General features: G+C 42.9%; 230 protein-coding genes, 5 tRNA genes, 1 pseudogene and 1 riboswitch (2 of these 237 only partly in view). Of the genes and pseudogenes, 81 read left to right on the plus strand and 155 right to left on the minus strand.

All coding sequences use genetic code 11. The features are described 5' to 3' along the window. Positions 1–327, plus strand: the 3' portion of a protein-coding gene (gene fae / locus PSU72_RS12510; RefSeq protein WP_300432924.1) for a formaldehyde-activating enzyme. It extends 210 nt beyond the left edge of the window; 327 of the gene's 537 nt are visible here — the last part of the coding sequence; its start codon lies beyond the left edge, outside the window; the stop codon is at positions 325–327. A gap of 6 nt (positions 328–333) precedes the next feature. Here the strand turns inward: fae and PSU72_RS12515 are convergent, their stop codons facing one another. Continuing rightward, a complete protein-coding gene (locus PSU72_RS12515; RefSeq protein WP_300432925.1) occupies positions 334–2,259 on the minus strand; it encodes an ATP-dependent DNA helicase in 1,926 nt (641 codons plus the stop codon). Between the two features lie 149 nt (positions 2,260–2,408). Here PSU72_RS12515 and PSU72_RS12520 point away from each other — a divergent pair, with 149 nt between their 5' ends. After that, on the plus strand, positions 2,409–2,981 hold the full coding sequence (locus tag PSU72_RS12520; RefSeq protein ID WP_300432927.1) for a C40 family peptidase: 573 nt from the start codon (positions 2,409–2,411) through the stop codon (positions 2,979–2,981). 23 nt (positions 2,982–3,004) lie between these two features. Here PSU72_RS12520 and PSU72_RS12525 read toward each other — a convergent pair whose 3' ends face one another. Next, positions 3,005–3,304 (minus strand): SelT/SelW/SelH family protein, encoded by a 300-nt coding sequence (locus PSU72_RS12525; protein ID WP_300432929.1) that lies wholly within the window; start codon positions 3,302–3,304, stop codon positions 3,005–3,007. Positions 3,305–3,451: 147 nt separating this feature from the next. Between PSU72_RS12525 and PSU72_RS12530 the strand changes: the two genes are divergently transcribed. The 4 genes from PSU72_RS12530 to PSU72_RS12545 all read left to right on the plus strand — a co-directional run bounded on the left by PSU72_RS12530 (position 3,452) and on the right by PSU72_RS12545 (position 7,279). Further along, positions 3,452–4,981, plus strand: a complete 1,530-nt coding sequence (locus PSU72_RS12530) for a S41 family peptidase (RefSeq protein ID WP_300432930.1) — start codon at positions 3,452–3,454, stop codon at positions 4,979–4,981. A 139-nt stretch (positions 4,982–5,120) separates the two neighbouring features. Then, positions 5,121–6,302 (plus strand): (Fe-S)-binding protein, encoded by a 1,182-nt coding sequence (locus PSU72_RS12535; protein WP_300432932.1) that lies wholly within the window; start codon positions 5,121–5,123, stop codon positions 6,300–6,302. 15 nt (positions 6,303–6,317) lie between these two features. After that, a complete protein-coding gene (gene coq7 / locus PSU72_RS12540) occupies positions 6,318–6,947 on the plus strand; it encodes a 2-polyprenyl-3-methyl-6-methoxy-1,4-benzoquinone monooxygenase (RefSeq protein ID WP_300432933.1) in 630 nt (209 codons plus the stop codon). Between the two features lie 14 nt (positions 6,948–6,961). Further along, the gene (locus PSU72_RS12545; protein WP_300432934.1) at positions 6,962–7,279 is read left to right on the plus strand and encodes a DUF2322 family protein; all 318 of its coding nucleotides are present in this window, start codon (positions 6,962–6,964) and stop codon (positions 7,277–7,279) included. A 21-nt stretch (positions 7,280–7,300) separates the two neighbouring features. Here PSU72_RS12545 and PSU72_RS12550 read toward each other — a convergent pair whose 3' ends face one another. The 5 genes from PSU72_RS12550 to bioA form a co-directional block, all read right to left on the minus strand. Continuing rightward, positions 7,301–7,714, minus strand: coding sequence for a VOC family protein (locus PSU72_RS12550; protein WP_300432935.1), 414 nt, complete (start codon positions 7,712–7,714; stop codon positions 7,301–7,303). Further along, on the minus strand, positions 7,701–8,132 hold the full coding sequence (locus PSU72_RS12555; protein WP_300432936.1) for an OsmC family protein: 432 nt from the start codon (positions 8,130–8,132) through the stop codon (positions 7,701–7,703). Before PSU72_RS12555 ends, PSU72_RS12550 begins: the two co-directional genes overlap by 14 nt. Before the next feature lie 56 nt (positions 8,133–8,188). Next, positions 8,189–8,683, minus strand: coding sequence for an FKBP-type peptidyl-prolyl cis-trans isomerase (locus PSU72_RS12560; RefSeq protein ID WP_300432937.1), 495 nt, complete (start codon positions 8,681–8,683; stop codon positions 8,189–8,191). A 109-nt stretch (positions 8,684–8,792) separates the two neighbouring features. Then, positions 8,793–10,178 carry a D-alanyl-D-alanine carboxypeptidase/D-alanyl-D-alanine-endopeptidase gene (gene dacB, locus PSU72_RS12565; RefSeq protein WP_300432938.1) on the minus strand — a complete coding sequence of 462 codons (1,386 nt, stop codon included), beginning with the start codon at positions 10,176–10,178 and terminating at the stop codon, positions 8,793–8,795. 71 nt (positions 10,179–10,249) lie between these two features. Further along, on the minus strand, positions 10,250–11,581 hold the full coding sequence (gene bioA / locus PSU72_RS12570; RefSeq protein WP_300432939.1) for an adenosylmethionine--8-amino-7-oxononanoate transaminase: 1,332 nt from the start codon (positions 11,579–11,581) through the stop codon (positions 10,250–10,252). Between the two features lie 104 nt (positions 11,582–11,685). Here bioA and PSU72_RS12575 point away from each other — a divergent pair, with 104 nt between their 5' ends. Together PSU72_RS12575 and yjjJ are read left to right on the plus strand one after the other, a co-directional pair. Beyond that, positions 11,686–13,599 carry a U32 family peptidase gene (locus PSU72_RS12575; RefSeq protein ID WP_300432940.1) on the plus strand — a complete coding sequence of 638 codons (1,914 nt, stop codon included), beginning with the start codon at positions 11,686–11,688 and terminating at the stop codon, positions 13,597–13,599. A 168-nt stretch (positions 13,600–13,767) separates the two neighbouring features. Next, a complete protein-coding gene (yjjJ, locus tag PSU72_RS12580) occupies positions 13,768–15,135 on the plus strand; it encodes a type II toxin-antitoxin system HipA family toxin YjjJ (RefSeq protein WP_300432941.1) in 1,368 nt (455 codons plus the stop codon). 31 nt (positions 15,136–15,166) lie between these two features. On the opposite strand, the gene PSU72_RS12585 is transcribed toward yjjJ, so the two are convergent. The 6 genes from PSU72_RS12585 to PSU72_RS12610 form a co-directional block, all read right to left on the minus strand. Beyond that, positions 15,167–15,565 carry a nuclear transport factor 2 family protein gene (locus PSU72_RS12585; RefSeq protein WP_300432942.1) on the minus strand — a complete coding sequence of 133 codons (399 nt, stop codon included), beginning with the start codon at positions 15,563–15,565 and terminating at the stop codon, positions 15,167–15,169. Positions 15,566–15,634: 69 nt separating this feature from the next. Beyond that, the gene (locus tag PSU72_RS12590) at positions 15,635–16,036 is read right to left on the minus strand and encodes a DoxX family protein (RefSeq protein ID WP_300432944.1); all 402 of its coding nucleotides are present in this window, start codon (positions 16,034–16,036) and stop codon (positions 15,635–15,637) included. A 121-nt stretch (positions 16,037–16,157) separates the two neighbouring features. After that, on the minus strand, positions 16,158–17,288 hold the full coding sequence (locus PSU72_RS12595) for a phospholipase A (protein ID WP_300432945.1): 1,131 nt from the start codon (positions 17,286–17,288) through the stop codon (positions 16,158–16,160). A 146-nt stretch (positions 17,289–17,434) separates the two neighbouring features. Continuing rightward, positions 17,435–17,776, minus strand: a complete 342-nt coding sequence (locus PSU72_RS12600) for a zinc ribbon domain-containing protein YjdM (RefSeq protein ID WP_300432946.1) — start codon at positions 17,774–17,776, stop codon at positions 17,435–17,437. A 71-nt stretch (positions 17,777–17,847) separates the two neighbouring features. Then, a complete protein-coding gene (locus tag PSU72_RS12605) occupies positions 17,848–18,906 on the minus strand; it encodes an aldo/keto reductase (RefSeq protein WP_300432947.1) in 1,059 nt (352 codons plus the stop codon). Between the two features lie 11 nt (positions 18,907–18,917). Continuing rightward, the gene (locus PSU72_RS12610; protein ID WP_300432948.1) at positions 18,918–19,478 is read right to left on the minus strand and encodes a hypothetical protein; all 561 of its coding nucleotides are present in this window, start codon (positions 19,476–19,478) and stop codon (positions 18,918–18,920) included. 207 nt (positions 19,479–19,685) lie between these two features. Between PSU72_RS12610 and PSU72_RS12615 the strand changes: the two genes are divergently transcribed. After that, positions 19,686–19,973 (plus strand): co-chaperone GroES, encoded by a 288-nt coding sequence (locus PSU72_RS12615; protein ID WP_013147113.1) that lies wholly within the window; start codon positions 19,686–19,688, stop codon positions 19,971–19,973. A gap of 132 nt (positions 19,974–20,105) precedes the next feature. Further along, positions 20,106–21,746, plus strand: coding sequence for a chaperonin GroEL (gene groL / locus PSU72_RS12620; RefSeq protein WP_300432950.1), 1,641 nt, complete (start codon positions 20,106–20,108; stop codon positions 21,744–21,746). Positions 21,747–21,883: 137 nt separating this feature from the next. Here groL and PSU72_RS12625 read toward each other — a convergent pair whose 3' ends face one another. The 3 genes from PSU72_RS12625 to PSU72_RS12635 all read right to left on the minus strand — a co-directional run bounded on the left by PSU72_RS12625 (position 21,884) and on the right by PSU72_RS12635 (position 27,817). Continuing rightward, the gene (locus PSU72_RS12625; RefSeq protein ID WP_300432951.1) at positions 21,884–22,477 is read right to left on the minus strand and encodes an FMN-binding protein; all 594 of its coding nucleotides are present in this window, start codon (positions 22,475–22,477) and stop codon (positions 21,884–21,886) included. Then, entirely contained in the window at positions 22,478–23,692 is a 1,215-nt protein-coding gene (locus tag PSU72_RS12630; RefSeq protein WP_300432953.1) for a porin, read from the minus strand. Between the two features lie 216 nt (positions 23,693–23,908). Further along, complete coding sequence (locus PSU72_RS12635) at positions 23,909–27,817, minus strand: EAL domain-containing protein (RefSeq protein ID WP_300432954.1); 3,909 nt, start codon at positions 27,815–27,817, stop codon at positions 23,909–23,911. A gap of 384 nt (positions 27,818–28,201) precedes the next feature. Here PSU72_RS12635 and uvrD point away from each other — a divergent pair, with 384 nt between their 5' ends. After that, positions 28,202–30,400, plus strand: coding sequence for a DNA helicase II (gene uvrD, locus PSU72_RS12640; protein ID WP_300432956.1), 2,199 nt, complete (start codon positions 28,202–28,204; stop codon positions 30,398–30,400). A gap of 60 nt (positions 30,401–30,460) precedes the next feature. Here the strand turns inward: uvrD and PSU72_RS12645 are convergent, their stop codons facing one another. The 4 genes from PSU72_RS12645 to PSU72_RS12660 form a co-directional block, all read right to left on the minus strand. Beyond that, positions 30,461–31,198, minus strand: coding sequence for a BPSS1780 family membrane protein (locus PSU72_RS12645; RefSeq protein ID WP_300432957.1), 738 nt, complete (start codon positions 31,196–31,198; stop codon positions 30,461–30,463). A gap of 12 nt (positions 31,199–31,210) precedes the next feature. Further along, positions 31,211–32,173, minus strand: coding sequence for a homoserine kinase (gene thrB / locus PSU72_RS12650; RefSeq protein WP_300432959.1), 963 nt, complete (start codon positions 32,171–32,173; stop codon positions 31,211–31,213). Positions 32,174–32,288: 115 nt separating this feature from the next. Further along, the gene (locus tag PSU72_RS12655; RefSeq protein WP_300432960.1) at positions 32,289–32,669 is read right to left on the minus strand and encodes a DUF2782 domain-containing protein; all 381 of its coding nucleotides are present in this window, start codon (positions 32,667–32,669) and stop codon (positions 32,289–32,291) included. An 81-nt stretch (positions 32,670–32,750) separates the two neighbouring features. After that, positions 32,751–33,479: a TIGR00730 family Rossman fold protein gene (locus tag PSU72_RS12660; RefSeq protein ID WP_300432962.1), complete on the minus strand. Its 729-nt coding sequence runs from the start codon at positions 33,477–33,479 to the stop codon at positions 32,751–32,753. Positions 33,480–33,650: 171 nt separating this feature from the next. On the opposite strand from PSU72_RS12660, the gene polA reads away from it, so the two are divergent. After that, positions 33,651–36,437, plus strand: coding sequence for a DNA polymerase I (polA, locus tag PSU72_RS12665; RefSeq protein ID WP_300432964.1), 2,787 nt, complete (start codon positions 33,651–33,653; stop codon positions 36,435–36,437). A gap of 109 nt (positions 36,438–36,546) precedes the next feature. Here polA and PSU72_RS12670 read toward each other — a convergent pair whose 3' ends face one another. Together PSU72_RS12670 and PSU72_RS12675 are read right to left on the minus strand one after the other, a co-directional pair. Next, positions 36,547–37,281, minus strand: a complete 735-nt coding sequence (locus PSU72_RS12670; RefSeq protein ID WP_300432965.1) for a PEP-CTERM sorting domain-containing protein — start codon at positions 37,279–37,281, stop codon at positions 36,547–36,549. 278 nt (positions 37,282–37,559) lie between these two features. Then, a pseudogene (locus PSU72_RS12675) lies at positions 37,560–37,655 on the minus strand (PEP-CTERM sorting domain-containing protein); the annotation flags it as partial. A gap of 362 nt (positions 37,656–38,017) precedes the next feature. Between PSU72_RS12675 and PSU72_RS12680 the strand changes: the two are divergent. The 3 genes from PSU72_RS12680 to PSU72_RS12690 all read left to right on the plus strand — a co-directional run bounded on the left by PSU72_RS12680 (position 38,018) and on the right by PSU72_RS12690 (position 41,275). Further along, a complete protein-coding gene (locus tag PSU72_RS12680; RefSeq protein WP_300432966.1) occupies positions 38,018–38,788 on the plus strand; it encodes an FxDxF family PEP-CTERM protein in 771 nt (256 codons plus the stop codon). Between the two features lie 34 nt (positions 38,789–38,822). Continuing rightward, positions 38,823–40,361: an alkaline phosphatase gene (locus PSU72_RS12685; protein WP_300432967.1), complete on the plus strand. Its 1,539-nt coding sequence runs from the start codon at positions 38,823–38,825 to the stop codon at positions 40,359–40,361. A gap of 122 nt (positions 40,362–40,483) precedes the next feature. Continuing rightward, on the plus strand, positions 40,484–41,275 hold the full coding sequence (locus tag PSU72_RS12690) for a hypothetical protein (RefSeq protein ID WP_300432968.1): 792 nt from the start codon (positions 40,484–40,486) through the stop codon (positions 41,273–41,275). Between the two features lie 97 nt (positions 41,276–41,372). On the opposite strand, the gene PSU72_RS12695 is transcribed toward PSU72_RS12690, so the two are convergent. After that, entirely contained in the window at positions 41,373–42,560 is a 1,188-nt protein-coding gene (locus PSU72_RS12695; protein WP_300432970.1) for a GGDEF domain-containing protein, read from the minus strand. Positions 42,561–42,767: 207 nt separating this feature from the next. Between PSU72_RS12695 and PSU72_RS12700 the strand changes: the two genes are divergently transcribed. Beyond that, on the plus strand, positions 42,768–43,511 hold the full coding sequence (locus PSU72_RS12700; RefSeq protein ID WP_300432972.1) for a molybdopterin-binding protein: 744 nt from the start codon (positions 42,768–42,770) through the stop codon (positions 43,509–43,511). Beyond that, complete coding sequence (locus PSU72_RS12705; protein WP_300432974.1) at positions 43,512–43,769, plus strand: YkgJ family cysteine cluster protein; 258 nt, start codon at positions 43,512–43,514, stop codon at positions 43,767–43,769. It begins immediately after the preceding gene. Between the two features lie 32 nt (positions 43,770–43,801). On the opposite strand, the gene PSU72_RS12710 is transcribed toward PSU72_RS12705, so the two are convergent. After that, positions 43,802–45,142, minus strand: a complete 1,341-nt coding sequence (locus tag PSU72_RS12710) for an MFS transporter (protein WP_300432976.1) — start codon at positions 45,140–45,142, stop codon at positions 43,802–43,804. Positions 45,143–45,252: 110 nt separating this feature from the next. Between PSU72_RS12710 and dusB the strand changes: the two genes are divergently transcribed. From dusB to PSU72_RS12750, 8 genes are all read left to right on the plus strand, one after another. Next, complete coding sequence (gene dusB / locus PSU72_RS12715) at positions 45,253–46,293, plus strand: tRNA dihydrouridine synthase DusB (RefSeq protein WP_300432978.1); 1,041 nt, start codon at positions 45,253–45,255, stop codon at positions 46,291–46,293. Beyond that, positions 46,293–46,526 carry a helix-turn-helix domain-containing protein gene (locus PSU72_RS12720; protein WP_300386733.1) on the plus strand — a complete coding sequence of 78 codons (234 nt, stop codon included), beginning with the start codon at positions 46,293–46,295 and terminating at the stop codon, positions 46,524–46,526. The genes dusB and PSU72_RS12720 overlap by 1 nt, the downstream gene beginning before the upstream one ends. Positions 46,527–46,579: 53 nt before the next feature. Next, positions 46,580–48,187, plus strand: a complete 1,608-nt coding sequence (gene purH / locus PSU72_RS12725) for a bifunctional phosphoribosylaminoimidazolecarboxamide formyltransferase/IMP cyclohydrolase (RefSeq protein ID WP_300432980.1) — start codon at positions 46,580–46,582, stop codon at positions 48,185–48,187. 33 nt (positions 48,188–48,220) lie between these two features. Beyond that, positions 48,221–49,489: a phosphoribosylamine--glycine ligase gene (purD, locus tag PSU72_RS12730; protein ID WP_300432982.1), complete on the plus strand. Its 1,269-nt coding sequence runs from the start codon at positions 48,221–48,223 to the stop codon at positions 49,487–49,489. Positions 49,490–49,491: 2 nt separating this feature from the next. Further along, positions 49,492–50,427 carry an oxygen-dependent coproporphyrinogen oxidase gene (hemF, locus tag PSU72_RS12735; RefSeq protein ID WP_300433302.1) on the plus strand — a complete coding sequence of 312 codons (936 nt, stop codon included), beginning with the start codon at positions 49,492–49,494 and terminating at the stop codon, positions 50,425–50,427. A gap of 25 nt (positions 50,428–50,452) precedes the next feature. Further along, entirely contained in the window at positions 50,453–51,784 is a 1,332-nt protein-coding gene (locus tag PSU72_RS12740; RefSeq protein ID WP_300432984.1) for a M18 family aminopeptidase, read from the plus strand. A gap of 99 nt (positions 51,785–51,883) precedes the next feature. Continuing rightward, positions 51,884–53,212, plus strand: coding sequence for a sodium:alanine symporter family protein (locus tag PSU72_RS12745; protein ID WP_300432987.1), 1,329 nt, complete (start codon positions 51,884–51,886; stop codon positions 53,210–53,212). Between the two features lie 32 nt (positions 53,213–53,244). After that, complete coding sequence (locus PSU72_RS12750) at positions 53,245–54,603, plus strand: sodium-dependent transporter (protein ID WP_300432989.1); 1,359 nt, start codon at positions 53,245–53,247, stop codon at positions 54,601–54,603. Positions 54,604–54,677: 74 nt separating this feature from the next. Here PSU72_RS12750 and PSU72_RS12755 read toward each other — a convergent pair whose 3' ends face one another. From PSU72_RS12755 to PSU72_RS12770, 4 genes are all read right to left on the minus strand, one after another. Continuing rightward, positions 54,678–54,995, minus strand: a complete 318-nt coding sequence (locus PSU72_RS12755) for a c-type cytochrome (protein ID WP_300432991.1) — start codon at positions 54,993–54,995, stop codon at positions 54,678–54,680. Positions 54,996–55,211: 216 nt separating this feature from the next. Then, positions 55,212–56,156, minus strand: coding sequence for a D-hexose-6-phosphate mutarotase (locus tag PSU72_RS12760; RefSeq protein WP_300432993.1), 945 nt, complete (start codon positions 56,154–56,156; stop codon positions 55,212–55,214). A gap of 84 nt (positions 56,157–56,240) precedes the next feature. Continuing rightward, positions 56,241–58,091: a dihydroxy-acid dehydratase gene (gene ilvD / locus PSU72_RS12765; RefSeq protein WP_300432995.1), complete on the minus strand. Its 1,851-nt coding sequence runs from the start codon at positions 58,089–58,091 to the stop codon at positions 56,241–56,243. Positions 58,092–58,174: 83 nt separating this feature from the next. Then, a complete protein-coding gene (locus PSU72_RS12770) occupies positions 58,175–60,673 on the minus strand; it encodes an EAL domain-containing protein (protein ID WP_300432997.1) in 2,499 nt (832 codons plus the stop codon). A gap of 274 nt (positions 60,674–60,947) precedes the next feature. Here PSU72_RS12770 and lgt point away from each other — a divergent pair, with 274 nt between their 5' ends. Together lgt and PSU72_RS12780 are read left to right on the plus strand one after the other, a co-directional pair. Then, entirely contained in the window at positions 60,948–61,733 is a 786-nt protein-coding gene (gene lgt / locus PSU72_RS12775; RefSeq protein WP_300432999.1) for a prolipoprotein diacylglyceryl transferase, read from the plus strand. A 222-nt stretch (positions 61,734–61,955) separates the two neighbouring features. Next, positions 61,956–62,156 (plus strand): hypothetical protein, encoded by a 201-nt coding sequence (locus PSU72_RS12780; protein ID WP_013147082.1) that lies wholly within the window; start codon positions 61,956–61,958, stop codon positions 62,154–62,156. Positions 62,157–62,185: 29 nt separating this feature from the next. Here PSU72_RS12780 and PSU72_RS12785 read toward each other — a convergent pair whose 3' ends face one another. The 3 genes from PSU72_RS12785 to PSU72_RS12795 are packed head-to-tail and all read right to left on the minus strand — an operon-like array spanning position 62,186 to position 64,717. After that, on the minus strand, positions 62,186–62,452 hold the full coding sequence (locus PSU72_RS12785; protein ID WP_300433002.1) for a TIGR03643 family protein: 267 nt from the start codon (positions 62,450–62,452) through the stop codon (positions 62,186–62,188). Continuing rightward, complete coding sequence (locus PSU72_RS12790) at positions 62,443–62,646, minus strand: YbdD/YjiX family protein (protein ID WP_300433004.1); 204 nt, start codon at positions 62,644–62,646, stop codon at positions 62,443–62,445. Before PSU72_RS12790 ends, PSU72_RS12785 begins: the two co-directional genes overlap by 10 nt. A gap of 13 nt (positions 62,647–62,659) precedes the next feature. Continuing rightward, entirely contained in the window at positions 62,660–64,717 is a 2,058-nt protein-coding gene (locus PSU72_RS12795) for a carbon starvation CstA family protein (protein ID WP_300433006.1), read from the minus strand. Between the two features lie 179 nt (positions 64,718–64,896). Between PSU72_RS12795 and PSU72_RS12800 the strand changes: the two genes are divergently transcribed. Further along, positions 64,897–66,726 carry an ABC transporter transmembrane domain-containing protein gene (locus tag PSU72_RS12800; RefSeq protein ID WP_300433008.1) on the plus strand — a complete coding sequence of 610 codons (1,830 nt, stop codon included), beginning with the start codon at positions 64,897–64,899 and terminating at the stop codon, positions 66,724–66,726. A gap of 20 nt (positions 66,727–66,746) precedes the next feature. Here PSU72_RS12800 and PSU72_RS12805 read toward each other — a convergent pair whose 3' ends face one another. The 5 genes from PSU72_RS12805 to PSU72_RS12825 form a co-directional block, all read right to left on the minus strand. Beyond that, positions 66,747–67,982 (minus strand): MgtC/SapB family protein, encoded by a 1,236-nt coding sequence (locus tag PSU72_RS12805; RefSeq protein ID WP_300433010.1) that lies wholly within the window; start codon positions 67,980–67,982, stop codon positions 66,747–66,749. A 21-nt stretch (positions 67,983–68,003) separates the two neighbouring features. Further along, positions 68,004–68,678, minus strand: a complete 675-nt coding sequence (gene radC, locus PSU72_RS12810) for a DNA repair protein RadC (protein WP_300433012.1) — start codon at positions 68,676–68,678, stop codon at positions 68,004–68,006. A 13-nt stretch (positions 68,679–68,691) separates the two neighbouring features. Beyond that, positions 68,692–69,456 carry a hypothetical protein gene (locus tag PSU72_RS12815; RefSeq protein ID WP_300433014.1) on the minus strand — a complete coding sequence of 255 codons (765 nt, stop codon included), beginning with the start codon at positions 69,454–69,456 and terminating at the stop codon, positions 68,692–68,694. A 30-nt stretch (positions 69,457–69,486) separates the two neighbouring features. Further along, the gene (locus PSU72_RS12820) at positions 69,487–70,461 is read right to left on the minus strand and encodes a PEP/pyruvate-binding domain-containing protein (RefSeq protein WP_300433016.1); all 975 of its coding nucleotides are present in this window, start codon (positions 70,459–70,461) and stop codon (positions 69,487–69,489) included. 69 nt (positions 70,462–70,530) lie between these two features. Further along, positions 70,531–71,592 carry a hypothetical protein gene (locus PSU72_RS12825; RefSeq protein WP_300433018.1) on the minus strand — a complete coding sequence of 354 codons (1,062 nt, stop codon included), beginning with the start codon at positions 71,590–71,592 and terminating at the stop codon, positions 70,531–70,533. A 14-nt stretch (positions 71,593–71,606) separates the two neighbouring features. Here PSU72_RS12825 and coaBC point away from each other — a divergent pair, with 14 nt between their 5' ends. The 5 genes from coaBC to rpmG all read left to right on the plus strand — a co-directional run bounded on the left by coaBC (position 71,607) and on the right by rpmG (position 76,245). Continuing rightward, the gene (gene coaBC, locus PSU72_RS12830; protein WP_300433020.1) at positions 71,607–72,803 is read left to right on the plus strand and encodes a bifunctional phosphopantothenoylcysteine decarboxylase/phosphopantothenate--cysteine ligase CoaBC; all 1,197 of its coding nucleotides are present in this window, start codon (positions 71,607–71,609) and stop codon (positions 72,801–72,803) included. Positions 72,804–72,895: 92 nt separating this feature from the next. Then, positions 72,896–75,067, plus strand: a complete 2,172-nt coding sequence (locus PSU72_RS12835) for a TonB-dependent receptor (RefSeq protein ID WP_300433022.1) — start codon at positions 72,896–72,898, stop codon at positions 75,065–75,067. Between the two features lie 155 nt (positions 75,068–75,222). After that, positions 75,223–75,675: a dUTP diphosphatase gene (dut, locus tag PSU72_RS12840; RefSeq protein ID WP_300433024.1), complete on the plus strand. Its 453-nt coding sequence runs from the start codon at positions 75,223–75,225 to the stop codon at positions 75,673–75,675. 165 nt (positions 75,676–75,840) lie between these two features. Continuing rightward, a complete protein-coding gene (gene rpmB, locus PSU72_RS12845; protein WP_013147070.1) occupies positions 75,841–76,077 on the plus strand; it encodes a 50S ribosomal protein L28 in 237 nt (78 codons plus the stop codon). Positions 76,078–76,089: 12 nt separating this feature from the next. Then, a complete protein-coding gene (gene rpmG / locus PSU72_RS12850; protein WP_013147069.1) occupies positions 76,090–76,245 on the plus strand; it encodes a 50S ribosomal protein L33 in 156 nt (51 codons plus the stop codon). A 92-nt stretch (positions 76,246–76,337) separates the two neighbouring features. Here rpmG and PSU72_RS12855 read toward each other — a convergent pair whose 3' ends face one another. Both PSU72_RS12855 and PSU72_RS12860 read right to left on the minus strand, forming a co-directional pair. Continuing rightward, positions 76,338–77,606 carry a mechanosensitive ion channel domain-containing protein gene (locus PSU72_RS12855; protein ID WP_300433026.1) on the minus strand — a complete coding sequence of 423 codons (1,269 nt, stop codon included), beginning with the start codon at positions 77,604–77,606 and terminating at the stop codon, positions 76,338–76,340. Positions 77,607–77,672: 66 nt separating this feature from the next. After that, a complete protein-coding gene (locus PSU72_RS12860) occupies positions 77,673–79,007 on the minus strand; it encodes a CorA family divalent cation transporter (protein ID WP_300433028.1) in 1,335 nt (444 codons plus the stop codon). A gap of 214 nt (positions 79,008–79,221) precedes the next feature. Here PSU72_RS12860 and PSU72_RS12865 point away from each other — a divergent pair, with 214 nt between their 5' ends. After that, positions 79,222–79,479, plus strand: a complete 258-nt coding sequence (locus tag PSU72_RS12865; RefSeq protein WP_300433029.1) for a glutaredoxin family protein — start codon at positions 79,222–79,224, stop codon at positions 79,477–79,479. 76 nt (positions 79,480–79,555) lie between these two features. Here the strand turns inward: PSU72_RS12865 and rplQ are convergent, their stop codons facing one another. The 52 genes from rplQ to PSU72_RS13125 all read right to left on the minus strand — a co-directional run bounded on the left by rplQ (position 79,556) and on the right by PSU72_RS13125 (position 116,954). Further along, positions 79,556–79,945: a 50S ribosomal protein L17 gene (gene rplQ / locus PSU72_RS12870; RefSeq protein WP_300386852.1), complete on the minus strand. Its 390-nt coding sequence runs from the start codon at positions 79,943–79,945 to the stop codon at positions 79,556–79,558. A gap of 35 nt (positions 79,946–79,980) precedes the next feature. Continuing rightward, a complete protein-coding gene (rpoA, locus tag PSU72_RS12875; RefSeq protein WP_013147064.1) occupies positions 79,981–80,967 on the minus strand; it encodes a DNA-directed RNA polymerase subunit alpha in 987 nt (328 codons plus the stop codon). 115 nt (positions 80,968–81,082) lie between these two features. Further along, the gene (gene rpsD / locus PSU72_RS12880) at positions 81,083–81,712 is read right to left on the minus strand and encodes a 30S ribosomal protein S4 (RefSeq protein WP_013147063.1); all 630 of its coding nucleotides are present in this window, start codon (positions 81,710–81,712) and stop codon (positions 81,083–81,085) included. 43 nt (positions 81,713–81,755) lie between these two features. Beyond that, positions 81,756–82,145, minus strand: a complete 390-nt coding sequence (rpsK, locus tag PSU72_RS12885; protein ID WP_013147062.1) for a 30S ribosomal protein S11 — start codon at positions 82,143–82,145, stop codon at positions 81,756–81,758. A 68-nt stretch (positions 82,146–82,213) separates the two neighbouring features. Then, positions 82,214–82,576 carry a 30S ribosomal protein S13 gene (rpsM, locus tag PSU72_RS12890; protein ID WP_300433030.1) on the minus strand — a complete coding sequence of 121 codons (363 nt, stop codon included), beginning with the start codon at positions 82,574–82,576 and terminating at the stop codon, positions 82,214–82,216. 171 nt (positions 82,577–82,747) lie between these two features. Continuing rightward, complete coding sequence (gene rpmJ, locus PSU72_RS12895; RefSeq protein ID WP_013147060.1) at positions 82,748–82,861, minus strand: 50S ribosomal protein L36; 114 nt, start codon at positions 82,859–82,861, stop codon at positions 82,748–82,750. A 50-nt stretch (positions 82,862–82,911) separates the two neighbouring features. Then, a complete protein-coding gene (gene secY / locus PSU72_RS12900) occupies positions 82,912–84,237 on the minus strand; it encodes a preprotein translocase subunit SecY (RefSeq protein ID WP_300433031.1) in 1,326 nt (441 codons plus the stop codon). Positions 84,238–84,247: 10 nt separating this feature from the next. Then, positions 84,248–84,688 carry a 50S ribosomal protein L15 gene (gene rplO / locus PSU72_RS12905; protein ID WP_300386860.1) on the minus strand — a complete coding sequence of 147 codons (441 nt, stop codon included), beginning with the start codon at positions 84,686–84,688 and terminating at the stop codon, positions 84,248–84,250. Then, positions 84,688–84,885: a 50S ribosomal protein L30 gene (rpmD, locus tag PSU72_RS12910; protein ID WP_300433032.1), complete on the minus strand. Its 198-nt coding sequence runs from the start codon at positions 84,883–84,885 to the stop codon at positions 84,688–84,690. The genes rplO and rpmD overlap by 1 nt, the downstream gene beginning before the upstream one ends. Positions 84,886–84,887: 2 nt before the next feature. Continuing rightward, positions 84,888–85,400, minus strand: a complete 513-nt coding sequence (gene rpsE / locus PSU72_RS12915) for a 30S ribosomal protein S5 (protein ID WP_013147056.1) — start codon at positions 85,398–85,400, stop codon at positions 84,888–84,890. A gap of 27 nt (positions 85,401–85,427) precedes the next feature. Then, complete coding sequence (gene rplR / locus PSU72_RS12920; protein ID WP_300433033.1) at positions 85,428–85,781, minus strand: 50S ribosomal protein L18; 354 nt, start codon at positions 85,779–85,781, stop codon at positions 85,428–85,430. A 10-nt stretch (positions 85,782–85,791) separates the two neighbouring features. Further along, a complete protein-coding gene (gene rplF / locus PSU72_RS12925) occupies positions 85,792–86,325 on the minus strand; it encodes a 50S ribosomal protein L6 (RefSeq protein WP_300433035.1) in 534 nt (177 codons plus the stop codon). A gap of 10 nt (positions 86,326–86,335) precedes the next feature. Continuing rightward, complete coding sequence (gene rpsH / locus PSU72_RS12930) at positions 86,336–86,731, minus strand: 30S ribosomal protein S8 (RefSeq protein WP_013147053.1); 396 nt, start codon at positions 86,729–86,731, stop codon at positions 86,336–86,338. A 14-nt stretch (positions 86,732–86,745) separates the two neighbouring features. Then, on the minus strand, positions 86,746–87,051 hold the full coding sequence (gene rpsN, locus PSU72_RS12935) for a 30S ribosomal protein S14 (protein ID WP_013147052.1): 306 nt from the start codon (positions 87,049–87,051) through the stop codon (positions 86,746–86,748). A 3-nt stretch (positions 87,052–87,054) separates the two neighbouring features. Continuing rightward, complete coding sequence (gene rplE, locus PSU72_RS12940) at positions 87,055–87,594, minus strand: 50S ribosomal protein L5 (protein ID WP_013147051.1); 540 nt, start codon at positions 87,592–87,594, stop codon at positions 87,055–87,057. An 8-nt stretch (positions 87,595–87,602) separates the two neighbouring features. Beyond that, positions 87,603–87,920, minus strand: a complete 318-nt coding sequence (rplX, locus tag PSU72_RS12945; protein WP_013147050.1) for a 50S ribosomal protein L24 — start codon at positions 87,918–87,920, stop codon at positions 87,603–87,605. Between the two features lie 8 nt (positions 87,921–87,928). Then, positions 87,929–88,297, minus strand: a complete 369-nt coding sequence (gene rplN, locus PSU72_RS12950; RefSeq protein WP_013147049.1) for a 50S ribosomal protein L14 — start codon at positions 88,295–88,297, stop codon at positions 87,929–87,931. 225 nt (positions 88,298–88,522) lie between these two features. Then, a complete protein-coding gene (gene rpsQ, locus PSU72_RS12955; protein ID WP_300433037.1) occupies positions 88,523–88,768 on the minus strand; it encodes a 30S ribosomal protein S17 in 246 nt (81 codons plus the stop codon). A 2-nt stretch (positions 88,769–88,770) separates the two neighbouring features. After that, positions 88,771–88,965, minus strand: a complete 195-nt coding sequence (gene rpmC, locus PSU72_RS12960; protein WP_013147047.1) for a 50S ribosomal protein L29 — start codon at positions 88,963–88,965, stop codon at positions 88,771–88,773. Positions 88,966–88,981: 16 nt separating this feature from the next. Beyond that, positions 88,982–89,398 carry a 50S ribosomal protein L16 gene (gene rplP / locus PSU72_RS12965; protein ID WP_013147046.1) on the minus strand — a complete coding sequence of 139 codons (417 nt, stop codon included), beginning with the start codon at positions 89,396–89,398 and terminating at the stop codon, positions 88,982–88,984. Next, entirely contained in the window at positions 89,382–90,107 is a 726-nt protein-coding gene (gene rpsC / locus PSU72_RS12970; protein WP_300433039.1) for a 30S ribosomal protein S3, read from the minus strand. The genes rplP and rpsC overlap by 17 nt, the downstream gene beginning before the upstream one ends. Before the next feature lie 9 nt (positions 90,108–90,116). Beyond that, positions 90,117–90,446, minus strand: a complete 330-nt coding sequence (rplV, locus tag PSU72_RS12975) for a 50S ribosomal protein L22 (RefSeq protein ID WP_013147044.1) — start codon at positions 90,444–90,446, stop codon at positions 90,117–90,119. 9 nt (positions 90,447–90,455) lie between these two features. Continuing rightward, on the minus strand, positions 90,456–90,731 hold the full coding sequence (gene rpsS, locus PSU72_RS12980) for a 30S ribosomal protein S19 (RefSeq protein ID WP_013147043.1): 276 nt from the start codon (positions 90,729–90,731) through the stop codon (positions 90,456–90,458). A gap of 3 nt (positions 90,732–90,734) precedes the next feature. Further along, positions 90,735–91,568, minus strand: a complete 834-nt coding sequence (gene rplB / locus PSU72_RS12985) for a 50S ribosomal protein L2 (RefSeq protein ID WP_013147042.1) — start codon at positions 91,566–91,568, stop codon at positions 90,735–90,737. Between the two features lie 11 nt (positions 91,569–91,579). Further along, complete coding sequence (gene rplW / locus PSU72_RS12990; protein ID WP_300433040.1) at positions 91,580–91,894, minus strand: 50S ribosomal protein L23; 315 nt, start codon at positions 91,892–91,894, stop codon at positions 91,580–91,582. Then, a complete protein-coding gene (gene rplD / locus PSU72_RS12995) occupies positions 91,891–92,517 on the minus strand; it encodes a 50S ribosomal protein L4 (RefSeq protein ID WP_013147040.1) in 627 nt (208 codons plus the stop codon). Before rplD ends, rplW begins: the two co-directional genes overlap by 4 nt. Beyond that, positions 92,517–93,176, minus strand: a complete 660-nt coding sequence (rplC, locus tag PSU72_RS13000) for a 50S ribosomal protein L3 (RefSeq protein ID WP_300433041.1) — start codon at positions 93,174–93,176, stop codon at positions 92,517–92,519. Before rplC ends, rplD begins: the two co-directional genes overlap by 1 nt. Positions 93,177–93,307: 131 nt before the next feature. Further along, positions 93,308–93,616 carry a 30S ribosomal protein S10 gene (rpsJ, locus tag PSU72_RS13005; RefSeq protein ID WP_013147038.1) on the minus strand — a complete coding sequence of 103 codons (309 nt, stop codon included), beginning with the start codon at positions 93,614–93,616 and terminating at the stop codon, positions 93,308–93,310. 89 nt (positions 93,617–93,705) lie between these two features. Further along, positions 93,706–94,896, minus strand: a complete 1,191-nt coding sequence (tuf, locus tag PSU72_RS13010; protein WP_013147026.1) for an elongation factor Tu — start codon at positions 94,894–94,896, stop codon at positions 93,706–93,708. A 42-nt stretch (positions 94,897–94,938) separates the two neighbouring features. After that, entirely contained in the window at positions 94,939–97,029 is a 2,091-nt protein-coding gene (fusA, locus tag PSU72_RS13015) for an elongation factor G (protein WP_300433042.1), read from the minus strand. A gap of 97 nt (positions 97,030–97,126) precedes the next feature. Then, complete coding sequence (gene rpsG / locus PSU72_RS13020) at positions 97,127–97,597, minus strand: 30S ribosomal protein S7 (RefSeq protein ID WP_292841752.1); 471 nt, start codon at positions 97,595–97,597, stop codon at positions 97,127–97,129. A gap of 115 nt (positions 97,598–97,712) precedes the next feature. Continuing rightward, positions 97,713–98,099 (minus strand): 30S ribosomal protein S12, encoded by a 387-nt coding sequence (rpsL, locus tag PSU72_RS13025; protein ID WP_013147035.1) that lies wholly within the window; start codon positions 98,097–98,099, stop codon positions 97,713–97,715. Positions 98,100–98,256: 157 nt separating this feature from the next. Then, positions 98,257–102,501: a DNA-directed RNA polymerase subunit beta' gene (rpoC, locus tag PSU72_RS13030; RefSeq protein WP_300433043.1), complete on the minus strand. Its 4,245-nt coding sequence runs from the start codon at positions 102,499–102,501 to the stop codon at positions 98,257–98,259. 11 nt (positions 102,502–102,512) lie between these two features. Further along, positions 102,513–106,685: a DNA-directed RNA polymerase subunit beta gene (rpoB, locus tag PSU72_RS13035; RefSeq protein WP_300433046.1), complete on the minus strand. Its 4,173-nt coding sequence runs from the start codon at positions 106,683–106,685 to the stop codon at positions 102,513–102,515. A 194-nt stretch (positions 106,686–106,879) separates the two neighbouring features. Continuing rightward, positions 106,880–107,257: a 50S ribosomal protein L7/L12 gene (gene rplL / locus PSU72_RS13040; RefSeq protein WP_300433048.1), complete on the minus strand. Its 378-nt coding sequence runs from the start codon at positions 107,255–107,257 to the stop codon at positions 106,880–106,882. A 55-nt stretch (positions 107,258–107,312) separates the two neighbouring features. Then, the gene (gene rplJ / locus PSU72_RS13045; RefSeq protein ID WP_300433049.1) at positions 107,313–107,804 is read right to left on the minus strand and encodes a 50S ribosomal protein L10; all 492 of its coding nucleotides are present in this window, start codon (positions 107,802–107,804) and stop codon (positions 107,313–107,315) included. A gap of 345 nt (positions 107,805–108,149) precedes the next feature. After that, positions 108,150–108,836, minus strand: coding sequence for a 50S ribosomal protein L1 (gene rplA / locus PSU72_RS13050; protein WP_300433050.1), 687 nt, complete (start codon positions 108,834–108,836; stop codon positions 108,150–108,152). 1 nt (position 108,837) lies between these two features. Then, the gene (gene rplK / locus PSU72_RS13055) at positions 108,838–109,269 is read right to left on the minus strand and encodes a 50S ribosomal protein L11 (RefSeq protein ID WP_300433051.1); all 432 of its coding nucleotides are present in this window, start codon (positions 109,267–109,269) and stop codon (positions 108,838–108,840) included. A gap of 80 nt (positions 109,270–109,349) precedes the next feature. Next, positions 109,350–109,886, minus strand: coding sequence for a transcription termination/antitermination protein NusG (nusG, locus tag PSU72_RS13060; protein WP_013147028.1), 537 nt, complete (start codon positions 109,884–109,886; stop codon positions 109,350–109,352). After that, positions 109,886–110,233, minus strand: coding sequence for a preprotein translocase subunit SecE (secE, locus tag PSU72_RS13065; RefSeq protein WP_300433052.1), 348 nt, complete (start codon positions 110,231–110,233; stop codon positions 109,886–109,888). The genes nusG and secE overlap by 1 nt, the downstream gene beginning before the upstream one ends. A gap of 52 nt (positions 110,234–110,285) precedes the next feature. After that, a tRNA-Trp gene (locus PSU72_RS13070) sits at positions 110,286–110,361 on the minus strand. Positions 110,362–110,438: 77 nt separating this feature from the next. After that, entirely contained in the window at positions 110,439–111,629 is a 1,191-nt protein-coding gene (gene tuf, locus PSU72_RS13075) for an elongation factor Tu (protein ID WP_013147026.1), read from the minus strand. A 119-nt stretch (positions 111,630–111,748) separates the two neighbouring features. Continuing rightward, positions 111,749–111,823 (minus strand) — tRNA-Thr (locus PSU72_RS13080). Positions 111,824–111,846: 23 nt separating this feature from the next. Next, positions 111,847–111,922 (minus strand) — tRNA-Gly (locus tag PSU72_RS13085). An 80-nt stretch (positions 111,923–112,002) separates the two neighbouring features. After that, positions 112,003–112,087 (minus strand) — tRNA-Tyr (locus PSU72_RS13090). A 73-nt stretch (positions 112,088–112,160) separates the two neighbouring features. Beyond that, positions 112,161–112,236, minus strand: a tRNA-Thr gene (locus PSU72_RS13095). 45 nt (positions 112,237–112,281) lie between these two features. Then, positions 112,282–112,704, minus strand: coding sequence for a ClpXP protease specificity-enhancing factor (locus PSU72_RS13100; RefSeq protein WP_300433053.1), 423 nt, complete (start codon positions 112,702–112,704; stop codon positions 112,282–112,284). Between the two features lie 16 nt (positions 112,705–112,720). Further along, on the minus strand, positions 112,721–113,320 hold the full coding sequence (locus PSU72_RS13105) for a glutathione S-transferase N-terminal domain-containing protein (RefSeq protein ID WP_013147024.1): 600 nt from the start codon (positions 113,318–113,320) through the stop codon (positions 112,721–112,723). Positions 113,321–113,322: 2 nt separating this feature from the next. After that, positions 113,323–114,048 (minus strand): cytochrome c1, encoded by a 726-nt coding sequence (locus PSU72_RS13110; protein WP_300433054.1) that lies wholly within the window; start codon positions 114,046–114,048, stop codon positions 113,323–113,325. A gap of 4 nt (positions 114,049–114,052) precedes the next feature. Further along, a complete protein-coding gene (locus tag PSU72_RS13115) occupies positions 114,053–115,393 on the minus strand; it encodes a cytochrome b N-terminal domain-containing protein (protein ID WP_300433056.1) in 1,341 nt (446 codons plus the stop codon). A gap of 3 nt (positions 115,394–115,396) precedes the next feature. After that, complete coding sequence (petA, locus tag PSU72_RS13120) at positions 115,397–116,020, minus strand: ubiquinol-cytochrome c reductase iron-sulfur subunit (RefSeq protein ID WP_300433057.1); 624 nt, start codon at positions 116,018–116,020, stop codon at positions 115,397–115,399. A 184-nt stretch (positions 116,021–116,204) separates the two neighbouring features. Continuing rightward, positions 116,205–116,954: a Nif3-like dinuclear metal center hexameric protein gene (locus PSU72_RS13125; protein ID WP_300433058.1), complete on the minus strand. Its 750-nt coding sequence runs from the start codon at positions 116,952–116,954 to the stop codon at positions 116,205–116,207. A gap of 176 nt (positions 116,955–117,130) precedes the next feature. Here PSU72_RS13125 and PSU72_RS13130 point away from each other — a divergent pair, with 176 nt between their 5' ends. Then, positions 117,131–118,315 (plus strand): Do family serine endopeptidase, encoded by a 1,185-nt coding sequence (locus PSU72_RS13130; protein WP_300433059.1) that lies wholly within the window; start codon positions 117,131–117,133, stop codon positions 118,313–118,315. A 12-nt stretch (positions 118,316–118,327) separates the two neighbouring features. On the opposite strand, the gene tatC is transcribed toward PSU72_RS13130, so the two are convergent. From tatC to PSU72_RS13255, 25 genes are all read right to left on the minus strand, one after another. Then, positions 118,328–119,071, minus strand: coding sequence for a twin-arginine translocase subunit TatC (gene tatC / locus PSU72_RS13135; protein ID WP_300433060.1), 744 nt, complete (start codon positions 119,069–119,071; stop codon positions 118,328–118,330). Between the two features lie 6 nt (positions 119,072–119,077). Continuing rightward, positions 119,078–119,494, minus strand: a complete 417-nt coding sequence (gene tatB, locus PSU72_RS13140) for a Sec-independent protein translocase protein TatB (protein ID WP_300433061.1) — start codon at positions 119,492–119,494, stop codon at positions 119,078–119,080. Positions 119,495–119,499: 5 nt separating this feature from the next. After that, a complete protein-coding gene (gene tatA / locus PSU72_RS13145; RefSeq protein ID WP_300433062.1) occupies positions 119,500–119,706 on the minus strand; it encodes a Sec-independent protein translocase subunit TatA in 207 nt (68 codons plus the stop codon). Between the two features lie 21 nt (positions 119,707–119,727). Then, the gene (locus tag PSU72_RS13150) at positions 119,728–120,066 is read right to left on the minus strand and encodes a histidine triad nucleotide-binding protein (protein WP_300433303.1); all 339 of its coding nucleotides are present in this window, start codon (positions 120,064–120,066) and stop codon (positions 119,728–119,730) included. Further along, entirely contained in the window at positions 120,066–120,395 is a 330-nt protein-coding gene (locus tag PSU72_RS13155; RefSeq protein WP_300433063.1) for a phosphoribosyl-ATP diphosphatase, read from the minus strand. Before PSU72_RS13155 ends, PSU72_RS13150 begins: the two co-directional genes overlap by 1 nt. Continuing rightward, positions 120,388–120,786, minus strand: a complete 399-nt coding sequence (gene hisI, locus PSU72_RS13160; RefSeq protein WP_300433064.1) for a phosphoribosyl-AMP cyclohydrolase — start codon at positions 120,784–120,786, stop codon at positions 120,388–120,390. Before hisI ends, PSU72_RS13155 begins: the two co-directional genes overlap by 8 nt. After that, positions 120,783–121,547 (minus strand): imidazole glycerol phosphate synthase subunit HisF, encoded by a 765-nt coding sequence (gene hisF / locus PSU72_RS13165; RefSeq protein WP_300433065.1) that lies wholly within the window; start codon positions 121,545–121,547, stop codon positions 120,783–120,785. The genes hisI and hisF overlap by 4 nt, the downstream gene beginning before the upstream one ends. After that, complete coding sequence (gene hisA, locus PSU72_RS13170) at positions 121,537–122,280, minus strand: 1-(5-phosphoribosyl)-5-[(5-phosphoribosylamino)methylideneamino]imidazole-4-carboxamide isomerase (protein WP_300433066.1); 744 nt, start codon at positions 122,278–122,280, stop codon at positions 121,537–121,539. Before hisA ends, hisF begins: the two co-directional genes overlap by 11 nt. Before the next feature lie 85 nt (positions 122,281–122,365). After that, positions 122,366–123,025: an imidazole glycerol phosphate synthase subunit HisH gene (hisH, locus tag PSU72_RS13175; RefSeq protein WP_300433067.1), complete on the minus strand. Its 660-nt coding sequence runs from the start codon at positions 123,023–123,025 to the stop codon at positions 122,366–122,368. A 49-nt stretch (positions 123,026–123,074) separates the two neighbouring features. Further along, positions 123,075–123,662 (minus strand): imidazoleglycerol-phosphate dehydratase HisB, encoded by a 588-nt coding sequence (hisB, locus tag PSU72_RS13180; RefSeq protein WP_300433068.1) that lies wholly within the window; start codon positions 123,660–123,662, stop codon positions 123,075–123,077. 265 nt (positions 123,663–123,927) lie between these two features. Further along, positions 123,928–124,803: a 3-hexulose-6-phosphate synthase gene (gene hxlA / locus PSU72_RS13185; protein WP_300433069.1), complete on the minus strand. Its 876-nt coding sequence runs from the start codon at positions 124,801–124,803 to the stop codon at positions 123,928–123,930. Positions 124,804–125,028: 225 nt separating this feature from the next. Beyond that, the gene (hisC, locus tag PSU72_RS13190; protein WP_300433070.1) at positions 125,029–126,096 is read right to left on the minus strand and encodes a histidinol-phosphate transaminase; all 1,068 of its coding nucleotides are present in this window, start codon (positions 126,094–126,096) and stop codon (positions 125,029–125,031) included. A 6-nt stretch (positions 126,097–126,102) separates the two neighbouring features. Further along, entirely contained in the window at positions 126,103–127,401 is a 1,299-nt protein-coding gene (hisD, locus tag PSU72_RS13195) for a histidinol dehydrogenase (protein ID WP_300433071.1), read from the minus strand. 40 nt (positions 127,402–127,441) lie between these two features. After that, positions 127,442–128,086, minus strand: coding sequence for an ATP phosphoribosyltransferase (gene hisG / locus PSU72_RS13200; RefSeq protein ID WP_300433072.1), 645 nt, complete (start codon positions 128,084–128,086; stop codon positions 127,442–127,444). 2 nt (positions 128,087–128,088) lie between these two features. After that, positions 128,089–129,351, minus strand: coding sequence for a UDP-N-acetylglucosamine 1-carboxyvinyltransferase (gene murA / locus PSU72_RS13205; protein WP_300433073.1), 1,263 nt, complete (start codon positions 129,349–129,351; stop codon positions 128,089–128,091). Next, positions 129,352–129,663: a Grx4 family monothiol glutaredoxin gene (grxD, locus tag PSU72_RS13210; RefSeq protein ID WP_300433074.1), complete on the minus strand. Its 312-nt coding sequence runs from the start codon at positions 129,661–129,663 to the stop codon at positions 129,352–129,354. Positions 129,664–129,740: 77 nt separating this feature from the next. Beyond that, on the minus strand, positions 129,741–129,986 hold the full coding sequence (locus PSU72_RS13215; RefSeq protein ID WP_300433075.1) for a BolA/IbaG family iron-sulfur metabolism protein: 246 nt from the start codon (positions 129,984–129,986) through the stop codon (positions 129,741–129,743). Positions 129,987–130,019: 33 nt separating this feature from the next. Next, positions 130,020–130,802 carry an ABC transporter permease gene (locus PSU72_RS13220; protein WP_013147001.1) on the minus strand — a complete coding sequence of 261 codons (783 nt, stop codon included), beginning with the start codon at positions 130,800–130,802 and terminating at the stop codon, positions 130,020–130,022. Further along, the gene (locus PSU72_RS13225; protein ID WP_300433076.1) at positions 130,799–131,716 is read right to left on the minus strand and encodes an ABC transporter ATP-binding protein; all 918 of its coding nucleotides are present in this window, start codon (positions 131,714–131,716) and stop codon (positions 130,799–130,801) included. Before PSU72_RS13225 ends, PSU72_RS13220 begins: the two co-directional genes overlap by 4 nt. Before the next feature lie 183 nt (positions 131,717–131,899). Further along, complete coding sequence (locus PSU72_RS13230) at positions 131,900–132,220, minus strand: STAS domain-containing protein (RefSeq protein WP_300433077.1); 321 nt, start codon at positions 132,218–132,220, stop codon at positions 131,900–131,902. Positions 132,221–132,235: 15 nt separating this feature from the next. After that, positions 132,236–132,853, minus strand: a complete 618-nt coding sequence (locus tag PSU72_RS13235; protein ID WP_300433078.1) for an ABC transporter substrate-binding protein — start codon at positions 132,851–132,853, stop codon at positions 132,236–132,238. Positions 132,854–132,931: 78 nt separating this feature from the next. Continuing rightward, complete coding sequence (gene mlaD / locus PSU72_RS13240) at positions 132,932–133,477, minus strand: outer membrane lipid asymmetry maintenance protein MlaD (RefSeq protein ID WP_300433080.1); 546 nt, start codon at positions 133,475–133,477, stop codon at positions 132,932–132,934. 75 nt (positions 133,478–133,552) lie between these two features. Then, entirely contained in the window at positions 133,553–134,359 is an 807-nt protein-coding gene (mlaE, locus tag PSU72_RS13245) for a lipid asymmetry maintenance ABC transporter permease subunit MlaE (protein WP_300433081.1), read from the minus strand. A 35-nt stretch (positions 134,360–134,394) separates the two neighbouring features. Beyond that, on the minus strand, positions 134,395–135,195 hold the full coding sequence (locus PSU72_RS13250) for an ABC transporter ATP-binding protein (protein WP_300433082.1): 801 nt from the start codon (positions 135,193–135,195) through the stop codon (positions 134,395–134,397). Positions 135,196–135,366: 171 nt separating this feature from the next. Further along, a complete protein-coding gene (locus tag PSU72_RS13255; protein ID WP_300433084.1) occupies positions 135,367–136,023 on the minus strand; it encodes a prepilin-type N-terminal cleavage/methylation domain-containing protein in 657 nt (218 codons plus the stop codon). 280 nt (positions 136,024–136,303) lie between these two features. Here PSU72_RS13255 and PSU72_RS13260 point away from each other — a divergent pair, with 280 nt between their 5' ends. Next, positions 136,304–138,037 carry an ATP-binding protein gene (locus tag PSU72_RS13260; RefSeq protein WP_300433085.1) on the plus strand — a complete coding sequence of 578 codons (1,734 nt, stop codon included), beginning with the start codon at positions 136,304–136,306 and terminating at the stop codon, positions 138,035–138,037. An 86-nt stretch (positions 138,038–138,123) separates the two neighbouring features. Here the strand turns inward: PSU72_RS13260 and PSU72_RS13265 are convergent, their stop codons facing one another. Further along, the gene (locus PSU72_RS13265) at positions 138,124–138,789 is read right to left on the minus strand and encodes a c-type cytochrome (RefSeq protein ID WP_300433086.1); all 666 of its coding nucleotides are present in this window, start codon (positions 138,787–138,789) and stop codon (positions 138,124–138,126) included. A gap of 273 nt (positions 138,790–139,062) precedes the next feature. Between PSU72_RS13265 and yihA the strand changes: the two genes are divergently transcribed. Further along, the gene (gene yihA, locus PSU72_RS13270) at positions 139,063–139,731 is read left to right on the plus strand and encodes a ribosome biogenesis GTP-binding protein YihA/YsxC (RefSeq protein WP_300433087.1); all 669 of its coding nucleotides are present in this window, start codon (positions 139,063–139,065) and stop codon (positions 139,729–139,731) included. A 70-nt stretch (positions 139,732–139,801) separates the two neighbouring features. Here the strand turns inward: yihA and trmB are convergent, their stop codons facing one another. After that, positions 139,802–140,542, minus strand: coding sequence for a tRNA (guanosine(46)-N7)-methyltransferase TrmB (gene trmB / locus PSU72_RS13275; RefSeq protein ID WP_300433088.1), 741 nt, complete (start codon positions 140,540–140,542; stop codon positions 139,802–139,804). A 118-nt stretch (positions 140,543–140,660) separates the two neighbouring features. Further along, complete coding sequence (locus PSU72_RS13280) at positions 140,661–141,827, minus strand: SAM-dependent methyltransferase (protein WP_300433090.1); 1,167 nt, start codon at positions 141,825–141,827, stop codon at positions 140,661–140,663. Between the two features lie 43 nt (positions 141,828–141,870). Here PSU72_RS13280 and PSU72_RS13285 point away from each other — a divergent pair, with 43 nt between their 5' ends. The 3 genes from PSU72_RS13285 (at position 141,871) to topA (ending at position 146,316) form a co-directional block, all read left to right on the plus strand. Continuing rightward, on the plus strand, positions 141,871–142,623 hold the full coding sequence (locus PSU72_RS13285) for a pteridine reductase (protein WP_300433091.1): 753 nt from the start codon (positions 141,871–141,873) through the stop codon (positions 142,621–142,623). Positions 142,624–142,663: 40 nt separating this feature from the next. After that, positions 142,664–143,569, plus strand: coding sequence for a tRNA 2-thiocytidine(32) synthetase TtcA (gene ttcA, locus PSU72_RS13290; RefSeq protein ID WP_300433093.1), 906 nt, complete (start codon positions 142,664–142,666; stop codon positions 143,567–143,569). Between the two features lie 140 nt (positions 143,570–143,709). Then, positions 143,710–146,316 (plus strand): type I DNA topoisomerase, encoded by a 2,607-nt coding sequence (gene topA / locus PSU72_RS13295; RefSeq protein ID WP_300433095.1) that lies wholly within the window; start codon positions 143,710–143,712, stop codon positions 146,314–146,316. A 147-nt stretch (positions 146,317–146,463) separates the two neighbouring features. Here the strand turns inward: topA and pbpG are convergent, their stop codons facing one another. Then, complete coding sequence (pbpG, locus tag PSU72_RS13300; protein ID WP_300433101.1) at positions 146,464–147,495, minus strand: D-alanyl-D-alanine endopeptidase; 1,032 nt, start codon at positions 147,493–147,495, stop codon at positions 146,464–146,466. Between the two features lie 203 nt (positions 147,496–147,698). Between pbpG and gcvH the strand changes: the two genes are divergently transcribed. Further along, positions 147,699–148,085, plus strand: a complete 387-nt coding sequence (gene gcvH, locus PSU72_RS13305; protein WP_300433102.1) for a glycine cleavage system protein GcvH — start codon at positions 147,699–147,701, stop codon at positions 148,083–148,085. A 30-nt stretch (positions 148,086–148,115) separates the two neighbouring features. On the opposite strand, the gene PSU72_RS13310 is transcribed toward gcvH, so the two are convergent. The 3 genes from PSU72_RS13310 to PSU72_RS13320 are packed head-to-tail and all read right to left on the minus strand — an operon-like array spanning position 148,116 to position 151,675. After that, entirely contained in the window at positions 148,116–149,690 is a 1,575-nt protein-coding gene (locus PSU72_RS13310; protein WP_300433103.1) for a hypothetical protein, read from the minus strand. 57 nt (positions 149,691–149,747) lie between these two features. Then, positions 149,748–150,170 carry a DNA polymerase III subunit chi gene (locus tag PSU72_RS13315; RefSeq protein ID WP_300433104.1) on the minus strand — a complete coding sequence of 141 codons (423 nt, stop codon included), beginning with the start codon at positions 150,168–150,170 and terminating at the stop codon, positions 149,748–149,750. A gap of 8 nt (positions 150,171–150,178) precedes the next feature. Beyond that, the gene (locus PSU72_RS13320; RefSeq protein ID WP_300433304.1) at positions 150,179–151,675 is read right to left on the minus strand and encodes a leucyl aminopeptidase; all 1,497 of its coding nucleotides are present in this window, start codon (positions 151,673–151,675) and stop codon (positions 150,179–150,181) included. Positions 151,676–151,778: 103 nt separating this feature from the next. On the opposite strand from PSU72_RS13320, the gene lptF reads away from it, so the two are divergent. Further along, positions 151,779–152,897: an LPS export ABC transporter permease LptF gene (gene lptF, locus PSU72_RS13325; RefSeq protein WP_300433106.1), complete on the plus strand. Its 1,119-nt coding sequence runs from the start codon at positions 151,779–151,781 to the stop codon at positions 152,895–152,897. A 27-nt stretch (positions 152,898–152,924) separates the two neighbouring features. Beyond that, positions 152,925–153,995, plus strand: coding sequence for an LPS export ABC transporter permease LptG (lptG, locus tag PSU72_RS13330; protein ID WP_300433107.1), 1,071 nt, complete (start codon positions 152,925–152,927; stop codon positions 153,993–153,995). On the opposite strand, the gene PSU72_RS13335 is transcribed toward lptG, so the two are convergent. Genes PSU72_RS13335 through PSU72_RS13350 form a run of 4 tightly spaced genes read right to left on the minus strand, consistent with a single transcriptional unit; the run spans position 153,943 to position 155,951 of the window. Next, positions 153,943–154,410: an RDD family protein gene (locus PSU72_RS13335; RefSeq protein WP_300433108.1), complete on the minus strand. Its 468-nt coding sequence runs from the start codon at positions 154,408–154,410 to the stop codon at positions 153,943–153,945. The genes lptG and PSU72_RS13335 overlap by 53 nt on opposite strands. Positions 154,411–154,433: 23 nt before the next feature. Beyond that, positions 154,434–154,895: a DUF3106 domain-containing protein gene (locus PSU72_RS13340; protein WP_300433109.1), complete on the minus strand. Its 462-nt coding sequence runs from the start codon at positions 154,893–154,895 to the stop codon at positions 154,434–154,436. Further along, positions 154,871–155,314 carry a DUF3619 family protein gene (locus tag PSU72_RS13345; protein WP_300433110.1) on the minus strand — a complete coding sequence of 148 codons (444 nt, stop codon included), beginning with the start codon at positions 155,312–155,314 and terminating at the stop codon, positions 154,871–154,873. Before PSU72_RS13345 ends, PSU72_RS13340 begins: the two co-directional genes overlap by 25 nt. Before the next feature lie 10 nt (positions 155,315–155,324). After that, positions 155,325–155,951, minus strand: a complete 627-nt coding sequence (locus tag PSU72_RS13350) for an RNA polymerase sigma factor (protein ID WP_300433305.1) — start codon at positions 155,949–155,951, stop codon at positions 155,325–155,327. A gap of 107 nt (positions 155,952–156,058) precedes the next feature. Between PSU72_RS13350 and PSU72_RS13355 the strand changes: the two genes are divergently transcribed. The 3 genes from PSU72_RS13355 to PSU72_RS13365 are packed head-to-tail and all read left to right on the plus strand — an operon-like array spanning position 156,059 to position 159,374. After that, entirely contained in the window at positions 156,059–156,292 is a 234-nt protein-coding gene (locus tag PSU72_RS13355; protein ID WP_300433111.1) for a PP0621 family protein, read from the plus strand. Between the two features lie 25 nt (positions 156,293–156,317). Continuing rightward, positions 156,318–157,961: an ATP-binding protein gene (locus tag PSU72_RS13360; RefSeq protein ID WP_367186094.1), complete on the plus strand. Its 1,644-nt coding sequence runs from the start codon at positions 156,318–156,320 to the stop codon at positions 157,959–157,961. A 6-nt stretch (positions 157,962–157,967) separates the two neighbouring features. Further along, entirely contained in the window at positions 157,968–159,374 is a 1,407-nt protein-coding gene (locus PSU72_RS13365) for a sigma-54 dependent transcriptional regulator (RefSeq protein ID WP_300433114.1), read from the plus strand. Between the two features lie 54 nt (positions 159,375–159,428). Here the strand turns inward: PSU72_RS13365 and PSU72_RS13370 are convergent, their stop codons facing one another. Further along, positions 159,429–160,430: a sodium:calcium antiporter gene (locus tag PSU72_RS13370; protein WP_300433115.1), complete on the minus strand. Its 1,002-nt coding sequence runs from the start codon at positions 160,428–160,430 to the stop codon at positions 159,429–159,431. A gap of 106 nt (positions 160,431–160,536) precedes the next feature. On the opposite strand from PSU72_RS13370, the gene ampD reads away from it, so the two are divergent. The 6 genes from ampD to PSU72_RS13400 all read left to right on the plus strand — a co-directional run bounded on the left by ampD (position 160,537) and on the right by PSU72_RS13400 (position 168,814). Next, positions 160,537–161,082, plus strand: coding sequence for a 1,6-anhydro-N-acetylmuramyl-L-alanine amidase AmpD (gene ampD / locus PSU72_RS13375; protein WP_300433116.1), 546 nt, complete (start codon positions 160,537–160,539; stop codon positions 161,080–161,082). Positions 161,083–161,117: 35 nt separating this feature from the next. Continuing rightward, positions 161,118–162,263: an efflux RND transporter periplasmic adaptor subunit gene (locus PSU72_RS13380; protein WP_300433117.1), complete on the plus strand. Its 1,146-nt coding sequence runs from the start codon at positions 161,118–161,120 to the stop codon at positions 162,261–162,263. A 25-nt stretch (positions 162,264–162,288) separates the two neighbouring features. Beyond that, positions 162,289–165,390 carry an efflux RND transporter permease subunit gene (locus tag PSU72_RS13385; protein ID WP_300433119.1) on the plus strand — a complete coding sequence of 1,034 codons (3,102 nt, stop codon included), beginning with the start codon at positions 162,289–162,291 and terminating at the stop codon, positions 165,388–165,390. 256 nt (positions 165,391–165,646) lie between these two features. Beyond that, entirely contained in the window at positions 165,647–166,999 is a 1,353-nt protein-coding gene (locus PSU72_RS13390) for a DUF898 family protein (protein ID WP_300433121.1), read from the plus strand. Between the two features lie 8 nt (positions 167,000–167,007). Then, positions 167,008–168,057 (plus strand): M48 family metallopeptidase, encoded by a 1,050-nt coding sequence (locus PSU72_RS13395; protein ID WP_300433123.1) that lies wholly within the window; start codon positions 167,008–167,010, stop codon positions 168,055–168,057. 220 nt (positions 168,058–168,277) lie between these two features. Then, the gene (locus PSU72_RS13400; protein ID WP_300433308.1) at positions 168,278–168,814 is read left to right on the plus strand and encodes a phosphatase PAP2 family protein; all 537 of its coding nucleotides are present in this window, start codon (positions 168,278–168,280) and stop codon (positions 168,812–168,814) included. Between the two features lie 28 nt (positions 168,815–168,842). Here the strand turns inward: PSU72_RS13400 and PSU72_RS13405 are convergent, their stop codons facing one another. Next, entirely contained in the window at positions 168,843–169,703 is an 861-nt protein-coding gene (locus PSU72_RS13405; RefSeq protein WP_300433125.1) for a zinc dependent phospholipase C family protein, read from the minus strand. 163 nt (positions 169,704–169,866) lie between these two features. On the opposite strand from PSU72_RS13405, the gene PSU72_RS13410 reads away from it, so the two are divergent. Continuing rightward, complete coding sequence (locus PSU72_RS13410) at positions 169,867–171,075, plus strand: glycosyltransferase (protein WP_300433127.1); 1,209 nt, start codon at positions 169,867–169,869, stop codon at positions 171,073–171,075. 24 nt (positions 171,076–171,099) lie between these two features. Here the strand turns inward: PSU72_RS13410 and PSU72_RS13415 are convergent, their stop codons facing one another. From PSU72_RS13415 to purM, 5 genes are all read right to left on the minus strand, one after another. Continuing rightward, positions 171,100–172,341 carry a dicarboxylate/amino acid:cation symporter gene (locus PSU72_RS13415; RefSeq protein ID WP_300433129.1) on the minus strand — a complete coding sequence of 414 codons (1,242 nt, stop codon included), beginning with the start codon at positions 172,339–172,341 and terminating at the stop codon, positions 171,100–171,102. A 5-nt stretch (positions 172,342–172,346) separates the two neighbouring features. Beyond that, entirely contained in the window at positions 172,347–173,942 is a 1,596-nt protein-coding gene (locus PSU72_RS13420; RefSeq protein WP_300433131.1) for an RsmB/NOP family class I SAM-dependent RNA methyltransferase, read from the minus strand. Positions 173,943–173,993: 51 nt separating this feature from the next. Next, the gene (locus PSU72_RS13425) at positions 173,994–175,091 is read right to left on the minus strand and encodes a DUF3108 domain-containing protein (protein WP_300433133.1); all 1,098 of its coding nucleotides are present in this window, start codon (positions 175,089–175,091) and stop codon (positions 173,994–173,996) included. Continuing rightward, on the minus strand, positions 175,081–175,818 hold the full coding sequence (locus tag PSU72_RS13430) for a DUF3108 domain-containing protein (RefSeq protein ID WP_300433135.1): 738 nt from the start codon (positions 175,816–175,818) through the stop codon (positions 175,081–175,083). Before PSU72_RS13430 ends, PSU72_RS13425 begins: the two co-directional genes overlap by 11 nt. Positions 175,819–175,905: 87 nt before the next feature. Then, positions 175,906–176,955 (minus strand): phosphoribosylformylglycinamidine cyclo-ligase, encoded by a 1,050-nt coding sequence (gene purM, locus PSU72_RS13435; protein WP_300433137.1) that lies wholly within the window; start codon positions 176,953–176,955, stop codon positions 175,906–175,908. Between the two features lie 95 nt (positions 176,956–177,050). Here purM and PSU72_RS13440 point away from each other — a divergent pair, with 95 nt between their 5' ends. The 3 genes from PSU72_RS13440 to PSU72_RS13450 are packed head-to-tail and all read left to right on the plus strand — an operon-like array spanning position 177,051 to position 180,117. Next, positions 177,051–178,145, plus strand: coding sequence for an AI-2E family transporter (locus tag PSU72_RS13440; RefSeq protein WP_300433139.1), 1,095 nt, complete (start codon positions 177,051–177,053; stop codon positions 178,143–178,145). Positions 178,146–178,182: 37 nt separating this feature from the next. Continuing rightward, positions 178,183–178,788, plus strand: coding sequence for a DnaA/Hda family protein (locus tag PSU72_RS13445; RefSeq protein ID WP_300433140.1), 606 nt, complete (start codon positions 178,183–178,185; stop codon positions 178,786–178,788). 6 nt (positions 178,789–178,794) lie between these two features. Beyond that, entirely contained in the window at positions 178,795–180,117 is a 1,323-nt protein-coding gene (locus tag PSU72_RS13450; protein ID WP_300433141.1) for a hemolysin family protein, read from the plus strand. 6 nt (positions 180,118–180,123) lie between these two features. On the opposite strand, the gene nhaA is transcribed toward PSU72_RS13450, so the two are convergent. After that, positions 180,124–181,296 (minus strand): Na+/H+ antiporter NhaA, encoded by a 1,173-nt coding sequence (gene nhaA, locus PSU72_RS13455; RefSeq protein WP_300433142.1) that lies wholly within the window; start codon positions 181,294–181,296, stop codon positions 180,124–180,126. A gap of 154 nt (positions 181,297–181,450) precedes the next feature. Here nhaA and PSU72_RS13460 point away from each other — a divergent pair, with 154 nt between their 5' ends. Together PSU72_RS13460 and PSU72_RS13465 are read left to right on the plus strand one after the other, a co-directional pair. Beyond that, positions 181,451–183,058: an NAD(P)/FAD-dependent oxidoreductase gene (locus PSU72_RS13460; RefSeq protein ID WP_300433143.1), complete on the plus strand. Its 1,608-nt coding sequence runs from the start codon at positions 181,451–181,453 to the stop codon at positions 183,056–183,058. A gap of 39 nt (positions 183,059–183,097) precedes the next feature. Continuing rightward, positions 183,098–184,594 carry a phospholipase D family protein gene (locus PSU72_RS13465; RefSeq protein WP_300433144.1) on the plus strand — a complete coding sequence of 499 codons (1,497 nt, stop codon included), beginning with the start codon at positions 183,098–183,100 and terminating at the stop codon, positions 184,592–184,594. 77 nt (positions 184,595–184,671) lie between these two features. Here PSU72_RS13465 and ahpF read toward each other — a convergent pair whose 3' ends face one another. From ahpF to PSU72_RS13490, 5 genes are all read right to left on the minus strand, one after another. After that, on the minus strand, positions 184,672–186,255 hold the full coding sequence (ahpF, locus tag PSU72_RS13470) for an alkyl hydroperoxide reductase subunit F (protein WP_300433146.1): 1,584 nt from the start codon (positions 186,253–186,255) through the stop codon (positions 184,672–184,674). A gap of 204 nt (positions 186,256–186,459) precedes the next feature. Then, positions 186,460–187,023 (minus strand): alkyl hydroperoxide reductase subunit C, encoded by a 564-nt coding sequence (gene ahpC, locus PSU72_RS13475; RefSeq protein ID WP_300433147.1) that lies wholly within the window; start codon positions 187,021–187,023, stop codon positions 186,460–186,462. A gap of 209 nt (positions 187,024–187,232) precedes the next feature. Beyond that, the gene (soxZ, locus tag PSU72_RS13480; protein WP_300433148.1) at positions 187,233–187,562 is read right to left on the minus strand and encodes a thiosulfate oxidation carrier complex protein SoxZ; all 330 of its coding nucleotides are present in this window, start codon (positions 187,560–187,562) and stop codon (positions 187,233–187,235) included. Positions 187,563–187,570: 8 nt separating this feature from the next. Beyond that, positions 187,571–188,014, minus strand: a complete 444-nt coding sequence (soxY, locus tag PSU72_RS13485; RefSeq protein ID WP_300433149.1) for a thiosulfate oxidation carrier protein SoxY — start codon at positions 188,012–188,014, stop codon at positions 187,571–187,573. Positions 188,015–188,026: 12 nt separating this feature from the next. Next, on the minus strand, positions 188,027–189,526 hold the full coding sequence (locus tag PSU72_RS13490; RefSeq protein ID WP_300433151.1) for a M48 family metalloprotease: 1,500 nt from the start codon (positions 189,524–189,526) through the stop codon (positions 188,027–188,029). Positions 189,527–189,615: 89 nt separating this feature from the next. Here PSU72_RS13490 and moaC point away from each other — a divergent pair, with 89 nt between their 5' ends. Continuing rightward, on the plus strand, positions 189,616–190,104 hold the full coding sequence (moaC, locus tag PSU72_RS13495; protein ID WP_300433152.1) for a cyclic pyranopterin monophosphate synthase MoaC: 489 nt from the start codon (positions 189,616–189,618) through the stop codon (positions 190,102–190,104). A gap of 42 nt (positions 190,105–190,146) precedes the next feature. Beyond that, positions 190,147–191,466: a hypothetical protein gene (locus PSU72_RS13500; RefSeq protein WP_300433154.1), complete on the plus strand. Its 1,320-nt coding sequence runs from the start codon at positions 190,147–190,149 to the stop codon at positions 191,464–191,466. A 494-nt stretch (positions 191,467–191,960) separates the two neighbouring features. Here PSU72_RS13500 and thiO read toward each other — a convergent pair whose 3' ends face one another. Next, positions 191,961–193,040, minus strand: a complete 1,080-nt coding sequence (thiO, locus tag PSU72_RS13505; RefSeq protein WP_300433156.1) for a glycine oxidase ThiO — start codon at positions 193,038–193,040, stop codon at positions 191,961–191,963. Between the two features lie 11 nt (positions 193,041–193,051). Next, positions 193,052–195,037: a monovalent cation:proton antiporter-2 (CPA2) family protein gene (locus PSU72_RS13510; protein WP_300433157.1), complete on the minus strand. Its 1,986-nt coding sequence runs from the start codon at positions 195,035–195,037 to the stop codon at positions 193,052–193,054. Positions 195,038–195,276: 239 nt separating this feature from the next. Between PSU72_RS13510 and PSU72_RS13515 the strand changes: the two genes are divergently transcribed. The 15 genes from PSU72_RS13515 (at position 195,277) to tmpT (ending at position 209,417) form a co-directional block, all read left to right on the plus strand. Then, complete coding sequence (locus tag PSU72_RS13515) at positions 195,277–196,281, plus strand: KpsF/GutQ family sugar-phosphate isomerase (RefSeq protein WP_300433158.1); 1,005 nt, start codon at positions 195,277–195,279, stop codon at positions 196,279–196,281. A gap of 5 nt (positions 196,282–196,286) precedes the next feature. Further along, on the plus strand, positions 196,287–196,847 hold the full coding sequence (locus tag PSU72_RS13520) for an HAD family hydrolase (RefSeq protein WP_300433160.1): 561 nt from the start codon (positions 196,287–196,289) through the stop codon (positions 196,845–196,847). Next, positions 196,847–197,617, plus strand: a complete 771-nt coding sequence (lptC, locus tag PSU72_RS13525; RefSeq protein WP_300433162.1) for an LPS export ABC transporter periplasmic protein LptC — start codon at positions 196,847–196,849, stop codon at positions 197,615–197,617. Before PSU72_RS13520 ends, lptC begins: the two co-directional genes overlap by 1 nt. A gap of 31 nt (positions 197,618–197,648) precedes the next feature. After that, entirely contained in the window at positions 197,649–198,275 is a 627-nt protein-coding gene (lptA, locus tag PSU72_RS13530; protein ID WP_367186095.1) for a lipopolysaccharide transport periplasmic protein LptA, read from the plus strand. Positions 198,276–198,316: 41 nt separating this feature from the next. Next, complete coding sequence (gene lptB / locus PSU72_RS13535; protein WP_300433165.1) at positions 198,317–199,039, plus strand: LPS export ABC transporter ATP-binding protein; 723 nt, start codon at positions 198,317–198,319, stop codon at positions 199,037–199,039. Then, on the plus strand, positions 199,036–200,619 hold the full coding sequence (locus tag PSU72_RS13540; RefSeq protein WP_300433167.1) for an RNA polymerase factor sigma-54: 1,584 nt from the start codon (positions 199,036–199,038) through the stop codon (positions 200,617–200,619). The genes lptB and PSU72_RS13540 overlap by 4 nt, the downstream gene beginning before the upstream one ends. Positions 200,620–200,836: 217 nt before the next feature. After that, positions 200,837–201,163, plus strand: coding sequence for a ribosome-associated translation inhibitor RaiA (gene raiA, locus PSU72_RS13545; RefSeq protein ID WP_013146933.1), 327 nt, complete (start codon positions 200,837–200,839; stop codon positions 201,161–201,163). 22 nt (positions 201,164–201,185) lie between these two features. Next, on the plus strand, positions 201,186–202,136 hold the full coding sequence (gene hprK, locus PSU72_RS13550) for an HPr(Ser) kinase/phosphatase (RefSeq protein ID WP_300433168.1): 951 nt from the start codon (positions 201,186–201,188) through the stop codon (positions 202,134–202,136). A gap of 4 nt (positions 202,137–202,140) precedes the next feature. Then, complete coding sequence (rapZ, locus tag PSU72_RS13555) at positions 202,141–203,007, plus strand: RNase adapter RapZ (RefSeq protein ID WP_300433170.1); 867 nt, start codon at positions 202,141–202,143, stop codon at positions 203,005–203,007. Positions 203,008–203,129: 122 nt separating this feature from the next. Next, positions 203,130–203,540 (plus strand): PTS fructose transporter subunit IIA, encoded by a 411-nt coding sequence (locus tag PSU72_RS13560; RefSeq protein WP_300433172.1) that lies wholly within the window; start codon positions 203,130–203,132, stop codon positions 203,538–203,540. A gap of 75 nt (positions 203,541–203,615) precedes the next feature. Then, positions 203,616–203,885, plus strand: coding sequence for an HPr family phosphocarrier protein (locus tag PSU72_RS13565; RefSeq protein WP_300433174.1), 270 nt, complete (start codon positions 203,616–203,618; stop codon positions 203,883–203,885). Between the two features lie 69 nt (positions 203,886–203,954). Further along, positions 203,955–205,730, plus strand: coding sequence for a phosphoenolpyruvate--protein phosphotransferase (gene ptsP, locus PSU72_RS13570; protein WP_300433175.1), 1,776 nt, complete (start codon positions 203,955–203,957; stop codon positions 205,728–205,730). 41 nt (positions 205,731–205,771) lie between these two features. Next, positions 205,772–206,158: a DUF4870 domain-containing protein gene (locus PSU72_RS13575; protein ID WP_300433176.1), complete on the plus strand. Its 387-nt coding sequence runs from the start codon at positions 205,772–205,774 to the stop codon at positions 206,156–206,158. Positions 206,159–206,178: 20 nt separating this feature from the next. Continuing rightward, positions 206,179–208,221, plus strand: a complete 2,043-nt coding sequence (locus PSU72_RS13580; protein ID WP_300433177.1) for a M3 family metallopeptidase — start codon at positions 206,179–206,181, stop codon at positions 208,219–208,221. Positions 208,222–208,757: 536 nt separating this feature from the next. Further along, positions 208,758–209,417 (plus strand): thiopurine S-methyltransferase, encoded by a 660-nt coding sequence (tmpT, locus tag PSU72_RS13585; RefSeq protein WP_300433179.1) that lies wholly within the window; start codon positions 208,758–208,760, stop codon positions 209,415–209,417. Positions 209,418–209,450: 33 nt separating this feature from the next. Here tmpT and PSU72_RS13590 read toward each other — a convergent pair whose 3' ends face one another. Next, positions 209,451–210,602, minus strand: coding sequence for an HPP family protein (locus tag PSU72_RS13590; protein WP_300433180.1), 1,152 nt, complete (start codon positions 210,600–210,602; stop codon positions 209,451–209,453). After that, positions 210,602–211,303: an HAD family phosphatase gene (locus PSU72_RS13595; RefSeq protein ID WP_300433181.1), complete on the minus strand. Its 702-nt coding sequence runs from the start codon at positions 211,301–211,303 to the stop codon at positions 210,602–210,604. The genes PSU72_RS13590 and PSU72_RS13595 overlap by 1 nt, the downstream gene beginning before the upstream one ends. Positions 211,304–211,864: 561 nt before the next feature. Between PSU72_RS13595 and xth the strand changes: the two genes are divergently transcribed. Then, on the plus strand, positions 211,865–212,647 hold the full coding sequence (gene xth, locus PSU72_RS13600) for an exodeoxyribonuclease III (protein WP_300433182.1): 783 nt from the start codon (positions 211,865–211,867) through the stop codon (positions 212,645–212,647). 16 nt (positions 212,648–212,663) lie between these two features. On the opposite strand, the gene PSU72_RS13605 is transcribed toward xth, so the two are convergent. From PSU72_RS13605 to def, 7 genes are all read right to left on the minus strand, one after another. Beyond that, positions 212,664–213,983 carry a response regulator gene (locus PSU72_RS13605; protein WP_300433184.1) on the minus strand — a complete coding sequence of 440 codons (1,320 nt, stop codon included), beginning with the start codon at positions 213,981–213,983 and terminating at the stop codon, positions 212,664–212,666. 12 nt (positions 213,984–213,995) lie between these two features. After that, entirely contained in the window at positions 213,996–216,152 is a 2,157-nt protein-coding gene (locus tag PSU72_RS13610; RefSeq protein WP_300433185.1) for an ATP-binding protein, read from the minus strand. Between the two features lie 13 nt (positions 216,153–216,165). After that, positions 216,166–216,735: a DUF4390 domain-containing protein gene (locus tag PSU72_RS13615; RefSeq protein WP_300433186.1), complete on the minus strand. Its 570-nt coding sequence runs from the start codon at positions 216,733–216,735 to the stop codon at positions 216,166–216,168. Further along, on the minus strand, positions 216,713–218,032 hold the full coding sequence (gene rsmB / locus PSU72_RS13620; RefSeq protein ID WP_300433188.1) for a 16S rRNA (cytosine(967)-C(5))-methyltransferase RsmB: 1,320 nt from the start codon (positions 218,030–218,032) through the stop codon (positions 216,713–216,715). Before rsmB ends, PSU72_RS13615 begins: the two co-directional genes overlap by 23 nt. A 401-nt stretch (positions 218,033–218,433) precedes the next feature. Next, positions 218,434–219,306, minus strand: a complete 873-nt coding sequence (gene htpX, locus PSU72_RS13625) for a zinc metalloprotease HtpX (RefSeq protein WP_300433190.1) — start codon at positions 219,304–219,306, stop codon at positions 218,434–218,436. 82 nt (positions 219,307–219,388) lie between these two features. After that, positions 219,389–220,312, minus strand: a complete 924-nt coding sequence (fmt, locus tag PSU72_RS13630) for a methionyl-tRNA formyltransferase (protein ID WP_300433192.1) — start codon at positions 220,310–220,312, stop codon at positions 219,389–219,391. Between the two features lie 47 nt (positions 220,313–220,359). After that, positions 220,360–220,860, minus strand: a complete 501-nt coding sequence (gene def / locus PSU72_RS13635) for a peptide deformylase (RefSeq protein WP_300433193.1) — start codon at positions 220,858–220,860, stop codon at positions 220,360–220,362. A gap of 172 nt (positions 220,861–221,032) precedes the next feature. Here def and PSU72_RS13640 point away from each other — a divergent pair, with 172 nt between their 5' ends. The 3 genes from PSU72_RS13640 (at position 221,033) to PSU72_RS13650 (ending at position 223,797) form a co-directional block, all read left to right on the plus strand. Further along, positions 221,033–222,097 carry a LysM peptidoglycan-binding domain-containing protein gene (locus PSU72_RS13640; protein WP_300433194.1) on the plus strand — a complete coding sequence of 355 codons (1,065 nt, stop codon included), beginning with the start codon at positions 221,033–221,035 and terminating at the stop codon, positions 222,095–222,097. Between the two features lie 15 nt (positions 222,098–222,112). Continuing rightward, positions 222,113–223,228: a DNA-processing protein DprA gene (gene dprA / locus PSU72_RS13645; RefSeq protein ID WP_300433195.1), complete on the plus strand. Its 1,116-nt coding sequence runs from the start codon at positions 222,113–222,115 to the stop codon at positions 223,226–223,228. A 95-nt stretch (positions 223,229–223,323) separates the two neighbouring features. Next, positions 223,324–223,797, plus strand: coding sequence for a DUF494 domain-containing protein (locus PSU72_RS13650; protein WP_300433197.1), 474 nt, complete (start codon positions 223,324–223,326; stop codon positions 223,795–223,797). 42 nt (positions 223,798–223,839) lie between these two features. Here PSU72_RS13650 and metF read toward each other — a convergent pair whose 3' ends face one another. From metF to metK, 5 genes are all read right to left on the minus strand, one after another. Then, positions 223,840–224,673, minus strand: a complete 834-nt coding sequence (metF, locus tag PSU72_RS13655; protein WP_300433198.1) for a methylenetetrahydrofolate reductase [NAD(P)H] — start codon at positions 224,671–224,673, stop codon at positions 223,840–223,842. A 16-nt stretch (positions 224,674–224,689) separates the two neighbouring features. Next, positions 224,690–225,040 carry a phage holin family protein gene (locus PSU72_RS13660; RefSeq protein ID WP_300433199.1) on the minus strand — a complete coding sequence of 117 codons (351 nt, stop codon included), beginning with the start codon at positions 225,038–225,040 and terminating at the stop codon, positions 224,690–224,692. Positions 225,041–225,070: 30 nt separating this feature from the next. Continuing rightward, a complete protein-coding gene (gene ahcY, locus PSU72_RS13665) occupies positions 225,071–226,495 on the minus strand; it encodes an adenosylhomocysteinase (RefSeq protein ID WP_300433200.1) in 1,425 nt (474 codons plus the stop codon). A 92-nt stretch (positions 226,496–226,587) separates the two neighbouring features. Beyond that, positions 226,588–226,669: riboswitch (S-adenosyl-L-homocysteine riboswitch) on the minus strand. Between the two features lie 80 nt (positions 226,670–226,749). Then, positions 226,750–227,967 (minus strand): HD-GYP domain-containing protein, encoded by a 1,218-nt coding sequence (locus tag PSU72_RS13670; protein WP_300433201.1) that lies wholly within the window; start codon positions 227,965–227,967, stop codon positions 226,750–226,752. Positions 227,968–228,038: 71 nt separating this feature from the next. After that, positions 228,039–229,196: a methionine adenosyltransferase gene (metK, locus tag PSU72_RS13675; RefSeq protein ID WP_300433203.1), complete on the minus strand. Its 1,158-nt coding sequence runs from the start codon at positions 229,194–229,196 to the stop codon at positions 228,039–228,041. Positions 229,197–229,374: 178 nt separating this feature from the next. Here metK and dapF point away from each other — a divergent pair, with 178 nt between their 5' ends. Both dapF and PSU72_RS13685 read left to right on the plus strand, forming a co-directional pair. After that, on the plus strand, positions 229,375–230,199 hold the full coding sequence (gene dapF, locus PSU72_RS13680) for a diaminopimelate epimerase (protein ID WP_300433309.1): 825 nt from the start codon (positions 229,375–229,377) through the stop codon (positions 230,197–230,199). A 56-nt stretch (positions 230,200–230,255) separates the two neighbouring features. Continuing rightward, a protein-coding gene (locus tag PSU72_RS13685; RefSeq protein WP_300433204.1) for a DUF484 family protein crosses the window boundary here: on the plus strand, positions 230,256–230,686 show its 5' portion. The gene runs 247 nt beyond the window's last position; only the first 431 of its 678 coding nucleotides appear in the window; its start codon is at positions 230,256–230,258; the stop codon falls past the right edge of the window.

Raw genomic sequence — 230,686 nt, forward strand, 5'->3', positions numbered from 1 at the left:
TTCAACAAAGTCGACATTAAGAATGCCAAACAAGCTGTACAAATGTTTGGTCCTGCGCAGTGCGGCGTTGCGGCTGCGGTTGCTGATAGCGTTAGGGAAGGCGTAATTCCTTTAGAAGAAGCAAACGATCTATTTATATGTGTGGGTGTTTTCATACATTGGGACGCTGAAGACAATGCGAAAATTCAAGATTGGAATTATGCGGCCACTAAATTAGCCCTTAAACGAGCCGTTTTAGGGGAGCCACTTCCATCTGAAGTTATTGCTCAAGAGCAGGTTGTACATCATCCTCTCGCAGCGCATGACTATAAAAAAGGTGGTTTCTAAATCTAATTAGGCAAAAAACGCTTGCACATCCGTCAGCGCCCTAGTGCGTTTGAACGGAGGCAAGCTTTGCCATATCCTTTTACCATAAGATTTTGTGATTAATCGCGGATCGCAAATCATTAATACGCCGCGGTCATTTTCATCGCGAATCAAACGTCCTGCACCCTGCTTCAAGGTGATGACGGAGTAAGGTAACTGATATTCCATAAAGGCATTTTTACCTTCCGCATTCAATTTATCTACGCGCGCAGACAATACGGGGTCATCTGGCGGTGCGAACGGCAACTTATCAATAATGACCACACTTAACGCTTCACCACGTACATCTACGCCTTCCCAAAAGCTTTGTGAACCAACCAGCACAGCGTTACCCAGCTTGCGAAAGCGGTCTAATAATTCAGTGCGAGAGCTTTCACCTTGCAGTAATAACGGGCTTTCTATGCCATTTTCAATAAACTCTTCTTTTAATAAAGCATGAATCTCTCGCATGGCGCGCAAGCTCGTAGACAGTACAAAAGCACGACCACCACTGGCTTGCAAGACAGGCAGCGCTGCAGCAACTACGCTAGCGGTGTAAGAAGGGCTATTGGGGTCAGGCATCTCCGCTGGCACATAGAACAGAGCTTGCTCTTGATAATTGAACGGGCTTTCCCAGTAGCCTGTTTTGGCATCCTGCAAACCCATGCGCTCCAAATAGTGACTAAAGTCACTTTTCACAGCTAGCGTCGCAGAGGTGAATATCCAAGCGCGAGGTTGTGCATTCAGTTGTTTGCCAAAGCCTTCCGCCACACTTAACGGCGTAGCGTGTAGTTGCACAGAATGTGTAAATACTTCAACCCAACGTACTAAATTATTATTTTCTGCAGTCTGCCAACGGCGAAATAAATCATATAAAGCCTCACTCCGCTGCCAACACTTTTCTAGCAAAGGGTCGCGTGCCGCCTGAGTTTCAAGCACTGTCGCTAAAGCTCGCAATTGACTTTTCATATGGTCAAAGGCTTCTTCAAAGCCTTTTAGTGCTAAGACTTTTTGTACAGGCAAGCGCGAACCTTCATAAGCGAAAACCAACCTGAAATCTTTAGCTGACTTTTCAAGCGCAGGAATCGCGTTACCCAGCGCCACGCAGTCTTTAGCCAGTGTTAAATGTGCAGTAGTGCAATCTCGCGCCAACTCAAGCAACTGACTGGTGGAAACGTCTTCGCCAAAGAATAACCCTGCAACCTCTGGCAATTGATGCGCCTCATCAAAAATCACCGTGTTTGCAGTTGGTAGTAATTCAGCAATACCCTCGTCACGCAGCATTACATCGGCAAAAAACAGATGGTGATTCACCACCACCACATCCGCCTCTAGCGCCTTCTTGCGGGCCTCCATCACAAAGCATTCTTTATAATAAGCGCAATCACCGCCCAAACAATTGTCGCGCGTGGAGGTCACGCTCGCCCAAATCATGGCGTTTTCTGGCACAGAGTTAAGCTCGCTTTTATCGCCAGTTTTGGTGTTTTCAGCAAAGGTCTTAATCACATGCACGTATTTGGCATCTTCACGCGAGGCAAAGCGCCCTTCTTGCTCAGCGCGTTCAAGATGATAATGACACACATAGTTGGCGCGCCCTTTGAGCATCGCCACGGTAACAGGCACTTTGAGTGCATCACGCACATTAGGCAAATCACGGCTATACAGCTGATCTTGCAGGTTCTTCGTACCGGTAGAAATAATGACCTTGCCGCCCGTGAGCAGCGCAGGTACTAAATAGGCAAAAGTTTTTCCTGTACCAGTACCCGCTTCAGCAACTAGCTGGGTGTTATTTTCAATAGCATCGCCAATCGCCAGCGCCATTTCTAGCTGCTGCGTACGTTCACTATAGCCATCGATATGCTTAGCTAAGGTGCCGTCTTTCTCAAAAACTTGGCGTATGGATTGTTCACTCATAAGAGCTTTGATTATCCCACGACTTAGCGTTTTTTATGGGATGTTTTATGCTTAAACTTGATGCTTAACGGTGAGTTTTATTTTAACGAAAATTCTTTTAAATCAGCCGTCATTTGCTTTTTTTGTTTATATTCTTATAATTAGCGCACATGCAAAAATTTATCAGTCATTTTATGTTGTGCTTAATGTTGGTTTTAGCCACCTCTTCGTGTGCCACAGCTGACACAATTGCAGGCAATGAAGCTATGCCGACTGACGAGCAAGCCGCCTTATCCGCGCGTTCAGAAGGTGAAGTTCCGGAAAAATGGTCTGCTCGCGCAAGTGAAGTGCTGATGAACGCGCTAAGTTTAAGTGGAATTCGCTATCAATACGGTGGCAATTCGCCAGATACCGGTTTTGATTGCAGCGGCTTTGTGCGTTATGTGTTTAAGCAGGCCACCAGTTTAAGCCTCCCTCGCTCAGCGCTGGCTATGAGTCAGCTAGGTAAGTCTGTACGCAAAAATGATCTCCAACCAGGCGACTTGGTATTTTTCAATACGCTTAAATCAGCTTTTTCACATGTTGGCATTTATGTGGGAAATAACCGCTTTATTCATTCGCCTCGCAGTGGTGGTGTAGTGAGAGTCGAAAACTTAGAAGCCGATTACTGGGCTAAACGCTACAATGGCGCTCAACGTATTGATGCAGACAAAGACGCTACGACCATTAAAGCCGCTAATTAATATAGCACTGGTTAACTCTATATCTATTGGTTTAGATCTGTGGGTTTAGGCTTATCGCTGTGACCCAAATCCCGCTCTGGGTCTATGCAATCTCTCACCAATTGTTTGACTTCTTTAGCCTCAGGAAAGCGACCCGCTTCTTTGCGAGAAAAAAGCAGTTTTTGATTCAAACTAATCTCAAAAATACCATTACTGCCTGGCTTTAAAGTCACTCCAGCCAAATCCTGCTCAAACGTTGTCAATAGCTCTTGTGCCAACCAAGCAGCACGCAAAAGCCAACGGCATTGTGTGCAATAAGTAATTTCAATGTTGTACGTAGTCAATTTAGCTGTCCTTACTGTTATACTTTAATTTGGGTTTGGTTATTGAAGTTAAGTTTAATTATTATTGTAGTTGCTTGATAAACTTGGAACTATTAAAGCTCAGTTTGTCATATAACTCGTTGCGTCATTAATTTGTGGGAATTTTAAATGCAAGCTAAAAATAAACATCGGGGGTTTACTAAAGTTGCTTTAGTAGGCTCTGGCTTAATCCTTGGTCTGATGCTTAGTCTAACATATTCAGCCGTTGCTGAAAAAATGACTAAACAACAATTTCCAATAGATGACTTACGTGCGTTTGCAGAAGTATTCGGCAAAATTAAAAGTGACTATGTAGAACCTGTTGAAGATAAAAAATTAATTTCTGAAGCTATCAGCGGCATGCTGACAGGCTTAGATCCGCATTCCACTTATATGGATCCTGACGCATTTAAAGATATGCAAGCGGCAACGCAAGGTGAATTTGGTGGCTTGGGTATTGAAGTGGGCATGGAAGATGGCCTTGTTAAAGTAGTGTCACCTATTGAAGATTCCCCTGCTTTTGCTGCTGGCATCAAAAGTGGCGACTTAATCATGAAGCTAGATGACACGCCAGTAAAAGGTTTGAGCTTAAATGATGCGGTAAAACGTATGCGTGGCAAACCAGATACATCGATTGTGTTAACCGTTTTACGTAAAAATGAGCCTAAACCACTTACATTTACGCTAGTTCGCGCCATTATCAAAAATAAAAGCGTTAAATACAAAATGACTGAGCCTGGTTATGCTTACGCTCGCGTTACACAATTCCAAGAACATACTGGTGAAGATTTAGCCAAAGCCATTAAAACCATGCATGACGAAAACAAAGGTCCATTTAAAGGCTTTGTTTTAGATTTACGTAACGATCCAGGCGGTTTATTAAATGGTGCTGTTGGTGTATCTGCAGCATTCTTACCAAAAGATACTTTGGTGGTGTACACAGAGGGCCGTGCTGCAGATTCTAAAATGAAGTTAACAGTGAATGCTGAAAACTACGTCAGTAGCAGCACTACTAATGACTATATGAGGAAAAATAATCTCAATCCGAATAATCCATTAAGTTATGCACGTGCAATCGCTGATAACGACTACATTAACGACTTGCCTGCTGACCTTAAGACCGTGCCTATGGTGGTGCTGATTAATGCGGGATCTGCTTCAGCTTCTGAGATCGTAGCTGGCGCCTTGCAAGATCATAAACGTGCAACATTAATTGGCATCAGAAGCTTCGGTAAAGGTTCTGTGCAAACCATTATGCCGATGAACAATGGCGCGGCTATCAAGCTAACAACTGCGCGTTACTTCACGCCAAAAGGTCGTTCGATTCAAGCTAAAGGCATCGATCCTGACTACATCGTTGATGATGGTACCGATCAGTCATATAACATTCATGAAGCTGATTTAACGGGTCATTTGTCTAACCCTAAAGATCCGCAAGCTGGTGTAAAAAAATCTGAAACAACAACACCTGCAAAAGACGTTGCTAAAGATAAGCTGAACGAGAAAAAATATGCCGAGCCTACTGGCCCAATTGAACCAGCGAGCAAAGAAGATTTACAATTTGCTCAGGCTATGAATTTTCTTAAAGGCAAACCAGTTGTAGTGGCTGAGCCAGCTAAAGTTGAGGCCGCTAAAGTGGATGTGCCCGCCACTAAATAGCGCTCTTTAGTACTAAACTAATCCGCCTTTATAATGAGGGCGGATTTTTTACGCCTACTAGCTTTTTAATTAGCTTTCCAGATACATTTTCTAATGCTTGCTTACACCAAGTATACATTGCAAGGCTTATAATAAGAGCATGACTTTATCTATAAAAGAATTGATTGTAGAAGCAGACCGTTGCGTGGCCTGCGGCTTATGTTTGCCGCATTGCCCAACCTACAGAAAAACTGGCTCGGAGGCTGATTCTCCACGCGGTCGTATTCAATTGATGCGTGCCGTGGCGCAAGAAATTTTACCGAACAATGTCCGCTTTAATGAACATATCGATTTATGTTTAAGTTGCCGCAGCTGTGAATCTGCTTGCCCAAATAACGTGAATTACGGTGCGCTAGTCGACACTACCCGCGCACTATATATTCCGAAAAAAAGTCCATTTTCAGCACTGGTGAAAGCATTCATACGAAACCGTTTTCTCGCCAATGCGTTCGTTTGGCTGATTTGGTTCATTCAAAAATTCGGCCTTTTCAGCTTACTGAAACGTATCAATCCTGCGGCTAAAGTATTACCAGTGGTTGAAAAACCAGTGACATGGAAAAGTCTTTATCCAGCCAATAGCGAGAAAAAAGGTGCAGTTAGTCTATTTTTAGGCTGTGCAGGTAATGCGCTTGATACACATACATTGCAAGCCAGCATTCAAGTACTAAACCAACTGGGCTATGACGTACATATTCCAGCGCAGCAAACCTGCTGCGGCGGCATAGCCAGACAAATGGGCGACGCTGAAGAATCCAGTAAATTAGTCGCACTGAATCAAAACAGCTTCGATGCAAACTTGCCAATATTAACGACTGCTAGCGGCTGTGGCGCAGGGCTCAATGACTATTTACCCACCCATAAAATTCAAGACATCAGCGCCTTCTTAATGGCATGTGACTGGACTAATGTTGACGTTAATCCGCTTAATGAACAAATTTATGTGCAAGACCCATGCACATTAAGAAACGTACAAAAAAGTCACCAAGCGGTTTACAGCTTGCTTAAAAAAATCCCCAATGCCACGGTGACTGCACTTGCAGGTAATGGTCAATGCTGTGGCGGCGCAGGCGCTTACATGCTGACCCAAAGTGAGATGGCTAATAACTTATTGGATGATAAATTAAACGCGATTAGCGCTAATAATGTTGCGATACTCGCGACGTCAAACATTGGCTGCAGCTTGCATATAGCCAATGGATTGCGTGAGAAAAATCTAACCGTTTCTGTGATGCACCCTATTCAAATAATTGCCAAACAAATGAGGCCTGTGCGCCAAGTTTGAGCGTAAACTATCATTATGCTAAATAGATTCGATACACTGATTACTGAGTTTGATACGGGTTTACGCACCTTGCTTGCGAAACCTCACAGCGTACGGACTCATCCAGATGCAAATATTGCCGAAGCGGATTTAACCGAGACTGAAAAGAAGCAAGCTGGTGCATTAATGCGAGTGAACCATACTGGTGAAGTCTGCGCACAAGCCTTGTACAGCGGGCAATCATTAACCTCAAAAAGTGCAGAAACTACCGCTGCTCTAAAACAGGCTGCGCATGAAGAAACTGAGCATTTAGCTTGGTGTGAATCGCGGATCACTCAACTAGGTAGCCACACTAGCCTGCTCAATCCTTTGTTTTATTTGGGCTCGTTTAGCTTAGGCGCAATTGCTGGTGCAGTAGGCGACAAATGGAGTTTAGGATTTGTAGAAGAAACTGAAAAACAAGTAGGCGCGCACTTAGCCGGCCATCTTGAAAAACTGCCGCAAACCGACCAGAAAACGCGTAAAATCATTGAGCAAATGCAAGAAGATGAAGCCAAACATGCGAGTGAGGCTAAGCAGCACGGCGCGGCAGAGCTTCCCGCTCCAGTAAAGTTTTTAATGAAACAAGTTTCAAAATTGATGACAACATCAAGTTATTATTTATAAAAGGTAAGTATTCAATGCAAAAATTCAGTGACGTTTTACAAACTCTAGACGATGCCTCGCATGTGCAACGTATTGAGCTTTTTAATAGCGATGGTAGCTCGGCAGGGACGATTGAAAATAAGCCAGGCAGCCAAGGTTCAGTAAAGGTGTATTACCACCTGTTTCGTATGTATGGAGAAATTTCTCTAGATGCGGCTGTAGAAGGCTTAAGTTTATTTGCTGAGCACAGTGCAGATGCTGAAAACTGCCCAGGCAAACATCCCAACGTAGATAGATTACTTAATCTTTTAGAAGACGAACAACCGTTGACTGTTAAAGTAACTGAGAAATAAAGTTAGTTTTAAGGTAAGGTTTTAATTAAGACTCTTAGTAATGGGTGGATGGTAAATAAGTTCTAGCAAATGCCCCACCGCATCTAGGCAGTAAAAACCTCGAGACCCATCTCGATGCGTTTTAGGCGACTCAGTAATTTTGACGCCGCTTTTCACAAAATAATCGTACCAACCATCTACATCTTCAATAGAATTTAGCACAAAGCCTATATGGTCCAGCCGCTGTTGTGCTTGCGGTACATAATCAACACGATGCAAAGCAAGTACATCACCTTGATTAGTCAGATACACATTATCTGCGTCTGGCTGCCATTCAATTTGCATGCCCATCATGTCGACATAAAAACTGACGCAAACTTCGAGTTCTTTAACAAACAAAGCCACATGCCTGATGCCGAGCATGCCTCCCGGCATTTTAGCTTCAGGCTTGAGCATGTGCTGTAGGTCTTATTTCAAAATCATGTGTAATTTCTACGCTTTTGCTGAGCATAATAGAAGCTGAGCAGTATTTTTCAGCCGATAGTTTTACAGCGCGTTCCACTTGAGTTTCGTTCAGGTTATCGCCAGTCACCACGAAATGCACGTGAATTTTGGTAAACACTTTCGGAATTTCATCAGCGCGAGTTGCGTCAATTTCGGCCACGCATGCCGCAATCGGTTGGCGCGCTTTTTTAAGAATGGCGACCACATCAAACGATGTGCAAGCACCCATGCCAATTAACAACATTTCCATAGGACGCATGCCAATATTGCGCCCACCATTTTCAGGTGCGCCATCCAGCACAACCGCATGGCCAGTTTCAGACTCGCCGACAAAACTAACGCCATCTATCCATTTAATTGTTACGTGCATTTTTTCTCCTGTAGGGGTGCAATTTAATCACCCCTACAATATTATTTAACGGCTAATTACTTAACGTCTAATAATTCAACATCAAAGATTAAGTCTGCATTTGGAGGAATCGCGCCACCAGCTCCACGCGCACCATAACCCATTTCTGACGGAATCACTAAAGTACGTTTGCCACCGATTTTCATACCCGCAAAACCTTCATCCCAACCTTGAATCACTTGACCACCACCTAAGAAAAATACGAAAGGTTGTTTGCGATCTAAGCTGCTATCAAACTTTTTGCCTTTGTGGCCTTCTGCCGCTGCGTCATATAACCAGCCTGTGTAATGCACGGTAACGTTAAAGCCTGGCTCAGCTTCGCGGCCTGTACCAACTTGTGTATCAATTTTTTGTAATTCTGTAATTTTCGCAGTCATTTCTGGGGTTCCTTTTGTCGAAGCTACTTGAGTTGAAGCTTCCTGAGTTGATGTTTTAGGTGCTGTTGATTCAGCTTTACAGGCGCCAAGTGAAAGCACACATACGCTTGCAAGCAAAAAGTTGAATAATTTCATTATGTAACCTTAAAGTTAAAAATTAGCTTAAATAAACTTAGCGATATGATACCGCAAACTTAAGCAAGTTCCTTCATTACTAAGCTCCCACCTTGACCAAGCGCAGTCATTAAGGCTGCTGATACACCCATTCAATCAGGGCGTCTTGTGCATTTTTACTTGCTGCCGCTTTAGGATGATTGACCAACATCACTAGCACATGGCGATGATTATTCGCATCTAATACATAGCCTGCGATGCTACTCACACCGTCTAGCGACCCAGTTTTAAGGTGAGCCCGACCGTTTGATGCGCTATCATTGAGACGTTTTTTTACAGTACCATCGATTGCCAATATGGGTAATGAAGCGATGAACTCTGGCATGACCGGGCTATTGTAAGTACTGACTAACATTTTGCCTAAATGTTCTGCACTAATGCGTTCAATGCGCGATAATCCTGAGCCATTTTCAATGACCAACTCATCGAACTTGGTACCTTTATCAGCCAGCCAGGTTTTAAGTGCAGTTGCGCCTTTTACTTCATTCGCAGGAACACCCACTTTTTCAGCCGCCAATGTTAGCAACAACTGACGCGCCATTAAGTTATTGCTCCATTTATTAATATCGCGCACCACATAAGCCAATGGGTCAGAAAACTGTTCCAGCACCTTTACCGCACTACTTGGTACTTCTTGTACTTTTAGCTGACCAGTAAAGCTTCCGCCTAATTCACACCACAGTTTTTTGAAGGTATAAAAAGCATACTTTTCGTCATCAAATACACTTAACTCCAAATAACGCTCCCCGCAATCTGGCGAGAAAGTCCCATTAAAAGTCACTGTCGTGCCACTTGCGTTAGGTTTAATGACATAGCCAAATCGGCTACGCCAATCTCCACAAGCGCCTTGCACCAGCTTCATATTATTCACAATTTGAATTTCGTTTAATTCAAACTCTTGGTCAATGCTTACGCTGGAGTCAGTCGCGATAAACTTAAAGCTGGTGTTACGCCCATTCACTAAAAATGCGCTGGGTTCAGCGTTATAGGCGCGCCAAGTTTCGTCATCAAACGTTTTTTTATTGGCGACATCCTTAGCAAAATAGCTTTTATCAATCACTAAATCACCTTTGATTTCTTTGATACCAGCCTGCTGCAAACTCATCAACATGCGCCAAAAGTCTTGCGCTTTAAAACCAGGGTCACCATAAGCTTTAATCATTAAGTTGCCCTGGAGCACGCCGTTAACTACATCGCTGTCGCGATACACTTCAGTTTTCCAACGGTACGCGGGAGTTAGCAAATCAAGTGCTGCATTGGTGGTGACTAACTTCATCACAGATGCTGGGTTCATGCTTTTATCGGCATTATGGCTAAGCGTTGCGTTATTGCTTTCGACAGACTGCACATAAACCGCTACATTTTTTGCTGGTATCCCTGCAGCTTTAAGCGCACTTGCAACAGAGGCAGGGAGTTCAGCGTGGGCTGAAAAACTAAGTAATAGTAATAGCGCCATTACTGTAGATCGGATTTCAAGCCGACAACTCGACTTAAAAGCCGACCTACACAAATTCTTTAACAAGCTCATTACAACGAACATTTAACAGCCTCTAAAGTCGCATTCACCATAAAATCAATTTCATCTTCGCCAATTGTGTAAGGTGGCATCCAATACACGGTATGTCCAATTGGGCGCAGTAATAGATCGTGCTTTATGGCAGCTTGATAGCATTGTTTAGCGAATTGCGCATTTTGTGTATCGACATCAAACGCGAATATCATGCCAGTGTTTTGTAGGCCTGGCGTACGCAGATGCTTGATTGGCAGGTCAGTAAGCACTTGCATTTTAGCTTGTATCAACTTAGATTTTTCTTGGTTATTTTGTAAAATACTGTCTGTTTCAAATATCGCCAGAGTCGCCAATGCGGCACTGCATGCGAGCGGATTACCGGTGTAGCTATGGCTATGTAAAAAGCCACGCACTGTGCTGTTATCATAAAAAGCTTGATAGACTTTATCTGTGGTGAGCACGGCGGATAAAGGCAAATAACCACCTGTGATGCCTTTGGATAAACAAATAAAATCGGCAATATCACTGACTGAATTAGCCGCCTGTTCACAAGCAAACATGGTGCCTGTTCGGCCAAAACCCACGGCAATTTCATCTGCAATTAAATGTACTTCATATTCACTACAAATTTCGCGCACACGACGCAAATAGGCTGGATGATACACCCCCATACCTGCGGCACATTGGACTAAAGGTTCAATTATAAAAGCTGCCAAATCGGCATGATGTGCCGCCACATAGTTTTCTAAAGCTTGCGCACAACGTAATGCAAACGCTTCCGCATCCTCCCCCGCTTCTGCTAAGCGAAAATCCGGGCTAGGCATTTGAGCAGATTGCATTAATAGCGGCGCATAAGTATCTTTAAAAATCGCCACATCGGTGACTGATAAAGCGCCAAGGGTCTCACCGTGATAACTATTTTGTAAGCTGATAAATTTGGTTTTATTAACCTTACCAATATTGCGCCAATAATGAAAACTCATCTTCAACGCAATCTCAGTCGCACTAGCGCCATCACTACCGTAAAAAGCATGCCCCAAACCCGTCAGCTTAGCCAGCTTCTCTGACAACTCCACCACAGGCTCATGGGTAAACCCAGCCAGCATCACATGCTCAAGCGTATCAAGCTGCAATTTAATCGCATCTTTAATACGTGGATTATTATGCCCAAACAAATTTACCCACCACGAACTGACAGAATCTAAATATCGTTTACCGTCCGCATCGTAGAGCCACACGCCATCTCCACGCTGAATAGGAATAAGCGGGTAAGTCTCGTGTTGCTTCATTTGCGTGCAGGGGTGCCAAACGGATTTCAGACTTCTGTTCAATAAATTTTGATTGTTCATGTCAGAATTGTACGATGTTTTTCATGCACTTATAAATCAAATGTCGTCATTCGTGGCTGTTTCGTCTAAAATTCGGTATTCGCTAATATCATTGCTTACATGACATGCAAAAAACCCGTCGCCATCTTGAATTACTCGCCCCTGCACGCAACGCTGATTTCGGTATTGAAGCCATTAATCATGGTGCGGATGCGGTATATATTGGCGGCCCAGCATTTGGTGCGCGTGCGAAAGCGCCCAATACGGTTGCGGATATTGCGCGTTTGGTGAAACATGCGCATCGGTATCATGCCGAAGTATTTGTAGCGTTGAATACGATTTTTCATGACAACGAATTAGCAGGCGCTCGCGAATTGGTTCAGCAACTTTACGATGCCGAGGTAGATGCGCTGATTGTGCAAGACATGGGTTTACTTGAAATGGATTTACCGCCGATTCAGCTTCATGCAAGTACGCAAACTGATATTCGCACCGTTGATAAAGCCGTGTTTTTAGATCAGGTTGGTTTTTCGCAAATTGTGTTAGCGCGCGAATTAGATTTACGCACTATCAAACAAATTGCTGATGCAACCAGCTGCAACTTAGAGTTTTTTATTCACGGTGCGCTTTGCGTGGCGTTTAGCGGGCAATGTTTTATTAGCCATGCGCATACTGGCCGCAGTGCTAACCGTGGCGAATGTTCACAAGAGTGTCGTTTACCGTTTACGTTAGAAGACCAAAAAGGTCGCATTATTGGTAAAGATAAACATTACCTTTCAATGAAAGATAATGATCAAAGCTCTAATCTGCGGGCTTTGATAGATGCGGGCGTGAGTTCATTTAAAATTGAAGGCCGTTATAAAGATTTACCCTACGTAAAGAACGCCACCGCGCATTACCGCCAAATGTTGGATGAAATTCTTAACGAATCACCAGAGTTGGCAAAATCATCTGCGGGTGACAGCACTTATACATTCACACCGCAACCTGAAAAAACCTTTAACCGTAGTGCGACGGATTATTTTGTAAACGGTCGCAAAGGTGACATTGGTGCGTTTGATACACCTAAGTTTTCGGGCGAAATTTTAGGTAAAGTCAGCAAAGTCGGTAAAGACTTTTTTGAAGTTGAAACGGACACTCAACTGCACAATGGCGATGGCGTATGCTTTTTTGATGTGCATAAAGAATTAGTCGGCTTGCGTGTGAATACCGTCGATGGCAAAAAGTTATACCCAAATGAGATGCCAATCGATATTAGAAACAATATGATGGTGTATCGCAATCGCGACCATGCATTCATGCGCCTGCTAGAAAAAAGCTCTGCTACTCGAAAAATCGCGCTGCAAATGATTTTTGCTGAAACTAGCAATGGCTTTACACTAAGCGTGACGGATGAGACCGGCCTTAGCGTAACGGTAGAATGTCCAGCCGATAAATTACCTGCTGGCAACCAAGAGAAAGCCGAAGCCAGCTTACGCGATAATTTAAGCAAACTAGGCAATACCGATTTTACTGCAACTGAAGTCTACATACAAACAACTCAAACATGGTTTGTACCCGCATCAGTAGTAAACAATTTACGGCGTGATGCCATTGAGCAATTACAGAAAGCACGTCAAGCAGCCTATGTGCGACCGCCGCGTAAACCAGCCGCAGTGCCAGCAGCTATTTTTCCAGAAGACACACTTAGTTATTTAGCCAATGTTTACAACCAAAAAGCGCGCACCTTTTACGAGAAACACGGCGTAAAACTCATTGCATCAGCCTATGAAGCCAACAAAGAGTTAGGCGAAGTACCGCTGATGATTACCAAGCACTGCCTACGCTTTAGCCACGGACTTTGCCCAAAAGAAGCTAAAGGTGTGATTGGTGTGCAAGGCACTGTGACCGCCGAACCAATGACGCTTATCAACGGCAACGACAGGTTCACGCTAAAATTTGATTGCAAACCCTGTGAAATGCACGTAATGGGTAGCATTCGTAAACCTGTGATAAAAATGGGCCCACCGCAAACGGTGATGTTTCACCCGAAAAGATAGAATAGATTTTTCATATAAACTAGCACAATACACCCTATTTTATCTATTCACGAGCAATAGATAACTCTCGCCTAATAAAAAATAATATCATTACAAATCAATGCATAAGTGATATTATGTTTTTATAAAAACATAATAGTATCTATTCAATATATATTCAAAAATATAATGACAACTGATAATGAACTCATGCAATATTTATTTTCTGGCTCGCAAACCGCCAGCGAGCTAAGTACGCGTGCGCAAGTTAGTCAGCCAACCTTATCGCGACGTATTGCGGCGATGGGCGATGCAGTTGTGCGAATTGGCAATGCTCGACAATCTCGTTACGCACTGGCGCGTTCACTAGCAGGGCAGGGGCAGTTTTCAGTATATCGCATTAGTCCGCAAGGGCAGGTTCAGCCACTGGCACACATTACCCCCATTCAGCCTGAAGGTTACGTTGTAAATATACCAACGGAAAATACGCCAACCAACAGCACGTATCACCAAAGCTTGCCTTGGTGGCTAACTGACAACCGCCCACAAGGTTTTATTGGTCGCAGTTTTGTGCATCAATGGGCATCAATACTAGGCTTGCCCACCGAGCTTAATTTATGGAATGATGACCACGCCTTAATTGCCCTGAGTCAGCACGGAGTTGATTGTTCTGGCAACTTAATTATTGGCGATACCTCACTCAATATTTACCTGAACCAAGCGCCAACAAATTTCATTGCCTATCAATTACGGCCAACGCGCTATACCGAATCAGCAATTGCAGCATCAGCAGGCGAGCTTGTGGGGTCATCCGCTGGCGGCGAACAACCAAAATTCAACACACACATACAAGGCGAAAATGCGCCATACACCGCCTTAGTAAAATTTAGCAGCCCACAAAACAACCCAGCCACTCGCCGCTGGCGTGATTTACTCATTGCAGAACACTTAGCCTTAAATACACTCGGCGCAGCAGGCATTGTCTGTGCGCAAAGTGAGTTACTAGAAACCGACACACAAACATTTTTAGAAACAGTCCGTTTTGACCGCATTGTTAATGCTAACGGCAATATAGGCAGGCTAGGCGTAGTGTCATTAGGGGCGTTAGATGATGAATTTACTGGTCTAGCACTAGCATGGCCGCAAGTAACCCTTGCGCTTACACAAAAAAATATTATTACGCCAATCGCGCATCAAACTACCGCAAAGGTTCATGCATTTGGGCAACTAATCGCCAATGCAGACATGCATCGTGGAAATTTATCATTCATGCACACAAGCGGCTTACCCCTAAACCAATCGCTCGAACTAGCGCCAATTTACGACATGCTCCCCATGCACTACGCGCCACGTAGCAGCGGCATGATTCCTACCGAGCCACCAACATTCAGCATTCACCACGCAGATAGCCTGCCCTACCTGCGTGAAATGCTGCCAATAGCACAAAGTTATTGGCAAACAATAGTAGGTGACGCGCGGATTAGCGATGACTTTAAATTGATAGCCGCGCTGCAAATAAGTGTTCTGAATGGCTTACAAGCAAAAATTAGTGAATAGATTCAACTCTATTTACTTTTAAGTCACCAACCTAAAACATCGTATTACGATTAGCTGACTTACTTGGTACGGCTTGCAATACATCCCAATGCTCTACAATAAGTTTGTTTTCTACACGAAATATATCAACCACCGCGCTGCCAATATCGTTGGCTGATTCTTTGCAGTGACTATGCACCGCCACGATGTCGGCATCGGCAATGACTCTTTTGATTTCACAACGATAATCAGTACTCTCAACATACGCAGCAAAACCCTTAATGAAGGCCTCTCGGCCATCTGGAGCTTCTGGGTTGTGCTGAATATATTGCGTTACAGAGATATATTTTTTCGCTGCGGCAATTGGGTGTTTTTGCACAAAAGCTAAATCAAAAAATTGTGTGACAATCTTTTTTGGAGAGCTAGTTTCTTTCGCGTTCACATTAGACATGCAAACTAAAGATATGCAAACCAGCAAAAGGAATGCGCACAATACACTTAGCGATTGGCGCATCATCATTTAAGATTTTTTGAGCAAGGAATCTAAGCTAAATGCACCAGCACCTGCAGCACTAAAGTACAAGAATACGAAGCTAAACATTACAGCCAACTCACCTTGATTCAAGATTGGTAAGAATCCACCTGGCGCATGTGCCATAAAATAAGCCACAGCCATTTGACCCGATAAAATGAATGCAGCTGGTCGAGTAAACAAACCTATCATCACCAGAGTGCCTCCAACCAGCTCAAGCACGCCAGCAAGCCCCATTAAAGACATTAATTGCAAACCATCAAACATTGCAACATGCGGCATACCTAACAATTTTGCACTGCCATGTTGAAGGAAGAGAAAGCCAGTAACGATGCGAAGTAAACCTAGGATACAAGGTGCCCATTTACTGCAAAATTGACTATTAAACATATAAACCTTTCTTAATTAACAGAACGTGAAACGTAACTTTAAACTTAATTGATATACAAATCATTCATTTAAAAATATTTAAAATAAAGAATGCTGGGCTTTGTTTATTAGGATTGGTCGCCTACTCACCAAGTGAAATGCCAATGCCGAAAATCGTTTGGTCATAGTTGTAATCTAGCAAGCTTGCACCATAACCAGTTGAGGCCATCAGATGTAACTTCAAATATGGGTTATTGAGCACTTGCCTTTGCAAATCTAGCTGAGCATACCCTTTGTTATCGCCGCGTAAGTTATTCCTTAGTGTTAAGGTTGCCGCATTTTTACGATTATCATCTTCCCATCTAATTGCCATGTCTCCATAACCTAGATACTTTTCAATATCAGAATTATCATCTTCGCTTTCAGGTATCCTCCACCAAGGACGTACCATGAGAGAAACATTATCGGTTAACTCCCACCCACTTTCGAGATACAAGCGATTCCAACTTCTAGAGGTAGGATTAGAGCGCCCGTTTGACTGATGTACTAAGCCTAGATTTAGCATTCTTGGAATATAGTGCTTCTTTTCTCCGTTTACCTGATTATCTATGCCTAGAGACAACATGATTTCAGGCTCATAATTATTCTCACGTAGCGGTCTTGATGCTTTTGAATCAAACACCTGCCAATTTGATTGCTGTGAATAAGCCGCCCATATTCTTGAGCTGGTGACATAAGGTAAATTACGAATAAGCGGGATGTTATTCATTACCTCTGTTTTCAAGCTGATTTGAAACTTTAAGTCTTTGTCATCTAAGTTTCTATCAACATTATTCAATTGACTAGGTGATTGAGGCACATCATTCGTGTTATTGGTTTTGGTGATCAATAAGTAATTAGACTTATAGGTTTCAAAATCACTTATATTCCAGTCACCTTGTGAGGTCAGCCGCCATTTTCTTTCCAAATAACTTAGCTGTGGACTTGGTTTTTCAATCGCGATAGCTGGAGTAATTACTGGAGCTGAGTTTACCGAATGCGCTTGTTCTGGGCTATTGGTTAATGTGTTAGCAGCTTCTTCTAAAAGCTCTTTAGGGGTATTAATACTATCAAAGCAAGATAAGCGTTTTTTTGCCTCGAAATCATTAGGATAAAGTTTCTTACACTTGATTAAAGCCTGTTCCACAGTCACTGTTTCTTGCGCCAATAAAGCTGTAGGCATCCATAAAACTAAGAAAAACGCTCGCATAGCTTTACTTTTAAAATTGTTCATCTAAGTTATCCGTTGCGTGTATAAATTGTTGCGCTGTTTATTATTGAATAACTAAGAGAATAAAAAAACTCTGTTGATACTTGTTAATGCCGCACTAGGAATCTGCATTCTGTAGCCACCTTCATCTTACAGGCAACGTCAGTACTTTAGGCTTTTTTAACGAACTCGGACTTCAATTTCATCGCACCGATGCCATCAATTTTGCAATCAATGTCATGGTCGCCATCAACAAGACGAATGTTTTTAACTTTGGTACCCACTTTAACCACCAATGATGAACCTTTTACTTTCAGGTCTTTAATCACGGTGATGGTATCGCCATCTTGCAGCACGTTGCCATTAGAATCACGCACGACTTTTGTATCCTCAGCGCCATCTGCCGCGGCACTTTTTGACCATTCGTGCGCACATTCTGGGCAAACGTAATTATCGCCATCTTCGTAGGTGTATTCTGAGTGACATTTTGGACATGCTGGTAAAGCGCTCATGGTGACTTTCTTTTCAATTTAAACGTTTCAAAAACTCTAATTTAGCTGCTGTAGATTTGTTTACTACAAATTTAAGGTGCTGGATTCGTCATCGCAAGATGCAACTTATCAATTTCCTGCAATACTTCTGGTGACAGCGTTGTATTCCAAGCACCTATATTTTCCTGCAATTGCGCCATACTGGTCGCGCCAACAATGGTGCTTGTGACGCTCCAGCGGTGCATCACAAAACTCAATGCCAGTTGTGTTGGCGTTAAACCGTTATCACGAGCTAATTTGGCATAGGCGGCGCTGGCATTAGCTACATTCGGTTTGGTGTAGCGCTGCGCATAACCTCTAAATAAAGTCACACGACCTTTTGCGGTAACGTCGTCAATGTACTTACCGGTTAAATGTCCAAAAGCCAGCGGAGAATAGGCTAGCAAACTAACATTCTCACGATACAAAATCTCGCTAATGCCAAAATCAATGGTGCGATTCATCAAGTGATAACTATTTTGCAAAGTGGCTACACGCGGCAAGTTGTATTCTTTGCTGATCCGCAAAAACTCCATCATGCCCCACGGTTGCTCGTTGCTTAGACCAATGGCGCGTATCTTCCCTTCATTGACAAGCTCTGCTAGCGTTTCTAATTGCGTATGTATGCTCACCCAAGCCTTTTGGGTGCCTTGCGCATCAAGTTCTAATTTAGGGTCAAACTGGTATTGCCCAAACAACGGCACATTGCGCTCTGGCCAATGTAATTGGTAAAGGTCGATATAGTCGGTTTGTAAACGCTTTAAAGAGTCGTGAATGGCGCTGCGAATATTGTCACGCGTTAAAGAATCATCGCCACCACGAATGTAATTGAGCCCTCGGTTACGTCCTGCGACTTTGCTACCTAAAACAATCTTATCGCGCGCTTGGTTTTTAAGCCAATGACCAATCATAGTTTCGGTACGCGTAAAGGTTTCTGCCTTAGGCGGAACGGGATACATCTCAGCAGTATCAATAAAATTAATACCCTGCGCTAAAGCATAATCCAACTGTTCGTGCGCCTCAGCTTGTGTGTTTTGGTCGCCATAAGTCATGGTGCCCAAACAAACTGAAGATACCTTAAGATCGGAGTTTCCTAATTGACGATATTGCATAGTTAATACGCCTAATGCACCGTTTGGTGCGATGAAATAATACTTACTTCTCTACTGTCGACAGTCATCAACAAATCCCAACCAGCCTCGCGAGTGGCTAGCTGCATCATATTCGTGACGGCATGAACAAGTTGAGGAGTAAGTGCGATTTTAACGGATTGTCCATTAGTGCATTGCAGCTCTAATTGTGGCGGCAAGTTCACCACACCAACAATCAGACATTGAGCAGCTAGCATGGGCGCTTCAAAGCGTGATTCACGGTCAACGAGATATTCGGATTTGAAATCTAGATTTTCGATTTGTTTCAACTCAGTGGCTTCGCGCGAAAAGCTTTCGATGGCTTCGTTTTTAGCTTCAGGCGTCGCTATTGCAGGGAGTGCAAATTGTGTTGCAGTGGGCATAGTGCTATTCGCCACGCCATTAAGCAAATTCCACATACTCTTGCATAAACGGCGCGTAATCCACACCGCCACTTCGGTTTTATCAGCAAGACCTACTTTAAGTAAGAGTCGATCTTCTTGCTCATTAAAACCTAAGTTAATTTGCTCAATCGCGGATTCGTTTTGTGACATTTGCTTACTTTGAATATTAAATACAGTACACAGCATAAGGTTTTTATCACAATTTTTCTATATTTAATCTTGAAATATCTCAATCTAACCCAATTAACAATACACCATCTAGCACTCTCATTGTTTGAGTGCTAAAATCGCACTCGCTTTGCATGGCATGCAAGCCATGTGCAATATATTTTAGTAATTTAATTTTTGGAGAACCTTATGAAAATTCGTCCTTTACACGATCGCGTCATTGTTAAACGCTCAGAAGAAGAACGTACAACCGCTTCTGGCATTGTGATTCCTGATAGTGCTACAGAAAAACCTGATCAAGGTATTGTGCAAGCCATTGGTTCTGGCAAACGTGATGACAGCGGTAAAGTAATCGCTTTAGACGTTAAAGTTGGCGATAAAGTGTTGTTCGGTAAATACGCAGGCCAAACTGTAAAAGTAGATGGCGAAGAGCTATTGGTAATGCGTGAAGAAGACATTATGGCGATTGTTGAGTAATTTTCTTGTCATTCCGTACTCGATACGGAATCCAGTGGCTTAACGACGCTGGACACCGACTTCCGTCGGTGCGACGAATATCAGAAAGTAACTTAGGCATTTAATTCGAATTAAGAACTTAGGAGCAATAACATGGCAGCAAAAGACGTAAGATTCGGCGATGAAGTTCGCCAAAAAATGACAAACGGCGTTAACATTTTAGCTAACGCAGTTAAAGTAACGCTAGGTCCTAAAGGCCGTAACGTAGTATTAGAGCGCTCATACGGCGCTCCAACCATCACTAAAGATGGTGTTTCAGTCGCTAAAGAAATCGAATTAAAAGACAAATTCGAAAACATGGGCGCGCAAATGGTAAAAGAAGTGGCTTCAAAAACTTCTGATATCGCTGGTGACGGTACAACAACTGCTACAGTTTTAGCTCAAGCGATCATCCGTGAAGGTATGAAATCTGTTGCTGCTGGTATGAACCCAATGGATTTAAAACGTGGTATCGATAAAGCAGTTGCTGCTGCGATTGCAAACTTAAAAGAACAATCAAAACCATGTACAACGAGCAAAGAAATTGCACAAGTTGGTTCTATTTCTGCAAACTCTGATGAAACTATCGGTAAAATCATTGCTGATGCAATGGACAAAGTAGGTAAAGAAGGCGTGATTACTGTTGAAGACGGTTCAGGCCTTGAAAGCGAATTAGACGTAGTTGAAGGTATGCAGTTTGACCGTGGCTACTTGTCACCCTACTTCATCAACAACCAAGAGCGTCAAATTGCGTTGTTAGATAATCCATTCGTATTGTTACACGACAAAAAAATCTCAAACATCCGTGATTTACTTCCAACTTTAGAGCAAGTTGCTAAATCTGGTCGTCCATTATTGATCATTGCTGAAGACGTTGATGGCGAAGCATTGGCTACTTTAGTAGTTAACAACATTCGCGGTATCTTGAAAACAACTGCTGTTAAAGCGCCTGGTTTCGGTGATCGTCGTAAAGCAATGTTGGAAGATATTGCCATGTTAACTGGCGGTACTGTGATTGCTGAAGAAGTTGGCTTGAAACTTGAAAACGTAACGCTTGAGAATTTAGGTCAAGCTAAACGTATTGAAGTAGGTAAAGAAAACACGATCATCATTGATGGTCACGGTGTTGAAGCTAATATCAAAGCACGTATCGCTCAAATCAAAACACAAATCGAAGAAGCTTCTAGCGACTACGATCGTGAAAAATTGCAAGAACGCGTAGCTAAATTAGCTGGTGGTGTTGCAGTGATTAAAGTTGGTGCTACGACTGAAATCGAAATGAAAGAGAAAAAAGCCCGCGTTGAAGATGCATTACACGCAACACGTGCAGCGGTTGAAGAAGGTATTGTTGCTGGTGGTGGTGTTGCATTGATTCGTGCACGTGCAGCGATTGCATTGGTTAAAGGCGATAACTTAGACCAAGATGCTGGTATCAAAATCGTATTGCGCGCTGTTGAAGAGCCATTGCGTCAAATCACTCAAAACGCTGGTGTTGAGCCTTCAGTAGTTGTTAACAACGTTGCTGCTGGTAAAGGCAACTACGGTTATAACGCTGCTAACGAAACATACGGCGATATGATTGAAATGGGTATTTTAGATCCAACTAAAGTAACGCGCTCTGCATTGCAAAATGCGGCTTCAGTAGCTGGCTTAATGTTGACTACTGATTGTATGGTTGCTGAACTACCTAAAGATGACGCACCAGCTGGTGGCGGTGATATGGGCGGTATGGGTGGCATGGGCGGTATGATGTAGTTTTAGATTTGTATCATCTTGCCGCCCATCCAAAAGATGGCGCTGGATGATGCAAACTAGCTTAGCAACAAAAAAACCTCGCTTAGGCGAGGTTTTTTACTAATCAAGTCAAGTAATAGCATTAACTTATGGTTGGTTTAATGTGAGTCAATCTGAACAGGCTCTGCGCGGCTGATATGGTCAAAATACAAGGCTAACCTCACCATGCGCCCCATTGCACGCACAGACAAAGTCGCACCAGAGATGCCATCAATACTTTTATCTAACTGATAGTCTTTTTGCAAATCCGCACCCTGGTATTGTTTTAAGAAGTTGGGATGACGCACTTCACCCCCACGACTTTCTCTATAGTCGAGCACCATGACTTGATTTAATTTACCTGACTGAATAACAATCCCTGCGGTTATTGGCTCTTCTTTGCCAATTTCCTCAAGTATCCATGCAGTTTTTAGGTTACTTTTCCAATAACGTATTCTCAATTGCTTAGGGGTATGACCTAAAATATTTTCCACCTGAACTGCAACATCTTTTGTTACCCAAAGCGTTTCCATTTTAGGCTGGCTAGCGCCAAAGGCAGTTTCCAAAAACTGTGTCGTCGTCAAATAAGGCTCGGCAGATAAGGCCATTGGCATTATCAAAAAGCTGGCGAATGCCAACCATTGATAACACCAACGCTTATTAGATAAGCGACCCAGGCCTAAGCGAACAAAATATTGAGCGTTATATTTCAATTAAAACATGTATCCCATACCAAGGTTAAGGCGCTTATTGCCACGATCTTCATCTTTCTTGTCGTAAGATTGGAAGTCAGCTTTTAATACCACTTGCGGTGTTGGCCAGAAGTTTGCACCAACAGTCCAAACTTTATTCTCACTACCATCAACACGTACACTGTTAAACGGCAAGCTTGCTTGTGTGTCATATGATTCATAACGTACAAATGGTGCAAAATCCATATCGCCAGATTTCCATACATGATATGCAGCTTCTGTAAACCAACCATAGAATGCGCTTGGTGCGCTCACTCCAGTAGCAGCTGTGATATCAGCAGCATCATTCAAATGACCACGCGCATACAGCGCACGTAAATCCCAGTTACCGGTTTGGTAGCGCGTATGAAGATCCCACAGAGTAAGACGTGCGTCACCTATACCTGGTTCATTTTGCCCTGTGTTACCAGTAAATACTGAACCACCGACTAATAATCCATTAATACCCGTATAGTTTAGCGCCGCTGAAAATGCTAAGTCCTCAGCGTCTGCAAGTTGACCTTCTTGATGTGCTGACTTGATACCAACAAGTGGATCATCAAATTTTCTAGCGCTAAATCCAGTAGTAATGCCTACTTGGTATTTTAGGCCGGGCAATGTTTCACCATACAGCGCCACACCAGCTTCACGCCATGTGGTTGGAATAATACGTGACTCAATTTGATTACGTTCTACGCCAAAAAAGGTAGGCGGTTCGTGTGTTTCATTAAGCAATCCTGCAGGGATTAAAAACAAGCCAACTTTTGCATTTACTTTATCGTTAAAGTGAAAATCAAGATAAGCCTGCTCTACTTCCGCTTCTCCGCTGTCATCTGCACTCGATACAGCATGCTCAATCTCGAATTCAGATTTAAAGCTCACCATATCGTTAAATTTATGACCAAAGAATAGTACGAATCGTTGCAAATCAATTTGGTCTTTAGCCGTTGCACCACCACTAAAGTTATTGTAGTTCAAATTACCATAGCCACCAATTGTAGTGTTATCTACAAAGCTTTGAATACCAGTCGATGCTTTGTTGGTTTTAGTTGCCGCAACCTGATCTTTAAGTGCTTCAATTTCCTGTTGTAACAACTCTATTTTATCTTCAATGCTGGTTGCTGCTGCGTTGCCTGCAAATAATGCTAATGCAATCGCTACACTCAACCTTTTATGATTCAATGATGCCAACATCATAATCTCCTTTAATTTAACGGATTAATCTTTCATTTAAACTTAACATTCTTGACAATATCAAAAATCATAATGATTCGCATTATATATTACCAGCTTTATTACAGCTAAATTTATAGGCGTAGTCACTTTTTTGTGTTCTGGGGTGGTAGTTAGCAGCGCAGCATGCGTGCAAAATGAGCCGCCATTTAGCGGTGGTTGCAAATTTTTTAGCGAGTGCTAAATATTATTTGTTTGTAAGGATTTTCTATAAACTTCAAAATCTTCAATAGGTAGTGGGCGGCTAAAGAAATAGCCCTGATATTCATAGCAACCATTATTTTCCAAGAAGTCTCGTTGCCCTTCAACTTCCACACCTTCGGCAATAACAGATAAACCTAAACTACTCGCTAGCGCAACGATAGTACGCACAATGACCGCATCGTTTTGATCACTCAACACATCACGCACAAAAGATTTATCAATTTTTAATTGATAAAGCGGCAATTGCTTTAAATAACTTAATGATGAGAATCCTGTGCCAAAGTCATCTAATGAGAATCGAATACCCGCAGCTTGCAGCAAGGTCATCTTGGCAATTACGTCATCCATATCATCCACCAGCATACTTTCTGTAAGCTCTAATTTTAATCTTTGCGGATTTACGTTTGTAACGCTTAACACGTCTAACACTTGCGCCACAAAATCTGGTTGATGAAACTGCCTGGCGCTGACGTTAATTGATAAATTTAGGTGCTCAGTTTCTGTGGATTCAGCCCAAGAAACAAGTTGTTTGCAGCCAGTTTCTAGCACCCATTTACCTAGCGGCAAGATAAGCCCTATTTCTTCAGCTAAGGGGATAAATTCTAGTGGAGAAACCATGCCTTGCAGCGGATGATTCCAGCGCACCAAAGCTTCGGCACCGGTGACTACGCCAGCCCGATCTACTTGGGGCTGGAAATGCAATACAAATTGATGACTGCCAATAGCATGGCGTAACGTTTCAACTAAGCTCGCCTTAATATCCACATTAGCTTGTATTTCTGGGTCAAAAAATCGTAAGCAATTTCTACCAGCAGATTTTGCTTGGTACATGGCAATGTCTGCACGCTTTAGCGCTTCGTCTGCCGTGTCATTTTTGCCGATAAATACCGCGGCACCTAGGCTAGGCGTGCTGTAATAGCCCTGCGGTACGATGTCGTATGGTTGATTAAGTGCTTGAATTATTTTAGCACCCACTACTTCCACTTGGTTTTTAGCTTCAAATGGAGCTGTATCAAGGTTTTCTAGCATCACTACAAACTCATCACCACCAAACCTTGCTACTGTATCGCATTCTCTTAAACAGCCCTGCAAGCGTAATGCCACATGTTTTAACAGAGCATCACCCATATCATGTCCCAGCGTGTCATTTAAGGTTTTAAAGTTATCTAAATCAATAAATATTAATGCGCCGTAGCATTCACTTCTGGCACTACTGAGTAAAGCGCGTTCTAGGCGATCTAGCAGTAATCTTCGATTTGGCAACTGTGTTAATACATCATAAAAAGCCAGTTGTTTAATGGCATCTTCAGCAGTTTTTTGTTGAGTAATATCTTGAAATGCGCCCACTAAGCGCACAATTTTACCGTTTTCATAAATGGCATTACCCTGCGCCCGCACCCATTTATGATTATTTTTGGCGGTAATGATTTCCAACTCTACATCCCAAGGCACTCCATTTTCAATTGCATTATTAACCACTGTAGTAATAATTGGCCTAGATTCCGGCGTATAAAAATTAATGGCTTTAGTAATTTCTGGCACATAATCATCGGCCACTTCATGAATGCGTTTGATACCTTCTGACCAGTAAATACCCATGGTGGCTAGGTTAAGCTCCCAGCCGCCCACTTTCGCCATATTATTGGTTCTACGCAGTAATTCCGCATTAGAGTTCGCTAATAACTCCGTTGCCTTGCGCTTAGAAATATCCATGTGTGTGCCCAGCACCCTGATTGGCGTACCATCAGCATTGCGCTCCATCACTCGACCATGATCGTAAACCCAAACCCAGCTACCATCTTGATGCTGCATTCTAAATTCTAATGACAATTCAGCGGTTTCACCTTTGAAATGTGCCTCTATGCTAGCTAATACCTCATCTTTTTCATCAGGATGCAACAACTTCACAAAAGCATCCACGGACTGCTCAATATCAGATAATTCATAACCTAGCATTTCAGCCCAACGTGCATTATAAAAAACTTTACCTGTTGGTACATCTAAATCCCATAAGCCAAGATTGGCGCCTTTAAGCGCTAAGTCAAATCGTTCATTACCCTTAGTAATTTGCTCAGAAAGGTTATGGCGTCGGACAAGACTCACAACCCAACGAGAAAGCAAATGTAAAAAATCAATCTCGGTCTTATCAAACCCATTAAAGTGCGCCTGATAAGACTGGAACAGCAAGCCATAGCGCTCATCATCCACCAAAAGTGGCAGACCAATAAATGATTCAAATCCCATAAGCGAGTAGCATCGATGGTTAGCGTATTGAGAGTTTTTCATCTGCTCAACAAACATAATGTCGTCTGTGCGAAATAGTAATGAACAATAAGTATCGACAAATGGATACTCTAGTCCGTCGTATATAGTATCGGCTGGCGAGCTTTGCACATCAATCTTACAGCTATCGTCTTGAACCTTGCATAATATGCCAAACTCCATGCCTAAATACTTGGCTGCTACGGCAAGCGCCTCCCTTAACTGCTCTTTATAATGCGCATATATTGTTTGAGATGAAATATCATTAAGCGCTTGCATGGCCTCACGCTGGCGCCGCAGCTTTGACTCAATATTCTTACGTTCAGTAATGTCATGCGCCATGCCTAGCGTACCAATAAGATTGCCAGCACTATCCTTAATACCTGTTTTGGTCACCTCAAACAAGCCGTAGTAGCCGTCATTAAAAGTGAGCCACTCTTCAGTAATGAGTGGGAAATCCTGACTAGCGGCTTTTTTATCGTGGAGCCTAAAAAAATCGGCCGATTCTCTATCAAAAAAATCATAATCGGTTTTGCCAATCACATCGGGCTTATCACTACATAAAAATCGCTCAAAAGAACGGTTGCAGCGTAAAAATTCGCCTTCCATATTTTTCATCCACACTAAATCAGGAATAGCTTCCAGAGAGGCTTCCAGCTGACTTGTGGCAGTAAATACAGCGTGTTCATGGCGTTTACGCTCGCTAATATCACTGGCAATACCAATAAACCCAATAATATTATCTTGCTCATCATGCATTGCAGAAACAGCCAACCTAACAGGCACTTTAGTGCCATTTTTGTGGGTATAACTCCACTCATGAATATCCGCCATACCTAAACGAGCCTTGAATACCAACGCATCAAAACTTGGTGCTATTGTTTGGTTAAACTCAAGGCTCAAATCAGCCGCTCTTGCTAACACTTCATCATGGTCATGAAAAATGATGGGAGTATGGATGCCAATTAAATCTACTTGCTTGTAACCTAACAAATTTTCCGCGGCTTGATTAAAAGTAAGAATAACGCCATCGGGCGTGGTTGAAATAATGCTATCTGCGGCAGAGGCTAATAATGCACTTTTAAAAACAGCTTTCTTATTCACCTCGTCAGAAAGCCATAATAGTTGTTTTGAAGCTATTCTAGCTTCGAGTAAACGCATGACTTGCCTAGCAAGAACGGCTAAGGTGTCGCGCTGCTTTGAAGTGAGCGTATGTGGAGTACTGTCAATTACACACAGAGTGCCGAGCGCCAAACCATCATTGGTGACAATTGGCATACCTGCATAAAAGCGAATATCTGGTGCACCAGTGACTAAAGGGTTATCTGCAAACCGTCCATCATCCAGCGCGTTTGAAACTTCAAATAAACTATTTTGATGGATAGCGTGACCACAAAACGAAATGTCTCGTGGGGTTTCAGTGGCATCTAAGCCAATGCTACTTTTAAACCACTGCCGGTCTCCATCGATAAGAGAAATCAGGGCGATTGGTACTTCACAAATTTGGGATGCGAGCAGTGTAATATCATCGAACTCTTGTTCGCTCACTGTATCTAGTACCTCATACCTTGCTAATGCTGAAAGTCGCGCTGACTCATTTACTGGAATTGCAGGTTTTAGCAAAGCAAACCCCTTTTATAATCGACTAATCGGAACCTAATATCATATCCAAAGCCTAGTGAAACAAATGGCTAATGAACTTTAGTTTTATTGGCTTATTTATAGAATTAATTTAGGGGCGGTGCTAAATAATTTATAAAGTTAACTTATAAAATAACAAAAAAAGCCCCGACTCAAAGGGGTTAGAGTCGGGGCGAAATGCCTTATTGTCTAAGGCTTCCGCTCAGGGAGGAAAGAAGCGGAAAGACAACTAAAATTTAATTTAGCTATCATGTAAGTTAAGACGGCATTATTTGGCTTTAGTTCTCGATTTTTTGTAACATTCTGTATCGCTTTGTAAGCAGATTACTTCCAAAATATTAACTCATCCCATGCGATAATATAGCCATGGAAAAAGAATCTACACTACTCACTGGCCTCAATAATAAACAGCTAGAGGCTGTTACCTTACCACAACAGTCCGCGTTAATTTTAGCAGGTGCGGGCAGCGGAAAAACGCGTGTTCTCACCGCTCGTATCGCATGGTTAATTCAAACTGGGCAAGTTTCACCCACAGGTTTATTAGCTGTAACGTTCACCAACAAAGCCGCTAAAGAGATGCTCGCGCGTATTACGGCATCATTGCCAATCAATACACGTGGCATGTGGGTTGGGACATTCCACGGGCTGTGTAATCGCTTATTGCGTGCTCACCACCGCGAGGCTGGTCTTCCTGCAAGCTTTCAGATTTTAGACATTTCAGATCAGCTCTCTGTGATTAAACGTTTGATGAAACTCATGAATGTGGATGATGAAAAGTTTCCACCTAAGCAAGTGCAGAACTTTATCAATGGCTGTAAAGACGAAGGTTTACGCGCGCATGCAGTAGAAGCCTACGATCCGCATTCCACCAAAATGCGTGAGATTTTTGATGAGTACGACAAGCAATGTCAACGCGATGGCGTGGCTGACTTTGCTGAGTTGCTATTGCGTTGCTACGAGTTACTGGAACGCGACGCCAATATTCGCGGCCATTACCAAAGCCGCTTTAAATATATCTTAGTGGACGAGTTTCAAGATACCAATCGCCTGCAATATATGTGGCTAAAACTGCTGGCTGGTGAAGACAACTGCATGTTCGCGGTGGGCGATGATGACCAATCCATCTATGGCTTCCGTGGTGCGCGCGTGGGTAATATGCGTGATTTTGAAAAAGACTTTAAAGTACAGAATGTAGTGAAGTTAGAAGAAAACTATCGCTCACACAGCAACATTCTGGATGCCGCCAACGCGATTATTTCGCACAACAACAATCGCTTAGGTAAGAACTTATGGACTAGCGCAGGTGCGGGTGAGCCCGTGCGCGTGTACGATGCTTATAACGATACCGATGAAGCGCAATTCATTGTTGATGAAATTAAAATGCTGCATTGCGAAGGGACATCATTAGGTGAGATTGCCCTGCTCTATCGCTCCAATGCGCAGTCGCGCATTTTAGAACAAGCACTGTTTAACGCCAACTTGCCTTATCGTGTGTATGGCGGTTTACGCTTTTTTGAGCGTGCCGAAATTAAGCATGCACTTGCTTACATGCGTTTAATTGCGAACGCTAATGATGACACAGCGTTGTTGCGTGTCATTAATTTCCCAACACGCGGCATTGGTGCGCGCAGCCTAGAACAGTTACAAGAAGTTGCTCGCGCAGAAAACTGTAGCATCTGGCAAGCTGCCATTAACAAGGTCGGTAAAGGTAAGCTTGGCGGAAAAGGCATAGAAGGCTTTGTCGCCCTGATTAGGCAGATGGTAGACAATGCTTATGGCATTAGTCTGCGTGAGTTGACTGAGTTGGCTATTACCATGTCTGGTTTAGTCGCCCATTATGAAAACGACAAAGAAGGCGAAGACCGCATAGAAAACTTGAAAGAGTTGGTGACAGCTGCCGTATCGTTTACCAACCGAGATTTTGGCAACCACAACAATGTGGATGGCGAAACCGAACAAGATTTACTCACACAATTTCTAAGCCATGCCAGCCTAGAAGCTGGTGAGCACCAAGCAGATGTCGGGCGCGAAGCCTTGCAGTTGATGACAGTGCACGCATCCAAAGGCTTGGAGTTTAAAGCAGTCTTTATCAGCGGTTTAGAAGAAGGCTTATGCCCGCATGAGCAAAGCTTATTTGAAAATGCAGGCTTAGAAGAAGAACGCCGCTTGATGTATGTTGCGGTAACCCGCGCCAGACAGAGACTTTACTTAAGCCACGCACAAAGTCGCATGTTGCACGGTAAAGTACGTTACGGTATTCCTTCACGCTTTTTAGATGAAATTCCAGAAGAGTTACTCAAGCGCTTAAACAGTAAACCTGTCGCAAGATCTGGAAGTAACCGCGACTACAGCGAACTGCCAGCCATGATGAGCAAGCAACAAAGTAGTAACCAGAAAAACGCGATGCCGTGGAAAATTGGCCAGCAAGTCGCGCATACTAAGTTTGGTAATGGTGTGGTTGTGAGTTACGAAGGCAACGCAAATGATATGCGCGTACAGGTGAATTTTGGTCGTGAAGGCTTGAAATGGTTAGCGCTGGAGTTTGCTAAGCTTACGCCGATTTAGTACCAATTCAGCACCAATCTAGCGATTACTTAACACGCCATTAAATTGGAATGGCGTGTTTTAATCAGCTGATTCTGTGATGTTAAAAACATCCACGTAACTAGTATACAAACTGGTCATCATTACAGGCACAGCAACGATTAAGCCTAAACCAAACGGAATAATCGCAACTACTAATATCACCATAAAAATCAAACCGTAAAGCAAAAACGGTAGCATGTTTTTTAGGCAGGCGACAAAGCTTAACTTCATCGCATCCAATACCGCTAGGTTATGTAAGCCAATCAGTACAGGCGCATACCAGTAAGCCATCAATACCGGCAGAATAAACAGCATAGCAATTAGAATCGGCAACATCATGGCATTGGCTTGCGCAGGGCTAACCTCTTGACCTTTCATTAACAACTCAATGGTCTCTTTATCTAGTGTTAGAACCACCATCACCATAATCACTAGCAAGCTCAACATATAAACTCCGCCTACAGAAATCAGCTGCGCAGTATTTTTCTTAAAGCCTTCAAATAAATGATTGATTTCCAAATCTTGTTTTAGCACGAGTGCTTTACAGCCCCACATCATACCTGCGGCAAAGACAGGAGCTAACAATGTGGTGACCACAGAGCCAATCACTGGGATGAATGAGATAGGGATAATAATCGCTAAATAAATCAGCAAAATCACAATCCACATCACTGGGTTGGCTTTAAATAAATTAAAGCCGCTCACAATCCAAACCCAAGCGTTGCCTGCTGGAACTTGTCGGCTTTGTAAAGTTGTACTGATTGAGTTTTCTGTCATGATATGTTTTCTCTATATTGACTCAGCTAAATGAGTGCGTAATTTCAAGATTCTTTGAAAATGGTTAGGGTCTTTTGCATGTGTCAACTCACCCGCTTGCGGATAGATTTGATCATACAAACGTGACAACCAAAAACGTAATGCGGCGATGCGTAATAAGGCTGGCCATGCTGCGTGCTCGGCTGCCGTAAATGGTCTAACTGCTTGATAAGCATTGAGCATAGCCTCTAGCCTCGGCGTATCTAAACTACCATCGGCATTCACACACCAATCATTGACTGCAATCGCCAAATCGTATGCCAGCACATCGTGGCAAGCATAATAAAAATCAATCAAACCGCCGATTTCATTGCCATCAAACAATACATTATCACGGAACAAATCTGCGTGAATCACGCCCATAGGCAATTGGCTTGTATCAAATTCAGCTTGAAACGCTAAAGTCTCTTTTAATAACTGTTGATCTGTCGTTGATAAATGTGGCAACACTTGTGCAGCAGTTTTAACGCGCCAATCCATACCGCGCTGATTATGACTATCGTGCTGCGGGAATTCCGCTTCAAAAGACTGTCCAGCAATATGCATTCTTGCCAATACTGCGCCAACTGCGGCGCATTGCAATACGTTTGGCGTTTCAACATCCCAACCGTTCAAACAACTAATTAAGGCTGCCGGTTTACCATTAAGCATATGTAAACTATTGCCAGATTTGTCTGCAATTGGCTTAGGGCAAGGAATATCGTGTGCCGCAAGGTGGCTCATCAAGTCGATAAAATACGGTAGCTCTTCTAATGCATTGTGTTCAAACAGGGTCAGTACAAACTTATTTTGAATGCCATTATGTTGAGTCGTCACAAAATAATTTGTGTTAGTAATGCCAGATGAAATACCTTTTAGCTCTACAAGTTCGCCTATCGCGTAATCTTGCAGCCAAGTTTGTAATTGTGGAATGCTGACCGAGGTAAATACTGACATAAATTAGAGTATGGATTTGAGGGTTATAAAATTATTAATAGGTAGCTAGACATTGGGAATGTTAAATAAATAAAGAGGGCGATATACCCTCTTATTTTTTATAGTAGTGATTTCATTAGAACCTAAAAATCGTCCACTTAGGAATACTTAAAGGCTGACTTGGGCCATCGTTCACCCAACCGCCATTTTGATCTTCTTTATGCATGTAATAAGGTACGCCGTGCGCGGGCGTAATTTTCATCATGTAAAGCTGACCGTTAATGCGATACTCTTCAATGGTCTCACCTTTTTTCTTGATGATAGTGATCTGTGGCTCGTCGGCATTATCTTCGTTAGTCATCGCAGGTGGTGGAATATCTTCTAATGGCTGCAAATCTGCAGGTGGTGTTTTGGCTTTCGATATTTCCGCAGCAGCCAATGACGGCAGTTGCGCCACACCCAACACTAGCAAAAATGCTACATTTTTCCAGATAATACTCTTAGAGATCTTACGCATGGCCTGACACCTATTCTTCAAAATTGAATCGAAACCTGATGTGTTGATTTTAGCAAATTACACACCAATATAACGCATTTACTATAAATAAAGCTGCACGCGCTCTTCATCCGCAGACAATTTAAATCCACGTGTTTCATAATGTTTGAATATCGCCTCGACGACCGCTTTGGGCTCATCAATCACTTGGATTAAATCTAAATCATCAGCCGAAATCATTTTTTCATCGACTAAAGTCGTTTTAATCCAATCCACCAAGCCACGCCAGAATACCTCACCTACCAAAATAATCGGCATTTTCAAGCTCTTGCCAGTTTGCACTAAGGTAATGGCCTCCATTACTTCATCTAGCGTGCCAAAGCCGCCTGGCATCACCACATAAGCGCTGGCATACTTTACAAACATCACTTTACGCATGAAAAAATGCTTAAAATTCTGGCTAATATCTTGATAGGAATTACCCGTTTGCTCATGAGGCAACTCAATATTCAGGCCGATGCTGGGCGACTTGCCGGCGAACGCACCTTTGTTAGCAGCCTCCATAATGCCCGGGCCGCCGCCTGAAATCACGCTAAAACCCGCGTCACTTAGCAAGCGTGCAATTTCTTCAGTAAGCTTGTAATAAGGATGGTCAACCGGCGTACGCGCGCTACCAAAAATTGAAACCGCTGGGGTAATTTCTTTCAGGCGCTCCGTAGCATCCACGAATTCTGCCATAATCTCGAATGCATGCCATGACTCATGGCCAGTTTGATGTTGCCCACGTACGTCCGGATCGGCAAGTTTTGGAATTTTTTTTGTAATCGACATAATCTAACTTTCTTAATTTCGCCTTCTTAGTTTTATTTTTTACCTTAAAAATTCAAAGGTTTAAGTGAGGCTAGGCGCAAAACTTTTTTAAGACGAGCCGCATATGTATTATTATGCAAGCGGCTTTAAAAAGTTGGCAACAACGCATCACGACAACCTTTGGATTTTTATATGAAAACTTTGTTATTAGTTGATGGTTCATCTTACCTGTATCGTGCTTTTCACGCTATGCCTGACTTACGAAATAGCCAAAATGAGCCCACCGGTGCAATACAAGGTGTGCTCAATATGTTGCGCCGTTTACACAAAGATTACCCTAGTGATTATAGTGCCTGCGTTTTTGATGCCAAAGGCAAAACTTTTCGTGATGATATTTATGCAGAATACAAAGCGAATCGCGCCAGCATGCCTGATGATTTACGTTTGCAAATTGAGCCGCTGCATGAAGCGATTAAAGCCATGGGTTGGCCGCTTATTGTGGAATCTGGGGTAGAGGCGGATGACGTGATTGGCGCATTGGCGAAACAAGCAGAGCGCGAAGGCATTAGAACGATTATTTCAACTGGCGATAAAGATATTTCACAGCTGGTGAATGAACACATCACCGTGGTAAACACTATGCGCGATGCCTTTAGACGTACCGATGACGTACTAGATATTGCTGGCGTTGAAAATAAATTCGGCATTCCGCCTAGCCTAATGGTTGATTACCTAGTGTTGATTGGCGATACATCGGACAACGTGCCCGGCGTCGAAAAAGTCGGCCCAAAAACCGCTGTTAAATGGTTAAAAGAATATGGCTCATTAGATAACATCGTCGCCAATGCCGATAAAATCACAGGTAAAGTGGGTGAAAATCTACGCGCTGCGCTGGGTTGGTTGCCGACTGCACGCGAACTTATCACTATTCGCTGCGATGTGGGCATACAAGAGAATTTAAGCGACCTTTCTCCGCAAGCCATTGATAAAGCCAAACTTGCTGAACTATTTGACCGCTTTGAATTTAAAAGCTGGCGCCGTGAACTTGAAAACATGCAAGATAATGCGCCCGTGCCTACTTCAGGCAACGTGACTGCAAAATTTCCAACTTCGCAAATTCAGCCTATGCAAACTGCGGATATGTTTGCAGTCACACAATTTACAGCTGACACCAGCCGCAACTTTGAGACCATTTTAACAAATGAGCAACTAGGCAGTTGGCTGGCAAAACTACAAACTGCCAAATTGATGTGCTTCGATACCGAGACCACCTCACTAGATCCAATGACGGCTAAAATCGTCGGTATGTCCTTTAGCGTAGAAGCTGGTTGCGCAGCTTACTTACCACTTAAACATGATTATTTTGATGCGCCAGAGCAATTAGATTTTGCTGAAACGCTAGCGAAAATTAAGCCTATTTTAGAAAATCCAGACATTAAAAAAGTCGGACAAAATTTTAAATATGATCAACATGTTTTAGCTAATCACGGCATAGCGCTCAATGGCATTGCGCATGACACCATGCTTGAATCTTACGTATTTGAATCGCACAAAACCCATGGCATGGATGCACTCGCCGAACGCCATTTAGGCATACAAACCATCTCATTTGAAGAAGTCGCAGGCAAGGGCGCAAAACAAGTCACGTTTAACCAAGTGACGGTAGAAGTAGCAAGCGAATACGCCGCAGAAGATGCCGATATTACGCTGCAATTACACCAAGCCATGTACCCACAAATCAGTACAGATGCGAAGCTAGATTTTATTTATAGCCAAATTGAAATGCCAAGCTCGCAGATTTTATTCACCATAGAGCGTAATGGCGTGCTGATAGACCGCGACATGCTGAATATTCAAAGTAATGAAATTGGCGCAAAACTGGTGGCGTTAGAAAACCAAGCCTACGAGCTTGCTGGGCAGCCTTTTAACTTAGGCTCGCCTAAACAACTGCAAGAGATTTTGTTTGATAAGCTTGGCATTAAACCGACCAAAAAAACGCCATCTGGCGCCCCTAGTACCGATGAGGACGTATTGCAAGAGCTCGCCTTAGATCACCCGCTACCCAAAGTGTTATTGGAATATCGCGGCTTGGCAAAACTCAAATCCACCTACACCGATAAACTGCCAAAAATGATTAACGCGCAAACAGGTCGCGTGCATACCAGCTATAACCAAGCGGTGGCGATTACTGGCAGACTAGCGAGTTCAGACCCGAACTTGCAGAACATTCCTGTGCGCTCGGCAGAAGGCCGCCGTATTCGCGAAGCATTTATTGCGCCAAAAGGCAGCCATATTGTTTCTGCCGATTACTCACAAATCGAACTGCGCATCATGGCGCATCTATCTAAAGATGAAGGCATGCTAACCGCCTTCGCCAAGAATGAAGATATTCACCGCCACACAGCAGCCGAAATTTTTGGCGTAGAACGCGAAAACGTAGACAGCGAGCAGCGCCGATACGCCAAAGTCATTAACTTTGGTTTGATATATGGCATGAGCGCATTCGGCCTAGCGCAAAACCTCAACATAGAGCGCGGCGCTGCGGCGAGCTATATAGAACGCTACTTCGCCCGCTACCCCGGCGTGCGCGAATACATGCAAAACACCCGAGAAATCGCCAAACAAAAGGGCTATGTAGAAACCTACTTCGGCCGCAGATTATGGGTACCAGAAATCAACAGCCCTAATGGCACCAGAAGAGCCGGCGCTGAACGTGCTGCCATCAACGCGCCGATGCAAGGCACTGCGGCGGACTTGATTAAACTAGCGATGATTGCCGTAGATAAATGGTTGCGAGATGAAAAACTACAGACAAAACTCATCATGCAAGTACACGATGAATTGGTGCTAGAAGTGCCAGACAGTGAGCTTGAATTAGTAAAACAAAGACTGCCAGAGTTAATGCAGAATGTGGCTAAGTTGGATGTGCCCTTATTAGCTGAGGTTGGGGTTGGTAGTAATTGGGAAAGTGCGCATTAAGTAATTAACTCTAAATGCATACAATACAAAAAGCCCATTCGATGAATGGGCTTTTTGTACTTACATGCATGCGTAACTTAGCTGATTAACAGCTTAACCAGTCCTAGAGCTATGCAGATTTACGACGACGAGCAACACATCCGATTAAACCCAAACCAGCTAACAACAAAGCATAAGTTTCTGGCTCAGGAACTGCTGATACACTCACGAGTGTAAAATCTGACTGCGGGTTTGCACCGTGCGGTATATCAAATGACAAACCTATAACACGTTGATTACCAAATGCGTTGTTAATACTCCAGACACCACCATCTGCACTTACATTTGAAAACGACCCTAAGCCAGTCCAAATTGCTGTTGTAGCGCCGGTCGCTGTAAATTGATAGCTAGCTGAACCACCACCAAAGAAAGTCGCGGTAATTTGCGCTGTTTCATTAAAACCAGAAGGACCTGCAATAGAGACCAATGAACCCAAAGTTAGGTTAGTAATGTAGATACCATTAGAGAAAGTTGCACTAATAGATTCAGCATGGTCAATCTCTTTACTGCCATTCGCACGTCCACCTACACCAGCTCCAGTAATACCATCCACAGTGCTATAGGCAAATGCGCCGTTATTTGAATTACCTACATTGGCTGTAAATGTAGTAGCGATATCACCAAGAAAAGTAGTTGAATAAGAATGATTACCTGCACCAAAGTTATCAGCGTAAATAGTGTTGAAGGTATTTGCTGTTGGCGTGAAAGCCGGCACTATTACTGCTGGTGCTTTTGCATTGGCTAACACTGATGTACTTACTAGTACGGCCAATAAAGCAACTTGTATTAATTGACGCATTTTCATAATTGTCTCTATATTTTAATATTGAATAACTGATTCAGTTAGATAAAGCTTGATGCTTAACTTTAGTTTTGTGCGCGCATCATACTTAATTAAATCGATTCAACAATAGCCCATTAGTACTAACGGATTAAGTATGCTGAGCTTGAACCCACACATAGCTGACCTTGCAATACTCCACCGCGTGGGCAAACAAGTTGCCCACCCTACCAATCCAGCTAGTTACCAAAAGCAAAACGGGAGCCGAAGCCCCCGTCATCATCACCAAACTTAGACTTTAATTAAGCCTGACCTTCTTTTCTACGTCGCGCCATATAACCCATGAAGCCCAACCCAGCTAAGAACATGGCGTAAGTTTCTGGCTCTGGAACTGGAGATTTAACTTGTTCTAACGAGCCGACAGTGAAATTATCAAATACAAAAGCATCGCTTCCATTAAATGCAGCAACTGGATTACTAAATGTTAGGCTCAACTCGCCTCTGGTTTCGTAGCTCGATGAAAGATATTCACCGCCTAATGCATTAAGATCAATAAAAGCTAATGTTACAAATCTAAACTTCCCCCATACGCCAAAAGTACTATAAAAATCTGTGGCTAAGTAATTTCTCTGTCATTTATGGCATGCATCATAGGCACTGCTAATACCTCAATGTCGTTCACTGTTACTCGTATCGTGCTTGGTTATTTATAGATATTTAATGGGACGGCATTTATTCAATAAGTGCGTTTGGAGAATTTATGATTAAGATTAAGAAAATTCCTGCAGCTTTGATGCTGTTAGGTTTAAGTGCAGCTTCACTACCCTCATTCTCTGCTGAGTTAATACAAAACGGCGGTTTTGAATCAAATGGCGCTGATGTGTATAGCATCAACTCATGGAACACTGCAGAAGACGGTATTTTAGGATCTGTTTTGGTAGAAAACGATACGGTGACTGATGCAAGTGGTCGCAACACGGTTGGCGCGGCTAGCGGCAATTATTATGGCTTGTTAGATTCTGCTGCGCCAAGCAACCAAGCTTTATATCAAACATTTAGTACGGGCGCTGTAAGCTCGGCAACGCTTACATTTCAAATGTTTGTCAACAATCAAAGTGCTAATGGAACGCAAATCAATGCTTCTGGACTCGATTACACTACAGGCGGTAGTTTTGACTCAAATCAGCACGTACGTGTTGATTTGTTAAGTGCTGGCGCTAACGTATTTTCAACCAACAGTGCCGACATCTTGCAAAGTTTGTATTTGGGCGGCTCAAACGGTAACAGTGTGATTGGTGGTGATATTGCCAATCCATATCTAAGTTACTCATTCAATCTATCAAACACGCTTGCTGCAGGCGGATCTTACACACTGCGTTTTTCTAGCGTGACAAATGAAGGACAAATGCAATTGGGTATCGACAACGTTAGCTTGTCTGTCACTCCGGTGCCTGAACCTGACACTTATGCCATGTTGCTATCTGGCCTTGGTTTAATGGGTTTTGTCGCGCGTCGCCGTACTAAAGCTTAATACCAATTACAATATATTTAAGGGAGCAATACCAATGAAACAATTAACTTTAAAGGCAACAACGCTTGCCGTGATGATGACTTTTGCCACACCATTTGCTTTTGCCGAAGATGCAAACACTTGGTTAAATGATGGCGCTGCTTCACTTGCCGCAGCTAAAAAATTAGTACCAAACGTTAAGCGCGCTAAAAACGTGATTTTATTTGTAGGCGACGGTATGGGTATTTCTACCATTACTGCAGCGCGTATTTTTGAAGGTCAGCAAAAAGGTTTAGATGGCGAGCGCAACAAATTAGCCTTTGAAAAACTACCTTATGTGGCTTTATCAAAAACCTACTCTGCTAACCAACAAACGTCTGATTCCGCACCAACCATGACGGCAATTGTTTCTGGCGTAAAAACCAATGATGGTGAGTTATCTATCAATCAATCTGTTGTGCGTTCAGAGCCAAGCAATGTTGTGATTCAAGCCAATAAAGTAGCCACTATTCTTGAGCAAGCAGAAATCAGTGGCCGCTCAACTGGCGTTGTGACAACAGCACGTTTGACTCATGCAACACCAGCTGCAACCTATGCACACACGTCTAACCGTGATTGGGAAGCAAATGCTAACTTACCTGCTGCCGCAGTTACTGGTGGCGTTAAAGACATTGCAGCACAAATGATTGATAACTTTGGTGCAGGTGCTATTGGTGATGGTTTAGAGGTAGCATTAGGTGGTGGTCGTACTTACTACCTACCAAACACTGCGTTTGACCCAGAATATACAACGACTAAGGGTCGCCGTACCGATGGGCGTAATCTAACGACTGAATTTACGACTAAATTCGGTGGTGAATATGTTTGGAATAAAGCGCAGTTTGAAGCAATTAACCCAGCAACAACTACCAAATTACTAGGTTTGTTTGAGCCTTCACATATGCAATATGATTTTGATCGTCCAGCGGATACTGCTGGCGAGCCATCATTAGCAGAGATGACGGATAAAGCCATTGATGTATTAAAAAACAATCCAAAAGGTTACTTCTTAATGGTTGAAGGCGGTCGTATTGACCATGCCTCTCATGCAGGCAACGCTTATCGCACATTAAGCGATGCGGTGGCTTTTTCAGATGCGGTTAAAAAGGCTTTAGAGAAAGTGGATTTAAACGATACATTAGTGATTGTAACGGCTGACCATAGCCATACATTAACCATTGCAGGTTACCCTAAACGCGGCAACCCAATTTTAGGTAAAGTGGTTTCACCAGGTAAAACTACACCAGATTTAGCCACTGATGGTAAACCGTACACGACTATTGGTTTTGCCAACGGTGTAGGTTATTACCAAGATCAAGCGGGTGACGCAGTGTATAACCAAACAGCTCGCGCTGGCCGCATTGAAGATATGACTGCGGTTAATACTGAAGACCCTAACTTCCATCAAGAAGTAACCGTGCCTTTGCAAGGTGGCGAAACTCACGCGGGTGAAGATGTTGCGATTTTTGCAGGTGGTCCAAAAGCTTACTTGATGCAAGGTGTTCAAGAGCAAAGTTATATCTACCAAGTAATGAAAGATGCATTTGGTTTTTAATTAAATTGAGTTTATAAAATGTAATCAATTAGGGTGGCTTGCGATGCAAGTCACCTTTTTCTATTCTCTGGTTTCTATTGCCTAAATAGTATGGCTAGATGAGCATCACCTAAGGAAAAAGTATGACCGTGTTATTGAAAAATGTGAGTAATTTATTAGGCACCTTAGTGCTATTAGTCAGCACTGTAGCCTACGCAGAAACTAAGTCTTTGCCTGCATTAGATGCCAAGTTTGAAACAGTACAATGTGCAACACCATGTAAAAAAGCCGTTAAGCGCGATTGGTGGTTAATGCGTCAATCTGAACAAGTAGAATTGCGCGATTTAGACAGTAAAACTGGTCAACTATCTACTGGAAAATTAGCCAAACGAGGCGAGATTTGGCGACATAGCCCAGATGGGAAAACAGGCTATTTATTTTTAATGCATGAAGATAAACGTGCGATTGAATATCTGTTTGATGACCTTAGAGTATTGGGCATCAATGCTGATGAAAATCAATGGCAAGTGACTTCTCAACTTATCTCAGACACTGAGCTTGCACGACTGAAGAAATCAAGCGGCAAACCAGTCAATTATGCTGGATATTCTGCTGAAAGCTATACAGGGACAATCCACGCAGGCACAGTGAATGACGCAAAAGTAAAACTACTTTGGTTACCGGAGCTGCATATTCCAGTGAAAATTGAATATACCTACCCAAAGAGTAAAGTCACTATTCAACTACGTCAATTGAACGCAACAGGCAAAGTGCTGACGGCTAAAGAACAAGCGCCCAAAACCACTGAAGAGGTATTAAATAGTTACCAACAAGTGTATTACACCGACATTGGCGATATGGAACAAAACGATGATGCTAAAGAGTGGCTAGCTAAGGCACAAGGCGCGCCTGGCTTACATGCGCATCATCATTAATAACTCTAGTACTTATTAATGAAGTAAGTTGCCTTGCTTGGGGCTGCAGATACTTAATTTGCAGCTCTTTTAAGTGATTTTTTAAATGGCGTTTTAACTAGAGTTTTAATTGATTACTGACTGAGCCATTAGGCGCACTTACAGCCTCTTGCATTCTAAAATCAAAATGGCGCACGACATTACGCCCCGCTTTTTTTGCCTGATACATGGCAATATCTGCATGTTTAAGCAACTCCTCATGTGAGCTACCATGCTCGCCAAATAGCGCTATGCCAATGCTAGGGGTGCTGTTATGTTCAAGGGTATTGAGCATATAGGGAATATTCAGCGTTTCTATGATTAAGTCTGCCACCTTCCCTGCCTGCTTAGTCGCTTCGCCCACATCCTCACTTAAATCTTCTAGCATCACAACAAACTCATCGCCACCTAAACGCGCAACGGTGTCGCTTTCGCGTACGCAACTTAGCAAGCGTTCCGCCACTTTTTTAAGAAGTAAATCACCCATATCATGTCCCAGCGTATCGTTGAGCATTTTAAAGTAGTCTAAATCTAAAAACAGCAAAGCGCCTCGCCTACCCGAGCGAGCACTCACAGTTAAAGCCTGCTCAAGCCGATCAAGCAGTAATCGACGATTCGGCAAGTTGGTCAGCTGATCGTAAAAAGCCAGTTGTTTAATTTCATCTTCACGCTCTACAGCGTCATGGCGCAGCTTAATGTTTTCCAAAAAATTACGATTAATATTTCGAATACTCAGCAGCATAAACACTAGAAACAAAATACCAGAGATTGCCATAGTGAATGCTATTTCCTCCTTTTCAAGCAGCAAGCGTATCAACATTGGTGTCAATAACATCATGGTGAATGAAACCGCACTCACAAGATCAACAGAATAAGAAACAATAGCGCCAGAAACTAGCCCGGTAAGAACAAAAATGATAAACATTTGGTGCTGCAAGTCATTGTGAGGGTAAATTAACACACTCGCCCCCCCCCAAACTAAGCCACTCACCATCACACCAACACGAAACTGTGCTAATCGCCTTTGTGTGACTTTAATCTCATGAGAAACATGATGTTGGTGATGGTTGGTAATCAAATAACGAATAAGGTTAATCACCAGAATGACAGAAAGCCAAGCTATCACCAAGTGCCGCGGCAATGAGTTGCGCTCTACATACGCAAGGATGATTGCAACGAAAGCACTAGTAACAAGCGTTCTCTTATTAGCAGCAAAAAGTTGCTCTAATAACGAGTGCTGAATTGTTATTGTTTTTAAATGATTCATTTAGCGTAACCTTCACAAATAACATTACTCTTAATTGTTAATAAACTGTAAAGATTAAAGTTATTATGTGACATAAAGCCCGCCAGCTCAAGCACTTAATCAGTGAACCACACGCTTAAAATCTTGCGATGGACCTTTAAATAAGCATTAAAGCCACTTAATTACGCGCTAAAATAGCGATCAACTCAATTACTACCAACGCAAAACATGAACCCTACTATTGGTATTTACATTATTGGCGATGAAATTCTTTCTGGTAAACGCCAAGATAAACACCTGACCAAAGTAATTGAACTGCTTACAGCAAGGGGCTTGCAGCTTGCTTGGGCGAATTACTTAGGTGATATTCCAGAACAAATTACCAGTTCGCTCAAAGCCAGTATGGCACAAGGTGATATTGTGTTTAGCTTTGGCGGCATAGGCGCCACGCCTGATGACTTTACGAGGCAATGTGCAGCAGACGCGGCTGGCGTGTCTATTGAACGTCACGCTGGTGCAGTAACAGAAATTGAAGCGCAATATGGTGAAAGCGCTTATCCCAAACGCGTGCTGATGGCAGACTTTCCAAAAGGTTGTGATTTAATTCCCAACCCAATCAATCGCGTCGCTGGCTTTAGTATTCATCAACATTACTTTGTACCCGGTTTTCCCGAAATGGCGCACCCTATGGTGGAGTGGGTATTAGAGACTTATTACTCACATTTATTTCATACACAAAATTATGTGGAAGATTCCATTTTAGTAAGCGAAGCTGGCGAGAGTGATTTAATTGATTTAATGAACCATATGCTGTCGCAATACCCCATGTTGAAGCTATTTAGCTTGCCCAAAAGCAACCAGCGCAGAACCACTGAATTAGGAATGAAAGGCGAATCTGAGCAAGTAAAACTTGCAATGGATGCTCTAAAATCAGGCGTCACTGCGCTGGGCTACCCTTGGGCAAATATATAAATGGAATGCAGAGCTAGCTGTGGCGCATGTTGCACTGCGCCATCCATTAATAGCCCAATTCCAGGTATGCCTAAGGGCAAACCTGCTGGCGTGCGATGCATACAGCTTGATATTGAAAACCGCTGTATGATTTTTGGCCAGCCTGAACGCCCTGCATTTTGTGCGAGTTTGCAACCAAGTTTAGAAATGTGTGGGAATGACCGTGAGCAAGCCATGATTTGGCTGACTAATTTGGAAGTGCTCACTAAACCAAACTAGCTCACTTTTTAATATTATTAAAATTGACTTGTCTAAATTCCTGCATCCTTAGTTTCCTTCATCAACATCACTGCAACAAAGCTCACTAAAGCCATCGTTGAAACATAATAACCAACCCAAGCTAAACCACCTTTATCTACCAACAACTGCGAGATAAAAGGCGCAGTAGAAGCCCCTAAAATTCCACCTAAATTGTAAGACAAACCAGCACCTGTATAACGCACAGCTACTGGAAACTGCTCTGGCAAAAAAGCGCCCATCGGCGCAAAGGTCGCGCCCATTAAGAGTAAGGCGATGGACAAAAATAAGGTAATCAAAACATTTGAGCCACTAGCCATTAAAGGACTAAGTGCAAAACCTGCTAATACCGCTAAAAAACAGCTTACTAACAATACTGGCTTACGCCCGAATTTATCACTCAAACTTGCTGAAACTGGCGTGATTACTGCCATGAATAGCACAGCAATACATAACATTTGTAAAAAATCGGCACGTGCAATATTGAGTGTTTTAGTGCCATAACTTAGGCAAAATACGGTAGCGGTATAAAACAAGTTATAGCAAACGGTCATCGCCAACGCACCAAGCAATACAGGGCGCCAATGCTGACCCAATAAAGATTTGATAGGCGTTTTAAGTGTTTGGTGTTGTTGTAGAGCCTTAGCAAAAGCGGGTGTTTCAGCCAATTTAAAACGCACATATAAGCCAACCAAAACCAACAAAGCACTAGCGAAAAACGGAATACGCCAGCCCCACGCCTTAAAGGCATCGTCAGATAAATATAGCGTTAAAGCCAGAAAACTTAATGTTGCCAGCAAAAAACCTATCGAAGGGCCGAGCTGTGGAAACATGCCAAACCAGCCACGCTTGCCTGCTGGTGCGCTTTCCGTGGCTAACAATGCCGCACCACCCCATTCACCACCCAAACCTAAACCTTGTCCAAATCTTAACAAACACAGCAGCACGGCAGCCCAAGTGCCTAAAGTTTCATAGCCAGGCAAACAACCAATCAACAAAGTAGAAATACCCATCACCAATAATGAAGCGGCTAAGGTCGCTTTGCGTCCGATACGGTCACCAAAGTGACCGAAAACAATGGCACCTAACGGTCTTGCAATAAAGGCAATACCGAATGTTAAAAAAGCGTTCAAAGCTTGCGCAGCAGGATCGCTTGCTGGGAAAAATACTTGCCCAATCACCAATGCTGACGCCATGGCGTAAATATAGAAGTCATAAAACTCAATAGCCGTACCAATAAAGCTGGCAAAGGCAATGTGTGTGGTTGATGGACTGCTGACGGGCAAATTTTGATTGTTCAAAGTGCGGCTTTCAAGTGGCTTATTGTGCGGCTTGTTGCGTATATGCATCAGCATTATACAAACTTAGCATCATTCGAAAAATTTAAGTTTTCTGAGACCTCATTTGCGTATAAAATAGGCAGTTCGCTCTAAACAATTCAAAATTGCTAAAAAACCAAATATAAATGCAAATAGGCTCACACATTTTAAAGAATAACCTGATCGTTGCCCCTATGGCGGGTGTGACGGACAGACCTTTCCGCCAGTTATGTAAAAAGATGGGGGCGGGGTTGGCTGTGAGCGAAATGGTAACGTCAAACTCACTGCTTTACGGTAGCGAAAAAACGTTACGCCGAGCCAATCACGAAGGTGAAGTTGACCCGATTTCAGTACAAATTGCTGGCTCAGACCCGCAAATGATGGCGGAAGCGGCGCGTCACAACGTAGATAATGGCGCGCAGATTATTGATATTAATATGGGCTGCCCTGCTAAAAAAATCTGTAATGTAATGGCGGGTTCTGCCTTGCTTAAAGATGAGCCGCTGGTTGCACAAATTTTAAGAGCAGTCGTGAATGCCGTTGATGTGCCAGTCACATTGAAAATTCGTACGGGATGGGATAAAAACAACCGCAACGCTGTGCAAATTGCCAAAATGGCGGAAGATTTAGGCGTTCAGGCCTTAGCCATGCATGGTCGTACGCGCGCATGCTTATACACTGGTGATGCTGAATATGACACGATTGCCGCTGTGAAACAGGCCATTAAAATCCCACTTATTGCCAACGGCGATATTACCACCCCAGAAAAAGCTAAATTCGTATTGGACTACACAGGCGCAGATGCCGTGATGATAGGTCGTGCCGCACAAGGCAGACCCTGGATTTTCCGCGAAATTGAGCACTTCATCAAAACTGGTGAACATTTACCGCCACCTGAAGTAACTGAAATTCGCACCGTGATGTTGGCGCATCTACACGATCTATATGATTTTTATGGCGAACTGACTGGCATGCGCATGGCGCGCAAGCATATCTCTTGGTACACCAAGGGTTTAAAAGACTCAGCGAACTTCCGCCATAACATGAACACACTGCAAACTATAGATTTGCAGCTTGCCGCGATTGATGAGTTCTTTGATCATCTGCAAAGTCGCGATCACCGTTTGCAATACGACGACTCTACAGACGACACTAACTCCAATAATCTAGTTCTTAAGGTGGCATAATGAATCCGTGCGAACTCGCTAACAGCGTAACATTATCATTAGATCAATACTTTAAAGACCTTGATGGTGAGCCGCCGCACGCCTTATACGACATGGTATTGTCATGCATTGAAAAGCCATTGCTTGAATACACATTGCAATACGCTGGCGGCAATCAAAGCAAAACGGCAGAAATACTAGGCTTAAATCGCAACACCCTGCGTAAGAAAATGCAGCAATACAAAATCGAATAAGCTGCACAAAACACCCAACTTCAAATAAACACTTTCTTCTCTAGAGCTTTCAAATGGCAACTATTAAACGTGCGCTTATCAGCGTTTCAGACAAATCAGGTATTTTAGAATTAGCACAGGCTTTAACTAAATTAAACGTAGAAATCTTATCGACTGGTGGCACTGCAAAACTATTCCGCGATAATCAAATTCCTGTGATTGAAGTCAGTGATTACACTGGTTTTACTGAAATGTTAGATGGCCGCGTAAAAACGCTACATCCTAAAGTGCATGGCGGTATTTTAGGTCGCCGCGACTTGCCTGAACATGTAGCCGCGATGAAAGAAGCCAACATTCCGAATATCGATATGGTGGTAGTCAATCTGTACCCGTTTGAAGCCACTGTTGCAAAGCCAAACTGCACACTTGAAGATGCCATTGAAAATATCGACATCGGCGGTCCGGCCATGGTGCGTTCTGCCGCTAAAAACTGGAAAGACGTTGCAGTATTAACCGATGCAAGCCAGTATGCAAATGTCGTGAGTGAGCTAAAAAGCACTGGCGGCGCACTGGCAGAGGCGACAACTTTTGCACTATCAGTCGCGGCATTTAACCGCGTGTCGCAATATGATGCTGCCATTAGCAACTACTTATCTGCAATTGACTACGCCGCCAGCATGGCGAGCAACCAGCCTGTCACTCACCAGTTTCCTGCACAAAGCAACACTAACTTTGTCAAAGTGCAAGACTTGCGCTACGGCGAAAACCCGCATCAACAAGCGGCTTTTTACCGTGACTTATACCCAGCACCAGGCTCACTGGTGACTGCGCAACAGTTGCAAGGTAAAGAATTAAGCTTTAACAATATTGCGGATGGCGATGCTGCTTGGGAAGCTGTAAAAAGCTTTGACACTTCCGCTTGCGTCATCGTAAAACATGCCAACCCATGTGGCGTTGCGCTTGGTGCAACAGCTTTAGATGCATATTCAAAAGCATTCCAAACAGATCCAAGCAGTGCTTTTGGCGGCATCATCGCTTTCAATACAACCGTGGATAAAGCTGCCGCAGAAGCTGTCAGTAAACAGTTTGTTGAAGTGTTGATTGCACCAGATTACACCGCAGAAGCATTGGCAATTTTTGCTGCAAAAGCGAACGTACGCGTACTTAAAATTGCATTGCCAACAGGCGGAACAACGCCATGGGGACAAGGTCGCAACTCACATGAGAGCAAACGTGTGGGTTCTGGCATCCTCATCCAAACTGCCGACAATCACGAAATCAGCCAATCTGATTTAAAAGTCATCAGCAAAAAACAAGCAACACCACAACAAATGGCCGATATGCTATTTGCTTGGCGCGTGGCGAAGTATGTGAAATCAAACGCGATTGTATTCTGTGGTAACGAAATGACGCTAGGCGTTGGCGCAGGACAAATGAGCCGCATAGACAGCACGAAGATTGCCATTATTAAAGCGCAGAATGCAGGTTTAAGCTTGCAAAATTCAGTGGTCGCTTCTGATGCATTCTTCCCGTTCCGCGATGGTATTGATGCGCTGGCGGAAGCTGGTGCAAGCTGCGTGATTCATCCAGGTGGCAGTATGCGTGATGAAGAAGTGATTGCCGCAGCCGATGAACACGGCTTAGTAATGGTAGTGACAGGCATTCGTCATTTCAGACACTAATAGCAAATAAACATTTAAGGTAAAGCTAACAATATGAAAGTAATGGTCATTGGCAGTGGTGGTCGCGAGCATGCACTTGCGTGGAAAATTGCGCAGAATAAAGAAGTCAGCCGCGTCTATGTTGCACCTGGTAACGCCGGCACCGCACTTAACCCTGACATGATCAACGTACCAATTTCTAGCGTACAAGATTTACTAGAATTTGCCCAAAAAGAACAAATCCAGCTAACCGTTGTGGGCCCAGAAGCACCTTTATCACAAGGTGTGGTAGATGTATTTCGTGCCAATGGACTGAAAATTTTTGGTCCGACCAAAGCCGCAGCGCAATTAGAAAGCTCAAAAGATTTCGCCAAAGCATTTATGGTGCGCCACAACATTCCCACTGCAGCTTACGCCACGTTTACCGATGCTAAACTCGCGCACGACTATGTCACCGCACAAGGCGCGCCGATTGTAATCAAAGCCGATGGCTTGGCCGCTGGTAAAGGCGTTGTAGTTGCGATGTCAGATGATGAAGCACATGCAGCCATCGATGCGATGCTTTCTGATAACAAGCTAGGCAGTGCTGGCGCACGTGTGGTGATTGAAGAGTTTTTAACGGGTGAAGAAGCCAGCTTTATTGTCATGGTTGATGGCAAAAACATCTTAGCGCTCGCTACCAGCCAAGACCACAAACGCCTGCAAGATGGCGACCAAGGTCCAAATACAGGCGGCATGGGTGCCTATTCACCTGCACCAGTAGTGACGCCAGAGATTCATGCAAAAGTAATGAGAGAAGTCATACGCCCAACCGTAGATGGCATGGCGAAAGATGGCATTCCTTACACAGGTTTTTTGTACGCAGGACTGATGATTTCACCAGATGGCAGCGTTAAAACTTTAGAGTTCAACTGCCGCATGGGTGACCCAGAAACTCAGCCGATTATGTTGCGTCTGAAAAGTGACTTTGTAGCACTCGCAGAACATGCGGTGAATGGCACACTAGATCAAGCAGAAACTGAGTGGGACAGACGCACGGCACTTGGCGTAGTCATGGCGTCTGCAAACTATCCAGACACACCAAGATTAGGTGATGAAATCACTGGCTTACCAACAAATTTAGTAGATGCACATGTGTTTCATGCTGGCACCACACTTAAAGATGGCAAAACATTAACTAGCGGTGGTCGCGTGCTGTGTGTAACGGCACTAGGTGAAACAGTTAAATTCGCGCACCAGCAGGCTTATAAAATCATCGACGAAATTAAATTTGATGGGGCACAATATCGCAAAGATATTGGCTATCGCGCGATTAAAGGCTAATGATGAACACAGCCAACACGAGTCATATCGACACTAGCGACATCTACAATTACCTGCAGAAATTGCAGACAAAAATTATAGAAGCCATAGAGTTGGTGGACGGTAAAACCTTTCTGCAAGATAGTTGGCAGCGCCCTGAAGGTGGTGGAGGTAACTCCTGCTTGCTTGAAGAAGGCAATGTGTTTGAACGTGCTGGCGTCGGTTTCTCTCACGTATTAGGTACAAAATTACCACCAGCAGCGAGTGTTGCACATCCTGAAGCGGCTGGACGTCCGTGGGAGGCGATGGGCGTGTCACTAGTGTTTCACCCGCGTAACCCATACATTCCAACTGTACACATGAATGTGCGCTTTTTTATTGCCAAAGCCCAAAATGACAATGAGCAGGACATTTGGTGGTTTGGTGGCGGCATGGACTTAACGCCGTATTATGGCTTTGAAGAAGATGCAGAGCATTTTCACCGCACAAACAAAACGGCATTAGATGCCTTTGACACAAGCTATTACCCGAAATTTAAAAAAGAATGTGACGAATATTTCTACTTAAAACATCGTAAAGAACCGCGTGGTATAGGCGGTATTTTTTATGATGATTTTAGCGAATTAGGTTTTGAACGTAGTTTCGATTTCCACCGCGCAGTCGCGGATTCATTCCTGCAAGCTTACTTGCCTATCGTGCAACGTCGTAAAGATACACCTTATGGCGAGCGAGAGCGTGATTTTCAAGCTTATCGTCGCGGCCGTTACGTCGAATTTAATCTAATCTACGACCGTGGCACGATTTTTGGACTTCAATCTAATGGTCGTACTGAGTCTATACTACTGTCTATGCCCCCAATCGTTAAATGGCGTTATGACTGGAAACCAGAAGCTGGTAGCGCAGAAGCTAAGTTGTATACAGATTTTTTAATCGATAAAGATTGGCTTTCAATCACTTAACTTATAAGCACCCATGTGATGACCCATGACAAAAATTTCTACAGAAATTAAAGCCGAAGTTAAATCTCAGGCGCAAGATTTACTCAATTTTATTGACGCCAGTCCCAGTCCTTGGCACGCGGTGGATAGCGTTGCGAAACTATTAAAAGAAAATGGCTTTAAGCCGCTCATAGAAAATCAACCATGGCAGTTTAAAAAAAATGGTCGCTATTATGTGGTACGTGATGGCGCTTCTATTATTGCATTTGTCATTGGCAACCAAGCGTTAGCCGATACTGGTTTTCGTATTGTCGGTGCACATACAGACTCACCCGGCCTGCGCTTAAAACCTAAAGCGGCATTTAGCAGTCAAGGTATTGCTCAACTTGGTGTTGAAGTATATGGCGGCCCCATTTTAGCAACGTTTACCGATCGCGACCTAAGCCTAGCTGGGCGCGTGATGGTGCGTGAAGGTGACTCATACGTTGCACGCCATGTTCAATTTAACAGCTCCATTGTGCGCCTGCCCAACCTTGCCATTCACATGAATCGTGAAGTGAATGACAAAGGCTTGGTGCTCAACAAACAAACTGGTTTGCCGCTGATTTTTGGTTTTGCTGCAGACACGGCAGAAGCACATGCACAACTCACAAACGCACTTGCAAAAGAATTAGCCGTAGAAGCTGCGGACATTATCACGTGGGATTTAAGCGTTTACGACACGCAAAAAGGCAGCTTTTGGGGCTTGAATGAAGAATTTATCGCCAATAGCCAATTAGATAATTTAGCCTCTTGCCATGCCGCGATTAGCGCTTTGTTGAGCAATAAAAAGCCCGATAGCACCAGCATTTGCGCCCTGTTTGACCATGAAGAAGTCGGCAGTGAAAGTGCCACTGGCGCCAGCGGAAGCTTTATGAGCGATGTGATTACGCGCATTTGCGCATCTACTAACACCTCTAGCAGCACTAGCGCAGAAGACCGTTTGCGCGCACTAGCCAATAGCTTTTTTGTTAGCGCAGATATGGCGCACGCCTATCATCCCAATCACGCAAGCAGTTACGAACCCTGCCACCACGCACTTGTCAACCAAGGCCCCGTGATTAAAACCAACGCAAATCAGCGCTACAGCACCAATGCTGAGACTGCCGCACGCTTTATCCAACTTTGCCAAAAAGCAGAAGTACCTTATCAACAATATGCGCACCGTACTGACTTAGGCTGCGGCAGCACGATAGGCCCAATACTAGCTGCGCAACTTGGCATAGCGAGTATCGACGTTGGCAACCCAATGTGGGCAATGCACAGCATACGCGAAAGTGCCGGCGTGCTAGACCATAGTTACATGATTGCAGTATTAAAAGAGCTCTTTAAAAGCTAATAAATCACTGCCCAAAACGCATTGCACACAACAATGAAAGTTATGTCTATAATCTAACCTGACTCTCCCCTAATTTAACTCACTAACAGGCTAATCAGCATGCAAACATTCGAGGCTATCATCTCTACCCTTTCTGGCTGGGTATGGGGTCCACCAATGTTAACTTTGCTCGTCGGCACGGGGCTTTACCTCACCATTCTTCTTAAAGGTATGCAGTTTCGTGCATTGCCATTAGCCTTCAAACTAATATTCCGCAAAGATCATCACCATGAAGGCGATATTACGCACTTTGCAGCACTGATGACTGCGCTTGCAGCAACGGTTGGAATTGGTAATATCGTTGGCGTTGCCACCGCCATTACATTAGGCGGCCCTGGCGCCGTATTTTGGATGTGGATGACTGGCTTGGTAGGTATGGCCACTAAATATTCCGAAGCGGTATTAGCCATGAAGTACAGAGAAAAAGGCCCGCACGGTATGCGTGGCGGCCCTATGTATTATCTAGCAAAAGGTGCAGGGCTACCTTGGTTAGGCACAATATTTGCCGTATTTACGGCCTGTGCTGCCTTTGGTATTGGCAACATGACACAAGCCAACGCCACCGCTAAAATTTTTGAATCTACTTTTCACATTGCCCCTTACATTACGGGCTGGGTGCTGATGATACTCACAGGTGCAGTGATTCTTGGCGGCATTAAATCTATTGGTAAATTCACCTCGTTTTTAGTGCCGTTTATGATTGTTGGCTATGTAGGCACTTCTTTAGTCGTTTTATTTATTAATGCAGACCAAATTCCAAATGCTTTTGGTTTGATTTTCTCAAATGCATTTAGCCCAGCATCAGCCACAGGCGGCTTTGCAGGCGCAACCATTGCAGCAGCCATGCGCTATGGTATTGCACGTGGCGTATTTTCAAATGAATCAGGCTTAGGCTCTGCGCCAATCGCAGCTGCGGCCGCCCGCACAGGCGACCCCGTGAAACAAGCCTTGGTGAGCATGACACAAACCTTTATTGATACTTTAGTGGTTTGCACCATGACGGCGCTGATTATTCTTACCGCAACTTCTTGGACACACGGCATCAGCGCCAGTGAACTTACTAGCGCAAGCATGGCAGAAACATTGGGCGATACAGGTAAAATCATTGTCGCTATTTCAACGGCATTATTCGCTTACTCAACTTTAATTGGTTGGAATTACTATGGTGAGAAAGCCGTTGAGTACTTATTTGGCTCAAAATCGATAGCTATTTATCGCGTAGTGTTTACTGCCGCTGTCATTGTAGGCGCAACGATGAGCTTAGAATTGGTTTGGAATTTTTCTGACCTGATGAACGGCATGATGGCGATTCCAAATCTGATTGGTTTATTACTATTATCCAAAGTAGTTAAGGCCGAAACTGATCGGTTCTTTAGCGAGAAACATTAACCGCCACTTATCAATCATGAGCCATTTGAATCATGAGTCACTCACCACACCGTAGCCATTGGAACAACCGCTGGACATTCATGCTAGCCACCGCTGGCTCGGCGATTGGCTTAGGTAATATTTGGAAATTGCCCTACATGATAGGCGTGAATGGTGGCAGCGCGTTTGTATTGGTATTTGTTGCCTGTATTTTTTTAGTGGGCATTCCGTTAATGATGACTGAAATATTACTCGGTCGCCGTGCGCAAAAAAATCCACTGGATGGCATGCAAGCACTCGCCATTGAAGCAAAAAGGTCAACGGCTTGGAAATATCTAGGTGGTATGGGCATGTTGACGGGCTTACTGATACTCAGTTTCTATAGCGTCATCGGTGGCTGGGTTCTGGCCTACATTATTGAAGCTGCTCGTGGCAGTTTTAGCCAAATTACTGCAGCACAATCTACCGCCAACTTCGACACTTTATTAGCCTCCCCTTTACAATTACTCGCTTGGCACACCGTATTTATGTTCATGACCATGAGCGTAGTGGCACATGGCGTTAATTCTGGCTTAGAAAAAGCGAATAACATTCTCATTCCATCGCTGTTTGCCATCTTATTGATATTGCTTGGCTACAGTATGTCGGTGGGTGATATGCATGCGGCTTTTCAATTCATGTTCAAACCTGACTTTTCTAAAATCACACCCGTCGCAGTATTATCAGCGCTTGGGCATGCATTCTTCTCTTTGAGTTTAGGCATGGGTGCTGTCATGGTTTACGGCTCATATCTACAGCGTAATGTCTCCATTGCCCGCACCACCATTTACATTGCGCTAGCAGATACCCTACTGGGCTTATTAGTCGGCTTGGCCATTTACTCTTTAGTATTTGCCAATCACTTGGCCCCAAATGCAGGTCCTGGCTTAATATTTCAAACGTTGCCCATTGCTTTTGGCCACATGCCTGCGGGTGGTTTTATTGGTATGCTTTTTTTTATATTGGTCGCTTTTGCTGCGTGGACTTCATCAATTTCATTGGTTGAGCCAGCCATTGCCTGGATTGTAGAAAATACAAAAATTAAGCGCCATACTGCGGCATGGGCAATCGGGCTAGCCGTTTGGTTGCTTGGTATTGCTGTGGTGTTATCTTTCAACGAATGGAAAGCCATAAAAATCATATTTGGGCTTAATATTTTTGAAACGCTTGATAAGCTAACATCCACTATTTTATTGCCGCTTGGTGGCTTATTGATGGCGATTTTTGCAGGTTATTTTATGAATAAAAATCATGTGCAAGAAGAGTTGGATTTAAATGATCAACATTTCAAATTTTGGCACTTTACCAATAACTATATTGCTCCCATCGCTATTGGAGCGGTATTCTTATATTTATTTGGGCTCATCAAATAAGCTCAACACAAAATACTCAATAACAAAAAAGCCAGCTTTTTGAGCTGGCTTTTATTGATGACACTACAACTATATTATAGTGACAATATCCAATGAACGATTGTTTTGATATCTTCATCTTTAACTTGTGGGCTGTTTGCTGGCATTGGCATAGGACCCCAAACACCACTACCACCGGCTTTAACTTTAGCTACTAACTTAGCTTCAGCGCCTTTATCACCTTTGTATTTTGCAGCAACATCTTTATAACCTGGGCCTAAAATTTTCGCATCTACGCTGTGGCAAGCTAAACAGCCACTTTTTTGTGCTAATGCTTTAGCATCTTCTGCGTTTGCTTGACCAGCAACTAACATTGAACCAGCCAAAGCGATTGTTAACATTAAAGCTTTCATGCTATCTCCTTGAATTTACACTTAATAATTAGTTTGCATTTTTTGCAACGAGCTATGATACCTACAATTTTAATTTAAACAAGTGAGCTTTATCAATTACTTAAAGAATACTCAATAAATTAAATTTTTCATCAAACTTACAACATTATCAATGCTCTGTGAACATATAACGCCCTTATATATTCGTGCGTTGACAGCTTTTGAAAACTTTCTTGCTTACAGCGTTTCAACTGCGTATTCCGCGCTAATCACATGCGTTCTTCCAGGATTAATTACCACCATATTATCCATCGCGTTAGTTGTTTCTACGCAAACCATTTTACGCCATTCATCTGGCGCACCCATATCTGCCATTTGTGCAGATTTTTCAGCGCCTGGACTCCACACCACGGTGGTATCACTACCTGATTTTGAAACATGAATCAGGCGATTGAATCCCTTGTCATGTACCGTACAATCTGAGCTATGGTTGATAAACACACGGTCAAACTCACCATCAAATGTTAGCGGGTTGTGCTCTACATGACGTTCATATTTGAGCATTTTGTCTGAATACACACAATCTTGCAGACCTGTAATTTTTACATTGGCAATATCACTAATGTTTAAATAAGTGTGAAACGCTTCACTAATGACAAATGGATGGTCTGCTTGATTAGTCGTGGCTAAATCAACGCGCAAACGTCGACCAACGGTGATGGTAGCGACTAGCGTGTATGGATATGAAAGCTGGCGTTTTGCTTCTGGTGTATCGACCATTTCCAACATAATACGCGTAGCACCTGTTGGCGTGGCATCAACATCAATCACGCGCCAAGGAATAACGCGTGCGAAGCCATGCGGACAAAAAGTACTGTCTGTTGGATGTGCGCCAAACCAAGGCCAGCAGATAGGCACGCCACCACGTATTGAGCGACCTTTTACATATCTTGCATTGCTTGATAGCCACAACACTGGTTGTGTTAAGAACTTAGGTTGCCAAGCCATGACATGTGCGCCTTGCAGGGCGATTCTGGCCGTACAGAGCGGGTTATCCACCTCAAGATATTGCATGCCATTTTCATCTTGCGTTTGCATCACATGTGCGTGAAGCTTTAAACGCTTCTTCGTTTGAAATGCATTTGCATCTAACGGGCTAGCTTCTAATGTTTCTGTAGTCATCTTATCAATTACTCTTCAAATTACACGGGTTAATTTATAGGCTTAATTTATCAGCAGATTATTTTATTAGTGAATTAATTAAGCTTACTTTTCAATTTGGCTCACGTCACGCACTGCGCCGCGCGCCGCGCTAGTACTCATTGCCGCATAAGCACGCAAAGCCGGTGAAACTGCACGAACGCGGCCAACTGGCTTCCAAGCATCTTTACCCTTATCTACCATTTTTGCACGACGATGCGACATTTCTTCATCAGAAACCGCTAAATGAATAGTGCGATTTGGAATGTCGATTTCAATCGTATCCCCCTCTTCAACCAAACCAATCGCGCCACCTTCAGCGGCTTCTGGTGATGCGTGACCAATACTCAAGCCTGACGTACCGCCTGAAAAGCGACCATCTGTTAGTAGCGCGCACACTTTGCCCAAATCCTTAGACTTCAAATATGAAGTTGGATACAGCATTTCTTGCATGCCAGGACCACCGCGTGGGCCTTCATAGCGAATCACCACAACATCGCCTGCTACTATTTTATCGGCAAGAATTGCTTCAACTGTAGCGTCTTGGCTTTCAAAAATACGTGCGCGCCCTGTGAATTTAAGAATACTGTCGTCTACGCCGGCCGTTTTAACAATACAGCCATCTAAAGCAATATTACCGTACAGCACAGCTAAGCCACCATCTAGTGAATAGGCATGGGCTAAATCGCGAATGCAGCCTTCTGCACGGTCGTTATCCAGCGTTGGATATAGCATACTTTGTGAAAAAGCGATGGTAGTGACAATGCCTGCTGGCGCGGCGCGGAAGAATTTTTTTACATCTTCATCTGGCGTAACCATAATGTCCCATTTATCGAGTGCATCGCCTAATGTTGCACTGTGTACGGTGGGCGTATCGCGATGAATCACCCCTGCGCGGTCTAACTCGCCCAAAATCCCCATTACGCCACCTGCGTGGTGTACGTCTTCCATGTGGAATTTTTGTGTGGCTGGTGCTACTTTGCACACACACGGTACTTTGCGTGAAATACGGTCAATATCACTCATGGTGAAATCAAGCTCAGCCTCGTGCGCAGCCGCTAACAAATGCAACACGGTATTAGTGCTGCCGCCCATGGCTACATCTAGCGCCATAGCGTTTTCAAAAGCTTTAATGTTAGCAATACTGCGTGGTAAAACGCTGTAATCATCTTGCTCGTAATGGCGTTTAGTGATTTCTACAATTAAACGCCCTGCTTTTAAGAACAATTCTTTACGTGCGCCATGCGTAGCAAGTGCTGAGCCATTACCTGGCAAACTTAAACCTAGCGCTTCTGTTAAACAGTTCATTGAGTTTGCAGTAAACATGCCTGAACATGAACCACACGTTGGACACGCTGAACGCTCAATCGCTTCAGATTTTTCATCACTGACTTTGCTATCAGCGGCCGCAACCATAGCGTCGACTAAGTCTAGCTTCAAAATTTCGCCCTGCCAGTTCACTTTACCAGCCTCCATTGGGCCACCTGAAACAAATACCACAGGAATATTCAAACGTAGCGCTGCCATCAACATGCCGGGCGTGATTTTGTCACAGTTTGAAATACACACTAGCGCATCCGCACAGTGCGCATTCACCATGTATTCGACTGAATCGGCAATCAAATCACGACTTGGCAAGCTATACAACATACCGCCGTGACCCATCGCAATACCATCATCTACGGCAATGGTGTTGAACTCTTTTGCCACGCCGCCTGCACGCTCAATTTCACGCGCAACTAATTGACCTAAATCTTTAAGGTGAACGTGACCCGGAACAAACTGCGTAAATGAGTTACAAACTGCGATAATAGGTTTATCAAAATCGCCATCTTTCATGCCAGTAGCACGCCACAAAGCGCGTGCACCCGCCATGTTGCGGCCGTGAGTAGTGGTTCGAGAGCGATAAACTGGCATAAGTAAAATCCGTAAAATAATAAGTACTATATATAAAGTGTAATTTTAGACCAGATGGCGAAACTAGAGCGGATTAAATATGTTTATTTTTTGAGCATCAACATCAAATTATCTAAACCTACAGACTTGCTAAACAAAAATCCTTGAGCATATTGGCAGCCGTAGCTTTGCAGTAAGCTTGCTTGCGCTTCAGTTTCCACACCTTCTGCAACCAACTCTTTACCCAAACTTTGCACCATGGCGACAATGGCCTTTACCAGCAATGCATGACTGCCATTAGTGGTAATTTCATTAATAAAAGAACGATCTATTTTGACCTGATGAATTGGAAATTTGTTCAAATATGCTAAGGCTGAATAGCCCGTACCAAAATCATCAATAGAAACTCTGATGCCAATTTCATCAAAAGCATCTAGCACCCGATGCACTTCGTAAGCATCCTGCAAGAGCAATCCTTCGGTGATTTCAAATTTGATCCAAGAGGGATTGCATTTTGTTTTATCTATTAAAGACTTGATTCGTTGCAAAAAGTTAAGTTCAACAAATTGCCTAGAAGAAAGATTAATAGAAACTGAAATGACTTCTGTACCGGCATTTGCACTGGCCTCGTTAATGATTTTTGCCGCAACAAATCCTTGCTTAATGACCCACAGCCCAATTTCTACTATGAGTCCAGACTCTTCCGCCACCTGAATAAAAGACGCAGGAGAAACTTCGCCTAACACGGCACTCGTCCAACGGCACAAGGCCTCTACACCAATAAAGCGCTTAGTTTGCAAGTCAACAATCGGCTGAAACTCTAGATACATCTCATCATTAGCTAGCGCATATCGCAATGCTGTTTCAATTTCCAATCGATACCTCATATCCTCCGTTAATACGGGCGAATAGAGTTGGCAGTTATTTCTACCCTTTTGTTTGGCCGAGTACATCGCTGAATCGGCATACTTAATCAAGTCATCGACGTCATGACTGTCTTTGGGGTAACAGGCAACGCCGATACTTGCAGAGACGAAATAACCAGCGCCCGCAATATAATATGGCTTCACAACTTGCTCTAACAAACTCGCAGATTTAGCGACTAGCTCTTCGGTGCTTTTGTAGCCATTAATCAGTATGGCAAATTCGTCGCCACCCATACGTGCAAAGAAATAGCTATCATCTGTATTTTGTTTAATGCGATCAGCCACGCCTACCAATAACTTATCGCCCACTGCATGCCCCATGGTGTCGTTAATGGTTTTAAAGTGGTCTAAATCCATGATGAGTACAGCAAATGCAGCCTGATTCTGCTCAGCTCGCTCAATGGCTTTGTTTAAGGCTTGATTTAGAAACCTGCGATTCGGCAAGTCGGTCAGTGCATCATGAAATGCCAAATGCTCAATGGTCTGTCTATATTCTGCATTCTCAGTAATGTCTGTGGCTATCATTAGCGTACCAGTCACATTATGGTTTTCATCGTACTCTGGAATAAGCTTCACTTGGTGTACAGAAAACACTTCACCATGCCTAGTGTGCATTTCAAACGTCTGATTTTTTTGAGTTTGCATCACCTTTTTTAATTTCTCAGCAAGCTCCTTGCCTGAGATATTAACAATATATGGACTCCATTCCTCTTCAGGCGTTTTAAATAGATAATCCTTATCTGAAACTCCATATTGCTCATCACAATGTACGCTAATGAAAACACGCTTACAGTCTAAGTCATACCGCACAATGGTAATTGGTAGGTTTTTTACCAGTGTCATGTAATCTTGCTGACGCTTGGCCACTTGCGCCTGTAGATATTGCTCTTTAGTAATGTCACGTGCAAAACCAACCGTGCCAATCACCTCATCATTTACAACTACGCAAGACTTAAAGGTTTCAGCCCAGTGTGTTTCGCCATTAGTTTTTACAATAGGCTCTACATGTGTTTTACAAACACCTGTTTGCATCACTTCTTTATCACCTTCAACATAGCTATTAGCCGCCTCTGCCGAGAAATAATCGTAGTCCGTTTTGCCTTCAAGATCATGCACAGAAAGCTGCTTAGCCACCTTAGCAAAAGCATCGTTACAGGCTAGAAAACGACTCTCTTTATCTTTCATCCACACCATAAATGGAAAGGTATCTAACAAGGCACGTAAATAATACTCACGCCTTCTGATTTCTTGATTTTCAATTTGTTTATGAAAGCCATGGTCTCGACCTATGGCAATTACACCCAAGACCTGATCTTGCTCATCAATAATTGGGGCTATATGTAATAAATCATAGACATTATATTGTGTGCTTGGACCTTCACACTCAAAGACAAAAGTAGTAGTAGCGCGCATGTCCATCGCACGCTTCATTTGCACATTCACTTCTTGACTCACACTATTCCATGCCGCTTCAGCTTGGGTGTTAACATAAGCAGCATCTAAAGCCTGTAGCGCGGGATTTTTGTATACTTGCTTACCATGTGTATCGATAATACAAATATTGTCTTGTGCTAGCTGAAAAAGTCTTTCGCATAAGCTTATATAAGCCGCCAAGCCTTTATCCACCTTTAGATTTATCAACTCTGATGTGTTGACGTAAGCATTTGATGCTGACATAAATATCCCAGACAAAAATTGCATCTAATGAGTTAAGTTCAATTAAACCGACTAATTAAAATTGGTTGTGATTGATATTCATAATATTTGAACTATACGCCAAGTTTATGGACTTTGACTATGTCAATTAAAAGCACAATATAGGTAGCGGGCGTGCTAACAAATCTGCACTAAAAAATCGGCTAAATATCATTACAATTTAATTACCTTTATTTAAACCTTTAAGTATTAAAACTTAGGTAAAATTCAGTCTTTACTTAATTGCGCCTCTCTCATGTTCGTTCACCCTAGTTTTGATCCGATAGCAATTCATCTTGGTAAGTTTGGTATTCACTGGTACGGTCTAATGTACTTAGTTGGATTCTTAGCATTTTTAGGCCTAGGTAAATGGCAAATTAATCACAGAAAATGGCATGGCTGGACTATTGCTATGCTGGACGACGCTTTGTTTTTTGGAGCATTAGGTGTGATTCTAGGTGGCCGTCTAGGCTACGTTCTATTTTACCAATTCAGTTATTTTATCCATCATCCATTAGAGATTTTTGCCGTATGGCAAGGTGGCATGAGCTTTCATGGCGGCTTCTTAGGCGTGTTAGTCGCAATGTGGTTATTTGCGCATAAATATCAACTCAAATGGCTGAACATCATGGATTTTGTAGCACCACTGGTGCCGATTGGTTTGGGTGCTGGACGTATGGGTAACTTCATCAATGGCGAGCTTTGGGGTCGTGTCACCAATGCACAATGGGGTATGGTGTTTCCTAAAGTGGATAATCTATTGCGTCACCCTTCGCAGCTTTATGAGTTTGGTCTTGAAGGTATCGTGTTGTTCTCAGCGCTTTGGATATACTCTTCAAAACCGCGTGAAACTGGTGCGGTTTCGGCTCTATTCTTAATTGGTTACGGCAGTTTTAGGTTTTTAGCTGAATATACCCGCGAGCCGGATGCCTACTTAGGTCTACTATCTATGGGCTTTAGCATGGGGCAATGGCTAAGTTTGCCTATGATACTGCTTGGTATCTGGATGTGGTTTCAGGCGCAAAAACAACGCTTTAATTAATATATTTAATCGCTTGGTGATGTCTATGATGAAAATCGAAACCAAGCGATTAAAATCCAACACCTCAATCTAGCACTTCAACTGCACAGCCTAATTTTCACGCCTCACCTCAAATTAATACTATTTATAAATCAATAGCTTAATTTTACTCATTTCCTGCCGTAAAGATGGTATGTACTTTGCATATTGAATAATGTACGTGACCATTTGAGGTGAATGAAAATGAAAAACTTATTTGAAGTAATGTTTAAAAGAGACTCTGGATTTATTGAGTTCAAAGCTGAATTTCAGCCTTTGTACGTCAATTCACCTAGCATTTTGAATACTGCAGATGATGCAGAACATGAATTTGAAAAGACTTCTTTATCTAGCGAAACACAGCAAGACGAGATGCAAATTGATAATATTTACAGCAGTTTTTAGCTCGCTGCTATTGGTGCTATGGCGTCAAACTATCGGTGCAACTTGTTGTGCTGTTTTGATTGATGCCGATTAACCTCAGCGGTTCGCAGCATTGCATGCTTGGTTTTTTGACCATGCGTACGTTCACGCCAAAGCTTGAAAGAGCTAAGCTTTAAATTGGCGCGCATCACTTTAATCACGCCATCTTGATTTAGCCCAAATTGCGCTTCAATCGCCTCAAAGGCGGTTCTGTCTTCCCAAGCCATTTCTATGATGCGCGAAATGTCAGCTTCACTAAAATCAGCACTTAACAACAACGTTTAATCCCTTTCCATTTTTTATCTTGCCACTCTTTAAAAAAAGCTTCTCGTGAAAGCGGGATAAGCGCTTCTTCAGCTAAGCCCTCTTGGTTAGTATGATTATCAGCAAAATGCTTTAAATATTGCTCATAAGCATCATCGCCTGTTAGGCGACGGACGTAGCGCCAAAAAGCTTTTAATTTTTCGAGCATATTAATCTCTCACTCAACTCTCTACTAAACGACTTGGCTCGCGTGCCACTTCTGTGATTGGCAACACTGGCTTACCTAGCATGTACTTATAAGTCACATAGAGCATGTCAATAATCACCACCCATAGCACGGCAACAAAAAACATCGTCAAATACGCATCTAGCTGCTGGTTGAATATCAGCTGAGGCGCAACTGCTGCCTTTTCTGGCGGTAGCACACCTGCTGCCAGCTTAGCCGCCAAATCATTTGCCGCAGCAAGAAAGCCTACACGCACATCATCACTGAATATCTTTTGCCATGCAGCAGTGCTGGTCACAATCACTAACCACACCAAGGGTAGACCTGTAATCCAAACATATTTTGATTTGCCAGACTTAACTAAAATCCCTGTTGCTACACATAAGGCAATGGCAGCGAGCATTTGGTTCGCAATGCCGAATAGTGGCCACAAAATATTTACGCCGCCATTAGGATCGATCACGCCGATATATAAGAAATAACCCCACCCAGCCACCACTAGCGCACTGGTGAAAATAACAGAAGGCATCCAAGAAGTGCGGCCCATTTTTGGCCAAATATTACCGAGCATATCTTGCAACATAAAGCGCCCAACGCGAGTCCCTGCGTCTAGCGTGGTGAGAATAAAAATCGCCTCAAACATAATGGCAAAGTGATACCACAGCGCCAGCATGCTTTTACCAAAAGCATTGCCAAAAATACTTGCCATACCAACCGCCAAGCTTGGTGCGCCACCAGTACGGGCGAACAAGCTGCTTTCACCCATGTCTTTAGCGAGCTGATTCATTTGCTCTACACTCACGGCAAACCCCCAACTATTGATTTTTGCAACCGCATCAATCGCCTCTTTACCCACCACACCAGCAGGGCTGTTAATGGCAAAGAATACGCCAGGCTCTAGCACGGTAGCGGCTATCATCGCCATAATAGCGACAAAGCTTTCTAGCAACATGGCGCCATAACCTATCATCCGAATATCGCGCTCATTGGCTAAAAGCTTAGGTGTAGTACCCGATGAAATCAGCGCATGAAAGCCAGAAATGGCGCCACAAGCAATGGTAATAAACACAAATGGAAATAGTTTGCCGCCGAATATTGGCCCTGACCCATCAGTAAATTGCGTCAGCGCAGGCATGTGAATGTGCGGTTGCAAAATGATAATCGCAACAGCCAACAAAGTGACCGTGCCTAGTTTCACAAAAGTTGATAAATAATCACGTGGTGCAAGCAGCAGCCACACAGGCATGACTGCCGCAGCGAAACCGTAAGCAATAATCACCCAAGCGAGCGTTAAACCTTCGTGATCAAACAAGCCACGCAAAGATTCGTTATGCTCTATCCAACCGCCACCAGCCACTGCTAATAGCAGCAAGATAACGCCCAATGTCGAAGCCTCCAACACCCTACCTGGGCGGAAGTTACGCATATAAAAACCAACTATCATCGCGATTGGAATAGTTGCTGCCACTGTGGAAGTCGCCCAAGGGCTATGCTTCATGGCGTTTACGACCACTAGACCCAATACGGCAATCAGAATAATCATAATCAAAAATGTGCCGATAAGCGCTGCAGCACCACCGATCGGACCAATTTCATCACGCGCCATTTGCCCCAAGCTGCGCGCATTACGGCGAGTTGAGAAAAATAGCGTGACCATATCTTGCACAGCCCCACCTAACACTGCGCCGATTAAAATCCATAACGTACCGGGTAAATAACCAAATTGCGCGGCTAATGTTGGACCAACCAAAGGTCCAGGCCCTGCAATGGCGGCAAAGTGGTGCCCAAATACCACCCATTTATTAGTTGGAATAAAGTCTCGACCATTATCCAAGCGTTCCGCTGGCGTGGCACGTGTTTCGTCTATCACCAATACGGTGGCAGCAATCCAAGCGGCATAGAATCGATAAGCAATCGCGTAAATACATAGTGCCGCTGTAATAAACCACATTGCGCTGATGCTTTCACCACGATTAAGCGCAATAGCACTCACCGCGGAAACGCCTAAAACCAGCACTGCGATCCAGATAATTATTTTGAAATTTTTGTGCATAATAAATATTGAGTGACTATTTTAAGTAATTAGATTCGTTAAGTATAAATCAGACCTGCGATCACGCTAAAAACTTTATTGGAAACTTTGTACTTGAGGTGTTGAATCACAATGAACCTAAATTGTTTTCGGTTGCCAGTTATACTGTCAATAATACAAATTTAACCGAACCGATAAGCATGCAAGCTACCGATACAAACGCGCCAAAAAGTGAACTGTCTATTACATCAAAATCCCCAGCCAAAAAGCTCTCCTCTTTAGGTAACCTTTGGCCATTTTTGTATCCATATCGTTCGCGCGTATTTTTAGCGTTTATACTGCTATGCCTAGGCTCTGCAACGTTGCTCTTAGTACCGCTGGCTTTCAGAGATTTAATCGACTTTGGTTTTGTGACAAAAGCGGCTTCTGCTACATCACATAAGGGACTGATAGGCGCATTAAGCTTAAATGGTCACTTTCTGGTGATGTTCGCGCTTGCCATATTTTGGGCGCTGATGATTGCATCGCGCTACTACACTGTGTCTTGGGTGGGCGAACGCGCTACGGCAGATTTACGTAGCGCCGTATATGCACGCGTCATGACGCAATCGCCACAGTTTTTTGAAACGACTCAAACCGGCGAAGTGCTTTCTCGCCTGACTGGCGACACTACTTTAATTCAAACGGTAGTAGGAAGCTCAATATCTATGGGCTTACGCAGTTTATTTCAGTTTATTGGTGGCATGGTGATGCTGGCTGTCACTAATTTGTATTTGTTTTCATTGAACATCGGTCTGATGTTATTGCTGATACTGCCGATTATTATTATTGGCCGTTCAGTTAAAAAACTATCGCGCGAATCGCAAGACCGTATTGCCGATAGTTCTGCGATGGCAGGTGAAATACTTAACGCCATGCCTACGGTGCAATCGTATACGCAAGAGCAACGCGAGATTGCGCGCTTTAGTAAAAGTGCTGACATTAGCTTTACCACCGCGCTGAAAAGAGTTCGTGTACGTGCCATGCTGACGATGCTGATGGTCACCGCTGTATTAGGCACGATTATTTTTGTGCTTTGGATAGGCGCACGCCAAGTCAGTGCTGGCACAATGACCGGCGGAGAACTTGCTAGCTTTGTACTTTACGCGATGATGGTTGCCGGCGCAGTAGGCACAATGGCAGAAGTTTGGGGCGATGTGATGCGCGCAGCTGGTGCTACCGAGCGCTTACTTGAGCTTCTGCATGCGGAAGTTTCAATTAAAGAGCCAACAAATGCACAAAATCTTATCAACCCCACTAACGCTGCGATTGAATTCAAAAATATCGTGTTTTATTACCCATCGCGTCCGCAAATCGCTGCTTTAGATAATGTTTCATTAAGTATTGTCGCCGGCGAAACCATTGCATTAGTTGGCCCTTCTGGCGCTGGAAAAACCACCTTGTTTCAATGCTTGCTCAGATTCTATGAAATCAACGCAGGTCAAATCACCATCAACGGACAAAATATAGATTCGCTTAGCTTAAATAGCTTACGCAGCAATATCGCCATTGTGCCGCAAGACGCAGTGATATTCTCAGCTAACGCGCTGGAAAACATTCGTTATGGTAAGCCTGATGCGACGGATGCTGAAGTGATTGCCGCAGCTAAAGCCGCCCAAGTAGACGAATTTGTGCATAAATTGCCAGATGGCTATCAAACCTTTTTAGGTGAGCGCGGCACTCGATTATCTGGCGGGCAACGCCAACGCATTGCCATCGCTCGCGCAATCCTTAAAGATGCGCCAATCTTGCTATTAGACGAAGCCACAAGTGCGTTGGATGCAGAATCAGAAATACTTGTTCAGCAAGGCTTGAATGCCGCGATGCAAGGGCGTACCACTTTGATGATTGCGCATCGATTAAGTACCGTGCAAAAAGCTAACAGAATTATCGTGCTAGAAAATGGGCGTATTGTAGAAATTGGCAGCCCCGCACAACTACGTGAGCAAGGCGGACTATATGCGAGGCTGGCAGCGCTGCAACTTGCTTAATTCTAGCGTTCGCTAAACAGCTAGAACAACCACCAACCAAGCCACATTGCCGTCACTTGGATGACCAATCCAGGAATTACTTGAAGCGCAAATGCCTTGCCGCCGCTGACTATGGCTGCGACCACTTTAGATAAGGCATTCACTGAAAAAGCAACCAGTATTGGAATGACAGCATTAACTGCACTTAAATTACCCGCAGCAGCTAACGAAGCCACAGAGATGGTTGAAGCATGCACATCAGCCAGCCCTGCCACTGCCGACGCGACAACTAGCCCAGCTTGACCAAACCAAGCCTTTAAGGCAGCAGAAGCAATCAGTACAACTGCAATAACCGTAGCCAAGATAAGCGCCGTTTTTACGCTAAATGAACGGGTTGGCTTAGTCATTTCTGCCCCATTGTGATGAAATGAATTAAGCGTAACGACCAAGCCATAAATAGCAATCGAAACTCCACCAAAAATCAATGGCACTGCTAAAGCTTGTAATGTGGGTCTATGGATTGCAGCAAGTAGTAGAGTCAGTTGCAAAACCGTTGAGAGGCTGGAAAGCAAGGCGCCTGCGACCGCAGAACCAATTAAAGTTGGCATTTCTTTAGCGCGCGCTCCCATCGCACCTATCGTAGCAATACTGGAAATAAAACCAGAGACCAAACCAACTATTGGTAAGCCTATGCGCCCACCAAGCAAACGCAAAGCCAGGTGCCCCAGCGCGCTAATAAACATCACCAATATAACAATGAGCCAAAGGTTTCTTGGGTTTATCGCATTAAACGGCCCTATAAATTCATTCGGCACCAGTGGCAATACAATCAGCGTTGCCGCAGCAAGTATCAAAAAGTCATTTAACTCGTCCTTAGTCACCGCACCGCGTACAAAACCATGAATAGGCTCTTTCGCAGCCAATAATATTGATGCTGTTACCGCAAGACTAGCGGCTAATGATGGGGCGCTCAGGGCTAATCCACCTAAAATGACAGTGAAAATCAGCGTAATTTCAGTCGTCAGCCCGGGATGTTTATTGACTCTCATGGCATAAGAAATGGCAGCAAAAACTGTAACGCTGAGAACTGCGACGACTAACAGCCAAAAATTGATGGTTGTGCTTACTGCGCCCAGCAGTGAAGCGATAGTAAAGGTCCGTATACCCGCTAAAGACCTATCAGGATCAATACCCTTGCTGCGCTCACGCTCGGCACCTACTAAAAGCCCTATGCCTAAAGACACTGCCAAGTTAAGCCAGAGAGAGTTATCAATCAAAATATTTTCCATAAACTAAATTTACAACAAGCCTCGCTCAACAAATGACAGCGTCGTATTGCCTGCCACAATAAAATGATCCAACACCCGCACATCAACTAGCGCTAATGCTTCTTTTAATTGCTTGGTAATTAACTCATCTGCTTGGCTTTGCTGCGCAATACCAGATGGATGATTATGTGCAAATATAACGCTAGCAGCATTATGGTGCAATGCGCGTTTGACTACTTCTCGCGGATAAACGGAAGTTTGCGTGAGCGTACCGCTGAACATTTCCTCAGTCGTCACTACTCTATTTTGCGCATCTAAAAACAATACAAAAAATACTTCACGCGTCAGATTACCTAATTTCAAACAAAGATAATCGCGTACTTGTTTAGGTGAGTTGAATATATCTTTTACCTGCATTTGCTCACTTAACGCACGACAACTCATTTCAAAAATAGCTTGTAACTGCACATATTTACTACTGCCTATGCCGTGCACTTGGGTTAATTCGCTCAGTTGTGCGGCAAATATTCCGTTTAAGCTGCCAAACTGTGTCAGCAAATCACGCGCTAAATCCACTGCACTTTTACCGGTGACGCCTACACGCAGAAAAATGGCGAGCAACTCTGCATCAGAGAGCGCTTCTACGCCAAGTTCTAACAGCTTTTCACGCGGGCGTTCACTCGCAGGCCAGTCGGTAATTGCCATGCTTACTCCTTAATCACTTTAACCAACCAATCTCACGAGCGGTTTTAGGGCCAATTAATGTTTGCTTCAAGCTTTTAGGAATTTCAGCTTTATTTTCACTGATAGGCGTACGACCACCCATCAACTCAGCCAAGTCTTGCGGATAACGTGGCGATTTTTCTGGCTCGGCAAAGCCATCTGGATAGATAGGCATAGAAGTAGCCAAATCGTACTTATCTGTGGCATTGAGTGTATGCAATAACTCATGTGCCAAAATCACCAAGTTCTGCTTGGAATAAGTACTGTCGCCAAACAAGTTGACGCGACCGATTCTACCTTTATTAAGCGCGGTTGAGTGACTTAAACGTGGATTAGTGACTGGGTCGTAATACAGCAAATACAGTCGAATTGCAGGTTTAACGTTGACTTTAGGACTATGGCGCCATGCGAAATATCTAAACTTTAAACTCCAAACAATCGTACCTAAAACACTTCCATCTTTAGGTGGCGCTGGTGGAATATCAATCACCTGCGCACCTAATTGCATTTCTATCGGCCGACGTAAACCCAGATGATACGGCTCAGCTTCACGTGCAAAGTATTCAGCTACAGGCTCAAAATCCTCGTGCGTTAACGTGCGTAAGTAATCACTCACTTTGGCGCTATTGTCTGCATTAACTGGGTATACCGCAACATATAAATTGTCTTTCCACGCCAAATCGGCTTTATCCAACCAAGTGTTTTGAACCACTGTCGCTAAAATCAATAATAAAATAATGATTCTAATTTTCTTCCACATACCCAATGGCTTTCGTTTTAATAAATGATTTTAATTTTTATAAGTCACGTATGGCCTAGCTTGCACTATCCAAAAAACATCTTGGCCGCCTTGGGTTTCTAGCACCCACTCAATATCTAACACATCAGTCTGATTAAAAATCTCGGCAACATGTTGCGCAGCTTGGCTCAATATTTTGGCACGTCTCTCAGTCAAAATCGCCTCACCTTTTGTTACAGGTCTTTCCAGCATGCCGCCTTTTGGATTAGCCACTAACATGGTCGACTCATCCGAGCGACTAATCACCCGCGTGCCATCATTGCTCGTGTCAAACAAAATCTGCTCAGCAATTTTTTGCCCTTCTACTACGCGCATACCCAAACCCCACTTGGAATTAATAGTATAAGTAGTAGTTTGATGCCCCCAAATATCCGTGGTCAATAACACACCTGCAGCTGCGGCATTCACAGCAGTTTGTATCAATACGGCTGGGTAAACTTGCTCATGTGGAATGCCAAAATGCGCACGCTCTTCAACCGCACGTAAATTCCAAACCGATGCCCACACTTGCTTAATAGCGGCTTCCAGCGCTTTTTTATCTTTTACGTTAGGCACGGTGTCATAAAGCCCCGCGCCGTTAAAACCTTTTAAGTCTTCGGCATTGGTTGAGCTGCGCACAAATACACCACGACCACCAAGCCGTTTTTGCCACCTTGTTTGAATCTTATTAAAAGTGTTCGCAGCAAGTGGCGAATTTGTAATAGCCAAACGAAGGGTCTCTAAACTCGCTTTACGCCAGTTTGCATCTTGTTTGAATTTTGGATCGTTTAAAGTCTTCACAATCAATTGATCGATATGATGCTGTTTGATGTGCGCGAGATAGTAACTAAAAGGGATGCCAAAACCATCAGGGATATTTAAATTAGTATTAGCACGCACCATTTCACCTAAATTGCTGGTTTTAGCACCGTATTTATTAGCATCTTCTGCACTAATTTTACTTAGCGGCAAAAGTGCTGTCGTCATTAAATCTGCTGCAGGCATTACCACTGCAGCTTTAGCCAACTTTGCATTTTTATGCTGCGTAATTTCTGCCTATGTTGCCTCACGCAAGGCGTAACCTGCCTCCGTGATACTATAAAACACTTGCTTACCATCGAAATTCTTAAACTCATTGACGGCACTTTTAATAGTCGCATTAGGAATTCCCCAAGCACTTGCACGCAAATTCACATGCGATAACGGCGTAGAAAACTGCGTGGTAATCACACCGGCTACTGGTGAAATGTCAGGATAACTGCTTTGTAACAACACAATGTCATCCTCATCAAACGTTAAATTCTCAATTTGTATAGTTGGCGGCACAATGACCAGGCGACCAATCGCACTGCCCGTGTTAAACGCTTGATAAGGTAGCGATTGGTAAATTTGATTGTTATTGATGGTTTGAATATGAAAGGGTTTTAACTGACTGGCCACGTGCTCTTGCTCAGATGAGTCTGGTCTAAACACCAGTGGTGCAATGGTAAACGTTTGCTGCAAACGCTTATAAGCCAGCTGAATATCCGGCGCTTGAATAGTATCGCCTTCCCAAAATGAGAAAGTCCATAAGTCACGAGGCGTCGCACTCGCATCTGGTTTAGGAGGTTCTAGCTTAGGGTAGTGCGTTAAATAGCCCAAAATAAACTGCGGCTTTTTCGTACTGTAATTACGGTTATAGGCTTTCATATTGGCTGCCGTACGCGGTATTTTTTGCAAATAATCCACTACAAAATCGGCATGCAACATAAACACATTGCTATCAACAAAGTAAATTTTATTGGTTTTCAGATCAATCACAAACTTAGTAAATTCAGCATCACGTAGCGGTTTACTTAGCTGTTTCCAAGTGGCCATATCTCGCACTTCAGCTTTCCACACTCGGCCAGAAGGCACTTCAGCGGGTGGCTTTGTATGTGTGCAATCGCTACACATAATGCCAGCAGGCGCTTGCTGAGAAGTTAACTCATGGTTTTCAACTGAGTTCATCAGCGCTGGACTCATACGCCGCGCCTCAGCATAGCTCGCACCAAGTAGCATACTTGCACACAGCACAAGCACCCATGTTAAACTTGAAGTTATATTTGAAATTTTGAGCAACTTTATTGTTTTTAGCATAAGCAAAATCTACCATGACAACGCAGATAAATAAACGAATAGTTTCAACAAAGCTTGTACTCGGCATTACTGGCGGCATCGCGGCATACAAAGCGGCTGAACTTGTGCGTTTGCTAGTTAAAGCTAATTACGATGTACAAGTCGTCATGACCGCTGCCGCTTGCCAATTTATTACACCAGTGACTATGCAGGCATTGTCTGGTAAGCCTGTGTTTATTGACATGTGGGATAGCAGCATTAGTAACGGCATGCCGCATATAGAGTTAAGCCGCGAGGCAGACGCGATTCTAGTCGCCCCAGCCAGTGCAGACTTTTTAGCAAAACTAGTGCAAGGCCGCGCGGATGACTTGCTTTCTACGCTATGTTTAGCAAGAGATTGCCCTTTGCTAGTCGCACCTGCAATGAACAAACAAATGTGGGAAAATCCAGCCACGCAACGTAACATCAATCAATTAATTACAGATGGCATTAGTATTTTTGGTCCCGATAGCGGAGAGCAAGCCTGCGGCGAAGTTGGCTTAGGCAGAATGCTAGAAGCAGAAGCTTTACTAGCATTAGTAAACGCTCACTTTACTCCCAAACTATTAGCTGGCAAGCGAGTACTGATTACCGCTGGCGCCACATTAGAAATGATAGACCCCGTGCGAGGCATTACCAATTTAAGCTCAGGCAAAATGGGTTATGCCATCGCTCAAGCAGCAGCTGATATGGGCGCAGACGTCACACTCATCAGCGGAATAACTGCGCTAAATGCAATTAAAAGCGCGACTAACATCAAAGCCGAAAGCGCTCAAGCCATGTATGAGGCTGTTATGAGCAATATCATCAATCAGGATGTTTTTATTGCCGTAGCTGCTGTGGCTGATTACCGCCCTGTAACGCAACATCATGCAAAAATCAAAAAAAACACGTCCTCTCTCACACTAGAACTCACACCGAACAAAGACATATTAGCAGACGTCGCCAGCCTACCCAATGCACCATTTTGCGTAGGATTTGCCGCTGAAACTGAAAACTTACTCGAGCATGCCGAAACCAAACGTAAAGCAAAAAAACTACCACTCATTGTCGCAAATTTAGCTAATGAGGCTCTGGGGAGCGAAGAGAATAGCGTCACACTCATTGATAAAAATGGTGCTCACCCAATAGAACGAACCTCTAAATCTGAAGTTGCCAAACTGTTATTAAATCATATAGCTCACATGCTGTAATTTAACCCATGAATTAATCATGGTTTTCTTCATTGCTTTGATCTATAAGGCAATATATCATGCGGCCTTTCCAAAAATGAATGCACTGCACCATGAAAATAAAATCGCTCAAAATAAAATCATTTAGTAGAAAACCGTTGTTTATATTAATTGCAGCGATCGTTTCCCCACAAGTCTATGCTGAAGACACCATATCACTTGCACCTGTAGTTGTTACCGCTACTAGAACTGAACAAAGCAGCTTTGATTTACCTGTCGCTATTGACGTCGTAGAGAAAAAAGACATTCAAGACGGTCAGCTGCAAATGCTACTTTCTGAAAGCTTAATCCGCGTACCTGGCATTACTGCGCAAAACCGCAACAATCAAGCTCAAGATCCGCAGATCTCAAGTCGGGGCTTTGGCTCACGTTCCAGCTTTGGCGTTCGTGGCATTCGTGTATATGTAGATGGCATCCCTTTGACCATGCCTGATGGTCAAGGCCAACCTGGTATAGTTGATTTGTCAGCGATTAAAAGTATTGAAGTCATGCGTGGGCCATTTTCAGCACTTTACGGCAACTCCTCTGGAGGCGTGATTCAGATGCTATCTGAGGATGCACCCAAATCACTCGAAGTTGGAGGCACCGTAATGTTTGGTAGCGACAACACCAAACGCCAAGTCCTAAAAGCGTCAGGCACAACAGAAAATATCGAATATTTACTCGATGCCTCTAATTTTGAAACGGATAGTTACCGCGACCACGGCGCAGGTAAAAAACAAGCTGCAACGGCTAAATTTAAAATTAACTTTAGTGAAGATACCAAGCTCACTACATTAGTTAATTGGTTTGACCAGACGGCTCAAGATCCGCTTGGGCTTGATAGAGCTAGAGCATTTAATAGTAGCACTCGTGATTCTGCAGTGCCAGCAGCTAACTTTGCAAATACCAGCGTAAAACGTGACCATACGCAAATTGGCTTCTACTTTGAGCATGCTTTTGATGACCAAAATAAAATTGTCTTGGCCCCATATGTTGGCTCACGTAGCAATGCACAAATTTTAACAACTACGGCTTTAGCAACAAAACTCACGGCGACTTCCTGCACGGCCTCTGGCTCATCGCAAGGTACATGTGCCAGACTAAGTGAAATTGATCGCGACTTTTACGGCATGGATGCGCATTGGGATAACAATGGCAAGGTTGGCAACATGCCTTATAACCTGACATTTGGCCTTAATTATGGCAAACAAAACGATGCCAGATTGGATACCAATATTCTTGTTAATGGCGTGATATCCGCTGTAAAAAATAGGGATGAAGACAATATTGCACATAATTTTGATCAATATTTACAAGGCAAGTTGAGTGTTCTTGATAATGTAGACTTACATGCTGGTGTGCGTCATACCAATGTACAACTTGAAGTGAAAGATCAGTTGCCGCTCAATGGTAATAACAGCGGCGCTGTGGAATATCAAAAAACCACACCAGTGATTGGCGCAATCTGGAAAGTGACGCCTATTTTTAATGTTTATGCAAACTACGGTAAAGGTTTTGAAACGCCGACCTTCGTAGAGGCGGCATTTGACAATGTAACTTCAGGTGCAGCAAGCAAGCCAAACCTTTCTCTAAAAGCAGCACAAAGCCAAAATTACGAAATTGGTTTAAAAGCCTTTATTGAGGACAACACACAAGCTAATTTTAATATATTTAAAGTGAATACCGAAAATGAGCTTGTCACCAAACAAACCGTAGCAGGCCGCTCAAGTTATCAAAATGCTGGTCACACACAACGTACTGGTGCAGAGCTTTCTATTGACTCTCATTGGGCACATGACATTTCAACGTACTTTTCATACACTTTACTAAACGCCAAGTTCGAAGATCCTTTCACTACAGTAACTAACGCTGCTGGCGCCACAGGCATAGTCAATGCCGGCAACAAAATCCCTGGTACCTACAAAACACAGGTTTATGGCGAGGTCGCTTGGAAGTACGCGCCGATGGGCTTTAGCACGGCGCTCGAAGCTCGCTTCAATAACAAAGTTTACGTAAATGATATCAACAGTGACGCTGCGCCTTCATACACTATTTTTAACATTCGAGCAGGTTTCGAACAAAATCTTGCTAGCTGGAGCCTAAAAGAATATGTGCGGGTAGAAAATATTGCAGACAAAGACTATATTGGGTCGGTTCGTGTAAATGATGGCAATGCACTATTTTTTGAACCAGGGGCAGGTAGAAACTATTTGCTTGGTTTAAGTGCAAACTATAAATTTTAGTTTTTTTAACACCAAAACCCGCTTAGCGGGTTTTTTTATATCCTATTAATCAGAAAAAAAGAAATATAATCCATAGTGATTTAAGCGAACATTTAGTGTTTAATGCTAAGCTGAGTATTTCCCAAAGCTTACTAATTCATATTTATGAGAATGTTATGAAAATTATTGTAGACCTAAAAATTCTAGATGACCGCCTACATGAACAAATGCCCACCTACGCTACAGAAGGCTCTGCTGGTTTAGATTTACGCGCATGTATTGATGCGCCTATTACCTTGCAACCTGGCGACACCATGCTCATCCCTACGGGCATGGCGATTCATTTAGATAACATTTATCATGCCGCGCTAATTTTGCCTCGCTCAGGGCTTGGTCATAAACACGGCATTGTTTTAGGCAACTTGGTTGGTTTGATAGACTCTGATTATCAAGGTCAGTTAATGGTGTCATGCTGGAATAGAGGCAATACAGCTTTTGAATTGAACCCCATGGAGCGTATTGCTCAATTAGTCATCGTACCTGTTCTGCAAGCAGACTTTCATCTGGTAGATGATTTTGACGCTAGTGAACGTGGCGAAGGTGGATTTGGTAGTACAGGTAAGCATTAATTACCCGCATTGAGGACTGAATTCCAACATTAACCATAGCTAACGCTTAAATATCTGTTAAATCTTGAATATTATTGATTTTTTCTGATATTTCTCTTGAGAATAAGTTGGCTTTCATACTATAATTGCGGTCTTTCAAAAAAAGCAGAAGTTTGGAGATTAACCATGGCACGTGTATGTATGGTAACTGGCAAAAAGCCAATGGTGGGTAACAATGTTTCTCACGCTAACAACAGAACAAAACGTCGTTTTTTACCTAATTTGCAAAACCGCAAATTTTGGGTTGAGAGCGAAAATCGCTGGGTAAGCATGCGCATTACTAATAATGCGTTACGTACAATCGACAAAAACGGTATTGATGCCGTGCTTGCTGATATGCGTGCAGCTGGCCAGAAAATCTAAGGATAGAATATCATGCGCGAAAAAATCAAATTAGAGTCTAGTGCTGGTACAGGTCATTTTTATACCACTACTAAAAACAAACGTACTATGCCTGGCAAAATGGAAATCAAAAAATTTGATCCAGTAGTGCGCCAACACGTGATGTACAAAGAAACTAAACTTAAATAATATTTGTATTTATATATTATTTAGTTTAATAAAAAACCCGCTAATAGCGGGTTTTTTATTATCTGAGACTTAATCTATTTAATGATTTGCACCTAAGCGGACATTTCAGCCAACTTAGCGGCAGCATCCGTCTTAGCAAAGACAATGCCGTTAGCTTCAAAGGCTCGCCATATTGATAAGTAAAGCGAAGACTGTAGCGCACTTCCTCCTGACTCTGGGTTCATTACCCATACGGTCAGACTTAAATCAATGCCGTTCTCGGTAAATCCTTTTACTAGCACGTCTGGCGACGGTTTCATTAACACTCGGTCCTGTTGCATCGCCTCATCATGCATCAATGCCACAGCGCGATCTAAGTTGCTCTTATAGCTAATACTCAAGTTAATTTGCACACGACCTTTATGCTCAATCAAAGAATGATTTATAACTGCAGTCGTTACTAGCGCTTCATTAGGGATAATCACATGTGTACCATCTTGCTTTGCTAGAATCATATAGCGGGAGCGCAAGTCGTTAATTACACCATAATGCTTATCGACTGTAATCACATCGCCAATTTGCATTGATTTATCGAGCAGAATGATAAAACCACTCACATAGTTACTGGCAATCCGTTGCAAACCTAAACCCAAGCCCACACCTAACGCACCACCAAAAACCGAAAGAAAGGTAATATCCAAACCTACTGCTGAAAGTGCGATTAATAGGGCTATCGTTAATAAAAGCATCCGTAATAATTTTGTCATTACTACGCGTAGATTAACGCTCACATGCTCGGCGCGCATGACTTTATTTTCTATAAATCGGCTAATCCAAAGCGCGATGAAAATGGTGACGAGTATGGTAAGAACTGCCTGCAACACCAGAAGCAAATCAATTGAGTGCTTGCCTATCTTAAATTTAATATCTTCAAGCACCTGAAACATCTCAGGTAACAGTCCGCTCAGATGAAGCGCAAGCACTACCCATATTGAGGTAGATATCGTATTTTCTAAGGTTTTAAGCAGCCCGCCAGGTGCAACAATGTAGCGTATCGCATATACAGCTAACCTGATAATGGCCATGGCAAATAACAATGTACTGGTTAATTGCAGCAAACTAGTATGTTGCCAATGCGACAATATTATCTTGCCGATCTGAACAAATATAAGTGTAGACAAAGGAAATAAAACACGATTTACACCGCCAATCCCCAACTTCCACTTTTCTGGTGCATTGTGCATTACGTAAGCACGTAATGCGCCATTAACGGTCCAAGCTATACTAGATGCAACAGCAATTATCGTAAGCTCCCACAGAGCAGCTGTGGTAGATAAATCCGCTAACAACTCTTTCCACAATAAATGTATTTCTGGGTTCATTTCAAGAGTTTCAGATTTGATATAAATTTAATGGCAATGGAGATATTTAAAGCTGAAAATATCAAACTAATGATTATCCATTCTGTGGCTTTTTATTCTACGGCTTTCTAAATGACGCAACCCTATGTAAGTCAATATACCTATTCCTATCATCACAATAATGAATATGCTATATGCGATAGGCCAAGGAATAGCATGTGTCATCATTGAGAACTCAGACATTCCGCCAATACCAGCCAAGACATTAATCGGCATAATCACAACGCTAATCACGGTTAAGCGCTTAAGGTCTTTATTCTGATTAACGTTCAAGAAACCCACAGTGGCATCCATTTGAAAGTTAATCTTATTAAACAGAAACGTTGTATGTCCGTCTAGCGATTCAATATCACGTAAAATTTCCCGCACATCTTCATGTTGTGCAATTGAGAGAAATTTACGTCGCATTAAAAAAGACAAAGCGTTACGAGTATCAAGTACATTTCGGCGTATGCGGCCATTCAGATCTTCCTCAACAGAAATATCAGTAAGGATTTTAGCTGCCTGCTCATTAGTCATGTGCGATCTAAATACTTGTCGACCAACTTCTTCCAGACGCACATACTCATCCTCTAAGGCATTTGCTGAGTACTCAACATCGGCAGCATAAAGATCCAGTAATACATCTTTGGCTTCAGAAACATAACCCGCCTGAGCACGCGCTCTCAATCGCTGTAAGCGAAATACAGGAAGCTCCTCACTCCGCACTGAAAAGAGCGTACCTTTATTAAGGATGAATGCAACCGCAACATTTCGCGACTCATTTTCACGCTCCAGCAAGAACGCAGAATGCAAATGAACCTCTCCGTTCTCCTCTTCATAAAAGCGTGCACTGGTTTCCAAATCCGTTAACTCTTTAGGGTTAGGCAGATTAACGCCAAAGATTTCCTTGGCCCATGCTAACTGCTCATCTTCAGGCGTCACAAGGTCAACCCATATAGGCTTGGCCTGCACCAAGTCTTCCCTGTTATAAATTGGAATCTGTCTCAACTTTCCTTCGTGCAAATCAAACACACGGATCACCATGCTCTGATTGGTAGGCTTAGGCTCAGAGACTAATTCCACGCGAACAGAATCCGAGACAACCAACAAAATTTCCTCTTTACGCTCCTCACCTACAAGCGGCCAAATGACCTTACAATCATCGGTAGATAATGACTCCAGTATGCTTGCTATTGCTTGGGTTTCGAGTTTTTCTAAAAGTCGACGCAGCTCTGATAGGTTGTTTTGGTGCACCATGCCCTCAACTAGGTCATGACGTTGCATGTCTTGGCGATGCACTAAGTCTTCAACAAGTTTATGTCTCTCTATCATGCTTTTGACTTTAGCACGTGATTCTTGAATGCTTTCGAATTCACTCATTTGAGTTGCCTTTAATTCATATCGATTACTAATAATTAACCCCAATTCTAACACGCAGCAATTCAATTAGCCGCAAATACAAATAATGCACCAACAATAAGCTGCACAAATACTTTACATACTGATGCTGAATTATTCACTACAAAATCAGTAGAAATCTAATCAATGATAATATTTACCATTAAACTTTCTATAGTTAAATGGAATTGCATTAATGATTATAAAACTTATTCTTTACTCAACTTCGCACTGTCATTTATGTGAGCAGGCAGAGGCTTTGCTATTAGAAGTAGCTCTTGAACAAGAGCTCCATTGGGAATCTATTGAAATAACGGATCATGCAATCCTTTACGAGCTGTATGAAATCAAAATCCCAGTATTAAAAAGACTAGATACTGATATTGAAATTTGCTGGCCATTTAATGAAGATGACATTAAGTTACTACTGAGAGATACTGAAATTAAGTTCTAAATGAATAGCTATATCCACATAAGCAAAAAGCCAGCTGAAGCTGGCTTTTTTACTGGAAAATCAATAACGACAGAAATTAATCTGCAACTACTACATCTGCACCTGTATCAGGGCGATCAACTAACTCAACTAAAGCCATTGGTGCGTTGTCGCCGTTACGGAAACCACATTTAAGTACACGTAAGTAACCGCCATTACGTGTAAGGTAACGTGGACCTAATTCACCGAATAATTTACCAACAATATCACGATCACGTAAGCGACTGAACGCTAAACGACGATTGGCTAAAGTAGGTGTTTTACCTAATGTGATTAAAGGTTCTGCAAATTTACGCAACTCTTTTGCTTTTGGCAAAGTAGTTTTAATCACTTCATGACGTAGCAATGATGCTGTCATATTGCGGAACATAGCCGCACGATGGCTGCTAGTACGATTTAATTTACGATTGCTATTACCGTGACGCATAGTAATTCCTTAAGTTTCTTTATTTATGCTGGCAATTAAGCTTTTTCAAGCCCAACTGGTGGCCAGTTTTCTAGTTTCATGCCTAATGTTAGGCCGCGAGTTGCGAGTACATCTTTAATCTCATTCAATGATTTACGACCTAAGTTAGGCGCTTTTAACAGCTCATTCTCAGTACGTTGAATCAAATCACCGATATAGAATATGTTTTCAGCTTTTAAGCAGTTTGCTGAACGAACAGTTAACTCTAAATCATCTACTGGACGCAATAAAATTGGATCAACCTGTGGTGCAGATTTCACTTCAACTTCACTTGGTGCGCCTTCTAAATCAGCAAATACTGATAACTGACCCATTAAGATACGCGCAGCATCACGAATAGCTTGTTCTGGTTCAATTACGCCGTTAGTTTCAACATCCATTACCAACTTATCTAAGTCAGTACGCTGCTCAACACGTGCGCTTTCAACTTGATAGCTCACTTTATTGATTGGGCTGAATGAAGCGTCAACCATGATAAAACCTAACACACGGTCTTCTTCATTTGCTTTTTGGCGTGCTGGAACTGGTTGATAACCACGACCCATTGCAACTTTAACTTCTAAATTCAGCTTGCCACCTTTTGTAAGGTGAGCAATCACGTGATCAGGATTAACGATTTCAGCATCATGACCTGTTTCAAAATCACCGGCTGTAACAACACCTTCAACAGACTTATTTAACACTAAAATTGTTTCTGATTTAGTATTTAATTTTAATGCTACGCCTTTAAGATTTAGTAAGATATCTACTACATCTTCTTGAACGCCATCTAAAGTTGAATACTCATGTACAACGCCATCGATTTTAACTTCAGTAATAGCGAAGCCAGGAATTGAAGACAATAAAACACGACGTAAAGCATTACCTAAAGTGTAGCCAAAACCACGTTCCATCGGCTCCAGCGTTACACGTGCACGCAATGGAGACAATACCTCTACATCAACTACACGTGGTTTTAAGTATTCGGTAGGACTGTTTTGCATAGTTATACCTTTTAATTTTTGTATTAATCTCTATTAACTATTAACTGATAGTTCGTAGAGTAAATATTGAGGTGAGCCGTAAACGGCTCACCTAACATAACAATTTAAATCTTAATTATTTTGAGTAAAGCTCAACTACCAATGACTCATTGATTGTTGGTGGTAACTCATCACGTTGTGGCTTAGCCTTAAATGTACCTTTAAGCGCTTTAACATCAACTTCAATCCATGCTGGGAAGCCACGTTGCTCAGCTGCTTCTAAAGCACCTTTGATGCGCAACTGTGTTTTAGATGATTCAGCAACACTCACTACATCACCAGCTTTAACTTGGTATGAAGGAATATTCACGCGACGACCATTTACTAAAATACTGTTGTGACGAACAATTTGGCGCGCTTCAGTGCGTGAGCCACCAAGACCCATACGGTAAGTAACGTTATCTAAACGGCACTCTAAAAGTTGTAACAAGTTTTCACCTGTAATACCTTTTTGGCGATCAGCTTCAGCGTAGTAGCTACGGAATTGAGCTTCAAGAACGCCGTAGATACGACGTACTTTTTGTTTCTCACGCAATTGAACACCGTAGTCTGATAGACGTTGGTTGCGACGTTGACCGTGCTGACCTGGTGGGAAGTTACGTTTTTCGATTGCACATTTGTCTGTAAAGCACTTTTCAGCTTTTAAAAAAAGCTTTTCGCCTTCACGACGACATTGACGGCACTTAGGGTCTAAATTTCTAGCCAAGGGATTCTCCTGTTATCTCTACTAAAGTGAGCTTAAGCTCAACTTAAATGCGGCGTTTTTTAGGTGGACGGCAGCCGTTGTGTGGTACTGGCGTCACATCAGTAATGCTGGTGATTTTAAAACCAGCTGCATTAAGTGCGCGCACTGCAGATTCACGACCTGGGCCTGGGCCTTTAATACGCACTTCTAAATTCTTAACACCATTTTCTTGTGCTGATTTACCAGCAACCTCCGCAGCGACCTGCGCAGCAAAAGGCGTACTCTTACGTGAGCCTTTAAAACCTTGGCCACCAGAAGTTGCCCATGACAGCGCATTACCTTGACGGTCTGTAATGGTGATGATGGTATTGTTAAAAGAAGCATGCACGTGGGCGATACCCTCTGCAATGTTCTTTTTAACTTTTTTTCTTACGCGTACATTAGCTTTTGCCATGTTGCACTATCCTTACCAATAAATCTTACTAAAATTTGTAAACCTAAAATTTTGAGCTAATTAACAGCTTATTTAGCTTGTTTAATCGCTTTAACTGGACCTTTACGTGTACGCGCATTTGTTTTTGTACGTTGACCACGAACTGGCAAACCACGGCGATGACGAATACCGCGATAGCAACCTAAGTCCATCAAGCGTTTGATGTTCATAGATACTTCACGACGTAAATCACCTTCAACTTTTTCTTTAGCAACTTCATCACGCAACTTATCTACATCTGCGTCATTTAAGTCTTTCATTTTTGTTGTTGCTAAAACGCCAGCTGCAGCACAGATTTTTTGTGCTGTAACACGTCCAATACCAAAAATTGCAGTTAATGCAATGTCAGCATGTTTGTTATTTGGGATGTTTACCCCTGCAATACGCGCCATACTTTACTCCAAATTTAGGTTTACCTAAAAATCTATTGCTTTAAAAAAGCCGATGATTTTAACAGTAAAACCAATTTATATCAATTAGCTTATCTTCTGATCAATTAAAATATTGACCAACTTAATTAGTGGCTATATTAAACAACCACTAATTGGATTAATAAAACTCTATTAACCTTGACGTTGTTTGTGACGTGGATCTGTACAAATGATACGTACAACGCCACGACGGCGAACAACTTTACAATTACGGCATAATGCTTTTACAGATGCACGAACTCTCATTTATAACTCCATCACTTCTTAAACTACAGGTTCTAAATTATTACTATTAACTACTTTTGGGTATTGCCTTTAAAGTTAGCTTTTTTAAGCAGACCTTCATATTGATTCGACATTAAATGTGACTGAACTTGCGTCATAAAATCCATCGTAACAACAACAATAATTAACAATGATGTACCGCCAAAATAAAACGGCGTATTAAATTTCAATCTTAAAAACTCTGGCAACAAACAAACTAAAGTAATGTATATAGCGCCGATTAATGTTAAACGACCCATAATTCTGTCGATGTATTTTGCAGTTTGGTCGCCAGGACGAATTCCAGGAACAAATGCACCACTTTTCTTTAAGTTATCAGCGGTGTCTTTTGGGTTAAACTGCAATGCAGTGTAAAAGAAACAAAAGAACACAATAGCTACAGTAAAGAATAAAATGTAAATCGGCTGCCCTGGTGACAAAGCATTAGAAATATCTTTTAACCAATACATACTTTCTTTACCGCTAAACCAGTTTGCCAACGTTGCTGGGAACAAAATAATACTAGAAGCAAAAATTGGAGGAATCACACCCGCCATATTCAACTTCAACGGTAAATGCGTAGTTTGCCCACCGTATACTTTATTTCCAACCTGACGCTTAGCATAATTCACTGTGATCTTACGCTGGCCACGCTCTACAAATACCACTAATGCAGTCACCAAAACTATAGTCACTAGCAAAAAGAATAGAATTAAAGGTCCTGCGGCGCCAAACCCACCTGAATTAGCCATCTCTACAGAAGACCCAATAGCTTTTGGCAAACCTGCAACAATACCTGCGAAAATAATAATCGAAATACCATTACCAATTCCACGTTCAGTTATTTGCTCACCTAACCACATGATAAACATCGTACCGCTAACTAAGGTAATCACTGCAGTTAGCCTGAACGCCAAACCAGGGTCTAAAACCAATCCTGGCTGACCTTCAAGTGCGATCGCAATACCTAAGGCCTGAAACGCTGCAAGAACCACCGTGCCGTAGCGAGTCCACTTGGTAATTGTTCTACGTCCAGCTTCACCTTCTTTTTTCAACTGTTCTAACTTTGGTGAAACTGCTGACATCAACTGCATAATAATAGATGCAGAAATGTACGGCATAATACCTAAAGCAAACACTGTGAATCTTGATAGTGCGCCTCCAGAGAACATGTTAAACATGCCTAGGATGCCGCCACTTTGTGATTCAAAAAGCTTAGCTAAAACTACAGGATCAATACCCGGAACAGGAACATGAGCCCCTAAACGGTATACGATTAATGCACCAAGTACAAAAAGTAGGCGACTTTTAAGTTCGCCCATTTTTGACGCTGTTTTTAATAAACTATCTTGTGCCAAAACAATACTCTTATGCTGCTTCTAAAATTTTACCGCCAGCTGCTTCAACTGCGGCGCGGGCGCCTTTAGTCAACAATAAGCCTTGGATATTATATTTTGCAGTTACATCACCAGATAAAAATAACTTAGCATTTCTAACTGTTCCAGAAACGATATTAGCAGCTTTTAAAGCCAGTAAATCAATCACTTCATTTGGAACCAATGCTAATTCACTAGTACGCACATGTGCAGTTTTAGCTTTTGTCATTGATTTGAAACCGCGTTTTGGTAGACGACGTTGAATTGGCATTTGACCGCCTTCAAAACCGACCTTATGAAAACCACCAGTACGTGATTTCTGACCTTTATGTCCACGACCAGCTGTTTTACCAAAACCAGAACCGATACCACGACCAACGCGACGACGTTCTTTCTTTGCGCCTTCAGCAGGCTTAATTGTATTTAATTGCATTATCCTTCTACCTTTAAGAGATAGCCCACGGTATTGATCATACCGCGGATTGCTGGAGTGTCTTGTAACTCAACTGTATGGTGCATACGACGTAAACCTAAACCAGTAATGGTAGCTTTATGTGACTGAATACGACCAATTGTACTTTTAACCAACGTCACCTTGATAGGTGTCGTAACTTTTTGTGTTTTAGCCATGATTAGCCTCTAATTTCTTCAACTGATTTACCGCGTTTAGCTGCGATTTCTGCTGGTGTATTCATTGACTCTAGGCCATTTAACGTAGCGCGAACCAAGTTATAAGGGTTTGTTGAACCGATACATTTAGCGACCACGTTAGTAACACCCATTACTTCAAAAATTGCGCGCATTGCGCCACCAGCGATAATGCCAGTACCTTCCGAAGCTGGTTGAATAAACACTTTAGCAGCGCCATGCACACCTGTAACAGCGTGATGCAAAGTACCGTTTGTTAAGTTAATTTTCAACATACCACGACGCGCTTCATCCATAGCCTTTTGTACAGCTACTGGCACTTCACGCGCTTTACCTTTACCCATACCAACAGCACCATCGCCATCGCCAACTACTGTAAGAGCTGCAAAACTCATGATACGACCACCTTTAACCGTTTTACTTACACGATTAACTGCAATCATTTTTTCGCGCAAACCATCAGTCTGCTGCTGTTGCTGTTCCATTTCTCTCGCCATCATTAACCTCTTTAGCAATCAGACCAATTAGAAGGATAAGCCGTTTTCGCGAGCGGCATCAGCCAACGCTTTAATACGACCGTGATATTTATAGCCTGAACGGTCAAAAGCAACGGTTGCAACACCAGCTTTAACCGCTTTTTCAGCGATAAGTTTACCAATAGCTGCAGCTGCTTCCACATTGCCGCCATTTTTAATGTTTTTACGAACGTCAGCTTCTACTGTTGAAGCACTCACAATTACTTTACCGCCAGTAGCGTCAATAATTTGAGCATAAGTATGCAAGTTAGTACGATGCACACTTAGACGTGTAACTTTTAGCTCTGCAATTTTGGCACGGGTTTTACGTGCACGACGCAAGCGATTATTTACGTTGTTCATTTTTTAAGCCTTATTTCTTTTTGGTTTCTTTAATTGCAACAACTTCATCAGCGTAACGAACACCCTTGCCTTTATATGGCTCCGGAGCGCGGTAAGCACGAATCTGTGCAGCAACCTGGCCAATCACCTGCTTATCAACACCTGTTAACAAAATTTCTGTTGGTGTAGCAGTTGCCACAGTCACGCCAGCTGGCATTTTGTGGTTGATTGGGTGTGAATAACCTAATTCTAAGTTCAATATAGCGCCTTGTGCAGCAGCTTTGTAACCAACGCCAACTAAAGTTAGTTTACGTGTAAAGCCCTCTGAAACACCTTTAACCATATTTGCCACTAAAGCACGCAATGTACCTGACATTGCACGTGAGTGTTGAGCATCGCTTGAAGCTTGAAACGTAATAGTTTCACCTTCGCGCTTTAGCACAACCGCACTTGTTAGCGGATGAGACAATTTACCTAATGGACCGCTAACATCAATTGAATTAGCACTTAATACCACTTCAACTTTAGCTGGAATAGCGACTGGATTTTTAGCAACACGTGACATTTGCTTCTCCTTAAGCCACTACGCACAACACTTCGCCACCGATACCGGCTGCTTGTGCTTTACGATCTGTCATTACACCCTTAGATGTAGACATAATTGTCACACCAAGGCCATTCATTACTTTAGGGATCTCTTGAGACCCTTTATACACACGCAAACCTGGCTTGCTAATACGCTGTATACGCTCAATAACTGGGCGACCAGCATAATATTTCAAGCTAATAGTTAAAGTAGCTTTACCACCTTCAGTTTGCACTGCAAAATCTTCTACATAACCTTCTTCTTTAAGCACGCTAGCAATAGCAGTCTTAACATTTGATGAAGGCATAGCAACAACCGCTTTGTTAACCATTTGCGCATTACGAATACGCGTCAACATGTCGGCAATCGGATCACTCATACTCATAGCTATTCCTCCTATTACCAGCTGGCTTTAGTGACGCCTGGAACGAAGCCAGCCATCATTAAATCGCGTAATTTACTACGCCCAATACCGAATTTACTAAACACACCACGTGGGCGACCAGTTAAAGCACAACGATTACGAAGACGCACTGGGCTTGAGTTGCGTGGAAGCGCTTGGAATTTCATGCGCGCTTCAAGGCGACTTTCTGCAGTAGCAGTAACATCATTCATTGCCGCTTCTAGTGCAGCACGTTTTACAGCGAATTTACTTACAGTTGCGCGACGTTTAATTTCGCGTTCTGTCATACAGGTTTTAGCCATGACTTAACCTCTGAAAGGAAAACTAAACGCAGCAAGCAAAGCTTTTGCTTCTTCATCCGTTTTCGCAGTAGTTGTAATAGTGATATTCATTCCACGAATTGCATCGATTTTATCGTATTCAATTTCAGGGAAAATGATTTGCTCTTTAACACCCATGTTGTAGTTACCACGACCATCAAATGATTTCGCAGAAATACCGCGGAAGTCACGAATACGTGGAATAGCTACAGTAACCAAACGATCCAAGAACTCGTACATGCGCTCGCGGCGTAAAGTTACTTTACAACCTACAGGATAGTCATCACGAATTTTAAATGCAGCCACTGATTTTTTAGCCTTAGTTACAATTGCTTTTTGACCTGCAATTTTTTCCATATCGCCAACAGCGTGTTCCATTACCTTTTTATCTGCAACCGCTTCGCCCACACCCATGTTAAGAGTGATCTTATCGATACGAGGCACTTGCATTACTGAAGTGTAACCAAATTGCTCAGTCATAGATTTAACAACTGAGTCTTTATAAAAATCTTTTAAGCGCGCCATAATTCTTCCTATGCGTCCACTGCTTCGCCATTAGATTTGAATACGCGAATTTTGCGACCATCATCTAATGTTTTGAAGCCTACGCGATCACCTTTTTGGGTCGCACTGTTAAATAAAGCAACGTTAGAAATGTCTAATGGCATTTCTTTAGCAATGATGCCGCCAGCAATACCTTTCATCGGGTTTGCTTTTGCGTGTTTCTTAACTAAATTAAGACCTTCAACAACAACATGACCTGAATCAAGAATACCAATAACTGTACCTTGCTTACCTTTGTCTTTACCGGTATTTAGGATGACTTGATCACCCTTGCGAATTTTGTTCATGTGAGCTCCTACAACACTTCTGGCGCTAATGAAACGATTTTCATGAATTTTTCAGTACGTAATTCACGTGTTACTGGCCCGAATATACGGGTACCAATCGGTTCTAGCTTATTATTTAACAGTACTGCAGCATTGCCATCGAACTTAACCAAAGAGCCGTCTGGACGACGAACACCTTTAGCAGTACGCACAACTACCGCGCTGTAAACTTCGCCTTTTTTTACGCGACCACGTGGTGCAGCATCTTTGATGCTCACTTTGATGATATCGCCTATTCCAGCGTAGCGACGTTTAGAGCCACCTAACACTTTGATGCATTGCACAGAGCGCGCACCAGTGTTATCGGCAACTTCTAGCCGAGATTGCATTTGAATCATGAGAATAATCTCCAACTTAATCCGTTAAAACCAACACCAGCCATTTTTAATTGAAACTTATCTTTCAATTAACACGGCCGATAGACCCGGTCAGTATTGGGGCGAGAGCTTATGACTTATTTTTTACAATAAAGTCGCTCGCCTAAATAGCCAAACATTATAACTTGCATCATCAATTAGTGCAATTACTATTACTAATAATTGCACTAATTAACCTTACTTAAATTAGGCTGCTTTAACAACCCAGTTTTTAGTTTTAGAAAGTGGACGACTTTCAACAATCGTTACAATGTCACCTTCTTTACAGCTGTTAGTCTCATCATGTGCATGAAACTTTTTAGATTGGCGAATAACTTTACCAATCAATGGATGTTTAACTTTACGCTCTACCAACACCGTAACAGTTTTATCCATTTTATCGCTTGTTACGCGGCCAGTTAAGCTACGTACTACTTTTGTCGTTTCAGTCATAATTATGCCTGTTTCGCTTTCTCAGCTAATACAAGCTTCACACGCGCTACATCTTTGCGTACTTTACCTAGCTGATCTACTTTAGATAATTGTTGAGTTGCCACCTGCATACGAAGTGAGAATTGCGCACGGCGCAATTCAATCAACTCTGCATTTAGCTCTTCAACGCTTTTTGCTCTTAAATCGGTTGCTTTCATTTTAGCTTCCTTATCCTTAACTACCGATTTGGCGAGTCATGAATGTCGTTTCAATCGGCAACTTTGCAGCAGCCAAACGGAACGCTTCACGTGCAAGCTCTTCGCTTACTCCGTCCATCTCGTATAACATTTTACCTGGTTGGATTTGAGCAACGTAGTACTCTGTACTACCTTTACCATTACCCATACGTACTTCAGCAGGTTTTTTAGAAATTGGTTGATCTGGGAATATACGAATCCATACACGACCACCACGTTTAATATGGCGAGTCATAACGCGACGAGCAGCTTCAATTTGACGAGCAGTTAAACGGCCGCGGCCTACTGCTTTCAAACCAAAATCACCAAAACTTACTTTATTACCCGTAGTTGCAATGCCTTTGTTACGGCCTTTTTGCATCTTACGATATTTTTGTCTAGACGGTTGTAGCATCTTTAGCCCTCGGCTTTCTTACTTTTTTCTCTGGCTCAGCAGCTGGAGTTGTTGTAGCGCCAATAGGTGCTTGTACATTACCAGCGAAGATTTCACCTTTGAATACCCAAACTTTAATACCGATAATACCGTATGTCGTTGAAGCTTCAGCAACACCGTAATCAATGTCAGCACGGAGTGTATGTAATGGCACACGGCCTTCACGATACCATTCAGTACGAGCAATTTCGATACCGTTTAAACGACCTGAACTCATGATTTTGATACCTTGAGCACCAAGACGCATTGCATTTTGCATTGCACGCTTCATAGCACGACGGAACATCACGCGTTTTTCAAGTTGTTGAGCAATAGATTGCGCAATCAATGTTGCATCAATTTCAGGCTTACGCACTTCTTCAATGTTTAAATGAACTGGAACGCCCATCAAACCTTGTAAAGTTGAGCGCAAAGACTCAATGTCTTCGCCTTTCTTACCGATAACAACACCAGGACGCGCGCTGTAAATAGTGATTTTTGCATTCTTTGCAGGACGCTCAATCAAGATACGGCTAACCGCAGCACTGGCTAATTTTTTATTTAAGAACTCACGTACTTTAATGTCACCTTGCAACATTGCAGGGAAGTTCTTGCTATTGGCATACCAACGTGAGGACCAGTTTTTTTGGACACTCAGACGGAAACCAATTGGATGAATTTTCTGACCCATGATTATCCCTTAGTTACCGACAGTCACATGAATGTGACAGGTTGGTTTAGTAATACGACCAGCGCGACCTTTTGCACGTGGGCGAATACGTTTAAGCACAATACCTTTATCAACATAAATTGAAGTAACTTTCAATTCGTCGATATCGGCGCCGTTGTTATGTTCAGCGTTAGCAATTGCAGATTCAACCACTTTCTTAATGATTTCAGCACCCTTTTTAGGTGTGAAATTAAGAATGTTAAGTGCGTGATCTACTTTCTTGCCACGAACAAGGTCTGCCACCAATCTAGCCTTTTGAGGAGAGAGATGAACACCTTTTAATATTGCAGATACTTGCATCTTCAGCTCCTACTTCTTAGCTTTTTTGTCGGCTGCATGACCTTTGAATGTACGTGTTAACGCAAATTCACCGAGCTTGTGACCTACCATGTTTTCAGAAATCAACACTGGGATGTGTTGCTTACCATTATGAATTGCAATAGTAAGACCGATAAAATCTGGGAAAATTGTAGAGCGACGTGACCAAGTCTTAATTGGTTTACGATCGCGCGCTGCAGCTGCAACTTCTACTTTTTTAGCCAAATGACCATCAATAAATGGACCTTTTTTAAGTGAACGTGCCATAAATTACCTTACGCCTCTCGGACGACGACTAATACGCATATTATCTGTACGCTTACTGCTACGTGTACGATAACCTTTAGTTTTAACACCCCATGGGCTAACTGGATTCATACCTGCAGCTGTACGACCTTCACCACCACCGTGTGGGTGATCTACCGGGTTCATCACCACACCGCGAACGGTTGGGCGAACACCACGCCAGCGCATTGCACCAGCTTTACCGATTGAACGTAGTGAATGCTCTTCATTACCCACTTCACCTAAAGTTGCCATGCAATCAACATGTACGCGGCGAACTTCACCTGAACGTAAACGCAATTGAGCATAAGCACCTTCACGCGCTAGCAATTGTACTGACGTACCTGCTGAACGAGCAATTTGCGCACCTTTACCAGGTTGCAATTCGATACAATGAATTGTGCTACCCACTGGAATGTTACGTAGCGGCATCGCATTACCTACTTTAATAGGCGCTTCAGAACCACTAATTAACTGCATACCAGCACTTACGCCACGAGGAGCAATAATGTAACGACGTTCACCATCCGCATAACAAAGCAAAGCAATGTGTGCCGTACGGTTTGGATCATACTCAATATGTTCCACTGTCGCTGGAATACCAGCTTTATTGCGTAAGAAGTCAATTAAACGATAATGCTGTTTATGACCACCACCTTGGTGACGTACTGTAATACGACCGTTATTGTTACGACCTGCGTTTCTACTTTGACTCTCCAACAGCGGTGCGTGTGGTTTACCTTTATAAAGGTCAGGTGTTACCACCTTTACTACACCACGACGACCCGGGGACGTTGGCTTGACTTTAACTAATGCCATCTCATCTCTCCTTATTCAGCCGCTGCGAAGTTAATTTCTTGGCCTGGTTTCAAGCTTACATAAGCTTTTTTCCAGTCTTTACGCTTGCCCATACTTTTGCCAGCGCGCTTTGTTTTACCACCTACGTTAATCGTAGAAACTTTCTCCACTTCAACTTTGAAAACAAGCTCAACTGCAGCTTTGATTTCCGGTTTAGTTGCATCAGTACGTACGATAAAAGCAATTTGCTGATACTTATCAGCGATGTAAGTTGCTTTCTCAGTGATTTGTGGTGCTAAGATTACTTGCAACAAGCGATCTTGAGTTTTAGTCATAGCGGTCATCATGCTAACATCTCCTCAAGTTTCTTCACCGCAGCAACTGTAGCCACAACATTAGGGAAACGCACTAAACTGACTGGGTCAGCAAATTGTGCTTCAACCACCATGACGTTAATCAGGTTGCGTGAAGATAAATATAAGTTTTCATCAAAGCCATCAGTCAGCACTAATACGCCGCCTTCAAAACCTAGATTTTTAATTTTCTCAGCAAAAGCTTTAGTTTTAGGAGTAGCTACAACAAACTCTTCAACTACATTCAAACGCTCTTGACGTACTAGCTCAGATAAAATCGTTTGCATACCAGCACGGTAAGCTTTACGATTAATTTTATGGCTGAAGTTTTCAAGTGGTGAGCTTGGGAATGCGCGACCGCCTCCACGCCAGATTGGGCTAGACGTCATACCAGCACGTGCGTTCCCCGTTCCTTTTTGTGCGTATGGCTTGTGCGTAGTATGCGCAACATTACCACGACCTTTTTGTGCACGAGTTGCTGTACGGGCATTAGCCATATAAGCAACCACTACTTGATGCACTAAAGCCTCGTTAAATTCACGGCCAAAAGTATCATCAGATACAGTTACGCCAGCTTTAACAGCTTTACCATTCTTATCTTGTAATTTGAGTTCCATTATTTCATCCCCTTCTGAAGCTTAGCTTTAATAGCCGGGCGAACAACAACATCACCGCCTTTAGAACCAGGGATTGCACCTTTAATCAACAATAGGTTACGCTCAGCATCAACACGAACGATTTCTAAGTTCTGTGTAGTAACTTTAGTAGCACCTAAGTGACCAGGCATACGCTTACCAGGGAATACTCGACCCGGATCTTGCGCCATACCAATAGAACCAGGTACGTTATGTGATTTAGAGTTACCGTGAGATGCGCGGTTAGACTTAAAGTGATGGCGCTTAATAGCACCAGCAAAGCCTTTACCTAAAGAAATACCAGTAACGTCAACTATTTGACCCGCTTGGAAAATATCAACTGTGATATTTGCACCTGCAGTGTAATTAGCTAAAACATCACCAGTTACCGGGAATTCATGTATACCAGCGCCTGCAGCAGAACCTGACTTGGCATAATGCCCAGTCAATGCACTGTTGATGCGGCTAGCACGACGTGTACCGTAAGCAACTTGAAGACCAGTATAGCCATCGCTTGCGATCGTCTTGATCTGTGTCACGCGGTTAGGTACAACTTCCAACACGGTTACTGGGATGCTTGCGCCGTCCTCAGTAAACACGCGGGTCATACCCACTTTGCGACCAATAAGCCCTAAGCTCATGATCGTATCCTTATTATTTAGTTAAAAAGCCGATTACAATTGACCGACTTCTGTGAAAGAGGGCGGATTATACCGAACCCTCAATATTTTTACAACCAGTTTATTACAACTACTTTTTACTACTTAAATTCTTACAGCTTGATTTCTACATCCACACCAGCTGGCAAATCTAATTTCATTAATGCATCCACTGTTTTGTCTGTAGGATCAACAATATCCATCAAACGTTGGTGAGTACGAATCTCGAACTGATCACGTGATGTTTTATTAACGTGAGGTGAACGTAAAATATCAAAACGTTCGATACGTGTTGGTAATGGCACTGGACCTTTTACCACAGCGCCAGTACGTTTGGCAGTTTCTACGATTTCTTGAGCTGACTGATCAATCAAACGATAATCAAATGCTTTAAGACGAATACGAATTTTCTGTGTTGACATTATTTACTGCCTTTCTAATTTACTACTTTTCAAAGAGCGAAACGGCAGAGTTCACTCTGCCGTTTGATTAAACCACCTATTTATTACAACTATTCAATAATCTTAGCCACCACACCAGCACCTACAGTACGGCCACCTTCACGAATAGCGAAGCGTAAGCCTTCTTCCATCGCGATTGGTGAGATCAATGTCACTGTGATTGATACGTTATCACCTGGCATGACCATTTCTGTGCCTGCTGGCAATTCTACTGCGCCCGTTACGTCTGTGGTACGGAAGTAGAATTGTGGACGGTAACCTTGGAAGAATGGTGTGTGACGACCACCTTCATCTTTACCTAGCACGTAGATTTCTGCTGTGAATTTTGTGTGTGGTTTGATTGAGCCTGATTTAGCTAATACTTGACCACGTTCGATGTCTTCACGTTTTGTACCACGTAGTAATACACCTACGTTATCACCAGCCATACCTTGGTCTAGTAATTTACGGAACATTTCAACACCAGTACAGGTTGTTTTTACAGTTGGTTTTAAACCAACAATTTCAATTTCTTCACCGACTTTGATGATACCGCGTTCAATACGGCCTGTTACCACAGTACCACGACCAGAGATTGAGAATACGTCTTCAACTGGCATTAGGAATGTACCGTCGATTGCACGTTCTGGCATTGGGATGTAGTTATCTAACGCATCTGCTAGACGGAAGATTGATGGCTCGCCGATTTCTGTTTGGTCGCCTTCTAATGCTGCACGTGCTGAGCCTGTGATGATTGGTGTATCGTCACCCGGGAAGTCGTATTTGCTGAGCAAGTCACGTACTTCCATTTCAACGAGCTCTAATAACTCAGCATCGTCTACTAAGTCTGCTTTGTTTAGGTAAACCACGATATAAGGAACGCCAACTTGACGTGCTAATAGGATGTGTTCACGTGTTTGTGGCATAGGACCATCAGCGGCTGAACATACTAAGATCGCGCCGTCCATTTGTGCTGCGCCGGTGATCATGTTTTTAACATAGTCGGCATGGCCTGGACAGTCTACGTGTGCGTAGTGGCGGTTAGCTGTTTCGTATTCAACGTGGGCTGTGTTAATGGTAATACCACGTGCTTTTTCTTCTGGTGCTGCGTCAATTTGATCGTAGGCTTTTGCTTCGCCACCGAATTTTTTAGACAGGATTGTGGTAATCGCTGCTGTTAGTGTTGTTTTACCATGGTCAACGTGGCCAATTGTGCCTACGTTAACGTGCGGCTTGGTCCGCTCAAATTTACCTTTTGCCATTTAATTTTCCTTTAAATTTAATATATTAAGAATAGTTTTTAATTACTTCTTATTCATAATGGCTTCAGCCACGTTTCTTGGTGCTTCTGTGTAGTGCTTAAATTCCATACTGTAACTTGCACGGCCTTGTGACAATGAACGCACAGTAGTTGAGTAACCAAACATCTCAGCCAACGGCACTTCAGCGCGCAATACTTTACCTGTTGCATTGTCTTCCATACCTTGGATCATACCGCGACGAGATGACAAGTCACCCATGATGTCACCCATGTAATCTTCTGGCGTTTCAACTTCTACAGCCATCATCGGCTCTAGTAAGATTGGATCTGCTTTACGCATACCATCTTTGAAACCGATTGAAGCGGCCATTTTAAAGGCATTTTCGTTCGAGTCAACGTCATGGTATGAACCATCAAACAATGTCACTTTAACGTCTACTACTGGGAAGCCAGCCAAAACACCTGCTGGAATAGTCTCGCGCAAACCTTTTTCCACTGCAGGTATGAACTCGCGCGGAACAGTACCACCTTTAATCGCATCAATAAACTCAAAACCTTTACCTGGCTCGTTTGGCTCCATAATTAACCATACATGGCCATACTGACCTTTACCACCAGATTGCTTAACGAATTTACCCTCAACTTCAACCTTCTTCTTGATCGCTTCACGGTAAGCCACTTGTGGCGCGCCAACGTTTGCTTCAACGTTAAATTCGCGACGCATACGGTCTACTAAAATCTCAAGATGCAACTCACCCATACCAGAAATAATCGTCTGATTAGTTTCTTCGTCAGTTTTAACACGGAAAGATGGATCTTCTTGCGCCAAACGATTTAAAGCAACGCCCATTTTTTCTTGGTCAGCTTTTGTTTTTGGCTCAACAGCAACGTGAATCACTGGCTCAGGGAATATCATGCGCTCTAAAATGATCTCATCATTGATGCTACATAAAGTGTCACCTGTAGTCGCTTCTTTCAAACCAATAGCCGCAGCAATATCACCCGCACGAACTTCAGTTAAAGGCTCACGAGTATTTGCGTGCATTTGCACGATACGACCGATACGTTCTTTTTTACCCTTGATTGGGTTGTATACAGTATCACCAGCGTTAATTACACCAGAGTAAACACGGAAGAAAATCAATTGACCTACAAACGGGTCAGTCATAATTTTAAATGCTAATGCAGAGAATTTCTCATCATCAGAAGCTTTGAGACGAATTTCGTTACCATCACCATCTTCAGCTTTAGTCGGTGGAATGTCTGTCGGAGCTGGCATCAACTCAACAACTTTATCCAACATCGCTTGAACACCTTTGTTTTTGAAAGCTGAACCACAAACCATAGGAACGATTTCAAAGGCAATGGTACGCATACGCAAACCAGTCATGATGTCAGCTTCTGACAAATCACCTTCTTCAAGGTATTTATTCATCAGCTCTTCAGTCGCTTCTGCAGCGGCCTCAACCATGTTTTCACGCCATTTGTCGCAAGTTGCTTTCAAGTCAGCAGGAATGTCACGGTAGTCAAATTTCATACCTTGAGACTCATCATCCCAATAGATAGCTTTCATCTTAATAAGATCAACAACACCTTCGAATTTATCTTCTGCGCCGATTGGCACTTGCAAAGGAATTGGATTTGCTTTTAGACGTGCACGCATTTGATCGTACACTTTAAAGAAGTCTGCACCAGCGCGGTCCATTTTATTAACGAACGCTAAACGTGGCACTTTATATTTATTTGCTTGGCGCCATACAGTTTCAGACTGAGGCTGAACACCACCCACAGCACAATACACCATACAAGCACCATCAAGCACACGCATTGAACGCTCTACTTCAATCGTAAAGTCAACGTGGCCCGGAGTATCAATAATATTAATACGGTGTTGGTCAAATTGACCAGCCATACCTTTCCAGAAGCAAGTAGTTGCTGCTGAAGTAATAGTAATACCGCGCTCCTGCTCTTGCTCCATCCAGTCCATTGTTGCAGCACCATTGTGCACTTCACCAATTTTGTGGTTTACGCCTGTGTAAAACAAGATACGTTCAGTCGTTGTAGTTTTACCTGCATCGATGTGAGCAGAAATACCAATGTTACGATAGCGTTCAATAGGGGTTATACGAGCCACGGCTATTACCTTTACTTAAATATTATTGCTTAAATTCTTAAAGAGCGATGCAAATGACCTAAGCACTTACTTAGGCCAACCAAACAACATTCAAATACTAAAATCTGAAATGTGAGAATGCTTTATTCGCTTCCGCCATACGGTGAACTTCTTCACGTTTTTTCATTGCTGAACCACGACCTTCAGAAGCTTCAGTTAATTCAGCAGCTAAACGCAAGCCCATTGACTTCTCACCACGTTTACGCGCTGCATCACGCATCCAACGCATCGCTAAAGCACTACGACGGTTAGGACGCACCTCAACTGGCACTTGATAGTTAGCACCACCAACGCGACGGCTCTTAACTTCCACTAATGGACGTAAGTTAGTTAACGCAAGGGTAAATACTTCCAAAGCATCTTTACCTGTTTTAGCTGTAATTTGATCAAACGCACCGTATAAAATACGTTCTGCAACAGATTTTTTACCACCTGTCATAAGTACGTTTACAAATTTTGACACTTCTTGGCTACCAAATTTTGGATCTGGCAGGATGTTGCGTTTGGGGACTTCTCTACGTCTTGGCATTATTTTCTCTATTCTATTAAATTAATTTTGCTAGCAAATACATTAGCAAGGCATCTCAGCCGCTTAAATGCATATCTTATGCGCAATACATTACGAACACATTACGCAAAGTAAATTACGCTGCTTTACCCGCTTTAGGACGTTTAGCACCGTATTTAGAACGTGATTGTTTACGATCTTTAACACCAGCCGTATCCAAACTACCACGAACCATATGGTAACGCACACCTGGCAAATCTTTTACACGACCACCACGTAGCAATACCACGCTATGCTCTTGCAAGTTATGGCCTTCACCACCGATGTAACTAATCACTTCGTAGCCATTAGTTAAACGTACTTTTGCAACTTTACGCAAAGCTGAGTTTGGCTTTTTAGGTGTTGTTGTGTAAACACGTGTACAAACGCCACGTTTTTGTGGACATGATTCAAGTGCTGGCACTTTACTTTTTGTGACCACTTTAGCGCGTGGTTTGCGTATTAACTGATTGATGGTTGGCATTGCCTATAACCTCTAATTGATGTCTTCAAATATTACTTTTTAAAATTTTGCAAAACAAATCAGGATAGCAATGTCATCGCTGACAATTTAGCTATCCTGAAAAACCCAACATTCTATTTAGCCTGACTTTTATTGTCAAGCCTTTAATTGTTTGATTTTATTCTGCTGCCGCTTCACTTACCACTTCTACTGCCGGAACTTCAGCCTCTGTAAACAATGCTTCAGCTGGTATTTCTTTCGCTGGAGCACTACCTGCAACCGCCGCACGCTTACGCGCATCATGATATGCCAAGCCTGTACCTGCTGGAATCAAGCGCCCAACAATGACGTTTTCTTTCAAGCCACGCAATTCATCACGTTTACCTAAAATAGCCGCTTCAGTTAACACACGCGTTGTTTCCTGGAACGAAGCCGCAGAGATAAATGAATCTGTTGATAATGATGCTTTAGTAATACCTAGCAACACATATTCAAATTCTGCAGGACGTTTGTTTTCTGCTATCACGCGCTCATTTTGCGACAATAGATCTGCACGCTCAACTTGCTCACCCATGATGAAGTTTGTATCGCCAGCATCTGTTACACGTACACGGCGTAACATTTGGCGCACAATCACTTCAATATGCTTGTCATTAATCTTCACGCCTTGCAAACGGTAAACGTCTTGCACTTCGTCGATAATGTAGCGCGCTAATGCTTCGCGACCTTGTAAACGCAGAATATCTTGCGGTTCAGCTGGACCATCAACAATGCTCTCACCTTTAGTGACCACTTGGCCATCATGCGCCGTTACGTGCTTATCTTTAGGAATCAAGAATTCACTGGTGATGCCGTCTAAATCAGTAATCACTAAACGTTGTTTACCTTTAGTATCTTTACCGAATGACACAGTACCCGTCACTTCAGCCAACATACCAGCATCTTTTGGCGAACGTGCTTCAAACAACTCAGCCACGCGTGGAAGACCCCCGGTAATATCACGTGTTTTAGATGACTCTTGTGGAATACGCGCAATTACTTCACCAACGCCTACCGCTTGACCATCTTTAACAGTAATAATACAACCCAACTGGAATGTCGTATTGACTGATTGCTCACTGCCAGTAATTTTCACTTCAACACCGTTAGCATCCAACAATTTAACTTGTGGACGTAGGCCTTTAGTTTGACCAGCACGCTGTTTAGGATCGATCACCACCAATGATGACAAGCCTGTCACATCATCGATTTGTTTAGCAACGGTAATACCTTCTTCCACGTTTTCAAATTTAATTTGACCCGCGTATTCAGTAATAATTGGACGAGTATGTGGATCCCATGTTGCGATCGCTTGACCCGCTTTTACTGTTTTACCGTCAGTAATTTGCAATGTTGCACCGTATGGCACTTTATGACGCTCACGCTCACGACCGTTTTCATCAGCAATAATCACTTCACCATTACGTGAAATCACCACTTGCTCATTACGCGCATTCGTTACGTAACGCATCGTAGAAGTGAAGTTCAGCACACCGTTAGACTTACCTTCAACTTGCGACACTGAAGCCGCACGTGACGCTGCACCACCAATGTGGAACGTACGCATAGTCAACTGTGTACCTGGCTCACCAATTGATTGCGCCGCGATCACACCAACAGCCTCACCCATGCTAATTAATTTACCGCGACCTAAGTCACGACCATAACATTTAGCGCAGATACCGTAACGCGTATCACAGGTAAGTGCAGTACGCACTTTCACTTCATCAATACCAAGCGCATCAAGATGCTCAACTTCATCTTCACCTAACAATGTACCTGCTGGGTAAATCACTTCTTGTGTTTCTGGATTAACCACATCAAGTGCAGCCGTACGACCTAAAATACGATCATGTAACGGCTCAATCACTTCACCACCTTTTACCAAGGCTTTGGTCACTAAACCATCACTCGTACCACAGTCAATTTCAGTTACCACTAAATCTTGCGTTACATCCACTAGACGACGTGTTAAGTAACCAGAGTTCGCTGTTTTCAACGCCGTGTCGGCTAGACCCTTACGAGCACCGTGGGTTGAAATAAAGTATTGCAATACGTTTAGACCATCACGAAAGTTCGCTTTAATCGGCGTTTCAATAATAGAACCATCCGGTTTCGCCATCAAACCGCGCATACCAGCTAGCTGACGAATCTGCGCTGCAGAACCACGCGCTCCAGAGTCGGCCATCATGTAAATAGCATTGAATGATTCTTGACGAAGCACTTTACCTGCTTTGTCTTTAATTTGCTTACCATCCGCGTCTAATACATCTTCTTCTTTAAGTTGCTTCATCATAGCGTCAGCAACTTTATCACTTGCACGACCCCAGATATCCACCACTTTATTGTAGCGTTCACCTTGTGTTACCAAGCCTGAAACGTACTGATCTTCAATTTCTTTCACTTCAGATTCAGCAGCAGCAATCAACGCGCCTTTTTCTTTCGGTACTAACATATCGTTAATACTGATAGAAATACCGGCTTTAGTTGCGTATGAATAACCAGCGTCTTTAAGTTTATCAGCGAATATAACTGTTTCGCGGATACCCACTTTACGGAATGAAGCATTGATTAACTTAGAAATCTCTTTCTTTTTCAATGCTTTATCAAGGTTGCTATAAGCTAAACCAGCTGGCAGAATTTGTGACAATAATGCACGACCAACCGTAGTTTCATAACGATTGATTTTCTCAGTTTTAACGCCGTCTAAATCTATCTCGTATTCTTTAATGCGCACGGTAACTTTGGCATGAAGGTCAATTAAACCTTGGTCATACACACGTTGTACTTCTTTTACATCTGCAAAGCGCATACCTTCACCGCGAGCGGCTACTCTTTCACGCGTCATGTAGTACAGACCCAAAACGATATCTTGTGAAGGCACAATAATTGGCTCGCCGTTTGCAGGAGACAATACGTTGTTAGATGCCAACATCAAAGTACGTGCTTCCATTTGCGCTTCTAGCGACAATGGTACGTGAACGGCCATTTGGTCACCATCGAAGTCGGCGTTGAATGCCGCACAAACTAATGGATGCAATTGAATCGCTTTACCTTCGATCAAAATCGGCTCAAAAGCTTGAATACCTAAACGGTGCAATGTAGGTGCACGGTTAAGTAATACTGGATGCTCGCGGATTACATCCTCGAGAATATCCCAAACTTCTGGTCCTTCTTCTTCTACTTTTTTCTTCGCTGCTTTAATCGTTGTTGCAATACCTAACACTTCCAGTTTATGGAAAATGAATGGTTTGAATAATTCCAAAGCCATTTTCTTAGGCAAACCGCATTGATGCAATTTCAGTTGCGGACCAACCACAATCACTGAACGACCTGAGTAATCCACACGTTTACCCAATAAGTTCTGACGGAAACGACCGCCTTTACCTTTAATCATGTCAGCTAATGATTTCAATGGACGCTTGTTAGCACCAGTCATCACTTTACCACGACGACCATTGTCTAACAGTGAATCCACCGCCTCTTGCAACATACGTTTTTCATTACGTACAATAATTTCAGGCGCTTTTAACTCTAGCAAACGTTTTAGACGGTTGTTACGGTTAATTACACGACGATATAAATCGTTCAAATCTGAAGTTGCAAAACGGCCGCCATCCAACGGTACTAATGGACGTAATTCTGGCGGCAATACTGGCAAGATTTCTAGAATCATCCACTCTGGTTTAATACCAGATTTTTGGAATGCTTCTAGTACTTTTAGACGTTTGGCGATTTTCTTGATTTTCGCCTCAGAGCCCGTTGCGCCTAAGTCTTGGCGTAATTGAACTACTTCACGCTCAATATCCATTGTACGTAATAACTCGCGTACCGCTTCAGCACCCATTACCGCATTGAATTCGTCGCCGTATTCTTCAACTTTTGCCAAGTAATCATCTTCAGTCAATAACTGACCGCGTGTAAGCGGTGTCATGCCTGGATCAACCACGATGAATGCTTCAAAGTACAATACGCGTTCAATATCACGTAAAGCGATATCTAACACCATACCCAAACGGCTTGGTAATGATTTCAAGAACCAAATGTGAGCAACTGGTGAAGCAAGGTCAATATGACCCATACGCTCACGACGCACTTTAGATAAAGTCACCTCTACGCCACATTTTTCACAGATCACACCGCGATGTTTTAAGCGTTTGTACTTACCGCATAGACACTCGTAGTCTTTTATCGGGCCAAATATTTTTGCGCAGAACAAGCCATCACGCTCAGGCTTGAATGTACGGTAGTTGATAGTTTCTGGCTTTTTAACTTCGCCATATGACCATGAACGGATTTTTTCAGGTGAAGCGAGCGCAATCTTAATTGCATCGAACTCTTCTTCTTGCGTTACCTGTTTAAATAAGTCTAATAGAGCTTTCAAGTCTGTTCTCCTTAGTTTCTGTCTAGGTCAATGTCGATAGCAAGTGAACGAATTTCTTTCACTAACACGTTGAATGATTCCGGCATACCAGCATCAATTTTGTGTTCGCCTTTAACAATGTTCTCATATACTTTTGTACGGCCAGTCACGTCATCAGACTTCACTGTCAGCATTTCTTGTAATGTATATGAAGCACCATAAGCTTCAAGCGCCCAAACCTCCATCTCTCCGAAACGCTGACCACCGAATTGAGCTTTACCGCCCAATGGTTGTTGCGTAACAAGTGAATAAGGACCTGTTGAACGTGCATGCATTTTGTCATCAACCAAGTGATGCAATTTCAATACGTGCATATAACCAACAGTGACTGGGCGTTCAAATGCATCACCTGTGCGACCATCAAACAATGTGACTTGCGTTTTACCAGCATGGAACTGCAACTGTTTAGTACGCGCGGCATCATCTGGGTAAGCTAAATCTAGCATGGCTTTAATATCAGATTCTGCTGCACCATCGAATACTGGTGTTGCAAATGGCACGCCGTTTGTAAGGTTGCGAGCAAGTTCTAATACTTCAGTGTCAGTAAACGAATTAATGTCTTCTTTTTTACCTGTGCTGTCATTGTAGATTTGCTCAAGGAATTTACGGATGTCAGCTACTTTAGCTTCTTCACGTAGCATTTCATCAATACGCAAACCTAGACCTTTAGCAGCCCAGCCCAAGTGAACTTCTAGAATCTGACCGATGTTCATACGTGAAGGAACGCCTAGTGGGTTCAAAACGATGTCCATAGGCGTACCATCCGCCATGTGTGGCATATCTTCAATTGGACAGATTTTTGAAATCACACCCTTGTTACCGTGACGACCGGCCATTTTATCACCTGGCTGAATGCGACGTTTAACAGCTAAATACACTTTAACCATTTTCTGTACGCCAGCTGGCAACTCATCGCCTTGCGTTAATTTACGTTTTTTCTCTTCAAACTTGCTGTCAAAGGCAACACGCGCTTGTGCCAAGCTGTCTTTCAACTGCTCTAATTGACGCGCTGTTTCTTCGTCAGTTAGGCGAATATCAAACCAGTCATAGCGACCTACCGAAGCCAAATACTCAGCAGTTAACACATCGCCTTTTTTCAGTTTGTTAGGGCCACCAGTTGCAGCTTTACCTTCAATCAGGCGACGGATACGTCCGAATGCATCGTCTTCAACAATACGCATTTGATCGGCTAAGTCTTGTTTGTAATGCGTTAACTGATCATCGATAATTTGTTGCGCACGTGAATCACGCTCTAAACCTTCACGTGTAAACACTTGTACGTCAATCACTGTACCGCTCATGCCTGAAGGCACGCGCAATGAAGTATCTTTAACGTCTGAAGCTTTTTCACCGAAAATTGCACGTAACAACTTTTCTTCTGGTGTCAGTTGCGTTTCACCTTTTGGTGTCACTTTACCAACTAGAACATCGCCAGCTTCAACATCAGCGCCGATATAAATAATACCGACTTCATCTAAACGGCCTAACATACGCTCGCTTAGGTTTGAAATATCTTGAGTGATTTCTTCAGCACCAAGTTTAGTATCGCGTGCAACAACAGTTAACTCTTCAATGTGAATTGAAGTGTAACGATCATCAGATACTACGCGCTCAGAGATAAGAATTGAATCCTCGTAGTTATAACCATTCCAAGGCATAAAGCCTACTAACATGTTTTGACCTAAAGCCAATTCACCCATATCAGTTGAAGCACCATCGGCAATCACGTCACCGCGTGCCAATTTATCGCCTACGCGAACCAATGGACGCTGGTTAATGTTTGTGTTCTGGTTTGAACGCGTATATTTAGTTAAGTTATAAATATCGACACCAACTTCACCATCTTTTGCTTCGTCATCGTTTACACGAACCACGATACGACCAGAGTCAACGTAATCCACTAAACCACCACGACGCGCTTGCACTGTCGTACCTGAGTCGACCGCTACTGTACGTTCAATACCCGTACCAACCACGGCTTTTTCAGCACGTAGACATGGCACCGCTTGACGTTGCATGTTGGCACCCATCAATGCGCGGTTCGCATCATCGTGTTCCAAGAATGGAATCAATGAAGCCGCAACAGATACAATTTGACCAGGCGCAACGTCCATATATTGAACGCGATCTGGCTGGGTCATGGTGAACTCGTTGTGATGACGTGATGAAACCAAGTCTTCAACAAACATGTTCTTAGCATCTAAGTCTGTGTTCGCTTGCGCGATCATGTATTGACTTTCTTCAATCGCTGAAAGATAGTCAATCGTATCAGATACTTTATTGCCTTCAACACGGCGATACGGTGTTTCTAAGAAACCGTATTCGTTAGTACGTGCATATAAAGCCAATGAGTTGATCAAACCAATGTTTGGACCTTCTGGCGTTTCAATCGGACACATGCGGCCATAGTGGGTTGAGTGAACGTCACGCACTTCAAAACCAGCGCGTTCACGTGTCAAACCGCCAGGGCCAAGTGCTGAAATACGGCGTTTATGCGTAATTTCAGACAATGGGTTGGTTTGGTCCATAAATTGTGACAATTGGCTTGAGCCAAAGAATTCACGAATTGCGCTAGATACTGGCTTAGCGTTAATCAAGTCATGCGGCATCAAGTTATCTGATTCAGCTTGTGATAGACGCTCTTTAACAGCGCGCTCTACACGTACTAAACCTGTACGGAATTGATTTTCTGCCAACTCACCTACTGAACGAATACGACGATTACCTAAATGGTCAATATCATCGATCTCGCCACGGCCATTGCGTAACTCTAGCAATACGCCGATAACGGCAAGGATATCGTCATTTGAAAGGATGTATGCACCTTCAGCACCACGTGGGCCGACTGTCTCGTAGAACTTACGCATCCAGTTTGATTGACGATCTTCTGCTTTTTCTGGGAATGCGCGACGGTTAAACTTCATACGACCTACGCGTGACAAGTCATAACGATCTTCATTGAAGAATAAACCGTTAAATAGCGCTTCTACTGAATCTTCAGTTGGCGGCTCGCCCGGGCGCATCATGCGATAAATCGCAACACGTGCACTATATTGATCAGGAATTTCATCAATACGTAATGTTTGAGAGATATAGTCGCCGTGATCTAAATCATTAGAATAAAGGGTATTAATTTCGCCCACTTTTGCATCAATTAATTTCTCTAACAATGATTCAGTAATTTCGTCATTGGCATTCGCAACGATTTCACCAGTTTCTTTATCAACAATATTTTTACCTATCGCGCGACCTAGAATAAAGTCTTGTGGCACAGCAATTTTGCTTACACCAGCTTTTTCCATATCACGGATATGTTTTACGGTAATGCGCTTGTCTTTAGCAACTAACACTTCACCATCTTTAGCTACGATGTCGAATTTAGCGACTTCGCCACGTAGACGATCTGGCACTAATGTGAATTCAACACCTTTTGCACTGACGTGGAATGTATCGAAATCAAAGAATGTAGCGATGATTTGCTCTGGCGTATAACCAAGTGCTTTAAGCAAAATGGTCACTGGCATTTTACGGCGACGATCGATACGGAAATACAAGTAATCTTTAGGATCAAACTCGAAATCTAACCATGAACCACGGTAAGGAATGATACGTGCTGAGAATAGCAATTTGCCTGAGCTATGTGTTTTACCACGATCATGCTCAAAGAACACGCCTGGGCTACGGTGTAATTGAGAAACAATCACACGCTCAGTACCGTTAATTACAAATGAGCCGTTTTCCGTCATCAAAGGCAATTCGCCCATGTAAACTTCTTGCTCTTTCACTTCTTTAACGGTTGGTTTAGAGGCTTCTTTGTCCATAATGGTCAAACGAACTCTTACGCGTAAAGGTGCAGCGTAAGTTAAACCACGCTGTTGACACTCTTTCACATCAAACGGCTCAGCGCCTAATTGATAGCTGACGTAATCTAAACGTGCATTACCTGAATGGCTGATAATAGGAAAAACTGAAGCGAAAGTTGACTGTAAACCATCTTCTGTACGCTTGTCTGCCGGGATTTCTGCTTGTAAGAATGCTTTGTATGACTCTAACTGCATTGCAAGCAAGTATGGAATTTCTTGAACACTTTCGCGCTTGGCGAAACTTTTACGAAGGCGCTTCTTTTCGGTGAAGGAATAGCTCATTGCATCTCCTAATGTTTGAGGGCAGAAATTAAAATACTTGTTATAGAGTTGAATCTAAAACGCTGAAAGTATTTTTATTTCTAACTTCATGTTAAGTACGAAATTTAATTACATTTTGTTACATTTTTTACGCCACCACAAACGGCGAAGGCTGACGGTCTCCCGTCAGCCTAAATCACACTAAAACAAAGTGATTACTTGATTTCGCCAGTTGCGCCAGCTTCAATCAATTTTTTCAATGCTGCATCAGCGTCAGCTTTGCTTACGCCTTCTTTAACAGCTTTTGGTGCGCCATCAACTAAGTCTTTAGCTTCTTTCAAGCCTAAACCAGTTAATTCACGAACAGCTTTAATTGCACTAACTTTTTGTTCGCCAGGTGTTAAGATAAACACTGTGAACTCAGTTTGCTCAGCCGCGGCTGCTGCTGGAGCACCTGCAGCGCCACCAGCTGCTACAGCTACTGCTGCAGCTGATACGCCAAATTTCTCTTCGATTTCTTTAATGAATGCTGTCAAATCTAAAACTGACATACTGCCTACTGCATCTAAAATTTCTGCATTTGTAATAGCCATTTTGAATATTTCCTATAATTTAATAATTTAACTTAAAGTAAGTTGTTTTGGTGAATTAAGCTGCTTCTTTAGCATCACGAATTGCCGCCATCGCGCGAGCGAATTTGGTTGGCACTTCGTTGAGCGTACGAGCAAACTTAGCAAGCAACTCTTCGCGACTTAGTGTAGACGCTAAGGCTTGAACGCCAGCAACATCCATCAACTGATTCGGAATAGCACCCGCTTTAATCACGAACTTGTCGTTAGTTTTTGCAAAATTGTTCAACACTTTAGCCGCAGAAACTGGGTCTGATGAAATACCAAACACCAACGGGCCAATCATGCTGTCTGCTAATGCTGAAAATGCTGTGCCTTCAACTGCACGGCGTACTAATGAGTTTTTCAACACACGTAAATACACGCCTGATTTTCTAGCATCTGCACGCAATACAGTCATGTCAGCCACGCCCATACCACGATATTCAGCAATAACAATCGCTTGAGCTTCCGCAACTTGCGCGCTTACTTCAGCAACTACTGCTTTTTTCTCTGTAAGATTTAGACTCAAAGTCTTCTCCTTCCGTTAAAATCTCTGTTTTAACAATAAAGTTATTACTAAAACAGAATCTGCTCTTAGTATTAAAAAACACTAAAAACCATTTTACGGCGACCATTCACTGGGAGATATTTTTCCTGTTTAGGGATACGCCATCTGCGTAGGGTTTAGCGAATTGAAAGCAGAGGTTAAAGCAAACTTCACTTTTTCACCCACCTAGAAACTGCTGACATTAAGTCCCTTCAGACACCTACGGTCTTTGATAACCTTATTGATTAATCAAGTTATTGACTGTTCAATAAGCCCAAAGCCCTTTGCGATTGGACTTGGCTTACCAAGTCCAATCATCATTCTTTATTACGCCACTAAACTTGCTTGATCTACACGTACACCAGCACCCATGGTGCTAGAGATAGATAACTTCTTAAGGTAAACACCTTTTGTTGAAGCTGGCTTTGCTTTATTTAAAGCATCCACCAAAGCTAACAAATTACCTTGTAATTGCTCAACAGTGAAAGAAGCGCGACCGATTGTGCAATGGATGATACCGCCTTTATCTGTACGGTATTGCACCTGACCAGCTTTTGCGTTTTTGACAGCAGTAGCCGCATCAGGAGTTACAGTACCTACTTTTGGGTTTGGCATTAAACCACGTGGACCTAGAATTTGACCTAAAGCACCCACAATACGCATAGCGTCTGGTGTTGCGATAACAATATCAAAATCCATTACACCAGCTTTAACTTGCTCAGCCAAGTCTTCAAAACCAACAATGTCAGCACCAGCAGCTTTAGCCGCTTCAGCTTGCGCACCTTGTGCAAACACAGCAACGCGTGTTGTTTTACCTGTTCCGTTAGGCAATACTAAAGCGCCACGAACCAATTGGTCAGATTTACGTGCATCAATACCTAGATTCACAACCGCATCAATTGATTCATTGAATTTTGCTTTAGCGTTTTCTTTAACCATAGTTAAACCATCGGTCACTGGATAAAGTTTATTACGGTCTACTTTTGCACGTAGTGCATCAATTCTTTTAGCCATGTTATACACCCTCCACTTCAATACCCATACTACGTGCGCTACCTGCAATAGTACGCACTGCAGCATCCATATCAGCTGCAGATAAATCTGCGCGCTTAGTATTAACGATATCTTCCGCTTGTTGGCGAGTGATTTTACCTACTTTATCAACATGAGGACGTGGCGAACCTTTTGTCACACCAGCTGCTTTTTTGATTAAAATAGTTGCTGGTGGAGATTTCATCACAAATGTGAAGCTCTTATCAGCAAATGCTGTAATCACTACTGGAATTGGCAAGCCTGGCTCTACGCCTTGAGTTGCAGCATTAAATGCTTTACAGAATTCCATAATATTCAAACCGCGTTGACCCAATGCTGGACCGACTGGTGGACTTGGGTTGGCTTTACCTGCAGGAATCTGCAGCTTGATGTAGCCAATGACTTTCTTTGCCATGGTATAACTCCTAAAATGGGTAATAGCGCTAAATTACTTTAGCTCCCCGTTAAACATAACTACTTAAATAGAACGACTGACTAAACTTCTTTTTCGATTTGACTGAACTCAAGTTCAACTGGTGTAGAGCGTCCAAAAATCACAACAGACACATGTAACTTACTTTTTTCGTAGTTAACATCTTCAACGTTGCCAGAAAAGTCTTTAAATGGACCATCAACAATACGCACTGACTCGCCTTTTTCAAAGGTAAGTTTTTGTGTAGGATTACTTTTGCTATCATCAATGCGCTGCAAAATGATATCAACTTCTTTATCTTTAATTGGAGTAGGCTTTTGCGCGCTACCACCAATAAATGCGGTTACACGTGGCGTACTTTTAACCAGATGCCAACTCTCGTCAGTCATGGCCATTTGCACCAAAACATATCCCGGGTAAAGCTTACGTTCAGAAATGGTTTTTTGGCCTGCCTTCATCTCAATCACTTCTTCGATTGGAACTAGAATCTGACCAAATTGTTCTTGCAGACCTGTGCGAACGATGCGTTCTTCCAGTCCTTTTTGCACTGATTTCTCAAAACCAGAGAAAGCTTGTACCGCGTACCATTTCATACTCATTACGCGCCCCGTCCCATTAACCACTGCACCATAAATGCAAATCCAATATCAACCACCGCTAAGAATGCAGCCATAATAACTACCAACACAAACACCACCATAGTGGTTTGCGTTGTTTCTTTACGTGTTGGCCACACGACTTTGCGCGCTTCAGCCACAGCCTCACCGATAAATACGAGAGACTGCTGACCAATAGGTGTTGTCCATAGCACTGCAATAGATGCACCTAAGCCAGCCAGCACTGCGAGTATGCGCAACACGGTAGCTTTATCTGCTAACAGGTAAAATCCTGCAATGCCTGCAGCGAGTAGCAAAAATGCCACCAACAACTTAATTTTGTTGATCATAATTCACTTAATTAGCGTTACTTAAATAATGTCTAAAACATCACTTCAAATTTGGCAGGCCAAGAGGGTGTCGAACCCCCAACCCTCGGTTTTGGAGACCGATACTCTACCAATTGAGCTATTGGCCTGTAGTTTAGGCTTAACGCCTCACAACTTAAAAAGCTACGCTGGGTTGTTAGCGTAGCTTTTTATTTAAAACTTCTTACTATTCAATAATTTTAGCCACAACACCAGCACCCACAGTACGACCACCTTCACGAATAGCGAAGCGTAAGCCTTCTTCCATCGCGATTGGTGAGATCAATGTCACTGTGATTGATACGTTATCACCTGGCATGACCATTTCTGTGCCTGCTGGCAATTCTACTGCGCCCGTTACGTCTGTGGTACGGAAGTAGAATTGTGGACGGTAACCTTGGAAGAATGGTGTGTGACGACCACCTTCATCTTTACCTAGCACGTAGATTTCTGCTGTGAATTTTGTGTGTGGTTTGATTGAGCCTGATTTAGCTAATACTTGACCACGTTCGATGTCTTCACGTTTTGTACCACGTAGTAATACACCTACGTTATCACCAGCCATACCTTGGTCTAGTAATTTACGGAACATTTCAACACCAGTACAGGTTGTTTTTACAGTTGGTTTTAAACCAACAATTTCAATTTCTTCACCGACTTTGATGATACCGCGTTCAATACGGCCTGTTACCACAGTACCACGACCAGAGATTGAGAATACGTCTTCAACTGGCATTAGGAATGTACCGTCGATTGCACGTTCTGGCATTGGGATGTAGTTATCTAACGCATCTGCTAGACGGAAGATTGATGGCTCGCCGATTTCTGTTTGGTCGCCTTCTAATGCTGCACGTGCTGAGCCTGTGATGATTGGTGTATCGTCACCCGGGAAGTCGTATTTGCTGAGCAAGTCACGTACTTCCATTTCAACGAGCTCTAATAACTCAGCATCGTCTACTAAGTCTGCTTTGTTTAGGTAAACCACGATATAAGGAACGCCAACTTGACGTGCTAATAGGATGTGTTCACGTGTTTGTGGCATAGGACCATCAGCGGCTGAACATACTAAGATCGCGCCGTCCATTTGTGCTGCGCCGGTGATCATGTTTTTAACATAGTCGGCATGGCCTGGACAGTCTACGTGTGCGTAGTGGCGGTTAGCTGTTTCGTATTCAACGTGGGCTGTGTTAATGGTAATACCACGTGCTTTTTCTTCTGGTGCTGCGTCAATTTGATCGTAGGCTTTTGCTTCGCCACCGAATTTTTTAGACAGGATTGTGGTAATCGCTGCTGTTAGTGTTGTTTTACCATGGTCAACGTGGCCAATTGTGCCTACGTTAACGTGCGGCTTGGTCCGCTCAAATTTACCTTTTGCCATTGCTTCAGTCCTTTACAATATTTTATTAACTATAAGTTTTATTAAAATTAATAAAACTTGTTCAAATTAAAACTTACTTAAATCAAGTTGATACAACAATTAACTTTTAATACATCATTTGGTGCCCATGGCGGGAATCGGACCCGCGACCTCTCCCTTACCAAGGGAGTGCTCTACCACTGAGCCACATGGGCGCTTGTTCTATGCACCCAGTCTTTGGAGCGGGCGACGAGACTCGAACTCGCGACATTCAGTTTGGAAAACTGAAGCTCTACCAACTGAGCTACACCCGCGCATCCATCTTAACCAGCGCCAACAGGCTCAAACTATACAGCTACTACTTTTTTTTGCAAAATCGATGTGTTACAAACTTTGGTGGAGGGGGAAGGATTCGAACCTTCGTACTCTGAGAGAACGGATTTACAGTCCGTCGCCTTTAACCACTCGGCCACCCCTCCAAACCGAACCCACGATTATGCTGAAAATCTGACTGGCTGTCAAATTGTATAAAAGGGTAAATGTTTAAGAATTTGGTGCCGGATGTCGGAATCGAACTGACGACCTTCGCATTACAAGTGCGCTGCTCTACCAACTGAGCTAATCCGGCGTTTATTTGAGTTGCGTATTATACTGATATTTTAAAAAAAGTAACCTACTTTACGATAGTTAATGTAGGTTTTTTACTTTTTATTGCATTTTTATCTTCAGAAGGCTCTGCGTGACCATCTGATGCCTCATTCTTACCTACATAATCTGAAGCATCCTCTATTTCAAAAAACATACCCTGCCCATTTTCACGTGCAAATATACCTTTTACTGCATGCATAGGTACATAGAGGTTTTGCGAAACACCACCGAATCTTGCTGAAAAGCTAATAGCTTCATTATCTATCAGCAAGTCTTTGGTCGCAGTGTAATTCACATTCAATACAATCTCACCATTTTTAACATACGCTACAGGCACGCGGGTATGGCTATCCACCACAACTAGTAAGTGCGGTGTACAGCCATTGTCCATACACCACTCGTGTATAGCACGTACCAAATAGGGTTTAGTGGAGGTGAAATCAGCCATTGAATTTAACTTACTATTATTTACGCATCGCTTTTTCTGAAGGCGTCATTGCATCTGAGTACAATGGTCTTGAGAATAAACGCTCTGCATATTTTAATATTGGTGCTGCTTGGTTTTGCAAATCAATCCCATAGTGACCTAAACGCCACAATAATGGTGTTACAGCAACATCTAACATTGAGTAATCATCACCTAACAAATAATTTTGTTTAGAGAAAATCGGCACTAGTTGCGTCAAATTATCACGAATAGTAATGCGCGCTTTATCTGCTTTCTCATCATCACCAGACTCAATGTCTTTAATATGATCAAACAACTCTTTTTCAAAGTTATATAAAAACAATCTTGCGCGTGCGCGCATGACAGGATCAGGCGGCATCAATTGCGGGTGAGGAAAGCGCTCATCAATATATTCATTGATAATATTAGCTTCCGACAATACTAAATCACGCTCAACCAACACTGGCACTTGATTGTATGGATTAATCACTGCTAAGTCTTCAGGCTTGTTTGCAAGATCAACATCGATTACTTGAAAATCCATGCCCTTTTCAAACAAAACAATACGGCAGCGGTGGCTATAGGGATCAGTTGTCCCCGAGTATAAGGTCATCATATTTAGTGTATATCTTTCCAATAAGCTTTTTTGAGTTTGTAAGTAAGTACTAACAACACTCCTAAAAACAGTAGTACAAACCAGCCCAAATGATTGCGCTGTTGCTTGCCAGGTTCAGCCATAAAGGCCATATAGTTGGTTAAATCACCAATTAATGTGTTGTATTCTTCAACGCTGAGCTTACCCGGCTTAGTTAGGGTAAGTTCATGCGTTTCATGATTAAAGCTTTGCTCACCTTGCAATTCGTATAGCACATGCGGCATTGCCACTTTATCGTATACAACGTTATTCCAACCTGTTGGGCGGGTATCGTCGCGATAGAAGCTGCGCATATAGGTATACACCCAATCTGCGCCGCGAGCACGCACTTCAACTGACAAGTCTGGTGGCGCAACACCTAGCCATGCTTTAGCCTCTTTTTTATTCATAGCAACTTTCATAGTGTCGCCAACTTTTTCACCCGCAAAAAGTAAATTATCTTTAATTTGCTTTTCCGTTAAACCGATTTCTTGCAAACGGTTATAGCGCATAAAGCTTGCACTATGGCAATTCAAGCAACTATTGATGAAAGTACGTGCACCGCGTTGTAGCGAATCATGATTAGAAGCATCAATCGGTGCTTGGTCTAAATGCACACCTTCATTAGCAACGGCTAATTGCGTTAGCAACAAGCTTGGCATCAAGATTAAAGCCAATAAGGATTTTTTCATTATATTTTTAATTTTCATGATATTAGCCTGTCACTCTTTCTGGTACTGGTAATGTTTTGTCTCGTTTCGTGTACCAAGGCATTAACAAGAAGAAAGCAAAGTAAACCACAGTAAAGACACGTGCGATTACCGTAGCAATATCCGCTTTACCTAACCAAGAACCAAACTGACCAAACTTGTCAGCAGGCACGGTACCTAAATAACCTAACACTAAAAAGCTCACAACAAAGGCAAAAAGCCATTTTTTGTAAAGCGTGCCACGATAGCGAATTGATTTCACCGCACCTCTATCTAACCAAGGTAAAAAGGCAAACACAACCACTGATAGACCCATTGCAACAACACCTGGGAACTGTGAAACACCAATTGGCGGAACTGCGCGCAATATCGAATAATACGGAGTGAAGTACCAAGTAGGCGCAATGTGTGACGGCGTCACTAGCGGGTTAGCTGGCACAAAGTTATTGGCTTCTAAAAAGTAGCCACCAACTTCAGGTGCGAAGAAAATAATAGCTGAAAACACGATTAAGAACACAACCACGCCGACCATATCTTTAACCGTATAGTAAGGATGGAATGGAATACCATCTAACGGAATACCGGTTTTTTTATCTTTGGTTTTCTTAATTTCAACGCCATCAGGATTATTTGATCCGACTTCATGCAGCGCAATTAAGTGAGCAGTAACCAAGCCCAACAACACCAAAGGCAAGGCAATAACGTGAAAAGCAAAAAAGCGGTTTAAGGTAGCATCACCTACTAAGTAGTCACCGCGCAACCATTCCATCAAGTCTGGCCCAATAAGTGGGACGGTACCAAACAAACTAGTAATGACTTGCGCACCCCAGTAAGACATTTGACCCCAAGGTAATAGGTAGCCAAAAAATGCCTCGCCCATTAACGCCAAGAAAATACCCATACCGAACAGCCAAATAAGCTCACGCGGGTTACGATATGAACTGTAAATAATGCCGCGGAACATGTGTAAATAAATTACCACGAAGAACATTGAGGCGCCTGTAGAGTGCATATAGCGAATCACATAACCCCAAGGCACGTCGCGCATAATGTATTCTACTGACGCAAAAGCTACTGACGGATTACCTAAAATACCATCTAGTGGCGAAGCATCTGGCTTGTAGTGCATCGTTAGAAAGATGCCAGTGACAATTTGAATCACCAACACCAACATGGCTAACGAGCCGAAGAAATACCAAAAATTGAAGTTCTTTGGTGCGTAATACTCAGTTAAATGCGCTTTAACATTGCTAGTAAGCGGAAAACGTTCATCCACCCAATTAACAGTACCTTCCAAAACGTCAGCTAATACTGATTTTTTTTCTGCTGTAGATTTATTAGCCATGATTTAAGCCTTCCCTTCAGGATCGACACCGATAAGCAATGTGGTTTCGGTTAAATAATGATATTTTGGCACTACCAAATTGGTTGGTGCAGGTGAACCTTGAAATACACGCCCAGCTAAGTCAAACTTAGAGCCATGACATGGACAAACGAAGCCGCCATCCCAATCAGGCGTCACGTCAAAACGTGAGTTTGGCGAACAACCCAAATGCGTACAAGTACCTAGCATTACCGCATACTCAGCCTTAATTGCGCGACCATTCTCTTTGCAATATTCCTGCTGCTGAGGCACTTCTGATTTAGGATCTTTTAACTGTGTATCGTGGTGATTAAGCTTATCAAGCATTTCTTTAGTACGATGGATAATCCATACTGGCTGACCGCGATATTCTGCAACCATCATTTCACCTGGAGCAACCTTAGAAATATCCACCTCAACTGGCGCACCAGCAGCTTTAGCGCGCTCGCTTGGCGTCATGCTCTTAACAAATGGCACAGCAGCAGCAGCGCAACCCAGCGCGCCAACAGCAGACGTGACAATTAAAAATTTACGTTTTTCTATATCTACTGAAGCGCTTGGTTCTGACTGCGAACTAGCTTGGTGCTTGTCACTGTGATTGTCTGACATGATTTCCTCGGCTACTGATTATGAATTCTTGCCTTTTTGGGGCCAACATCAATCTGCTTAACTATATTTTCTACATTTAAAAAATTAGAAGCTCAAAAATATGACGCAATTATAAAGGTTGCGATTATACAATTTTTTACAAGTTAATTAAAGCTTTATTTTATAAGTGCCTGAAATAAAACAACTAAACTGGATTTTTTATATCTATAAACTCGTGTGTTAAATTAAATTTTTCAGCTAAATGCTGGCCCAATGCTTGTACACCATAACGTTCTGTTACATGATGCCCCGCTGAAATATATGACACACCAGATTCAACTGATTGATGTGTGGTTTGCTCAGAAATTTCACCGCTAATATAAACATCCACACCAAGCTCAATGGCGTCATCAATATAGCCCTGCGCGGCACCAGTACACCAAGCCACTTTTTGCACTATTTTGTGCGGGGCACCAATGACTAATGGTGCACGCTGCAAAGTAGATTCAATTTGTGCCGCAAATGCCCCTAGCGTGGTGGGGCTAGCTAACTTACCATACGCCATGAGTTTAGACTCACCCGCAAAACCACTAGGACTTATGCCCAACACTAGTCCGAGCTGCACATTGTTGCCAAACTCAGCATGTGCATCTAGTGGCAAATGATATGCCACTAAGTTCAAGTCATTTTTAAGCAAAAAAGCTAATCGATTGCGCTTAATACCGATCACTCTAGGATCTTCATTACGCCAAAAATAGCCATGATGCACTAAAATCAAATCGGCATTAGCTTGTTTAGCCACTTCCAATAGCGCCATGCTAGCCGTCACGCCTGTCACTATTTTTCTAATTTCTGCTCGCCCCTCTACCTGCAGGCCATTGGGACAGTAATCTTTGAAGCGTTCAACTTGCATAAGTTCTTGTGTATATTGAAGCAACTCATTCAGTTTTACCATTTTTTGACCTTTTTATCACATCACTCTTGAATATTCGCTAGAATAGCTTGATATAACATTGTGCACATGACATTACTCAAACAATCGCAACATTAACTTCAAATTTAGACAATAATCACTTTAATAAACGCGGCCTTTCTACCACCACTCTAACAATCACAACTACAATCAACAAAATGAACAATCAACTACATAAAAAATTATGGCTCATTTTTGCCCAGACAGTCACAGTGTGTTTAGCGCTAGTTTTTGTATTACGGCTTTTCTTTCCTAGCCTGTTGGAAAACATGCTGGCAAAACCTAATAATACCTTATTGGTAAAACAGGCTGAACCTAGAAATGATGGTAGTTTAGTTGGGTCTTATAGTGTAGCCGTAAAAAAAGCGATGCCATCTGTGGTAAATATTTTCACTACTAAAAAGGCGCCAGATAATCCGCATCAGAAATATTTAGATGACCCAGCTTTCCGTCAGTTCTTTGGCGACCAATTGGATGACCCTGATGCGCAGACTCAACCTGAAAATAGCCTCGGGTCTGGTGTCATCGTGAGCGAACAAGGTTTGATTTTAACGAACAATCACGTGGTAGCCTCCGCAGACGAAATCGAAATTGCACTTGCAGATGGCCGTAAAATGTCGGCAAAAGTCGTTGGCACAGATCCTGATACTGATTTAGCTTTAATTAAAATTGAAGCTGATAACTTACCTGCAATCACGTTTGCCAGCTCAGATAAACTCAATGTAGGTGATGTTGTTTTAGCCATTGGCAACCCATTTGGAGTTGGTCAAACGGTAACGCAAGGTATTATCAGTGCGCTTGGTCGCAACCATTTAGGCATTAATACTTTTGAAAATTTTATTCAAACAGATGCTTCAATCAACCCAGGCAACTCTGGCGGTGCCTTGATTGATACTGATGGCAGCCTAGTTGGCATTAACAGCGCCATATACTCTCGCAGTGGCGGCTCTATGGGTATCGGCTTTGCTATTCCTGCTACCTTGGCACGCCAAGTCATGGATCAAATTGCCAGCCAAGGCAATGTGACTAGAGGCTGGATTGGCATTGAGGCGCAAGACATTACTCCTGAACTTGCCGAATCATTCAAACTAAAAGCTGTAGAAGGCGCATTAATTGCTGGCGTACTAAAAAATAGCCCTGCAGAAAAAGCTGGGCTACGTGCGGGTGATATTTTATTGACCATTGACAGTAAACCAATTGCTGATACAAGCAATATGCTGAATTTAATTGCCGCACTCACGCCAAACCAAAAAGCCACATTCAAAATCGCGAGGGCGGAACAACGGTTGAATATTGCGGTAATGATTGGCAAGCGCCCAAAACCTGCCGTAGAGAAAGATTAAACGATTACAGTCTTACGCTGTTGGTGGCAGTATGGTCTGCTTTGGTGTTTGCTTAGTGAATGACGCCACAATTAGGCCAAGTTCAAATAACATCCAGATAGGCATCGCTAACATAAACTGAGAAATAATATCTGGCGGAGTAAATATCGCCCCAACAATAAATGCCGCAACCACCACATAGCCGCGCGCTTCTTTAAGTTGAGCGACTGTTAACCAACCAAAGCGTACAGTCATGACCACGGCAATTGGCACTTGAAACGCCAAACCAAAAGCGAAAAATAGCGTTAAGACAAAATCCAAGTAATTACCTATGTCTGTCATTACTGCAACACCTTTTGGTGCTGAACCGACAATAAACCCAAACACTACGGGAAACACTGCAAAATAAGCGAACGCCATGCCCGCTAGAAACAGCAAGCTACTGGCAATAATCATCGGAATCATGAATTTCTTTTCATGAGAATACAACCCTGGCGCGACAAACCCCCAAACTTGATACATGGTATGCGGCAATGAAACAATAAACGCCGCCATCATGGCCACCTTCATCGGCACAAAAAATGGCGTAGTCACTGCCGTTGCAATCATTTGACCGCCTGCTGGCAGCTTACTTAGCAAGGGTTCAGCGAGTAGCGCGTAAATCTTGTTAGCAAACGGGAAGAATCCGATGAATACAACAATAAAACCCAACACGATGCGCAATAAGCGGTCGCGCAATTCAATTAGGTGTGAAATGAAGTTATCTGTTGGGGTCACTAGCGTTTATTCTGTTGTTGGGACTTTTTTAGTGCGTGTTCTTTTGACTTTAGGCTTTGTATCTGTTGAATTCACATCAGTGGAATTCACATCTGTAGATATTAATTCTGGCACTTTAGGATTACTTGCTTCTAATTTAAACTCCGTAACATCCTTAGAAATCGCATCTATGCTTTCTTGCACACTAGATTGAATACTCTCTTTAGTTTTAGTGACAGTATCTTGAATCTCTTGCTGCAGTTGTTGCAGTTCTTCAAAACGCACTTCACGATTCACTTCTTCTTTCACTTGCGCCACATATCGTTGCATGCGTCCAGCAAGCGCGCCTAGGGTACGCGCCACCTTTGGTAGTTTTTCTGGACCAATTACTATCAGAGCCACCACTGCGATAACGATTAACTCTGAGAAGGAAACATCAAACATATCCGTTATTGCTTAGTTTTATTCGTCACTTCGCCTTCAATAGTATTACTAGTCGCTTTGTTATCCTCAAGCTTATCATCACGCATAGCTTTTTTGAACTCATTGACCGCACCACCTACATCGCCACCAATATTTTTAAGCTTTTTAGTTCCGAATACTAATACCACAATCAACAATACAATTAACCAATGCCAAATGCTAAATGAACCCATGATAATTCTCCATAAATTTAATTAAATCTTATGCGGCTTATCGCCGCCACCTAGCACATGCACATGAATATGAAACACTTCTTGACCGCCATCTTTACCTGTATTGATAAGCGTTTTGAAGCCTGTCAAACCTTGCTCTTTTGCAAGTTTCGGCGCGAGTAGTAACATTTTTCCAAGCAAAGCTTGATGCTGCGCTTCACAACTAGCCAGACTTTCAACATGCAGTTTAGGCACAATCAAAAAATGTACTCTAGCGGATGGGTTAATGTCATTAAAGGCAATGACATCCTCGTCTTCATAGATTTTCTTTGCTGGAATACTACTATTAACTATCTTACAAAAGATGCAATCGTCACTCATCATTTTGCACCTTCTTCTACTCTAGAAGCTTTCTCTTCCAAGCCTGAGAGCCCTTCACGCCTTGCCAGCTCATTCAATATGTCTTGCGGCTTTAAACCTGCCTGCGCCAACATCACCAAGGTATGGAACCATAAATCGGCAGTTTCATAAATAAGATGCTCATTATCGCCATTCTTCGCTGCAATAATGGTTTCAGCCGCTTCTTCACCGACTTTTTTGAGTATGCTATCCATGCCTTTAGCATACAGTTTAGCCACATAAGAAGTCTGCGGATCTGCGCTCTTACGCTGCTCTAACAACTCAGCCAATCGGTTTAATGTGTCACTCACTTTTTTTAACTTCCGTATATATTTCTTCTGGACTTTTAATGACAGGCTGATCTATAAGCCACTCGTCATGCTCTAGCTTTTTAAAAAAACAGTTATGTCGTCCAGTATGACAAGCAATACCACCGACTTGTTCTACATTAATCAGAATAACGTCTTCATCACAATCTAGGCGAATTTCATGCACAAGTTGCACATGACCAGACTCTTCACCCTTACGCCATAATTTATTGCGAGAACGTGACCAATAAACGGCTTGTTTAGTATCATTAGTCAGTTGCAAGGCTTCACGGTTCATCCATGCAAACATGAGTATACGTCCAGTATCATGCTCTTGTGCGATAACGGGTACAAGTCCATTTGCATCCCAGCTAACGTCATCTAACCAACTCAAAGCCTTACCTCAATACCATTTCTTTGCATATATTCTTTTGCTTGCTTAACGGTATATTCACCATAATGGAAAATGCTCGCAGCAAGCACAGCGTCAGCGCCGCCTTCTTTTACACCATCCACCAAATGCTGCAAATTACCCACGCCGCCTGAGGCAATAATCGGCACATCAACCGCGTTTGAAATAGCTCTATTTAACGGGTTGTTGAAGCCAATTTTTGTACCATCTCTATCCATACTCGTGACTAGCAGTTCGCCAGCACCTAGCTTAGCCATGTATTCAGCCCATTTTACGGCATCTAAACCTGTAGCTTTGCGGCCGCCATGAGTGAACACTTCCCACTCAAATGGCTGGTTATCTACTTTTTTTGCATCAATCGCCACCACGATACATTGCGAGCCAAATCGACTTGCCGCATCTTGCACCATTTGTGGGTTAAGCACTGCGGTAGTATTAATACTGACTTTATCTGCTCCAGCGTTTAATAGCCGGCGCACATCTTCAACTTCACGCACACCGCCGCCGACTGTTAATGGAATAAAAACTTGAGAGGCTACCTCTTCAATAATATGTAGAATCAAGCCACGATTATCTGAGCTGGCGGTAATATCTAAAAATGTGAGTTCATCTGCGCCTTGGTCATCATAGCGTTTAGCAATCTCAACAGGATCACCTGCATCGCGCAATTCTAAAAAGTTAATGCCTTTAACCACGCGTCCATCAGTCACATCTAGGCATGGAATAATACGTTTAGCGAGCACTTAATTCATCCGCTAATTTTTGTGCTGCAGTAAAATCCAACGTGCCTTCGTAAATTGCACGACCAGTAATCGTACCAATAATACCTTCTGCAGCTACTGCACAAAGTTTACGTACATCCTCTAAATTCGTTACACCGCCAGAAGCAATCACTGGAATTGTTAATGCTTGCGCTAAAGCAACAGTCGCTTCAATATTCACGCCTGTTAACATGCCATCACGACCAATGTCGGTATACACGATTGAGCTTACGCCATAACCTTCGAATTTTTTCGCTAAATCAATCACATCATGACCTGTCAGTTTTGACCAGCCATCCACAGCCACTTTGCCTTCTTTGGCATCTAAACCGACGATAATTTGACCAGGAAACGCATCACAAGCTTCATGCAAAAAACCTGGATTCTTTACTGCAGCAGTGCCGATAATCACATAATCGATGCCGTTATCTAGATAACGCTCTATCGTTTCAAGATCACGAATACCGCCACCGAGTTGAATAGGGATTTCACCGCCAACTGCGCGAACAATAGATTTAATCGCCGCTTCATTGACAGGCTTACCTGCAAACGCGCCATTTAAATCGACTAAATGTAAGCGTTTACCACCACTATCCACCCAATGGCGCGCCATGGCACCTGGGTCTTCTGAAAATACGGTGGATTCTTCCATTAAGCCTTGTTTTAGTCTTACACAATGGCCGTCTTTAAGATCAATTGCTGGGATAATTAACATAATGATTTGATATTGATTTATTTGATAATAATTGAAATTAAGCGATTAAAAAATATTGTAAAAATAACTTCAGACTTACATTTATTTAAGGTAACCAGTTTACGAAATTACTTAACATTTGCAAGCCTGCCGTTGCACTTTTTTCTGGGTGAAACTGCACTGCGAACAAATTATCCTGTGCTATCGCGCTAGTAAACTGCTGGGGATACTCGCTGTAACCACCGATGATGCTTGTATCATCAGGTTGCACATAATAACTGTGCACATAGTAAAAACGCGCACCATCCTCTATATTGCTCCATAACGCATGTGCTTCTGATTGCTGGTTACGGTTTTGATAAACCTGATTCCAACCCATATGTGGCACTTTTAACTTTTCGCCATTCTCGTCATGCATATCAACTGTTGCAAAGCGTTTCACATTACCCTTAAACAAGCCTAATCCAGCTGCATCGCCTTCTTCAGAATGTTCAAACAGCATTTGCAAGCCAATGCAAATCCCTAGAAATGGCTTATTACCTGCAGCATGCATGACTGAGCTACGCAGACCGCGAGCATCTAGCTCACGAATACAATCTGGCATCGCGCCTTGGCCAGGAAACACAATGCGATCGGCATTTTCTATATCAGCAGGGTTACTAGTGACCAGCACGTTTTTGTTGGGTGCGACATGCTCTAATGCTTTAGATACTGAGCGCAAATTGCCCATGCCGTAATCAACCACTGCTATATCAATTTTTTTCATACTACAATTTTCATGGGGTTGCCGCTAAAGCGTTACAAGGGCTTTAGTTTTATAAACTTCCTTTGGTGGATGGCATAATGCCTGCCATGCGTGAATCTAACTCAACTGCTACACGCAATGCACGACCAAACGCTTTAAAAATCGTTTCGGCTTGATGATGGGCGTTATGACCTTTTAGGTTATCAATATGCAAAGTGACATTGGCATGATTCACAAAGCCTTGGAAGAATTCATGGATTAAATCAACATCGAATTCGCCAATTGAAGCGCGTGTAAACACACAACCAAATTCTAAACCTGGTCGTCCAGAAATATCTAGTACGACACGTGACAAAGCCTCATCCAACGGCACATAAGCATGACCATAGCGACGTATACCCTTTTTATCGCCTATTGCCTTAGCAAAAGCTTGCCCAAGGGTAATGCCAATGTCTTCAACAGTATGATGAGCATCAATGTGCAAATCACCCTTAGCATTGACGCTAATATCCATCATGCCATGTCGGGCGATTTGATCTATCATGTGGTCGAGAAAGCCTAAACCAGTACTGAATTGTGAAATGCCAGTACCATCAAGATTAATGGCGACTGTAATTTGTGTTTCTAAGGTATTTCTAACTACTTCTGCAGAGCGCATATTGAATCACTTAAGCTAAAGTGCATATAAATTGATAAGTAAATATTTTAACCTAAACCAGATGCTATTGGTTTTTTTGAATACATTAAAGCTAACAACATTCTATATTTCTTAGATTATGACCACACAAGCCTAAGAAAGAACAAAGCCTAGCAAGATAACATATCTTTACTAGGCTTCATATTCATCAGCTTACGCTAATTACTTAATTACATTTTTATCACTTAGTTGACTCATCAGCTAAGTGATATATAGTAATAAATAATTATTTAGCAGCTTCTGGTGCAGCTTCAGCAGCTGGAGCCGCTTCAGGAGCAGGTGCAGCTTCAACAGCAGGTGCCGCTTCCGCTGGCGCAGCTTCAACAGGTGCTGTTACAGCTGGGGCTTCAACAGCAGGAGCTTCAGTAGCTTCTGGTTTTTTGCCACCTAGTAAAGTAAATAACAATACTAAAACAGCAGCACCAATGATCCACGGTAAGAATTTCTTAGCACCGCCAGCACTTGCAGCACCGCCGTGAGCGATTGCTGTAATTTCAGCAGCAGCAGCAGCAGGGTCAGCAGCACCGTAGATTGCAGCACCAGCTACAATGATAGTAGCGCCAGCATCTTTAACTTGTTGTGTTGTAGCCGCTTTAACGCCACCAGCAACTGAAATTTCAACGCCTAGGTTCAAACCAGCAACCATGCCTAAGTCATTGAATGGTGTTTGACCAGCAGCTTGTTGATCTAAACCTGTGTGAACGCCAATGATGTGCGCGCCTAATTTAGCCACTTCAATAGTACGTGCTTTTTTATCAGCAACGTTGATCAAGTCAACTTGAGCTTTTTTGCCGTATTTGTTAGCAACATCGATTACGCCTTTGATTGTACCGATATCAGCAGTACCTAGAACTGTACAGATGTCAGCACCAGCTTTGTAGAATGGCTCAGCTTCGTAGAAACCAGCATCCATTGTTTTCAAGTCAACCAAAATTTTATTGTTTGGGAACTTAGCGCGTAAAACTTCTAACAATTTGATACCGTTATGCTTAATGCATGGTGTACCAATTTCCAAAATATCTACGTGTGGAGCAACTTTGGTTGCTAAAGCGACGGTACCGTCGAAATCTAATGAATCTAATGCCATTTGGGTTTGAGCCATGCTACATCCTCCAACTAAAAATAAATCATAAGTGACTTATTTAGATTAAAAATACAAAGTGAGTTAATTTTTTATTGTGTAGAAAAACACACATTTCGCGATAATAACACGCACTTAATGTGAAATTAAAAACTTTTTTTGCTTATTTTTAATGTTTTGGTGATTTTCTAGCATTTCGTCACTGAAATATAGCGAATAATACTAACTAAACTAGCTTTTGTTTACCTAAGCATCTAAAAGTAGCTCTGTCAGTGTGCCGATGAGTGCTTTTGACTGAGCCTCAGTTCCAATTGTAATGCGCAAGTAAGGGGCGATTCGACTTGGTGATTTAAAATGGCGCACAATAATATTTTTCTGACGCAACAATGCGGTTAGCTCTGCGCCCTCTTTGACTTGATGTTTAGCAAAAATAAAGTTTGCACCTGATGGCAGCACATCGAAACCCAGCTGGGTTAAATCGTTAATCAGCGCTTCACGTGTTGCAATGACTTTGCTGCACGTTTCTTCAAAATATGCCGTATCTTGCATGGCGGCAATAGCGCCAGCAGAAGCAAAACGGTCAATAGGGTAAGAGTTAAAACTATCCTTCACTCGGATCAATGCTTCGATTAAGTCTGGATGGCCTAAGGAATATCCAACACGTAAGCCAGCCAATGAACGTGCTTTAGATAAAGTATGGGTCACCAACAAATTAGGGTAAGTATTAATCAAGCTCACCGCTGACTCGGTACCAAAATCCACGTACGCTTCATCAATCACCACAACTGACTGCGTATTCTTTTGCAGCAACTTTTCAATGGTCGCTAACGATAGAGGAATGCCTGTAGGTGCATTCGGATTTGGAAATATGATGCCACCATTTGGTTGATCATAATCGTCAATATTAATTGAAAAATCTTCCGCCAAAGGGATTGTTTGATATTCAATGTCATACAAACCGCAATATACTGGATAGAAGCTATAGGTAATATCAGGAAACAATAATGGTCGGCTATGCTTTAACAGCGCTTGAAAAACATGCGCCAATACTTCATCTGAACCATTCCCGACAAACACTTGCTTAGCCTGCAAATGATGTACTTCGGCAATCGCCGCTTTGAGCGCATCTGAATTAGGGTCTGGATACAAACGCAAGGAATCTGCAGCTTCAAGCTTAAGCGCAGCGATCACCTTAGGGCTAGGGCCATAAGGATTCTCGTTGGTATTGAGTTTTACTAGATTATCTAACTTAGGCTGCTCACCTGGTACATAAGGCGTAAGCTTATGTATGACATCACTCCAAAATTTACTCATATAGGCTTAGCTTTTTAACCTATATTCAGCTGATCTAGCGTGTGCTTGCAAGCCTTCACCGTAAGCCAAAGTTGCGGCTACTTTTCCTAGTGTTTGCGCACCCTCTGCCGACACCATGATTAAGCTTGAGCGTTTCTGGAAATCATACACACCCAATGGTGATGAGAAGCGCGCTGTGCGCGAGGTTGGCAATACGTGGTTTGGTCCTGCGCAGTAATCGCCAAGAGCCTCACAAGTATTGCGACCCATGAATATTGCGCCTGCATGCTTGATGGTTTTGCTGAATGCTAATGGCTCATCCATAGACAATTCCAAATGTTCAGGTGCAATGTAATTACAGATTTCTGCAGCTTCAGCTAAATCACGCACTTGAATCAAAGCACCGCGATCCGTTAATGAAGTGCGAATGATGTCTTTGCGTGGCATTTCTTCAACTAATTTTAAAATACTTGCATTCACTTTATCTAAAAAGTCAGCATCTGGGCTTAATAGAATCGCTTGCGCCAATTCATCATGCTCAGCTTGGCTAAATAAATCCATGGCGACCCAATCTGGGTTAGTTTTGCCATCGCAAATCACTAAAATTTCTGATGGCCCTGCCACCATATCGATGCCAACAACGCCGAATACGCGACGTTTAGCAGCGGCCACGTATGCATTACCCGGTCCAACTACTTTATCAACTTGCGGTACGGTTTCAGTACCATAAGCCAAAGCACCCACTGCTTGTGCGCCACCAAGGCAAAATACACGGTCAACGCCAGAAATCGCAGCAGCAGCTAATACCAACTGATTGCGCTCACCATTTGGCGTAGGTACAACCATGATAAGTTCTTTAACGCCTGCTACTTTAGCGGGGATTGCATTCATCAACACAGATGATGGATAAGCCGCTTTACCGCCTGGCACATATAAACCTACGCGATCTAACGAAGTCACTTGTTGTCCAAGCAACGTGCCATCAGCTTCAGTATAGCTCCAAGAAGACATCAGTTGCTTTTCGTGGTAAATACGCACACGATCTGCGGCAGTTTTTAAGGCATCACGTTGACCTGTTGGCAAACCATTTAAAGCAGCGGTTAGCTCTGTTTGGCTAATTTCCAACTCAGCTAAGCTGCTAGCACTCGTTTTGTCAAAGCGGTTGGTGTATTCCAAAACTGCAGCATCGCCGCGCTTTTTAACGTCTTTAAGAATGTCAGCCACTACAGTATCAATACTGTCATCTTGCGCAGTTTCGAAGGCGAGCAAAGCTTTTAAATTGCTATCAAAATCTATATCGGTGGTAGAAAAACGTCTAATTTTCATGCTATTAACCTATATTTAATCTAAATCTTATGTGTTTAATCTAAGGTTTGGATGCAATTGCGTTTGTAAACGCATCCATGATGGGTTGAATTTTACCTCTATTCAACTTAAGCGAAGCTTGATTTACGACAAGTCTCGAGCTGATATCGCCAACTTCTTCTACTGCTTTGAGATTATTTGCGCGTAAAGTTCCACCGGTACTGACTAAATCGACAATTACATCAGCCAAACCAACCAAAGGACCTAATTCCATTGAGCCGTAAAGCTTAATAAGGTCCACATGCATGCCTTTTGCAGCAAAGTGTTCACGCGCTGTTTTAACGTATTTAGTCACCACTTTTAAACGCGCTCCACTACGAATTGACGCAAAATAATCAAAGTCTTCACGCACTGCCACCATCATTTTGCATTTTGCAATTTGCAGGTCGATTGGCTGATACAAACCCTCGCCACCATGCTCATCAAGCACATCTTTACCTGCAATACCTAAATCAGCCGCCCCATATTGCACATAAGTCGGTACATCGCTTGCACGAACAATAATCAAACGCACATCTTCACGATTGGTGCCGATAATTAGTTTGCGAGATGACTCAGGATCTTCTGCCGGATGTATACCCGCCGCCGCCAAGAGTGGCGTGGTTTCTTCAAAGATACGGCCTTTTGAGAGGGCAATGGTAATCATGTTTAAACTCTTTTTACGTTCGCGCCTAGCGCGTTTAATTTGGCTTCTAAGTGTTCGTAACCGCGGTCTAGGTGATAAATCCGTTCAATCACAGTTTCTCCACGAGCAACCAAGCCAGCTAACACTAAGCTTGCAGAAGCGCGCAAATCTGTTGCCATGACCGTTGCGCCATCTAGAAACTCAATACCTTTGACGAGTGCTGTATTGCCATCAATACTAATATCTGCGCCCATACGTTGCATTTCTTGTACGTGCATAAAACGGTTTTCAAAAATCGTCTCTGTGACTTTTGCAACACCTTCTGCCACAACGTTCAACGCCATAAACTGCGCCTGCATATCTGTTGGAAAAGCTGGGTGTGGCGCTGTGCGGATATTCACCGCTTTAAGCTTACCATCACTTTTTACGGTAATGCTGTTTGCATCACTCGTGACAGTTGCACCCGCGTCGCGCAGTTTTTCAATGACAGCATCTAGCAAGTCAGCACGCGCATTGAGTAACTTAACCTCGCCACCTGTCATCGCTGCGGCCACCATATAAGTACCCGCTTCAATACGGTCACACACAACGTTATGTGTCGTGCCATTCAGTTTTTCTACGCCAACAATCGTGATGACATCCGTTCCTGCACCCGTGATTTTTGCACCCATTTTAATGAGCATCTCAGCCAAGTCGACCACCTCAGGCTCTTTAGCAGCATTTTCTAGTACAGTTGTGCCTTCAGCTAATGCCGCAGCCATCATGAGATTTTCCGTACCGGTCACGGTGACCATATCCATATAGTAACGTGCGCCTTGTAAGCGGCGATTAGGTAAATGCAAAGTACTTGCTTGAATATAACCATGTGTAATGTGAATCGCAGCACCCATAGCTTGCAAGCCTTTGATGTGCAAATCAACTGGGCGTGAACCAATAGCACATCCGCCCGGCAATGAGACACGTGCAGTACCAAAGCGCGCCAATAACGGACCTAACACCAAAATAGATGCACGCATGGTTTTCACCATTTCGTAAGTGGCTTCAAAAGAAGTCACGTCACTGGCATCTAAAGTCACTTCGCTCGTATTGCGTGTGATTTTAACACCCATCATATCAAGTAGTTTAATAGTCGTATCGATGTCTTTTAGCGCTGCAATACTACTTAAATGCAAAGGCGTTTCAGCCAATAATGATGCGCATAAAATTGGCAAAGCGGCATTTTTTGCGCCAGAGATGGTGACTTCACCATTGAGGCGGCTACCGCCTTGTATGATTAACTTTTCCAATTATTTGACCGCATCTAGCATCGTTTGAAGCTCACCACTCTCGTACATAGCACGCATGATGTCTGAACCACCGACAAACTCGCCATTGATGTAAAGCTGTGGAATAGTTGGCCAATTAGCGAACTGCTTGATACCTTCACGCACTTCTTGGTCTTGCAATACATCTACTGAAATATATTTTGCTTGGCATGCATCTAAAATTTGCGTTGCTAAGTTTGAAAAACCACATTGCGGAAATTTAGGGTTACCCTTCATGTAAAGTACTACTGGGTTGGTGCTTACTGTTTCTTTAATTCTTGCTTGTGCGTCCATTTGCTTCTCCATTACTTTGTATTTAATTTATTTGTCTTTAATTGCCTGCTTACCATTTGCAAGCTTGCTGCGTCTGTTTAAGCAGACTGCTTATTCCATTGTTCTGGCGTATATGTTTTCATCGAAAGCGCATGAATTTCTGAGCGCATTCTATCGCCCAGCGCTGTGTAAACTAGCTGATGCTGTTGCACCATACTTTTACCGACAAAGGCACTGCTCACGATAACTGACTCAAAATGCGTGCCATCATCGCCTAGCACTTTAATATATTCGCAGGCCAAATTTTGCGTGATGTAAGTCTCTAACTGTTGTGCACTTAGCAATTTAATTGTTTCCTTAATTCTTATGCTTTTAATTTAAGCTCTTAATTTATAGCCTGATTTTAACATTTTTAGCGTAATCATTGCTAACACTAAGAAAGAAGCACCAACAATAGACAAGCTAATCAGTGGTGACACATCACCTTTGCCAAAGAATCCGTATCTAAACCCGTCTATCATGTAGAAGAATGGGTTCAATTGTGACAACTTTTGCCAAAAAGGCGGTAAGGAATGTATGGAGTAAAATACGCCAGATAGAAACGATAAAGGCATGATAATAAAGTTTTGGAATGCAGCCATTTGATCAAATCGATCGGCCCATATGCCAGCAATAATTCCAAACGTACCGAGCAACGCACTCCCCAGTAGCGCGAAAGCAAATACCATCCAAAAATTAGTCACGTGTATATCCACAAACCACATAGCGACTAAATAAATACCTAATCCCACTACTAAGCCGCGAATAATCGCCGCAAACAAGAATGCGATAAAAAACTGTAAATGCGTGAGTGGCGTTAGTAACACAAAGACAAGATTGCCCATCACTTTTGATTGAATTAGACTTGAAGAGCTATTCGCAAAGGCGTTTTGCAGCACGGACATCATGATTAAACCCGGCACCAAGAATGAGGTGTAAGGTACGCCATCATAAACATGCACATGACTCTCCAGCGCATGAGAAAAAATAAGCAGATATAGCAAAGCCGTAATAACAGGTGCGGCTACCGTTTGAAACGCAACACGCCAAAAACGGAGCAACTCTTTCTTCAAGAGCGTCCACGGGCCTCGAAAAGAGCTTAAGTATGAATTGTTAATCATGATTTACTCACAGATGACACACCGACCAAGGACATGAACACATCCTCCAAATCGGCTTCATTCAATTGCATATCCAACACCTTAATTTCCGCAGCACGCAATGACGATAACACCAATTCGATTTGCGTCATGTCGCTTAAGGCAAAGGTGTAGATTCCATTTTCTTGATTACGCAATAAAGCTTGAATATTGGCAGGCAAACTCACATTGCCTAGCGTCAAGCGCAACTGCTTACCAGCAAACTTATTCAGCAAATTAGCGGTGCTATCTAAGGCTACAATTTCACCTTGTTTCATCATGCCCACACGGCTGCACAAGGTTTCGGCTTCTTCTAAATAGTGTGTAGTGAGAACAATGGTATGGCCTTCACGGTTCAGCTTTTTGATAAATTCCCACATCATTTGGCGAAGTTCAACATCTACGCCTGCAGTCGGCTCATCCAGCACTATCACTGGCGGTTTATGCGCCAAAGCTTGCGCAATCAACGCACGACGCTTCATGCCGCCAGAAAGCTTACGCATATTGACATGTGCTTTATCGGCTAATCCTAGACCTTCGAGAATCTCATCAACCCATGCATCATTTTCAGGCCCACGTCCGAAATAGCCCGCTTGAAATCTCAACATTTCACGCACATTAAAAAATGGATCAAACACCAGCTCTTGCGGCACAATGCCAAGCAATTGCCGAGCTTGCTGATATTGATTGACCACATCAAAACCCATGACAGAAATATTACCCGCACTCGGTTTGATTAATCCAGCCAGAATACTGATTAAGGTTGATTTACCTGCGCCATTTGGCCCAAGCAATGCAAAAAACTCGCCTTGGGCAATGGTTAAATCGACGCCTTTTAGGGCTTGTAAGCCGCCAAAACTCTTATGTACGCCATTAATTTGAATTGCTGGTTTCATCTTTGACTTGGATCACAACTTATAAGTTAAGTTAATTTGAGATTTTTTAACCATCTATTAAATGAATTACGGCTTGTTCATGAACAAGCCGTAATGGTTGACTACTATATGGTGATGCTTTTGAAAATTACAACAAGTAAGCATTAAAATAAGCACTTAACATAGAACTAAAGAAACGTAGTCTTAATGAAAGCTTAACGGAATAAAATCTTGTATACCGTATAGATCTGCCAAACTAGATAAGTTTGCAGGTAAGTTCGTAAATTTTATTTTGCAACTTGCCGCAACGGCGCGACGCTGCCACTCTAACATTAAGCTCAAAGCAGATGTATCTACATTATCAACCGCTGAAAAATCGACTTCGATTTCACCACTCATTTTAAACGTAGCGCTGTGATTTAATATCAGATTTGCGTTATCCACCAACACGTCGCCAAAGATATGCCATTTATTCGCAAGCTCTGTAATACGTTCAGCAGTATTAAGTTGTAAAGATTCAGCCATATTTAGACTTTAAGCTTACTTAAGACCAGCATTTTTATTTTTATCAGCCAACTTAGTGTTCAAGCTATCGATACCATTTTGACGAATTTCATTGCTAAATTGACTACGGTAGTTAGTCACCAAGCTCACGTTTTCAATCACAATATCGTAAACTTTCCAGCTAGCCCCACTTTTTACCAAGCTGTAATCCACAGCGATCGGCTGGCCACCTGATTGCAGAATCTGAGTTTTTACGGTCACATTTTTTGCGTCTGGCTCAGTACGCATAGGCTTATATTCAATGACTTGATCTTTATATTTACCCAATGCTACAGAATAAGTACGTAACAATAAGCTACGGAACTCTTTCTGAAAACTTGCTTGTTGCTCAGGCGTAGCAGCTTTCCAGTTTTTACCAAGCACCATACGACACACGCGATCAAAATCAAAGTTAGGCAAAATCTTCTCTTCTGCCACTGCGTATAACTTTTGCTGATTGCCCGCCTGGATTTCTTTATCGTTTTTAATGATAGCCAATACATCATCAGCAGTTTGCTTCACTAGCGCATCTGGTGCCACATCCGCATTGGCCAAGCCAGAAAATAAACTCGCAAGAAAACTAACACCTACTAAAAATTTTGAAACTGATTTCATTTGAATCCTTTTTTTGATTCGATGTTGAATTTAAATTATAACCTGAAGTGCTTTAACAGAATATCTCAGCACAACTCACTAGAACGGCGCATCACCTAATTCGGTTGACTTAGTCTCTGCAGGTTTAACTTCTGACGTGTTTTGTGACGATGACTTCACATCTTTATCCGTCTCTGAAGCCTTGCTGAACAAAAATTGGCTAATCATTTTTTCTAGCACAACAGCATCTTGTGTTTTGGCAATTTTATCACCATTTTTCAGCGCTTCTTCATCGCCACCAGCCTCTAAACCAACATACTGCTCACCCAACAAACCAGCCGTATAAATATTGGCAAACGTATCTTTAGGGAAGCTATAACGCTTATCAATTTTAATGGTTACAACGGCTTCGTAAGTTTTACTATTAAAGGCAATGCTATCCACGCGCCCCACTGCAACGCCTGCACTTTTCACTGGAGCATGCGGTTTCAAGCTTCCTACATTTTCAAAAGCTGCAGTAACGCTATAAGTTTCACCAATTTTCCCGGAGGTTAAATTGCCCACTTTCATAGCGAGACCCAGCAAAGCAACCACGCCCAATGCTACAAAAACTCCTACCCATAAATCAATTTTCGTTCTATCCACTTAAAGTATCCCTTCAATTTACTAATTTTATGGCTTTAGTTATGTCTTAGTCATTTTTTGGTATCGCTTTAGCAGCTAAATTACCATCATAAAAGACGTTAAAACAAAGTCAAAACCTAATACAGTCAGCGATGAAATGACCACCGTGCGCGTTGTTGCTCGGCTCACACCCTCTGCAGTTGGCGGAGCATCAAAGCCTTCAAACAAAGCAATCATTGTGCAAGCTACGCCAAATACTAAGCTCTTAATGATGCCATTCACAATATCCGATTGAAAATCCACATTAGCCTGCATTTGCGACCAAAATGCGCCTTCATCCACACCAATGAGTGGCACAGCGACGATATAGCCACCCAATATACCAACCATAGAAAACAAAGTCGCCAAAATCGGCATAGAAATCACACCCGCCCAAAACCTTGGTGCAACCACACGTGCGATTGGATTGACTGCCATCATTTCCATCGCGGAAAGTTGCTCAGTAGTTTTCATTAAACCAATTTCAGCCGTAATCGCTGTACCCGCACGCCCTGCAAATAACAAAGCAGTGACAACAGGCCCTAGTTCTCGCACCAATGATAGCGAAACCAAAACGCCGATTGCTTCAGATGAACCATATTTCTGCAAAGTGTTATAGCCTTGCAAGGCCAGCACCATGCCCACGAAAAAGGCTGACACAATGATAATCAGCAGAGACATTACGCCCGTTGAGTAAATCTCACGCATGGTGAGATGAAAGCGCTTAAAGCTTTCACCTGAATACACAATGGTTAAAAAGAATAATCTTGCCCCTGCGCCTAAGCGCCAAATACGCTCAACCATGCGATGGCCTATACCTTGCAAGGTTTTAATAATGCTAACGAGTGGATTTGATTTGGTCATTTAATTTATGTTGAGCTGCTATGAGTTACTTAACGCTATCGTTGTTTCAATAATTCAGTCTGATAATTACCTGCTGGATAATGGAATGGCACAGGGCCATCTTTATCACCATGCACAAATTGATGTACAAATGGCAAGGTTGATTTCATTAAATCATCTGGCGTGCCCTCTGCCGTCACCACACCATTCGCCACGAAATACACATAATCGGCAATTAGAAATGTTTCTTTAACATCGTGCGACACGATGATAGAAGTAGCGCCTAACGCATCATTTAAACTACGAATCAAGCTACAGATGACGCCCATAGAAATTGGGTCTAACCCAGCAAACGGCTCATCGTACATCATGATTGCAGGGTCTAGAGCAATAGCGCGCGCCAAAGCGACCCGTCTTGCCATGCCGCCTGAAAGCTCTGCAGGCATCAACGTATGTGCTCCACGCAAGCCCACTGCATTCAGCTTCATCAACACTAAGTCGCGAATCATGGAATCTGGCAAATCGGTTAATTCGCGCATAGGAAAGGCAACATTTTCGTAGACGGATAAATCGGTAAACAACGCACCTTGTTGAAACAGCATGCCCATCTTACGGCGCAATTTAAATATGCCGTCACGGTCTTGCTTGTGAACCACATCACCATGAACGCGCACTTCACCTTTTGAAGGCTTGATTTGGCCGCCAATCAAACGTAATAAAGTAGTTTTGCCGCTACCGCTGCCGCCCATAATCGCCACGACTTTACCGCGTGGAAACACCATATTGATGCCTTTATGCAGCAATCGCCCTTTGTACCCAAAGGAAAGATTATCAATTTCAACAATATTATTGGTCATTTGCAGCTAAATTGTAGGTCTATTTTTGTTGGATTTTTTTCGAAGTCACCATTCTAAAACAATTTGGCGCGTAAGCAAGCAGTTAAATTGCTTAGTTGATGTAAAGTAAAATTAAGGTAATAAAAAAGCCCACCTAAGTGAGCTTCGAGTTAAATCATCAATCTGGTTTTTTTAAATGCCATAGCAGACTGTGTATGACGCTGCCGGATCTATAGCTACTGCTGCTGTAGATCCAATCGCATCTGCTGAACTTAATGTTGCCATCATTGAGCCAGTATTTGAAACACTGTCATCCATGGTCACATCAAGCTGAGTTACATACTTACCTAAGATACCCTTTGAACAAATAACATATGACCCCTTAATCGCATTCCCTGAAGCATCTTTCATTGCTGTCTTTGCTGCATCATTAGTACCCGCCATAATACCAATCGGATTACCATCCGCATTGGTTGGACGCCAATCTGCGCTAGCAACATCAGTTACGCCTGGCGCTAAATTAGCCAAACGCACATGCTGCCAAAAATTATATGTCTCAGTATTGTCAGCTTTAACGTCATACCATTTACCATCTAATGCACCATCACCATTACCAGCCTTAGACGCAGCAACATGCGCAACCGCATTTTTATCATCTCCTGGCAACGCCTTAAATTTATCTTGGTAGCCGTATATATAAACTGGAATTGTTCTAAAATCATTTGCTAAGTTCTTAACTTTGGCACTGTTAATCAACTCTTGACCTTTTAATACACCACCCAGCAGCAAGCCGATGATCACAAGTACGATCGCCAGTTCAATTAAAGTAAAACCTGCTTGTTTTTTCATTTAGTTCCCCGAACTATTAAAGTTATATAAGTCATTTTAACTCAAATAAAATGCTCATCTCTCAGCCAAATACATGCAAATACCATACCAACTGCATTTAGCCTAGTTTACTAGTATTTTGGTTGATTTCAGCCATATTTTGTTGAAAAATCATCCATCAGCCGTCGAAAACCTAACAGGTGTGTTCAGTTTTTAACGCTTTTTAGTGTGATTAAATTACTAAAATTCGGCATACAATATCAGCCAGCTGGATAATTTCAATCAAACATTGAGGCATTATATGCAAATAGTATTCAAACCAGGCCTCAAATTGGCACACCAATTATTTAACGATTCCGACCGATTAATGGCTTTAATGATTCTATCATTACATGCCCTGTTAATTTGGGGCGATTCTGTCGACCTGCATAGAGCGCTATTTTTATGTCATTACGGCTGCTTTTTAATGTGGCAACCCGTGATGCGGCAAACCAAAACCCTCTCTTGGCAAGCGGCTTTTCTGATTGTAATTGGTGCTGCGGTAGGTATGCTTTTTATCAACTGGTGGGTGATTGCTTTTTGGATAGCCAGTTTATTTGCGTTAATTGGCGGACGTATTTTTTCAGAAGAAACCTCACGCGACAGGTTGCCTAATATATTAGCATCAACTTACTTACTCGCCATTTTACTGTTATGGGTAGTGCCTAAACTGCTTAAATCTAATGATGATTTAGCTGCTGCAGCTTTTATGCTCACTTATTTTTTGCCACTACTGCCGCTGGCGATTTTATTCTTATCAGCCAAACATAAATCCAAGACACAATCCGCCAATATCGACTTCTTCTACACCTTATTAATTTTTTTACTTTCCTCTATTGTCATCCTCGGCAGCTTTGCGATTGGGGTTATTTGGAAAATTCATTACATTAAATTACTTATTGTAGTAGTCATGAGTTTAGCCGCCACGTTGGTTGTTTTAAGCTGGTTATGGAATCCAAGCTCGTCTTTTTCTGGTTTAGAACTGCTGATGTCTCGTTACTTACTCAGCATTGGCCTGCCGTTTGAGCATTGGATAAGACAAATCGCAAAATATGCTGAGTATGAATCGACTGCTGAAAAATTTCTGCAAGCGGCCATGCGCGAACTGGTTGAACTTAACTGGGTAAGCGGTTTGATGTGGGAAGCAGAAGGTTCGAAAGATCAAATTGGTGAGGCTACACCGTTTATTTCCACATTCACCTTTCATCAACTACATTTAACGCTTTATTCACGCTGGCAATTTAGCCCCGCCATGTATCTGCATGTGCAATTACTCACTCAGATTTTGGGCGAATTCTATGAAGCGAAACGTCGTGAAGAAATGATTGTGCAAAACACTTACATGCAATCGCTGTATGAAACAGGTTCGCGCTTGACGCATGATATTAAAAACATACTGCAATCCATGGGTACATTATCTGCCGCGGCTGCACAAAGTAGTGATGATGGCAGCGATGACGCAAGGTTAATCGAGTTAGTGAAAAAGCAAATTCCACGATTAAGCCAGCGTTTAGCTAGTACTTTGACCAAACTTGAACTCCCTAGCACCGAGAAAAAGAGTCAAGAAAAAGTGGCTAATTGGTGGAAAGGCTTTAAGCAGCTGAATAATAATCTGCAAATTTCGTTTGAAGCGCCGATTAACATGCCTAAGACCAATATTGACCCCGATGTATTGGATAGCGTGGTGGACAACTTGCTGCATAATGCTTTGGAGAAGGCGAAGCTAGAGGCAAATACAATCATCAAAGTCAGCTTGATGCCGAGCGCCCATTTTTGTTTAGAAGTGACGGATACAGGCTCTGCGGTGTCTAAAAATGTCGTTGACCGTTTGTTTAAAGCACACATAAGCTCAAAGAATGGATTAGGCGTTGGACTGTTTCATGCCGCGCAGCAGGCGAGGAATGCAGGTTACGAATTAAGCCTTGTGGACAATCAGGATGGTGAAGTACGCTTTAGATTAGAAATGGTGGGGGCTGGTAAAACTCTTCCCACTTGAGAAATTGAATGGAAATAAAAAAGGGCTCATCGCTCTGATGAACCCTTTACTAAACCTCTCCGCGCTTGGAAAAAGATTATTATTGACTAACGTAAACCTTGAACATAATCAGCCACTGCAGCCATTTCTGCATCTGTCATTTTTGTAGCAATAGTCATCATCATAGGCGCATTCGCACGCTCACCTGTTCTGAAAGTTCTTAATTGCGTTAATACGTAATCTGTATGTTGACCACCTAAGCGAGGAAATTGTTTAGGCAAACCTGAACCGGTTGCGCCATGACACGCCGCACAAGCTGGTACGCCAGTTGCCGCAATACCGCCACGATAGATTTTTTCACCTAATGAGCCAGCACCATTAGCTTTAGCAGCACCTAGTTTAAGTTTTTGATTTGAGAAGTAAGCTGCCAGATTTTTCATATCGTCATCACTCAATGCTGATGCCATACCAGACATCACCGCATTAGCGCGCTTACCTGATTTAAATTCCGTTAATTGTTTAACCAAGTACTCAGGATGTTGACCTGCCAATTTAGGGTTTGCAGTAATCACGCTATTGCCATCAGTGCCATGACAAGCAGAACACACAGTGCCAACAATCTGTTCAGCAGTTTTCGTGGTCGGTGGCGCAGCTTCAGCTGGCTTTTCTGCGGTGGCTGCAGCATGTGCAGACAAACTAAATAAAGCACTTACCATTAAACCAGTTAAATTAACTCTTACTGAATTTAAACTTAAAAGATGACGAAATTGCATTACCGCTCCCAATTATCAAAAATACTTACGCAAAACTAACTGCCCGCCGCTCTAATTTCCAGTGGACGTCTGCGACTAATCTAAATTATTCAATCAATTAACGCGCTATTTTAGCGAAAATCACCTATTCGTGATAGCATTTTTCACTATTGTTTATCACGTCGCTCAATATAACATTTAGCTTATCCTCGCTTAGCACCAAATAGCGAGATATAAGCAGTGCTGTATTTACGAAAATGACGTTTAAGTTTTACCCAAAAGAATTGGATTTTCATGCCCTTGTTTCAAAATGCTGCTTTTTTTATTTCAGCACACCATTTACGCGATTTACCGCCAGCCAGCGGTATTGAAGTGGCTTTTGCAGGCCGCTCAAATGCGGGTAAATCGAGTGCACTTAACACGCTTGCCAATCACAATCGCCTAGCCTTTGTCAGCAAGCAACCTGGTCGCACACAGCTCATTAACTTTTTCACTTTAGGTAACGACAGACATTTAGTCGATCTGCCAGGTTATGGCTACGCTAAAGTACCAGAAGCCATGCGTGCGCACTGGCAAAACGTACTGGCTCGCTATTTAGGCGAGCGCTCAAGCTTAGGTGGCCTTGTATTGGTAATGGATAGCCGCCATCCACTTACTCCGCTAGACCGTCAAATGTTAAATTGGTTTTGTCCGAGTGGCAAACCAGTGCATGTTTTATTAACTAAATCTGATAAATTATCGCGCGGTGAAGCCTCGCTGACGCTCAACAGAGTGCGTAAAGAACTGATCGAAACATGGGGCAATCATTATCATAGCGAATGTACGATTCAGCTGTTCTCTAGCCTGAAAAAACAAGGTGTTGAAGAAGCTGAAGCAGTCATTGGCAAGTGGCTGTTTGCGGAAACACCTGAGGATTTAGTACGTAAATCGTTTAATCTTGTAAATGATAAAGATCCAGAATAAGCGGTTTATTTTATGTATCCCTCGATAACGCGCAGCGTTATCGAAACTAAAAACCTCAAGTCAGTGGATTTTATTGACGCTTAAACACCATATCCCACACGCCATGCCCTAGCTTTATGCCACGGTTTTCAAACTTAGTGAGCGGTCTATAACTAGGTTTTTCAGCATAGCTTTCTGCAGTATTTTGCAATTGCGGCTCTGCATTTAACACGTCTAACACCCACTCCGCGTATTCTTGCCAATCGGTCGCCACATGTAAATAACCGCCTACTTTAAGCTTGCTGCACAGTAACTTCACAAACTCAGCTTGAATCAAACGACGTTTGTGATGACGCGCTTTATGCCAAGGGTCAGGAAAGAAAATATGTACGCCATCTAAGCTGGCATCAGCCAACATATTTTGTAGCACATCGACTACGTCATGCTGAATAATTCGAATGTTAGTGAGCGCTGACTCTTCTATTAACTTAAGCAGAGCACCAACTCCAGGCGTATGCACCTCAGCCGCAAGAAAATCACATTCAGGTAAAGTTTGGGCGATCTTTGCAGTGGTTTCACCCATGCCAAAACCGATTTCTAATATCTTCTTGCTGTCTGTGCGATTAAATTTTGCGTTTAAATCGATGATTTCTGGCACGTAATCAATGCCGAATTTGGGTCGGCCAACTTCTAAAGCGTGCGCCTGCCCTTTGGTAACGCGACCTTGACGCAACACAAAACTGCGTATGCGACGGCCTTTTAAGGCTTCTTTATCTGCATCTACGGCAGCATCTAAAACTGGAGATTGTTCGGGTTGGTTTAATTTTGTCATAGTACGCATTATACTGGATGTCCGAGGCAATTGCTTTCTGTAGGAGCGGTCTGTGGCCGCGAAAAAGCGCTTACATAAACAGCATTTTCGCGGCCACAGACCGCTCCTACATTAAAATCTAAAGCGTATAAGATTTATCCCCCTGTATAAACCCCAGTAATGGCGCATCAAAATTTTTGCTCAGTGCAATAACCTTAAATAAATCGCCCATTTCTGCGGGAGATAGTAATTTTTGCGCAGCGGCTGCAAGTGGCGCATACCGTGCCATGTCATGCGGTGACACTTGCGACATCAACTCTAAGATACCGCAGTTCATTAAAAACTGCGCCTGACTGCAAAAGCCACTCAACGCTAAGCCATGATTCACACCTGCATGGGCAATACTGGTGAAATCAACATGCGCCGTGATGTCCTGTAAACCGATATTAATTAAAGGGTCGCTATGTGCATAGTGCTGATAATGGCACATGAGCGTGCCTTGATTACGTTGCGGATGATAATACTCACGAGCAGCGAATCCATAATCAATCATCAAAATGATGCCTTGCCGCAGGCTATGCGCAAGGCTAGCGATCAAGCCGCTGGCCGCTGGGCAGACCTCTGTCACGTAGCCTTCTGGCAAATGGAGCTTGCTGACAGCACCTAGCATACTTGGCTCACTCAAAATCTTATCTTGCCAGACGAATTCGCCATCCTCAACAACTATACCGCGTTCATATATGCCATCATTCTTAACGTTAACCATATGCACTGGAATAGCATCTAGCACTTCGTTACCTATAATCACGCCGTTAAAGTTTGAAGGCAGTTCAGTTAACCATTCCACCCGCTGCACTAAATCATTCGGTAATTTATTCTGCAAGGTTTCCAGCTGAACTTGGCGCAAGTGGTCACTTACTTCTAAGATAAAATATTTAGCTGGAACTGAACCCAACTCCGCCATAGTCAATAAAATATCAGCGGCTAATTTCCCTGTACCAGCGCCTAACTCCAGAATATTACCGTGCGTTATATCCAGCACCTGTGCGATTTGATTAGAAATTGTTTGCGCAAACAACGGCGAGATTTGTGGCGCGGTCACAAAATCTCCTCCACCTTTTTTGCTGTCACCGAACTTTTGGCTGCCCGCGCTGTAATAACCTAAACTGGGCGCATACAGTGCCAAATGCATAAATTCTGCAAAACTTATCCAACCTTTTTGTGCATTGATGGTCTTTTGAATCAGCGTAATCAGTTGCTGGCTATGTTTTTGGGCTTCAACTGAAGGGGTGGGCAATGTATTCATAGACTTAGATTATAATGGCTAACAATTAAGATTGGATTAATGCGTGGTTACAAAACACATAAATAAAGTGGTACTCATTACTGGCGGGGCAAAACGCGTTGGCGCGGCGATATGTCGTAGCCTGCATGCAGAAGGCTTTAACTTGATGATTCATTACAAAAGCTCAATCAAAGAAGCACGCGCCTTGCAAGCTGAGTTAAGTTTACAACGCCCAAGTTCCGTAGCGATTATTCAGGGCGACTTATTGAATATCGCCAGCTTACCTAATTTAATTAGGGAAACCATTAACCACTTTGGGCGCTTAGATGTACTCATCAATAATGCGTCCACCTACTACCCCACTGAAATTGGCGAGATTGATGAATCTAAATGGCAAGATTTAATGGGCAGCAATTTAAAAGCACCGCTGTTTTTATCGCAAGCTGCTGCGCCCGAGCTACGCAAAAATCATGGCTGTATCGTCAACATTACCGATATGCACGTAGAACGCCCGAAAAAAGGCTACATTGTTTACAGTGTAGCAAAGGCTGGCTTAGTGACACTGACTAAGTCACTAGCGCATGAGTTAAGCCCCGAAGTACGCGTCAATGCAGTCGCGCCAGGCCCTGTACAATGGCCGGAAAACAATCCGCAGTTTGATGAAGTATATCGTCAGCGCGTTATCAACCAAACTTTGCTCAAGCGAGTAGGCGAGGCAGAAGACGTAGCGAAAGCAGTGAAGTTTTTGGTGACTGATGCGCCTTTTATTACAGGTCACGTGTTGGCTGTGGATGGCGGACGCTCTTTAAATCTTTAAAAAATATTGAACAAAGCAAACTAATTAAATTAAACAACCTATGATTAACCATTTACCAGCAAACCATTCCAATAACTTCATCAAGCTACGCAATAGCCTGATTAGCGCCACGGGCAAAGCGATTGGCGATTACAATATGATTGAAGAAGGTGACACGGTGCTGGTATGCATGAGCGGCGGCAAGGATTCTCACGCCATGCTGATGATTCTGCTGGCTTTGCAAGAGCGTGCGCCGATTAACTTCAAGCTCATCGCTATGAATCTTGACCAAAAGCAACCCGGCTTTCCTGCTGACATTTTGCCGGCTTACTTTGAAAAGCTTGGCATTGATTACCGTATCGTAGAGGCTGATACCTATTCGATTGTAAAAGAGAAGATTCCAGAAGGCGCAACGACTTGTAGTTTATGTTCACGTTTGCGTCGCGGCATTATTTACACCACGGCAAAAAAGCTAGGAGCTAACAAAATTGCGCTTGGGCATCATCGTGATGACATTGTAGAGACACTATTTCTCAATATGTTTTTTGGCGCGAAGTTAAAAGCCATGCCGCCTAAGCTTTCTACCAATGACAAACAAAATATCGTCATTCGTCCATTGGCCTATTGCAGCGAAAAAGATATCGCCAGCTACGCGCGCCAAATGGAATTCCCAATCATTCCATGCGATTTATGCGGCAGCCAAGAGAACCTACAACGTCAAAAAGTAAAAGATATGCTGCAAGTTTGGGAGCGCGAGCACCCAGGTCGTATCAATAATATCTTCCGTGCAATTGGCAATGTAGAGCCCTCACACTTGGCTGATTTTGACTTATATGACTTTAAAGGCTTGAGCCAAGCCAAGCCAGATGATGAAGATCCACTTTTCGGCGACATCGCTAAAGAAAGTGAAGCGCTTAGCTTAAATAGCACTGACGGTACACGAATCGAATTTATTCGAAACACATAATGTTACAAATTAATCGATAAATTTGCGTAGTATGTGCGGTAAGTTGTTGTCTTATAGCCATTTACCTTGCTATTATCCGAGTTGTAAGCTTAGCAATTCTATAATTCAGCCCATTTAATCACTCATTCTTCTAGGCATGCATGTCCAAACTGTTAATTGTTGAATCTCCTTCTAAGGCAAAAACGCTCAAGAAATATCTTGGTAGCGACTTTGAAGTGCTTGCCTCTTACGGACACGTGCGCGACTTGATTCCGAAAAATGGTGCAGTGGATACCGCCAATGATTTCGCCATGAAATACGACATTATCGAACGCAACAGTAAACATGTAGACGCGATTGCCAAGGCTGTAAAAAGCGCCGATAGCATCTATCTCGCAACCGATCCGGACCGCGAAGGTGAAGCGATTTCATGGCATATTGCCGAAATTTTAAAGTCTAAGAACTTACTTAAAAATAAAGTCATGAAGCGTGTGGTGTTTCATGAAATTACCAAAAGTGCAGTTGAACACGCGATTGCCGAGCCACGCGATATTTCTATGCCAATGGTAAACGCTCAACAAGCGCGTCGTGCTTTAGATTACTTGGTAGGCTTTAACTTATCGCCTTTATTGTGGAAAAAAATCCGTCGCGGTTTATCTGCTGGACGTGTGCAAAGCCCCGCACTACGCTTAATCGTTGAGCGTGAGCTTGAGATTGAAGCGTTTAAATCACAAGAGTACTGGTCTGTTCATTTAGATGCTTTAAAACATAGCCACGGCTTCACTGCGAAACTGATACAGCTCAACAATCAAAAAGTTGAGCAATTCACGGTGATTAACCATGACCAACAATCTGACATAGTTGGCAAATTATTACTCGCTAGCGCAGGTAAAACGACAGTTTCGCGTGTTGAGAAAAAACAACGTAGCCGCAGCCCAGCTGCTCCATTTACGACCTCTACCCTGCAACAAGAAGCTGTGCGTAAATTAGGCTTTACCACTTCGCGCGCCATGCGTGTTGCACAGCAACTGTACGAAGGTATGGACGTAGGCAGCGGTACAGTGGGTTTGATTACTTACATGCGTACCGACTCATTCAGCATTGCATCTGAGGCAATTGCGCAGATTCGTGACTACGTGAAAAAGAATTTTGATGCAGAGTATTTGCCAAAAGCGGCCATCCAATACAAAACAAAATCTAAAAGTGCACAAGAAGCACATGAGGCTATTCGCCCAACCGACATTAGCCGCACGCCCGCAAGCGTTCGTCAATACTTAACAGACGAGCAATTTAAACTATATGAAATGATTTGGAAGCGCGCCTTGGCTTGCCAAATGGCGCCTGCCAAGTTTGATGCAGTTAGCGTAGATTTAAGCGTAGGCTCTGACGCCAACTTATTCCGTGCTTCTGGTCAAACCCTCGTATTCCCGGGTTTTATTGCCGTATACATGGAAGGCACGGACGATGAGGAAGAAGAAGGCGAAAGCAAGCTCCCACATCTTGAAACTGGCGAAGTATTGACCGTTGAAAAAATCTACGGTGACCAACACTTTACAGAACCTCCACCACGTTATGGCGAAGCTAGCTTGGTCAAGATTTTAGAAGAGTACGGTATTGGCCGTCCTTCTACTTACGCCAGCATCATTAGTACGCTGCAAGACCGTGAATATGTATTATTAGACAAAAAACGCTTTACGCCGACTGATGTTGGACGTGTGGTGAATAAGTTTTTAACAGAACATTTTACTAAATATGTCGACTATGCATTTACTTCTAACCTTGAAGATGCGCTCGATAGCGTTGCCGAGGGAGAGCGTGAGTGGTTACCGCTCATGGCGGAGTTTTGGCAAGGTTTCAACCAACAATTACTCAGCAAAGCCGATGTAGAGCGCCCAGGTAATGAGTTGATTGATGAAGCTTGTCCTAAATGTGGTAAGCCATTACAAAAACAACTCAGCCGTTTCGGTACATTTATTGGCTGTACAGGCTATAACGATGAACCTAAATGTGATTACAAACGCAGCTTAAATGGCGCAGCACAAGTTGGAAGCGATCCAATCATCATTGGTAACGATGACGAATCTGGCAAAGAAATCATGCTGATGAATGGTCCATACGGCCCTTATTTACAACTGGGGTTGGCCATTGAAGGTGACAAAAAGAAACCAAAGCGTGTCAGCGTACCTAAAGAAATTTCATTAACGGATATGAATTTAGAAACCGCGAAAATGGTGCTATCTTTACCGCGTGATCTTGGTTTACATCCAGTCACGAATAAAAAAATCGTGGCTAATATTGGTCGTTTCGGGCCTTACGTGAATCACGATGCTAAGTTTAAATCGATTCCAAAAACTGAGAGCGTATTTACTATTGATTTAGACGGTGCAGTAGCCTTATTAGCTGCAGCCCACACAGGTCCAGCGCCATTAGCCACATTAGGCAACCATCCAACTGAAGATGGTCAAATTGAAGTGTTTGCAGGCCGCTACGGACCTTATGTACAACACGGTAAGATTCGCGCAACACTGCCAAAAAGCGTTGAGCCTGAATCACTGACTTTGGATGAAGCTTTGGAATTACTAATGGCTAAAGCGCAAAAAGAAGCGCCAGCTAAAAAGACGGCTACGAAAAAGCCAGCTGCTAAAAAAATACCGGCCAAAAAACCTGCTGCAGTTAAAGCCACAGCTAAAAAACCAGCGGCAAGTAAGACCGCGGCGAAGAAGCCTGCTGCTAAAAAGGCCGCTCCTAAGAAAGCTGCCACTCAATAATATAAGGTTCAATAATCAAAAGCTAAATAAACTTAGGTTTAATAGCTCAATAGTTAATTAATTTACGGCAATAAAAAAGCGGCTTCTAAGCCGCTTTTTTATTGCACTTATACTTATTTAAGTCACTTACTTATTTAAGTCACTTTTTTAACCACTAACATTCTCGCCCAATAAGGCAGTATCGTTATACTCAATCCATTTACGAATTCTATTAGCGTCACCAATACGTGACTGTTTGCCTGCTGAATCCAGCAATACAATAATCATAGGCTGACCAGAGATTTCCGCTTGCATCACTAAGCAACGTCCAGCCTCATTGATAAAGCCAGTCTTAGATAAACCAATCACCCAATCACTACCTCGCACTAGCGAGTTGGTATTTACAAAGTTAATTGGATTTTCACGTCCATACAATGTAATTTCTTGTGAGGCAGTTGTAGTTACTTGGCGAATTTCAGGGTAGTGGTATGCAGCATTCACCATTTTCACCAAATCTTCTGCCGTAGAAACATTATTGCTATCTAAGCCTGTAGCATCATAGAAACGTGTAGATTTCATACCCAACACGTCAGCTTTACGATTCATCGCCACCATAAATGCGCCGATACCACCTGGGTAATTACGCGCTAAAGCAGAGGCTGCACGATTCTCTGATGACATCAGTGCTAATTGCAGGAGTTCACCACGCGTAAGTTGTGTCCCTACGTTCAATCTGGAATGTGTGCGTTTTATATAATCTACATCTTCATCTCCGATAAACAACAAATCATCCATCGGTAAATGTGCATCTAACATCACCATTGCCGTCATCAACTTAGTGACAGAGGCAATAGGGGTAGATTGACTGGTATTCTTTGCGTAGATGATTTCACCAGTCAGTTGATTAATCACTAAGGCTTTAGATGAAGCTAGCTCTAATGGCCCACTTCCGTCGTAAGCACGTGGCACAATCATGCTTACTTTCTGAACGTGTACTCTTGATTTTTTAACACCAGCTACATTTCTATTCAGCTTGTATTTTGCAAGGTCATAGTTGCCGGCTTTATTTTTTTGATATTTGGTATGCGTCACTTTGATGTGAGATACCACATGCTTATGCGTTTTTTTTGTAGCCGCATACGAAAGCATGGGCGACAAACTTAGTGTTAAGGCGGTATAAAGTAGTATAAGTTTGCGCATAAATAAATTAGTTTCTTTTACGTCATAGAGTTACGAGATAATTCTATATAAAAACTTTAGCTTTGTCATTAAAAATGTTTATCTTTAATATTACTCTTAATTAACGGTTAATTATCTATTAATTTTATTTTAACAATTCGATTATTAGCAATATAATCACAGGCTTATTCATCAATTAAGCCATCACTTTTAAAGTAAGCAAAATGCAAATTCCAAAGACTATTCTATACAGCAACGCACATTTATGGACTAAGGCGTCGGCTGACGGCGCATGGGAGGCTGGCATTACAGACTATGCGCAGGATTTACTAGGGGATATTGTGTTTATAGAAGCACCTGCAATTGGCACTAAGCTAGTGGCTGGGCAGCCTTGCGGCCTCGTTGAATCAGTAAAAACAGGTTCGGATTTACACGCTTTGGTTGATGGTGACGTGATTGAAATCAATCACGAGCTGATTAACTCACCAGAGCTAATCAATGAAAAACCATATCAAGCATGGATATTTAAATATAAGCCGAGTGACGATGATGTGAGCAAAACACTATTATCCGCCGAGGCATACCAAGCTTTACTTGACGGCGTTGCTTAAGGACTTTAGTTAATACCCACTAAGCAAAGCCTACTTACTAAAAATCAAGCGTACGGAATCTAATAGTTTTTCTATTTCAGCCTTAATGTTTGCACTGACCTGCTGCTCAATTCTTGGCACTTCAACACTTAGTATTTCCTGAACTTTATTGGCTAATGCTTGCTCGACTTCAGGCAATTCCGCATTTAGTGTTTGCTTGAACTCTTGCTTGCTAGCATCTGCCATTGCCACAAAATCCTGTTTCAAGCCCGCCGCTAGCTCATTGGCCAAGCCTTGATATAGCGTCGGGAAAGCTTCGCTGACTTCTTTATCTAGCTGCTGCTTAGACTTCAATTGCAACGCATCCAAATAAATTGTTAGCTCAGTATGCGATTGTGCAGTCAGGCCTTGGTAAATCGCCGACAATTCACGTGCTAGATTATTCTGATGCTCAGTTAAAATATCTTCGTGCAGGCGCGTTATTTTATCTTGCAATGCATGGCTGGCATCCTCAACTGTTTTGGTTTCTAGCGAAGATAAGGTAATCTGCAATTTTTCGGTTAACGAGTCTTGCAACATAGGTAGCGCACCGATGAGTTTAGCCTGCACTTCGGCAATGCCCTGCGCCTGCATTTGCACTAAAGCCTCATCTAAATCCGACTTCAAGCTAGCCGCTACCTGAGTCGTATTTTCGACCGTTACAGTTTCCAAAGTTTTTAAGGTTTCCTGCACCCGGTTCGTCAATACCTGCTCCATGGCTGGCAATGCGGCGGCGAGCTTAGCCTGCACCTCGGCCATTCCATTTTCATGCATCTGACCCAACGCGCTTTCCAAGTCAGATTTGGCTAAGTTAGCACTTGATTGCAACACCTGAGTCGCACTTTCCAGCGCATTACTTTCTAAATTGGCTAAGTTTACTTCAAACTGCTTAGTAACGGCTTGCTCCATCATGGGCATTGCTTGGCTTAGTTTGGCTTGCATTTCGTCCAAACCTCTAGCCTGCATTTCACTTAAGATATCAGCTAAGTCTGCTTTGATAATGTCTGCATTTGCATGCATCATTTTAGGAATTTCTGTAGCTAAGTCTGCCCTTACTTTATCGACATAGACTGCACTATTTTCCATGACTGACTGCTGAGCATTTGCAACTGCATGACTGACTTCCTGCGCTACCGAATCTTTAATTTGCTCTACCGAGGCCTGTTGTGCCTGAACAATGGCTGTATGGATCGTTTCCATCAAACTGGCATGACTAGCCTGTTGCGAGGTGTTGAGTTCTTCGTTGATATGCTGTATCAATCTAGCGCTTGCCAACTCTTCAATCGCATTAGATTTGTCGTTTAGCTGCTGCAATTGAAGTTCATATTGTTCTTTTAGTGCATCAGCTAGAAAACTCTGACTCGCTTTTTGTATCTCAGCAGACTCATTCAACAAATCATCATGCATGCGCTTTTTAAACTTCTGTATGACGGCATTTTCAATTTCTTCCTCAAGTTGAAGCTTTAATTGCGGCCTAATTTGAGCAGTCAGTTCTGCAATCAAGTCTGCAGTGATATTGATCGGTTTAATAGATTGTGCAGATTTGACGTGCACTTCTGTTAATAAGGGAATATCTTCTTCTTGCATAATTAAGCCTAATGAAAATTAGATTGAACACTCATCAACTATTAACGAAACCACAGCTTAAGCAGCTGCCGCATCCGTCGATTTTATATCATAGCCACGATCTTTATAAAACCTAAAGCGCGCTCTAGCAGCAGCTTTATCAGCCTCATCACTACCGACCAACTCGACCAAGTACCTGAATCTACTAAAAAAAAGTGGTTGCGTCGTTTGCAGGTTAATTAACACATCATCTTGTAATAAGTTTTCACCTTTAGCATCTATTACGATAGGCGAAAATTGACTATGCGCTTCATTCACATTGCTATTTGCCAAAAAACTGCTGGCTGAATGCGCCCATAGTAAGTTTTGCATATCACTACTCATAGCATCGTTTTGCGTATAAATCGTGAGCTGGCGACCCTTAGCAAGCGCCTTTTCACACAGCTCTACCGTTTTTGCAAACTTATCAGGCACATTAAAATAGAATTCAACACGAGTCATAGCGTGTGCTATTTTTTCGAGCTATTCGCTCTATTCACTAAGAATGCGGTTAATAGCGGCACTGGGCGACCAGTCCCCCCTTTTTCTTTGCCCGACTTCCAAGCAGTACCAGCAATATCCAAGTGTGCCCAATCATATTTTTTAGCAAACCTTGATAAGAAACAAGCCGCGGTGATACTTCCAGCTGCACGACCACCAATATTGGCCATATCAGCAAAATTACTATCAAGCAATGGTTGATAGTCATCCCACATCGGCATGTGCCATGCACGATCTAGCGCAGTTTCACCTGCTTGTAATAACTCATTAGCTAAATCGTCGTTATTGCTGAACAAGCCACTTGCGTGATGACCCAAAGCAATCACACAAGCGCCTGTCAAGGTTGCAATATCAATCACAGCACTTGGTTCAAAACGTTCAGCGTAGGTCAGCGCATCGCATAAAATCAAACGACCTTCAGCATCGGTATTTAATACTTCAATGGTGAGTCCAGACATGCTGGTTAATACATCGCCAGGTCTTGTTGCGCGGCCATCTGGCATATTTTCACAGGTTGGGATAACGCCAATCACATTTAAGGGCAAATCCATTTCCGCAATGGTTTTGAATGTACCAAGTACACTTGCAGCGCCGCACATATCGTATTTCATCTCGTCCATTTCTGAGCCTGGTTTCAATGAAATACCGCCAGTATCAAAGGTAATGCCTTTGCCCACTAGCACAACTGGTTTTTGGTCTTTCTTACCCTTTAAGTGCTGCATGATAATAAATTTAGGTGGCTCTTCACTGCCTTGGGATACCGCTAAAAATGATCCCATGCCTAATTTTTCAAGTTCTTCGCGCTCTAAAACTTTAACCTTGAAATCATGCTTCTTACCCAATGACTGTGCTTGCTCAGCCAAGTAGCTAGGTGTACAAACATTTGGTGGTAAGTTGCCCAAATCTTTTGCAAAGCTCACTCCTGAAGCTAATGCCAAGCCATCGGCTAGACCGGCTTTAGCTTCTTTTACATCGCCAGCGGCTACATTAATATTCAGTGTAGCTAAGCCTTTCTTAGATTCTTCTTTTTTCTTCTTAATCGCATCAAACTTATAAGTTGCATCAAGGCTTACTTCAACCAAAAGCGCAGTTTTTTGTTTAGTCGTTAATTGTTTTACTGGCAACTCTACCAAGAAGGTAGTGGCTTTACTCGCCCCACCATTGGCTAAAGCCTTCATTGAAGCACGCGCCGCTTTGCAATATTGTTTTTCAGCAAAATCAGACTCTTTGCCTAAGCCAACCAATAAAACGCGCTCACTAGCGGTGCCTGGCACGTTATGCAATATTAAAGTGGCGTCAGTTTTGCCATCAAAATCACCACGTTTTAGGATATTTGACAGGTAACCAGCGGATGCTGTATCGATAGATTGGGCAGCATCTGACAGTTTTTTATCTTCATAAACGCCTATAATCATGCAATCGCTTTGCAGCTTTAGCGGATTGTCATTTTTTATGCTAAATTCCATAGTGCTGGATTTCATCGCTTCACCCTTTTATATTATTAAGTTAAATTATCGCGTGTTTTACACGCAATTCATAGTTGTAAATATATAGTTACCAATAAATCATATGCTTTTTAGGCGTTCACTCTTACACGAACTCATTGCTACCGCCAGTGGTACTTTTCTTATTTTAATAGGAATTGTCATCGCTCAGCGCGCGGGGTACTTGGTTCAACTGGCAGCGAAGGGCATATTGCCGAATGATGCCATCACCACCATACTGGGCTTCAACATCATTCGGTTTATGCCTTTATTATTATCTCTAAGCTTGTTTTTAGCGATACTACTCACGCTTTCTCGCTGGTATAGAGACTCTGAAATGGTCATTTGGTTTAGCGCGGGTCTTAGCATCACTAGCTGGATACGCCCAATATTAGTATTTGCCGTGCCTATTGTAGTGATTATTGCTTTTTTAAGTCTATTTGTAACGCCTTGGGCCACCAACAAAGTAGAAGATTTTCGTGTACAGCTTGAAAGTCGCGATGACTTAGCCGCCATTAGCCCTGGCGTATTTAAAGAATCAGCGCATGCAGATCGTGTATTTTTTATAGAGAGTTTTGATGAGCTAGGTAATATTGTTAAAAACATCTTTGTTCAGTCGATACAACATCAAAAATTAGGCATCATTGTCGCGGCACAAGGTAGCCGGCTGGCTGAGAAAAACGGCGATAATTTTTTGCTGATGGAGCACGGCCACCGCTACGAAGGGGCTCGTGGCACGGCTGAATATTCAACAACGGAGTTTGAGAAGTACGCCATTCGTGTGGAGGCTAGCGAGGCAAAGCGTGAGCCTCCTTCAACGCAATCGATTTCCAGTAGCGAGTTAATCATGAACAAAAGTAGTAGCAACATTGCTGAATTGCAATGGCGCCTTGCCATGCCGTTTTCTGCGCTGATACTTGCACTGCTCGCCATCCCTTTAAGCGCATTAGATCCTCGTGCAGGACGCTCAGCAAATTTTGCACTGGCTATCGTGATTTATATCATCTACAACAATCTACTCAATATCGTTCAGGCTTGGATTGCGCAAGGTAAAATCAGTGGAATCATAGGGCTATGGCCTATCCATTTAGCCTTCGGCACATTAGTTTTTTATATGTTTTATAGACGCGCTTTACAGTTACCAATTTTACCTAGCATTCCTCGGCCTTCATGGTTAACACTGCCTATGAAAGCCAAAAAATAGATCCCAAGTTAGTGATCTACATTTCATATGAAAATTCTAAATAAATATCTACTCAAAGAAATCGTAAGCAATGTGCTCATGGTCATGCTAGCGCTTATCGCAATGTTCTCCTTCTTCGATTTGATTCAAGAATTAGAGGCTTTAGGCAAAGGTAGTTATGGTCTGAGTAAAATTTTATTGTTCGTATTACTCAGCGCACCTGGCCATGTTTACGACGTGATGCCTGTAGCCGTGCTGGTAGGTTGCATGTACAGCTTAGGGCAGCTCGCGCGCTACTCTGAATTGGTAGTGTTAAGAGTGAGCGGGCTATCTATTTTTGATATTGCAGTTTTGCTATTAAAAATTGGCGCTATATTTACCATTATCACCTTTTTAATAGGTGAGCTTGTCACACCATTTAGTGAAAAAACAGCTCAGCGCATGCGTATCAAAGCCACTGACTCTGTTGTTGCTCAAGAGTTTAGGTCTGGTCTTTGGGTTAAAGATGGTAATAGCTTTATCAACGTTGAAGAAGTGCTGCCAGATGCGACATTGCTCAACATCCACATCTTTGACTTTGATAAAAATGCAAAACTTATCTCTACGCGTAATGCTAAAGCGGGGGAGTTTAAACATGAGTCTTGGAGACTCAAGGATGTTACAGATACTAGCTTCGGCAAAGACTCTGTGAAAGTAAGCCAATCTGCAGAGGCAACATGGCACTCTTTGATTCGCCCGGAGCTGCTCAATGTATTACTGATCATGCCAGAAAAAATGTCTGCATGGAATTTATATACTTATATCAATCACTTAAGCATCAACAAACAAAAGACGACGCGTTACGAGGTGGCACTTTGGGCGAAAATGATTTATCCCTTAGCCTGCATGGTCATGGTGGTTTTGGCGCTACCATTTGGCTTTGTGCAACAACGTGCTGCGGGTGCTAGCACCAAGATTTTTGTGGGCATTATGCTGGGAGTCATGTATCAAATACTCAACCGCGTATTTGCACATTTAGGATTGCTCAATGACTGGCCGCCATTATTTAGCGCCATTATGCCTACCATTATGTTTTTGATGGCGGGTGTGGCGATGCTGTTTTACGTGGAGCGTAGGTAATTTTATTTTTGAGGAGTCTGTCGTGCAAAAATAGCCTGTCACGATCAACAATGACCCACAGAAAACCTAAACCGAATACCATCAAACTTAGGCTAGCTAGCAGATACCTGACAATCGCCGCTTTTAATGGCAACAGCTGCGCTTTTTGATTGAGCAACTTTAACTGCCAGGTTTGCATGGCAAGCGTCTGACCTTTTCTATGCCAACACCAAACAAAATATACACCTGCCGTCAGCCATAAAAATAACTGTAGCAAATATCGTTTAATGCCTATTGTCGCCTCACCTAGCAATAAAACAAAAATAGCTGTGGCGGCTAATGACAACGCAATCACGACTAGCATCTCGTAAATAAGACAAGCCCCAAGCTTAATAAAACTTGGGGCTGTTGTTTGTGCTACTTGCTCATTTTTCATAGATTATTCAGTTAGCTTATCTATTAATTTAAATCTGCATCCTTGTAGGTGTCTGGTGAATCAGCACGCAAGCGTGCTCTTTCTGACTCTGGTAATTTTTGATACTCGAGCCACTTTTGACGCAATTCACTTTTCTTATCTGCGGGTAAAGACTGGAATTGTTGATGATTTTTTCTTGCATTCTCACGTTCATAAGGGGTCATGCGACTCCAATTGGTGAGCCGCTTTTGTACTAAAGCTTGCTTGCTTGGACTCATTTTAGGGTAATCATGTGCTATATCCAGCATTTTTTCACGCTGCCAAGGGCGTAAGGTATCCCACTCTGAGGCTAAAGGATTTAATATTTGTCGTTGCCCATCATTCAATTGCGCCCAAGTCACGTTAGTATCATCCGCTAAGACCACATGGTTAAACATCAATCCGCTGACTAACAATGCAACTGAAAATACTGAGACGAGTTTTAATCTCGCTTGGAAACTAACCATGTATCAAACCCCTTATCTGCAAATGCTTCTGGCGGCAATTCAGACGCCAACAAAAATGCATCACTATTTTCTAAGTTATTATTTTCATTAAATTTTTGTGCGGCTAAAAATGTAAGCAACATGGCACCAATAATAATTGCAGCAGACATCAAACGATGCTGCCCAAAATAGCCACCAAAGCCATGCCCTACCCATTGCAACACATGACCACTTTGATTGACGCCTTGGCTGGCTTCTAACTTGCTGATCGCTAGGTCACGCGCTTCTGACAAACGCTGCAAAGTAACGGCATTCAAATGTTGTGCGTTATCATTCAACAAGTTTACCGCGAGTTTAGCTACCTGCTCATCTTCTATTAGATTGGCATTCACTAGCTTTTCATTTACTTGACTATTTTGCATATCTTTTTGAGTATCCATAGCTCACCTCCTAGCCTTTTGAGCCTTCGCTGGTTAACATTAAACTTGATAGACCTAATTTTTCTAGACCTTGTTTCTTCAATTCTATCGCCAATGAGTGAACGGCCCGAGAACAGTGCGTTTTAACGCTTCCGTCTGAGCAACCCATGACTTTTGCCGTTTCAGCAACATCCATCTCTTCCCAATAACGCAGCACAAAGGCTTCTCGTTGACGCGCAGGTAGTTTTTCTAAAGCAGCTTCTATTAACTTGATGGTTTGGCTGCGTTCGAGCTGTGCTGCAGGTTCATCGCTATCATCTTCTACATCTATCGTCTCTAATGGGTCACGATCTTCACCATCTTCATTGCTGCCAAATGAAGATAATAAAGTGGTCCATAAATTTCTAACTTTTTGCCTGCGCCAAAAATCTCGCATAGTATTTTGCAAAATGCGTTGAAACAGCATAGGCAACTCTGCTGCTGGCTTATCGCCATACTTTTCTGCAAGCTTCATCATCGCGTCTTGTACGATGTCTAGCGCGGCATGATCATCACGCACGGCATAAGCCGTCTGCTTAAAAGCACGACGTTCTACCGACGCAAGAAAATCTGAAAGTTCTTTAGTTGTTGCCATTGCGCTTACGGTGGATTGATTTATTATAAATTGTTAACGCAGTCATTAACGAAAGTATATCAGGTTTACATTTTGAACTAGCCCAAGCTTTGGTTACAATCGTATCAATTATTTAATAGGTGCAAAATCTTATGTGGCGACTGATTTTTTTAGGCGTAATCATTTACTTACTGATCGTAGCTTTTAAGCGCAGCAAGGTTGGCACAAAAAATGACGATAAAAATGTTAAGAAAGACGCGACTGCAAAAGAGCAGGAAATAGAAAACATGGTGCAATGCGCTTCGTGTGCAGTGCATTTACCGAGGTCAGAAGCGTTTCTGGTCAACGGTGACTTTTATTGCAGTAAAGCACACCTCCCTAAATAACTCACAATCAGTGTTGCCATTAAAATTGAACCCAAACGAATTAAATTCAGAAGTTCTGAATACTAACGTCAAACAAAGCCTTGCGGACTCTATCGACCTGTCCTTACAGCGCCATGCAATCAACATACTCAACATATTTCGCTTTGTTTTAAGTTTAGTTTTTATTGTTTCTTACCTTTACTTGGGTAAGGACTCCATATGGCAAGGCGGCTATGCCATACTCACATTCAAGTTGTCGATTGCTTACTTAATCTTCAGCATTTTTGTTTTGCTAATCAGCCCATTAAAGTCTGATGTGTATCGACTTTCTCTGCCACTTCAAATTACAGCAGATATTATTTTTATTATTTTGTTCATGTTTGCTGCTGGCGGCATCACTAGCGGTTTAGGGCTCTTACTCGTCATTATTATTGTCATTGCCAGCTTGGTCAGCAACGGTCGGTTGTCATTATTCTATGCAGCCATCGCGACTATTGGCTTATTGCTTGAACAAAGCTACCGAATACTTCTAGAAAATTTACCTCCAACTACCTACACACAGCCAGTGATGCTCAGCTTAAGTTGTTTTGCAACGGCTTGGCTGGCCTATAGTTTAGCCAAACGTATGCAGCATAGTGAAGCGCTGGCTTCTGCACGCGGTATTGATATTGAAAACTTATCGCAAGTTAATGCCCTCATCACACAAGAGATGCAGGATGGCGTCATTGTGGTGGATGAAAACTTAAATATTCGTCATAACAATTTACAAGCCACCGCACTACTTTCCTTAGCTCAAAATAGCGAAGCTAATTTCACTTTAACTAAGCAAGCGCCTGAAATTGCGACAATGTTTAATGATTGGGTCAATGGCGCAGACGAAAAGAACAACTCGAATATTTCCATCAGCAACCGTGAATTAAAACTTAGGTTTATGCCTATCAATCAACTGCAAGATTCGCCTTTATCAGAAAGAAATGCTGGCGCGGTAATCTTCATTCAAGATTTGAGCCAAATTCAAACGGCGGCACAACAAGCTAAACTGGCGGCGCTAGGCAGGTTAACCGCCAATATCGCACATGAAATTCGCAATCCATTAAGCGCAATCAGTCATGCAAACCAATTGCTTCAAGAAGATGAAAGTAACTCTAAATCGACTGAACGACTACTAGAAATTGTGGCTGATAACATTGGGCGTATCGATCAAATTATCAAAGATGTGCTTGAACTAAATAGACGAGATCGCACGCAGCAAGAGCTGTTTGAAATAAGTGACTTTCTCAGCAGCTTTCATGCGCAATTTTGCGCGGTGGAGAAAGTGCCAAACACACATTTTCAGCTGGATAATCTATCACAAAAAACCGTCTCTTTTGACAAACGCCATCTAACGCAAATCTTATGGAATTTATGTAAAAATGGCTGGGAACATAGTCAAAAACAAGCTGGTAGCCTAAAAATCATTTGCTCTGAATTTAGTAAATCAGGTTTAAGCATCCAAATGATTGATGATGGTGAGGGCGTAGCCGAACAAGACCAATCTAGATTATTCGAACCATTTTTTACCACTAAAAATACTGGAAATGGTTTAGGGCTTTATATTTCACGTGAGTTAGCTGAAGCCAATGGCGCAAAACTGAAATATCAAGCGTTAGCCAACGGCAGTGTCTTTATTTTGCAGCTAAAGAAGGCATAATAACGCATGACTCAAAAACTGACCTGCTTAATCGTTGACGACGAAACTGATATTCGTGAATTACTCACAATGACGCTAGAGCGCATGGATATTGACACTTATAGCGCGAGTAATATTCAGGAAGCCAAGTCTTTACTCAATCAACGCCAATACGCACTGTGCTTAACTGATATGCAAATGCCGGGCGGGACCGGATTGGATTTAGTCAATTATATTAGTGAATTTCACCCAGGTTTACCAGTTGCAGTCATCACCGCGCATGCCAGTGCTGAAAATGCGGTATCTGCACTCAAAGCAGGTGCTTTTGATTATCTAAGCAAGCCTATTTCACTCAAGCAGTTACGCCCAGTGATCGAGTTCGCCCTTAAGCTGACATCGCAAGCCAGCGCAAGCAAAGGTGATGCACTTGAAATGATAGGTGATTCTGAGCCTATGGTGCATGTACGCACGATGATTGCTAAGCTTGCGCGTAGCCAAGCGCCAGTTTACATCAGTGGCGAATCTGGAAGTGGTAAAGAGCTTGCGGCCAAACTCATACACAAGAATAGCTCTAGGGGTGACGGTGCCTTTATTGCCGTGAACTGCGGGGCGATTCCAGAAAACTTGATGGAAAGCGAATTTTTCGGCTATAAAAAAGGTTCATTTACTGGCGCAAACCAAGATAAAGAAGGTATGTTTCAAGCGGCGAATGGCGGGACTTTATTTTTAGATGAAGTCGCTGACTTACCGCTGGCGATGCAGGTTAAACTCCTGCGTGCTATTCAAGAGAAAAAAGTTCGCATGGTAGGCGGCACCAATGAAGAGGCCGTGGATGTACGCATTATCAGCGCCACTCATAAAAACCTAGCTGAAATGATGGATGCAGGGCTGTTCAGGCAAGATTTGTATTACCGCCTAAACGTTATTCAACTTAAAATGCCTTCTTTGCGCGACCGTCCAACTGATATTCCCTTACTCGCAAATTTATTACTCGCAAAACTATGCACCTACCAAAAAATCAGCATGCCTGAATTAGATAGCGACGCGCAGGCCTATATCTCAAAAATGCAGTTTCCTGGCAATGTGCGCGAGTTAGAGAACATGCTGGAACGTGCTTTAGCCATGAGTGATGGCAAAATGATTACGATTGAAGATTTAAGTTATGGAAATAGCCACCCTACCGGTTCAGAGTTGAATTCACAGAAGAGCTCAACGCTTAATGGCGAAAAACCGCTAGAACTCAACCTATCTGACTATCTTGAAGATGTTGAGAAAAAAGCGATTGTTAAAGCCTTAGAGAAAACTAATAACAACAAAACAGCCGCGGCGAAGTTGCTCGGTGTTAGCTTTCGCACCTTACGTTACAGACTATCTAAGCTGGGCTTAGCTAAAGAAAGTGATTTAGACCCAAACTTTGAAAACGATGAAACCTAGTTAAACGTTAGTCTAACTAGGCATCATTCTAATAAGCAGTTTAGGCTAATACTTTTAACCTAACACTAGTACCAAATAAGTCACATACATCGCACCATTCACCAGCAAATGCCAAACTCGGATGCCGCCTTTAGCAACTAAATATCGCAACCAGATTGACGCAAGCAAAGTCATAGCAATGCCCAGCACAACCTCTTTGCGCGGCTCCCACGGCGTTAGCATAATACCAATCGCCGGTAACAAAGTACCTTGAAATACCATGGCGCCTGTAATATTACCGAATGCCAGAGTGTCTTTGCCTTTGCGTATCCATAAAATGCTGTTCACTTTTTCAGGTAATTCGGTAGCAATCGGAATAATGAGTAAAGATAGTAACAATGCTGAGATACCGATGATGTGAGCGGCCGCTTCAACACCGTGAATAAAGCCTTTAGCGCCAGCAATCAACAAACCCAGACCTAACAACAACTGAATAACAATCACTACCATATTATTTGGCAAGCCAGTTTTACATAAGAACATATCACCACCCGCTTCGGTAGCGTGACCGTCCTCTACCAAGGCTTTTGAAGCATTAATCGTCATCATCACGTAAATAACATAAATTAATACCATGCAAGCACCCAAGCCATAGCGCACCGTTGTTAATGTGTGAGGCACATACATGGCAACTGCTGCAAAGGTAAATGCGGCGATAAAAAAGTTAAGGTCACGTGTTAAACCAGTACGCTCTGGCCTTAAGTGTCCTTGCGTTCCGCGACGCTTCCAAACCGAAATCGCCATGAGCGAAATAGATAAAGTCGCTAGCATCAAAGGTGCGCCTAGAATTGAACCTACGCCAATTTCTTCGTTGGTTGCAACGTTTTGCGTACCGGCTAACAAAGCGAGTAAGGGCACCATGGTTTCGGGCAAGGCAGTACCAACCGCAGCAAAGATAGAACCCGTCACGCCTTCAGAAATACCAAGCTTTTCGCCCAAGTGTTCAAGCGCGTTGGTAAAGACTTCTGCCGCGATTAAAATCACGATCAGCATGACGAATAACTCTAAAAATACCATCTGGTTTTCCCTAACTATTGCAAAATTTGGAGTAAATATTTGTTTACGCCGTCATTTTATCGGAATACTGCAATTTACATCTAAATTTCGCATAAAATTAACCATTATGAAATCTTACGCTCTCAATGAAGCTGGCATGGCGACTAATGCGCAATATATCGCATCGCCTAACTTTGACATTAGACCTGAAACTGAAATCAGTTTAATTGTCATCCACAACATTAGCCTGCCGCCCAGCCAGTATGGTGGTAACGGCATTATTGAGCTATTTACTAATTGCCTTAACCCTGATGAACATCCTTATTATGCTGAAATTTATACACGCAAAGTATCATCGCACTTTCTCATTCGGCGTGATGGCGAACTGATACAGTTTGTGTCTTGCCTAGACCGTGCTTGGCATGCGGGGGTGTCAAATTGGAATGGTCGGGAACGTTGCAACGATTTCTCGGTCGGAATAGAGCTTGAGGGTTCGGACTTTGAAGCATTTGAGCCAGCGCAGTACCTTACACTCAAAAAATTGATAGCAAGCCTGATTAGCGCTTACCCGATTCAGGCTATAGTGGGACATTCTGATATTGCACCCATACGCAAAACAGATCCTGGACCCTATTTTGATTGGTCTCAAGTAGATAGAATACATAAAAATTAAAATCTAAAATTAAGAAACTATTAAATCCTAAAAATATGCAAAAAAATATCCGATTTTTCTTTATCGTATTACTTTCTACCTTAATAATTGCTTGTGGTGCTAAAGACGCCGCTTCAGACAAATCTGAAGCCGATAAAAAAAACGCAAAACCAACGCTCGTAACGGTCACTCAAGTGAAAAATCAAGCCGTTGAAACTAGTGAAGAAACTATTGGTACGCTTGAAGGATTAACGAATCCGACACTTTCTGCTGAAGTCGCTGCCCGCGTCGTTAAAATTCATGTGAATACTGGCGAAGCAGTCAAACAAGGGCAGCTTATTGCTACGTTAGATGCATCTGACTTCGGTATGCAACGTAACGAAGCGCAAGCTGAAGTAGCGCGTATTGAAGCGTTATTATCGAACCAAGTCAAAACCGTTGAGCGTAACCAAGCATTGGTGAATAAGAAATTTATCTCACAAAATGCAGTTGATAATGAAGTGGCGCAACAGAGTGTATTAAAAGAGCAATTAGTTGGTGCTAAAGCCCGTGTTGGCAGCATTAACCACAGCAGTAGCAAAACCAAAATATATGCGCCAGCCAGCGGTAATGTTGAAAAAAAATTGGTTGATGACGGTGAGTTTGTAAAAGTGGGTGACCCCATTATTATGATTGTGTCTAAGCAACATCTACGTGCACACCTGCCTTTTCCTGAGTACATCGCAGCAAAACTCAAACCCGGTTTAGAAGTACGCCTCACCTCACCAACTAGTGAAACTATCGTTAAAAGTACAATTCACGACTTAAAACCAATGATAGTTGAAGGCAGCCGTACCGTTGATGTGATTGCTGACATACTAGGCTCGCCAGATTGGCAACCTGGCGCCAGTGTGACGGGCACCGTTGTTCTTGGTGAACAGGCTGCCGCAATGATGGTGCCAGAGCAAAGCGTAGTGTTACGCCCTGCTGGAGAAGTTGTTTATGTAGTGCGTAATAACAAGGCCTATCAAGCTGTTGTGAAAACAGGCTCACATCAAAACGGTTTAGTTGAGCTGGTTAGTGGTGTGAATGAAAATGACACTATTGTTGTTGATGGCGCTGGGTTTTTAACTGACGATACTGCTATTAAAATTGCTGATGCCTCAGCAGGCGCAAATATCGATAAAGCAGGCAATCAACATAACAAAAAATCCGCACCGTAATTCTTAACGCCAAAGTAAACAGCACATGACATTGCCTGAACTATCCATTAAACGCCACGTTCTCGCTTGGATGGTCTCTGGCGTGATTATTCTGTTCGGCATCATCGCCTATCAGCGCATTGGTGTAGACCGCGTACCATCGATTGATTTTCCTGTCATCACGGTCAATACCACTTTACGTGGCGCTAATCCTGACGTGGTTGATACTAGCATTACCAGCGTCATTGAATCTGCCATTAACACTACGCCAGGTATTGAGCATATTCAGTCGGCCTCATCACCAGGGGTGTCCAGCATCAGCATTACCTTTGCACTAAGTAAAAACATTGATGTGGCTTACAACGAGGTGCAATCCAAAGTAAATCAAGTAGTGCGTCGTTTACCAACGGACACTGACCCACCTGTAGTACAAAAAGTTGATTCTAATGCTTCACCAGTCATTTGGCTGGCATTAAGTGGTGATCGCACCATACAACAGCTCAATCTATACGCCAGCAATGTGCTGAAAAAGAAATTTGAAACCATCAATGGCGTGGGAGAAGTTACGTTAGGTGGACGTAGAGATCGCGTTATTCGCGTTTATATTCAACCTGAGCGCATGGCTGCTTACAAACTCACCGCCAATGATCTAATCGAAGCATTTAATCGTGAGCACGTGCAGCTTCCCGGCGGGTTTTTAGTCAGTTCTCAAGCTGAACAACTGCTAAAACTTGATCTTGAATTTCATAAAATTACAGATCTAGCGAATATGGTCATTGTCGATAAAGCTGGCGCACCTATACGCCTAAAAGATGTTGCAACGCTGGAAGATGGCATTTCGGATAACCGCCAAATAGCTCGCTATAACGGCAAGCCAACAGTCGGTATCGGTATGGTAAAAATCGCCAACGCCAACACTGTCGACATTATTAAAGAAGTTGAACGTAGATTAGAGACAGATGTTCGTCCTAATTTACCAGCAGGCATGGTGCTGGAGATTTCTACTAACGATGGTATTTTCATCAACCAACTAGTTGCATCGCTCAAAGAACATTTGGTTGAAGGCACTTTGTTTGCTGCACTGATTGTATTAATTTTTATGCGATCTTTTAGTTCTACTGTAATGATCTGCTTGGAAATTCCAGTATCGCTTTTAGGTGCAATTGCGGTGATGTACTTTGCCGGCTACACTTTTAATAGTATGACCTTGCTCGCATTGCTCTTATTAATCGGCGTGGTGGTCGACGATGCCATCGTGGTGCGCGAAAGCATATTGCGCCACATGGAAGGCGAAGTTGGTGAAGGTATTAGTGCGGCAGATTTAAAAAATCCGCTAGCCGTAGCCGCATTCCGAACCAAAACCACTATTCTAGGCAGTAATGAAGTGGTATTTGCCGTACTTGCCTCTTCTGCCTCGCTCGTTTGTATCTTTGCACCCGTGATTTTTATGGACGGCATTATCGGCATGTTTTTTAAATCGTTTGCTGTGGTTGTGACATTCGGCGTACTGGTATCGCTGCTGGTTTCTCTCACGCTCACACCTATGCTGTGTTCGCGCTACTTAAGCGTCACCCATAATGAAAATGCGCTTTATAAAGCGGTTGGTCGCATATTAGGCCGTATGGATGAAGTATACAAAAAGCTTCTTTACTCATCACTCAACCATCGTGGATTAGTGTTATTAATCACGTTGATTTTTGTTGCTGTGAGCGGATTTTACTCACTTAAATATGTAGAGAAAGATTTTGTACCAGAGACCGACGAAGGCAGCTTTACCATCAATATTAAAACACCGCTTGGCTCAAGTCTGGACTACACCAATTCACGCTTAAAATTAGTAGAAGCAACCCTTGCTACGCATAAAAGTGAGATAGATAGTTACTTTGCCACGATAGGCGCGGGCTCACGTGGACAAGTTAACCAAGGCAACGTCAATGTACGTTTAAAGCCCAAAGAAGAGCGCGCTAAAAGCCAACAATCCCTGATTAAGGAATTGAAAAAGGAATTAGATCAAATTCCTGGTGTACGCGCCATTCCCTCCCCTAGCTCGATTACGCGCGGTCAACGCTCTGAAAAACTGCAATTCAATCTCACTGGGGTAAATTTGCAAGAAATCGGCCGCATTTCGCAATTATTACAGCGAGAGTTAGGTGCCAATAGCGACATTGGCAAGGTTGATGTCGATGTGCAGCTAGATTTACCGCAGCTCAATATGCAGATTGACCGCACCAGAGCATCCGCTCTTGGCATTAGCGCTAATGATATCGCTACAGCGGTTTCACTCTATGCAGGCGGCATCAATATAGCCAAATACAATGAGTTGAATGGCGACGGCCAGCGTTACGACATCCGCATAAAAGCCAATGACTCCGAACTTGAAAGCATCGCTGATTTAAACAAAATCTACCTACGCAGCAGCACCGGTGAATTAGTCAGAATCGACGCAGTTGCAAGCTTTAGTAAAGAGTTAGGCGCCGCTGTGATTGGTCGCTATGACTTGCAATATGCAGTCAATTTTTATGCAAATCCCGCGGTTCCTCTTGGCGAAGCTGTGGACATAGTTAAAGCCACCGCGGCCAAAATTGTGCCGCCTGATTACACGCTCAAACTTACAGGCCAAGCAGAAGAGTTTGGCAAAACCATGAAAAACATCAAGTTTGTATTCGCTCTCGGTTTCCTTTTGCTCTATATGGTACTCGCCAGCCAGTTCAACTCATTTATACAGCCACTATTCATTATGCTTGCGCAGCCACTCGCCATCATTGGCGGCTTGATTGCGCTACTCATGACAGGCAATACCTTAAACATCTACTCAATGATAGGCTTGGTATTGCTGATAGGTTTGGTCGCCAAAAACTCTATTTTGCTGGTAGACCTCACCAATCAATTAGTAGAAAAAGGCGCTAGCATTAACGATGCTCTTAAAGAGGCCTGCCCTATTCGCCTGCGCCCAGTAGTAATGACCTCGCTCACCATTATTCTAGCGCTGTTACCAGCAGCGCTAGGCTTAGGCGCAGGCTCTGAAACCAACAAGCCACTATCAGTCGCGATTATTGGTGGGATGATTTCGTCAACTTTGTTAACCTTAGTTGTCGTGCCAGCAGCTTATTCGTTAGTGATGGGTGGGCTTAAAAGATTGAACCGATAGCACTGCTTACAGACGAATAAGCGTGGTCTAGCAAGGTTAGAAGGCTAAGGACAAATAACGCTTTTCTAAAGCGTTGCATATCTCGTTTATCTTCAATTATATTCAATCTATCTTATCAAAAACTAACCGATTGGTACTGTTTTGGCTTGTATTGGACAAAGCACATACTGGTGCTAATATCTCACATCTGCTTAATTGCAGGTATGCTCTAGATATGCCTTACTTGAATAAAAACAAACAATATTAAGGGAAAAATATGTCAGAAAATCAAACACCCGTCATCTTTACGGGAAAAGCGGGGGAGTATTTTGGTATTTGGATTGTAAATTTACTGCTATCCATTGTCACATTAGGTATTTATTCAGCTTGGGCAAAAGTGCGTCGTAAAAAATATTTTTATAATAATACGCTGCTCGATGGCGTTGGTTTTGATTACCACGCAAACCCAATCAATATTCTAAAAGGCCGTATCATCGCCTTTGTTTTGTTTGTGATTTACAGTGCGCTTTCTGGTATTAACCCAGCATTCGGCCTTTTGATGGCGTTTATATTATTTCTTGCGCTGCCTTGGATTATTGTTCGTGGCATGATGTTTAACGCACGCAACTCTAGCTACCGTGGTTTACGCTTTGATTTTAATGGCAAATACGGCGAGGCTATAAAAGTTTTTATTGGCTACACATTGTTAATCATCGTCACATTAGGTTTGGCTATTCCATTTGTAGCACAACGCACCCAAAAATTTGTGATCTCTGGTCATAAATTTGGTGTGAGCAATTTCAAAATGGAAGCTTTAGTAAAAGACTTCTACAAAATCTATCTCGTTATTTTTATCATTCCATTACTAGGTATTGTCGCTGCGATTGCGATTCCTGCTTATCAACACTATAAAGTTAAAGCGGCTAGTCACGTCAGCTCATATCAAACGCAACACTTCTCTCAAGCCTCAACTAGTGTAAAGGCTGATATGGACACGGGTGGTTTTATTAAAGTAGCCGACGTGACCACTACTGAACCTGTTACAACTGAAAATTACGCTACTGAAGAAGCTGCAACAGCTGATGCAAACATTTCTGAAGCAGAATACCTCAAAAACTTAACACCTGAAGAGCTTGCTGAATATAACAAGTTGATTAAGGCCGCTGAAACTAATAACCCTGATGCAGGCATTACAACACCTAAAAAAGATCCACTAGCAGGTGCATTTGCTGGCCTGATTGGTAAATGGGGTGTGGCTGCAGCAATATTGGCTGGTTTAATTGGCATATTGCTGTATCTTGCTGTTATTTTTTCATTCGCAGCTTATATGAAATCACGTATTCATAATCTCGTTTTTAACAACACTACACTTGAGCATATTGGATTTTTTAGTAACCAACGTATGCGCGATTTACTCTTACTATACATCACCAATACTATTGTTTTGATCTGCACATTAGGACTTGCGACGCCTTGGGTACATATTCGTATGGCAAAATATACGGCGAATCATTTAGCACTCACAGGTGAAACAGATTGGGATAAATTTGTAGGTGAGAAAAAAGACGCATCCCGCGCATTAGGTGAAGAAATTGCCGATATGTTTGATGTTGATATTTCATTCGGTTAATCAATCACGTGCAATTTGAAGCAGAATATTACGATGGCATCAGCGCCCGCGCCAAGCGGGTGCTGGTTGACATTGTAGACAGTCACTTTACTTTCACAGTATCGGTCACCAATGCTGATGAAACTATCAGTCATCAGCCAATCAAAGTATTAATCGACGATTGTCACGTACAAGCTCGACTTGGAGGTGGCAAACGACTCATCGACTTACCTGACGATAGTCGCTTAGAAACAGATTTTAAAGACTTAGAACGTTGCTTACCTGCAAAACCAGCGAATAGATTTTGGCAAGGTGTGCATTACGCCGAAACTCATAAATTTGTAATTCTTATCGCCTTTGTTGGTATTGCGCTGGCAAGTGCGGCATTACTTAAATATGGCGTGCCTGTCGTTGCTAAATATGCAGCACTAGCCACTCCTGTCAGCATGGAAAAAGACTTAGGTAAACAAACCTTAAACTCACTAGACAGTAAAAGACTTGGCTATTTTGAAGCCTCAAAAATACCAGTGGCTAAACAAAAAGACATCACGACGGCACTCGCCGCCATGTGCACTAAAACCAACAATTGCCCTGCCTACCAATTAAATTTTAGAAAAAGCCCTATCATTGGCGCTAACGCATTCGCTCTGCCTGGCGGCTATATGGTCATTACTGATGAACTGATTGATTTAGCTAAAAATAACGATGAGATCATCGCTGTGTTAGCGCATGAGTTAGGTCATGTAAAAGGCCGACATGCCTTGCGCCAAACTTTACAGGGGACCATTTCAGGACTGATTATCATCGCCATCACAGGCGACGTAAGTAGCATAGCTTCTGGCTTACCAGCGTTAATGATGAATATGAGTTACTCTCGAGAGCTAGAAACTGAAGCAGACAATTACTCACTGCAATCGCTAAAAACTGCGTGTATTCCAACCAAATCATTTGCTACATTGTTATTAAGATTAGAAAAAAGCCATGGCGGCGGCGGTTCAATGCCGGAAATGATTTCATCGCACCCTGATACCAAAGCGCGTATTGTGCCATTCTTAAAAGAGCATAGTCATTGTAGCTAAGCCATGTCAGCTATGATTCATAATTTAGAATCTATTTAATCAAATTATTGTAGGTCGGACTTTAGTCCGAGATGTCGGGTTAAAACCCGACCTACAAATTATCGATTAAGGCTCATCGATATTCAACAAACCTTCACACGCCATTCATCAATCCTTCACATTTCAATGACATTCTAGCCTTGATACTAAAAGGAAAGAATAATATAAACAGGGGGTTATGATGTCATTCAAGATGAGTTTTTATATTAGCCGTATGCATCAACTAGATAGTTTTTTATGTATTGCGGTAAACCACACTAGCCAATACAGATTGATACGTAATTTCTTTAGAGCAGCCAGCAGACTTGGTGATGGCATATTCTGGTATGGCCTAATGGCTGGCATTTTGATACTGCATGGCGCTGAAGGTTTAACACCAGTGATACACATGGCACTAGCAGGCTTAAGCGGGACCTTGCTATACAAATGGTTAAAAGGCAAAACTTTAAGACCACGCCCATACGAAGTGCATCAAGATATTTGGTTAACGGGCACGCCGCTTGATAAATTCAGCTTTCCTTCTGGTCATACTTTGCATGCGGTTGTTTTTAGCTTAGTGGCCATTGGCTACTACCCGCAACTCGCCATCATTGTTGTGCCGTTTGCAGTGATGGTGGGCTTATCTCGTGTGGTATTAGGTTTGCATTACCCTAGCGACGTGATTGCTGGTGCTCTTATTGGCGCCACGATTGCTAGATTGTCATTCTTGCTAGCCTAGTAACCTAATAGTCTAATGACCTAACCTTCTAATGAAAAGCATCCTCAACTAAAGTCTTTTGATAATATTGAATCGGCGTTGAGTGCACAATATACAAGTGCTTTAAACATTGCTCACGCCATACATCTAACTGATCCACACTAAGATTTTTCAGTTCCGGCTCTAAAAGTGGATTTTTGCCATTGAGCACCTCACCAATATCCGCCACTGCTACTTGTGTTTTAGCCACATAGTAGACAAAGTGTTTAAACACACGCTTATCAATCACTTGTACGGCTTTATAAATCAGCGTTGGCAACTTAACGGCACGTAATACACCATCCCAGAATGCTAAGCGTTTTAAAGCCTTCGTTGTGACATGCATTGGACATTCAAATTGAATAGAAATAAACGCAGCAATCACGGTTTGATGTTTATTCAATAGCTGTCTTGCTGAGATATCCATCAGTGGAGCCAAATGTCCATCCATCGCCCATTCCGAGGCAATATGCGTGAACACCTCATTTTTATGCCACATCGCCTCGTGTGCAGGTACAAAATGATTATGTGCAATCACATCAATATATAAGTGGCTGATATAGCCGATGGCAATGGCAGTTTCCTCTTCTGTGCGTGCAGACTGCATCAGTTGATGACCATGCTTCCACAGGTGAGTTTGGCGATAGTGAGGACTCACAATCGCCAAATCAGGCAAGCAAGCACCTGCCATCACTAGCTCAGGGAAGTTTTTGATTGCACGTTGCAAACGTGGATCCAGCAAGGGCATCGCCCAGAGCAGCGATTGTGCGAAATATAGATGTGTCACCAACCCCCAAGCATTCGCGTCCACTGAATACAGACAGCATGGCAACCACCAACAATAATGTTTAATGAATTTGGGTATATGCATAGCGTGTAATTTGCCATGCTGTGATTAAGTATTGGTTACAGATATATGACTATTTAGTGAAAATTTTAAAGGCATTTTTCATCAAACCGTCATATTGGGTCGCTATCGTTCATTTTAACAATCTACTAATTAACTACTTGATTTAATTAAGCGAACTCTACTTATGAAAATACTATTTATCTCAGATGTCTATTTTCCGCGAATTAATGGCGTATCAACTTCTATCAGAACGTTTGTTTTGCAAATGCAAAACTTAGGTCACGAAGTACATTTAATCGCACCGGATTATGATGTGGTGACAGAAGATGAAGCGTGGATTAAGCGCATTCCAGCACGTAGCATCTACTTTGACCCTGAAGATAAACTCATGAAATACGGCGAGGCGGTAAAGTTACTACCAGTGCTTGAGCAAGAAAAGTACGACATCATTCACGTGCACACACCATTTGTGGCGCATTACTTAGGGCTTAAGCTTGCAGCACAGCTGAATATTCCATGTATAGAAACTTATCACACCTTCTTTGAGGATTATTTGCATCATTACCTGCCTTGGATGCCTAAGTCGATTGCACGTGGTATCGCAAGAATGATTTCCAAACGCCAATGCAATGCGGTAGATGCGATTGTCGCACCATCAAACCCCATGCTGGATGTATTGCGTAGATACGGCGTTAACGTGCTATCTGAGGTAATTCCAACTGGCTTGCAAGATAGTAGCTTTGCAGCCGCAGATGGCCAAGCATTTCGATTGAAATATGGCATCCCACTAGATAGACCTATGTTGTTATATGTAGGCCGTGTTGCATTTGAAAAGAATATTGATTTCTTATTAGAGATGACCAAAATACTCGCGGAGAAACGGCCTGATGTTTTATTGGTAGTGACTGGTGAAGGCCCTGCGGAGGCGAGTTTACATAAACTTGCCAAGACCTTAGAGATAGAAAAGAATGTTCAATTTATCGGCTACTTAGACCGTAACAAAGAACTGAATGCCTGCTATGAATCAGCTGATATTTTTGTATTCGCGTCTAAAAGTGAAACTCAAGGTTTGGTTCTGTTAGAGGCCATGGCGCAAGCTACGCCAGTAGTAGCGATTGCCGAACTAGGTACAGCCTCTATTTTAATTGAAGGAAAAGGCGCGCTGATTGCGCCTGACGACACAGCTCAATTTGCAGAAAGAGTGCATCAATTACTGCTGAATCCTGAGCATAGATTTGAACTGGGTAATCGGGCAAAAAATTATGCCTTGGATAAATGGACTGCAACACTGCAAGCACAACGGATGATTAAATTTTATGAGGAAATTATCCTAAGTCCATCATCACCACATCAACCTTACCTTAAAACACAGTTAGACCCCGTAAAAGGCTAATACGCGCTTATTAAAAGTACGGTCTTAAGTTGATTCTTGCATCACTAGCTTTTGTACAACTAGACTACCCACCATATCACCTTCAACATTCACGGTGGTGCGTAAAGTATCAAGTAGCCTATCAATAGGCAGCAGAATCGCAATGGCTTCTGCAGGTAAGCCAACCGATTGCAACACCATCACCATGGTGACCATGCCAGCACTTGGAATGCCTGGCGCACCCATGGCAGCAATCATGGCGGTAAAGAACACAATAAGTTGCTGCGCCATACTTAGCTCTATACCAGCCAAATTAGCGATGAATATTGCCGCTGCGGCCTCGTACAATGCGGTGCCATCCATGTTGATAGTTGCGCCAAGCGGAACTACAAACCCTGCAATTTCAGGTTTAACGTGCAAGTGCTGAGTAGTACAGCGCAAAGTAACAGGTAGCGTGGCTGAACTTGAACTGGTAGCAAAAGCGGTGATTAGAGATTCACGCGCTCCGCGCCAAAACCATAGTGGTGACCTGCCTGTAAATAGGTACAAAATCAACGGTAAAAGGATGACGCCGTGGACTAAAAGAGAGCCGACAATGACTGCTACAAACTTTGCTAAAGTACTCAGCATTGCCGCATCTTGCACGGCAATTAACTTTATCAAAAGCGCCATGATACCCAGTGGCGCTAAACGCATCACCCAGCTCACGATATGCATGGTCACTTCTAAGCCTTCTTGCAGTAGGGCAAGTATGTTTTTGAAACGCTCACCACCCATGACCAGCGTGATGCCTAAAACAAGGGCGAATGTGACTACCGCTAGTACATTGCCTTGTGACAAGGCCGTAAAAGGATTTAGAAATAAGCCATGAAGAAACTGGGCAAAGAATTCTGGTAAAGGTAGTTGCTTAGCTTCAAAATTCTGCATGGCATCTTGAAACATCGCCAAATGTAAGCCACCGCCTGGCTTAAAGTAATTGCTAGCAGCTAGCGCCAATACCATTGCGATAGCCATACTACTGATAAAAAATAGTAAGGTGGTTACCCATACATGGTGTATTTGCTGATGTTGCCGTAAGTTAGCAATGCCAACGGTAATAGAGCAAAACACCAGTGGGATTAAAATCATTTTGAGCAAATCAATAAACAGCGTGCCGACTAGCCCTGACGTGTAAAGACCAGTCTGCACTATATGATTTTCAGCCCCTAGGGAATGAAAATACAAACCTAGCCCAACACCAAACATTGCACCTAATAATATCTGGACGTTAAGGCTAGGGAGTTTCATGATGCTTACTCTTTAACAGCCTTAGTTTTAACGGCTTTAGGCTTGGCTACTTTTTCTTTCACTACTTTTTCTTTAACCGCTTTTTCCTTAACTACTTTAGGTTTTGCTACTTTTTCTTTAACCTCGGCCTCTTCTTCCATAGCATCTTCCACGACAGTGCCTCCCACTAAAGTCTCTTCAACCGTAGCTTCTTTCACGGCTTTAGGTTTGGCAACTTTAGCTTTTGCTGCGGACTTTTTAGCTTTTGGTTCAGTCGTAACCGTTTCTACTACAGCTTCTGCTTCAGCAACTACAGGAGCTACTACTTTCGCAGACTCAGTGCTGCCATCGGTTTTTTCAAATACGGCCGCAAAAAAGCCATCGGTATTATGTAAGTGTGGCAATAATTTTAAATAATCGCCCGTATCTAAATTAATTTGTTGCTGTTTTAAAATTTCAGCTGCGTTGAGCAATTTAAAATCTGGATGTGCTGCCAAAAAGTTTTCTGCTATTTGCTCATTCTCATCACGCAACAAGCTGCACGTTGAGTAAATTAGACGTCCACCAGCTTTAGTCAGTTTAGAAGCACGCGCTAAAATATTCGCTTGCTTCACTGTCAGTTCAGCCAAATCTTGTGGTGTTTGACGCCATTTAAGATCCGGATTGCGGCGCAAAGTGCCTAAGCCTGTGCAAGGTGCATCCACCAATACACGGTCAAATTTACCATTTAAGCGTTTAAGTTTAGGGTCGGTTTCACTGCTGATGCTTTGTGCATTCAGATTGCTTAAACCAGAGCGTTTTAGTCGTTGGCCTAAGCTGTGCAAACGTTTTTCTGACACATCAAATGCATACAAACGGCCAGTATTGCGCATTAAAGCACCCATGGCTAAAGTTTTACCGCCCGCACCTGCGCAAAAGTCTGCCACCATCATGCCACGTTTGGGCGCGACTAAATGCGCTAAAATTTGGCTACCTTCATCTTGTACTTCAATCTGGCCTTCAGTAAACATGACATGACGACTGATATTCAAGCGTAATGGCATGCGTAAACCAATCGGCGAATATGGTGTTTTAGTGACATTGCTTTCGCCCGAAGTATTTTCCGCAATAAATTTAGCCATCACATCATCGCGTGTGCCTTTAATGGTGTTCACGCGTAAATCTAGAGTGGCAGCATCATGCATGCTACGTGCGATAGTAAGCGCTTCCTTTTCGCCATATTGTGCAACTAGCTTTTCCCACAACCAATCGCGCACATCGGCTTGAACAGCCAGCGGTAAGTTTTCTGTAGATTTTGCTTTAATGGTATGCGCCCACTCGATTTGCTGCTCAGTGAGCATCGATTCGATTTTCTGTATGCTCATGCCCTGTATGCGTAGCATCCAAGCTAACACCAACTTACGCGCATCATCAGGATCATTATCATCATTAGCGGTCACCGCACTTAAAAAACGTAAACGGCGCAAAACGCCATAAACACTTTCTGCCACAAAAGCACGTTCTTTGGTGCCAAGGTCACGGTTGTTTCGAAAGAATTCGCTTAGCTTGGCATCTGCAGGGCTGTTGAATTCAAGCAAGTTAGATAACATTACAGCGGCTTGCCGTATTAGGTTGGGCGTCATTTGGTTCTCTTTAATATATATGCTGGCTGTGAATTAAGCCATAAGTCTTACTTACGGTAGCGGCAAAGGCTCTAGTCTGGCGTCTAAACTAGTAATTACCAGCTCATACATTTTACCATCGCCGCTAGTTTCCCGTATTTTAACAGGTACATGCTGATAATCTAAGGCTAACCACAATTCTGTTTTCTTTTCGCCTTCTGACGCCATTCTAGAGATATGAACAGTTTTAATATCACCAAGTTTGGTAGTAAGCGTTTCCTCACCTTCAAAAGTGTAATCATAAACACCCAGTTTCTTACCATTGGTAATGTTCAACTGCATATTTTGCAAAGGTGGCACAAACATAAACTGATACATAAAGCTCAATAAATCTTGCGTGCCATCTTGCAAATTAAAAGTTTGATCGCCTTTTTGGCTATGCAAAGTTAGTTTTTTAGATCTCCAATTAAAATCAGCACTAAAGGTTTTATCTTTTTTATTACCGAATTGATATAAATAATGCGCTGGTTGCAAACCAAGCTCATCGAAATATCCATCACTCGTTTGTAGCAAGTCTGGAATGACTAAAGAAATCAGTCCCTTGGCTTGGATCAAGCTTTTTATCTGGTACTGCTCACCATTCGGCATCCGTTGATAAATCACTCTAGCACTTCCTGCTACGGCTCTATTGTCAACATCGCCTTTATCCGTATAGACGGCAAATTCAGATTCAATATATTGATAGGGTTTAGGCTTGGTCATTAAACCAGCCTCTTCTTGATGTTCAACGATGGGTTGCACATCTTCAGGCGGCTCCATTGGCGTTGCGGTATCAGCTGGCGTAAGCTCCGTTGGTAGTGGATTAGCGGGAGCTACTGGTTCAACTGGCTTTTCTTCTTCTATTTTCGCTGGTTTATTAGCCTCAGCGTGCTTCGCAACTGGTTTCTTTCCTACAGGTGGATTTTGAAGTGGGCTAGGCAAAGCTTTAGGCAACACTAATCGAGCTTCTATTAAATCGCGCTGTTCATTTAAGTTTGGCAGATTAAAGCTGAATTTTCCGATTAGAAATAAATGCAGAAAAAACGACAAACCTAATGCAAGCGCTAACCTTCTGTAGCTAGCATCTTGGCATAACGACTTTAATTTAATCCAAGGTTTACTAATCCACATGTAACTCAGTGAGCGTTTGTTCTAACTTAGCACCGTCGTTATCTACCATTAAAAAACGAGCCAATATGTAATTTTGTTCTGTCGCCAACCAAAGCTCTTTAGTTTCTGATTGACCTTTATCTAAGTTGGCTGGCACTAAATGCACCGTTTTATATTGGCTGCCTGCAACATTTAGCTGCTCAAGTTCTGGTTTAACTTTATATTGATACTGATTAAGTTTCTTACCCGTAGTGAGCGTAACCGTCATATCATTTTTGAAAGGTCTAGGTAGAAACATAAACTGATAGGCAAAACTTGCCAAATCTTGCGTACCAGCAGTGAGCGGAACAGCTTGAGGCTCGCCCTTACCTAACATGTGCAAAGTATTACTCGACCAATCAAAATCTGAAAACAAGGCTTTATTTGGATTGCTACCTTGATGCAACTCAAAGTGAGTCGGCACTAGGCCTTTACGAGTGACTTTTCCAGTACTAGTAAGTTTGCGCACGCCTAGCAAAGCATAAACACCTATGCCTTTTGTCGTGCTTTCCACTTTGTAAGCATTGCCTGTCACCACATACTGCTCGCGGACGTTAGCAAACGGGGTGCCATCCTTGGTTACAACATAATTGGCTTGAATACGTTTAGGTAAACTCACCTGCTGTGCAGCGAAAGCAGATGAAGTGGTAAAAGTAAACGCTAAGCTTAACACTCTAATGGTTCTAAAAATTCCAATTTGATTTAGCACGAAAACTCCTCAATATGACTTTGCAAAAAAGTCTCACCAGCACTTAACGCATCAAGTTAGCTTTTAGATACAGGCCGCTAAAAATATTTAGACTACAACTGTTGGCGCTTCGTCCGCTTGTTGCGCGCGGATATGACCAATTTCAAATACAGTTTCACCTGCGTCTTGTAATAACTTTTGCGCAGCCGCAGCCTGCTCTCTAGCCACAATGACTGCCATACCAATGCCGCAATTGAAAGTTTTATACATTTCTAAATCGGCAACATTGCCTTGCGCTTGCAACCATGTGAATAAAGGAGGCATTGTCCAGCTACCTTTTTTAATTTCGGCCGTTAAGCCTGCTGGCAATACACGTGGAATATTTTCAGTGATGCCGCCGCCCGTGATATGCGCCATACCTTTGATTGGCATTGCTGCAATTAACGCTAACAACGGTTTCACATAAATACGTGTTGGTGCCATCACAACATCTTTGAATTTTCTACCATGAAAATCTGACTCGAAATCAATGCCTGATTTATCAATCAACTTACGAATCAATGAGTAGCCATTTGAATGTGCGCCACTTGAAGCCAAACCTAGTACGACATCACCAGCAGCGATAGTTGTACCGTTGATAATATTTTCTTTATCCACACAACCCACTGCAAAACCTGCTAAATCGTACTCGCCTGCTGGATACATACCTGGCATTTCAGCCGTTTCGCCGCCCACCAAAGCGCAGCCAGATTGCTCACAACCCTCGGCAATGCCTTTAATCACTTGAGCTGCAGTACCTACTTCTAGCTTACCGCAGGCAAAATAGTCTAAGAAAAATAGCGGTTCAGCACCTTGTACTAGAATATCGTTCACGCTCATCGCCACTAAATCGATACCTACTGTATCGTGCTTATTCAACTCAAAAGCTAGCTTAAGTTTTGTACCCACGCCATCTGTACCTGAAACCAGCACAGGATTCTTAAACTTCTTAGGCATTTCGAACAATGACCCAAAACCGCCGATGCCGGCCAATACCTCTGGACGCATAGTGCGTTTTGCAAACGGCTTAATCTGCTCAACTAGCGCGTCGCCAGCTTCCATATCCACGCCCGCATCGCGGTAGCTAATTGATGGTGTATTTGAAGAATTAGTGGTCAAAACGGCTCTCGCTTAGTAATAATATTTAATAAAAATAAAGGTTTTTGAATGCTTTTAAGTGAGTATTCAATATATTAAGTATAATTTTAACCTATATGACGACTGAACCCAAAAAAACAGCAGCAAAAAATCTATTTATCGATAATCGCTGGTTAATTATTACTGCGATTTTTGCATTTATTATTTATTTATTGCTTCCAATACTCACGCCATTCTTAGTCGCAGCGATTCTAGCTTATATGTGCGATCCGCTTGTTGATAGGCTTTGCTTGGTTGGTGTAGGTAAATTTATGATAGGCCGCACGCTGGCTACCGTGCTGGTGATGGCAGGCATTTTCGGCATTATCACTTTACTGCTGCTTATTCTCATTCCGCTATTGCAAAAAGAATCTCTATTGATTGCTGAACGCTTACCCAGCACCATCAACAATATCCGCGCTACGGTTGAACCCTGGTTACAAAGCAAATTTGGTATTAGTTTTGCAATTGATGGCGCACAGATTCAAGACATCATCACCAAAAACTGGAAAACTGCGGGCGGGCTACTCGGTGATGTATTGATTATGGCAGGCAATAACGGCATGGCGCTAGTCGGCATTATTGCAAATATATTACTTTTACCTGTGGTGCTGTTTTATTTACTACGTGATTGGGATGTCTTTGTAGCGCGCATAGGTCAACTGATTCCACGTGAATGGCATGATAAAACGGCCACCGTAGCTAGCGAAATTGACCAAGTATTAGCTGAGTTCTTACGTGGACAACTTTCAGTCATGCTCGCCATGAGTGCGTTTTATGCCATAGGTCTATGGTTTGCAGGATTAGATATGGCCTTGCCGATTGGCTTAGTGGCTGGCCTATTAGGCTTTGTGCCTTATTTAGGGTTTGCCCTAGGCGTTGTATTAGCCTTGGTTGTTGCAGCACTTCAATTCACTAGTTTCGGCCAACTGATTCCCGTGTTGATTGTATTTAGCTTAGGTCAACTAGTGGAAAGCATGGTGCTGACGCCCACATTAGTCGGTGACCGCATTGGGTTACACCCTGTCGTTGTGATTTTTGCTTTACTCGCGGGCGGCCAATTATTTGGCTTTGCCGGCGTGTTACTTGCCTTACCAGTGAGCGCGGCGATTGCCGTGGGTTTGCGTCATACCAAAGACAATTACCTCAATAGCGACACTTATCTCAATTAATTACCACCTACTTCATCAGCGCGCCTAAATTTTGCACATGAAACAACTCTTACTAGATATAAAACCTGCGGCTCCGCCCACGCTACTGAACTTTATCGCTGGGCGTAATGAAGAGGCACTTGCTAGTTTAAACGCAGTCGCTAGCAATTCTGCTCAGTCAAAATTTATATACCTATGGGGCGAAACAGCTAGCGGTAAAAGCCATTTGCTATCAGCCTGCGAGTCAATAGGCATGAGGGTGGTAGACAATGCACACTTGCTAAACAATGATGCACAAATTGATTTATTCAACACTTACAATCAGCTTAAAGAAAGTGGCGGCGCACTTATTACCGCTGGATTACATGCACCGACTCAAATGGGCTTGCGTGACGATTTAGCTACCCGCTTGGCGTGGGGTTTGGTCTATCAGCTACATCCACTCAACGATGCTGAAAAAGCTTTGGCGCTGCAAAATCATGCGGCGGAGCGTGGTATACGCTTACCCACCGAAGTCGTGGATTACTGCTTACGTTACCTTAGGCGTGATTTATCGACCTTAATGGCTACTTTAGATGCGCTAGATGAATGGTCTCTCACGACTAAAAAGCCCGTCACTGTGCCACTGCTGCGACAATTACTACAACTGAATTTAGAAGCCTAAGGCGACATGAGCACTCATTTTTTATTAATTTTTATCGCATTTCTATTAGTATTACTTAATGGTTTTTTTGTAGCAGCCGAATTTAGTTTAGTTAAACTTCGCAGCACCCGCGTGCGCACGATTGCAAAAACATTAGGCTGGCGCGGCAGAATGTTAGCTAAAGTTCATGCCAATTTAGATACCTATTTATCTGCCTGCCAACTTGGCATTACCTTATCTTCACTCGGACTTGGCTGGATAGGCGAACCTGCTTTTGCAGCACTAATCGAACCTTTGCTCTCACATATTGGCGTTTCTAGTCAAAAACTCATTCACAGTATCGCCTTCATTTTTGCTTTCTTCACCATTTCATATTTACACATCGTGCTTGGCGAGCTGGTGCCAAAATCATTGGCCATTCGTATGTCCGAAAGAGTTGGCATTTGGACTGCACCCGCTTTATATGCATTTTATTGGCTGATGTTTCCTGCCATTTGGCTGCTCAACCAAAGCTCAAATATTGTGATTAGGGCATTGAAACTTAAAACTAAAGCGGGTCACGACTCTCATTACTCTTCAGAAGAGTTAAAGTTGATTTTGCGCAGTTCACGTGCCAGTGATGAATTTAGCGATGACGAATGGAAAGTACTCGCGCAAGCCATTGACTTCAGAGAGTTAGAAGTCTCGGATTTGATGCATCCGTTTAGTGAAGTGGTTGCACTATTCGAAGAAGATTCATTTGATACAAATATGGATCGCATCTTGCAACACCGTTACAGCCGCTACCCTGTTGTGAATGTTGATGGCATTGTGACTGGTATCATTCACATTAAAGACATTTTTGTCGCTTTACGCAAAGACGCCGATTTTACCGATATTAAAAGCCTCGCACGGCCAGTTGAACAGGTACCACCAACCACGCATGCTATGACGTTATTCAGAAAGCTACAAAAAGGTGCGCCACATTTCACTGTCGTCGGCTATGAAGATGCAGCACCGATTGGCTACATTACATTAGATAATTTACTTTCAGCTTTAGTTGGTGATATTCGTGATGAATTCAGGCAATCACAGAGTGAATGGGCTAAATTAGACGATGGCTCGCTGCTAGGCAAAGGCTCATTACCACTGAATACCTTAGAGCGCACATTGGGAATTGATATTGAATCAGAGGACGCCGATACCATCGCAGGGCTTGTACTGTGGGCGCTTGGCGACATTCCTAAAGAAGGTCAGCGTGTAGAGTTCACGGCTTTTGATGTAGTAGTGAAGAAAATGATAGGACCGCGCATTTTACTGGTGAGAGTTTACCCAAAAAATCAAGTAAGTGAACCACCTTCGCAGCACTAAAAACACTTAATCGCTAGCTGCTGTCTTTGTAAATAGCTTAAACCAAATAAAACCGAACACTCCAGCCGAGAGTGAGGCTAATAAAATCGCCATCTTGGCGGCATTAATGGTTTCAACACTAGCAGGAAAGGCAAGATTGGTGATGAAAATGGACATGGTAAACCCTATCCCACCGAGTATGCCAGCACCAACGATATGTAACCACTTTAAGTCTTCTGGCAAGCGGCAGATGCCAGTGATAACGGCAACGAAACAAAGCAAACCTACGCCCAATGGCTTACCCAGTATCAAGCCAAGCATAATACCTAGGCTGTTAGCACTCATTAAGTCGTTCATCCAACCAGCTTGTATGGTAATGCCCGTGTTTGCCAAGGCAAATATCGGCAAAATAATGAACGCAACTGGTTTATGTAAAAAATGTTCTAGCTTGTGTGAAGGCGATTTTTGATCGTCGTCTTTCACAGAAAATGGAATGGCGAATGCCAACATAATGCCGGCCACCGTGGCGTGAATGCCTGATTTAAGCATAAAAAACCACATGATAACGCCACCTAAAATGTAAGGCAGTAAGGACATCACTCGAAATAATCGATTGAGTAAAATCAATACCGCCCAAACCAATAAAGCTGCCAACAAATAGCTCACAGAAAATTTAGCCGTATAGAAAACCGCAATGAGCACGATTGCGCCTAAATCATCTATGACAGCAAAAGCCACGACAAAGACTTTCAACGAGGCTGGAATTCTATTACCAAGTATGGCTAAAACGCCAAGTGCAAACGCAATATCAGTCGCCATAGGTATACCGATACCGTTTTGTGTAGGCATTGATTGGTTAAATGAATAGTGAAGCAAGGCTGGAACTAGCATGCCACCAATGGCTGCAAAAATTGGCAGTAACGCATTTTTGAAGTTGGATAACTCGCCGACGTAAATCTCGCGTTCAAGCTCTAAACCAATCAGCAGAAAGAATATGGCCATCAAGCCGTCGTTAATCCAATGTTCTAGACTTAAACCCGCCACATGGATTTGCCAAAGACTTAAATACTCATGCCCAATGGCTGAATTAGCCAATAAAATCGAAACGAGCGTAAAGACAATCAGCAAAATACCACTGGATTTTTCTGAATCAAAAAACCGATTGAAGGTGTTTGATAGTGTGATTGAAGCTTTATTCATCAGGAACTCTTTAAAAAGGCAGTCTTTAAAATTTTAATGTTTGGAAGCAATCTTTTATAACATCAGTTATCATTCGACAAATAGTCTATACACATCGTTATTGTGAATAGCACTATCTAAACACATCAATCAGGCCAAATCAAATAAACATAACATGCTTAGAATCACTGAAATCAAATTACCGCTTGACCATCAACCCAGCGAAATCAACGCCGCTATTGTTAAAAAGCTGGCGATTAACAAAGCCGATCTAGTCGAATATACCATTTTTAAACGTGGTGTAGATGCGCGTAAAGCCAATGCAATTTTGTTAGTCTACTCGCTTGATGTCACGGTAAACGGTGAAGCTAAAGTGTTAGCCAAGTTAGGTAAAGACCCACACGTAAAGCTAGCACCAGATACTTCTTACAAATTTGTCGCGCAAGCACCTAAAACACTTAAAGAAAGACCTGTCATTGTCGGCTTAGGTCCTGCTGGTCTTTTTGCTGCGCTTATTTTAGCGCAATCTGGCTTCAAACCTATCGTACTAGAACGCGGTAAAGCGGTGCGTGAGCGCACCAAAGATACTTGGGATTTATGGCGTAAATCTAAGCTTAACTCAGAATCCAATGTGCAATTTGGTGAAGGCGGCGCTGGGACGTTCTCTGACGGCAAGTTATATAGCCAGATTAAAGACCCAAACCATTATGGCCGCAAAGTGTTAAATGAGTTCGTTAAAGCAGGCGCGCCAGAAGAGATTTTATACGTCAGCCATCCGCATATCGGCACGTTCCGGTTGGTCGGCATGGTAGAAGAAATGCGTAACAATATTATTGCGCTCGGTGGTGAAATACGCTTTCAAAGTAAAGTCGAAGACATTGAGATTTCAGACAATCAAGTCCAAGCGGTGGTGCTGGCTAGCGGTGAACGCATTGCCACGAATCACCTGATTCTGGCTGTTGGGCATAGCGCTCGTGACACTTTTGAGATGATACACAAACGCGGTATTTATATTGAAGCCAAGCCATTTTCCATCGGCTTCCGTATCGAACATCCGCAATCACTTATTGACGCCGCCCGTCACGGTCCGAACGCTCAACACCCTATTTTAGGCGCGGCTGATTACAAATTAGTTCATCATGCAAGCAATGGACGTAGCGTTTATAGCTTCTGTATGTGTCCAGGTGGTACCGTGGTAGCTGCGGCATCTGAAGAAGGTCGTGTGGTAACTAACGGCATGAGCCAATATTCACGTAACGAACGCAATGCCAATGCGGGCATCGTGGTTGGTATCACGCCTGATGAGGATTATCCAGGCCATCCACTCGCGGGTATGGAATTACAGCGCAAGTGGGAAAGCCAAGCTTACTTATTGGGTGGCAGTACTTACCAAGCACCCGGACAATTAGTTGGCGACTTTTTAGCGAATCAACCTTCAACTCAATTTGGTGAAGTCACACCTTCATACACACCCGGCGTGCATCTTACTAACTTGGATACCGTTTTGCCTGAATACGTGATTTCGGCGATTCGCGAAGCGATACCACAATTTGCTAAACAAATTAAAGGCTTCGATATGGCAGACGCCATACTCACAGGCGTTGAAACACGCACCTCATCGCCGATTCGCATTAAACGTAACGATGACAACTTGCAAAGCATTAATACCAAAGGCTTGTACCCTACTGGTGAAGGCGCTGGCTATGCTGGTGGCATTCTTTCTGCTGGTGTTGATGGCATTCGCATCGCCGAAGCAGTCGCGCTGAGTATGGCAGGACGTTAAGTTCTATTTAAGCACTAGCAAGACAATAAGGAGCAACAATTGATTGACTTTAAGTTAGTGCTAAAAACACTTGCGGCTTCGTTTATTTGCTTTGCGCAAATGGCTATCGCTTCGCCAGAGCTTACTTATATTGACAATCAAATTGCCGCTCACCCCAATTTAAGCGGCATCTATGTGCTGGATAAAGGCGAGGATGCTTTACTCGCCCGTGCTTGGCTGGCTGACCACGCAGAGAAAACTATCGAAGTGCAGTACTTCATCTGGAGTACTGATAATATCGGCATATTAGCCTCAGAAGCCTTACTGCGCGCGGCTGATAGGGGTGTTAAAGTGCGTGTCATTGTTGATGATTTATTAATCGATGCGCCTGATAAATCTTTGCTGGCACTCGCCAAACACCCAAACGTCGAGATTCACATCTACAATCCAAAACATTCAGTAGGCACACCATTTTACAAACGCTTGATGAATATCGTCGTGAATTTTCGAGGTGTTAATCAGCGTATGCACGATAAAACTTTTATCGTAGATGGCAAATTGGCTATTACTGGCGGGCGCAATATGGCAGCTGAATATTTTGACTATAACCAAAAATACAATTTCCGCGACCGCGATGCTTTATTGCTTGGCGATGTGGCAAAAGACATGCAAGCAAGCTTCGAAAAGTTTTGGCATAGCCCACTTAGCGCGCCAGTGGAAGATTTGTATGACGGCTTAGGGCTGATGCAGAAACACGTCACCGTCAAAGATGATGAAATTCAAAAAATCTACAGTGACTTACACGATTACGCTAACTCACCTGAAAATTTTACGCCTGAGAATCGCAAGGCAATTAGTGATATGCCTAAAGCTTTTGCTGCACTTGCCGAGAAAATCATTTGGACGCCGATTGAGTTTATTAGCGACACACCAGGTAAAAACAATTACAAATACATTATGGGTGGCGGTGGCGTCACCACACAAAAATTAGCGCAACTAGTTGAAAGTGCACAAACGCAAATCGTTATTCAGTCGCCTTATCTGGTCATGTCTAGCCAAGCCAAAAAGTTGTTTAAAGACGCGCTTAAACGAGGTGTTAAAGTACGCATCAACACCAACTCAATGGCTTCTACTGATAATTTAGAAGCATTTAGTGGTTACCGAAACCAGCGTGATCAGCTCATCAAAATGGGTATAGAAGTTTATGAATATAAACCCGACCCACAAATTAAACAAAAGCTGGTGCAACGGGTTTTACCTAAAGATGCCAAGCCGCCTGTATTCGCAATTCATGCTAAAACTATGGTGGTTGATGCTAAAACAGTATTTATCGGCACCTTCAATTTTGACCCGCGCTCACAAAATCTAAATACCGAAGTAGGTGTTATTGTGCAAAATGAAGCATTGGCTAACAATGTGCAAAATGCCATCGAGGTCGATATGCAGCCTGAAAATAGCTGGAGTGCAGCCACTGACAATCCAGACCAATATGCTACAAGTGCGAAGCGTCGTAAAGTAATGGCGCTACAATTAACACCGATTAAGCCATTACTATAAGTTTAATCACAACAAATTGCGTACATAAAAAATGGCGGTTAAACCGCCATTTTTTATGTACCAAAACTTAAAGCTAATTACTGCCTAATTAAGTAATCAAACGCACCCAACGCTGCTTTTGCCCCTTCACCCATGGCAATAATAATCTGCTTATAAGGTGTCGTTGTCACATCGCCCGCAGCAAACACACCAGGTAATGAAGTAGCGTTGTGATGATTCACTTCAACCTCACCAAACTTGCTTAAGTTGACCGTGCCTTTTAACCAATCGCTATTAGGCAACAAACCAATTTGCACGAACACTGCATCCAGCGCTAAATGTTTAGTTTCACCAGTAACGCGATCGGTATAAGTTAAGCCATTCATTTTAGTGCCATCACCTGTCACTTCAGATGTTTGCGCACTGGTAATAATGGTGACATTAGGCAAAGAACGTAGCTTTTTCTGTAGCACTGCATCGGCTTTAAGTACTGTATCAAACTGCAATAAAGTCACATGTGCCACAAACCCTGCCAAATCAATCGCCGCCTCAACACCTGAGTTACCGCCTCCCACCACTGCAACAGGCTTGCCTTTAAACAAAGGGCCATCACAATGCGGGCAGTAAGCCACGCCTTTGCCGCGGTACTCTTTCTCACCAGGTACGCCTAGCTCACGCCAACGAGCGCCAGTCGCTAGAATCACCACTTTACTTTTCAGCGTACCGCCACTTTCAAGTTTTAGCTCGATTAAATTGTTGTTCTTATTGCCATCTTTACCCGGTTCAGACAAGCTCACCGCGCGTTGCAAATTCATAATATCCACATCGTAGCTTTTCACATGCTCTTCAAAAGCGGCAACTAATTTAGGCCCTTCGGTTTCTTGCACAGAAATAAAGTTTTCAATGCCTAGCGTATCCATTACTTGGCCACCAAAACGTTCTGCCACGATACCAGTTCTAATGCCTTTACGTGCTGCGTAAATAGCAGCAGAAGCACCCGCTGGCCCACCACCCACCACTAAAACATCATAAGGAGCTTGTGCATCTATTTTTTTAGCCTCGCGTGCGGCTGCGCCTGTATCGATTTTTAACAGAATCTCATCTAGCTCCATGCGACCTGCGCCAAAAACTTCACCATTTAAATAAATGGTTGGTACAGACATGATTTCTCTAGCTTTAACTTCATCTTGATACAGCGCGCCATCAATCATCACATGAGTGATGTTTGGATTAATCACTGCCATCATGTTCATGGCTTGCACAACGTCTGGACAATTGTGGCAGCTTAAAGAAATATAGGTTTCAAAGTGAAACTTGCCTTCAACCGCTGCAATTTGCGCGATTTTTTCAGCCTCTAATTTCATTGGGTGACCACCAGTATGCAGTAGCGCCAATACGAGTGAGGTAAATTCATGGCCCATAGGAATACCAGCAAAGCGCACACCAACTGATTGGCCTGCATCTTTGTGTGTGGCAGCACGTTTCACCGCAAATGATGGCTTGCGCGCATCATCGCCGTTTGTCAGCGTGATTTTGTCTGACATGCTAGCAATTTCTTCTAGTAACTCGCGCATCTCTTGTGCAGCTGCGCTGTCATCTAATGAAGCAACAAGCTCGATAGGCTCGCGCAACATTCCTAAATATGTTTGTAATTGAGTTTTGATACCTGCTTCTAGTGCCATGATTATTCTCTTTATTAGTTGTGTCAGCCCATTTTGACTAACGAATGATTCATCATCAATCCATACAATCAAACCATATAATCCATCAATGAAAACCACAAATAAAAAGCATTATCTTTTGAATAATGCTTTTGTAAGGGCTACACCTTTAAATGGTGTTATAAAGGCGTAGCGTACTGCCTAAAACTAAGACTTAAATCTTAATTAGATTTTACCTACTAGGTCTAATGAAGGCGTGATTGTTTTAGCGCCTTCTTGCCATTTAGCTGGGCAAACTTGACCTGGGTTAGCAGCAGTAAATTGAGCTGCTTTTAACTTGCGTAGTGTTTCTTTTACATCACGTGCAATTTCATTGCTATGAACTTCTACTGTTTTAATCACGCCTTCTGGATTAATCACAAAAGTGCCACGTAAAGCTAGACCTTCTTCTTCAATATGCACGTCAAACGCACGTGTCAATTGGTGTGTAGGATCGCCAACTAGTGGAAATTGTGCTTTACCTACTGCTGGTGAAGTTTCGTGCCATACTTTGTGTGAGAACTGTGTATCAGTCGTCACGATATACACTTCAGCACCAGCTTTTTGGAATTCCGGGTAGTTATCAGCAGCATCTTCAACTTCTGTAGGGCAATTAAAAGTGAATGCAGCTGGCATAAAAATCACTACAGACCATTTACCTTTCATACTCACGTCGCTCACTTCGATAAATTTACCGTTATGAAACGCTTGTGCTTTAAATGGTTGAACTTGTGTATTGATTAATGACATAGTTTTTTTCCTTATTTGTGGGTTAAATGAATACTTGGTTAAATAAACACTTAGGTTAAATAAAATACAGCTTAATAAAATGTTTCTTTTTGGTATTTCTTAACTGGTGAAGCGATTATAGAGCGTTGAATTTATTAAATCCAATATATCATTCTAATGGTTATGATAAATTTTACTTATCAATCTACAGCATGTCTATATTAAACTTATTAAGTGACAATAATATTCTGCGTGGCTGTTTCGCCTAAATTGTCATGCCAAGTCACAGCAACAGTATCGCCAATTTTGGCACCAGTTAATCTAAACGTAAGATACGGATTCTTAGAGATGCCCGTTCCCCACTGCGCCTCCAGCACTGTTTTTCCATTTAGAGTTGCCGTGACTAACTGCACAAAATGTGCAGGAATCAATCGATCAAAATCATCTTTTTTTCGCCCAGTTTCCATGGGATGGCTCATCAGAACCTTCACTTCGGTGTAACCACCAGAAGCTGCGTCGCCCTTCAATTGGGCGCGCATTTTCATATTATCAGAGGCCATAACCATCCTTAACCACAGCCGTTTTCTAGCACGACGACACTTTTAGCGTTAGTAAAATATTGATTACCAGCCTTCACAACCACTTTTACATCTGAAGTTTCTGCCATTTTGATACGCGTCACCACAAAAGGCTCGGCGCCATTGCTGAATTTGAAGTGTGCGATGAGCGGCGTTGGATTTTTTTCTACTAAAATAGAAATGGTTTCAGTATTTGGAATATTACTTTTGACCTCAATTTGAACAATCGCGCCATTTTCCGCTTTATCTGGCAAGGTAATCAAAATCTCTTCGCTAGGCTTTTCGTCATTAATTTCTAAGTTTTTTTCAGCATCACTTAACTTAGTAGTTTCAAACGCTGCTTTGTTCCAAATTGCGGCAAAAGCATTCATGGGTGCAATAAAAGCCAAGGCAAACGCACCAGATATGAGCTTTATAAAATATCTACGTTGCATTATTGGCCCTCATTAACCTTTTTTCACATCGCCCTGCATGCGACGCAATTCCGTCAAGCGTGCCTCAACAATGGACTTTTGATAAAAATCACCATCATTGGCTTTAACCGCTAACTCCATTTGTTCAATAGCGCGTGCAAGATCGTACCTTCTAAAGTAAGCCTCACCTTGTGCCTGATAGCTCAGCAAAAGCTTATTCTGCATAGTATAGGCTCTTGCCAATACATCGTAAAACTGCGCATCACTTGGATATAACCCTTGCTTATCTTTAATCAGTTTTATCGCATTATCAGACTGCTTAATCGCCAAAAAGTGATCAGCATAACCATAAATTAGCGCACGATTATCTGGATATAGTTTAAGCGCGGCGGCGTATTGCTTGGCCGCCTGTTGCGGATTATTCTCTACGACTTGCAGACGCGCACTTAGGTTCTCTATCATGGCATGCTGCGGTGCATTCTTTTTCAGCCACGCCACTTCTTTCTCAGCCTGCGGCAGAGCGTTTTTACGCAGATAAGCTACGGCTAATCCGTAATGCTCAGCGGCTTCATTGGTATATTTATGTTCACGAATATTTTGCTCGAACACCTGTATATTAGTGTCTGCCGAACCGTTATTGGCAATGAGTTTTGCCCGCACATATTGAAACTCAACGCTATCAGGTACCTGCCTGTACGTCATTTGCGACACACGATTAGCAACATCGGCAATACGTTCACTGGTTAATGGGTGAGTGCGTAAAAAACTAGGGGCACTGCCTTCGGCAAAGCGTGTACCGCGCTGTAAAGTGGTGAAAAATGCGGGCATTGCACGCACATCAAAACCGCCACTATCTAAAATTTGCAAACCGACGCGGTCAGCCTCGCGTTCATGGTCACGCGTGTAATCCAACTGATTTTGTATGCCGACAGCCGAAGCAGTTGTTAACGCACCGCTCGCTAAATCTGGATTAGCTCGCGCGACCAGCAATGCCAATGCAATACCCGCAATATTTTTAAACGTGTCATATTTTTGCGATGCCAACATACGCGCCATGTGGTGCTGTGTCACGTGACCAATCTCATGGCCTAATACGCTTGCAAGTTCAGACTCACTATTCGTGGCCAAGATTAAACCCGTATGCACGCCAACCACGCCGCCAGGCATGGCAAAAGCATTGATTGAGTTATCCTGCACCACAAAAAAGTTGAATTTTTGCTGCTTATCACTGCTCGCTGAAACCAATCGATTACCCAGATTATTCAGGTAATCAATAATTTCTACATCCTGCACCACCTCGTCACTGGTCGATACATCGCGCATAATCTGTTCGCCAATGCGCCTTTCATCAAGCGGCGTTAACACGGTTTGCGAAACATCGCCGAGTTCTGGCAAACTCAAATCGAAGCTCCTTGGCGCCTCATAAGGCTTACCAGTTAACACAGGCTCATCATAAGATTGCGCCCACAAATTGGTCGCTAGCGTGCTGTTTGTGATCAGCAAAATTGCAATTACAATAGTTTTTAATTTCATTATTGTTATGATAGCTACTTTACGAAGCTAGTTCAGCAGGAATCATAAAAATAATCATCCATAAAATGATTATCCGTGGAAAGCAAAAGATGACCAACGCAGCAAACACCCTCACACATTTTGATAACAGCGGCCAAGCACACATGGTGGATGTTGGCGACAAAGCACACACCAAGCGCATCGCCATTGCCAGCGGCGAAATTACTATGAAAACCAGTACATTAGCGTTGATAAAAAGCGGTGACTCCAAAAAAGGCGATGTACTCGGCATTGCAAGAATCGCCGCAATTCAAGGCTCAAAACGCACCTCTGATTTAATCCCACTTTGCCATCCAATTAGCCTAACCAAAGTAGCCGTCACCTTTGAAATTGACGATAAAAACACATCCGTTATCTGCACCGCCACCACCGAAACTACAGGCCAAACAGGCGTAGAAATGGAAGCACTCACCGCAGTAAGCGTGGGCTTACTTACGATTTATGATATGTGTAAAGCTGTAGACAGAGGCATGACGATTGGCAGCATCAAGCTATTGGAAAAACATGGCGGCAAGTCTGGGGATTGGGTAGCAAAATGAGTTTAAAAAGCTAAATCTGACGGATACAATCATTAGAAAACCATGATAACAAAAATACCAAATTTCAAAATGATACTTAAGCGAACGCTTTATAGAGTTTTAATAGTATTGTTACTCTTGATAACTTGGATAGCTTTCGTTATTTACCATGATGAATCCCCCGATATTGGAAGAGATGAGTTTTATGCGCTTAATTCTAAAAATATACCTGATAGTCAGAATATTGCAGTTGCCTTGTCAGGTCTAAATGCGCCAATAGGTGTGGATATTATTAAACATGGGCAATTTGTGATTGGCACCTATGAACAATCATTAAACAACTTCATCGCTAAATTAACAGTCGAAAGAACAGGTGAGTTATCTTTTGTAGGTAATTCAAATGAATTTGATTGCTGGTCTGATTTTCCAGTTGAAGAAAAGAAGGGAAACTGCATTAGTGAAGAGCGCATCAAATTCTTATTGCTTGAGAATAAAGTCTTACTAGACCGTTACACCAGCTTATTTGATATGACAGATTGGCGTGGTATGAGTAGTAATGGACAAACTCATTACAGTGGTCAAACACTAATCAATTTAAATAAACTTCTTGCTGAGGAAATTAAGTTAAATATTGAAACTGGTAACTACGAAATGGCTTACAGCAAGTGGCTAGCAAACCATCACTTTATTAACCATCTCTTGAAGCAAGATACAACAGCCATTGAGCGCGCTATTTTTCTAGTATTAGATGGAATAAATTTATATTCACTAGAAAATTTACTTTTTAAATCCCCTGAAATCGGGATTAAGCACTTTGATGAGTTAGAAACAACTCTTAAGCCAACCGACCTAGAAAGATACAACTTGGCTGGCATGCTTAGGGCTGATTACAATTTCTTTAATACAGAGTTTTTAAAAAAACAAAACCAAGTAGCACTCTTTCATCCAGAGTTTATTCGCAACAGAATTTATCGTGCACAAATGGACTTGTTAAATAGAGCTCAAAAACCACCAGCTACATTCAGCGCAAGTAGACTTGAGCTAAATAAAAAGTATGGAGGAGCAGCAAATGTATTTGCTTATAATTGGCTAGACCCATTTAATAGCTTTCTTTCCATGAGGCTAACAAGTGAGTTTGCAAGAAATTTGCACTTGGTTGGTGCTATGCATGCTAAAAATGTATTAATTAGCTCACTTAATTTAAGCCTTCAAATTAAGCAACAAAAAATATCCCCAGCAAATATTAAAGCCTTTTTAAATCGAATAGATAAGCAATACGATTGCCCATTTACTAATCAGCCTATGCAATTTGATGCACAAAAAAATATATTGTTTTGCGACAATCCAGAATCGAAAACTCGCGTAGCTGAAGTAAGGCTTTAGCTCAGCCACTTAGCAACATATAAATTGTTAGCAAGTTAAAGCCACTGGATTCCGACTTTCGTCGGAATGACGGGGTTTGAGAAATTTTAATATTAAATCAGCAACTGTGAAATTTCAGCGCCTTTCCATCCCCTGCTTCCGCGCCTGTTCTGTTCGGATTCATGGGAGTTTTCGGCAAGCGGCTGTTTGAACGAAGTGAGTTTCCGATTGCCGCCCATGAAGCTGAGCAGAACAGGAATCAAGCGGGAGGGGGTAGCCTTGTCTTTGGTTACTTTATTTTGGCTAAGCAAAAGAAAGTAACTCGTGCGTCGCGCGAAAGCGACCTGTTACAAGACTCACTACTGTTGACTATTTGCAAACTTAAAGTCATTCTTCTCGCCCTACTTATTCGCTATAAACAACTATTTATGACCACCACCAAAACTGGATTCCCGCCTACGCGGGAGTGACGGCTGTTATAAATTCTTGGCGCGTATATTCAAGAACAGATGCTACTATTTACACTGGTAAGGCTCCGCATCTGTGAATGGCTTTTCACCTAATATTAAAGCCGTCACCAATTTTGCACTCGCTGGCGCCATCGTTAAACCATATCTAAAATGCCCGGTATTAAGATAAAGGTTTTCGATGGTTGGGTGTGCTGAAATCGTTGGTAAATTTTCAGGTGTACCAGGTCGCAAGCCGCTCCAGTGTTTAAAGATGGTTTGATTTTTTAATGTTGGCATAATCGCCTCAGCTTTTGCGCTAATTTCATTGCGCACTTCTTGCGTCACTGTAGTGTCAAACCCTACATCTTCTAGCGTGCTGCCGGCTAACAAATGTCCATCACGACGCGGAATCATGTAGAAACCTTCTCTATAGACAATCTGCTCAAGGTTTTTTTCGGGTTTATACAGCAGAATTTGCCCACGCATGGGTTTGATATTCAGTTTGGCGCTGGTTTCTTTTAGCAGTTCAAAACTCCATGCACCAGATGTGACTACAAATTGGTCTGCGCTGATGGTTTTCCCATCAATCGTTTGCCATTCGTTTAGCTTTTGTGTTTCTTTTAGCGGCACAAGCTCGGTGTGCTCTAGCATACTGACTTTGTTTTTCTCTAGCCATTTACGCATGGCTTGCATGAAATATGGTGGGCGTATTTGAGATACCGTAGGAAGCCATAATGCCTCTTCGCCACTGGGCGATTGCACGCCAAAAGCGGATGCTTTGACGGCTTGAGCAGGTAATTGGTTATGTGCACACCAAGCAGTAGCTGCTTGAGTATCGAAGTTTGGCAGCAATAAAAACCCTGACTGTTCAAAGTCGGTATCGATGCCAGTTTCGCGCAATAAACGCTGGCAAATTTCTGGGTAAAACTTCGCGCCATAGCTGGTAAGTGTATTCACTGCGTCAGAGTAAAGCCAAGGCAATAGTGGGAAAACAATGCCGCCACCTGCCCATGAAGATTCGCCAGAAGTCTGACTGGCGATTTGGTTGCGCTCTACGATAGTGACTTTGCAGCCGCGATCGACTAATTCCATCGCAGTCATGCAGCCAACAATGCCACCGCCTACGATTACTACACTCTTATTCATTTAGACATCTTTTATTTAGTGGCTACGCGCCCGATTAACAAAGCATTCTGTGCGTTAGTTAAGCCTGTTGGCTGACCAAGTAGAACGATCACATCGCCTTCCGCCAATGTACTTTCTTCATTAGGCTGTGAGCCATTAGAGTTTGGGCGACGTATGGATTTCACTTCTACGTCAAAATTTTCCAGATGCATATCAGCCAAGTTTCTGCCAATGGCAAATGTACCCGGTGAAATAATCACAGAATGCAGCCTCACTTGCTGGTTTGCCAGATCTTCATTTTCAGCATCTGAAATACCGTGGAAGTAGCCTTTAAACAACTTGTAGCGTTCTTCACGGAATATACGAATACGTTTCACCACGCGATTTAACGGCACGCCGAGCAGCATAAGTGCATGAGAAGCTAACATCAAGCTGCCCTCTAAAATCTCAGGTACAACTTCAGCGGCACCTGCCTCACGTAGCGCCTCCATATTGGTGTCGTCTACCGTGCGGACGATGACGGGTAATTGCGGATAATTTTCTTGTACGATATGCAGAATCTTCATGGCTGCACGATTATCGGCATAACTAATCACCAAGGCTTTAGCCCGCGCACCGCCTGCGGCTTCAAGCACTACGCGTCTTGCAGCGTCACCAAACATGACATTCTCACCGGCTGTTGCCGCCTCTAGGACGCGCGAGGGGTCAATATCCAAAGCAATATAAGGAATGTTTTCTTCTCTTAAAAAGCGTGCGAGATACTGACCACTACGCCCATAGCCACAAATAATCACATGGTTATGTAAGTGCTTACCAATATCGTCAATGTCTTGTACAACCTGCCCACTGTTGCGGCTATAGCTCTGTACCAACTTACGTGCAATACGTCCGTTGTACTGAATAAGAAACGGCGCAATCACCATAGAAAGTAACGAGGCAGCGAGTATGACTTGTAGCGCTGGTCCACTGACAAGTTTTTGCTCAACGCCTAGTGCTAAAATCACAAAGCTAAATTCACCGGCCTGTGCCAGAATCAAGCCCGTGCGAATCGCTACGCCACTTTCATATTTCACCATTCTAACCACTAAAGTCACGATAGCGGCTTTAAACAACACAAGTGCAATTAACACCAATAAAATTGCGCCAATATTATTAACAATTTGCTGCACGTCTAACAGCATGCCAACGCTGATAAAAAACAAACCTAGAAAAATATCACGGAACGCTGAAATGTCAGATTCCACCTGATATCTAAACTTAGTTTCTGAAATTAACATGCCGGCGATAAACGCGCCAAGAGCATAAGACAAACCCGCTAGCTTAGTCGCATATGCCAACAGTAAAGTGACCATTAATACGTTCATTACAAACAGCTCGCGTGAACGCTGGCCGGCTACCAAATTAAACCACGGGTTGATTAACCATTTGCCGATAGTAAACAGAAACAGCAACATGCCTGCCGCTTTTAGCATCGCCAAGCCCAGCACGTCGGTTAGATTTGTACCAACCACACCTAAAGCAGGAATAAGTACCAAAATGGGCACAACAGCAATGTCTTGAAATAGCAGCACGCCTATACTCAAGCGACCATGACGTGAGTTTAAATCAACACGTTCAGCCAAGATCTTTGAAACAATAGCCGTAGAAGACATGGTTAAAGCAGCGCCTATCACAAAGGCTGCAGACCAATCTAAGCCCGCCAGCTTGGCTATGCCCATCACAATACCAAGTGTAAGGAAAACCTGTGAACCACCTAAGCCGAGCACTTTTTTACGCATAGCGTAAAGTTGAGGCAAGCTAAACTCAAGACCGATACTAAACATTAGAAATACAATGCCGAACTCTGCAAACTCACGGTTGGCATCGCTATCTGGTAGCAAACCAGAGGTGTGCGGCCCAAGTACCACGCCCACTAAGAAATAAGCCAACATCGCTGGTAAACGCAGTTTGCGGAACAGCGCCACCGCTAAAACAGCGCTGACAAGGAGAATTAAAATTAAAGATAGGGGTTCGTTCATAATCAGCTATAAATTGTATCTGAGTAGTAGTTGTGTTCTTTTGTTTTGTGTCAATTAAGTAGATACTAAAAAACCACATTAGCAAAATGTGTGCCTAAAACAACATTATTTTGCGAATTTTAGCAAAATTGTCATTTTTGAGGCTTGTTTAGGCTTTATGTGTGAGGATTTCCCTTTTATACTAACCGATAAATATGTCAGTTTTCGAAAAATGCTATTAATAATGCAGCTTAAAACAAATGTCATCAAAAAATAACGCCTCAGAATCCGCGATCGCGAAGCAAACTACTTTGGAGTTGGCACGCGATGTATTGCTGTTAGAAGCCAGTGAAATCAATGCGCTTGCTACTAGGCTGGATGGACAATTTACTGATGCTGTCGCCCTTATTCTACAATGCAAAGGTCGTGTTGTGGTGAGCGGCATGGGCAAATCTGGCCATATTGGCGGCAAAATTGCCTCGACATTGGCAAGTACGGGGACGCCTGCATTTTTTATGCATCCTGCAGAGGCCAGCCATGGCGATTTAGGCATGATTACCGCCGGAGACATTGTGATTGCGCTCTCAAACTCTGGTGAAAGCGATGAGATTCTCGCCATCGTACCGCCGCTCAAAAGGCTGGGTGCAAGTATCATCGCCATTACTGGTAATGACGCATCCACTTTAGCAAAAGCTGCAGATATACACTTAAGCGCACATGTGGCCAAAGAAGCTTGCCCACTAGGTTTGGCGCCAACTTCAAGTACAACAGTTGCACTCGCTTTGGGCGATGCACTGGCTTTGTGTGTGCTGGATCAGCGTGATTTTACCGCTGAAGATTTCGCACGCTCTCACCCAGGTGGCAGTCTAGGTCGACGCTTACTGATTCATGTAAACGATTTAATGCGAACTGGCGAACAAGTACCACAAGTCACGATCAATGCCACATTGTCTGATGGTTTGTTAGAAATGACACGTAAAGGCTTAGGACTTACTGCAATTGTAGATAGTAAAAATATACCTATTGGCATATTTACCGATGGCGATTTACGCCGCGCTTTTGAACAAAAAGTAGATGTTGCCACTTCTGGCATCAAAGACGTGATGCACCACAATCCATCTACAATTCATCAAGGCAAATTAGCCATTGAAGCAGTAGAGATGATGGAACAACGTAAAATCAACGCACTGTTAGTCACTAACGATGCAGGTGTTTTAGTAGGTGCATTAAACATGCATGATCTTTTATTAGCGAAAGTAGTTTAAGTTTGATGAGTATAAAGACGTTAGATACTGAGCTGGTAGCTCGTTTTAAAAACATCAAGCTGCTAGTCCTTGATGTCGATGGCGTGATGACCAATGGCGGCCTGACGATAGGCGATGATGGTCAAGAATATAAGACTTTTCATGCACATGATGGGTTGGGCATGAAGTTGCTCAAAGCCTCAGGCGTTGAAATGGCGATTATTACAGGGCGTACCTCCAACGTCGTTAAGAAACGTGCTGAAAGTACGGGCGTTGCGCATTTCTATCAAGGTGCGGAAGATAAATTAGCGGCATTTAACGACTTAGTCAGCAAAAGCGGCTTGCAAGCAAACCAGTGTGCATTCATGGGCGATGATGTAGTGGATTTACCGCCCATGCTTAAATGCGGCCTTGCACTTGCAGTGCCAGACTCGCCAAGCTTAGTGTTGAAATATGCCCATTATGTCACCGCTAAAGCAGGTGGTCACGGTGCCGTGCGCGAGGTTTGCGAGCTGATTATGCAGGCACAAGGTACTTTTGATGCACAAATGGCACAATTTTTAACGCAAGCAAGCATTTCCAATTAATGAGCCTATTAATGGGCATAGGTAAACGTTCTGCAATTATTTTCCCGATAGTGATACTGTCGGTACTTGCATTGCTCACGGCGTGGGTTAACCATATGGTACAACCGCCACAAGCCAAACCAGACGGCAGTAGTAGGCATGACCCAGATTATATTATGAGTAATTTTGTGACTTCACAAACGGATGCAAACGGCGTCTTGCGCTATAAATTAGCCGCAGCGGAAATGAGACATTTTCCTGATGATGACTCGACCAATTTACAGCGCCCGCGCTACACGCAATTTAGCGTGGGCAAGCCTTATACACAAGTTGAAGCATTAAGAGGTTACGTCTCGAGTGATGGTGAACAAGTGCAGCTAGTTGATAATGTAAAAATTACACGCCAAGCATTTGCAGGTAAAGGTGAAATGACGGTGGAAACGGAGTATCTTAACATTTTGCCAGATCAAGATTTGGTGCGCACCGATAGCCCAGTTGTAATTAAACAAGCGCCTAAAACTGTTATCTACGCCACAGGGATGGTGTATGAAAAGAATACACGCACGGTGACCTTGCTGCATAGAGTACGTGCACATTACGAGAAACCGACGACGGTAAGCCCAGCTAATACTGTAGCAACACCATCTAAAGTACCGCAAACTAAGGTCACAGCACCTAACAAAGAAGTTAAGAAAACGACTAAAGCAACTGAAACCGCCACGCAAAAAGCAGTTTCAATATTACAAAAATCTAATACGAATAATGTGCGCATTCGGAGAAGCCATGAGTAAGCAATCAACCAACATACAACATCACTTATTAATGAGTTATGTTTTTCTAAGCTTAGCAATGCTAGGCTACTCCAGCTTTGCGCTTGCTGAGGCAGCAGATAGAGATAAGCCGATTGATTTAGAAGCCGACTCTGTGAAAGTGGATGATGCTAAGCAAATCAGCACTTACTCAGGCAGTGTGATTCTGACGCAAGGTACTTTAATTATTCGTGCGGATAAACTGATCGTACGTGAAGACAGCGCGGGGTTTCAGCACAGCACTTCTTTAGGCAACCCAACGACGTTTAAACAAAAGCGTGAGGGTAAAGATGAGTACATGGAAGGTAGTGCGCAGCGCATAGAATATGATGGCCGCATGGATAAAGTGCAGCTATACACAAAAGCTTGGGTTAAGCGTGGCGAAGATATTGTGCATGGCGATTACATCAGCTATGACGCAAACTCTGAATATGCAGAAGTCATCGGCGGTACAAAATCGGTTGATGGCGTAACAACCAATGGCAGAGTACATGCCATCATTCAGCCAAAAAACAAAAAAGCGGCTGAACCTGTCATTGATAATACAAAACCTGCGAATAAGCCATCTAGTAACAATCAAAGTACTGGTAAAGATGTTCGTTTAAGCAGAACCTTAGAAGTTAGCCCAGACGCTCAATAAGTCATTGAGAACTATAAAAGATAGCTATTGTGAGTAAGCAAATGAGTGAACTGGTTGTAGAAAATTTACGAAAATCGTACAAGACGCGTACTGTGGTGCAGGACATTTCCTTGAGCATCAAAAGTGGCGAGGTTGTTGGCTTGCTTGGCCCTAACGGCGCAGGTAAAACCACCAGCTTCTACATGATCGTTGGCTTAGTGGCGCTTGATGGAGGCCGCATCACATTGGATGGCAAAGACTTAAGTCGTATGCCTATTCATATGCGTGCAAGAATGGGCTTATCTTATTTGCCGCAAGAGCCTTCTATTTTTCGCAAACTCACTGTATCTGAAAACATTCTTGCTGTGCTGGAGCTGCAAGACATGTCCGAAGATGCCATGAACGAAAAGTTAGAGTCGCTACTCGAAGAGCTACATATTACGCATATTCGTGATAGCGCCGCGGTGAGTTTGTCTGGTGGTGAGCGGCGTAGGGTTGAGATTGCCCGCTGCTTGGCGTCTAACCCGAGCTTTATTTTGTTAGATGAACCATTTGCAGGGATAGACCCAATCGCTGTGATAGATATTCAAAAAATCATTCACTTTTTAACTGCACGTAATATTGGCGTGTTAATCACTGACCATAATGTACGCGAAACTTTAGGCATTTGCGACCGTGCTTATATTGTGAATCAAGGTCATGTATTCGCATCAGGCCATCCTAGCGAAATTGTAGAGAATGAAAGAGTGCGTGAAGTGTATTTAGGTAAAGATTTCCGTCTATGAAACAAGGCTTACAACTTAGGTTTTCACAAAATCTCTCGCTTACGCCGCAGCTGCAGCAAGCGATTAAATTATTACAACTATCAACATTAGAGCTTAACCAAGAAATTGACTTGCTAATGCAAACTAATCCATTGCTAGAAAGAGGCGATGACGGCGAAGATGAATATGGCAACGCAACGGATAACAGTGACGATGAGGTTACCGTCAACACCACGAGTAATGATGGCAATGTCACCGATACTACGCAAGAGTATGAAGCCAGCAGCGATGTTGATTTTGAGAAAACCAGCACTGAGTTTACTGAAGGCAAGACCGAGTTAAGTCAAACCGAGCCTACTGAGTTTGATGCTAGCACATCTGAGTTCGAGCAAAGCACCACGGACTTTGCTGCAGAGTTCAATGATGATTACGATGAATATTCAAATGGTAGTCTGTGGGATGAAAACAGCACGCCTGCAGATGATGATAGCGATTACAAGCAACAAGAGACTCTGCAAATAAGCTTACGTGAACATCTGCTTTCACAACTAAAACTCATGCAATTATCCGAGCGCGACCAAACGCTCACCATGCTGTTGGTGGATAGCATTAACGAAGATGGATATTTAGAAGCATCACTCGAAGAAATTGTCGAAGAGATGCCAGAAGAGCTAGAAATAGAGGTATTAGAGCTACAAACGGCGCTACGTCATATTCAGAACCTAGACCCTGCTGGTGTAGGCGCACGCAATTTAAGTGAATGCCTGCTATTGCAACTGGACTTGCTGCCAAAATTTACACCGCACTTAGAGTTAGCCAAATTGATGGCAAAACACTATTTGGTAGCCCTTGGTGCACGTGACTTTGGCAAATTGCGTAAAGAGCTAGGTTGCGATGAAGCCACTTTAAAATGTGTGCAGCAAGTCATTACCAACTTAAATCCTCGGCCAGGTAGCGCCTTCAGCATTATTGGTTCTGAACACTACATTCAGCACGAAGTGATTATCAAAAAAGTAAAAGGCATTTGGATCGCCAGCCTCAATGATGCGGTGATTCCTAAACTTAAAATCAACCAGCTTTACGCAGGCATTTTGAAACGTAACCGCGATAGTTCTAGCCAATACCTACAAAGCCAGATGCAAGAAGCCAAATGGATGATTAAAAACATTCAGCAGCGCTTTTCAACCATTTTACGTGTATCACAAGCCATTACTGACCGCCAACGCAATTTCTTGGAGTACGGCGAAGTGGCAATGAAACCTTTAGTCTTGCGTGAAATTGCCGAAGAGCTTGAGCTACACGAATCCACAATCTCGCGCGTCACTAATAACAAATATATGCTGACGCCACGCGGCATTTTTGAGCTGAAATACTTTTTTGGTAGCTCAGTAGCAACTGACACTGGCGGCACCTGCTCTGCTACCGCAATCCGCGCACTGATTAAGCAATTGGTCGACCAAGAAAATCCTAAAAAACCTTACTCGGATAGTCAAATTACCGACTTATTAGCCAAGCAAGGTATCGTCGTTGCGCGTCGTACCATTGCAAAATATCGTGAATCACTCAACATTGCGCCAGCGAGCTTAAGAAAATCTCTTTAATTTTCACGGCGAATCGCTAACTGAAAGTATTCATCACAATTCAAATAATAGAAGCATAAAAAATTCTCTATTCGCATCCCACAGACGTGAATTAAAGTAGTAAACTGAAATTGTTCGAAAAGTTTTAAAGTCCTAAATCTAAGCTGCTCAATATTTTTCACACACAGTAGGTTTTGGGAAATTCAAGCTTTGAGAATATCTTAAAAAGGAGCAAGTCATGAATTTACAATTAACTGGTCATCATTTAGAAGTAACTCCTGCATTACGCGATTATGTCACAAGCAAACTAGGACGAATTAGCAACCACTTTGATCATGTTATTGATGTCAAGGTGACCATGAGTGTAGAAAAACTTATCCAAAAGGTAGAGGCTACGCTGCATGTTCCTGGTAACGATTTACATGCTGCCTGTACAGACGACAATATGTACAGCGCAATTGATATGCTGACCGATAAACTCGATCGTCAAGTCGTAAAACATAAAGAAAAACATGCCGATCATCACAAAACGAATGGCGCAGTTAAGCACCAAAGTATTGAATAATTTTTGTAACTCGTAATTCACTATGGCTCAAATAAACGTAGCTGAGCTATTCAAACAAACCCGCCTTAAGCTCAAACTTAATTGGATTGCTGGACTTAACGGCGGGTCTAATTCCCTCACTAGCGAAACAGTTTCAAAGCCTTCTCTAGCACTGATTGGTCATGTCAATTTTGTGCATCCTAATCGCGTACAAGTATTAGGTTGTGCTGAAATGGATTATTTGCGCAGCTTAAAAACGGCAGATGCAGATGGCGCAATTGCAAATTTATATTCAACTAACCTAGCTGCTGTGATTGTAGCCAACGGCGAAAAAGTACCAGAGTCGCTGATAGACGAAGCGAATAGTCGCAATACACCCCTCTTCACTTCAACATTACGCAGCCCAGAGTTGATGGATATTCTGAACCACTTCTTAGCGCAAGCAGTTGCGGAATCCGTCAGCGCGCATGGTGTATTTATGGAAGTGCAAGGATTTGGCGCGCTCATTAAAGGTGAAGCTGCCATTGGTAAAAGCGAACTCGCTTTAGAACTGATTTCACGTGGTCATCGCCTGATTGCTGATGACATTGTTGATTTCTACCGCATTTCGCCAGAACGCATTGAAGGCCGCTGCCCGGCCTTATTACAAGATTTTTTAGAAGTGCGCGGCTTGGGCATTTTGAATATTCGCGCACTATTTGGCGATAACTCAGTCAAACCAACGAAGCCGCTAGATTTGATTATTCAGTTGGTGATGGCAGATAAACAATCGCCAGAGCAACTCAACCGCTTAAGCATTAAAAAACTACATGAAGAAGTACTCGGCGTAAAGATTGCTAAAGTGCAGATTCCCATTGCAGCCGGCCGCAATATAGCAGTATTGGTAGAGGTTGCAATACGCAACCACATGCTATTATTAAGAGGTATTAATGCGACGAAACAATTCACCCAACGCCAGCAGCGTGAAATGAAAAAACAGCAAATAGTTAAATAACGCTATGAAACAACTCATCATCGTCACAGGGCTTTCAGGTTCAGGTAAAAGTATTGCGCTACATGCGCTTGAAGACAGCGGCTATTACTGCGTCGATAATTTACCTGCTACCATGCTGCCACAGATTGCAGAGCATTTACAGTCTGAAAACAATCGTCAAGATGATTCAAATACGACCAACTATGACCGCGTGGCGATTAGTATTGATAGCCGTAGCGTGGCCATTGAAACGCTACCCGCACACATTGAGCAATTAAAATCACAAGGCATTACGACTCAAGTGTTGTTTTTGGAGTCTAATGTCGAAACCTTAGTGAAACGATTTAGCGAAACGCGACGTAAACACCCACTGAGCAAAGACACCACCACACTTGCCGAAAGCATTGCTGTGGAACGCGAACTGTTGGGTGATTTAGGCAAGCTAGGCCATGTCATTGATACGAGCTACATCAGTGCCAATAAACTAAGAGCGTGGATAAAAGATGCAGTAGCCAATGAAAATTCTGGCTTAACGCTTCTATTCACCTCTTTCGGTTTTAAGCATGGCATTCCGTTAGATGCCGACTTTGTGTTTGATATCCGCTGCCTACCTAACCCGCATTACGACCCGAAACTACGTGATTTAACAGGTCTAGATGCTGAGGTACAAACGTTTTTAGAAGCTCAGGCAAACGCGCAAGACATGTTGAATGACATCAGAAATTATATAGAGAAATGGCTGCCAAGTTTCATATCAGACAACCGCAGCTATTTAACCGTGGCGATTGGCTGCACTGGTGGTCAACATCGCTCCGTTTACTTTGTAGAGCAGCTGACTAAATATTTTGCGCCTAAACAAAAAGTGTTAACGCGACATCGCGAATTAAAATAATAAACACGAAGCGTCATTTAAGACGCCGCTTTAAGATAATGTGACATTGATTAAATTTGTTAAATAAATCTATAAATTAGTATTGAATACTTTGGGTTGAGATAAATAGGGTTGAGATAAACATGATTGGAATTTTAATTATCGCGCATGGAAGTTTAGGTGAAAGCCTAAAAGAGTGCGCCAAGCACGTGATAGGTAATGAGCCTAGGCAATTAGCTTTTCTAGCCGTCAATAACTCTGATGACCCAATTGCGTTGCTGCCAAAAGCGCAGGCTTTAGTCGCAGAACTGAATCATGGTGACGGCGTTTTAGTGCTGTCAGACATGTATGGCGCAACGCCTTGCAATATCGTGAGTAAACTACTTGTTCCAGGTGAGGTTGAAGGCGTGGCCGGCGTCAATATGCCGATGATAGTACGCACCATGACTTATCGACATGAGTCACTGATGGCATTAGTAGAAAAAGCCGTCAGTGGTGGGCGCGAAGGCGTTGTGCACTTTGATAAGGAACGTTGTGACAGATTTATATCTTAAACACTGAATCACAAGATTTATCATAAAACGACCTCACCAAAACAATAAAGAATAATATGACTGGGCTTATAAAGCATGATTAGCACTGAAGTAGAAATTATCAATAAACTAGGGCTGCACGCACGTGCTTCAACCAAACTGACGCAAACTGCGAGTAAATTTGCATCCGAAATCTGGATAACGCGTAATGGCCGCCGTGTAAATGCAAAAAGTATTATGGGCGTGATGATGTTAGCCGCCGCCAAAGGTTCTTTTGTCACATTAGAAGCTAATGGTGCTGATGAAAAAGAAGCAATTGACGGACTTACAGCCTTGATTGGTGACTATTTTGGCGAAGGCGAATAATTTTCATGAGAATGCTAAAAGTGATTTCTCAAGAAGAAAAAGTAGTGATTTCTGGCGGGGTAGACAAAATTGACTAGCTTTAGCATTCATGGCGTAGGCGTATCTAGCGGCATTGCGATTGGGCAAGCGCACCTTATATCTAACGCGCTGTTGGAGGTGGTACATTACCAACTGCCTAAACACCTAATCGACGAAGAGGTGAAGCGTTTTACCGATGCGATAGAGACCGTTAAAGCTGATTTAGAAGCTATTAACGGAAGTTTGCGTAAAAATGCACCCGCTGAGCTAAGTGCTTTCATCGGTACGCATTTAATGATGCTGGCAGATAAATCTTTATCTGAAGCGCCGATAAAAATTATTGAAAATGAACGTTGCAATGCCGAGTGGGCAATCAAGCTGCAAATGGACGATATTGTTGAGCAGTTTGAGCAAATCGAAGATGAATATTTGCGCGAACGTAAGCAAGATGTGATTCAAGTGGTAGAGCGCGTCATTAAAGTGCTACTTGGTCATCCCAGCCAATTAAGTACAGAGCAAAAAAACAGCGCCGCAAGCCAAGAACACAAACTCATTTTAGTCGCGCACGATATTTCACCCGCTGATGCTATTCAATTCAAGCAACACGAATTTGCCGCTTTTATTACCGACGTGGGCGGAGTGACATCACACACGGCAATTTTGGCACGCAGCCTGAATATACCTTCTATTGTTGCATTACAAAGAGCCCATGATTTGATTCGCGACGGCGAGTTAATTATTGTAGATGGCAAACAAGGCGTGGTGATTGTTAATCCCGATGCCAGCATCTTAACTGAATACAAATTGCGCCAAGAACAGTGGGAGCTTGAGCAACAAAAACTTCAACGGATTAAATCAACCAAAGCCGTGACCTTAGACGGCATGAATATTGATTTATTTGCCAATATTGAAGTGCCAGAAGACGTAGTTGCAGTCGCGGCATCTGGTGCTACAGGCATAGGCTTATACCGAACCGAATTCTTATTTATGAATCGGCGAGAAATGCCAGATGAAGAAGAGCAATTCAACGCTTACAAAACGGTTGCCGAAGCCATGAAAGGCGCAACTGTCATCATTCGCACTTTGGATTTGGGCGCAGATAAACAAATGAACCCAGATACGATAGTGACCTGTGCTAACCCAGCATTAGGTTTACGTGCTATTCGCTATTGCTTATCTGAACCGCAGATTTTCCATACGCAATTACGCGCTCTGTTGCGTGCCTCGCATTTTGGCAATATCAAAATATTAGTACCTATGCTGTGTACATTGTCAGAGCTGCGTCAGACTAAACTATTATTAGAGCGCGCTAAAATCAGCTTGCTTAAACAAAACATTCCATTCAATGAAAATATTGAATTAGGTGGCATGATAGAAATCCCTGCAGCTGCGATTAATGCTGAAGCTTTTGCCAACGAGTTAGATTTCTTGTCTATCGGCACTAACGATTTGATTCAGTACACGCTAGCAATCGACCGCACCGATGACGCGGTTGCACATCTCTATAACCCACTGCATCCGTCGGTATTAAAATTAATATCAATGACCATTAAAGCTGGTGAAAAGTTAGGCAAATCGGTTTCAGTATGTGGCGAAATGGCTGGTGATGCGAAATTAACCAAGCTATTGATTGGCATGGGTTTACGCCAACTGTCTATGCATCCCTCGCACATACTTAGCGTTAAACAACAAATATTGCACAGCCAGCTCACCACGCTTAAAGCAAATGCACGCAAAGTGCTGAATCTGACAGACCTAGAAAAAGTGGAACCACTCGTGGCTAAGCTGAATCGAAATTCAGATGTAAACACGTACCTCAGTTCATAGAGGCGCACAAATAGCCTCATCTACTAACAAAAGGACTCTCTATGTCTACCGAAACCAATAATGAAGTAACTACCAACCAAACAGATACGAGCAACATGGATAAAACCCCAAGCAATGACGATAAAAATATTGCCACCATTACGCATATAGGCGGCACGGTGTTTTCATTCGTGCCAGCGCTGATCGTTTGGATTCTGAAAAAAGATGAGAACCGATATATTGAAGACCAAGCAAAAGAAGCATTGAACTTTCAAATTACCATGGTGTTGGCCTATATGCTCGCTGGCGTGCTTTCATGGATACTGATCGGACTGATATTTTTTCCCGTTATTTGGGTACTGAATATTGTTTTCTGCATTATTGCCGCCATCTCTACCAGTAAGGGCGAAACTTATCGCTATCCACTTTGCCTACGTTTAATTAACTAACCTGTTTTAAGGAATATTCTGTGTCAAATCCATTGTTATACTTGGCTGGCTTACCTAAATTTAATGAAGTCAAACCTGAACATGTCAGCTCTGCGATTGACAGCCTACTCACAGAAGGCCGCGCACTGGTCGAAAGCTTAGCTACCGCAACAGAAGCGCCGACATGGGAAAACTTTGCACTTAAATTAGAAGACCATAGCGATAAAATCAGCCGCGCCTGGAGCCAAGTTGGCCACATGAATGCCGTAGTGAATAGCCCAGAATTGCGCGAAGCCTATAACGATAACTTAGCCAAACTGACTGATTACGGCAGTGACATGTCACAAGATGAGCGCCTATACGCCAAGTATAAAGCCATTCAAGCCAGTGCTGCATTTGCCAGCCTGACAGCGACCCAGCAAAAAATTATCAATAACGAAGTACGTGATTTCAAACTAGGCGGCGCCGAATTGCCAGAAGCGCAAAAAGCGCGCTTTAAAGCGGTGAGCGAAGAACTTTCTAAATTGGGTTCTAAATTTGAAGAAAACATTCTAGATAACACCAATGACTTTGCACATTACGTTGAGGATGTCGCCGATTTAGCAGGCATACCAGCCGATGCTATTGAGGCCGCCGCTGAAGCTGCAAAAGAAGCAGGTAAAGCAGGTTACAAATTCAGCCTGCAATTCCCCTCTTACATGCCAGTTTTGCAATACGGCGAAAACCGAGCATTGCGTGAAACGCTTTATCGCGCTTACGCGACTCGTGCTTCTGAATTCAGCAAGCCAGAATGGGATAACACAAACTTAATCAGCGACATTCTTAAATTGAAAAAAGAAGAAGCGCAAACACTAGGCTTTAAAAACTATGCCGAACTTTCGCTCGCCACAAAAATGGCAGACACACCTACACAAGTCACTGAGTTTTTAGACACGCTTGCAAAACGCGCCAAACCCTATGCAGAGCGCGATATGCAAGAACTCACCGCCTATGCCAAGAAGCTCGGTATTGAAGATATGCAATCATGGGACGTCGGCTATGTCAGCGAAAAACTACGCGAAGACAAATACGCGTTCTCAGACCAAGAAGTGAAACAATACTTCCCTGAAAGCAAAGTGCTGGAAGGTTTATTCAAAGTCACCGAAACCATATTCGGCGTACAAGTAAAAAAAGCCGAAGCGCCGCTTTGGCACACAGATGCCGCGTTTTACCAAATTAACGATGCCGCTGGCAAAGCTATCGCCTACTTCTATTTAGACCTCTACGCACGCAACAACAAGCGCGGCGGCGCATGGATGGATGAAGCGATTACGCGCCGTAAAAAAGCAGATGGCATTGAACTACCAGTTGCATTTTTAACCTGCAATTTCTCCGCCCCAGTCGGCGGCAAACCTGCTTTATTTACGCATGATGAAGTCATCACCATGTTCCACGAATTTGGTCATGGCTTGCATCATATGCTCACCCAAGTCGATGAATACGGCGTTTCAGGCATTAAAGGCGTGGAGTGGGATGCGGTTGAATTACCCAGCCAATTTATGGAAAACTTCTGCTGGGAATGGGATGTACTACGCCACATGACCTCCCACGTCGACACAGGCGCGCAACTACCACGTGAACTATTCGACAAAATGGTCGCCGCTAAAAACTTCCAAGCTGGCATGCAAACCATGCGCCAAATTGAATTTTCACTCTTCGATATGCGCCTACACGGTGAGTTTGATGCTTCAAATCCAAACCCAAGTGGCCCCCAAACTGCCCTAGAATTAATCGAACAAATTCGTGACGAAGTTGCCGTAGTTCGCCCACCAAAATGGAACCGCTTCCCTAACAGTTTCAGCCACATATTTGCAGGCGGTTATGCCGCAGGTTATTACAGCTACAAATGGGCAGAAGTTCTGTCTGCCGATGCCTACAGCCTGTTTGAAGAGCTAGGCGTGCTTTCAGCGCAAGCGGGTAGCCGCTTTAAAGATGAAGTGCTGGCTAAAGGTGGTTCACGCCCAGCGATGGAATCATTTGTTGCGTTTAGGGGTAGAGAACCAAGTATGGATGCGCTGTTGAGACATAATGGAATGGCGATTTGATTGCACATTGATTAAACGCGTGGGTAGAAATCTGCCCACGCTAATTGGCTACATTCAGTTATACGGTAAATCAAATGAGGTCATTCTCAGTTTATCCTGGTAATGTAGGTGGTGGAGTTGTTTCTGGCGTTGTTCCTATTGTTTATGATGCGGCTAAGGGTAAATAATGAGGGAGAGAAAGTATCTTTTTAAATCTAGTAAATGGCTTTCTGAAAAGATGTTTGAAGAAAGCTGGAGTAGCGTATTTTTAACATTAATTGAAACATTAATTGGCTATTCCATAATCTATTTCTTACCACAGATAATGTTTTATTTTGAAGGATATGTTACAGACCCGGCAAGACAAAAATGGCGCATGACGTGGATAGGAGTACTTTGCTTAATTATATTGTTTTTCACGGTTCTTAAGGTTATTAGGTTAATTCGTAAGAAGCCATTCCCAAGCGAATAGGGGGGGGTCTTGAACCCAAGCGTAATGCCATTTGCAAGATTCACCGCGTGGGCAACCAAGTTGCCCACCCTACAAGTGGAGAAATATGAAACACGACTTTTGGCATCAAAAATGGGAAAAAAACGAGATTGGTTTTCACTTACCTGATGCCAATCCTTTGTTGGTTCAGCACTTCCCTGCACTCAATTTAAAACCAGAATCTAACCCAAAGATAAGTCCTCGTGTATTTTTACCCTTGTGCGGTAAAACTTTGGATATTGCATGGTTGCTGGCGCAGGGCTATCGCGTTGCGGGAGCTGAGTTAAGCAGCATTGCAATTGAAGATTTATTTAAAAGCCTTAACTTAACGCCCAATATCAAAACAATTGGTGAAGTAACGCATTACAGCGCACCTAATATTGATATATTTGTGGGAGATATTTTCAAAGTATCACCCACCATGTTGGGTGCAGTGGATGCGGTGTATGACAGAGCGGCTTTAGTGGCTTTACCAGAAGATATTCGAAAGCTTTATACCGCGCATTTAATCACACTCACCAACCATGCACCGCAACTGCTGATTTGCTTTGAGTATGACCAAAGCTTGCATGCTGGCCCACCTTTTTCTATTAGCGCGGATGAAGTTAAACAGCATTACCAAGTGAGCTATGATTTAACTTTGCTGGGCAGTACCGCCGTTATTGGTGGTTTAAAAGGGCTATGTCCTGCCACTGAGCACGTATGGTGGTTAAAGCCGCTGAAGTAGCACCCCATCAGATCAAATCAGCCTGCAAAGCAGTTATCGATACAAGGCATTAATCACGTCGGTTTGCGACAATATGCCTACCAAACGCTTTTCATCATCAACCACTGGAATGACATGCAGCGCATGCGTCGTAATCAGCGGAATAATGTGGACAATGTGTGCGTCATGCTGAATGGTCACCGCTGGGGTGCTCATGATTTGCCCAACCACTTCAGGTTGAGTGCTGTGGGTACGATGCGACCGACGGATAAGTTGTTTAAAGCGTGATTCCACATGCGCAAATGATTCGGGTTTAGCATGGCGCATAAAGTCATCATGACTTAATAGACCAATCACGCGATTTGCTTTGTTGACTATGGGGATTGCAGGATATGGGCATAGGCGGAGTTTTTCCCAAGCATCCTCTAACCGATGTCCATACTCTAAGGCAAAAGTCACGGGACTCATGATTTTATAGCATTGAATTTCACCCAGCTTACGCTTATAGGCATTGAGCTCTGTTTGCTCTAACAACTGTTTAAGATTATCGCGGTTAATATCAATAATTTGATCAAACTGCTGTAACGCTGCGTTGAGGTCTTCTTCACGAAACCCGAATTGATAATGCATTTGCGTGGGTGAAGCGGACTTTTCAGTTGCTGACGCAGGCGGATAAGTGCGCCCAGTCAGATTATTGTAAATCAACGCCATACCTAATAATAAAAAGCTGTTGATTGCAACTGGCCAAAATACAAAACTATATCCAAGCGCATGAATTGCTGGACCGCCTAAAACGGCCGTTAGTGCGACAGCGCCACTGGGAGGATGCAAGCAACGCAAGGCAAACATAAAGATAATGGAAAACATGGCAGCTAAACCAGCGGCGAGCGATACATTATCTGGGAACAGGAGTGCAAAACTCACACCAGTCAGCGCAGCAATGATATTGCCGCCAACGATTGACCATGGTTGTGCTAACGGGCTGCTGGGTAGCGCAAATAGTAAAACTGACGAAGCACCCATGGGTGCAATCAAGAAAAAGGTCGCGACAGGGTCGTGATTCACCGCGTATTGTGCAATCAAACCAGTAAATAAAATGCCACACAATGCGCCTACAGCAGCGCGATACTTTTCAGCCCAGCCACCAGTCATCGCTTGTGGCCAAAAACGCTGTAAATACTGAAACAGCCTAGTTTTCCAATCCATTAGTTTTCCAGTCCACTAGCTTCCAACGCACTCTTACTCCTTAAACTCAAATTTAACCAATCATTTAGGCTTTCAATCGTAAGATGGCTATTTTGCACTACAAATTCACTTGGTTGTTTTAAATCTGGCACAACCACTACTCTCAACCCTGCGGCAATGGCGGCGCGCGCACCTGTTTCGCTATCTTCAAAGGCGATGCACTCTTCTGCTTTTAAGCCCAGCTTCTTTACTGCTAGCAGGTAAATATCAGGGTTGGGCTTGCCGCGTGTAACCTCTTGCCCACTGGTGATATGGCTAAAGTAATCAAGCACGCCAACTTGGCTTAAACGGTGGCGAATATGATGGGTGGACGATGATGAGGCTACGCTGCATATAATATTATTGCCCTGATAGTGCCTAAGCAACTCACTAGCACCATGCTTGAGTGGGAATGTATTGTTGCGTTCTGCCAGTAGCGCATCTAACCCTTGCATCACTTGGTTAAAATTACTCACACCATTCAGCTGATCAATCATAATACGGGTAGAGTCAGGTCCAGCACGACCAATCAACTCAACATATTCTGCGCGAGTGTAAGTGATGCCCACTTTCTGAGCAGCAGTAATACAGGCTTGCATGATGATGCGCTCAGAATCAATCAGTAGGCCGTCCATATCAAATATGGCGGCTTTGAGAGTTAATCCATTTACACCATCTTCCATGCTTTTCTCTATCAGTAGGTCTTAAAAAAAGGTGACTTTACCACAGTAGAATATTCAGCATTGGTCTTTTTAATATGGTCAATCCGTGTGTACTGATTGCGGCGTTTAATTATAGTAAGTATTTGAATATTTAACACTTAAATGCAAAAAACCTCAACACTATATTAGTTGAGGTTTTTATTAACGGTTAACCATCTTTAGCTAAACATGTTTAGCTAGACGATTTCACAAGTATTATTTTTTAACGCATTTACCATGGTCGTCTTTATGCTCATCTGGGTGACAATCGTTCGCAAATGCGATGTTTGACATTAAAGCAGTTAAAATAAATAAAACTGATGCGATTTTTTTCATGATTTATTTCCTTTATGTAAAATTAATATTGTCATTTATAAATAGAGTGCAAACATCAAAGTAACGAATCTCTAGGGGATAGTTCATCAGATACTTAAAATACTTATCGTCTGTTCTTTATAGAACTTTAGCTTTTTGCGTAGTTTTATTCATAAATTGAGTGGGTGCTTAATTTTATAGTTCGGCTTACATGCTAAAATTTAAAGCATGAATAACAAATCTTTTAAATTAGCAACATGGAACGTCAATTCTTTAAATGTTCGTCTTCAACATGTATTGGATTGGTTGCGCGATAACCCAATTGACGTGCTTTGCTTGCAAGAAACCAAGCAGGAAGATAGCAAGTTTCCTTATGCCGAGCTAAAGGAAGCTGGTTACAACGCTATTCATAGTGGGCAAAAAACATACAATGGTGTGGCTATTTTAAGCACGCATGAAATGACAGAAGTAGAGCATAGTATTGCCGATTTTGAAGATGAGCAGAAGCGCGTGATTTCAGCCACCATTAACGGCGTACGCGTAGTGTGTGTATACATTGTGAACGGCCAGGCGGTTGATTCTGAAAAGTATGAGTACAAGATGCGCTGGTTAAACGCGCTCAATACTTGGCTGGCTGGAGAGCTTAAAAAGTACCCGAAATTAGTTGTATTAGGTGATTACAATATTGCACCTGAAGACCGCGATTGCCACGACCCTGCTGCTTGGATAGGACAAATATTAGTCAGCCCACAAGAGCGCGAGCATTTCCAAAAACTACTACAATTAGGCTTACATGATAGCTTCCGGCTGTTTGAACAGGCTGAGAAAAGCTTTAGCTGGTGGGATTACCGCATGATGGGCTTTAGACGTAACTTTGGTATGCGCATTGACCATATTTTAGTCAGCGACGCCCTTAAATCTGCTTGTATCGCTGCGACTATCGACAAAACACCACGCAAACTGGAAAGACCTTCTGACCATACGCCTGTGATCTTGGAATTAGGTCTTTAAGACTACACGTTTAGGACTACTTAATCTTAATTCCTAGCTGCTTGAGCTTGCGATACAAATGCGTACGCTCTAAGCCTGCAATATCCGCTAATTTACTCATGTTATTCAATGCATCTTTCATGTGATGTTGAAAATACATACGTTCAAAATCATCGCGCGCTTCGCGCAAAGGTTGGTCTAGGAACGACAAGCTTCCATTAGCAGCGGTATTGGTTTCTTCAACTTGAACTGGCTTAGGTTTTTTGATTTCAGCTATTTTCACCTGTACTTCAGGGTCATCAAATTGATGTAAAACACGCTTCACATCCTCTAAAGTGATTTTTTCACCCAAACTGGTATGTATTAAATTTCTGATTGCCGCATCTAACTGTGCCAAATCACCAGGCCAATTGGCATTGCGCAAGCCATTCAACGCCGCGACATCAAACTCTCGGTATTCCAGACCAGCTAGTTCCAATTGCAAATTAGCGATCGCCACCACTAAGTCAGGGATATCTTCTCTGTGCTCTTCCAAAGCTGGCACACGCAAAGATACAGCTGACAAAGCCTGAAATAAATTATGATCAAATAAAGATTCAGCTTGTAGCTTAGGTAAATTCTCGCTGGTGCCGCACACAACGCGCACATGGTATTTTTCTGACTTTGCAATCAACAGCAATAAACCTTTTTGCTCAGCCTTTTTAAGATCGGCTATTTCAGGAATGTACAACACGCCGCCACGAATCGTTTCAAGAATATCCAAAGGCGTATCAACAAGTTTGTTGAAGTCAGTCAGTTGCAACCACGGGCTACCTGCATCTTGTAAGTAGCGTGCGCAAAGTTCGGCTCCACAACCTTTAGGACCAATCAACAAGACTGGCGTTGGGCTGACGCCGACAGCAATTTTATCTAGCCTATCTTTAAGCGCTGTCACAATCGGGCTTTTGCCCAAACTGGTGAGATTCATTTCAGATTTAGGTAGCTGCTCGCTGTGTTTTAATGCGGCACTGACGGTTTTTAATAGTTTTTGTAGTGCAATTGGCTTTTCTAAGAAATCAAAAGCGCCGATGCGCGTTGCTTCAACGGCAGTATCAATCGTGCCATGACCAGACATCATCACCACAGGCATCGTCAACAAGCTGCTATTCGCCCACTCTTTAAGCAGCGTAATGCCATCGCAATCTGGCATCCAAATATCTAGCAGCACGATGTCAGGGCGCTCATGCAAGCGAGCCGCACGTGCTGCAGCAGCATTTTCAGCCAACTGCACTTGGTAGCCTTCATCTTGCAAAATATCGCGCAAAAGCTCGCGTATCCCGATTTCGTCGTCAACGACTAATATATGTTTTGATGCCATTTTCTATCTTCTTTATGATTCTGTGTTACTAGTTGCGTCTATCAAGAGTGGAATTTTAATTGCTACAATTGCGCCTGTTGTTTGCATTGCCTTTGGCACATTTTCAATTTTAATACTGCCTTTATGTTCTTCAATAATCTTTTTCACGATAGCTAAACCTAAGCCCGTACCATGTGATTTGGTAGTCACATATGGCTCAAACACCCGCAACAACATGTCTTCAGGAAAACCTAGCCCATTATCGGTGACGGTTAGCGCTAACATTTCACCTTCAATTTTTGTTTGAACCGCTATCGTGGCATCAGTCTGATCTACAAGTGCATCTTGGGCATTTTGCAGCAAATTATGTATCACTTGGCGTAGCATCGTGCTATCACCTTTAATCGGACAAGGCTGCTTTTCTAGCACCAAACTTATCTTGCTGCCCGACTGGTCGTAAAGCGAGACGACTTCTTTAATCAGATTATTTAAATCTAATTTTTGCAATTGTGGCGCTGGTGAACGTGCGTAGTCACTAAACTCATTCACCATGCGCTTCATCGCATCGACTTGGTTGACGATGGTTTCTGTCGAGCGTCTTAACATCTCTGCATCGGCCGCATTGAGCTTACTCAGTAATTTATGCGACATGCGTTCTGCTGATAGTTGAATCGGCGTAAGTGGATTCTTAATTTCATGCGCAAGCCGTCTTGCCACCTCGCCCCACGCCGCGTCTCGCTGCGCCTGTATCATGGTTGTTGCATCATCAAACACCGCGACATAGCCACCATCAGGCAAGCGCGTACCACGCACTGTGAGTATCTGTTTGCCATGCGCGCTCAACAACTCCACTTGCGTTTGCGCATCTTCTTTATGTGTGCCAGCTTGCTCAACGTCATCTAAACTATTCATGGCTACGGTGAGTAAAAAATTATCTAACCGAGGGTGTTTAAGATTAATTTGATCTAGCTTTAAACCTACATAACCTTCTAGTGGCACGCCTAATATATTCATGGCGGCTTCATTAAATGTACGTAACTCACCGCGCTTATTAAGCGCCATGACACCAGAAGACAAATGCGCCAATATAGTTTCTAAGTAGCCACGAGCAGCTTCTACGCGGGCTCGGTTGCTATCGGCAGCTTTAGTCGCATCGTCTAACTGTTGCGTCATGCTGTTAAAAGATTGAACCAGCACGCCCAACTCATCTTTACCATGGGCAGGCAGCATCGTGCTGTAGTCACCGCTGGCAATTGCCTTAGTACCTTCTGCCAACACCGTTAACGGGGCTGATAGCTTACGACTTAACACGAAAGCCACTGCAACCGCACCCAACATTGCTAGCATCATCACCAAGGTCAGTGTGAGAGCGAATACTTCTCTTAATGAAGCACGGCTATATGAAAGCTGCTGGTAATCCTGATAGACATCCTGCACCGCTTCAGCAGTGGTAGCGAGAGGTTTAGGCACTGGTTGCAGCAGCTGCAAGATGCGCGTCTCCCCAGTTAAGTCTTGACCATTCACTGGCGCTAACACACGCAGATACAAACCTTTATTGCCTATGGGCTCGATACTTGCCAATATATGTTTACGCGCTTGCCTTAGCTGCGCCACGCTTGGCAATTCGGGTAAAAAACTACCTGAATCACTACTTGATACCTCTAAAATTCTGCCTTGTACCGTTAATAAAGTCAGGTCTTGTATGCCGCTTTTTTCACGTAAGTCATTCAAGATTGAATGTGTATTTGCTGGCTGAAAAGACAGCGTCGTCGCCATGCTCTCGCCTTTTTCCTTCACATCTGCCAGCATAATATCTAAGGCTGTACGCCCTAAATTAAGCCCGCCTTCAAGCGCGGCCTCTACCTTCACGTTAAACCAGGATTCAATAGACCTTGTTAAAAAATTCACTGAAACTAGATAGACGATTAAACCAGGAATAATCGCCATCATCGCAAAGCTTGATAATAGGCGCAGGGTAAAACGGCTACCCACAACGCCTTTACGAATTTGTCGGTACAAACGAAAAATCTGATAACCAATCAACACAATCAAGAATGTCGCTAATACGCCATTGAGTGTCACCAGTAAAGTGTAGTATTCACCAGAGGCAGCAGTATTAGCACTTGCGTTTGATAGCAAATACAGTAAAAAGCCGCCTAAGGCAGCACTCACTAGAACGACATATTTCATTTGAGAAAATTAATCATTTAAACAAACTAGGCACCCACTCAAAACGCTGCGAACTCATTTTCCAGTCATCTGAGCCCATGGCATCGCCTTGTAATACTTTTGGTAATTTTTTGGGGTCAAGCCGCATCAATACAGCGGCTTTATAATGTTCGCCTTTTTCTACTTCAGACTTCTGAAATACTTTTAAGTCACTGATTTCAGATAAGTCATCGGTAGCTTCATCTAAACGCACAAAAGCTTTTTGCTGATCGCCACGAATGACTAAAAACTGTCTGGAAAGCGCATGGTAGCTTAAAGTCACATGGTGAGTCACTGTCACCACCTCGTCGTCAAACCAATATTTACGGGGTTTTGCTAGCTGAAACTCAATCAAGAAATTAAGCTCAAAGCCTTTGCTAATGGCCTCTTCCATCTTCTCGCTAAACTTCATGTCAACGTCTGCATTCAGCGCATAGGAATCGTCAAGTGGAGCTAGCGATGCACTCCTGATATTCATACTGCTGCTACCTGCCAATGCCGTTGTTGCAAACAGCATGAGCAAGCAGATAGATAAAAGTTGTTTAATTTTTTTGCAGCAATGCATAGAAAAAGCCATCGTGTGCATTTGTAGGGATAAGCTGACCATTGATTTGAGTGATTTCTGCTGCGGCATAATTATCTGGCAACACAAATGGCAATTGAGTTGCATCCGCATTATTTTGTAAGAAATTATCCACTTGTCCTTGATTTTCTTCATTAAAAACAGAGCACGTTACATAAAGTAATTTACCACCCTTTGCCAACATCTGCCATAAATTAGCCAGAATTTTAGCCTGTTGACGAGTAAAAGAAGCAATATCAGCCTCGCGTCTCAACCATTTGATATCCACATGGCGTCGCACGATGCCAGATGCGCTACATGGCACATCCGCTAATATTCTGTCGAAAAGCTGCTGCGCAGTTTTCTCTTCACTCCACCAATCAGTCATTGATGCATCGCCAACCAAAAGGTTCGCTTGCAACTTCATGCGGCTCAAATTACTTTGTACACGCTGCAAACGCGTTTCATCAGAATCTAAAGCCGTTAAAGCTACATCTGCCAGCTCCAAAATATGCCCCGTTTTACCGCCGGGCGCGCAACAAGCATCCAACACGTTCATGCCAACGTTGGCTTCGAGCAGATAGGCCGCCAGTTGTGCACCTAAATCTTGTACAGAAACAATACCATCGCTAAAACCTGGGATTTTTTCTACAGGCACAGGATTCGTCAAAATCAAAGCCTGTGCGCCGATATGTTTGGCTTCAATGTCTTGGCGAGTTAGTAGCTGTAAGTAATCCTGCATGCTGATTTTTTGCGTATTCACCCGCAAAGTCATAGGCGGATGTTGATTGCCCGTTTCTAGCATGCCCTGCCAGTGGTTTGGGTACTGAGTCTTAAGCTTGTTAACCCACCACTGAGGATAAGAATAAACCGCCACTTCGCTAGATTTGAGCTTTGCGGCGAGTTGGTCTTTTTGACGTAAAAAATTCCGCAAAATCGCATTCACTAACCCCTTAGCCCAACTTTTTGGCGCAGGACGCTTTAACTGGCTCACCGCATGTACCGCTTGATTAACCACTGTGAACGAGTCAGCTTTATCATGCAACAACTGATAAATGGCAACTAACAACAAGGCATTGATACGGTCGTCCGTTAACGGTTTTTCGAGCAATTGCACTAGGTAAGCATCAATCTCACCATAAAACCGCAAAGTTCCGTAACTCAAATCCTGCGCGGCTCCACGCTGTTGTGGCGTAGCGCTAGGAAACACCGCCAAAGCCGCAGGCAAAGCCAAAGTAAGATTACGACCAGACAACACCTGATTCACAGCATTCGCAGCGATTTGTTGAGATATATACAAAGAAAACTTTCTTGATGTTAAAACCAATTAATTAAGTCTTGATTTTACTTGATAACAGCGCGCTCGGGGCTATTCATACAGCGAAACATCGATGAAGTAGATTTTAAGTCTCTCCTGCTACCGCTTGATTCCTGAGATTTGTATTAGTTTTGGAGGATTTCGACAAGCGGCTGTTTGAGCGCTAGCGAGTTTCCGCTTGTCGTCCAAAACTAATACAAATCTCAGGAATCAAGCGGTAGGGAGTAGCCTTTTCTTTGGTTACTTTCTTTTGGCTAAGCAAAAGAAAGTAACTCGTGTGTCGCGCGAAAGCGACTTCTTAACTTATGGCTAAACTACTTCTATAATGGCGTACTGATCCCTATGAATAGATAAATATAATTAAATCAAATACGTTCATAAAACTAAATAACCATCGCCATCAACCGTGCCACCCGCTCCTCAGTTTTGGGATGCGTACTAAACAAACTATCAAACGACACGCCCGCCAATGGATTAATAATCATCATCTGCCCCGTTTCTGGATGTGCCTCCGCCGTTGGATTATGAATTTGATGTGCATAGTCACTAATCTTCTGCAATGCACTCGCTAAGGCTTTCGGGTCGCGACTAATTTCCGCACCCACTCTATCCGCCTCAAACTCACGTGAACGTGAAATCGCCATTTGAATCAGAGATGCTGCCATTGGTGCCAAAAACATCATTAACATCGCTACCACGGGACTCACGCTGCGCTCACCATCATCACTACGCCCTCCTCCAAACAGCATGCCGAATGTGCCGATAGATGAAATTGCACCTGCAATCGTCGCAGAGATAGTAGAAATTAGGGTATCTCGATGTTTGACGTGAGCAAGTTCATGTGCCATCACGCCGCGTAACTCACGTTCGCTCAACACCTGCATAATGCCCGTAGTAGCGGCAACGGCAGCGTGTTCTGGGTTGCGTCCAGTGGCAAAAGCATTCGGTTGGGCTTCATCCATCACATACACTTTCGGCATAGGCAATTGCGCATTTTCTGCAAGCTCTTTTACCATGTTGTAGTAGTTGCGAAACTTTGAGTTGTCACCAAAGTTGTTCTCTGGGCTAACTTCTTGCGCACCGTACATTTTGAGCACGGCTTTATCTGAAAACCAGTAGGCATAAATGTTCATGCAGCCAGCCAATACCAACGCTATCAACATGCCGCCGCCTCCACCAAGTGCCGCACCGACAGCACCGAACAAAGCAACAATCGCCGCCATTAACACGGCTGTTTTTAACCAATTACCTAACATTGCGATCTCCTTTTTTAATACCAACTAATGTTTGATAAATGATGGCAGAGGATAAAAATTCAAGTTCAGCCGCAATATGAAGTTAACTAAAGAAATCGCCCATTTGCAAATTATGCCCTTGCACAAAAGCTTGTGCGCTAAGGCGTTTGCCACCTGGCGCTTGCAGCTCAGTAATATGTAGCAAACCATCGCCACAGCCAACGGTTACGCCATCATGTATGCTAACAATTTCGCCAACTTTAGCTTTACCCTCTTTTGCAGTAGCCATCCAAATACGGCAAACCTCACCTTTAATTACACCTTGCGCAACGGGGAAGGGGTTAAATGCTCGCACTTGACGCGATAATTCAACTGCGCTTTTTTGCCAATCAACGGCTGCTTCAGATTTTTCTAATTTATGCGCATAGGTCACTAAAGACTCATCTTGAGGCGTTGCTGGCAGCGAACCTTTTTCTTCTAACTCAGCCATTGCTTGCACCATCAAATCAGCGCCCGTTTTACTCAACGCATCATGTAATGTTTGAGTGGTATCGATTTCGGTAATCGGTACAGCACCTTTACTCACCATCGCTCCCGCATCTAAAGCTGGTACGACCTCCATAATAGTGACGCCCGTTTCAGCATCGCCTACCAATAAGGATCTATGAATAGGCGCAGCACCACGCCAACGTGGCAACAAAGAGGCATGAATGTTATAACAGCCAAATTTTGGCATATTGAGAACAACTGTCGGGATAATCAAACCATAAGCCGCGACTATCATCACGTCGGCATGCACAGCTTCTATCTGCGCTTGCACAGCAGCATCTTTAAGTGTTTCTGGTTGAAATACATGCAAATCACGTTGCTCAGCCAATACCTTAACGGGGCTAGCTTTAAGTTTCATTCCACGCCCTGCGGGGCGATCTGGTTGCGTGAGCACCATGACGATTTGATGTCCCGCTGCAATCAATGCGGCTAACGCTGGGACGGCGAATTCTGGCGTACCAGCAAATATAATTTTCAAAATGTTTTCCTAAATAACTACTTATAACTCGACTGCTTAATGAGTAACTACTTGGGGCGTGTGAGCTTAAGCATTTTATTTTTAATGCGACTACGCTTAAGTGGCGATAAGTACTCAACAAAGACTTTGCCCAGCAAATGATCCATTTCATGCTGAATACAAATACTTAGCAAACCTTCGGCTTTCAATTTAAATGGTTTACCGTTGTAATCTAAAGCCTCAACTGTAATTTTTTCAGCACGCGTCACTGTTTCATAAACGCCAGGTACGGATAAGCAACCTTCTTCGTAGTCTTGCTCGCCACTTTTTTCAATAATTTTAGGGTTGATAAACACCTGTAAATGGTCTTTGGTTTCACTGGTATCAATGATTAAAAGCTGAATGTGCTGATCCACCTGCGTAGCTGCCAAACCGATACCAGGCGCGTCGTACATGGTTTCGCGCATATCATCGATTAACCGACGAATGCTTGCATCTACCTCTTTGACTGGTTTAGCCACCTTATGTAAGCGCGGATCTGGATAATTGAGTATGTCTAAAATTGCCATAAAAGCCTTGTTGTATCCTTAAAAGCTAAATTGTTACTATAAATATAGTTGTTTTTCCATAAAAGCTTGATTGTTTAATGAATTACGTGATAAATTTAACGTAATTTCGCGGTTAAAGTAGTTATTTAATTCGCATATTTTATAATGCATTTTTGACCGAGGTCATCAATATATGTTTCGCCATATTATAACTCTGCTCATGTTTTGTTGCATAAGCTTCAATGTTAACGCGCAAGTTGTTGCACTAAAAAGTGACCATCCTGATCGACATGTTGTGGTGAAAGGCGATACTTTATGGGGAATTTCAGCTAAATTCCTAAAAGATCCATGGCAATGGCCTAGCATTTGGAAATTAAACCGCGCGCAAATTAAAAATCCACACTGGATTTATCCTGGCGACGTAATTGTACTAGACATGAGTAGCGGCACTCCGCAGTTGCGCTTATTACGTGAAACCGTCACTCTTCAACCAGGTGCTGTTGAAGAGCCTTTGGATAGAACGGCTATTTCTACCATTCAGCTGAATGCAATCGCACCATTTTTAACTCAACCACTGGTGATTGAGAAAAATCAGCTTGATAAATCACCTAGAATCATCGCTGGTCAAGACAACCGTGTAGTGCTCAGCCCTGGCACACGTGTCTATATCAATAAAATCGAAGATGGCGGTAATCTAAATTGGTATGTGTATCGTCCAGGTGACAATTTAGTAGATCCAGACACTAAAAAGATATTAGGTGTAGAAGCCATTTATTTAGGTGACGCCAAAATCACTAAATATGGCGAGCCTGCAAGTGCAGATATCACTAAAGCCAAAGAAGAAATTTTCACTAAAGACCGATTGGTGCCTACTGGCGATGAGGTTGTTACTAACTTTGTACCGCATGCACCAGAGTCTGCAATCTCAGGTCGCATTATCAAGATTTACGGTGGCGTTGCTGAAGCGGGTCCACAAAGCATAGTATCGATTAGCCGTGGAACTAAAGACGGCATAGAGGTTGGGCATGTACTTGCCATTAACCGCTATGGTCGCGTGATTAAAGACCCCGAGTATGTAAAAGAAAAAGGTACAAAAGACACTAAATCAGCATCAGGACTTGAACCTGGCATGGTTAAATTACCTGATGAGCGCGTTGGCTTGTTGATGGTGTTCCGTGTATTTGAAAACGTATCGTATGCTTTAGTCATGCAAGCATCACAACCCATCAACACGCTTGATGCGGTAACAACACCTTAATATAAAAGCGGATTTATGCAAGAAAACCGCAGTGAAGGCGCCTATAGTGAAGAACTGGTAGAAAAATCACTGTGGATAGCTTTAAGTAGTATTCACGGAATTGGCTCACAAACATTTTGCCAACTACTGAAAACTTTCGGCAATCCTAGTAATATTTTCGATGCTAGTTATAGTCAATTAAAAGAAACTGTTTCAGATGCCATTGCAACGGAAATCACAAAAGGCGTTAATCATGATGCCCTTTCTGACTCACTGCGCTGGCTATCTCAGTCTAATAACCACCTAGTCACACTTGCTGACACACAATATCCCCAAGCCCTGCTTGAAATTACCGACCCTCCAGCTTTTTTGTACGCAAAAGGTAATTTAGCTTTATTAAACCAACCCAGCATCGCAATAGTTGGTAGCCGTAATGCCTCCGTGCAAGGCGAAAAAAACGCCGAGGCGTTTGCGCAGGGTTTGTCTGAATACGGTTTATGTATTGTGAGTGGCTTGGCGCTTGGCATTGATGGCGCAGCGCACAGAGGCGCCTTAAAAGCCAAAGGCTCAACTATTGCCGTCGTTGGCACTGGCTTGGATATTGTCTACCCCGCTAAACATCGAGATTTAGCACATCAAATTGTAGAACACGGACTGATTGTTTCTGAGTTCGCTTTAAGCACGCCTTCCAAACCACAAAACTTTCCAAAACGAAATCGCATCATTAGCGGCTTAAGCTTAGGCTGTTTGGTGGTTGAAGCTAATTTGCAAAGTGGTTCGCAAATTACCGCACGCCTATCTGCGGAGCAAGGTCGTGAAGTATTTGCAATACCTGGCTCGATTAATTCACCGATGTCTAAAGGTTGTCATCAACTCATCAAGCAAGGTGCTAAATTAGTCGATAGCCTGCAAGATATTGTCGAAGAGCTAGACTTAAGCAAACAAGATTCAAATATTAGTGAGATCTCCAGTGACGAGATCAAAACTAATCACGCTATCCTTACTCTAATGGGTTATGAACCGATTACATTAGAAAATTTAGTCAATTTAAGTGGCTTGACGGTGAGCGAAGTTTCATCCATGCTAATGCTATTGGAATTAGAAGGGAGTGTCGCTAGCCTAGCAGGCGGAAAATATCAAAAAATTGTGTAACTGATTCATCTAAATTGAAAAAAATTTAGAAATTTGATTTATGCATAAACCATCACACTTTATTTAAGAATAACTCTAATTTAAGGATAAACATCATGTTTGAAGTATTGGTTTATATGTTTGAGAATTACATTGATACACACTTTAGACCTGACGAGAGCACGCTTTCAAGAGAGTTGAGTGCTGCAGGCTTTGATGAGCAAGATATTAACGGCGCATTTGATTGGTTTAATCAGCTAGAACTGATGGCCGACCAAGCTGATATATTTGAAACGCCAAATCACGTGAGTACACGGATATTTACTAACGATGAACTGAAAAAAATCACAGGTGAAAGCTTAGGCTTTGTACTGTTTTTGGTTCAAGCCAAAATCCTCAATACCGCACAGCGCGAACTGGTGCTAGAACTAGCGATGAACTTACCACAACCACTCATCAGCATTGAAGAAATGCGCTGGATTGTGCTAATGACCACTTGGGGCGCAAGTAAATCTGGTCCAGATAAAACCAAAGAATACTTATTTATTGAAGATGCACTGCTCAATAAACAAAAACCGACTTTGCATTAGCAAGTCGGTTTTTTATTTTTAAAGCTTAGGAATAAGTTAAATCTATTTTCCGCTAATATTTTCAATAACTTTACTAATCATTGTAGAACGATTGAGCGTATAAAAATGCAGGCTTGGCACCCCCCAAGCTTGCAATGTTTCACATAGCTCACTGACGACATCTACGCCAAATGCGCGTAAGGAATCTATATCTTCACCATATTCTTCCAAACGCATTTTAAGCCAACGTGGAATATCAGCACCACAAACGCTTGAGAATCGAGCTAACTGGGTGATGTTATAGATCGGCATAATACCTGGCACGATAGGTATATTAATGCCTGCAGCTTCGCACTGGTCGACAAATCTAAAGTAGGCATCCGCGTTGTAAAAATACTGGGTAATAGCAGAGTTAGCACCCGCATCTACTTTACGTTTTAAATTCAGTAAATCCGCCTTAGGCGTTCGAGCTTCTGGATGAAATTCTGGATAAGCAGCTACTTCGATATGAAACTGATTACCAGTCTCAGCACGAATAAATTCCACTAGCTCGACTGCATATTTAAAATCACCTGCGCTCACTTCGCCTGACGGCACATCACCACGCAATGCCACTAAACGCTTGATGCCGCGCTCTTGATAGGTTTTTAGCAAATCACTGATTTCTTCCTTGCTGGCTGAAACACAAGAAATATGCGGCGCAGCTTGAAAGCCTTCTTGATGGATTTCAAGCACAGTATCCATAGTTCTATCGCGTGTAGAGCCGCCTGCACCAAACGTCACAGAAAAGAATTCAGGATTATATTGAGCTAATTTGGCACGATTCTCACGTAGCTTTTCTATGCCGTCCGCAGTTTTAGGCGGAAAGAACTCAAAACTAAAAGCAGTTTTTTTCATTTATTAATCTTTATTATTAGTCTTTTTTATTGTCAATCACAATGGCTGCAAACAGCCAAGACAACACGCTATACACCAAGGCACCGATAATGCCTGCCATTAAAGTTTTAACCTCAAAGCCTTGTAGCCAATGACCAACACCATAGAACAATAAGCCATTAATCACTAGAATGAAAAGTCCAAGTGTAAGGATAGTAATGGGTAGCGTTAGTATGACCAGAATTGGCTTAATCAACATATTGACTAAGCCAATCACCAAAGCTGCAAGTAACGCTGTTGTGAAATTAGCAACGTGAATATTTGGCACAAAATGCGTAACCAATAACAAAGCCAAAGCATTTAATACCCACACAAATAATAGTTTCACGGGCTAACTCCTTAATAAGCGTTATTTAGCTTAGTAGCGGTATGTATCTGGCTTGTAAGGGCCTTGTTTTTGCACACCAATATAAGCTGCTTGTTGATCCGTTAATACAGACAATTGTGCATTAAGTTTCCTTAATTGCAAAACTGCAACTTTTTCATCTAAATGCTTAGGCAGAGTATATACACCTACTGGGTAATTAGCAGTTTGCGTAAATAACTCGATTTGCGCAATTGTTTGGTTGGCAAATGATGAGCTCATCACATAACTTGGGTGACCTGTACCGCAACCTAAGTTTACCAAACGACCTTTAGCTAACAAGATAATTTTTTTACCGTCTGGGAAAATCACGTGGTCAACTTGTGGCTTGATTTCATCCCACTCATACTTTTCAAGTGAAGCAACATCAATCTCATTATCAAAGTGACCAATGTTACACACGATGGCTTGGTCTTTCATTTTTGCCATATGCTCATGAGTAATCACGTGATAGTTACCAGTTGCAGTCACAAAAATATCACCGTGTTCACAAGCATAGTCCATGGTAACAACGCGGTAGCCTTCCATTGCTGCTTGCAATGCACAGATTGGATCGATTTCAGTCACCCAAACTTGCGCAGACAATGCACGTAACGCTTGTGCAGAACCCTTACCTACGTCACCATACCCAGCTACGATAGCCACTTTACCGGCAATCATCACATCAGTAGCACGTTTTATCGCATCAACCAATGATTCACGGCAGCCGTACAGATTATCAAACTTTGATTTAGTGACAGAGTCATTAACGTTAATCGCAGGGAAAGCTAATTTGCCTTCTTTATGCATTTGATACAAACGATGCACGCCAGTGGTAGTTTCTTCGGTGACGCCAATGATTTTTGCCAAACGCACCGAATACCAAGTTGCATCTACTTTTAATTTCTCTTTAATTGCGTCAAACAAGCAGATTTCTTCTTCTGAAGACGGGTTTGCAATTACAGATAAATCTTTTTCAGCACGTGTACCAAGATGAAGCAACAATGTAGCATCGCCACCATCGTCTAAAATCATGTTGGTATAGCCACCATCCGCCCACTCAAAAATGCGGTGTGTGTAATCCCAATATTCCGTCAGCGTTTCACCTTTGATTGCGAATACTGGCGTACCGCCTGCAGCAATAGCGGCAGCGGCGTGGTCTTGCGTAGAGTAGATATTGCATGATGCCCAACGCACATCCGCACCTAAGTCTTTCAGTGTTTCAATGAGTACAGCCGTTTGAATTGTCATATGCAAAGAGCCTGTAATGCGCGCACCTTTAAGTGGTTGCGCTTTAGCAAACTCTTCACGAATTGCCATCAAGCCAGGCATTTCCGTTTCAGCAATAGCAATTTCTTTACGACCAAAAGCGGCTAGGCCGATATCGGCAATTACGTAGTCTTTAAAAGTTTGTAGATCTTTTTGGGTCACAGTATTCATTTATTTTCCTTGAATGTGTGACCGGGGGGATGGGGAATGATATTGAGATGCTAACGCTTTTCTCACCCGTATCCCGTGCCCGGCACGGTTAATAATGGTGAGCGCCGTTAAAACATTTTCCGAGCCTGGGAAGCTGTATTAAAAATGACAGCTCTCGCAACGCTCCTCGGAATTTCTAAATTATACGCGATATTTTTTTAGCTTACAAATAGCAAAAAACCTCTAAGTAAATAATTTTGTTACAAAATCTCGCACTAGCTCCATATTTCATGGACATCGCTAACCCCCCAAAGAACGGGATCTTCATGACCAATAATAGAGTCTTGCTCATGGGGTTTTGATAAATCTATTGACTCAATATTGATACGTGATTTAGATTTGGTTGAAAAAAATACTTTTACGATAGGCGTTAACAGGGACTTTGGACTTTGATCAATCACTACAGCTAATCTCCCAGACTTGAGCTTCACTATAGAGCCGATTGGATATATACCCACACTCTTAACAAATGCCTTAAATACCACTTCATCAAAATGCCCATTCCATTGCGCCATGCGCTGCAATGAAACGCCCGGCTCCCAGCCTTCTTTGTATGGGCGGTTAGATGTAATTGCATCGTAGACATCACACACCGCGCCCATTTTGGCAAAAATACTGATTTCCTCCGCCTTTAATTTTTTAGGATAACCCGTACCATTTACTTTTTCATGATGGTGTAAGCACACATCTAAAGTAACTTCATCTGTGATATTAGCTTTTAATAAAAGTTCATATCCTCGCTCTGGATGCAGTTTAACTAAAGTAAACTCCTCATCTGTCAGTGCACCAGGTTTATTAAGTATTTCTGAGGAAATAGCGGCCTTACCTAAGTCATGCAATAAACCTGCCAAACCGGCTTTTTTAGTTTCTACTTGAGACAATCCTAGCTCTTTAGCCAGAGCTACCATCAGTGCGCAAACTGCCACTGAGTGCATATAAGTATATTCGTCTTTGTTTTTTAAACGCACCAAGCTAACAAGTGCACCTAGATTTCTATCCACTGAAGCGGCTATCTCATCGACCACCTGCATAGCAGCTTCAGTATCAACTGCTTTACCCATGCGCACGTCATGAAACATTGATGCAACGGCTTTTTTAGAAGCGTTGATCACTTTCTTCGCTTGAGCTTGCTCTTGTGCAGCGGAGATTTGTTTGGGTTTTGGTGGTGGGGTTGGGGTAACTAAGGGTTCAACAGGATTTTCTGAAGTAGGAAGCGTTGCTGATTTTACAATCTCATCGAGCTCTTCAATATCCAAGCCTTTGGAGGTATCAATAACGACTTCTTTAATGACGCTGGCTTGCAGCTTTTTTAAATCAGAAGGGTCTACTAATTTGAAGGCTTTTTTCCAAAAAGGATGATCTATCCAAGCACCTTTAAGCTCTTGGATAAACATGCCTAATCGAACTTGTTTTGTTGAAACAACTTTTAACATATGCCCCCACTAAAAATGCACTAACAATCAGTTAGCATTATTTTAGCAACGGCATAGTCAATTCAATTGTTCTAAATGGAAGCCTTTAACGCTGCTGCTTTATCAATCGCTTCCCAAGTGAACTCGGGCTCATCACGACCAAAGTGACCGTAAGCGGCTGTTTTGGCGTAAATAGGACGAAGCAAATCAAGCATTTTTACGATGCCTTTCGGGCGTAAATCAAAATGCTCACGCACCAACGCAGTCAGCACTTCATTGCTGACCTTGCCAGTACCGTAAGTTTCTACCATCACGCTAGTTGGCTGTGCAACACCAATCGCGTAAGAAACCTGCACTAAGCAACGTGATGCCAGTCCAGCTGCAACAATGTTTTTAGCCACATAGCGGCCTGCATAAGCAGCGCTACGGTCAACTTTTGATGGATCTTTACCAGAGAAAGCTCCGCCGCCATGAGGAGCAGCGCCACCGTAAGTATCTACAATGATTTTACGACCAGTTAAACCACAATCGCCTTGCGGACCGCCAATCACAAAGCGACCTGTAGGATTCACTAAGTATTTAATCTCACCTTTAATGAGTTCTTTTGGCAACACTGGCTTGATGATATCTTCAATCACCGCCTCACGAATTGTTTCTAAGGTCATTTCAGGTGCATGCTGCGTTGAAACCACGATAGTATCAATTGCACTTGGTTTGCCGTCTACATATTTAATCGTCACTTGCGATTTAGCATCTGGACGCAACCATGGCAAACGGCCATCTTTGCGCAATTGCGCTTGGCGCTCCATTAAACGGTGACTCAACCAAATTGGTAATGGCATTAATTGTGGCGTTTCATCCACCGCATAACCAAACATCAAGCCTTGGTCGCCTGCACCTTGATCTAATGGGTCATCATGTGCGCCATCCACACCTTGGGCGATGTCTGGCGATTGTTTGTCGTAAGCCACCAATACTGCACAACCTTTATAGTCGATACCGTATTCTGTGTTGTCGTAGCCGATGCGTTTAATCGCATCGCGTGCAACTTTGATATAGTCAACATTCGCTGTTGTAGTAATTTCACCCGCAAGTACAATTAAGCCAGTATTAGCTAGGGTTTCTGCCGCTACACGGGCAGTAGGATCTTGGGTTAAAATAGCATCTAAAATGCTGTCTGATACTTGGTCTGCGAGTTTGTCAGGGTGACCTTCAGAAACTGATTCTGAAGTAAAAAGATATTCATTCATTGATGTGCGCCTTGGAAACTAAAAATTTAAAAAAATGAAATGAAATTCATACTAAAGGCTGAAGCATGAATCACAGGTCAAAGACTAACCTCTCATTGTACCTAACTATTAAAGTAATAAAATTAAAATAAGAAGAATAAATGACAGTCTATTCGGTCAATCAATTTATAATATGACGATGAATTTACACTTTACAAAAATGCAAGGCGCGGGAAATGACTTTATCGTCATTAACGGCATAGATCAGCCATTTCACCTCACAACCGAGCAAATACAAGCCTTGGCTCATCGTCAATTTGGCATTGGATTTGACCAGCTTTTATTAGTCGAAACGTCTAAAGTTGCCGATTTCAAATACCGTATTTTTAATGCTGACGGCACTGAAGTTGCACAGTGCGGAAATGGTGCGCGCTGTTTTGTGCGCTTTGTTGTAGACCAAAAATTAAGTAACAAACATGAAATTAGTGTGGAAACCGCAAGCGGTATCATTACGCCCAAACTGGAAAACAACGGTTTAGTTACCGTAAATATGGGCGCGCCTAGATTGTCGCCTAGCGAAGTCCCTTTCATTGCTGATGCAGTTGCCAATAGCTATGTGTTAGAAGTGGCTAATCAGCACATAACCATTTCAGCAGTCTCTATGGGCAATCCACATGCAGTGCAAATTGTGGAAGATGTGGAGACTGCACCAGTGGTCGCCCTTGGCAGTCAGATTGAAGTGCACACTCGCTTTCCTGAGCGCGTGAATGCAGGTTTCATGCAAATTATGGACGAACACCATATCAAACTAAGAGTCTTTGAGCGTGGTAGCGGCGAAACACTCGCATGTGGCACGGGCGCATGCGCAGCCGTGGTTGCAGGCATTCAATTAGGGCGATTACAATCACCAGTCAAAGTATCTGCCCGTGGTGGAGAGTTGCATATTGCTTGGCTAGGCGGCAATTCACCTGTCATGATGACAGGCCCCGCTGTGGCCGTATTCACTGGCAACATCGAAATATAATCTATTAAAAACGCGCTCACCTAAGATAACTACAAGCGATAACAACAAGGACGACCATGCAAGAAGATATTCAAAACACGATTTCAGCAGACGATGTAAAAAGTTATTTGCGAGCACATAAAAACTTCTTTGAAGAGCATGCCAGCTTGCTGACCGAAATCTTCTTACCTAGCCCGCATGGTAGCGGCGCCATTTCACTTGCAGAGCGCCAACAACTGGCACAGCGTGACAAAATTCGCGTGCAAGAAGTGATGTTGGCGCAATTAATTGAGTTTGGTGAGCAAAATGATGTTACAAGCCACAAAGTACATAGTTTCAGCGTTAAATTACTTGAGAATAAAGCCTTAAACAGGCTGCAACCGCTGATTGCTGAAAGTATGCAGCACGTGTTTGATGTCACAGAGTCTCAAGTGCGAATTTGGTTAAAACCTAATGATGAAGCATTCTCGCAAGAAGCTGTTTTCGCAGCTGTCAGTGATACTTTTAG

This window comes from Methylotenera sp. (genome assembly GCF_029945535.1).
Classification (GTDB): Bacteria; Pseudomonadota; Gammaproteobacteria; order Burkholderiales; family Methylophilaceae; genus Methylotenera.

Coding starts and splice junctions, on each gene's coding strand:
- PSU72_RS12515 (WP_300432925.1), bottom strand. CDS start 2,259: ATGAGTGAACAATCCATACGCCAAGTTTTTGAGAAAGACGGCACCTTA.
- PSU72_RS12520 (WP_300432927.1), top strand. CDS start 2,409: ATGCAAAAATTTATCAGTCATTTTATGTTGTGCTTAATGTTGGTTTTA.
- PSU72_RS12530 (WP_300432930.1), top strand. CDS start 3,452: ATGCAAGCTAAAAATAAACATCGGGGGTTTACTAAAGTTGCTTTAGTA.
- PSU72_RS12535 (WP_300432932.1), top strand. CDS start 5,121: ATGACTTTATCTATAAAAGAATTGATTGTAGAAGCAGACCGTTGCGTG.
- coq7 (WP_300432933.1), top strand. CDS start 6,318: ATGCTAAATAGATTCGATACACTGATTACTGAGTTTGATACGGGTTTA.
- PSU72_RS12545 (WP_300432934.1), top strand. CDS start 6,962: ATGCAAAAATTCAGTGACGTTTTACAAACTCTAGACGATGCCTCGCAT.
- PSU72_RS12550 (WP_300432935.1), bottom strand. CDS start 7,714: ATGCTCAAGCCTGAAGCTAAAATGCCGGGAGGCATGCTCGGCATCAGG.
- PSU72_RS12555 (WP_300432936.1), bottom strand. CDS start 8,132: ATGCACGTAACAATTAAATGGATAGATGGCGTTAGTTTTGTCGGCGAG.
- PSU72_RS12560 (WP_300432937.1), bottom strand. CDS start 8,683: ATGAAATTATTCAACTTTTTGCTTGCAAGCGTATGTGTGCTTTCACTT.
- dacB (WP_300432938.1), bottom strand. CDS start 10,178: ATGGCGCTATTACTATTACTTAGTTTTTCAGCCCACGCTGAACTCCCT.
- bioA (WP_300432939.1), bottom strand. CDS start 11,581: ATGAACAATCAAAATTTATTGAACAGAAGTCTGAAATCCGTTTGGCAC.
- PSU72_RS12575 (WP_300432940.1), top strand. CDS start 11,686: ATGCAAAAAACCCGTCGCCATCTTGAATTACTCGCCCCTGCACGCAAC.
- yjjJ (WP_300432941.1), top strand. CDS start 13,768: ATGACAACTGATAATGAACTCATGCAATATTTATTTTCTGGCTCGCAA.
- PSU72_RS12585 (WP_300432942.1), bottom strand. CDS start 15,565: ATGTCTAATGTGAACGCGAAAGAAACTAGCTCTCCAAAAAAGATTGTC.
- PSU72_RS12590 (WP_300432944.1), bottom strand. CDS start 16,036: ATGTTTAATAGTCAATTTTGCAGTAAATGGGCACCTTGTATCCTAGGT.
- PSU72_RS12595 (WP_300432945.1), bottom strand. CDS start 17,288: ATGAACAATTTTAAAAGTAAAGCTATGCGAGCGTTTTTCTTAGTTTTA.
- PSU72_RS12600 (WP_300432946.1), bottom strand. CDS start 17,776: ATGAGCGCTTTACCAGCATGTCCAAAATGTCACTCAGAATACACCTAC.
- PSU72_RS12605 (WP_300432947.1), bottom strand. CDS start 18,906: ATGCAATATCGTCAATTAGGAAACTCCGATCTTAAGGTATCTTCAGTT.
- PSU72_RS12610 (WP_300432948.1), bottom strand. CDS start 19,478: ATGTCACAAAACGAATCCGCGATTGAGCAAATTAACTTAGGTTTTAAT.
- PSU72_RS12615 (WP_013147113.1), top strand. CDS start 19,686: ATGAAAATTCGTCCTTTACACGATCGCGTCATTGTTAAACGCTCAGAA.
- groL (WP_300432950.1), top strand. CDS start 20,106: ATGGCAGCAAAAGACGTAAGATTCGGCGATGAAGTTCGCCAAAAAATG.
- PSU72_RS12630 (WP_300432953.1), bottom strand. CDS start 23,692: ATGATGTTGGCATCATTGAATCATAAAAGGTTGAGTGTAGCGATTGCA.
- uvrD (WP_300432956.1), top strand. CDS start 28,202: ATGGAAAAAGAATCTACACTACTCACTGGCCTCAATAATAAACAGCTA.
- PSU72_RS12645 (WP_300432957.1), bottom strand. CDS start 31,198: ATGACAGAAAACTCAATCAGTACAACTTTACAAAGCCGACAAGTTCCA.
- thrB (WP_300432959.1), bottom strand. CDS start 32,173: ATGTCAGTATTTACCTCGGTCAGCATTCCACAATTACAAACTTGGCTG.
- PSU72_RS12655 (WP_300432960.1), bottom strand. CDS start 32,669: ATGCGTAAGATCTCTAAGAGTATTATCTGGAAAAATGTAGCATTTTTG.
- PSU72_RS12660 (WP_300432962.1), bottom strand. CDS start 33,479: ATGTCGATTACAAAAAAAATTCCAAAACTTGCCGATCCGGACGTACGT.
- polA (WP_300432964.1), top strand. CDS start 33,651: ATGAAAACTTTGTTATTAGTTGATGGTTCATCTTACCTGTATCGTGCT.
- PSU72_RS12670 (WP_300432965.1), bottom strand. CDS start 37,281: ATGAAAATGCGTCAATTAATACAAGTTGCTTTATTGGCCGTACTAGTA.
- PSU72_RS12680 (WP_300432966.1), top strand. CDS start 38,018: ATGATTAAGATTAAGAAAATTCCTGCAGCTTTGATGCTGTTAGGTTTA.
- PSU72_RS12685 (WP_300432967.1), top strand. CDS start 38,823: ATGAAACAATTAACTTTAAAGGCAACAACGCTTGCCGTGATGATGACT.
- PSU72_RS12690 (WP_300432968.1), top strand. CDS start 40,484: ATGACCGTGTTATTGAAAAATGTGAGTAATTTATTAGGCACCTTAGTG.
- PSU72_RS12695 (WP_300432970.1), bottom strand. CDS start 42,560: ATGAATCATTTAAAAACAATAACAATTCAGCACTCGTTATTAGAGCAA.
- PSU72_RS12700 (WP_300432972.1), top strand. CDS start 42,768: ATGAACCCTACTATTGGTATTTACATTATTGGCGATGAAATTCTTTCT.
- PSU72_RS12705 (WP_300432974.1), top strand. CDS start 43,512: ATGGAATGCAGAGCTAGCTGTGGCGCATGTTGCACTGCGCCATCCATT.
- PSU72_RS12710 (WP_300432976.1), bottom strand. CDS start 45,142: ATGCTGATGCATATACGCAACAAGCCGCACAATAAGCCACTTGAAAGC.
- dusB (WP_300432978.1), top strand. CDS start 45,253: ATGCAAATAGGCTCACACATTTTAAAGAATAACCTGATCGTTGCCCCT.
- PSU72_RS12720 (WP_300386733.1), top strand. CDS start 46,293: ATGAATCCGTGCGAACTCGCTAACAGCGTAACATTATCATTAGATCAA.
- purH (WP_300432980.1), top strand. CDS start 46,580: ATGGCAACTATTAAACGTGCGCTTATCAGCGTTTCAGACAAATCAGGT.
- purD (WP_300432982.1), top strand. CDS start 48,221: ATGAAAGTAATGGTCATTGGCAGTGGTGGTCGCGAGCATGCACTTGCG.
- hemF (WP_300433302.1), top strand. CDS start 49,492: ATGAACACAGCCAACACGAGTCATATCGACACTAGCGACATCTACAAT.
- PSU72_RS12740 (WP_300432984.1), top strand. CDS start 50,453: ATGACAAAAATTTCTACAGAAATTAAAGCCGAAGTTAAATCTCAGGCG.
- PSU72_RS12745 (WP_300432987.1), top strand. CDS start 51,884: ATGCAAACATTCGAGGCTATCATCTCTACCCTTTCTGGCTGGGTATGG.
- PSU72_RS12750 (WP_300432989.1), top strand. CDS start 53,245: ATGAGTCACTCACCACACCGTAGCCATTGGAACAACCGCTGGACATTC.
- PSU72_RS12755 (WP_300432991.1), bottom strand. CDS start 54,995: ATGAAAGCTTTAATGTTAACAATCGCTTTGGCTGGTTCAATGTTAGTT.
- PSU72_RS12760 (WP_300432993.1), bottom strand. CDS start 56,156: ATGACTACAGAAACATTAGAAGCTAGCCCGTTAGATGCAAATGCATTT.
- ilvD (WP_300432995.1), bottom strand. CDS start 58,091: ATGCCAGTTTATCGCTCTCGAACCACTACTCACGGCCGCAACATGGCG.
- PSU72_RS12770 (WP_300432997.1), bottom strand. CDS start 60,673: ATGTCAGCATCAAATGCTTACGTCAACACATCAGAGTTGATAAATCTA.
- lgt (WP_300432999.1), top strand. CDS start 60,948: ATGTTCGTTCACCCTAGTTTTGATCCGATAGCAATTCATCTTGGTAAG.
- PSU72_RS12780 (WP_013147082.1), top strand. CDS start 61,956: ATGAAAAACTTATTTGAAGTAATGTTTAAAAGAGACTCTGGATTTATT.
- PSU72_RS12790 (WP_300433004.1), bottom strand. CDS start 62,646: ATGCTCGAAAAATTAAAAGCTTTTTGGCGCTACGTCCGTCGCCTAACA.
- PSU72_RS12795 (WP_300433006.1), bottom strand. CDS start 64,717: ATGCACAAAAATTTCAAAATAATTATCTGGATCGCAGTGCTGGTTTTA.
- PSU72_RS12800 (WP_300433008.1), top strand. CDS start 64,897: ATGCAAGCTACCGATACAAACGCGCCAAAAAGTGAACTGTCTATTACA.
- radC (WP_300433012.1), bottom strand. CDS start 68,678: ATGGCAATTACCGACTGGCCTGCGAGTGAACGCCCGCGTGAAAAGCTG.
- PSU72_RS12815 (WP_300433014.1), bottom strand. CDS start 69,456: ATGTGGAAGAAAATTAGAATCATTATTTTATTATTGATTTTAGCGACA.
- PSU72_RS12820 (WP_300433016.1), bottom strand. CDS start 70,461: ATGACGACAGCACTTTTGCCGCTAAGTAAAATTAGTGCAGAAGATGCT.
- PSU72_RS12825 (WP_300433018.1), bottom strand. CDS start 71,592: ATGCTAAAAACAATAAAGTTGCTCAAAATTTCAAATATAACTTCAAGT.
- coaBC (WP_300433020.1), top strand. CDS start 71,607: ATGACAACGCAGATAAATAAACGAATAGTTTCAACAAAGCTTGTACTC.
- PSU72_RS12835 (WP_300433022.1), top strand. CDS start 72,896: ATGAAAATAAAATCGCTCAAAATAAAATCATTTAGTAGAAAACCGTTG.
- dut (WP_300433024.1), top strand. CDS start 75,223: ATGAAAATTATTGTAGACCTAAAAATTCTAGATGACCGCCTACATGAA.
- rpmB (WP_013147070.1), top strand. CDS start 75,841: ATGGCACGTGTATGTATGGTAACTGGCAAAAAGCCAATGGTGGGTAAC.
- rpmG (WP_013147069.1), top strand. CDS start 76,090: ATGCGCGAAAAAATCAAATTAGAGTCTAGTGCTGGTACAGGTCATTTT.
- PSU72_RS12855 (WP_300433026.1), bottom strand. CDS start 77,606: ATGAACCCAGAAATACATTTATTGTGGAAAGAGTTGTTAGCGGATTTA.
- PSU72_RS12860 (WP_300433028.1), bottom strand. CDS start 79,007: ATGAGTGAATTCGAAAGCATTCAAGAATCACGTGCTAAAGTCAAAAGC.
- PSU72_RS12865 (WP_300433029.1), top strand. CDS start 79,222: ATGATTATAAAACTTATTCTTTACTCAACTTCGCACTGTCATTTATGT.
- rplQ (WP_300386852.1), bottom strand. CDS start 79,945: ATGCGTCACGGTAATAGCAATCGTAAATTAAATCGTACTAGCAGCCAT.
- rpoA (WP_013147064.1), bottom strand. CDS start 80,967: ATGCAAAACAGTCCTACCGAATACTTAAAACCACGTGTAGTTGATGTA.
- rpsK (WP_013147062.1), bottom strand. CDS start 82,145: ATGGCAAAAGCTAATGTACGCGTAAGAAAAAAAGTTAAAAAGAACATT.
- rpsM (WP_300433030.1), bottom strand. CDS start 82,576: ATGGCGCGTATTGCAGGGGTAAACATCCCAAATAACAAACATGCTGAC.
- rpmJ (WP_013147060.1), bottom strand. CDS start 82,861: ATGAGAGTTCGTGCATCTGTAAAAGCATTATGCCGTAATTGTAAAGTT.
- rplO (WP_300386860.1), bottom strand. CDS start 84,688: ATGCAATTAAATACAATTAAGCCTGCTGAAGGCGCAAAGAAAGAACGT.
- rpmD (WP_300433032.1), bottom strand. CDS start 84,885: ATGGCTAAAACACAAAAAGTTACGACACCTATCAAGGTGACGTTGGTT.
- rpsE (WP_013147056.1), bottom strand. CDS start 85,400: ATGGCGAGAGAAATGGAACAGCAACAGCAGCAGACTGATGGTTTGCGC.
- rplR (WP_300433033.1), bottom strand. CDS start 85,781: ATGAACAACGTAAATAATCGCTTGCGTCGTGCACGTAAAACCCGTGCC.
- rplF (WP_300433035.1), bottom strand. CDS start 86,325: ATGTCACGTGTTGCTAAAAATCCAGTCGCTATTCCAGCTAAAGTTGAA.
- rpsH (WP_013147053.1), bottom strand. CDS start 86,731: ATGAGTATGAGTGATCCGATTGCCGACATGTTGACGCGTATTCGTAAT.
- rpsN (WP_013147052.1), bottom strand. CDS start 87,051: ATGGCTAAAACCTGTATGACAGAACGCGAAATTAAACGTCGCGCAACT.
- rplE (WP_013147051.1), bottom strand. CDS start 87,594: ATGGCGCGCTTAAAAGATTTTTATAAAGACTCAGTTGTTAAATCTATG.
- rplX (WP_013147050.1), bottom strand. CDS start 87,920: ATGAACAAAATTCGCAAGGGTGATCAAGTCATCCTAAATACCGGTAAA.
- rplN (WP_013147049.1), bottom strand. CDS start 88,297: ATGATTCAAATGCAATCTCGGCTAGAAGTTGCCGATAACACTGGTGCG.
- rpsQ (WP_300433037.1), bottom strand. CDS start 88,768: ATGACTGAAACGACAAAAGTAGTACGTAGCTTAACTGGCCGCGTAACA.
- rpmC (WP_013147047.1), bottom strand. CDS start 88,965: ATGAAAGCAACCGATTTAAGAGCAAAAAGCGTTGAAGAGCTAAATGCA.
- rplP (WP_013147046.1), bottom strand. CDS start 89,398: ATGCTACAACCGTCTAGACAAAAATATCGTAAGATGCAAAAAGGCCGT.
- rpsC (WP_300433039.1), bottom strand. CDS start 90,107: ATGGGTCAGAAAATTCATCCAATTGGTTTCCGTCTGAGTGTCCAAAAA.
- rplV (WP_013147044.1), bottom strand. CDS start 90,446: ATGCAAGTATCTGCAATATTAAAAGGTGTTCATCTCTCTCCTCAAAAG.
- rpsS (WP_013147043.1), bottom strand. CDS start 90,731: ATGGCACGTTCACTTAAAAAAGGTCCATTTATTGATGGTCATTTGGCT.
- rplB (WP_013147042.1), bottom strand. CDS start 91,568: ATGGCATTAGTTAAAGTCAAGCCAACGTCCCCGGGTCGTCGTGGTGTA.
- rplW (WP_300433040.1), bottom strand. CDS start 91,894: ATGATGACCGCTATGACTAAAACTCAAGATCGCTTGTTGCAAGTAATC.
- rplD (WP_013147040.1), bottom strand. CDS start 92,517: ATGGAACTCAAATTACAAGATAAGAATGGTAAAGCTGTTAAAGCTGGC.
- rplC (WP_300433041.1), bottom strand. CDS start 93,176: ATGAGCTTAGGGCTTATTGGTCGCAAAGTGGGTATGACCCGCGTGTTT.
- rpsJ (WP_013147038.1), bottom strand. CDS start 93,616: ATGTCAACACAGAAAATTCGTATTCGTCTTAAAGCATTTGATTATCGT.
- tuf (WP_013147026.1), bottom strand. CDS start 94,896: ATGGCAAAAGGTAAATTTGAGCGGACCAAGCCGCACGTTAACGTAGGC.
- rpsG (WP_292841752.1), bottom strand. CDS start 97,597: ATGCCAAGACGTAGAGAAGTCCCCAAACGCAACATCCTGCCAGATCCA.
- rpsL (WP_013147035.1), bottom strand. CDS start 98,099: ATGCCAACCATCAATCAGTTAATACGCAAACCACGCGCTAAAGTGGTC.
- rpoB (WP_300433046.1), bottom strand. CDS start 106,685: ATGAGCTATTCCTTCACCGAAAAGAAGCGCCTTCGTAAAAGTTTCGCC.
- rplL (WP_300433048.1), bottom strand. CDS start 107,257: ATGGCTATTACAAATGCAGAAATTTTAGATGCAGTAGGCAGTATGTCA.
- rplA (WP_300433050.1), bottom strand. CDS start 108,836: ATGGCTAAAAGAATTGATGCACTACGTGCAAAAGTAGACCGTAATAAA.
- rplK (WP_300433051.1), bottom strand. CDS start 109,269: ATGGCAAAGAAAGTCATTGGCTACATCAAGCTGCAGATTCCTGCAGGT.
- nusG (WP_013147028.1), bottom strand. CDS start 109,886: ATGAGTATGAAATGGTACGCGGTACAAGCTTTCTCTGGTTTTGAGAAA.
- secE (WP_300433052.1), bottom strand. CDS start 110,233: ATGATCAACAAAATTAAGTTGTTGGTGGCATTTTTGCTACTCGCTGCA.
- tuf (WP_013147026.1), bottom strand. CDS start 111,629: ATGGCAAAAGGTAAATTTGAGCGGACCAAGCCGCACGTTAACGTAGGC.
- PSU72_RS13100 (WP_300433053.1), bottom strand. CDS start 112,704: ATGGCTGATTTCACCTCCACTAAACCCTATTTGGTACGTGCTATACAC.
- PSU72_RS13105 (WP_013147024.1), bottom strand. CDS start 113,320: ATGATGACCTTATACTCGGGGACAACTGATCCCTATAGCCACCGCTGC.
- PSU72_RS13110 (WP_300433054.1), bottom strand. CDS start 114,048: ATGAAAATTAAAAATATAATGAAAAAATCCTTATTGGCTTTAATCTTG.
- PSU72_RS13115 (WP_300433056.1), bottom strand. CDS start 115,393: ATGGCTAATAAATCTACAGCAGAAAAAAAATCAGTATTAGCTGACGTT.
- petA (WP_300433057.1), bottom strand. CDS start 116,020: ATGTCAGACAATCACAGTGACAAGCACCAAGCTAGTTCGCAGTCAGAA.
- PSU72_RS13125 (WP_300433058.1), bottom strand. CDS start 116,954: ATGGTAAAACTGAATGAGTTGCTTCAATATACACAAGAACTTATGCAA.
- PSU72_RS13130 (WP_300433059.1), top strand. CDS start 117,131: ATGAACAATCAACTACATAAAAAATTATGGCTCATTTTTGCCCAGACA.
- tatB (WP_300433061.1), bottom strand. CDS start 119,494: ATGTTTGATGTTTCCTTCTCAGAGTTAATCGTTATCGCAGTGGTGGCT.
- tatA (WP_300433062.1), bottom strand. CDS start 119,706: ATGGGTTCATTTAGCATTTGGCATTGGTTAATTGTATTGTTGATTGTG.
- PSU72_RS13150 (WP_300433303.1), bottom strand. CDS start 120,066: ATGAGTGACGATTGCATCTTTTGTAAGATAGTTAATAGTAGTATTCCA.
- hisA (WP_300433066.1), bottom strand. CDS start 122,280: ATGTTAATTATCCCAGCAATTGATCTTAAAGACGGCCATTGTGTAAGA.
- hisH (WP_300433067.1), bottom strand. CDS start 123,025: ATGAAAAAAATTGATATAGCAGTGGTTGATTACGGCATGGGCAATTTG.
- hisB (WP_300433068.1), bottom strand. CDS start 123,662: ATGCGCTCTGCAGAAGTAGTTAGAAATACCTTAGAAACACAAATTACA.
- hxlA (WP_300433069.1), bottom strand. CDS start 124,803: ATGGCTCAAACCCAAATGGCATTAGATTCATTAGATTTCGACGGTACC.
- hisC (WP_300433070.1), bottom strand. CDS start 126,096: ATGAGTAAATTTTGGAGTGATGTCATACATAAGCTTACGCCTTATGTA.
- hisD (WP_300433071.1), bottom strand. CDS start 127,401: ATGAAAATTAGACGTTTTTCTACCACCGATATAGATTTTGATAGCAAT.
- hisG (WP_300433072.1), bottom strand. CDS start 128,086: ATGATTACCATTGCCCTCTCAAAAGGCCGTATCTTTGAAGAAACCACG.
- grxD (WP_300433074.1), bottom strand. CDS start 129,663: ATGGACGCACAAGCAAGAATTAAAGAAACAGTAAGCACCAACCCAGTA.
- PSU72_RS13220 (WP_013147001.1), bottom strand. CDS start 130,802: ATGATTAACAATTCATACTTAAGCTCTTTTCGAGGCCCGTGGACGCTC.
- PSU72_RS13225 (WP_300433076.1), bottom strand. CDS start 131,716: ATGAAACCAGCAATTCAAATTAATGGCGTACATAAGAGTTTTGGCGGC.
- PSU72_RS13230 (WP_300433077.1), bottom strand. CDS start 132,220: ATGGCTGAATCTTTACAACTTAATACTGCTGAACGTATTACAGAGCTT.
- PSU72_RS13235 (WP_300433078.1), bottom strand. CDS start 132,853: ATGAAATCAGTTTCAAAATTTTTAGTAGGTGTTAGTTTTCTTGCGAGT.
- mlaE (WP_300433081.1), bottom strand. CDS start 134,359: ATGACCAAATCAAATCCACTCGTTAGCATTATTAAAACCTTGCAAGGT.
- PSU72_RS13250 (WP_300433082.1), bottom strand. CDS start 135,195: ATGACCAATAATATTGTTGAAATTGATAATCTTTCCTTTGGGTACAAA.
- PSU72_RS13255 (WP_300433084.1), bottom strand. CDS start 136,023: ATGAAAAAACAAGCAGGTTTTACTTTAATTGAACTGGCGATCGTACTT.
- PSU72_RS13260 (WP_300433085.1), top strand. CDS start 136,304: ATGCAAATAGTATTCAAACCAGGCCTCAAATTGGCACACCAATTATTT.
- PSU72_RS13265 (WP_300433086.1), bottom strand. CDS start 138,789: ATGCAATTTCGTCATCTTTTAAGTTTAAATTCAGTAAGAGTTAATTTA.
- yihA (WP_300433087.1), top strand. CDS start 139,063: ATGCCCTTGTTTCAAAATGCTGCTTTTTTTATTTCAGCACACCATTTA.
- trmB (WP_300433088.1), bottom strand. CDS start 140,542: ATGACAAAATTAAACCAACCCGAACAATCTCCAGTTTTAGATGCTGCC.
- PSU72_RS13280 (WP_300433090.1), bottom strand. CDS start 141,827: ATGAATACATTGCCCACCCCTTCAGTTGAAGCCCAAAAACATAGCCAG.
- ttcA (WP_300433093.1), top strand. CDS start 142,664: ATGATTAACCATTTACCAGCAAACCATTCCAATAACTTCATCAAGCTA.
- topA (WP_300433095.1), top strand. CDS start 143,710: ATGTCCAAACTGTTAATTGTTGAATCTCCTTCTAAGGCAAAAACGCTC.
- pbpG (WP_300433101.1), bottom strand. CDS start 147,495: ATGCGCAAACTTATACTACTTTATACCGCCTTAACACTAAGTTTGTCG.
- gcvH (WP_300433102.1), top strand. CDS start 147,699: ATGCAAATTCCAAAGACTATTCTATACAGCAACGCACATTTATGGACT.
- PSU72_RS13310 (WP_300433103.1), bottom strand. CDS start 149,690: ATGCAAGAAGAAGATATTCCCTTATTAACAGAAGTGCACGTCAAATCT.
- PSU72_RS13315 (WP_300433104.1), bottom strand. CDS start 150,170: ATGACTCGTGTTGAATTCTATTTTAATGTGCCTGATAAGTTTGCAAAA.
- PSU72_RS13320 (WP_300433304.1), bottom strand. CDS start 151,675: ATGGAATTTAGCATAAAAAATGACAATCCGCTAAAGCTGCAAAGCGAT.
- lptF (WP_300433106.1), top strand. CDS start 151,779: ATGCTTTTTAGGCGTTCACTCTTACACGAACTCATTGCTACCGCCAGT.
- lptG (WP_300433107.1), top strand. CDS start 152,925: ATGAAAATTCTAAATAAATATCTACTCAAAGAAATCGTAAGCAATGTG.
- PSU72_RS13335 (WP_300433108.1), bottom strand. CDS start 154,410: ATGAAAAATGAGCAAGTAGCACAAACAACAGCCCCAAGTTTTATTAAG.
- PSU72_RS13340 (WP_300433109.1), bottom strand. CDS start 154,895: ATGGTTAGTTTCCAAGCGAGATTAAAACTCGTCTCAGTATTTTCAGTT.
- PSU72_RS13345 (WP_300433110.1), bottom strand. CDS start 155,314: ATGGATACTCAAAAAGATATGCAAAATAGTCAAGTAAATGAAAAGCTA.
- PSU72_RS13355 (WP_300433111.1), top strand. CDS start 156,059: ATGTGGCGACTGATTTTTTTAGGCGTAATCATTTACTTACTGATCGTA.
- PSU72_RS13365 (WP_300433114.1), top strand. CDS start 157,968: ATGACTCAAAAACTGACCTGCTTAATCGTTGACGACGAAACTGATATT.
- PSU72_RS13370 (WP_300433115.1), bottom strand. CDS start 160,430: ATGGTATTTTTAGAGTTATTCGTCATGCTGATCGTGATTTTAATCGCG.
- ampD (WP_300433116.1), top strand. CDS start 160,537: ATGAAATCTTACGCTCTCAATGAAGCTGGCATGGCGACTAATGCGCAA.
- PSU72_RS13380 (WP_300433117.1), top strand. CDS start 161,118: ATGCAAAAAAATATCCGATTTTTCTTTATCGTATTACTTTCTACCTTA.
- PSU72_RS13385 (WP_300433119.1), top strand. CDS start 162,289: ATGACATTGCCTGAACTATCCATTAAACGCCACGTTCTCGCTTGGATG.
- PSU72_RS13390 (WP_300433121.1), top strand. CDS start 165,647: ATGTCAGAAAATCAAACACCCGTCATCTTTACGGGAAAAGCGGGGGAG.
- PSU72_RS13400 (WP_300433308.1), top strand. CDS start 168,278: ATGTCATTCAAGATGAGTTTTTATATTAGCCGTATGCATCAACTAGAT.
- PSU72_RS13405 (WP_300433125.1), bottom strand. CDS start 169,703: ATGCATATACCCAAATTCATTAAACATTATTGTTGGTGGTTGCCATGC.
- PSU72_RS13410 (WP_300433127.1), top strand. CDS start 169,867: ATGAAAATACTATTTATCTCAGATGTCTATTTTCCGCGAATTAATGGC.
- PSU72_RS13415 (WP_300433129.1), bottom strand. CDS start 172,341: ATGAAACTCCCTAGCCTTAACGTCCAGATATTATTAGGTGCAATGTTT.
- PSU72_RS13420 (WP_300433131.1), bottom strand. CDS start 173,942: ATGACGCCCAACCTAATACGGCAAGCCGCTGTAATGTTATCTAACTTG.
- PSU72_RS13425 (WP_300433133.1), bottom strand. CDS start 175,091: ATGTGGATTAGTAAACCTTGGATTAAATTAAAGTCGTTATGCCAAGAT.
- PSU72_RS13440 (WP_300433139.1), top strand. CDS start 177,051: ATGACGACTGAACCCAAAAAAACAGCAGCAAAAAATCTATTTATCGAT.
- PSU72_RS13445 (WP_300433140.1), top strand. CDS start 178,183: ATGAAACAACTCTTACTAGATATAAAACCTGCGGCTCCGCCCACGCTA.
- PSU72_RS13450 (WP_300433141.1), top strand. CDS start 178,795: ATGAGCACTCATTTTTTATTAATTTTTATCGCATTTCTATTAGTATTA.
- nhaA (WP_300433142.1), bottom strand. CDS start 181,296: ATGAATAAAGCTTCAATCACACTATCAAACACCTTCAATCGGTTTTTT.
- PSU72_RS13460 (WP_300433143.1), top strand. CDS start 181,451: ATGCTTAGAATCACTGAAATCAAATTACCGCTTGACCATCAACCCAGC.
- ahpF (WP_300433146.1), bottom strand. CDS start 186,255: ATGGCACTAGAAGCAGGTATCAAAACTCAATTACAAACATATTTAGGA.
- ahpC (WP_300433147.1), bottom strand. CDS start 187,023: ATGTCATTAATCAATACACAAGTTCAACCATTTAAAGCACAAGCGTTT.
- soxZ (WP_300433148.1), bottom strand. CDS start 187,562: ATGGCCTCTGATAATATGAAAATGCGCGCCCAATTGAAGGGCGACGCA.
- soxY (WP_300433149.1), bottom strand. CDS start 188,014: ATGCAACGTAGATATTTTATAAAGCTCATATCTGGTGCGTTTGCCTTG.
- PSU72_RS13490 (WP_300433151.1), bottom strand. CDS start 189,526: ATGAAATTAAAAACTATTGTAATTGCAATTTTGCTGATCACAAACAGC.
- moaC (WP_300433152.1), top strand. CDS start 189,616: ATGACCAACGCAGCAAACACCCTCACACATTTTGATAACAGCGGCCAA.
- PSU72_RS13500 (WP_300433154.1), top strand. CDS start 190,147: ATGATAACAAAAATACCAAATTTCAAAATGATACTTAAGCGAACGCTT.
- thiO (WP_300433156.1), bottom strand. CDS start 193,040: ATGAATAAGAGTGTAGTAATCGTAGGCGGTGGCATTGTTGGCTGCATG.
- PSU72_RS13510 (WP_300433157.1), bottom strand. CDS start 195,037: ATGAACGAACCCCTATCTTTAATTTTAATTCTCCTTGTCAGCGCTGTT.
- PSU72_RS13515 (WP_300433158.1), top strand. CDS start 195,277: ATGTCATCAAAAAATAACGCCTCAGAATCCGCGATCGCGAAGCAAACT.
- PSU72_RS13520 (WP_300433160.1), top strand. CDS start 196,287: ATGAGTATAAAGACGTTAGATACTGAGCTGGTAGCTCGTTTTAAAAAC.
- lptC (WP_300433162.1), top strand. CDS start 196,847: ATGAGCCTATTAATGGGCATAGGTAAACGTTCTGCAATTATTTTCCCG.
- lptA (WP_367186095.1), top strand. CDS start 197,649: ATGAGTTATGTTTTTCTAAGCTTAGCAATGCTAGGCTACTCCAGCTTT.
- lptB (WP_300433165.1), top strand. CDS start 198,317: ATGAGTGAACTGGTTGTAGAAAATTTACGAAAATCGTACAAGACGCGT.
- PSU72_RS13540 (WP_300433167.1), top strand. CDS start 199,036: ATGAAACAAGGCTTACAACTTAGGTTTTCACAAAATCTCTCGCTTACG.
- raiA (WP_013146933.1), top strand. CDS start 200,837: ATGAATTTACAATTAACTGGTCATCATTTAGAAGTAACTCCTGCATTA.
- hprK (WP_300433168.1), top strand. CDS start 201,186: ATGGCTCAAATAAACGTAGCTGAGCTATTCAAACAAACCCGCCTTAAG.
- rapZ (WP_300433170.1), top strand. CDS start 202,141: ATGAAACAACTCATCATCGTCACAGGGCTTTCAGGTTCAGGTAAAAGT.
- PSU72_RS13560 (WP_300433172.1), top strand. CDS start 203,130: ATGATTGGAATTTTAATTATCGCGCATGGAAGTTTAGGTGAAAGCCTA.
- PSU72_RS13565 (WP_300433174.1), top strand. CDS start 203,616: ATGATTAGCACTGAAGTAGAAATTATCAATAAACTAGGGCTGCACGCA.
- PSU72_RS13575 (WP_300433176.1), top strand. CDS start 205,772: ATGTCTACCGAAACCAATAATGAAGTAACTACCAACCAAACAGATACG.
- tmpT (WP_300433179.1), top strand. CDS start 208,758: ATGAAACACGACTTTTGGCATCAAAAATGGGAAAAAAACGAGATTGGT.
- PSU72_RS13590 (WP_300433180.1), bottom strand. CDS start 210,602: ATGGATTGGAAAACTAGGCTGTTTCAGTATTTACAGCGTTTTTGGCCA.
- PSU72_RS13595 (WP_300433181.1), bottom strand. CDS start 211,303: ATGGAAGATGGTGTAAATGGATTAACTCTCAAAGCCGCCATATTTGAT.
- xth (WP_300433182.1), top strand. CDS start 211,865: ATGAATAACAAATCTTTTAAATTAGCAACATGGAACGTCAATTCTTTA.
- PSU72_RS13605 (WP_300433184.1), bottom strand. CDS start 213,983: ATGGCATCAAAACATATATTAGTCGTTGACGACGAAATCGGGATACGC.
- PSU72_RS13610 (WP_300433185.1), bottom strand. CDS start 216,152: ATGAAATATGTCGTTCTAGTGAGTGCTGCCTTAGGCGGCTTTTTACTG.
- PSU72_RS13615 (WP_300433186.1), bottom strand. CDS start 216,735: ATGCATTGCTGCAAAAAAATTAAACAACTTTTATCTATCTGCTTGCTC.
- htpX (WP_300433190.1), bottom strand. CDS start 219,306: ATGTTAGGTAATTGGTTAAAAACAGCCGTGTTAATGGCGGCGATTGTT.
- def (WP_300433193.1), bottom strand. CDS start 220,860: ATGGCAATTTTAGACATACTCAATTATCCAGATCCGCGCTTACATAAG.
- PSU72_RS13640 (WP_300433194.1), top strand. CDS start 221,033: ATGTTTCGCCATATTATAACTCTGCTCATGTTTTGTTGCATAAGCTTC.
- dprA (WP_300433195.1), top strand. CDS start 222,113: ATGCAAGAAAACCGCAGTGAAGGCGCCTATAGTGAAGAACTGGTAGAA.
- PSU72_RS13650 (WP_300433197.1), top strand. CDS start 223,324: ATGTTTGAAGTATTGGTTTATATGTTTGAGAATTACATTGATACACAC.
- metF (WP_300433198.1), bottom strand. CDS start 224,673: ATGAAAAAAACTGCTTTTAGTTTTGAGTTCTTTCCGCCTAAAACTGCG.
- ahcY (WP_300433200.1), bottom strand. CDS start 226,495: ATGAATACTGTGACCCAAAAAGATCTACAAACTTTTAAAGACTACGTA.
- PSU72_RS13670 (WP_300433201.1), bottom strand. CDS start 227,967: ATGTTAAAAGTTGTTTCAACAAAACAAGTTCGATTAGGCATGTTTATC.
- metK (WP_300433203.1), bottom strand. CDS start 229,196: ATGAATGAATATCTTTTTACTTCAGAATCAGTTTCTGAAGGTCACCCT.
- dapF (WP_300433309.1), top strand. CDS start 229,375: ATGAATTTACACTTTACAAAAATGCAAGGCGCGGGAAATGACTTTATC.